The 187,189-nt window shown below is 61.6% G+C and carries 190 protein-coding genes and 3 pseudogenes; 81 read left to right on the top strand and 112 right to left on the bottom strand.

The annotated features are described in order from the left end of the window. Both MIC97_RS22025 and MIC97_RS22020 read left to right on the top strand, forming a co-directional pair. On the top strand, nt 1-967 hold a 967-nt coding region (locus MIC97_RS22025), incomplete at its 5' end, for an FAD/NAD(P)-binding oxidoreductase (protein ID WP_239802055.1). A 12-nt stretch (nt 968-979) separates the two neighbouring features. Continuing rightward, on the top strand, nt 980-1,357 hold the full coding sequence (locus tag MIC97_RS22020) for a DUF5368 family protein (protein ID WP_239801929.1): 378 nt from the start codon (nt 980-982) through the stop codon (nt 1,355-1,357). Between the two features lie 101 nt (nt 1,358-1,458). Here the strand turns inward: MIC97_RS22020 and MIC97_RS22015 are convergent, their stop codons facing one another. The 3 genes from MIC97_RS22015 to MIC97_RS22005 all read right to left on the bottom strand — a co-directional run bounded on the left by MIC97_RS22015 (nt 1,459) and on the right by MIC97_RS22005 (nt 4,386). After that, nucleotides 1,459-2,904: a GGDEF domain-containing protein gene (locus MIC97_RS22015; RefSeq protein WP_239801928.1), complete on the bottom strand. Its 1,446-nt coding sequence runs from the start codon at nt 2,902-2,904 to the stop codon at nt 1,459-1,461. Nucleotides 2,905-3,047: 143 nt separating this feature from the next. Then, nucleotides 3,048-4,025, bottom strand: a complete 978-nt coding sequence (locus tag MIC97_RS22010; RefSeq protein WP_239801927.1) for a universal stress protein — start codon at nt 4,023-4,025, stop codon at nt 3,048-3,050. Beyond that, nucleotides 3,991-4,386, bottom strand: coding sequence for a hypothetical protein (locus tag MIC97_RS22005; RefSeq protein ID WP_239801926.1), 396 nt, complete (start codon nt 4,384-4,386; stop codon nt 3,991-3,993). The genes MIC97_RS22010 and MIC97_RS22005 overlap by 35 nt, the downstream gene beginning before the upstream one ends. Here MIC97_RS22005 and MIC97_RS22000 point away from each other — a divergent pair. After that, entirely contained in the window at nt 4,386-4,940 is a 555-nt protein-coding gene (locus tag MIC97_RS22000; protein ID WP_239801925.1) for a CPBP family glutamic-type intramembrane protease, read from the top strand. The genes MIC97_RS22005 and MIC97_RS22000 overlap by 1 nt on opposite strands. Before the next feature lie 41 nt (nt 4,941-4,981). On the opposite strand, the gene MIC97_RS21995 is transcribed toward MIC97_RS22000, so the two are convergent. Together MIC97_RS21995 and MIC97_RS21990 are read right to left on the bottom strand one after the other, a co-directional pair. Beyond that, nucleotides 4,982-6,019 carry a nucleotidyl transferase AbiEii/AbiGii toxin family protein gene (locus MIC97_RS21995; RefSeq protein WP_239801924.1) on the bottom strand — a complete coding sequence of 346 codons (1,038 nt, stop codon included), beginning with the start codon at nt 6,017-6,019 and terminating at the stop codon, nt 4,982-4,984. After that, nucleotides 6,012-6,605 carry a DUF6088 family protein gene (locus MIC97_RS21990; RefSeq protein WP_239801923.1) on the bottom strand — a complete coding sequence of 198 codons (594 nt, stop codon included), beginning with the start codon at nt 6,603-6,605 and terminating at the stop codon, nt 6,012-6,014. The genes MIC97_RS21995 and MIC97_RS21990 overlap by 8 nt, the downstream gene beginning before the upstream one ends. Nucleotides 6,606-6,905: 300 nt before the next feature. Between MIC97_RS21990 and MIC97_RS21985 the strand changes: the two genes are divergently transcribed. Genes MIC97_RS21985 through MIC97_RS21975 form a run of 3 tightly spaced genes read left to right on the top strand, consistent with a single transcriptional unit; the run spans nt 6,906 to nt 9,288 of the window. After that, on the top strand, nt 6,906-7,760 hold the full coding sequence (locus tag MIC97_RS21985; RefSeq protein ID WP_345773571.1) for a type IV toxin-antitoxin system AbiEi family antitoxin domain-containing protein: 855 nt from the start codon (nt 6,906-6,908) through the stop codon (nt 7,758-7,760). After that, nucleotides 7,750-8,676, top strand: a complete 927-nt coding sequence (locus MIC97_RS21980) for a nucleotidyl transferase AbiEii/AbiGii toxin family protein (protein ID WP_239801921.1) — start codon at nt 7,750-7,752, stop codon at nt 8,674-8,676. The genes MIC97_RS21985 and MIC97_RS21980 overlap by 11 nt, the downstream gene beginning before the upstream one ends. A 36-nt stretch (nt 8,677-8,712) precedes the next feature. Beyond that, nucleotides 8,713-9,288, top strand: coding sequence for a poly-gamma-glutamate hydrolase family protein (locus MIC97_RS21975; RefSeq protein ID WP_239801920.1), 576 nt, complete (start codon nt 8,713-8,715; stop codon nt 9,286-9,288). 73 nt (nt 9,289-9,361) lie between these two features. On the opposite strand, the gene brxL (MIC97_RS21970) is transcribed toward MIC97_RS21975, so the two are convergent. Beyond that, complete coding sequence (gene brxL, locus MIC97_RS21970; RefSeq protein WP_239801919.1) at nt 9,362-11,443, bottom strand: BREX system Lon protease-like protein BrxL; 2,082 nt, start codon at nt 11,441-11,443, stop codon at nt 9,362-9,364. Between the two features lie 194 nt (nt 11,444-11,637). Here brxL (MIC97_RS21970) and MIC97_RS21965 point away from each other — a divergent pair, with 194 nt between their 5' ends. The 9 genes from MIC97_RS21965 (at nt 11,638) to MIC97_RS21930 (ending at nt 19,437) form a co-directional block, all read left to right on the top strand. Continuing rightward, nucleotides 11,638-12,252: a hypothetical protein gene (locus tag MIC97_RS21965; RefSeq protein ID WP_239801918.1), complete on the top strand. Its 615-nt coding sequence runs from the start codon at nt 11,638-11,640 to the stop codon at nt 12,250-12,252. Between the two features lie 8 nt (nt 12,253-12,260). Further along, entirely contained in the window at nt 12,261-13,256 is a 996-nt protein-coding gene (locus MIC97_RS21960) for an extracellular solute-binding protein (protein ID WP_239801917.1), read from the top strand. Between the two features lie 177 nt (nt 13,257-13,433). Next, nucleotides 13,434-14,261, top strand: a complete 828-nt coding sequence (locus tag MIC97_RS21955) for a sugar phosphate isomerase/epimerase family protein (protein ID WP_239801916.1) — start codon at nt 13,434-13,436, stop codon at nt 14,259-14,261. Nucleotides 14,262-14,302: 41 nt separating this feature from the next. Then, entirely contained in the window at nt 14,303-14,908 is a 606-nt protein-coding gene (locus MIC97_RS25175; protein ID WP_275592553.1) for an extracellular solute-binding protein, read from the top strand. Nucleotides 14,909-14,913: 5 nt separating this feature from the next. After that, nucleotides 14,914-15,606 carry an extracellular solute-binding protein gene (locus tag MIC97_RS25170; RefSeq protein WP_275592552.1) on the top strand — a complete coding sequence of 231 codons (693 nt, stop codon included), beginning with the start codon at nt 14,914-14,916 and terminating at the stop codon, nt 15,604-15,606. Nucleotides 15,607-15,680: 74 nt separating this feature from the next. Continuing rightward, nucleotides 15,681-16,541, top strand: coding sequence for a sugar ABC transporter permease (locus MIC97_RS21945; protein ID WP_239801915.1), 861 nt, complete (start codon nt 15,681-15,683; stop codon nt 16,539-16,541). Next, complete coding sequence (locus MIC97_RS21940; RefSeq protein ID WP_239802054.1) at nt 16,538-17,356, top strand: carbohydrate ABC transporter permease; 819 nt, start codon at nt 16,538-16,540, stop codon at nt 17,354-17,356. Before MIC97_RS21945 ends, MIC97_RS21940 begins: the two co-directional genes overlap by 4 nt. A 21-nt stretch (nt 17,357-17,377) precedes the next feature. Next, nucleotides 17,378-18,403, top strand: coding sequence for an alcohol dehydrogenase catalytic domain-containing protein (locus MIC97_RS21935; RefSeq protein ID WP_239802053.1), 1,026 nt, complete (start codon nt 17,378-17,380; stop codon nt 18,401-18,403). Nucleotides 18,404-18,423: 20 nt separating this feature from the next. After that, the gene (locus tag MIC97_RS21930) at nt 18,424-19,437 is read left to right on the top strand and encodes an ATP-binding cassette domain-containing protein (RefSeq protein ID WP_239802052.1); all 1,014 of its coding nucleotides are present in this window, start codon (nt 18,424-18,426) and stop codon (nt 19,435-19,437) included. 389 nt (nt 19,438-19,826) lie between these two features. Here the strand turns inward: MIC97_RS21930 and MIC97_RS21925 are convergent, their stop codons facing one another. From MIC97_RS21925 to MIC97_RS21900, 6 genes are all read right to left on the bottom strand, one after another. Further along, nucleotides 19,827-20,921, bottom strand: coding sequence for an ABC transporter ATP-binding protein (locus MIC97_RS21925; protein ID WP_239802051.1), 1,095 nt, complete (start codon nt 20,919-20,921; stop codon nt 19,827-19,829). Nucleotides 20,922-20,934: 13 nt separating this feature from the next. Then, complete coding sequence (locus tag MIC97_RS21920; protein WP_239802050.1) at nt 20,935-22,002, bottom strand: ABC transporter ATP-binding protein; 1,068 nt, start codon at nt 22,000-22,002, stop codon at nt 20,935-20,937. 7 nt (nt 22,003-22,009) lie between these two features. Then, complete coding sequence (locus tag MIC97_RS21915; RefSeq protein ID WP_239802049.1) at nt 22,010-22,852, bottom strand: carbohydrate ABC transporter permease; 843 nt, start codon at nt 22,850-22,852, stop codon at nt 22,010-22,012. Between the two features lie 3 nt (nt 22,853-22,855). Next, nucleotides 22,856-23,731, bottom strand: coding sequence for a sugar ABC transporter permease (locus tag MIC97_RS21910; RefSeq protein ID WP_239802048.1), 876 nt, complete (start codon nt 23,729-23,731; stop codon nt 22,856-22,858). Nucleotides 23,732-23,806: 75 nt separating this feature from the next. Continuing rightward, nucleotides 23,807-25,339: an extracellular solute-binding protein gene (locus MIC97_RS21905; RefSeq protein WP_239802047.1), complete on the bottom strand. Its 1,533-nt coding sequence runs from the start codon at nt 25,337-25,339 to the stop codon at nt 23,807-23,809. A gap of 67 nt (nt 25,340-25,406) precedes the next feature. Continuing rightward, nucleotides 25,407-26,450, bottom strand: a complete 1,044-nt coding sequence (locus MIC97_RS21900) for an NAD(P)-dependent alcohol dehydrogenase (RefSeq protein ID WP_239802046.1) — start codon at nt 26,448-26,450, stop codon at nt 25,407-25,409. Between the two features lie 294 nt (nt 26,451-26,744). Between MIC97_RS21900 and MIC97_RS21895 the strand changes: the two genes are divergently transcribed. Beyond that, the gene (locus tag MIC97_RS21895) at nt 26,745-28,616 is read left to right on the top strand and encodes a sigma-54-dependent Fis family transcriptional regulator (RefSeq protein ID WP_239802045.1); all 1,872 of its coding nucleotides are present in this window, start codon (nt 26,745-26,747) and stop codon (nt 28,614-28,616) included. A gap of 472 nt (nt 28,617-29,088) precedes the next feature. Here the strand turns inward: MIC97_RS21895 and MIC97_RS21890 are convergent, their stop codons facing one another. Continuing rightward, entirely contained in the window at nt 29,089-30,291 is a 1,203-nt protein-coding gene (locus MIC97_RS21890; protein WP_239802044.1) for an IS91 family transposase, read from the bottom strand. 4 nt (nt 30,292-30,295) lie between these two features. Continuing rightward, on the bottom strand, nt 30,296-31,201 hold the full coding sequence (locus MIC97_RS21885) for a site-specific integrase (RefSeq protein ID WP_239802043.1): 906 nt from the start codon (nt 31,199-31,201) through the stop codon (nt 30,296-30,298). A gap of 261 nt (nt 31,202-31,462) precedes the next feature. Between MIC97_RS21885 and MIC97_RS21880 the strand changes: the two genes are divergently transcribed. The 3 genes from MIC97_RS21880 to MIC97_RS21870 all read left to right on the top strand — a co-directional run bounded on the left by MIC97_RS21880 (nt 31,463) and on the right by MIC97_RS21870 (nt 35,462). After that, nucleotides 31,463-33,223, top strand: coding sequence for an SIR2 family protein (locus MIC97_RS21880; protein WP_239802042.1), 1,761 nt, complete (start codon nt 31,463-31,465; stop codon nt 33,221-33,223). 93 nt (nt 33,224-33,316) lie between these two features. Then, nucleotides 33,317-35,182: a hypothetical protein gene (locus MIC97_RS21875; protein ID WP_239802041.1), complete on the top strand. Its 1,866-nt coding sequence runs from the start codon at nt 33,317-33,319 to the stop codon at nt 35,180-35,182. 16 nt (nt 35,183-35,198) lie between these two features. Then, entirely contained in the window at nt 35,199-35,462 is a 264-nt protein-coding gene (locus MIC97_RS21870) for a hypothetical protein (protein WP_239802040.1), read from the top strand. Nucleotides 35,463-35,610: 148 nt separating this feature from the next. Here MIC97_RS21870 and MIC97_RS21865 read toward each other — a convergent pair whose 3' ends face one another. Next, nucleotides 35,611-36,243, bottom strand: a complete 633-nt coding sequence (locus MIC97_RS21865; RefSeq protein ID WP_239802039.1) for a tyrosine-type recombinase/integrase — start codon at nt 36,241-36,243, stop codon at nt 35,611-35,613. 57 nt (nt 36,244-36,300) lie between these two features. Between MIC97_RS21865 and MIC97_RS21860 the strand changes: the two genes are divergently transcribed. Next, entirely contained in the window at nt 36,301-36,567 is a 267-nt protein-coding gene (locus tag MIC97_RS21860; RefSeq protein ID WP_239802038.1) for a hypothetical protein, read from the top strand. A gap of 164 nt (nt 36,568-36,731) precedes the next feature. Here the strand turns inward: MIC97_RS21860 and MIC97_RS21855 are convergent, their stop codons facing one another. After that, nucleotides 36,732-37,604, bottom strand: a complete 873-nt coding sequence (locus MIC97_RS21855) for a LysR family transcriptional regulator (protein WP_239802037.1) — start codon at nt 37,602-37,604, stop codon at nt 36,732-36,734. 160 nt (nt 37,605-37,764) lie between these two features. On the opposite strand from MIC97_RS21855, the gene MIC97_RS21850 reads away from it, so the two are divergent. Continuing rightward, complete coding sequence (locus MIC97_RS21850) at nt 37,765-38,484, top strand: hypothetical protein (protein WP_108462684.1); 720 nt, start codon at nt 37,765-37,767, stop codon at nt 38,482-38,484. A 292-nt stretch (nt 38,485-38,776) separates the two neighbouring features. Then, nucleotides 38,777-38,962 carry a fasciclin domain-containing protein gene (locus MIC97_RS21845; protein ID WP_239802036.1) on the top strand — a complete coding sequence of 62 codons (186 nt, stop codon included), beginning with the start codon at nt 38,777-38,779 and terminating at the stop codon, nt 38,960-38,962. A gap of 86 nt (nt 38,963-39,048) precedes the next feature. On the opposite strand, the gene MIC97_RS21840 is transcribed toward MIC97_RS21845, so the two are convergent. Both MIC97_RS21840 and adh read right to left on the bottom strand, forming a co-directional pair. Then, nucleotides 39,049-39,423, bottom strand: coding sequence for a DUF779 domain-containing protein (locus MIC97_RS21840; protein ID WP_239802035.1), 375 nt, complete (start codon nt 39,421-39,423; stop codon nt 39,049-39,051). Nucleotides 39,424-39,549: 126 nt separating this feature from the next. Beyond that, the gene (gene adh, locus MIC97_RS21835; RefSeq protein WP_239802034.1) at nt 39,550-41,070 is read right to left on the bottom strand and encodes an aldehyde dehydrogenase; all 1,521 of its coding nucleotides are present in this window, start codon (nt 41,068-41,070) and stop codon (nt 39,550-39,552) included. Nucleotides 41,071-41,269: 199 nt separating this feature from the next. On the opposite strand from adh, the gene MIC97_RS21830 reads away from it, so the two are divergent. Next, on the top strand, nt 41,270-43,168 hold the full coding sequence (locus MIC97_RS21830; RefSeq protein WP_239802033.1) for a sigma-54-dependent Fis family transcriptional regulator: 1,899 nt from the start codon (nt 41,270-41,272) through the stop codon (nt 43,166-43,168). 64 nt (nt 43,169-43,232) lie between these two features. On the opposite strand, the gene MIC97_RS21825 is transcribed toward MIC97_RS21830, so the two are convergent. The 4 genes from MIC97_RS21825 to MIC97_RS21810 form a co-directional block, all read right to left on the bottom strand. Continuing rightward, a complete protein-coding gene (locus MIC97_RS21825) occupies nt 43,233-43,553 on the bottom strand; it encodes a Rap1a/Tai family immunity protein (RefSeq protein WP_239802032.1) in 321 nt (106 codons plus the stop codon). A gap of 123 nt (nt 43,554-43,676) precedes the next feature. Next, on the bottom strand, nt 43,677-44,558 hold the full coding sequence (locus MIC97_RS21820) for a rhodanese-like domain-containing protein (RefSeq protein ID WP_239802031.1): 882 nt from the start codon (nt 44,556-44,558) through the stop codon (nt 43,677-43,679). Nucleotides 44,559-44,575: 17 nt separating this feature from the next. Next, complete coding sequence (locus MIC97_RS21815) at nt 44,576-45,766, bottom strand: hypothetical protein (RefSeq protein WP_239802030.1); 1,191 nt, start codon at nt 45,764-45,766, stop codon at nt 44,576-44,578. A 5-nt stretch (nt 45,767-45,771) separates the two neighbouring features. Further along, a complete protein-coding gene (locus tag MIC97_RS21810; protein ID WP_239802029.1) occupies nt 45,772-46,134 on the bottom strand; it encodes an integron in 363 nt (120 codons plus the stop codon). A gap of 171 nt (nt 46,135-46,305) precedes the next feature. Here MIC97_RS21810 and MIC97_RS21805 point away from each other — a divergent pair, with 171 nt between their 5' ends. The 3 genes and pseudogenes from MIC97_RS21805 to MIC97_RS21795 form a co-directional block, all read left to right on the top strand. Then, entirely contained in the window at nt 46,306-47,640 is a 1,335-nt protein-coding gene (locus MIC97_RS21805) for a hypothetical protein (RefSeq protein WP_239802028.1), read from the top strand. A gap of 148 nt (nt 47,641-47,788) precedes the next feature. Further along, nucleotides 47,789-48,337, top strand: coding sequence for a MarR family transcriptional regulator (locus MIC97_RS21800; protein ID WP_239802027.1), 549 nt, complete (start codon nt 47,789-47,791; stop codon nt 48,335-48,337). A 534-nt stretch (nt 48,338-48,871) separates the two neighbouring features. Continuing rightward, nucleotides 48,872-49,297 (top strand): annotated as a pseudogene (locus MIC97_RS21795) (IS3 family transposase); the annotation flags it as partial. Between the two features lie 187 nt (nt 49,298-49,484). Here MIC97_RS21795 and MIC97_RS21790 read toward each other — a convergent pair. The 14 genes from MIC97_RS21790 to MIC97_RS21725 form a co-directional block, all read right to left on the bottom strand. Beyond that, nucleotides 49,485-50,510, bottom strand: a complete 1,026-nt coding sequence (locus MIC97_RS21790; RefSeq protein ID WP_239802026.1) for an ABC transporter substrate-binding protein — start codon at nt 50,508-50,510, stop codon at nt 49,485-49,487. 45 nt (nt 50,511-50,555) lie between these two features. Next, nucleotides 50,556-51,281 (bottom strand): ABC transporter permease, encoded by a 726-nt coding sequence (locus MIC97_RS21785; protein ID WP_239802025.1) that lies wholly within the window; start codon nt 51,279-51,281, stop codon nt 50,556-50,558. A 41-nt stretch (nt 51,282-51,322) separates the two neighbouring features. Beyond that, on the bottom strand, nt 51,323-52,117 hold the full coding sequence (locus tag MIC97_RS21780) for an ABC transporter ATP-binding protein (RefSeq protein WP_239802024.1): 795 nt from the start codon (nt 52,115-52,117) through the stop codon (nt 51,323-51,325). Nucleotides 52,118-52,218: 101 nt separating this feature from the next. Continuing rightward, nucleotides 52,219-53,040: an alpha/beta hydrolase gene (locus MIC97_RS21775; protein WP_239802023.1), complete on the bottom strand. Its 822-nt coding sequence runs from the start codon at nt 53,038-53,040 to the stop codon at nt 52,219-52,221. After that, nucleotides 53,033-53,512 carry a flavin reductase family protein gene (locus tag MIC97_RS21770; protein WP_239802022.1) on the bottom strand — a complete coding sequence of 160 codons (480 nt, stop codon included), beginning with the start codon at nt 53,510-53,512 and terminating at the stop codon, nt 53,033-53,035. The genes MIC97_RS21775 and MIC97_RS21770 overlap by 8 nt, the downstream gene beginning before the upstream one ends. Next, on the bottom strand, nt 53,505-54,128 hold the full coding sequence (locus tag MIC97_RS21765; protein WP_239802021.1) for an FAD synthetase family protein: 624 nt from the start codon (nt 54,126-54,128) through the stop codon (nt 53,505-53,507). The genes MIC97_RS21770 and MIC97_RS21765 overlap by 8 nt, the downstream gene beginning before the upstream one ends. A 59-nt stretch (nt 54,129-54,187) precedes the next feature. Next, nucleotides 54,188-55,741, bottom strand: coding sequence for a 4-hydroxyphenylacetate 3-hydroxylase N-terminal domain-containing protein (locus MIC97_RS21760; protein ID WP_239802020.1), 1,554 nt, complete (start codon nt 55,739-55,741; stop codon nt 54,188-54,190). A gap of 21 nt (nt 55,742-55,762) precedes the next feature. Then, complete coding sequence (locus tag MIC97_RS21755) at nt 55,763-56,746, bottom strand: catechol 2,3-dioxygenase (protein WP_239802019.1); 984 nt, start codon at nt 56,744-56,746, stop codon at nt 55,763-55,765. A 64-nt stretch (nt 56,747-56,810) separates the two neighbouring features. Continuing rightward, nucleotides 56,811-57,029 (bottom strand): 2-hydroxymuconate tautomerase, encoded by a 219-nt coding sequence (locus tag MIC97_RS21750; protein ID WP_239802018.1) that lies wholly within the window; start codon nt 57,027-57,029, stop codon nt 56,811-56,813. 13 nt (nt 57,030-57,042) lie between these two features. Further along, the gene (locus tag MIC97_RS21745) at nt 57,043-57,807 is read right to left on the bottom strand and encodes a fumarylacetoacetate hydrolase family protein (protein WP_239802017.1); all 765 of its coding nucleotides are present in this window, start codon (nt 57,805-57,807) and stop codon (nt 57,043-57,045) included. Then, on the bottom strand, nt 57,804-58,838 hold the full coding sequence (gene dmpG, locus MIC97_RS21740) for a 4-hydroxy-2-oxovalerate aldolase (RefSeq protein WP_239802016.1): 1,035 nt from the start codon (nt 58,836-58,838) through the stop codon (nt 57,804-57,806). Before dmpG ends, MIC97_RS21745 begins: the two co-directional genes overlap by 4 nt. Before the next feature lies 1 nt (nt 58,839). Further along, entirely contained in the window at nt 58,840-59,781 is a 942-nt protein-coding gene (locus MIC97_RS21735) for an acetaldehyde dehydrogenase (acetylating) (protein ID WP_239802015.1), read from the bottom strand. Then, nucleotides 59,778-60,572 carry a fumarylacetoacetate hydrolase family protein gene (locus tag MIC97_RS21730; RefSeq protein ID WP_239802014.1) on the bottom strand — a complete coding sequence of 265 codons (795 nt, stop codon included), beginning with the start codon at nt 60,570-60,572 and terminating at the stop codon, nt 59,778-59,780. Before MIC97_RS21730 ends, MIC97_RS21735 begins: the two co-directional genes overlap by 4 nt. 9 nt (nt 60,573-60,581) lie before the next feature. Next, nucleotides 60,582-62,060, bottom strand: coding sequence for a 2-hydroxymuconic semialdehyde dehydrogenase (locus MIC97_RS21725; RefSeq protein ID WP_239802013.1), 1,479 nt, complete (start codon nt 62,058-62,060; stop codon nt 60,582-60,584). A 191-nt stretch (nt 62,061-62,251) separates the two neighbouring features. On the opposite strand from MIC97_RS21725, the gene MIC97_RS21720 reads away from it, so the two are divergent. The 3 genes and pseudogenes from MIC97_RS21720 to MIC97_RS21710 all read left to right on the top strand — a co-directional run. Then, the gene (locus MIC97_RS21720; protein ID WP_239802012.1) at nt 62,252-63,004 is read left to right on the top strand and encodes a GntR family transcriptional regulator; all 753 of its coding nucleotides are present in this window, start codon (nt 62,252-62,254) and stop codon (nt 63,002-63,004) included. 142 nt (nt 63,005-63,146) lie between these two features. After that, nucleotides 63,147-63,383: pseudogene (locus tag MIC97_RS21715) on the top strand (hypothetical protein); the annotation flags it as partial. A 48-nt stretch (nt 63,384-63,431) separates the two neighbouring features. Then, a pseudogene (locus tag MIC97_RS21710) lies at nt 63,432-63,833 on the top strand (transposase); the annotation flags it as partial. A gap of 388 nt (nt 63,834-64,221) precedes the next feature. Here MIC97_RS21710 and MIC97_RS21705 read toward each other — a convergent pair. The 6 genes from MIC97_RS21705 to MIC97_RS21680 form a co-directional block, all read right to left on the bottom strand. Then, nucleotides 64,222-64,500 carry a hypothetical protein gene (locus MIC97_RS21705; RefSeq protein WP_239802011.1) on the bottom strand — a complete coding sequence of 93 codons (279 nt, stop codon included), beginning with the start codon at nt 64,498-64,500 and terminating at the stop codon, nt 64,222-64,224. Between the two features lie 177 nt (nt 64,501-64,677). After that, complete coding sequence (locus tag MIC97_RS21700; protein WP_239802010.1) at nt 64,678-65,406, bottom strand: hypothetical protein; 729 nt, start codon at nt 65,404-65,406, stop codon at nt 64,678-64,680. Between the two features lies 1 nt (nt 65,407). After that, on the bottom strand, nt 65,408-66,109 hold the full coding sequence (locus tag MIC97_RS21695; RefSeq protein WP_239802009.1) for a hypothetical protein: 702 nt from the start codon (nt 66,107-66,109) through the stop codon (nt 65,408-65,410). Continuing rightward, nucleotides 66,106-66,672 carry a hypothetical protein gene (locus MIC97_RS21690; protein WP_239802061.1) on the bottom strand — a complete coding sequence of 189 codons (567 nt, stop codon included), beginning with the start codon at nt 66,670-66,672 and terminating at the stop codon, nt 66,106-66,108. Before MIC97_RS21690 ends, MIC97_RS21695 begins: the two co-directional genes overlap by 4 nt. A 258-nt stretch (nt 66,673-66,930) precedes the next feature. After that, complete coding sequence (locus tag MIC97_RS21685) at nt 66,931-67,620, bottom strand: SMC-Scp complex subunit ScpB (protein WP_239802008.1); 690 nt, start codon at nt 67,618-67,620, stop codon at nt 66,931-66,933. 2 nt (nt 67,621-67,622) lie between these two features. Further along, nucleotides 67,623-68,567: a DUF1403 family protein gene (locus MIC97_RS21680; RefSeq protein ID WP_239802007.1), complete on the bottom strand. Its 945-nt coding sequence runs from the start codon at nt 68,565-68,567 to the stop codon at nt 67,623-67,625. A gap of 123 nt (nt 68,568-68,690) precedes the next feature. Between MIC97_RS21680 and MIC97_RS21675 the strand changes: the two genes are divergently transcribed. After that, the gene (locus MIC97_RS21675) at nt 68,691-69,875 is read left to right on the top strand and encodes a site-specific integrase (RefSeq protein ID WP_239802006.1); all 1,185 of its coding nucleotides are present in this window, start codon (nt 68,691-68,693) and stop codon (nt 69,873-69,875) included. 149 nt (nt 69,876-70,024) lie between these two features. Here the strand turns inward: MIC97_RS21675 and MIC97_RS21670 are convergent, their stop codons facing one another. From MIC97_RS21670 to MIC97_RS21660, 3 genes are all read right to left on the bottom strand, one after another. Further along, complete coding sequence (locus MIC97_RS21670) at nt 70,025-73,120, bottom strand: metallophosphoesterase (RefSeq protein ID WP_239802005.1); 3,096 nt, start codon at nt 73,118-73,120, stop codon at nt 70,025-70,027. Nucleotides 73,121-73,219: 99 nt separating this feature from the next. Continuing rightward, on the bottom strand, nt 73,220-73,654 hold the full coding sequence (locus MIC97_RS21665; RefSeq protein WP_239802004.1) for a type II toxin-antitoxin system VapC family toxin: 435 nt from the start codon (nt 73,652-73,654) through the stop codon (nt 73,220-73,222). After that, on the bottom strand, nt 73,654-73,896 hold the full coding sequence (locus MIC97_RS21660; RefSeq protein WP_239802003.1) for a type II toxin-antitoxin system Phd/YefM family antitoxin: 243 nt from the start codon (nt 73,894-73,896) through the stop codon (nt 73,654-73,656). Before MIC97_RS21660 ends, MIC97_RS21665 begins: the two co-directional genes overlap by 1 nt. 154 nt (nt 73,897-74,050) lie before the next feature. Here MIC97_RS21660 and MIC97_RS21655 point away from each other — a divergent pair, with 154 nt between their 5' ends. Beyond that, complete coding sequence (locus MIC97_RS21655; protein WP_239802002.1) at nt 74,051-74,986, top strand: recombinase family protein; 936 nt, start codon at nt 74,051-74,053, stop codon at nt 74,984-74,986. A gap of 47 nt (nt 74,987-75,033) precedes the next feature. On the opposite strand, the gene repC is transcribed toward MIC97_RS21655, so the two are convergent. From repC to repA, 3 genes are all read right to left on the bottom strand, one after another. After that, nucleotides 75,034-76,344, bottom strand: coding sequence for a plasmid replication protein RepC (repC, locus tag MIC97_RS21650; RefSeq protein WP_239802001.1), 1,311 nt, complete (start codon nt 76,342-76,344; stop codon nt 75,034-75,036). Between the two features lie 176 nt (nt 76,345-76,520). Next, nucleotides 76,521-77,519: a plasmid partitioning protein RepB gene (gene repB / locus MIC97_RS21645; RefSeq protein WP_275592559.1), complete on the bottom strand. Its 999-nt coding sequence runs from the start codon at nt 77,517-77,519 to the stop codon at nt 76,521-76,523. 75 nt (nt 77,520-77,594) lie between these two features. Further along, nucleotides 77,595-78,779: a plasmid partitioning protein RepA gene (repA, locus tag MIC97_RS21640; protein ID WP_239801999.1), complete on the bottom strand. Its 1,185-nt coding sequence runs from the start codon at nt 78,777-78,779 to the stop codon at nt 77,595-77,597. A gap of 469 nt (nt 78,780-79,248) precedes the next feature. Between repA and trbB the strand changes: the two genes are divergently transcribed. The 11 genes from trbB to trbI are packed head-to-tail and all read left to right on the top strand — an operon-like array spanning nt 79,249 to nt 88,730. Further along, nucleotides 79,249-80,217 carry a P-type conjugative transfer ATPase TrbB gene (trbB, locus tag MIC97_RS21635; RefSeq protein ID WP_239801998.1) on the top strand — a complete coding sequence of 323 codons (969 nt, stop codon included), beginning with the start codon at nt 79,249-79,251 and terminating at the stop codon, nt 80,215-80,217. After that, the gene (locus MIC97_RS21630; RefSeq protein ID WP_239801997.1) at nt 80,207-80,572 is read left to right on the top strand and encodes a TrbC/VirB2 family protein; all 366 of its coding nucleotides are present in this window, start codon (nt 80,207-80,209) and stop codon (nt 80,570-80,572) included. Before trbB ends, MIC97_RS21630 begins: the two co-directional genes overlap by 11 nt. Further along, nucleotides 80,565-80,864, top strand: a complete 300-nt coding sequence (locus tag MIC97_RS21625; protein WP_239801996.1) for a conjugal transfer protein TrbD — start codon at nt 80,565-80,567, stop codon at nt 80,862-80,864. Before MIC97_RS21630 ends, MIC97_RS21625 begins: the two co-directional genes overlap by 8 nt. A 7-nt stretch (nt 80,865-80,871) precedes the next feature. Next, complete coding sequence (locus MIC97_RS21620) at nt 80,872-83,322, top strand: conjugal transfer protein TrbE (protein WP_239801995.1); 2,451 nt, start codon at nt 80,872-80,874, stop codon at nt 83,320-83,322. Nucleotides 83,323-83,344: 22 nt separating this feature from the next. Then, nucleotides 83,345-84,094 (top strand): P-type conjugative transfer protein TrbJ, encoded by a 750-nt coding sequence (gene trbJ / locus MIC97_RS21615; RefSeq protein ID WP_239801994.1) that lies wholly within the window; start codon nt 83,345-83,347, stop codon nt 84,092-84,094. Next, the gene (locus MIC97_RS21610) at nt 84,091-84,300 is read left to right on the top strand and encodes a hypothetical protein (RefSeq protein ID WP_239801993.1); all 210 of its coding nucleotides are present in this window, start codon (nt 84,091-84,093) and stop codon (nt 84,298-84,300) included. The genes trbJ and MIC97_RS21610 overlap by 4 nt, the downstream gene beginning before the upstream one ends. Next, the gene (gene trbL, locus MIC97_RS21605; protein WP_239801992.1) at nt 84,281-85,447 is read left to right on the top strand and encodes a P-type conjugative transfer protein TrbL; all 1,167 of its coding nucleotides are present in this window, start codon (nt 84,281-84,283) and stop codon (nt 85,445-85,447) included. Before MIC97_RS21610 ends, trbL begins: the two co-directional genes overlap by 20 nt. Before the next feature lie 10 nt (nt 85,448-85,457). Next, nucleotides 85,458-86,120 (top strand): conjugal transfer protein TrbF, encoded by a 663-nt coding sequence (locus tag MIC97_RS21600; RefSeq protein ID WP_239801991.1) that lies wholly within the window; start codon nt 85,458-85,460, stop codon nt 86,118-86,120. Nucleotides 86,121-86,139: 19 nt separating this feature from the next. Next, a complete protein-coding gene (trbG, locus tag MIC97_RS21595) occupies nt 86,140-86,964 on the top strand; it encodes a P-type conjugative transfer protein TrbG (protein ID WP_239801990.1) in 825 nt (274 codons plus the stop codon). A 3-nt stretch (nt 86,965-86,967) separates the two neighbouring features. Further along, nucleotides 86,968-87,429: a conjugal transfer protein TrbH gene (gene trbH / locus MIC97_RS21590; protein ID WP_239801989.1), complete on the top strand. Its 462-nt coding sequence runs from the start codon at nt 86,968-86,970 to the stop codon at nt 87,427-87,429. Beyond that, on the top strand, nt 87,426-88,730 hold the full coding sequence (gene trbI, locus MIC97_RS21585) for an IncP-type conjugal transfer protein TrbI (protein ID WP_239801988.1): 1,305 nt from the start codon (nt 87,426-87,428) through the stop codon (nt 88,728-88,730). Before trbH ends, trbI begins: the two co-directional genes overlap by 4 nt. Here the strand turns inward: trbI and MIC97_RS21580 are convergent. From MIC97_RS21580 to MIC97_RS21570, 3 genes are all read right to left on the bottom strand, one after another. Next, complete coding sequence (locus MIC97_RS21580) at nt 88,721-89,797, bottom strand: AraC family transcriptional regulator (RefSeq protein ID WP_239801987.1); 1,077 nt, start codon at nt 89,795-89,797, stop codon at nt 88,721-88,723. The genes trbI and MIC97_RS21580 overlap by 10 nt on opposite strands. A gap of 139 nt (nt 89,798-89,936) precedes the next feature. Next, on the bottom strand, nt 89,937-90,167 hold the full coding sequence (locus tag MIC97_RS21575) for a helix-turn-helix transcriptional regulator (protein ID WP_239801986.1): 231 nt from the start codon (nt 90,165-90,167) through the stop codon (nt 89,937-89,939). Between the two features lie 155 nt (nt 90,168-90,322). Further along, the gene (locus MIC97_RS21570) at nt 90,323-91,378 is read right to left on the bottom strand and encodes an AraC family transcriptional regulator (RefSeq protein ID WP_275592557.1); all 1,056 of its coding nucleotides are present in this window, start codon (nt 91,376-91,378) and stop codon (nt 90,323-90,325) included. A 384-nt stretch (nt 91,379-91,762) separates the two neighbouring features. Here MIC97_RS21570 and MIC97_RS21565 point away from each other — a divergent pair, with 384 nt between their 5' ends. Next, nucleotides 91,763-93,982: a methyl-accepting chemotaxis protein gene (locus tag MIC97_RS21565; protein ID WP_239801984.1), complete on the top strand. Its 2,220-nt coding sequence runs from the start codon at nt 91,763-91,765 to the stop codon at nt 93,980-93,982. A gap of 144 nt (nt 93,983-94,126) precedes the next feature. Then, a complete protein-coding gene (locus MIC97_RS21560) occupies nt 94,127-94,657 on the top strand; it encodes a hypothetical protein (RefSeq protein WP_239801983.1) in 531 nt (176 codons plus the stop codon). On the opposite strand, the gene MIC97_RS21555 is transcribed toward MIC97_RS21560, so the two are convergent. Genes MIC97_RS21555 through traA form a run of 3 tightly spaced genes read right to left on the bottom strand, consistent with a single transcriptional unit; the run spans nt 94,647 to nt 99,911 of the window. After that, nucleotides 94,647-95,795 carry a conjugal transfer protein TraB gene (locus tag MIC97_RS21555; protein WP_239801982.1) on the bottom strand — a complete coding sequence of 383 codons (1,149 nt, stop codon included), beginning with the start codon at nt 95,793-95,795 and terminating at the stop codon, nt 94,647-94,649. The two genes, MIC97_RS21560 and MIC97_RS21555, sit on opposite strands and share 11 nt — an antisense overlap. Nucleotides 95,796-95,802: 7 nt before the next feature. Continuing rightward, nucleotides 95,803-96,336 carry a conjugative transfer signal peptidase TraF gene (gene traF / locus MIC97_RS21550; protein ID WP_345773573.1) on the bottom strand — a complete coding sequence of 178 codons (534 nt, stop codon included), beginning with the start codon at nt 96,334-96,336 and terminating at the stop codon, nt 95,803-95,805. Continuing rightward, entirely contained in the window at nt 96,333-99,911 is a 3,579-nt protein-coding gene (gene traA / locus MIC97_RS21545) for a Ti-type conjugative transfer relaxase TraA (RefSeq protein ID WP_239801981.1), read from the bottom strand. The genes traF and traA overlap by 4 nt, the downstream gene beginning before the upstream one ends. Before the next feature lie 255 nt (nt 99,912-100,166). Between traA and MIC97_RS21540 the strand changes: the two genes are divergently transcribed. The 3 genes from MIC97_RS21540 to traG are packed head-to-tail and all read left to right on the top strand — an operon-like array spanning nt 100,167 to nt 102,562. Further along, the gene (locus MIC97_RS21540) at nt 100,167-100,430 is read left to right on the top strand and encodes a TraC family protein (protein WP_239801980.1); all 264 of its coding nucleotides are present in this window, start codon (nt 100,167-100,169) and stop codon (nt 100,428-100,430) included. A 4-nt stretch (nt 100,431-100,434) separates the two neighbouring features. Further along, entirely contained in the window at nt 100,435-100,650 is a 216-nt protein-coding gene (gene traD / locus MIC97_RS21535; protein ID WP_239801979.1) for a conjugal transfer protein TraD, read from the top strand. Next, entirely contained in the window at nt 100,637-102,562 is a 1,926-nt protein-coding gene (traG, locus tag MIC97_RS21530; RefSeq protein ID WP_239801978.1) for a Ti-type conjugative transfer system protein TraG, read from the top strand. Before traD ends, traG begins: the two co-directional genes overlap by 14 nt. A 154-nt stretch (nt 102,563-102,716) precedes the next feature. Here traG and MIC97_RS21525 read toward each other — a convergent pair whose 3' ends face one another. Next, the gene (locus MIC97_RS21525; RefSeq protein WP_239801977.1) at nt 102,717-103,166 is read right to left on the bottom strand and encodes a DUF3846 domain-containing protein; all 450 of its coding nucleotides are present in this window, start codon (nt 103,164-103,166) and stop codon (nt 102,717-102,719) included. Between the two features lie 605 nt (nt 103,167-103,771). Between MIC97_RS21525 and MIC97_RS21520 the strand changes: the two genes are divergently transcribed. Beyond that, nucleotides 103,772-104,236 carry a thermonuclease family protein gene (locus tag MIC97_RS21520; RefSeq protein WP_239802059.1) on the top strand — a complete coding sequence of 155 codons (465 nt, stop codon included), beginning with the start codon at nt 103,772-103,774 and terminating at the stop codon, nt 104,234-104,236. An 84-nt stretch (nt 104,237-104,320) separates the two neighbouring features. Continuing rightward, nucleotides 104,321-104,584 (top strand): WGR domain-containing protein, encoded by a 264-nt coding sequence (locus tag MIC97_RS21515; protein WP_239801976.1) that lies wholly within the window; start codon nt 104,321-104,323, stop codon nt 104,582-104,584. Nucleotides 104,585-104,728: 144 nt separating this feature from the next. On the opposite strand, the gene MIC97_RS21510 is transcribed toward MIC97_RS21515, so the two are convergent. The 7 genes from MIC97_RS21510 to MIC97_RS21480 form a co-directional block, all read right to left on the bottom strand. Beyond that, on the bottom strand, nt 104,729-104,893 hold the full coding sequence (locus tag MIC97_RS21510) for a hypothetical protein (RefSeq protein ID WP_239801975.1): 165 nt from the start codon (nt 104,891-104,893) through the stop codon (nt 104,729-104,731). Between the two features lie 364 nt (nt 104,894-105,257). Further along, nucleotides 105,258-105,569: a DUF736 domain-containing protein gene (locus MIC97_RS21505; protein WP_239801972.1), complete on the bottom strand. Its 312-nt coding sequence runs from the start codon at nt 105,567-105,569 to the stop codon at nt 105,258-105,260. A gap of 680 nt (nt 105,570-106,249) precedes the next feature. Next, on the bottom strand, nt 106,250-106,663 hold the full coding sequence (locus MIC97_RS21500) for a hypothetical protein (RefSeq protein WP_239801974.1): 414 nt from the start codon (nt 106,661-106,663) through the stop codon (nt 106,250-106,252). Continuing rightward, nucleotides 106,660-106,929: a type II toxin-antitoxin system prevent-host-death family antitoxin gene (locus tag MIC97_RS21495; protein ID WP_239801973.1), complete on the bottom strand. Its 270-nt coding sequence runs from the start codon at nt 106,927-106,929 to the stop codon at nt 106,660-106,662. The genes MIC97_RS21500 and MIC97_RS21495 overlap by 4 nt, the downstream gene beginning before the upstream one ends. Nucleotides 106,930-107,048: 119 nt before the next feature. Next, nucleotides 107,049-107,360: a DUF736 domain-containing protein gene (locus MIC97_RS21490; RefSeq protein WP_239801972.1), complete on the bottom strand. Its 312-nt coding sequence runs from the start codon at nt 107,358-107,360 to the stop codon at nt 107,049-107,051. Nucleotides 107,361-107,884: 524 nt separating this feature from the next. Further along, nucleotides 107,885-108,868, bottom strand: coding sequence for a hypothetical protein (locus MIC97_RS21485; protein WP_239801971.1), 984 nt, complete (start codon nt 108,866-108,868; stop codon nt 107,885-107,887). Next, the gene (locus MIC97_RS21480) at nt 108,868-109,797 is read right to left on the bottom strand and encodes a zincin-like metallopeptidase domain-containing protein (protein WP_239801970.1); all 930 of its coding nucleotides are present in this window, start codon (nt 109,795-109,797) and stop codon (nt 108,868-108,870) included. Before MIC97_RS21480 ends, MIC97_RS21485 begins: the two co-directional genes overlap by 1 nt. Nucleotides 109,798-110,289: 492 nt before the next feature. Here MIC97_RS21480 and MIC97_RS21475 point away from each other — a divergent pair, with 492 nt between their 5' ends. The 4 genes from MIC97_RS21475 to MIC97_RS21460 are packed head-to-tail and all read left to right on the top strand — an operon-like array spanning nt 110,290 to nt 116,049. After that, nucleotides 110,290-111,729, top strand: a complete 1,440-nt coding sequence (locus tag MIC97_RS21475) for a tyrosine-type recombinase/integrase (protein WP_012092607.1) — start codon at nt 110,290-110,292, stop codon at nt 111,727-111,729. Then, entirely contained in the window at nt 111,729-113,537 is a 1,809-nt protein-coding gene (locus MIC97_RS21470; protein WP_012092606.1) for a hypothetical protein, read from the top strand. Before MIC97_RS21475 ends, MIC97_RS21470 begins: the two co-directional genes overlap by 1 nt. After that, nucleotides 113,534-115,678 (top strand): hypothetical protein, encoded by a 2,145-nt coding sequence (locus tag MIC97_RS21465; protein WP_015647726.1) that lies wholly within the window; start codon nt 113,534-113,536, stop codon nt 115,676-115,678. The genes MIC97_RS21470 and MIC97_RS21465 overlap by 4 nt, the downstream gene beginning before the upstream one ends. Then, a complete protein-coding gene (locus tag MIC97_RS21460) occupies nt 115,675-116,049 on the top strand; it encodes a hypothetical protein (RefSeq protein WP_012092604.1) in 375 nt (124 codons plus the stop codon). The genes MIC97_RS21465 and MIC97_RS21460 overlap by 4 nt, the downstream gene beginning before the upstream one ends. 12 nt (nt 116,050-116,061) lie before the next feature. Here the strand turns inward: MIC97_RS21460 and merBA are convergent, their stop codons facing one another. From merBA to MIC97_RS21440, 4 genes are read right to left on the bottom strand one after another with little or no spacing between them, the layout of a single operon-like run. Continuing rightward, nucleotides 116,062-118,299 (bottom strand): bifunctional organomercurial lyase/mercury(II) reductase MerBA, encoded by a 2,238-nt coding sequence (gene merBA / locus MIC97_RS21455; protein WP_239801969.1) that lies wholly within the window; start codon nt 118,297-118,299, stop codon nt 116,062-116,064. Then, on the bottom strand, nt 118,296-118,544 hold the full coding sequence (locus tag MIC97_RS21450) for a hypothetical protein (protein WP_012092602.1): 249 nt from the start codon (nt 118,542-118,544) through the stop codon (nt 118,296-118,298). The genes merBA and MIC97_RS21450 overlap by 4 nt, the downstream gene beginning before the upstream one ends. Then, nucleotides 118,545-118,838, bottom strand: a complete 294-nt coding sequence (locus MIC97_RS21445) for a cation transporter (protein ID WP_012092601.1) — start codon at nt 118,836-118,838, stop codon at nt 118,545-118,547. Between the two features lie 20 nt (nt 118,839-118,858). After that, nucleotides 118,859-119,284, bottom strand: coding sequence for a mercuric transporter MerT family protein (locus MIC97_RS21440; RefSeq protein WP_012092600.1), 426 nt, complete (start codon nt 119,282-119,284; stop codon nt 118,859-118,861). 85 nt (nt 119,285-119,369) lie between these two features. On the opposite strand from MIC97_RS21440, the gene MIC97_RS21435 reads away from it, so the two are divergent. Then, on the top strand, nt 119,370-119,810 hold the full coding sequence (locus tag MIC97_RS21435; protein ID WP_012092599.1) for a helix-turn-helix domain-containing protein: 441 nt from the start codon (nt 119,370-119,372) through the stop codon (nt 119,808-119,810). Here MIC97_RS21435 and MIC97_RS21430 read toward each other — a convergent pair. The 13 genes from MIC97_RS21430 to MIC97_RS21365 all read right to left on the bottom strand — a co-directional run bounded on the left by MIC97_RS21430 (nt 119,793) and on the right by MIC97_RS21365 (nt 129,272). Then, nucleotides 119,793-119,933 carry a hypothetical protein gene (locus tag MIC97_RS21430; RefSeq protein WP_239802062.1) on the bottom strand — a complete coding sequence of 47 codons (141 nt, stop codon included), beginning with the start codon at nt 119,931-119,933 and terminating at the stop codon, nt 119,793-119,795. The two genes, MIC97_RS21435 and MIC97_RS21430, sit on opposite strands and share 18 nt — an antisense overlap. A gap of 327 nt (nt 119,934-120,260) precedes the next feature. After that, nucleotides 120,261-120,959, bottom strand: a complete 699-nt coding sequence (locus tag MIC97_RS21425) for an MOSC domain-containing protein (RefSeq protein ID WP_239801968.1) — start codon at nt 120,957-120,959, stop codon at nt 120,261-120,263. Continuing rightward, the gene (locus MIC97_RS21420; protein WP_239801967.1) at nt 120,956-121,438 is read right to left on the bottom strand and encodes a TlpA family protein disulfide reductase; all 483 of its coding nucleotides are present in this window, start codon (nt 121,436-121,438) and stop codon (nt 120,956-120,958) included. The genes MIC97_RS21425 and MIC97_RS21420 overlap by 4 nt, the downstream gene beginning before the upstream one ends. 246 nt (nt 121,439-121,684) lie before the next feature. Next, nucleotides 121,685-122,398, bottom strand: a complete 714-nt coding sequence (locus MIC97_RS21415) for a hypothetical protein (protein WP_239801966.1) — start codon at nt 122,396-122,398, stop codon at nt 121,685-121,687. Nucleotides 122,399-122,414: 16 nt separating this feature from the next. Then, nucleotides 122,415-123,011: a MarR family transcriptional regulator gene (locus MIC97_RS21410; RefSeq protein WP_239801965.1), complete on the bottom strand. Its 597-nt coding sequence runs from the start codon at nt 123,009-123,011 to the stop codon at nt 122,415-122,417. Between the two features lie 151 nt (nt 123,012-123,162). After that, nucleotides 123,163-123,747, bottom strand: a complete 585-nt coding sequence (locus MIC97_RS21405) for a hypothetical protein (protein WP_239801964.1) — start codon at nt 123,745-123,747, stop codon at nt 123,163-123,165. 1,148 nt (nt 123,748-124,895) lie between these two features. Then, nucleotides 124,896-125,060, bottom strand: a complete 165-nt coding sequence (locus MIC97_RS21395; protein ID WP_239801963.1) for a hypothetical protein — start codon at nt 125,058-125,060, stop codon at nt 124,896-124,898. A 43-nt stretch (nt 125,061-125,103) separates the two neighbouring features. Next, entirely contained in the window at nt 125,104-125,277 is a 174-nt protein-coding gene (locus tag MIC97_RS21390; RefSeq protein WP_239801962.1) for a hypothetical protein, read from the bottom strand. A gap of 77 nt (nt 125,278-125,354) precedes the next feature. Beyond that, a complete protein-coding gene (locus MIC97_RS21385; RefSeq protein WP_239801961.1) occupies nt 125,355-125,753 on the bottom strand; it encodes a hypothetical protein in 399 nt (132 codons plus the stop codon). 40 nt (nt 125,754-125,793) lie between these two features. Then, entirely contained in the window at nt 125,794-126,123 is a 330-nt protein-coding gene (locus tag MIC97_RS21380; protein ID WP_239801960.1) for a hypothetical protein, read from the bottom strand. After that, the gene (locus tag MIC97_RS21375) at nt 126,123-127,010 is read right to left on the bottom strand and encodes a hypothetical protein (protein WP_239801959.1); all 888 of its coding nucleotides are present in this window, start codon (nt 127,008-127,010) and stop codon (nt 126,123-126,125) included. The genes MIC97_RS21380 and MIC97_RS21375 overlap by 1 nt, the downstream gene beginning before the upstream one ends. Continuing rightward, nucleotides 127,007-127,480, bottom strand: coding sequence for a hypothetical protein (locus MIC97_RS21370; protein WP_239802058.1), 474 nt, complete (start codon nt 127,478-127,480; stop codon nt 127,007-127,009). The genes MIC97_RS21375 and MIC97_RS21370 overlap by 4 nt, the downstream gene beginning before the upstream one ends. Before the next feature lie 88 nt (nt 127,481-127,568). Next, nucleotides 127,569-129,272 carry a ParB/RepB/Spo0J family partition protein gene (locus tag MIC97_RS21365; protein WP_239801958.1) on the bottom strand — a complete coding sequence of 568 codons (1,704 nt, stop codon included), beginning with the start codon at nt 129,270-129,272 and terminating at the stop codon, nt 127,569-127,571. A gap of 330 nt (nt 129,273-129,602) precedes the next feature. On the opposite strand from MIC97_RS21365, the gene MIC97_RS21360 reads away from it, so the two are divergent. Continuing rightward, nucleotides 129,603-129,953 (top strand): antitoxin Xre/MbcA/ParS toxin-binding domain-containing protein, encoded by a 351-nt coding sequence (locus MIC97_RS21360; RefSeq protein WP_239801957.1) that lies wholly within the window; start codon nt 129,603-129,605, stop codon nt 129,951-129,953. Between the two features lie 7 nt (nt 129,954-129,960). Continuing rightward, the gene (locus MIC97_RS21355; protein ID WP_239801956.1) at nt 129,961-130,458 is read left to right on the top strand and encodes an RES family NAD+ phosphorylase; all 498 of its coding nucleotides are present in this window, start codon (nt 129,961-129,963) and stop codon (nt 130,456-130,458) included. Between the two features lie 124 nt (nt 130,459-130,582). Here MIC97_RS21355 and MIC97_RS21350 read toward each other — a convergent pair whose 3' ends face one another. The 10 genes from MIC97_RS21350 to MIC97_RS21305 form a co-directional block, all read right to left on the bottom strand. Continuing rightward, a complete protein-coding gene (locus tag MIC97_RS21350; RefSeq protein WP_239801955.1) occupies nt 130,583-131,308 on the bottom strand; it encodes a LuxR C-terminal-related transcriptional regulator in 726 nt (241 codons plus the stop codon). Nucleotides 131,309-131,345: 37 nt separating this feature from the next. After that, on the bottom strand, nt 131,346-131,573 hold the full coding sequence (locus MIC97_RS21345) for a hypothetical protein (protein ID WP_239801954.1): 228 nt from the start codon (nt 131,571-131,573) through the stop codon (nt 131,346-131,348). A 389-nt stretch (nt 131,574-131,962) separates the two neighbouring features. Beyond that, nucleotides 131,963-137,059 carry an N-6 DNA methylase gene (locus MIC97_RS21340; RefSeq protein ID WP_239801953.1) on the bottom strand — a complete coding sequence of 1,699 codons (5,097 nt, stop codon included), beginning with the start codon at nt 137,057-137,059 and terminating at the stop codon, nt 131,963-131,965. Between the two features lie 84 nt (nt 137,060-137,143). Then, complete coding sequence (locus MIC97_RS21335; protein WP_239801952.1) at nt 137,144-137,542, bottom strand: DUF3085 domain-containing protein; 399 nt, start codon at nt 137,540-137,542, stop codon at nt 137,144-137,146. 15 nt (nt 137,543-137,557) lie between these two features. Next, entirely contained in the window at nt 137,558-138,163 is a 606-nt protein-coding gene (locus tag MIC97_RS21330) for a DUF1419 domain-containing protein (protein WP_239801951.1), read from the bottom strand. Between the two features lie 240 nt (nt 138,164-138,403). Then, entirely contained in the window at nt 138,404-138,697 is a 294-nt protein-coding gene (locus tag MIC97_RS21325; protein ID WP_239801950.1) for a hypothetical protein, read from the bottom strand. Beyond that, nucleotides 138,684-139,391 (bottom strand): hypothetical protein, encoded by a 708-nt coding sequence (locus tag MIC97_RS21320; RefSeq protein WP_239801949.1) that lies wholly within the window; start codon nt 139,389-139,391, stop codon nt 138,684-138,686. Before MIC97_RS21320 ends, MIC97_RS21325 begins: the two co-directional genes overlap by 14 nt. Nucleotides 139,392-139,443: 52 nt before the next feature. Further along, on the bottom strand, nt 139,444-141,222 hold the full coding sequence (locus MIC97_RS21315) for a PcfJ domain-containing protein (RefSeq protein ID WP_239801948.1): 1,779 nt from the start codon (nt 141,220-141,222) through the stop codon (nt 139,444-139,446). Beyond that, nucleotides 141,219-141,671, bottom strand: coding sequence for a hypothetical protein (locus MIC97_RS21310; RefSeq protein ID WP_239801947.1), 453 nt, complete (start codon nt 141,669-141,671; stop codon nt 141,219-141,221). Before MIC97_RS21310 ends, MIC97_RS21315 begins: the two co-directional genes overlap by 4 nt. A 129-nt stretch (nt 141,672-141,800) precedes the next feature. Then, entirely contained in the window at nt 141,801-142,727 is a 927-nt protein-coding gene (locus MIC97_RS21305) for a DUF3991 and toprim domain-containing protein (RefSeq protein ID WP_239801946.1), read from the bottom strand. A 463-nt stretch (nt 142,728-143,190) separates the two neighbouring features. Here MIC97_RS21305 and MIC97_RS21300 point away from each other — a divergent pair, with 463 nt between their 5' ends. Continuing rightward, nucleotides 143,191-143,442: a plasmid stabilization protein gene (locus MIC97_RS21300; RefSeq protein WP_035032958.1), complete on the top strand. Its 252-nt coding sequence runs from the start codon at nt 143,191-143,193 to the stop codon at nt 143,440-143,442. A 448-nt stretch (nt 143,443-143,890) separates the two neighbouring features. On the opposite strand, the gene MIC97_RS21295 is transcribed toward MIC97_RS21300, so the two are convergent. Continuing rightward, complete coding sequence (locus tag MIC97_RS21295) at nt 143,891-144,031, bottom strand: hypothetical protein (RefSeq protein WP_239801945.1); 141 nt, start codon at nt 144,029-144,031, stop codon at nt 143,891-143,893. A 194-nt stretch (nt 144,032-144,225) separates the two neighbouring features. Continuing rightward, complete coding sequence (locus MIC97_RS21290; protein ID WP_239801944.1) at nt 144,226-144,621, bottom strand: cupin domain-containing protein; 396 nt, start codon at nt 144,619-144,621, stop codon at nt 144,226-144,228. A gap of 400 nt (nt 144,622-145,021) precedes the next feature. On the opposite strand from MIC97_RS21290, the gene MIC97_RS21285 reads away from it, so the two are divergent. The 4 genes from MIC97_RS21285 (at nt 145,022) to MIC97_RS21270 (ending at nt 148,344) form a co-directional block, all read left to right on the top strand. Further along, nucleotides 145,022-145,243 carry a heavy-metal-associated domain-containing protein gene (locus MIC97_RS21285; RefSeq protein WP_035032918.1) on the top strand — a complete coding sequence of 74 codons (222 nt, stop codon included), beginning with the start codon at nt 145,022-145,024 and terminating at the stop codon, nt 145,241-145,243. 86 nt (nt 145,244-145,329) lie between these two features. Further along, on the top strand, nt 145,330-147,279 hold the full coding sequence (locus MIC97_RS21280; protein WP_239801943.1) for a cation-translocating P-type ATPase: 1,950 nt from the start codon (nt 145,330-145,332) through the stop codon (nt 147,277-147,279). Between the two features lie 92 nt (nt 147,280-147,371). After that, nucleotides 147,372-148,016, top strand: a complete 645-nt coding sequence (locus MIC97_RS21275; RefSeq protein ID WP_130520661.1) for a DUF924 family protein — start codon at nt 147,372-147,374, stop codon at nt 148,014-148,016. Between the two features lie 97 nt (nt 148,017-148,113). After that, complete coding sequence (locus MIC97_RS21270) at nt 148,114-148,344, top strand: hexameric tyrosine-coordinated heme protein (RefSeq protein ID WP_024845346.1); 231 nt, start codon at nt 148,114-148,116, stop codon at nt 148,342-148,344. A 47-nt stretch (nt 148,345-148,391) separates the two neighbouring features. Here the strand turns inward: MIC97_RS21270 and MIC97_RS21265 are convergent, their stop codons facing one another. Next, a complete protein-coding gene (locus MIC97_RS21265) occupies nt 148,392-150,743 on the bottom strand; it encodes a heavy metal translocating P-type ATPase (RefSeq protein ID WP_239801942.1) in 2,352 nt (783 codons plus the stop codon). Between the two features lie 35 nt (nt 150,744-150,778). Continuing rightward, on the bottom strand, nt 150,779-152,167 hold the full coding sequence (locus MIC97_RS21260; RefSeq protein WP_239801941.1) for a mercuric reductase: 1,389 nt from the start codon (nt 152,165-152,167) through the stop codon (nt 150,779-150,781). A gap of 293 nt (nt 152,168-152,460) precedes the next feature. Here MIC97_RS21260 and MIC97_RS21255 point away from each other — a divergent pair, with 293 nt between their 5' ends. After that, nucleotides 152,461-153,240 carry an acetoin reductase gene (locus MIC97_RS21255; RefSeq protein WP_130520665.1) on the top strand — a complete coding sequence of 260 codons (780 nt, stop codon included), beginning with the start codon at nt 152,461-152,463 and terminating at the stop codon, nt 153,238-153,240. Nucleotides 153,241-153,496: 256 nt separating this feature from the next. Here MIC97_RS21255 and MIC97_RS21250 read toward each other — a convergent pair whose 3' ends face one another. From MIC97_RS21250 to MIC97_RS21240, 3 genes are all read right to left on the bottom strand, one after another. Next, entirely contained in the window at nt 153,497-155,458 is a 1,962-nt protein-coding gene (locus MIC97_RS21250; protein WP_239801940.1) for a cation-translocating P-type ATPase, read from the bottom strand. A gap of 120 nt (nt 155,459-155,578) precedes the next feature. Next, the gene (gene chrA / locus MIC97_RS21245) at nt 155,579-156,814 is read right to left on the bottom strand and encodes a chromate efflux transporter (protein ID WP_239801939.1); all 1,236 of its coding nucleotides are present in this window, start codon (nt 156,812-156,814) and stop codon (nt 155,579-155,581) included. Nucleotides 156,815-157,000: 186 nt separating this feature from the next. Then, nucleotides 157,001-157,924, bottom strand: a complete 924-nt coding sequence (locus MIC97_RS21240; RefSeq protein ID WP_239801938.1) for a LysR family transcriptional regulator — start codon at nt 157,922-157,924, stop codon at nt 157,001-157,003. 150 nt (nt 157,925-158,074) lie between these two features. On the opposite strand from MIC97_RS21240, the gene MIC97_RS21235 reads away from it, so the two are divergent. From MIC97_RS21235 to MIC97_RS21215, 5 genes are read left to right on the top strand one after another with little or no spacing between them, the layout of a single operon-like run. Further along, on the top strand, nt 158,075-158,671 hold the full coding sequence (locus tag MIC97_RS21235) for a TetR/AcrR family transcriptional regulator (protein WP_239801937.1): 597 nt from the start codon (nt 158,075-158,077) through the stop codon (nt 158,669-158,671). 3 nt (nt 158,672-158,674) lie between these two features. Continuing rightward, the gene (locus tag MIC97_RS21230; protein WP_024845338.1) at nt 158,675-159,823 is read left to right on the top strand and encodes an efflux RND transporter periplasmic adaptor subunit; all 1,149 of its coding nucleotides are present in this window, start codon (nt 158,675-158,677) and stop codon (nt 159,821-159,823) included. Then, on the top strand, nt 159,820-160,953 hold the full coding sequence (locus tag MIC97_RS21225) for an ABC transporter permease (RefSeq protein ID WP_239801936.1): 1,134 nt from the start codon (nt 159,820-159,822) through the stop codon (nt 160,951-160,953). The genes MIC97_RS21230 and MIC97_RS21225 overlap by 4 nt, the downstream gene beginning before the upstream one ends. 1 nt (nt 160,954) lies before the next feature. Continuing rightward, nucleotides 160,955-161,647: an ABC transporter ATP-binding protein gene (locus MIC97_RS21220; protein ID WP_239801935.1), complete on the top strand. Its 693-nt coding sequence runs from the start codon at nt 160,955-160,957 to the stop codon at nt 161,645-161,647. Nucleotides 161,648-161,661: 14 nt separating this feature from the next. Beyond that, on the top strand, nt 161,662-162,189 hold the full coding sequence (locus tag MIC97_RS21215; RefSeq protein WP_239801934.1) for a hypothetical protein: 528 nt from the start codon (nt 161,662-161,664) through the stop codon (nt 162,187-162,189). 15 nt (nt 162,190-162,204) lie between these two features. On the opposite strand, the gene MIC97_RS21210 is transcribed toward MIC97_RS21215, so the two are convergent. The 10 genes from MIC97_RS21210 to MIC97_RS21165 all read right to left on the bottom strand — a co-directional run bounded on the left by MIC97_RS21210 (nt 162,205) and on the right by MIC97_RS21165 (nt 168,902). Continuing rightward, nucleotides 162,205-162,561, bottom strand: coding sequence for a response regulator (locus tag MIC97_RS21210; RefSeq protein ID WP_133675272.1), 357 nt, complete (start codon nt 162,559-162,561; stop codon nt 162,205-162,207). Between the two features lie 8 nt (nt 162,562-162,569). Next, nucleotides 162,570-164,354, bottom strand: a complete 1,785-nt coding sequence (gene sulP / locus MIC97_RS21205) for a sulfate permease (RefSeq protein WP_208110828.1) — start codon at nt 164,352-164,354, stop codon at nt 162,570-162,572. 85 nt (nt 164,355-164,439) lie between these two features. Next, the gene (locus MIC97_RS21200; protein WP_133675276.1) at nt 164,440-164,766 is read right to left on the bottom strand and encodes a TIGR01244 family sulfur transferase; all 327 of its coding nucleotides are present in this window, start codon (nt 164,764-164,766) and stop codon (nt 164,440-164,442) included. Nucleotides 164,767-164,804: 38 nt separating this feature from the next. Next, nucleotides 164,805-165,248 (bottom strand): YeeE/YedE family protein, encoded by a 444-nt coding sequence (locus MIC97_RS21195; protein ID WP_133675097.1) that lies wholly within the window; start codon nt 165,246-165,248, stop codon nt 164,805-164,807. Next, nucleotides 165,248-165,676 (bottom strand): YeeE/YedE family protein, encoded by a 429-nt coding sequence (locus MIC97_RS21190; protein ID WP_133675099.1) that lies wholly within the window; start codon nt 165,674-165,676, stop codon nt 165,248-165,250. The genes MIC97_RS21195 and MIC97_RS21190 overlap by 1 nt, the downstream gene beginning before the upstream one ends. Then, a complete protein-coding gene (locus tag MIC97_RS21185) occupies nt 165,673-165,894 on the bottom strand; it encodes a DUF2892 domain-containing protein (RefSeq protein WP_133675100.1) in 222 nt (73 codons plus the stop codon). Before MIC97_RS21185 ends, MIC97_RS21190 begins: the two co-directional genes overlap by 4 nt. 113 nt (nt 165,895-166,007) lie before the next feature. Beyond that, a complete protein-coding gene (locus MIC97_RS21180; protein ID WP_133675278.1) occupies nt 166,008-166,316 on the bottom strand; it encodes a metalloregulator ArsR/SmtB family transcription factor in 309 nt (102 codons plus the stop codon). Between the two features lie 5 nt (nt 166,317-166,321). Continuing rightward, a complete protein-coding gene (locus MIC97_RS21175; RefSeq protein WP_239801933.1) occupies nt 166,322-167,206 on the bottom strand; it encodes an MBL fold metallo-hydrolase in 885 nt (294 codons plus the stop codon). A gap of 114 nt (nt 167,207-167,320) precedes the next feature. Then, nucleotides 167,321-168,526, bottom strand: a complete 1,206-nt coding sequence (locus MIC97_RS21170) for an MFS transporter (RefSeq protein ID WP_239802056.1) — start codon at nt 168,524-168,526, stop codon at nt 167,321-167,323. Nucleotides 168,527-168,581: 55 nt separating this feature from the next. Continuing rightward, a complete protein-coding gene (locus tag MIC97_RS21165) occupies nt 168,582-168,902 on the bottom strand; it encodes a metalloregulator ArsR/SmtB family transcription factor (protein WP_239801932.1) in 321 nt (106 codons plus the stop codon). Nucleotides 168,903-168,992: 90 nt separating this feature from the next. On the opposite strand from MIC97_RS21165, the gene trxC reads away from it, so the two are divergent. From trxC to MIC97_RS21150, 3 genes are read left to right on the top strand one after another with little or no spacing between them, the layout of a single operon-like run. Next, entirely contained in the window at nt 168,993-169,457 is a 465-nt protein-coding gene (trxC, locus tag MIC97_RS21160) for a thioredoxin TrxC (RefSeq protein ID WP_239801931.1), read from the top strand. 17 nt (nt 169,458-169,474) lie between these two features. Further along, nucleotides 169,475-170,767, top strand: a complete 1,293-nt coding sequence (locus tag MIC97_RS21155; protein WP_239801930.1) for an FAD/NAD(P)-binding oxidoreductase — start codon at nt 169,475-169,477, stop codon at nt 170,765-170,767. A 12-nt stretch (nt 170,768-170,779) separates the two neighbouring features. Further along, entirely contained in the window at nt 170,780-171,157 is a 378-nt protein-coding gene (locus MIC97_RS21150; RefSeq protein WP_239801929.1) for a DUF5368 family protein, read from the top strand. Between the two features lie 101 nt (nt 171,158-171,258). Here MIC97_RS21150 and MIC97_RS21145 read toward each other — a convergent pair whose 3' ends face one another. The 3 genes from MIC97_RS21145 to MIC97_RS21135 all read right to left on the bottom strand — a co-directional run bounded on the left by MIC97_RS21145 (nt 171,259) and on the right by MIC97_RS21135 (nt 174,186). Continuing rightward, complete coding sequence (locus MIC97_RS21145; RefSeq protein WP_239801928.1) at nt 171,259-172,704, bottom strand: GGDEF domain-containing protein; 1,446 nt, start codon at nt 172,702-172,704, stop codon at nt 171,259-171,261. Between the two features lie 143 nt (nt 172,705-172,847). Then, entirely contained in the window at nt 172,848-173,825 is a 978-nt protein-coding gene (locus MIC97_RS21140) for a universal stress protein (protein ID WP_239801927.1), read from the bottom strand. Further along, nucleotides 173,791-174,186, bottom strand: a complete 396-nt coding sequence (locus MIC97_RS21135; RefSeq protein ID WP_239801926.1) for a hypothetical protein — start codon at nt 174,184-174,186, stop codon at nt 173,791-173,793. Before MIC97_RS21135 ends, MIC97_RS21140 begins: the two co-directional genes overlap by 35 nt. On the opposite strand from MIC97_RS21135, the gene MIC97_RS21130 reads away from it, so the two are divergent. Further along, complete coding sequence (locus tag MIC97_RS21130; RefSeq protein WP_239801925.1) at nt 174,186-174,740, top strand: CPBP family glutamic-type intramembrane protease; 555 nt, start codon at nt 174,186-174,188, stop codon at nt 174,738-174,740. The two genes, MIC97_RS21135 and MIC97_RS21130, sit on opposite strands and share 1 nt — an antisense overlap. 41 nt (nt 174,741-174,781) lie before the next feature. Here MIC97_RS21130 and MIC97_RS21125 read toward each other — a convergent pair whose 3' ends face one another. Both MIC97_RS21125 and MIC97_RS21120 read right to left on the bottom strand, forming a co-directional pair. Beyond that, complete coding sequence (locus tag MIC97_RS21125; RefSeq protein WP_239801924.1) at nt 174,782-175,819, bottom strand: nucleotidyl transferase AbiEii/AbiGii toxin family protein; 1,038 nt, start codon at nt 175,817-175,819, stop codon at nt 174,782-174,784. Continuing rightward, entirely contained in the window at nt 175,812-176,405 is a 594-nt protein-coding gene (locus MIC97_RS21120; protein WP_239801923.1) for a DUF6088 family protein, read from the bottom strand. Before MIC97_RS21120 ends, MIC97_RS21125 begins: the two co-directional genes overlap by 8 nt. Before the next feature lie 300 nt (nt 176,406-176,705). Here MIC97_RS21120 and MIC97_RS21115 point away from each other — a divergent pair, with 300 nt between their 5' ends. The 3 genes from MIC97_RS21115 to MIC97_RS21105 are packed head-to-tail and all read left to right on the top strand — an operon-like array spanning nt 176,706 to nt 179,088. Then, nucleotides 176,706-177,560 carry a type IV toxin-antitoxin system AbiEi family antitoxin domain-containing protein gene (locus tag MIC97_RS21115; protein WP_345773571.1) on the top strand — a complete coding sequence of 285 codons (855 nt, stop codon included), beginning with the start codon at nt 176,706-176,708 and terminating at the stop codon, nt 177,558-177,560. Beyond that, the gene (locus tag MIC97_RS21110; protein WP_239801921.1) at nt 177,550-178,476 is read left to right on the top strand and encodes a nucleotidyl transferase AbiEii/AbiGii toxin family protein; all 927 of its coding nucleotides are present in this window, start codon (nt 177,550-177,552) and stop codon (nt 178,474-178,476) included. The genes MIC97_RS21115 and MIC97_RS21110 overlap by 11 nt, the downstream gene beginning before the upstream one ends. Nucleotides 178,477-178,512: 36 nt before the next feature. After that, nucleotides 178,513-179,088, top strand: a complete 576-nt coding sequence (locus tag MIC97_RS21105; protein ID WP_239801920.1) for a poly-gamma-glutamate hydrolase family protein — start codon at nt 178,513-178,515, stop codon at nt 179,086-179,088. A gap of 73 nt (nt 179,089-179,161) precedes the next feature. Here MIC97_RS21105 and brxL (MIC97_RS21100) read toward each other — a convergent pair whose 3' ends face one another. Then, nucleotides 179,162-181,243, bottom strand: coding sequence for a BREX system Lon protease-like protein BrxL (brxL, locus tag MIC97_RS21100; protein WP_239801919.1), 2,082 nt, complete (start codon nt 181,241-181,243; stop codon nt 179,162-179,164). Between the two features lie 194 nt (nt 181,244-181,437). On the opposite strand from brxL (MIC97_RS21100), the gene MIC97_RS21095 reads away from it, so the two are divergent. From MIC97_RS21095 to MIC97_RS21070, 7 genes are all read left to right on the top strand, one after another. Beyond that, nucleotides 181,438-182,052, top strand: coding sequence for a hypothetical protein (locus tag MIC97_RS21095; protein ID WP_239801918.1), 615 nt, complete (start codon nt 181,438-181,440; stop codon nt 182,050-182,052). 8 nt (nt 182,053-182,060) lie between these two features. Next, nucleotides 182,061-183,056 carry an extracellular solute-binding protein gene (locus tag MIC97_RS21090; RefSeq protein WP_239801917.1) on the top strand — a complete coding sequence of 332 codons (996 nt, stop codon included), beginning with the start codon at nt 182,061-182,063 and terminating at the stop codon, nt 183,054-183,056. Between the two features lie 177 nt (nt 183,057-183,233). Further along, nucleotides 183,234-184,061, top strand: coding sequence for a sugar phosphate isomerase/epimerase family protein (locus tag MIC97_RS21085; RefSeq protein ID WP_239801916.1), 828 nt, complete (start codon nt 183,234-183,236; stop codon nt 184,059-184,061). 41 nt (nt 184,062-184,102) lie between these two features. After that, on the top strand, nt 184,103-184,708 hold the full coding sequence (locus tag MIC97_RS25165; RefSeq protein ID WP_275592553.1) for an extracellular solute-binding protein: 606 nt from the start codon (nt 184,103-184,105) through the stop codon (nt 184,706-184,708). Nucleotides 184,709-184,713: 5 nt separating this feature from the next. Next, complete coding sequence (locus MIC97_RS25160) at nt 184,714-185,406, top strand: extracellular solute-binding protein (RefSeq protein WP_275592552.1); 693 nt, start codon at nt 184,714-184,716, stop codon at nt 185,404-185,406. Nucleotides 185,407-185,480: 74 nt separating this feature from the next. After that, a complete protein-coding gene (locus MIC97_RS21075; RefSeq protein WP_239801915.1) occupies nt 185,481-186,341 on the top strand; it encodes a sugar ABC transporter permease in 861 nt (286 codons plus the stop codon). Then, on the top strand, nt 186,338-187,006 hold the full coding sequence (locus MIC97_RS21070) for a carbohydrate ABC transporter permease (protein WP_239801914.1): 669 nt from the start codon (nt 186,338-186,340) through the stop codon (nt 187,004-187,006). Before MIC97_RS21075 ends, MIC97_RS21070 begins: the two co-directional genes overlap by 4 nt. Nucleotides 187,007-187,189 lie beyond the last annotated feature (183 nt).

Here is a 187,189-nt window from a genome sequence, read left to right as displayed (position 1 = left end):
CGATCCTGAAGCCAATGCCGTGGTGACCACCACCGGCCAGCGGATCGACTACGATTTCCTGATGGTCGCGACCGGGCTCAAGCTCAACTACGAAGCCATCGAAGGCATGGATGTTTCGCTGATCGGCGAAAACGGCATTGCCTCGATCTATGCCGGGCCGGAGCAGGCCAGAGCCTCGGCAGCGGCGATTGACCGCTTCATCGACACTGGCGGCGTCGGCCTTTTCGGGCGCCCTGCCGGCGAGATGAAATGCGCCGGCGCTCCGCTGAAAATTACCTTTATCACCGATGACAAGGCCCGCAGCAAAACCCGCCGGGGCGCGGTCGAACTGATCTACAACGCACATAACCCCGCCGTCTTTTCCGTTGCGGCGGTCAATGACAAGGTTACGGACATGTTCGCCGGCCGTGATATCGCCGTCAACTACAGCCATGTGCTGAAGGCGATCGATCCGGGCGCGAAGCAGGCGACCTACGCCACCGATAGCGGTGACATCACGCTCGATTACGATTTCATCCATGTCGTGCCGCCCATGCGAGCGCCCGATGCGGTTCTGGCAAGTCCCCTACCCTGGCAGGACGGCGCACTCGCCGCCGATGGCTGGATCGAAGCCGACAGGGCGACGTTGCGTCATCCGCGGTATCCGAACGTCTTCGCGGTCGGCGACATTGCCGGTGTGCCGCGCGGCAAGACGGCGGCTAGCGTCAAGTGGCAGGTGCCCGTGGTCGTCGACAATCTCGTCGCCGAAACGGCAGGGCGTGCCCCGCAGGCGGTCTACAATGGCTACACCTCCTGCCCGATGGTGACCGGGATCGGCAAGGCGATGCTGATCGAGTTCGACTATGACGGCAATCTCATCCCCTCCTTCCCGTTCATCGATCCGCTGAAGGAATTGTGGGTGTCCTGGCTGATCGAGGAAAAGGGCCTGCTTGGGGCCTATCGTGCCATGCTGCGCGGGCGTGCATAGGGAGAACAGACCATGAGCGATTTCGATTTGACGACGATCTATTTCATCCTGGCCGAAAGCATGGGTATGTGGTTGTGGGCTCTGGCCGGGCTGGCTGTGGTTCTCGGTATTGGCATCATCGCAGGTATCATGAGGCTCCGGACCGCCGGCAGGCCCGCCAAGCGCCCGGCGACTGCCGCATTGATTGCCGGAGGCGTAGCCACGGCAATTTTTATCTTTCTCGTTCCCGTCTGGACGTCGACGAGCGCGGGTGCGTTAGCGGCTCCCGTCGATTATCTTTTCGCAGTTCTCTTTGCGCTGGTTCCGGGCAGCATGGTTGGTGCTCTGGTTTTTTTCCTGGCGGCCAATAGATGCGCCGCCAAGCATCGTTCGATCCTGAAGTCCGCGTGATTCCTCCGATAGATGCCGCACCAGAGGAGGAGGAGACAGCGCGACGCGCTGTCTCGGCGCCTGCAAGCCAACCCGGCGGGACGGACCGAAAAACCGGAGGCTTAGCCGACGCGAACCCGGCGCTGAGCACGATCTTCGGGTGCGGTTCGATGTGTGCCCCGGCCCGCATATTTTGCGTCATAAAGCGCCGCATCCGCTCGTTTGGACAAATCCGAAAATGTCTCAAAACTATCGGCAGCAGCAATCCCGCAGCTCACCGAAATCATCAGCGTTGTGCCATCTTCGAGACGAAGCGGTGTACGCCGCAAGCTATTTCTGAGACGCGTGCAAATGCGTTCTGCGTCGACGATACTTGCGTGAGGCAAGAGCAGCATGAATTCATCGCCGCCAAAGCGGCTCAGTGCATCCATGCTGCGCAAATGTGAGCTCGCGACCGACGCCAGATGCCGCAAAGCCTCATCCCCTGCATGATGGCCAAACGTATCATTGATGCGCTTGAAGTGATCCACGTCGATCGTGATAAGGCAAACCTGTTGGTTCTCCGGTCTGGAAAGCGCCTCCTCGGCGATGTCGATGAACGCTGAACGGTTCATCAGCCCGGTGAGGGCATCGGTTGTCGCGATCTGCTTTAACTCCTGCTCGCGGCGGCCGAGCGCGGCAACCGCCCGTCCGCGCGCCGTGAGATCGGCCGCCACAGGTAGGCTGCTGAAGAGGAGGACGAACAGGAATATCTGAAGGATCAGAATCTGTTCATTATAATCACTCGCTCGATAGATGAGTCCTGTCTTCAGAAAGGTCGACGAGAGGCCGACGGCCGCAATCAGCATGACCGCCGCCTTTGTACCCAATTGTCCAATCCGCAGTGTCACAAGCATTGTCGGCACAAGCAGGATGAAAATCGGGGCGCTCCTAACGACAAAAAAGAGTATCCAGGCGACCGCAAGCGTTAGTCCCAGCAATGTTGCGGTCTCAAATCGCTGAAGCGGCGATTTTTCCTGAATGCACTTGATATAATCTCCTTTGAACAGGGCTAGGAAAAATGGCGCGAAGACCAGAAGTCCGAGCGCATCGCTCAGGGTCCACGCCATCCAGGACGCCAGAAATGGCTCTCCCAACAGGGACCAAGCGCTAACCGCTCCCAAAAACCCGCTGATCGTCGAGGCGAAGAATCCGATCAGGGTAAATCTGATGAAAATATTGAGCGAACTGAGGACGCTCGCAGGGCCGATGGAAGCACGAAGCAGCCAAACCGCAATCACGATCTCGGCCATGTTCGCGAGCCCAAAAAACATCGGGGCTGCAATGTCACCACGCGTCAGCAGATTTGCAATCGTATTCGCAACCAGAGCGGATGCTATTACCGGAACCCATTTGGGGCGCTCCTGCGAGGCAAGAAGTCCCACCAGAACAGCATTTGCAGCCCAGACCGCCGCGATCTCCCGTCCATCGGTTGTGACATGGATCATCACAACGGCGCTCGCAAAATATAGCGCTGCGCCTACGACCCAGTCGAACCGCGAATATAACTCTTTCAGATTGTGAAACACAGTAACGCTCTTTGTCATCCCGCCCGGATAACGCGTTCTGGTTAATGGCTCACCATCAAAGTTGATACAGGTCGACCCAACTTCACAAAGAGCCAAGTACCTGCGACTTTAGTTAAAATTTCGCATCCGTCGTGGGACGCGGATCAGGTCGAAATGGGCCGTTCCTTCGTCAGAAGTACGTCGCAGGATGCGCCGCCCAGAACACGGCGCGCAACGCTGCCCAGGACCATTTTAGATACCGCGTTTTTTCCTTGAATGCCGAGTGCGACGAGGTCCGTTTTTCCGGACCTCGCCAGCCGAACCAGCGCTGTGGCGGGATCGCCGCAAACGACCCGGATTTTCCCCGCCACAGCGAGATCGGCACGCACGGAGCGCAATTCCTTGTAGGCAGCCTGTGCTTTGGCTTGGCGATATTGGTCGATCTCGGCTTGAGAGGTTCCCACTTTCAGCATGGCTTGCTCGAAAGTGAGCGGAATTTCGAGAGCGTGTATCATTTCAAGTGTCGCCGATGGCGCTATTTGCGCGGCGCTCTGGGCCGCCGCAAACGACATCGGCGAGAAATCAATCGCTGCAATCACACGACGATAAGGCGCGTCGGTCGCGCGCTTGACGATCACGATCGGACATAAGCCGGCGCGCACGACCCGATCGGCGGTAGAGCCGAACAGTTTTTCGCGCAGGTTTTGAGGCTTTCCCGGCCCGATGACCAGCAGATCAGCAGCATGGTCGCGTATCAGGCGCTCGATAACCTGGTCGGCCTTGCCGCATTCCACCTCGATTTCTGTCTGAACCTCCGCGCTGTCGCCCATCTGCTTCAGTGAAGCGATAGCCTCGGCCGACAGCACCTTGGCGATTGCTTCCTCATTGGCCGGGGATGGAAGATCGGGGTCGGATTCCGGAAGGCTCTCGATCGCGTGAGCCAGCACGAGTTTGGCCCCGTGGTCTACTGCAAGCCGGATCGCGCGGCGCGCCACCTGCTGCTCACCATTTTCGAGGGCGATCGCTGCAATGATTGTCTTGATCGTCACGCGGGCTCTCCTGACATGTCGGGGAGGAGCCAGGCGGCGTGGGCTCCTCCCGCTGTTGCTAGACTGGATAGCGTAGAACTGCTGCCAGCTCACCCTTTCCTGGAATATCCTCGCGCCGTACGCCCAGGACGCGGGCGCCGCTTGCCAGCGCCCGCGCCGCGATCTCATCGACGACGCCATAGGCCTTCGCGTCATCCTTCTCGACGAAGGTGACCGCGCCGTTCTCGTCATCGACGAAGCCGGGAACGGTGGTGTCAATGTCGATCAGCAAGGTATCGATGCCGCCGAAGGTCGCCGCCCGCGCCGCGTCCGCCATGTCGGTCGTCGCGCGATTGTCTCCCGCACGCTTCTCAAACAGCGCATGGATGTCGGCGATCTCGGATGCATAGGCCTTATCGAGGATCGGCCGCGCCGTGGCAGGATGCGGAAATATGGTTTCCGGTTTACGGAACATTGATCGACCTGGGGTGTCTCGGACTCCTCTTGTGGTTCGTCCGGCGGGAAGGCATTTCGCTCATCGATCTGATCGGCTTTGATCGGCACCGGATCGCGCGAGACTTGATTCTCGGTCTTGCGCTGATCCCCGCGTGCCTCATCTTCATCTTTGGCGGCGTCGCCCTCAGCAGTTGGCTGATCTATGGCACCATGAGCGGCCCACAGTTCAGCGAGCCGCTCCCGCTGGCCGCCACTCTCTATGCCCTGCTGGTATGGCCGCTGATCTGGGGCTTCACCGAACAAATGACCTATAACGGATACCTGCTGCCGCGGCTGAAGGTACTCTCGGGGAAAACGACAGTCGCTATCGTCACGGTAGCATTCTTCTGGTCGGTTCAGCACGCCTTCATGCCGCTGACATTGGATGCGGAATTCATGCTGCATCGCTCAGTGTCGTCGATCCCGAACTCGCTGTTCATGATCTTCGTCTATCTACGCCTTCGGCGACTGCTGCCGCTCGCGGTCGCCCATTGGCTGATGGATGGCGCGTCGGTTCTTCTACCGCTCCTGTAGCAGGGCATGACCGCCGGGATGCGCACGGCCGACTATCGGGCCTATAAGTTGATGGCGTCCTGGAATGCTGCGATCCTGGATAGTATATCATCGAATGATGGCGGCGTATCATCGAACATCATCGGCGCCATTGCGCGATAGTCAGCTCTGAGATCCTTGACGCGGGGATCTCCTGGAACAAGTTGCAATGTGCCTGGCTGGGCCTTGCCGTAATTCGCCCAGCTTGAGCGAAAGAAAGTGGCCTTGTGCTTTGCCACCGTGGCAAGAAGTTCAAGATCTGCAGCGGCGGCAATGCCTTCGTCGGAAGCAAGCAGCATGGCAAGATCATAGTAGTGGCGTGAGAAATATTGCGGCGTCGGCGAGTCGGCCGGGCGATGGGCCTCCGCGTGCAAAGCCGTTGCCTTTTCCCAGAAGGTACGGCGCGCCGACAGCACTGTGACGGTCGCATCCAAATCTTCGAAGAAGTCCGGGAAGTCCTCTGCCGCGTACGGACGAATGACCTTGCTCTCGGCAGGCCATGGGTCCCCACGCGCGCCGAGCTCGAGCTTCACGCGGGGCGTGATATAGGCCATCCCCTGATAGTCGACCGACGGAAGCGAGACCGGGTAATGGAAGTTAAGTGTCTGTGGGTCCGCGACATCGATCGCTAGTGACCAGCCTCCTGCTGAAGGCTCCCCGAGTTGCTCAGCGATTGCAGCTCGGAGAGCAGGAAAGAGATTCTCGGCGATGTGCTTTTCGACCTCCGCGAGGAGGGCATCAATGAGCTGACCCGCCTTCTTGTGGCTGATGCCTTCCTTCTCAGGATCACGGTCGCCGGTATAGCCGAGATCGGTGCGATCGAAGGACAGGTCGATGTCTTCCGAGAACCTCCGGATGATGCCGAAGGCCTTGGAGAGCGACGTACCACCCTTAAAGACCAGGCTGGCGGCGGCATCCTCGTGAAGATTGAACAAGCGTTTCAGCGTCCAACATACCCAGAAATCCTTCTCGATGATCGAGTTGGCGACACCGCGGCCGGCACCGGTTTCGCCAAAGAGCGCGGCACGATCGTCGGCAGGGAGGATCGCGACCTTATCCATCGGCCAACTCCGAAGCAGCGTTGCCGATCGAGACGAGAGTGGGACGCATCCATGCGGGAGCCTGGCTCGCACTGGAGGCGAGAACCTTCTTGTCCTTTGCCGACAGCCGATTGGCGGCAACCCGGGCCACGTCGCCGGCACGGACCGGCCCCACATGACGAAGGGCCTGAACGACGGTTCCTGCGGGACTGCCTGGCGCGATCAAATGCTTGGGCGAGGCGTGACGCAGATCGACGACGCGCTTGCCCAGCACGATCCGACGAGAGGGTCCGTTCGTGAGATAAAGGCTTTTTGCGGGAACCTGTGTCGAAAGACCAAGCGCATTCGCGGCATGCGCCCCCGCGATTTGCGCCTGCGAACCAGTCTCGCGGGCCAGGGCGCGTGCGACGTCGTCGGGAGCCGGGGACAGTAGGCCAAGCTTCGGGTGGGCCTTCGGATAGTCGTAGAGGCCACGGGCCAGACGGCGCAGCTTTCCGTTCCTGGTGAGGCGGGAAAGAGCCTGGTCAACCGCAGCGCGGCTCGCCAGATCGAGGAAATCACTTGGCGTGAAGACGCCGCCGCGCCCGGCGGCACGGGCGCGCTGCATGATCCGATCGGGAACCGAAATTGTTGCAAGCTTTTTCATGTGTCAGAAAATAGGGTAACTTTTTCTGACATGCAAGTGGGGGTCTGAGTTCCTGCTGGCTAGACACCCGCTACTGCGACTAAAGGATGCCCACGTGACGTATGTATCGCCCACCCGTCCCAGATACTGGCTGGGTAACTGATAGCGCTCGGCAAGGCTACCCGGCCCTGACTTTGAGTTTGACGCATTTAGTCAAGCATCAATGGACAAATCTCGCACTCCGCAAAGCTCGATTCGCATTGACTTTAATTAAATGCCATAATGTCAAATATGAGCGGACAGACAGAGACAAAGTTAAAGACGCTTCTGCGGCAAGTCCCCCCTGGTTTCCTGGTGGATTCGGGGTGGACGAACCGCCATGCGATCTCTCGGCAGTCCGTTTCAGGCTATGTCAAACAGGGCTGGCTTGAGCCCGTCATGACGGGCGTCTACCGCCGACCATTTTCCTCGGACGCCAATCCAGAAGCTGTCGGCAGCTGGAAAATCCCCCTGCTCTCTGCGGCCTGGCTCATGCAGCATAAATTCCATGTCGGTGGGGCCACCGCGCTCTCCTTACGGGGGCATACCCATTACCTGTCGCTCGGCGGCGCATTCCCTCTCTATCTTTACGGATCAGATATCCCAAAGTGGCTGTCGAAGCTGAGAACGGACGCCGATGTGAAGACCAGAAGCAATGTACTGTTCGGCGACGGATCAACCGGCGTTGAAAACGCCGACTTTGACCTTTCCGACGACGCGGATCCCGAACTGGCACAAAGCCCATGGCGATGGCCAATGCCGATGTCCTCACCCGAGCGCGCGATCCTCGAAATGCTCGACGAGGTCCCCAAAGAGGAAAGCTTCCATAAGATCGACGTAGCCTTCGAGAGCCTCGCCAATCTGCGCCCGAGATTGCTGACGACGCTGCTCACCCTATGCCAAAGCGTCAAAACCAAGCGGCTCTTCTTCGTGTTTGCCGACAAGCACAATCATGCCTGGCGCCAGCACATAGACATGTCGTCCATCGATTTCGGCAAGGGCGACCGGGCGCTGACGCCGGGCGGGCGGCTTCACCCCATCTACCGCATCACAGTCCCTGCCGACTTGATGCCGAAGGACATCCCGAATGGCCCGTGAACAATACATGCGCCAGGTCGACCTCCTGGTGCGAACCCTTCCTTTCGTTGCCCGTCACGAGGCCTTCGCCCTGAATGGCGGAACCGCGATAAACCTCTTCTACCGCGACATGCCGCGGCTCTCGGTCGATATCGATCTGACATATCTGCCGATAGAGGACCGTGAGACGACGCTGAAAAACATCGACACGACATTGGAGCACATCCGCGAGGACTTAATACGCAATATGCGCGGTGTGAACGTCCAGAGGATAGCCGGTGGTGGGAACAATGATACCCGCCTGCTCGTCCGACAGGGAAACACCGAAATCAAGGTCGAAACATCCCCGGTCGCGAGGGGCACTGTTCATCCGCCGGAACGGCGCCGGGTGAATGAAAGCGTCGAGGAGACGTTCGGCTTCGCGGAAATGCAGGTTGTCTCCTTCGAAGACCTGTTTGGCGGCAAGTTGCATGCGGCGGTTGACCGGCAGCATCCACGTGACCTGTTTGACGTCAAGCTGCTCTATGAGAACGAGGGGCTGACCGACGCGCTGTTTCGGACCTTCCTGATTTATGTCGTGAGTTCTGGGCGGCCCCCGCACGAACTGGTCAGGCCTTCGCTCGCGGAACTCGACGAGGCCTTCGTAAATGAGTTCGAAGGGATGACGGTCGAGCCCGTCAGCCTCGATGATCTGAAAGCAGCGAGTAGCCGGATGACAGCGGATATTCTGGCAAAACTCGACGACAGGGCGATGAGCTTCCTGCTTTCGCTCCACGACGGCGAACCTGATTTCGGAGCCATCGGGCTACCACAGGCAGCGGAACTGCCGGCAGTGCGCTGGAAGCTTCTAAATCTACAGAAGTTGAAAGACCAAAACCCCGCGAAACACGCCGAGCAACGGCGTGAGATCGAGAACATCGTCGCGGACATGCGCTAGGATTTCTCGGGGATCTGCGTAACTAAAACGGATCATATGGCTGATAGATACAAGTGCTTCGCAGAACTTGCTGCCAATGAGAGGCTCGGGATCGACTATCGCATATGTGTGGAAGATCGTGGCGCTCCACTGGTGGTCTTTGCGCCACATGGCGGATGGATCGAACCGAACACCTCGGAAATCGCCGAGGCTGTCGCCGGACTCGACTTTTCTTTCTATGCCTTCGAGGGTCTAGAAAATCGGCCGCATACCGATCTCCATATAACCTCCCACCGCTTCGACGAACCAACGGCCATTGATATTGTCGGACGATGTCACTACGCGGTCGCGATCCACGGGCGAAAGGACAATGGGGACGAGTCGGTTTGGCTGGGCGGGCGTGATGCCGAACTACACGATGCAATCGGCAGTTCGCTGCGCGAAGCTGGTTTTGATGCTGATTTCAATCAGAGGCTTCCGGGAACAGAGCTGACGAACATCTGCAATCGAACCCTTTCTCGAAAGGGAGTCCAACTCGAACTTCCGCGATCACTGCGGCGGAAACTAGCTAGAGACACAAGTTTGCGCGAGACCTTCTGCGAGGCAGTTCGAAGCGGATTGCCGTCGACGTAAACCTCTATTGCGCTCTGGCCTTAAATAGCGCGCATTGAGCGGAGCCATCCCGCGGCGCAACCAACACGTTGCGCTATTGCGCCTCGACATAAGTTACATAAAAGCCCTTGACCATCCGATGCTCTTGCATTCGCTCCCCCAGTGAAAAACCGTTCATCTTCCGGGGGGTCGGCTGGAAGATATCCAATCCCCGATCCAGCACCATCTTCCATCCGGTGTCTGTGGTGATGTCGCGTGCATGGAGCGTTCCGGTCCCGTCGAACGCCCATGTAAAATCAACACCTGTGCCTGTGCAGGCCTCTGCGATCCCGTCCAGGCATTCCCGCTGCTCCTGAATGTTCCCATCATCAGGGGCGGTGACGAGATGCACTGCGACCTGATCCTCGGGCTGTTTACGCCGAATCAGCATCTCGATCAGTTCCATCACGTTGCGCGCCTGATGATACTTCCGGATATAGGGGTCGGTGACGATGATCCTGGTCGCACCATCCGTCCACGGACCAAAGATCTTGTCGAAACTGATGCCCTTGCGGTTTTCCGTGAAAACGACATGTCCAGGCTTCGGAGCAAACGCAGGGACAACGGCAACAGCAGGTGCTTCAGACGTGGCCGGCGCTGAAGACTGATGCGTGGGATCCGACATGGTCGCAGATTGCCCCCCACTGTCATCTCCATCGCCAGTCGATCGGCGATGGTAGAACTGGGGAAACTCCTCTTCCTCCAGCGTGGTGACAGGGCGCTTTGCGCCATCCGAGGCGACGTAATGGAAGTCCGCGTCCTCGAAGGTGCTGTCGATCCGCAGGAGCTGGTCCTTCACCCGCTTACGGCATTCAATCGCAAACCGCAGCAGCTCTTCAACTTCGGCTTCTGTCTCGCCTCCATTCGGGAAGATCAGCTTCAGCAGACCTGACATGGTTTTGTTGATCGCGGCGCGATCCCGGATGTGGGTCTGAACGGGCACGGTGAAGAACCGATCCGGCCGATGCGAGAAGTCCTCGGCGCGCAGATGGCGTAGGATTTCGGCCAGATAGTCGACGATGAACCCATAGCCAGATGTGAACATCTCGCCCCGGATGATATCGACCTCCCAGCCGGGCAGATATGCGTGCAGCCGATCGATAAAGGCGCTGTCGTGGAACTGTGGTGGCAGAGCCTCGAACAGGTCGGTATTCTTCAGCATCCATGGAACATTATGGTCGGTGTTGCCGACGAAGGCGAAGCTGGCCTCGGCACCCATTGGATTTACACCGCGCGAAAACTGCTTGTTCGCCATGTAGTTCTTCATGATGTCGACAAGCGCCTTGTTGGCCGTCTTCTCACGGCCGGCAAATTCGTCAAAGGCCACGACGTCCCAATAGCCGACCAGTCCAATCCGCCCATTGGAGTTGTTTACGAAGAGCTTGGGAACCGTAACTTCACCGCCGGAGATCAGCTGACCATGGGGTGAGAACTCGGAATAGATATGCGATTTGCCCGTACCCTTGGGACCAAGCTCGATGAGGTTGTAGTTGCGCTCGACGAAGGGGACCAGGCGCAGCAACTGCAAAAGCTTTGACCTGCGCCCGAACAGGGACGGATCAAAGCCGATGCTCTGCATCAGCAGATCGATCCATTCCTCGGTGGTGAATTTGTCCCGCGTTTCGCGATAGCCATCATAGTCGACACGGGCGATCTGGATCGGCTTCAGCGTGTCGATGATCCAGGGGGAAATCCGGCTGTCTTCCGAAAATTCGTACTGCACATCGGCGATGCACCAGATACCCGTTACCAGCAGTTTCGGGTGCGCCTTGACCGTGGCGCTGTCGATCGCGACGCGCTTGATCCCTAGGTTTTCGAAGATCGCCTCATAGGCATCGGTCTTTTCGTTCAGCGCCACGCTGACCTGATCGATGACCTTGTAGCGGCCGCGCTCCTTGATCGTCGACTGAACCAGCCCCGCTTCGGAACGATGGACGTAGTGCTTGCGCAGGATGTCCTTGACCGTCTCAATGCCTGTCGCAATCGAGGCTTCGTCGTCGGTCGCGCAATATTGGCCGAGCAGGTATTCGAGCACATAGGTGGGAACAATGGCGTTCCCCTTCACGGCCTTCACCAAGTCCTTGCGAACCACGAAACCGGCAAAATGCTCGTTGATCTTGTCATCAAGGGTCGACATCGGCACCTCAGAAATCGAAATCTGTGCTGATCCCGCGTTTCAGCAGCAGCGGCTGCGATGCGTGATCTTCGAAATGGCTGGTCTTGCCGATGCGCGTACGCAGCTTCAGGAAGACTGTCTGATTGTTATAGGCGTCTGCCGCCTTGGACAGCAGGAAGCTCCGCGATAGCTCACGCTCGCAAATAGCGCACAGAATGATCGCCGTTCAACCAGTCAATCGCTGCCAGGAATGTGCGAACGAGCAGGGCATGGGCACCGTCATTCGTCGCTACCAATTGGAGGGATGGCGCCTCCACTGCCCGCTTTGCGATCAGATGCTAGCTGATAACAACGACCAGACACCCATTCCTCCGTCGAACCGTCAGCATCTCATCCAACATGGAGAGCGGCTGTTCCAGGCCGAGGCAAACGGCGAGAATGTCGGTTGGGCATCACCCGGCGAACTCGCACGACTGCTGCTTATGAGACGCGTTCCCAGGCCTCTAAATGTCGACCCGGATGATCTACCGCGCCTGCGGGTTCTTGGTGCTATCTTTCCTGACTTCGACGATACGGTTGCCAACAACAATATCCCCCTGCCCTCGGCAGGCAAACCGATCCTTCCCATTGGCTTGCGGCATTTCCTGCTTGCGGCGGTAGGGAGTGTGACGCAGATCGGGTTTGAGATGCTGGAGACCCTTCAGTCTCAGACCATGGGGGCAAACCGAGTACGATTTGGCACCTTCGTTGGCGAGATGATCAGCCGCCGACAAGAGTCTCTTTTATGCAGCAATTATGAGACGAATGTAGTCAGATTGTCTCATAATTAAATGCAGCAATGCTCCTGAACGGGCGCATTCTCGCAATTAAGTACAATCCGACAGCCAGCACCCGTCGTCGCGACCGTCAGTACGGCATTCCGCTGCTGAGCACAGCGGAGCTGCTCGCCTATCGGACGGACCTGCTCAAGGATGCCGGCCTGGCCCCGCCGCGCACCACGGCTGAGACGCTGGCCGTCGCCCGGGCTTTGCACACGCCCGAACAGGGTCGTTTCGGCATCGCCTGGAATGGTGGCCGGGGCACCGCACTGGGCCACACCTTCATGGTCGTCATGGCCGCGCACGGGCAGCCAATCGTCAACCTCGCCCGTACCGCGGACGGCTTTCTGCCCGAGGATATGGCGGAGGAGCATCTGCGCCCGATGTTCGACAGCGAAGCGGCCCATGCCGCGGCCGACTATCTTATTGAACTGCTGTCTGTGTCGCCGCCCGACATCCTCACAATGACCTGGTACGATCGGGCCCGTGCCTATGCCAATGGGCATGCGGCGCTTGCCTATGCCCATACCCTGCTCGTCAATCTTTTCGAGCGCGATCCCGCCTCTCCGGCCTATGGCAAGACCGGGTATCTGCCTCAGCCCACGGGACCGCGCGGCAGGCCGATATCCCCGCTGGGCGGCTATGCCCTGGCCATTCCCGGAAACATTGCCGAAGAAAGAGTCGCCCCGGCCTGGGCGGCACTAACGGCTCTGACATCGGCTGGGGCCGCCAAACTGTTCATGACCAATGGCAGCCTTGCCAGCCCACGCTTCAGCGTCAACCGGGATCCCGAAGTGCAGGCCCTTTCGCCGGTGATCGGCATCGTCGATGCCATAGCGCGTCAGGGTGTGCTTCGGGCGTGGCCACGCCCGCCGGTTCCTGGCATCTCTGCTCTGATCGGCATTGCGGGGGAGGAAATCCACGACATGCTCAGCGGCCACAAGACCCGCGTTGTCGCTCTGGCAACAGCGCAGAGCCGCGCCGAAACCGTCATGCGTGCACTTGGTCCATACTAGCGGCGGTTCAGCGGGAATTTATCCATTCTGGACATCTTTGCGGGTGTTGCTGGCCGGCGCTGTACCCTAAGCCAGTGGGAACAGCACAAGCACTTTCGGCGCGCAGAACAACGACGCCGCCCCTTGGAATCGGCTGGTTCCAAGTCGGCACCGCTTTGCCTGAAAGAGGAGGAAACGTTGAAACTGGCATTCAATACCTGGGTCTATTCGAGCTTTCCGGTATGGGTGCCGGCCTATCCGCTCGAAGAGGTCATCAAGCGCATCGCCCGCATCGGCTATGACGGCATCGAGATCGGCGCGGCCAGTCCGCATGCCTATCCGGAATATCTGACCAAGGAGCGCCGCCGCGAAATACGGCAGGTGCTGGACGACAATGGCCTCAAGCTCGCCAGCATGCTGCCCGCCCCGGGCGGCGGACCTGGCTTCAACGTCGCTTCTGCCAATCCATTGGAGCGGGCTGGCGCTATCGACCAGTATAAGCAGGTGGCCGAACTCTGCGCCGAATGGGGCGGCAAGACATTGCTCTACGTCGCCGGCTGGCAGGTTTACGGCACCAGCCGCGACCAGGCCTGGGCCTCGAGCCGCGAGGCGCTGATGGAAATCGCCGACTTCGCGCGTCCCTTGGGCATCACCGTGGCGGTCGAGCCGACCTCATCCGACAGCAACCTAGTCGATGATTGCGACGACCTCATCACCATGCTGGCCGAGGTGAACCGTCCCAACGTCAAGGCGATGTTCGACACCTTCCATACGCTCTACCGCAACGAAGTGCCCACCGACTATGTCCACCGCCTGGGCAGCGACCTGACCCACATTCACCTCGCCGACGTCAACCGCGAGCCGCCTGGCAGCGGTGTGGTCGACTACCGCAGCCTGCTCGACGCCCTCAAGACCGAGGGGTTCGACGGCTACCTGACGATGGAGATCGGCTTCAATCGCCGCAACGTGGAGCCGGACGACTTGGCCCGACGCGCCCACGACTACATCAGCTCACTGCTGGCCTGAACGGCCCGCCTCTCCATTTCCGTTCATAGAAGGAGGAAACTATGACGCTTTCGACCCAACGGCACCTGCCGTTGCTGCTTGCTGCCGGTATCGCCGCCAGCATTTCCATCCAGCCCGCTGCCGCCCAGACCGTGGTCACGCAGTGGGACCAGTTCGCCATGGCCGGCATCACCGCGGCCGGCCCCGCAATGGATGAGCTGATCACCACCTGCGCCCCCGATCTCAATGGCGCCACCGTTTTGCGCACCATCGCGCCTTCGATCGGCATCCGCGACAGCTACCGCCTGGCCGTTTCCGCCAACAAGACGCCTGACCTGGCCTATACCTGGCCGGCCGCGTCCGTGCTGGCCGGCTATGCCCGGGTCGGCGCACTGGCTCCGCTCGATGACTACTACGCGCAATATGGCTGGGAAGGGATCAACGGCTTTTATCGCGGCCGCAACGGTTTCCAAGGGGCCATCTATGGGGTGCCGATGGAACAGGACTTGATGGGGGTTTACTACAATCCGGCCCTGTTCGAGGAAAACGGCATCGCCGTGCCCACCACCTATGCCGAGTTCCAGGCGGCGGTGGAAGCCTTCAAGGCCAAGGGCATCACCCCATCGCCTTCGGAAACCGCGACCGCTGGCCGGCTACCAATACGCTGAGCCTGTTGCTGGGCCTCAGCGCCGGCAAGGATGTCGAGGAATCCGTGCTGTTCGGCGATACGCCCTGGAGCAACGACCAGTTCAAGCTGGCCGCCGAAACCTTCCAGTCCTGGGCGGAGAATGACTACTTCCCCAATGGCTTCAACGGCATCGGTTATGACGAAGCCAATGCGCTGTTCCTTTCCGGCCGGGCCGCCATGACCATAACGGGCACCTGGGTATTGCAGGACATGGCGCGCGGCGCGTCCTTCGACCTCGGCGTCTTCATGCTGCCCCCGATCGCCGAGGGCGTGGCCCCCGGCACCATGTGGGGCGAAGGCTCGCAGTGGCAGGTCTCCGCCAATGCCAGCCAGGATGTGAAGGACGCAGCCGCCGCCTATATCAACTGCCTGATCTCGCCAGCCAGCCGCGAAGTCTGGGTGGAGAAGGGGTACCTGGTTCCCATCGGGACGACGCCCGAGGAGCTCGAGCAGTGGGACGCCCTGCCCATTGTCAAATCCTTCTACACCCAGGGCCTGGCGACGCCCGATACCAACTTCTACGACCTGCATACAACTCTGCCCGAAAGCGTCACCCAGGTGCTCTATGCCGAACTGCAGCGGCTGGTCGGCGGCGACGCCACCGCCGACGAATTCCTCGGCGCCATGGACACCGCGTGGCAGACGGCCATCGAAAACGGCGAGCGCTGGGTGCCCTGACCCCACTCCGCTGTCCTGGGCGGGCTCCCCAACGGGCCCGCCCTTCTTTTTCAGGCCCAAGACGCGAGTGAGCTATGCTGACCACCCGATCTGCTTATCTGTTTCTCCTGCCCTCGCTCGCGCTCTACCTGGCCTTTGTCGGCCTGCCGATCCTGCAGGTCTTCGGCTTCAGCTTCCTCGCCTGGGACAACGGCATTGCCGGCGACTTCATCGGCCTGGCCAACTACCAGCGCCTGCTGGGTGACGGCGTATTCTGGGTCGCGCTCTGGCACAATGCCATCTGGGTGGTCATGACGCTGGCCTTTCCTTTGCTGGCCGGGCTGGTCATTGCCGCCATCCTCGCCGAGCGTAACCCCAATGTGGTGCGCTGGCTGGGGGCCATCTACTTCATCCCCCGCACCATTCCCCTGGTCGTCGCCGGGATCATCTGGGGCTGGATCTACAACCCCATCTTCGGCCTGCTCAATTTCGGGCTGGAGGCGGTCGGGCTCGGCGGCCTGGGCGGCGCGTGGCTGGCGCAGGAAGATACAGCGCTGCTGTCGCTCAATGTGGTCGGCGCTTGGACCTTTTTTGGCTTCTGCGTCATCATCTATCTCGCCGCGATCCAGTCCATTGATCCGGCGCTCTATGAAGCCGCCTCGATTGATGGCGCGAGCTGGTGGCGCAAGTTCCGCGATCTCACCGTTCCGCTGCTGCGCGGGTCCACCCTCTTTCTCGGACTCTATGCCGCCATCGAGGCCATGCGCTTCTTCGACCTGGTCTGGGTTACCACTCAGGGCGGGCCGGGCTACGCGACCGAGGTGCTGACCACCCATATTTACAAGACCTTCTTTCTGGTCGGCGACTTCGGCTACGCCGCCACCCTCTCGGTCGTCCTGCTCATCATCGTTCTGGCCATCAGTGCCGGCGCCTTCACCCTGCTGAGGAAGCCATGACCAAGAGCCCCCGCCTGTTGCAGAACCTGATCCTCCTGATCTTCGCGCTGTACGCACTGGTGCCGGTCTATCTGGTGTTTCTGGCTGCCATCCGCAGCGAGGCTGACCTGTTTTCCGGGCCGCTGACACTCAGCTGGCCGATCAATTTCGGCAATTTCGGCCGCATCTGGAGCGAGGCGGGCTTTGCCACCTACTTCATGAACAGCGTCATCACGGCGGTGAGCGTCACCGTCCTGGTATTGCTGACGGCTCCGCTGGCCGGCTTCGCCCTTGCCAAGTTGCGCTTTCCCGGCAAGGAAATCCTGTTCGCCCTGTTCCTCGCCGGTCTCGTGGTCCCCGCACCCTCGGTGATCGTGGCGCTCTATGGCAACCTGCAGGCTATCGGCCTCATCGACAACCGCATCGGCGTGATCCTGCCGCAGGCCGCGCTGCTGATGCCCTTCTCGGTCTTCATGATGCGCACGGTGATGCAGGACGTGCCGGATGAGTTGATCGAAGCGGCGGTGATGGACGGGGCAGGGCTCCTGAAGCTGTTCCTCAGTATCGTCGTCCCGGTGGTCAAGCCCGGCCTCATGTCGCTGGGTCTCATCACCTTCCTCTTTGCCTGGCAGGAATACCTGCTGCCGCTGGTGGTGTTCCAGACCGAAAGCCTCAAGCCGCTGACGGTCGGAGCGGCCAGCCTGCAGGGCCGCTACGGGGTTGACTATGGCGGCATCGCCGCCGCGGGCCTGATCGCCTTCGCGCCGCTCGTCCTGCTGTTCCTCGCCATGCAGCGATCCTTTGTGCGCGGCCTCACCGCCGGCGCAGTCAAATAACAGGAGAAGTCCGTGTCCCCGATGCAAGCCGTCTTCCTTCCCGGCAACAAGCAGGTGGAAATCCGTTCGATCCCCGTGCCGGAGGTCGGTCCCGACGATGTGCTGGTGGAGATGCACGCCTCCTGCATCTGCCGCAGCGACCTCAGCCTCTATTACGGCAATGCCGTCGTCGGCGGCGGGGCCGCCACAGGCGGCTTCGTCTGCGGCCATGAGCCTGCGGGGACCGTGGTCGCCACCGGAGAGGCGGTGACCGAATTTGCCGTCGGCGATCGCGTCGCGGTCTATCTGGCGGTCGGTTGTGGCGTCTGCGCGCATTGCCGGCGGGGCGACATGCACCTCTGCGCCAAGTGGAAATGCCTTGGCTTCACCATGGATGGCGGCAATGCCGAATTCCTCAAGGTGCCGGCGCGCAACCTGCTCAAGGTCCCCGAGCACATGTCGGCTGTCGCCGCCGCTATCTCCACCGATGCCTTCGGAACCCTGTTCTCCGCCTGCCGCAAAGTGGGTGTCAATGGCCTGTCCCGCATCGGCATCTGGGGCCTGGGGCCGATGGGGTCGAGCGGCGTGCTCGCGGCCAAGGCTTTGGGCGGCCAGGTAGTGGCGCTCGACCCGATCGCTGAGAGACGAGACTTTGCCGAAAAGCTCGGCGCCGACCTGGTGCTCGATCCGACCGATCCCCAGGCAGCCCAGGCTATCCGGGAGTTTTCCGGCGGCGAGGGGCTGACGGGCGCCATCGATTGTTCGGGCAATACGGCGGCGCACAATATGGCGCTCGATGCGCTGGCGCCACTCGGCCGCATGGCCTTTGTCGGTGAAAATGCTCAGACAACCATCCGGCCCAGCGACCAGCTCATTCGCAAGCAACTGACGGTGTTTGGCTCCTGGTATTTCGGCATCAACGAGTATCAAGACATCCTGTCGACCATCGCGACGCACAAGATCGATTTGGAGCGGCTCGCCACCCACACTTTCCGGCTCGACGAAGCCGAAACCGCTTTCCGACTCTTTGATCAACGCGAAACCGAAAAGGCCGTGTTTGTCCGATAGACCGACCCGGAGTTGCTTTCATGGCCAGACTGACGATCAGCAATCTCGACAAGCGTTTCGGCGCCTTCGACATCCTTAAGGACGTGAACCTGGAAATCCCCTCTGGGGAATTCGTGGTCTTCGTCGGCCCATCAGGTTGCGGCAAGTCCACCCTGCTCCGCTGCATTTCCGGGCTTGAGGCAGTCAGTGGCGGCAGACTGAGCATCGATGGAGTGGATGTGACCAAGGTGCCGCCGTCACAGCGCGGCATCGCCATGGTGTTCCAATCCTATGCGCTCTATCCGCATATGAGCGTCTTCGACAACATGGCCTATGCCCTCAAAATCCAGAAGCTCGGCAAAGTCGAAATCGAAGCCAAGGTGCGCGACGCCGCCCGCAAGCTGCAACTTGATCAGTTGCTCGATCGGCTGCCTCGCCAGCTCTCGGGTGGGCAGCGGCAGCGCGTAGCCATCGGGCGCGCCATCGTGCGGGATCCCAAGGTGTTCCTGTTCGACGAACCGCTCAGCAATCTGGACGCAGCCCTTCGCGTGCAGACCCGGCTGGAAATTGCAGCGCTGAAACAATCGCTGCCGGACACGACGATGATCTACGTGACGCACGATCAGGTCGAAGCGATGACCCTGGCGGATCGGATCGTGGTACTTAATGCAGGCCGCGTGGAGCAGGTCGGCAAGCCGCTGGATTTGTACGAACGGCCCGCTTCCCTGTTCGTTGCGGGCTTCATCGGATCACCGAAGATGAACCTGCTGGCCGGCGAGCATGCGGCAAGGTACGGCGCTGCAACGATCGGCGTGCGTCCGGAGCACGTGACCATCAGCGCTAGTGGAGAAGGCTGGGCTGGCAGGGTGCTTCGCACCGAACATCTCGGTTCCGAATCCTACGTCTATGTTGACATTGGCCCAGGCGAGCCGATGATCGTGCGCACGCCCGGCACCGCCGCTTTGGCGCATGGCGACGCGGTCGTGCTGCGGGCCAGCAATACGGACCTTCTCCCCTTTGACGCCGAAGGTAGGAGAATGGATCAGGCGCTTTGAGCTCGGGACTGTAGTTAGATCTATCTGTGTCTGGAGAATTGGAGGGCAGTGGACGGAAATAGCCACTTACTGAAGAGCGCGCTTAGCCCGGACTTGCCTCGGGCGCTGTCAGAACCGCACCACAGTCGCCGGAAAGGTCGACGGGCCCGCAAAGGCCGGACGTCTGCTTGCCGCTTGACCAAGTCCAAAACCAGACTGTCTGCAACCCACCCCCTTGCTGACGATCATCTGCATTGTCGAACGTCAGGGTAGGGGCCGTAAGCGGCCAAGCAGCTTTAATCGTCTGCAAAGCGCATAGCCGACGTTTAAACCGCTGACGTGACAACGACGTCCAAGGCTCCTTCGTACTGAAGTTCATGCGATGGCGCTCATGCATGGAGAGTGGAGCATCAGGTCCTATTGCTCAACTTGAGCATTACTCTTTTGCCATCTGAGAATATTCGCATCCATTCCGGCGCCAGGTGCAGGGCCATCTCTTGCCCCACAACACCATTGAATGACTTCGCTTTCACTCTAAGGATAGGCCCATCATCAAGCCGTGCCGTGACAATCTGATAAGTTCCCAAATCCTGAATTTCGCTCAAGTTCGCGCGGAGCGACATCGGGCTATTGATCGGAACGATATCGACGAATTCCGGGCGTATCCCAAGAACGAGATTATCGGCATCGCCGCCGTCAACGTTGCCCGAGGCCACCGTCTGCCCTGCCACGTTCAGCTTCCCGTTCCTGACCGACACAGGAAGGAAATTCATCGACGGCGAGCCGATGAAATACCCGACATGGGAATGGGTCGGATTTTCGAACAATTCCTGCGGCGTCCCCACCTGGGCAATGCGGCCATTGTCCATCACGATGACCTGCTCGGCCAAGGTCATGGCCTCGTTCTGGTCATGGGTGACATAGACCAGCGTATGGCCATGACGGGCGCTGATGTCCTTGAGCTTGCGGCGGAGATGGAATTTGAGCTGCGGGTCGATCACCGTCAGCGGCTCGTCCATCAGAATGACGGCAACGTCATCCCGAACGAGGCCCCGCCCCAATGAAATCAGCTGCTTGGCGTCCGGCGTCAGTTTCCGGGCGGGCCGCTGCAGAATGGTATCGAGATTGAGCAATTCGGCGATTTCATTGACCCGCCGATCCACCTCCCGATTGCCCATATTTCGACAGCGCAAGGGGAAGGCGAGGTTTTCGTAGACGGTCTTGGACGGATAGACGACCGGGAACTGAAACACCTGGGCGATGTTGCGCTGTGCCACCGACGTGCCCGTCATGTCGTGGCCATCGATGAGCACACGGCCTTCGCTTGGCGTCAGCAGACCGGACACGATGTTGAGCATGGTTGACTTGCCGCAGCCGGACGGCCCCAACAGAGCATAGGTCCCCCCATCCTCCCACACCAGGTCAAGCGGATGGAGCGCATAGTTGGGCGTGCCATTGCGGCGATTATAGGCATGTCCAAGACGTTCGAGCGTGATGCGGGCCATGGGACAGTTCCTTTCAATCGCCAGCGGGAGCGGCGGCGAGATTGCGGGTCTTGGTGTCGAAAGCGAAGAACCGCTCGGTGGGAAGATTGATCCTGACCTGCTCGCCGATGGCATGAGGATCGACGCCGTCCCGTTCCAGCACCAGACTGCCGAAGGGCAGATCGAGGTGAAGGACCGTGGTGGAGCCGTTGATCTCGGCCAACGCCACCTGGGCGGGGACCTCATCGCCCAAAGTGACTTCGCTGGCGCGGATGCCGACGATGTAGTCGCCGGACGGAAGCGCCGCAAAATGGGCCGGCAGCGCCAGAGCGGTATCGGGGCCGAACTGCACCTGACCATTGCCGATGCGGGCGTCGAACAGATTCATCGGCGGATCATTGAAAATGGTCGCCGCCATGGTGTTGGCGGGACGACTATAGACTTCGCGATAGTCCCCGGCCTGCACCACGCGGCCTTCGTGCAGCACCACGACCTGGCCCTGCATGATCATGGCTTCCAGGGGCTCCGTGGTCGCGTAGACGACCAAACGGTTGTCACTGGTATGGAAAATGCGTCTGAACTCATCCCGCAACTGCTCGCGCAGCTTGTAGTCGAGATTGACCAGCGGTTCGTCCAGCAGCAGGACCTCGGTGTCCTTCACCAACGATCGCGCCAGCGCCACGCGCTGCTGCTGGCCACCGGACAGTTCGGCGGGGCGGCGATCGAGAAATGCCGCCAGCCCGAGCAACTCGGTCACATAGGTCAGTTTCTCTTCTATGGCCGCCTTTGGCATGCCGCGGCGCTTGAGCGGGAAGGTAATGTTGTCCCGCACTGTCAGATGAGGGTAGTTGACGAATTGCTGATAGACCATGCCGACCCGCCGGCGCCACGCCGGAATCTTGAGCAGATTTTCTCCCCCGCTGGTCAAGCTGCCGGAACTGGGCGCAATCAGGCCGGCCAGCACCTTCAGCAAGGTGGTTTTGCCGGCCTGGGTTCGCCCGATAACGGTCACGACGCCGGAGCTTGGCAGTGTCAGGGACAGGCCATCGAGATGGATCTCGCCGCCTTGTTTCACCGTTAGATTGTCGAGCACATAAGTCATGGCAACTCTACTTGCGTCCGCCAATGCTGCCCTTGTCGAGATAGCGCTCGACGAAGAAGGCAATGACGATGAGGGGGGCAACCGAGATCAGTGCCGAGGCCGACAAGCTCCACCAGGGCGTGACCGAGGAGTTGAGGGAGACAATCGCCACCGGCAGCAACTGGGTCTGGGTGAAGGTGAGGGTGAAGGCGAAGAAGAAGTCGTTCCACCCAAAGATGATGCAAAAGATGCCGGCAACGACGAGCCCCGGAACCGAGTTTGGCAGGATGACCCGCCAGAAGGTCTCGAACGGCGTGCAGCCGTCGATCATCGCCGTTTCGTCCAGCTCACGCGGGATGGTGTTGAAGAAATCCACCATCACCCAAACGGCGATGGGCAGCAGCAGCGCCACATAGACGATGACCAGGCCAGCAATCGTGTCGAGCAGCCCGAGCCAGCCCAGCATCAGAAAGAACGGAATGGCGAGCACCACCGGCGGCATGATGCGCTGGGACACGAAGAAGAAGGTCAGGTCGCCATTGCCGATGGGGCCGGTCTTGTAGGAAAACCGGGACAGCCCATAGGCCGCGAGGGTGCCGAGTACGAGGCTGACGATGCTGGCCGACAGGGTCACCACCATCGAGGAGGCGAAGGGACCGGCAATGTCGATGCTGCCACCGCCGCCGCCGAACAGACCCTGCCAGGCAGCCGTCGACGGTTCGTAATCGACAAACGGAATATAGGTCGGGCCGCCTGTGACGCCGTTGGCCGTCTTGAACGAGGTGGTCAGCGCCCAGAGGAATGGCGCAATCACAAAGGCGCTCCACAGCACGATGACGGTGACCTTGAAAATCGGGTAGACGCGCGCCATGGCTCAGACCTCCGCTTTGATCAGGGTTTTTGCCAAGAGCTTGGCGATGATGGTCAGCAGGACGATCATGATCACCAGGTAGGTGATCGAGAGGGCGGCCGCGTAGCCGATCTGGAAGTCACGCAACCCCCGGATGAAGATATAGTAGCTGGAGGTTTCGGTGGACGTGCCCGGGCCACCCGAGGTGATGACATAGACCGTCTCCATGATCTTGGAAGCTTCGATCAGCCTGATGATGATGGCCCCCACCGAGATCGGCGCCATGGCCGGGAAGGTGACGTTCCAGAAGGTGCGGACCGGGCCGGCGCCGTCGATGGCGGCGGCCAGGAGCGGCTCGCGGGGCAGCGAGAGCAGACCCGCCAGCAGCAGCAGGAACATGAACGGCGTCCACTGCCAGACATCGATCAGGATGACCACGAAGGTCGCCCATTGGGCGTTGGTCAACCACTGCACGGGTGCGAAGCCGAACAGCGTGACCAGATCATTGGCTGGCCCCAGGCTTTCGTGGAAGATGGTGCGCCAGATCACCGCCATGACCACGGGCGTCGTCATCATCGGAATGAGGAACAGCACACGCACGAGGCGGCGGAACCGGATCTGGTGCCAGACCAGCAGCGCCAGGCCGAAGCCCAGGACATATTCGATGGCCACGGCAGAAACCGCCATCATGCCCAGGCGGGACAGCGACTGCCAGAAGCGCCCATCAACGAAGAGGCGTCCATAATTGGTGCCACCAATCCAGTCGAGCCCCGGGCGAATAGCGTCCCATCCCGAAAAGCTGACGCGAATGGTGAAGAGCAGCGGGAACAGGATGATGGCCAGCAGCATCAACAGGCCCGGCAACAGGAAGAAAAGCTTGTAACGGGTCAGTCCATACATCGGCCTGTTCCTCTCGGGCGTCGAGCGCCAGTGAGTGAAATCCTGGTGGGCCGAGCCCACCAGGAGGAGAGATCGCTAGAGGTTGTCCTCAAGGGCCACGACACCCGCATAGGCATCGCGGACCGTGTCAACGCCGATCCGGTCGACGATGGAGGTCCATTCCGCGGCGACGGAATCGAGGGCTTCCTGTGGCGTTTGCTGCTCGGCCAGCGCGGCCGCAACACCGGTGGCAAGCGCGGTCATGAACTGATTGACCCCCGGCACCAGCAGATCGAACACGCGGTTTTCGCTGTCATCCATGCCCGACAGCGTCTCGACATAGCTTTTGGCCAACTCGGCATCCCAACCCAGGCGATCGGTCCACAGAGCGGTGTCGAAATGCGCGTTCCGGTACGGGTTCACGCCGTAGCGGCCCACCTGCAGGTCAGCCAGCGTATTGGCCTCATTGGAGAAGAAGCACAGAAAGTCGAAGGCCATGTCCTGGCTCTGCGAGCGGTTGGAGACCGCCGAGGTCCAGCCCCAAGTCACATAGGCCGCACGATTGGGCTCCTCGAAGCTGTCCCAGGCGCCGCTATCGCGGTTCCAGACCTGCTTCGCGCCCGGTAGTGGCGCCGCGGCGACCTTGTTGCGGATCGGGCTGTCTTCCTGCTGCGCCTGCACGAAGGCGTCGTCCCATGAATAGCTCATCAGTGCCTGGCCGCCGCCAAACGAGAAGATCTCGTCGCCCAGCCCCCAATTGGCGCCACCGGGCGCCCAGTCCTTCGAGGCTTCCACGAACAGTTCGAGCCCCTTCACGAAGCCCGGATTATTGATCTGCGGCGTCATGGTTTCGAGATCGAAGAAGAAGCCCCCCTTCACATTGGGATTGCGGGCATAGGGCGCTGCCCGGCTGATAAAGGCGGAGAACATCAGATCGTCGCGCTTGGTGACTTCGGCAGAACCGTAATTCAGGTTGCCGTCACCGTCCCAGTCCCACCCGGAAAACACATGGGCGATCTCGTTATAGTCCTCCCAGGTCGTCGGAATCGCCAAACCCTTGCCCGTCGCCTCCTTGAAGCGGGCAATGGCGTCGGCATTGGCGAAAATATCCGAGCGGAACTTGAGATAATGACGGTCGCCATCCATCGGATACTGGACGATGGCATCGCCCCAGGTGGCTACGTCGATATAGTTCCGGGTCACGTCCTTGAACCCGGCCGTCTCCTGATACGCTTGCGGAACCTCGGCCAGATACTGATTGAGGTCGCCGATCCACAGTGAGGGGTAGAACAGCACGTCATAGGCGTTCTGCCCCGTCTGGAAGGGGATCAGGATGCGCTGGAACAAATCCCCAAATGGCACATGCACAACGCTGACCTTAGCCCCGGTTAGCGCTTCAAACTGGCGCGCGTGAACATCGGTCGGCTCACCGATCACCGGCACCGCATGGGTGATTATATTGAGCTGGCGCCCTGAATAATCCTTGGCGTCGATGCTTTCATAGGAGCAGACGCCCGGCACGTCCTCATCGATACCATAGGCGGCGGCGTAGTCGGTTTGTGCCAACGCAGTCGACGACGCGACCATGGCAATGGCGCTGACAATGCAGGCCGTTCTCGCGAGCTTCATTCTTCCTTCTCCCTAGAGTGCAGCTTTGCTGCGTTGCGTTTGGATGCGTGACGGATCGGCGCGGCGCTTATGGGATAAGCACGCCGCGGCCATGAACCTTGCCGTGATGGAGGTCGAGCAGCGCCTGATTGGCGTCCTTGAGGCGGTATTCTGCGGTCGACAGCAGCACCTTACCTTGGTCAGCCAGCGCCATCAGCTCGACCAGTTCGGGATAGGTCCCGACCAGATTACCGATGATGCGCTTCTCGGACGTGATCATGTCGATGGTCGGAATTTCCAGCTTCCCGCCATAGCCGACGATGTAATAAGCGCCGTCATTGCGCGTCATCGCCAGCCCTTCGGCGATGGCGCTGCCCTCTCCGACAAAATCGACGACGGCTTCGGCGCCGTGCCCGCCGGTAATCGCCAGTACCTGCTCGACCTGATCGCCAGTGGCTTTCACGGTGAAATCAGCGCCGCATTTGCCGGCCAGTTCCAGGGCAGCATCGGAGCGGTCGACCGCAATGATACGTGCCGCGCACATCGCCCGCAGCACCTGCACGCCGATATGGCCCAGCCCGCCAACGCCGATGACAACGACATATTGGCCGGGCAGCAGATGGGCCGCTGCCTTCTTGCAGGCGCGATAGGCGGTCAGGCCGGCATCGGTGTAGGGGGCGACGTCTTTCGGCGCCAGCGTTTTGGGCAACTTGATCAGCGACCGCTGCCCGGTCTTGAGAAACTCGGCATAGCCGCCATTCACATTCACCCCCGGGAATTCGCTCTCCTCAGCATGCATGTCATTGCCGCGCCTGCAGGCCAGGCAATGGCCGCTGGTGACCAGCGGGTGGCAGATGACCGGATCGCCGATTTTGAACCCGGTGACGGCCGGCCCGATTTCCTCAATCCAGCCGGCGTTCTCGTGCCCCATGATATAGGGCAGTTGCACGTCGGAATTGTTTCTCCACAGCCCTTCGATGATGTGGAGATCGGTGCGGCATACGCCGGCTCCGCCGATGCGAACGATCACATCGTTCGGACCTTCGATGCGCGGATCGGGCACATCCTCATAGACAACAAACTGGCTCTTCTCGAGCTTCTCATCGAATTCATGAAGCACTGCCGCCTTCATGAGGGACCTCCTGGTGTTCAACAGACCTGCGTAGCTGCACCAAGCATCGCAAGCGCCGTGCCAGTTGCACGCCGGAGACAAATCTTCATTCAGTGCCAAGGATTTACTGCCCCACTCGCACCGGATCGGGCACTAGCCGGATTGCTCAAATTTCGCGTTACCGCGGTTCGACTGTTCAAAAAATGAACACTCGAACAGAGCTATTTCCGTATGTTTTACAAGATCTTGAGCGTGGTGTAGGCTCGATTTTATCACACTGGCTCAGACCGGCGGATACAGCCTGGAGGAGAAGGGATGCTCTCACGCTCGGAGCGCCTCAAGCGCGCACGGATCACCTTGCTGCATGGAGGCACGATCAACCCGCACCTGATCGCGCCCCATATTTCAGATAGCTGGAACCGCTGCCTTGAGCTCGGGCTTGACCCGATGGGAACCGCCCACAATGCCCAACTCACGGCGCGTGAACTGCGAGAACAGAGGGATGAGGATGCGTTGCTGCATCGCTTTGCTGCGTCCCAGATGCAGGCGCTGTATCAGCAGATCGCCGGCAGCAACTTCATGATTGCCTTCGGCAACGCCCAGGGAACCGTCCTCGAAACCGTCTCGGATGGCGAGTTTCGCAACAGCAAGGCCGGCAAGGCAATCCTGCCCGGCTCGGTCTGGCTGGAAGAGTTGCGCGGCACCAACGCCATGGGCACTGCAGCCGCCATCCGGCAGCCCTTGATCGTGCATGGCGAGGAGCATTTTTTCCACACCCATTCCGACGTGAGCTGCTTTGCCGCTCCGGTGTTCCACTCAGACGGCGAACTGGCCGGTGTACTCGACGCGTCCTCAGATTGTCGGGCCCGGAACGCGCATACGCTGGTGCTGATGCAGATGGCGGCGACGCATATCGAGAACAGCCTGTTCCTGCGCCAGCAGGAGGAGCATCTGGTCCTGCTGTTCCACTCCCGCTTCGAGCTGCTGAATTCGGTCAGCGGCGGGCTCATGTCGTTCGATTCCGATGGTCACCTGCAGGCGATAAACCAGCGCGGCCGGAGCCTGCTCTCCGGACTGAACATTCGTCCCGGCACGGCCTTCGAGGCGATCTTCGACACCAGCTTCGCCAGCGCCGTCAGCCATTTGGCCGATAGCCCGACGCCAAGCCTGCGCGACCTGTTCGGCAGCCAATATGCCGTGCAATCCCCCGGGCGTTTGATAACGGAAGGCCGCACTCGCCAGTCGAGGGCCAGCACCGTGCTGGAGCCAGTCGCCGTGGCGGTGACCGGGTTTGTCGCCGACGACCCGGCGCTGCAGGCCGAGTTGGTCAAGGTGCAGCGGGCGGTGCGCCGCAAGCCGCCATTCCTCATTCTAGGCGAGAGTGGCACCGGCAAGGAGATCATCGCGCGGCATATCCACGCCACCAGCGGGCGCGTCGGGGCCTTCGTGCCGGTGAACTGCGGCGCGCTGCCCGAACAATTGTTCGAAGCCGAACTGTTCGGCTATGCCCAAGGCGCCTTTACCGGCGCGCGCAAGGAAGGCGCGACCGGCCTGGCCCGTGCCGCTGACCGCGGCACCCTGTTTCTCGACGAAATAGGCGACCTGCCGATACCGAGCCAGGTCGCATTGCTGCGTTTTCTCGATCAGTTCGAAGTCAGGCCGGTCGGCGGCACCGCGACGCAAAAAGTCGATGTCCAGGTCGTCGCCGCCACCAATGTCGATCTTGCCGCCGCCATAGCCGACAAGCGTTTCCGCTCCGACCTCTACTACCGGCTTGGCGTAGTCCAACTCAATCTGCCGCCATTGCGGGAGCGCCGCGACTTCGCCAAGGTGACACGGTTCATACTGCACGAACTTGACCCGACCCTGGCGATAACCGAGAGCGCCGTGGACCGTCTGGCGCATCATGAATGGCCCGGCAATATGCGGGAGCTGCGGTCAGCATTGTTCCAGCTCAGCTTGCTGGTGGCCGAGAACCCGATCGATGCGGATCATGTAGTCCAAGCCTTGGGCCATGAAAGTGCCCACGGACCCGAACGTGCCTCGGTTGGACTACGCGGTCTTATTACCCGTCAGATCAACGACCTGATGCGGAGCAACGGCAACAATGTCAGTGACACCGCCAAAGTTCTCGGGGTTTCTCGGAATACCGTTTATAAGTATATGCGCCATCGACGTCTCAATTAAAATCGTCCTGCCGCACGTCGAAATGGTCATGGGCGATCTACAGTTCAGCCTGTGCAGATTCGTACATGGTTCACTGCGGGACTTACACAAATGGCAGGCGTGCGGCCAAGACCCGCTGGGGCGCACATGTCGCTTGGCGATGACCGCTATTGGGAACCGGCATTGGGGCAATAAATGTCCGAAATGGTGAAGGGTTTGGGATGCCTCTTGGCGTCGCAAAGCCACCCATGCAGGAGCCCGCGGTCCGCACGCTTTGCGCTATGGGTTTTGCTGTTTTGGTGCGGTCGGGTGGGTGCGAAGAGCAGAGGCGTATGGCGTTGCGAGCCCACCAATTAGACGTCGACCGGGCTGCGTTCGAGCATTTGCAGTGACGGTGATGACGCTATCGGCGTGCATGACGGCGGTCGCTGCGACGCTGGGCGCGAACCATCCCATCGGCCGGTGACGTGCCGCGGCCGTTTGAACAAGTTGGTCATGCCGGGTCATGGACGGTCTCCCGGTTCGAAGGCTTGGCCGCAGGTGGTGCGCGGGGCCGGCACCAGGACGCGAAGGTCTGGATGATCACCATTGTGCCACCACAGCATGGGCATGGTGGACGTTGATCGAGAGGTCCTTCGTCCGCCGGTTCTTCCGGTGATACCGGCGCGACCGCCAGCAACTCACGGGCCTGGGCGAGGCGGCCCTTGCGCGATGAGCCGGAGAGCAGACCGTAGTGCCGGATGCGGTGGAAGCCATGGGGCAGGACATGGATCAGGAAGCGCCGGATGAACTCGTCCGCAGCAAGGGTCATGCCCTGCTGCCGTTCGGCGCCAGTGCGGCGATAATTCTTGTAACGGAAGGTGACGCCGGCCCCGTCGAACTGGACGAGGCGGCTGTTCGAGATGGCGACGCGATGGGTATAGCGCGAGAGATAGGCGAGCACCGCCTCTGGCCCGGCGAAGGGCGCCTTGGCGTAAACCACCCAACGCTTTTTCCGGGCTGGCGCGAGGTGACGCAGGAAGGCACGGCGCTCGCTGAGCCCCGCCATCTTGCCGAAGAAGGCGAGCCGGCCAGCATCGTGGAGTTCGAGCAGCCGGGTCAGGAACAGACGGCGGAACAATGCGCCGAGCACCCGCACCGGCAGCAGGAAGGCCGGCCGCGATGAGATCCATCGACCATCCGGCCCAATGCCGCCACCCGGCACGATCATATGGATATGGGGATGGTGGGTCATGGCCGAACCCCAGGTGTGGAGCACGGCAGTGATGCCGATGCGGGCGCCCAGGTGTTTTGGATCGGCCGCGATCGTCAGCATGGTCTGCGATGCCGCCTTGAACAGCAGGTCGTAGACCAGCGCCTTGTTGTGGAAGGCAATGTCGGCGATCTCGGCCGGCAGCGTGAAGACGACGTGGAAGTAGCCGACCGGCAGCAGGTTGGCCTCTTGCGCCTGCAGCCAGGTGCGCGCGGCAGCGCCCTGGCACCGGGGACAATGCCGGTTACGACAGGAGTTGTAGGCGATGCGCTGATGCCCGCAGTCCGTGCAGGCCTCAACGTGGCCGCCGAGAGCCGCGGTGCGACAGGTCTCGATTGCCGACATGACCTTGAGTTGGTCCAGGCTCAGATGCCTGGCATGGGCGATCCGATAGGCAGGCCCGGCCACTCGGAAAATATCGGCGACCTCGATAGCGGGGCGCATGAGCTCAACAGGGCGGCGGCTTGTCTGCCATCAGTGCCATCAGCCGGTCGAGTGGTCCGGCGACCGCGTGGATCGTGCGGGTCGAGACCTTGGTGTAGAGCGCAGTGGTCTCGAGCTTGCTGTGCCCGAGCAGAACCTGGATGACGCGGATATCGACGTCCTGCTCGAGCAGATGGGTGGCAAAGCTGTGCCGCAAGGTGTGCGGGCTGACCCGCTTGCGGATGCCCGCGACCTCCGCCGCCTCCTGCACCGCACGATGCAGTTGCCGCGACGAGATCGGATCGATGCAGGAGCGGCCCGGGAATAGCCAGCCATGGGGCAGCATCACACCCCGCCGCTTCCCCTCGCGCCACCACAGGCGCAGCAGCTCCAGCAGCTGAGGCGAAAGCATGGCATTGCGGTCCTTGCGCCCTTTGCCCTGTTCGACCCGGATCAGCATGCGGGTGCTGTCGATATCATCGACCTTGAGGTGAGCGACCTCGGACACGCGCAACCCCGCGCCATAGGCGACACCGAGCGCAGCCTTGTACTTGATGGTTGGCACCGCCGCGAGCAGCCGCCCCGCCTCCTCGATGCTGAGCACATCGGGCAGCTTGCGTTGATAGCGGGTGATCACAAGCACACGGGCCAGGTCCCGCCGCTTCAACGTCACCTCGAACAGGAAACGCAGGGCCGACACCGCGCCGTTGATGGTGGAGGGGCTGACGCCGTGCTCATGCTGGTGGAGCTGGAAACTGCGGACATCATCGGTGGTGGCAGTATCGGGTGCGCGGCCAAGAAACCCAGCAAAGCGACAAACGTGCCGGATATAGTCCTGCTGGGTATGCGAGCCTAGCCCGCGCATCAGCATATCCTGCTGCATGCGTTGACGGAGCGGCGTGGTCGGAGCAGTGATCAGAGAGTTGGACATCGGGAGTTCCTCTGGTTGAAGGAACTCCATGGTCAGATCAGCTGCGTCTCGACCCCAAGCCTATAATGAAACTGCAAACGCGCCGCAGGCACCCTCCCGCGAAGCGGGTTCGTGCATGGGGCGCTTGTTTGCCACGCTCTCCTCGACGCTAAGCATTTGGCCGCCTCCCATAACCGGCGGCCTTGCTTCATCCCGATCGGCGCGTTCTGATATCAGTCTCCCATCCGCGATTGGGCATTGCGACCATCAGGAGAAAACTTCGTGAAATTCATCGAGAACGGCCCGGATATTCCTGATGACCTTCTGGTGGCTCGGGACGAAGGAAGAGTGCTGTTCTTCTGCGGTGCGGGGGTGTCCCTCGCTTTTGCCGGTCTGTCGGATTTTCTGAAGTTGGCTGGGGACGTGATCGATGACCTGGGCTCAATGACGGGAAGCCCGGCTCGGCGCCTCCACGCCGCCGCCAACACAAAGCTCCCCTCCGGGGAGAAGCCATTCGTCCCGGTCGATCGCATGTTCACCTTGCTCGATCTGGAGTTCGACCCGCAGGATGTGCGCGACTCGGTGGCGCGGGTACTGAAGCCGCAGAGCAATGTGGAGCTGCATGGCCACAAGGCGCTCATCGACCTCTCCCGTGGATCAGATGGCCGCCCCAGACTGGTCACCACGAACTTCGACCGACTGTTCGAAGCGTGCAATCCTGCGCTGACGAGCTGGGGGCCTGACAATCTGCCGGTCCCTGAGCGACCGGCTGACTTCGAGGGTATCATCCACATCCACGGACGAGTGGACGAAGACTATGACGCGATGTCCGAACCTGTCGTCCTTTCCAGCAGCGAGTTCGGCAGGGCCTATCTTTCGGATGGATGGGCCACGCATTACATCCGCCGCCTAATGGACCGGTTCAAGATCGTCTTCGTCGGGTATTCCGCGGACGACCCTCCGGTCCAGTACCTCCTCGAGGCCCTTCGCGAGGAGCAATCGCCCGTCGAGAACATTTATGCCTTCCAGCACGGCGACGAGCAGCACGCGAACGAGCAGTGGCTGCAGAAAGGCGTCGTGCCGGTGGCGTTCGGCGACGACTACTCCAATCTCTGGGATACCCTCATGGCGTGGTCAGAGCGGGCCGCCGATCCGGATGCCTGGTTCCAGCGCACGGTCGTGGAAGCCAGCGCCGGCCCATCAATAAGTTCGCCTATCTTCAGGGGGCGCATCGCGCACCTGGCCTCGACCCTGGTCGGGATGAACAAGGTGATCGCCAGCGATCCTCCCATGCCTTCCACTTGGCTGTACGTGCTCGACCCGCAAGTTCGCTACCTCGACCCGGCGCCGGTCAAACGACGAGACCCGACCAGCGATGAGTTCGACCCGTTCCAACATCTCGGCCTTGATCGCGACGAGGCGCCTCCACCCGTGGATCCGGACGATCATTTCGAGCGGCGGAAGGTTCCGTCTGGCGCGTGGACCGCGTTCGAACCGACCCCGCGCGACGTGAAATCGGCAACCGTCAAGGATGTCGGAAGCATCTTCGGCGAATCGTCGCCGCTTCCGCGCACATGGAGGCTGATGCTGTTCATCGTGCGGCGGATGGACGAGGCGCCTACTCTCTGGTGGGCGGCCGGCCTGCGATCGGCGCATCCGCAGTTGATCCAGCAACTGGAGCATGAGCTTCGGTATCGTCTAAGGGATAGCGGCAGCGTGCTGCTTCCATACTGGCGGTACCTTATCACTCAATGGCGCAGGCCCCCGGTGGAGGCGACACAAGCGGCGATCGAGATAGCTCACAGAGCTGCAGGTGGCTGGACTGCTTCATTGGTCCGCGAGGCGATCGAACTCGCCAGGCCCAGGGTCAAGGTCGAAAGAATGTTCCGCGTTGCCCCGCCAATGACGGTCGATGCCGACCCGACCGAGTTCATGAACTTGGACGTCGAGTACGCGGATCTCCATCAGGACTTCAAGTTCGACGATGCCCACCTGCCATTGGCGGTGTCGTTGTGGCGTAGCCTTCTGGTCGAAGCCGAGTAGCTGGAGACCGACATCGGTGCATGGCTCAGCATCGACACCACGCGTCCTGATGATGGCGAGCGTTTGGGCGGCGGATACGGTCTGACGGGTCCCGTGGTCAAGTTCACCCATCTGGTCGAAGCCTTGGAGGCCGCGAATCCCGCTGCTGCTGCCCAGGAGGTCCAAGCCTGGAATGGGCAGGATGGCCTCGTCTTCGAACGTCTTCGGATATGGGCAGCCGGTCGCCCGTTGCTCACGACGATCGATCAAGCCCAAGCTTTGTTCGCGGGCATGGACGACGAGACCTTCTGGTCCTACCGACATGAACGGGACCTCCTGTTCGCGATCCGGGATCGCTGGGCCGAACTGCCCGATACCGGGCGGCGGGCGATCGAAGCGAGGATACTCAGATCGCCGATCCCCTACCTGGCCGACCATGCGCCGACAGAGGCGGAGGAGCGAGCCGCGGTTCACAGGTTGAACGCGATCCATTGGTTCACCCGACAGGGCATCGCATTCGGCTTCGACGTCGCGAAGGAGCGGGCCCGGTTGCTCGAAGCAGCTCCATCGTGGCAGGAGCGATGGGCCGATCACACGGCTCAACCACAAGTAGGGAAGGTCCGGTCGATAACGACCGACACCGATCCAGCAAGCATTCTCGACGTCCCTGTCAATAAGCTGCTGCCCATCGAGGTGCCGGAGGAAGGCTTCCGGGACTTCAAGGAGCAGGACCCGTTCGCAGGCTACGCCCTGGAAAGGCCGGCGCATTCGGTCCTAGCGCTCCACAGTGCGATGCGGCGCGGCGTCGAGACGGCCTGGCACTATTGGTCGACGTTCTTGAGGACGACCGCCAAGCAGAAGACCTCGGCGCGGCTCGATACGGTGGTGGTGAGATTGGTCGGCAGTCTTCCATCGGACGAGATCGCAAAGCTTTGGTATCCGCTCGTGGAATGGTTGACCGAGCGCGGCCCGAGGTTCGAGAACGGCGAGGGCGGCGAGTTCGACGCGATATGGGATCTCGTTGTTGCCGCCGCCGCCCTGCATCCTTCCGGTTACAAGCAGAAGCCTGGTCGCGACTGGTCCTTCGAGTCCCTGAATTCCGTGATCGGAAGGCTGGTGCTCGCGCTGCTCGAACTGCCGCTCCCTGACGGCAGCCACGCTGTACCTGCGGCGTGGCTCGAACGGTTGGACAAGGTCTTGGCTTTGCCCGGCGACCACGCCCGACATGCCCTTCACCTGGTCGCTCAGCGAACTCCATGGTTCCAGTTCCATGAGCCCGCGTGGACCGAAGACCGCGTCTTGGCCAAAGCAATCGTAGATGGTCCAGATGCCGAAGCATTCTGGTCCGGCTTTGCCAGGATGGTCAGGGTGCCTCCTCCGGATCTCGTTGCCCAGCTCAAGGCTCCGATGCTCGCCCGAGTGGGGCGTGGTGGCAGGGAAGAGAGCAACCTGATCGGCTACCTCTTGAGCGCGTGGGCATCCGAGGGACCCCGGCAGATCGTGTTCGACGCCGAACTGCGCGATGCACTGGTGCTCGGTGGGGACGACGTGCGTCGAACGATGCTTCGTTTCGTGAGCGATTGGGCCGAGGACAACGATCGATGGCGGGCGCTCGTTATGCCCTTCATCACCAAGGTGTGGCCCAAGCAGCGGACCTTGAGGAAGCCTCAGATGTCGTCGGCGCTCATTCGCTTCGCGTCGTCCGTCCCTCAACAATTCGCGGGAGTCATGCAAGCCGTGATGCCGGGCCTGGTGCCTCTGTCGATCGGGCACAACCTGCACCTCGACTGCGAGGTCGCCGATCTCGACGTTGTTGGAATCGCCGCGTTGGTGACGGCGCTGCAAAGGCTGTTGCCCTCGGAGCGCGGGGACTGGCCATATGAGGGCAAGAGGTTGGTGGACGCGATTGTCACCACCGGCGCCGCCCAAGGCCCCGAGTTGGACGAGTTGTCCCGACGCGCGGCCGAGCGCGACTTTTGATCAATTCCGGTTCCCGATGACGTCCTGGTTCGTGCCGGCCACCCCTTCGATAGACGAGAATGCACCCGATGAATTGCTGTGGATAGAGATCGCGACCGGTGGCCATTTCGAGCCTGGCACATACCCGCTCGACGCTGCCCGCCAGGTCACCATGGCGACGGCCGGCGAGCCCGGCGGCATGGGGCCCATGGATGGCGTGTTGCTTAAGTACGACGAGCGTAAGCTGATGTTCAACTTTGAGGAGAAGCAGTGGATGCCGGCAAAGCCTTGCCCCTTTTGAAGAGACTAAAATTGGCTCAGACCCCAACGCGATGTCTTCAGGCCGGCGGCCGACGACTGCTTCAGGAAAGAGCGACAGTGCTCCGAACGGCAGGAATGGGCCGCTTCGCCGACGACGCGCTGAGGAGTGTCAGCGAAGGCGCCGAGCGTCAGATTTCAGTAGCTTCGGATAGCGAGAGAGCGTCGTCGACGTCCACGCCGAGGTACCGAACGGTGTTCTCGATTTTGCTATGGCCCAGCAGGATTTGGATTGCTCGCAAGTTGCCGGTGGCCTTGTAGATGAGCGAGGCTTTGGTTCGGCGCATTGAGTGAGTGCCGTACTCCTCGGGCGTCAGGCCGATGGCTGTTACCCACTCATCGACAAGCCTCGCATACTGACGCGTGCTGAGATGGCCGTTTGCTGCGATACGGCTCGGAAAGACGAAGTCGTCAACCGTGCCGCCTCGACGCTCTAGCCAGGCGAGCAGGCTAGCCCTGGTATCAGCGGTGATCTCGAACTGGACCGGCCGTCCGGTCTTTTGTTGGACCACCATTGATCGAGTGCGGATCGTGGGCCCGGCGACTAGTGTGCCGATCTTGATCTTTACCAGATCGCACCCGCGAAGCTTGCTATCGATGGCGAGGTCAAACAATGCCCGGTCCCTCATTCGACCTTCTCGGTCGAGGAAGAAGCGGATCGACCATATCTGTCGGACTTTCAGCGCACGCTTGGCGCCAACCTGCCTGCCGGCATTCCAGGCCGGCCTTCCCGCAGCGGCGGGATCATACTGTGAGATACCCATTACATTTCTCCTGTGGCCTAAGCGGCCGTTGGAGGAACGATTGTGGCAGTGTCTAAGATGGCAAGTGCCGACCCCATTGTCGCCGTTCGGAGCGCCGCGTTCGGCGCCCGAAACCTGCCGTTCATTCACTTCCACCCGACGGCAAAGTCGGGGCCGTCTGCTGAAGAGGTCATCAGGGAAATCAAGCGGCTCTTCAAGATTGAAAAGAACCCACCCACTGTTACCCGCGCCGAAGGTCGCCTCACGCGGCGCGGTGGCTTCTTGAAGAGTACGGCCTCGTCACCGACGACTATCACCGCACACAATGGGTGTGGTTCGCTGTGACCTTCACCGCAATCTGGCGCAATTTCTCCAGCGCTAAGTGGCGGATTGCGGGCGAGATCTCGAAGAAAAGTAGAACGGACGTTCGAGCGTGATGCCGCGAAAGTCTGGTCTGAGCCCAAAGTGACGAATGCTGCACGATGGGCGAATGTCGATTACCGACCTCACTACGCCAGCGTGCGCGTCATCTCACGGATCAGATCATTTGTCTCTGGTCTCGTCGTTTGGTGCCGATATCGAAGGGCCAAAACAGTTCTTGACATTTCAAGGCCATCGATGGGTTTCGACACCAGGCCCATGTCCGAAGGAATAGCGGTGGCTGGCAGGATCACCGCACCTGACCCTTGCCGAGCAAGTTCAACTAACCAATCCACGCGATTTGACCGATAGGCCGCGTAGAGTTCGTGACCATGATCCGCGCATGTCCCATGCAAAACATCCCGCATTTCGCAATTTAGGCGGTCAAGCATGTCAGTTTTAGCAAGAGCCGAAAGAGAGATCGCATTTAGTTCAGCCAACGGATGCGACTTTGACACCACGACCTTGTAGTCCTCTTCATAGAGATGGTCTATACGATAGAGGTCTTCACTGACCTTCTCTGCGGTGACTACAACGTCAAATTCACCATCTCGTAACCCGGCAAGAAGCTCGGAGGTTGACGCAACGATCAATTCGATTTCGGCTTGCGGCAATCGCGTACGAGTACGCTCCATAGCTGCCGAAATCCTGTTGTGGCCAATCGTTTCGCCGACACCGACAGAGATTGGAACCCGCTCCAAGCGCATATGACGGACCGCCTCTGCCTTAGCCTGTCGCGTCTCATCGTGAACCTTCTGCAACCTTGGCTGCATGAGTTTACCGAGGGACGTAGGCCTGCATCCCGCACGGTCCCTGACAAACAGGTCACCTCCAAGCTCGTCTTCAAGTTTCTTGATCGCAGTCGTCAAGGAAGGTTGGGAGACATTGGAGGCACTGGCTGCGTGGGTGAAGTTTCGGTGCTCGCAGACGGCGAGAAAATACCTGATCTGGTTCATTTCCATCGCCACATTCTCCGTCACATCTCATTTCAGGCCATCAAAACAAGTTCGATAGTCCACGTCTATCAAAGAATAGAATTTCGGAATTGGAGCCCGGCGCACCCAGCATGGGACAAGAGTGCATCGAAACCAAACACGATGCACTTTAAATCAGGAGACGACCATGAAAGCGCAAATCCTTCAGACATTCGCCGCACTGGCTCTGTTCACAACTTCTGCAACTGCACAGGACAACGCAATGGAAAATCATACTGCCAGCTACATCGCCATGCCCGCCGCCGAAGGCCAGACCGGAGCCTTCGCGGAGTTTCTGGCAGGTGCCGCACCTATCGTGCGGGAAACAGAGACGGGAACTGTACTTTGGTTTGCTCTGCAAGCCGACGATATGCTCGCAATCTTTGACATCTTCGCAGATGAAGAAGCACGCGACGCTCACTTCTCAGGAGCGGTTGCTGCGGCTTTGAAGCAAAACGCCGACGCGCTGGTCGACGGAGGATGGGACGACGGTGTTGTCGCCAATATCAACAACTCCGATGTCCTGTCGGTAAAGGCGCCGGTTGATCTCTACACGGCAACGACCGCAACTTACATCAAGCTCGAAGCTGCTCCAGGTAAAGGCCCCGAATTGGCAGCCTTGCTGACCGCCGCCGGCCCCATCGTCGCAGAAACTGAACCCAAGACATTGTTCTGGGCGGCGCTGCAGATTGACGGGAACAACTTCGCCATCTTCGACATCTTTGCCGACAACTCTGGCCGCGAAGCGCACTTTGCCGGACAAGTCGCCGGACTCCTGAATGAAAAGGCTTCAGAATTGATCTCAGGTGGATGGGACGACGGTGTGGTGGCAAACGTCCACAATTTCGAAATCCTCGCTACCAAGTAATCTCGAGGTGACTTGAGAAAGAAGTGCCCGGTGCAATCCATCGGGCGCTTTGCTGTTTGAATTTAGATTCACGCCAAAGCGGCCGTGCCGGAACTGGCAAGCGAAGCTCGCACTCGCCTCCGGCTTGGAAAGGGCGGCTATCGGCGGGAACATGTCCGCGCCTTCGCCCAACACGCCGAGATCGGGACGACGCGATCTACATCGAGGGCAGCAAAAAACACCCTATTGAGGACGCCGGTAGCCACCAAAGGAGGAAAGTCGGCGGGAATCGGCGTTCCCGGTTTTTACCAAAGTGGCGGACGACATCGCCGATGGCACAACCCAGGTCGAGACCCTTAACCCCGACGCCCGGTTGACCGTGACCAAGGACGCCTCGGGGGTCAAAGTCAGCTCGTCCAACACCGCCAATGTCGTCATGGCGGACGTGGCCGCCGACAATGGGGTCATTCACGTCATCGATGCCGTTCTGCTGCCTTGACGGCTCTGTAGCGTCAGGTTTTGGAGCGGGACATTACAGTCCCGCTCTTTTCGTGCTGGCGCTCAGCCCGGATAGCGGCGCCGGATTCACGCCTCCAGCTGCGTCCGGCGGGCGTGTTCCTCGTCGGTGAATACCCGCGAGCGGGTGAGAAAGCGCCGTTCGGTGCCGTTGTCGAGGCTGAACATGCCGCCGCGGCCGGGGATTGCATCGATGATCAGCTGGGTATGCTGCCAATATTCGAACTGGCTGGGCGACATGTAGAAGGGCGCGCCGCCGATATTGCCCATCAGCACGTCGCGGTCGCCAACGATGAAGTCGCCCTGCGGATAGCACATGGGCGAGGAGCCGTCGCAACAGCCGCCCGACTGATGGAACATCACCTTGCCGTGCCGGCTTTCGATCTGCGCGATCAACTCCAGCGCCGCCGGCGTAGCCACGACGCGCGCAACATAATCGGTCATTTTTCTCCTCCACGGCGTTGCCCCGGTGAGCCACCAAGCATGGGAGATTGGGGATTGGAGCCGGAGCCCACCGGAGCGACCTGAACCGGCGGGGCAGCCTGGCCGCCCCGCCGAAAACGACACTGCTCAGAAAAACCCGAGCTTCTTGGGGGAGTAGGACACCAGCATGTTCTTGGTCTGCTGGTAGTGATCGAGCATCATGCGGTGGTTTTCACGCCCGATGCCGGACTGCTTGTAGCCGCCAAAGGCCGCATGGGCCGGATAGGCGTGGTAGCAATTGGTCCAGACACGGCCGGCCTTGATGCCGCGGCCGAAGCGATAGGCACGATTGGCATCGCGCGTCCACACGCCGGCGCCCAGGCCGTAGAGCGTGTCATTGGCGATTTCGAGCGCCTCCGCATCGTCCTTGAAGGTGGTGACCGAAACCACCGGCCCGAAGATTTCCTCCTGGAAGATGCGCATCTTGTTGGTGCCGGCGAACACGGTCGGCTTGACGTAATAGCCGCCGGCCAGCTCGCCTTCGAGGTTGCTGCGCTCGCCGCCGGTCAGCACCTTGGCGCCTTCCTGCTTGCCGATATCGAGATAGGAGAGGATCTTTTCCAGCTGTTCGGAAGACGCCTGCGCCCCGATCATGGTGCTCATTTCGAAGGGCGAACCCTGCTTGATGGCCTCGACGCGCTTGATCGCCCGCTCCATGAAGCGGTCATAGACGCTTTCCTGGATCAGGGCGCGGCTGGGACAGGTGCACACTTCACCCTGGTTGAGGGCAAACATGGCAAAGCCTTCCAGCGCCTTGTCGAAGAAGTCGTCATCCTCTGCCAGCACGTCCTTGAAGAAGATGTTGGGCGACTTGCCGCCCAGCTCGAGCGTCACCGGAATGAGGTTCTGGCTGGCATATTGCATGATCAGCCGGCCGGTCGTGGTTTCCCCGGTGAAGGCGATCTTGGCGATGCGGTTGGACGAGGCCAGCGGCTTGCCCGCCTCGAGCCCGAAGCCATTGACGATGTTGAGCACGCCCGGGGGCAGGATGTCCTGGATCAGCTCGGCCAGGAACAGGATCGAGGCCGGCGTCTGCTCGGCCGGCTTGAGCACCACGGCATTGCCGGCCGCCAGCGCCGGAGCCAGCTTCCATACGGCCATGAGGATGGGGAAGTTCCACGGAATGATCTGCCCGACCACGCCCAGCGGCTCGTGGAAATGATAGGCGACCGTGTCATTGTCGATTTCGGAAATGCCGCCTTCCTGCGCGCGGATGGCACCGGCGAAATAGCGGAAATGATCGATGGCCAGCGGCAGATCGGCCGCGGTCGTCTCGCGGATCGGCTTGCCGTTGTCCCATGTCTCGGCCAGCGCCAGCTCGTCCAGATGCTCTTCCATCCGGTCGGCAATGCGATTGAGCATGACCGCGCGCTGCGCCACCGAGGTCCTGCCCCAGGCCGGCGCCGCCTTGTGCGCCGCGTCCAGCGCCCGCTCGATATCGGCCGCCTTGGAGCGGGCGACCTTGCAGATCACCTGCCCGGTGACCGGCGAGGTATTGTCGAAGGTCTCGCCATCGAGGGCGTCGACCCATTCTCCCCCGATATAATTGCCGTATTTCGCCTTGTACGGAGACTTGGTCCGCTGGCCGACAAATTCAGGCTTGTTCATGGCATCCTCCCATTTTTGGATGCCAATGCCATTGCAACCCTCATGCCAGAACTGGCCAAGTCATTGGCAGTAAGAGACAATAATCAGTGAAGCCGCCACCGCTGGACGTCGCCTCGGTTTGAGTGCAACACTTTGCCACAACCCATAAGGATGGCGGCGCAACATCTGTTGCACAATGCCACAACTGGGGAGGGGATGGATGATGAGCGCTGTATCCGACGCGGCCCTTGCGACGGCCCGCCAACGCTATTTTTCCGGCCACGAATTGCCCGAGGGCCTGGTCCCGGCGCCGATCCTGCGGTCCTGGCAACGCTGTGTCGAACAGGGCCTGGATGTGGCCGACACGCTCCATGCCGAGCCGATGACGCCCGGCGAGCTGCGCGAATTGCAACAGCGCAATGAAGGCCTGCGGCTGCTGTCGCGCCCCGAACTGGTGACGTTGCGCGCCCAGGCGCGGCTGACCGACAGCGTGGTCATTCTCACCGATGCCGATGGCCTCGTGCTCGATACGGCGGGCAGCGCCGAGTTCGCCGGCCAGGCGGCCCGAGTAGCCCTGCGCCCCGGCGTCGCCTGGACCGAGACCTCCACGGGCACCAATGCCATCGGCACGGCCATGGCCGAGCGCCGGGCCATAGAGGTGCGTGGGGGCGAGCATTTTTTCGAGCCGCACAGTATCCTCAACTGCGCCGCCTGCCCCATCGTCGATCCCTTCGGCAAACTGGCCGGCGTGCTCGACATTTCCGGCCATGCCTCGCTCCAGCCCACCCATGCGCTGGGGCTGGTGCGGCTGGCGGTGGAGCAGATCGAACACCGTTTCTTCGCCCGCGACTTCGACGGCATGACCGTAGTGCGCTTCCATCGCAGCGCCGACCTGCTGGGCACCGCGCGCGAGGGCATCCTGGTCTTCGACGGGCCAACGCTGGTGGCGGGCAATCGCCGCGCGCTGCATCTGGTCGGGCTCGACCGCAAGGCGCTGCGCAAGGCCACACAGGAAGAGATTTTCGAGCATGCGGCGCTTGCCGTCGAGCAGGGTGAATTGCGCGCCCGCAATGGCGAACGGTTCTTTGCCGCCGTCTCGGCACCCCTGCCGGCGCCGCCGCGGGCCATCGGCACCCTGCCCCGCCAGCCCCGGCCCGCGCCGAAAGGGCCTTTCCTCACCGCCCAGACCCGCGCCGACCTGGCCCGGGCCATTCGTCTGGTCAACGCCGAGATCCCGCTGCTGATCGCCGGCGAGACCGGCGCCGGCAAGGAGGTCTTCGCCCGCCATCTGGCCGGGCTGACCCAGCGCGCCGGCAAGCCTTTCATCGCCATCAACTGCGCCGCTCTGCCCGAAAGCCTGATCGAGGCAGAACTGTTCGGCTATGAGGCCGGCGCCTTTACCGGCGCCAACAAGGCCGGCACCCGTGGCCTCGTGCAGCAGGCCGAGGGCGGCATCCTGTTTCTCGACGAAATCGGCGACATGCCGCTGCCGCTGCAATCGCGGCTGCTGCGAGTGCTGCAGGACAAGGAAGTGGCCCCCTTGGGCGGCGGCGCGCGGCAAAAGGCCGATTTCGTGCCGATCTGCGCCACCAATCGCGACCTGAAAGCCATGATCGAAGCCGGCACCTTCCGCGCCGACCTCTATTTCCGCATCGCCCAGTTTACTGTCACCCTGCCCAATCTGGACGCCCTGGCGGACCGAACCATCGTGGTCAGAACCCTCTGGGCCCAGCATGCCAGCCAGCACGCCGCCCTGCCCGACGCGGTCGTGGCGCAACTCGCCGCCTGTTCCTGGCCGGGCAACTTCCGTGAGCTGGTCGGCACCTTGCGCACACTGGCCGCGCTGCACGATCCGGGTGAAACCATCACCCTGGTGCCACTGCCCACCCCGCCCGGCCCCATGGCACCGCCAGCCAATGGCGCGCCGACCGATCTGGGCGCGCTGACCGATCTGGGCGCGCTGACCGAAGCCGCCATGCGCCGCGCCGTCGACCAACACAACGGCAATCTGTCGGCCGCAGCGCGCGCCCTGGGCATCGACCGCTCGACGCTCTATCGCCGCCTGCTCTGGAAGCAGGCCCGACCGGACAGCCGGGGTTCGGGCGGCGCTCCAATTTAGCCGGACGTCCTGCCTTGGGTGAACTTCCGGTTTTACCCCATCGAGCGGCCCCACCGAGCCGCAATCAGCACCGAAAATGCTTATCCAGGGTCATGACCACGGCCTGGGCGCCCGGCATGAAGTGCAGATCGGTCTTGCCGTGCAGGTCCCTTCTGATCGCCTCCACGATAGCCTCGGGCTCCACGTCTTCAATGCAGAACCGGGTGCCGGGCCGGTCGACCATGTCGGCCACGGCAAGCCCATAGCCGTAGCAGACGCCAAGCCACATCAGGTCCTGTGCGCCGCAGATGCGGAACAGGCCCGCAGCACTCATTCCTCTTTCCGGCGCATAGGAACCGACAGGGATAAGGCCGATAGCGAGCGCAAGCAGGGCTGATGTCAGCACGATATCTTTTCTCTCAAAACCACCAGTCCCGCAGGCCGGGATCGTCCGGGCGAACGCCACGCGCGCGGATCGGCGCCGAGGCGCAGCAGCCTGCCCGATTTGCCGTTCCAGTCCATGGTGTTTTCAATTGCCCATTGGCTGCATCGTGCCGCCGCCCCCGCCGCCCACATTCGGCATCATGCCGCCGCCGGGGGGCATGATGGGCAGGCCGGCATAGGACCAGGCTTCCAGCCCCCCGCGATACCACAGCACGTTGCGATAGCCCAGATTGGCCGCGCGCAGGGCGGCATTGTAGGACATCCAGCATTGGGTGGAGGCGCAATAGAACACCAGCATGGCGTCCTGTCGGCCGCCGGTCACCTGCTGCAGGAACTGGCCGAACCCCTGCTGGGTCTGGTCCTGGAAGCTGCCGGGCTGGGCGGCGTTGACCGCCGGGATCGCCCCCGGCAGGGCCTGATCGCCCCCCAGCACGTCGAACAGCAGATAGGGCTGGCTGTTGCCCATCACCAGCTGGAACAGTTCGGCGGTGGTGGTGACACGGGCGCCGGGGATGGAGCTGGGCGTGGGGCCATGCATGGCCCCGTCGTGCAACTGCTGGGTGGGCTGGACGCCATAGTCCTGCAATTCGAGCTGCGCCATCTGCTGAAGCTGCTGGATCAGCATGGCGTTGGGATCGGGCTGCTGGGTTCCTACAAAGCCCGGATTGGGTGTGTTGATACCAAAGCCGGGATTGGCATTGGGGGGCGTTCCGCCCCCCGTGCCCAGCCCGCCCGGATTGAATTGGGGCGGGATGGTGGCGCCGCCGAAGCCGCCCTGGTTGTTGGGGACGGGCATCATGCCGCCCCCGCCAAAGGCCGGATTGGGCATGCTGCCGGGGGCCTGCCCGCCGCCGCCGAAGCCGCCCTGATTGGCCGGCATCTGGCCAAAGCCGTTCTGGGCCAGCGCCGGCAGGCTCGCCGCCAGGGACAGGGCCAGGGAAAGAGAAAGGCAAAGGGCCGTCTTCATCGCAAAAATCCTCCTCGTCAGGGCGCGGCCTGCAATTGCCGGCCATCCATGTTGAATGTTCTGTTGGGGTCAAAGCCGGCATCGTTGGTCAAGAAATAGCTGCCATCGGCCAATTGCCAGGCGTTGCGGTAATTGTAGTCGAGCTGCACCGGCTGGCCGGACGTGTCGAGATAGGTCTCCACCCCCCGCACCGCTTCCATGGTCTCGCGATGCGTCCGATCCTGGATGGCCATGCGCTCATTGTAGCCATTGATGATCATCGCGCCGATTTCCGCGTTGGTCTGGCGGCGGATGTCGGCGCGCTCGGCAATGCCGCGGGCATTCTGCCCGTCGATGACGGCCCGGTGCTTGAGGATGAAATCGGACCATTCGCCGGTGGGCAGGAAGGATTTGCGGATCGCTTCGCCGGCGACGAGGTCGAGATGGCCGGCCGGCGCCCAGACGACGAAGCTCCATTCGCTGGCCCCGCTCAGAATGGTCTGGGCCGGCGGGAGAGCCGGCATGGGCAGGCCGGGAAACAACGAGGGGTCGATCATCAGCCCCGACGCCGCCGGATCGAGCACGGACCGGCTGAACCAGCCGCTGCCCAGGATGGCGCCGCGCATCTCCTGCCCGCCCGAACCGGTAAAGGCGAACATGGCCTCGCCCGCGTCGAGCCAGCTTTGCATGGAAATGCCCGGCGCGCTGACGCCGAGCCCGGCCAGTTCGAGCGGCACCGCCTGCCCGCCCGCCACATCGGGGCGACGACGGAAATCGATCATGCGCGCGCCCGGCCAGATCGCCTGCGCCTCATGGCCCAGCAGCTCCTCCAGCGAGCCGAGCGGGGTCTGCCGGCACGGGCTGAACTCACCGCGCCCCCAGCCCAGGCCGGGGAAAAAGCCCATGCCGAACAAGCCATCGGGCGACTGCGCCGTCCAGTTGATATTGTAGCCGTAGCTGTTGCAGGGATCGCCCCAGCTCAGCCCGCCCTCGCTTCGCCAGCCCGCCGGAATGAAACCGCGCAGCGCCGCCATGTCCGCATGCATCAGCACCACCGGCGACACACGCAGCCCCTCTCCCTGCCCCATAACCGGCGGAGCCAGCAGCGCCCCCAGCAGGGCACTCGCGAGCACCAGACACGCTCGACCCACGGTAAGCGCCTTCCAGCAGGGCGCCGTCCGCTTCGGCTTGATATCGGCCGCGGCGCGAGCGGCAGGAAAATGCCTCATGACGCTCATCCCGCCGTTACCTCGATGAAGTTCCGATGCACCCAGCCGGACTTGCATGGTCCCGTATAAAGCCTTGCAGGGACGATCGGGCTGCTCACGCCGCATTCGCGGCCGCCGCCATAGACGATGCCCATCCATGCGCCCGCGCTGGTGCACACAAAGATCGCATCCCCATTATGCAGCTGGTCGATTTTGGCGTGACCGATGCCCGGCCCCGCGCGAACCGCGAGAAAACCATCGCCCGCCGCCTTGAGCCCGACCACCACGCCATTCGAGGCACAGCCATCCAGGTCATCGCCGCCCAGCGTCAGATACTGCGCCCGGGCCGGCGCGACGAACAGCACAGCCAGCACGACGAGAACAGCCATCGCACCGATGCATCCGCCCCCGCCCCGTTTACCGCCATCATCTGCCATAGCGATCCTTCCGGCCCTCCAGCGCTTTCCCTGCCCATGGGGCTTCTGTTAATCTATCGGCGGGCTATGTCCGGACAAATTGGACATATGCGGACATGGCGGGGCAAAAGCGGGCATTGGCGCATGGCGGATCCTGATGGCGCGGAAGACAAGGCAAATCGCCCCCTGACGGGCTGGAAAGCCATAGCCGGCTATTTCGGCAAGGATGAGCGCACCGTACGCCGCTGGGCGGCGACGCGCGATCTGCCGGTCCATCGGGTGAAGGGCGAGAGGAGCAGTTCGGTCTTTGCCTATGCGGCCGACCTCAACCGCTGGCTGGTCAGCCACGGCCATGGGGTGGAGACCCCACCCGTCGGGCCTGCTCCCCGCAGGCCGTTCCCAAACCGCTGGCTTGCCGCCCTGGGCGCGATCTGCGTCGTGCTGGGCCTTGCCGGAGCCCTTGGCTGGCGCCTGCTGCAGCCGGAGGCGCGGGTGCAGCCGGGCGCTGCGGTCTCGAGCGCGGAAAGCCTCTATCTCGACGGTCTCTATCATCTGGAAACGCGCACCGCCGACGGCATTGCCCGCTCGTTGGGCCTGTTCACGCAGACCATTGCCGCCGATCCCGGTTTCGCCCCCGCCTATGTCGGCCTGGCCGACGCCTGGAATCTGGTCAGCCAATACACACCGGCTCGCGCCGAAGAGAGCTACCCCAAGGCGCGCGCCGCCGCCGAGCGCGCCATAGCCCTCGATCCGCAGAACGGCCCCGCTTACGCTGCGCTGGGCTTCAACACCTTCTATCATGGCCGCGACCCACAGGCGGCGATGGCACTGATGGAAAAGTCCATCGCGCTCAGCCCGGCCAATGCGCGAGCCCACCACTGGTACGCGCTGATCGCCATGCAGAACCGCGACTTCGACGTGGCGCTCGACCAGATCGCCATCGCCCAGAGGCTCGATCCGCACGCTCCTTCCATCCTCGCCAACAAGGCGCTGATCCTGTTCCACGCCGGCCAGGTCCAGGCGGCGCTGGACATATTGCACCCGCTCGGCCAGAGCGTGCCGGCACTGCTCTCCCCCCCGGCCTATCTCGCCACCATCTATCTGGCCACCGGGCAGGATAGCGACTTCCTGCGCGCGTACCGGCTGGCGGCCGAGATTTCGGACAACCGGCCAGCCCTGGCGATCGCGACGGCGGCCGAAACCGGCTTTCGCGCGGGAGGCCGCCAGGAAATGCTCAGGCGCATGTTCGCGGAGCAGCAACGCCGCCATGCCCAGAATGGCGAGCCGGCCTTCAAGCTGGCGCTGACAGCCGCCATGATGGGCGATGATGCCGCCGCACTCGACTTCCTCGAGCAGTCCCTCAGACGTGGCGAACCGGACATTGTGGGCATCAGGCTCGAGCCGGCCCTGGCCGGACTGCGCGATGACGCCCGTTACCAGGCTCTGGTTGCCATGGCCGGTTTTTCGCCCGGGGACTGAACCGGCTTTGGCGGGTTTGACGGGGGCCCTGTTCTGCCCGCGTCCGCGCCTTGACGCCACTCTGGATGCGCCTGGCGGGCTGGCTTGCCCTTGGTCGGTCTGAAGGCTAGTTTAGCGGCTCGCTGGAACATCATCGGAGTTCGCTATTTTGACGTATGAATTGGGGACTGGCGCGCAACCGGCACAAAACCAAGCCGTTGGCAAGCCGGTCGAGCTTGGCGTGCTTTCGAACCTGGTGACCACCTATCTGCACCTGGTGCTGACTGCCGCCGAGACCACGCTTGACCGGCGGATGCGCGATCACGTTCTGGGGCCCGGCAAGGGAAAGCTCTCCAGCCTGTCGGTGATCGCGAACAACCCCGGTATCAGCCAGGTCGAACTCGCCAGGCTGTTTGGCAGGAACCGTTCCACGCAGTTCAGAATTATCCGGGACCTCGAGAAGCGGGGCGTCGTCCGAAGCGAGGTGGACCCCACGGAGCGCCGGCGGCACAATATCCACTTGACGCCCCTGGGCGAGCAACTGTCTTCCGAACTCGATGTCATCATCGGCTTGCTCGATGAACAGGTATTTTCGGTCCTGTCGGAGAGCGAGTACAAATCCTTCCTGGAAAGCCTGAAAAAGCTGTGCAGCTTCAACGTCGACGGCTTCGATCAGCTCTGGACCACATCAAACCGGTATTCGCCGCACACCGCCTAGGACGTGCCTGCCGAAAGCGGGCTCCGGCTTGGGGGTAAAGACATTCATAAAAACAAAGGGATAAAGCGCCAGGAGCGAATCTGAAAGATCGCGGCGCGCGACGGTATGCCCGGCAATGCGCCTGGGTTTCCGTACCCTCTATAGATCGATCTTGAGGCGCGGCGTGAACGAGCCGGAGCAGCAGATCGTCATCTCGAGCAATTACGCGTAGCAGGCACCCTGCTAGCAGGTTCGCATGTCCATGACGTCAGATGCTGGAGCAGATGGGCCGGAACGCGCCGCTGCAGCCACGAGCAATGAGAACTCACGCGGGAAAATCGCGACTGATCGGCTATGCCCGCGGCCGGATACGAGACGATCGTCCAGGAGCATGACCCCGGCGAACAGTGCATGTCGACGGGAATGGCACGACTTCCTTCACCCCTGCGGGCGGCAAGTCCTCTGCATCGGCACGTCCGGCCTGGGCCATGCCGAAAGGCACGCAGCTGGGATGCAGTTCGCCGTCGTGGCCACGCTGGGTCAGCGTCTGCAGGTATAGTGGGTTGGCGGTTCAGCCGAAGCGCCCACGCCAGCCTCGTGCTGGGCGCTCTTGAGCAGATTGTCCACGACCGCCGCGCCATCCATGGCGACGGTCTGGTTCATCATTCGGACCGCGGGTCGCAATATATCGGTATCCGCGACATCGAGCGCCTGGCCGAAGCCGGGATCGAACCGTCAGTGGGCAGTGTCGGGGACAGTTACGACAACGCCTGGGCCGATACCATCAACGGCCTCCACAAGGCCGAGGCGATCCACGGGCGCGGGCCTTGGCAAAACATCGAAGCCGTCGAGTTCGCCACCCTCGAATGGGTCGACTGGTGCAATCGCCGACGCCTCCTCGAACCCACCGGAAACATTCCACCAGCGGAAGCTGAGGCAAACTTCTACGCTGCACTGGAACAACCAGGCATGGCCGCATAACTTAATCCAAAAGCCTCCGACTGGCCCGGCGCGGTTCAAAACAGCCTGGATCGGTGACGCTCTCTCCAGAGGCGACTAGCAGGGATCCTATCACTAGGACCCCCGCCACGAACCGCCCAATCCCAGTGGGCCATGGTCTATTGCAGCTTCGCGACCCTCGATTGGCTAGCTGACAATGTTGCCCGGTTCAATGTCCATCATATGCAGCGTCGACGACCGCCTGCACACGCTCGCCGGAGATCAGCGGCAATACATCCAGATCGGCTGGCACGACCCCATTTGCCGAGACGATTTCCACGACAGTCTGCCAGGAGGCTCGATTAAGTGCCCCGGGACGCTGGCCTGCCTCAGGCGTGATGAGGTTAAGGGCTTCCTTATACAGCGCACGGGCCGTGACTTCGTTCTCGCAGGCGACTTCGATGGCGGCGCAGACCTGATCGAAGGCCGCATCGCTGTTCTCTATGGCGAAATACTGCCCCTGCACCCAGCCGGTGGCCAGCGCCTTGGCCGTCTTCAGCCCCTCGTCGGTAGCAAGCACCTGCTCGGTGGTCACCATGCAAGCGCCGGGCACGTTGGAATATTTGCTCGGAGTGATGTCGACCCATTCGATGCCCGAAGCGGCCAGCACGGCGACGTCGGGGAAGCTGGAACTATAGGCCTGCACGGTATCGTTCTGCAGGGCGATCAGCGACTGCGGCCCAGCCGCCCCGATCGGCACCAGCGTAATGGACTGGTTGACCACCAGACCAGCCTCGGCAATCGCGGCCGAGACCAGCTGGCTTTCGCCGCCACCCGGTTCGGTATAGCCCAGCGCACGCCCTTCCAGGCCCGCCATCCCCGTAATGCCGGTATCGGCCCGGGCGACGATGCGATAGACGTTCTTGACCTGATTGCAGAACAGCACGCGGACGTCGTTGCGCTTGTTATAGGCCACGATCGCATCTGCCGCGCCCATCAGCGCGAAATTGGCATTTCCCGCCACGATCTGCTGCGAGAGATAGCCCGACCCATCCGCCACCATGGTGGAGACGTTAATACCTTGCTCGGCAAACAGGCCTGTCTCCCGGGCGACGATCAGCGGCGTGAACGCCAACCCCTCCGGGATCGGTAGCAGCACTTCCACCGGCGTCAGCTCTTGCGCCCCCGCCCCGGCGCTTTGCAGCGCCAGAACGCCGAGCGCCACAGGCGCCAGTATTTTCCTCAGTTTGTTCATGTCTTCCTCCTTGTTGATGCGATGGTTGGAAACGAGGGCGCGCGATCAGTCACGCACCCAGGTGATCAGGTGTTTTTCGATGAGTTCGATCAGGCCGTAGAGCACCAGCCCGATCACCGCCAGGAAGATGACCACAGCGAAGCCCTTGGCGACCTCGAGCTGGAAATTCAGCTCCTTGATCAGCACGCCCAGCCCTTCGGAAGCACCGACGAATTCGCCGACGATCGCCCCGAGCAGCGCCAGGGTCAGCGCCGTCTTGACCCCGGCAAACGCCACCGCCGACGCCCCTGGCAGGGTCAGGCGGAAAAAGGTCTGCATCTTGCTCGCGCCCATCGAGCGGAACAGCGTCTTGGCGTTGTCGTCGACGCCGGCAATGCCGGCGACGGTGTTGATGACGACGGGGAAGAAGCAGATCACTGCTGCCATCACCACCTTTGAGGTGATGCCGAAACCGAACCAGGTCAGGAAAATGGGCGCCAAAGCCACGCGCGGCGTATTCTGGAAGGCGACGACGAGCGGATAAAAGGCGGTGCGGAAGGTACGGAACGTTCCCGTCAACGCGCCGATTATCAGCCCCAGCGACACGCCGATGGCAAAACCCAGCACGGTTTCCTGCAGCGTGATCCAGGTGGCGGCCCAGAAATAGCCGCGGGTCACCAATTCAGCGAAGGCTACCGCGATATCCAGCGGCGAGGGCACCATGATGGGATTGGTCACGCCCAAGCTGCTCAGGGCCTGCCAGATGCCGATGGCGATCGCGGTCACCGCCACAGGCAGGCCGACCCGGTACCAAGTCGAATAGCTCATTTCGCTTATACCTCAAAACCGATGGACAGGGCATCGCGCACCGCATTGCTGATTTTCTGGAACCGGTCGCTGCCAACCATGTCCCGGTGTCGCGGGCGCGGAAGATCGACGGCGATATCGCCGACGATGCGCCCCGGATTGGCCCCCAGGGCGATGATACGGTCGGACATCAAAACGGCCTCGCCGATGCTGTGGGTGACGAGGATCGTCGTCGTGCCCAGCCGGTCCGCCATCTGCGCCACCTCGATATTGAGATATTCGCGCTTGAACTCATCGAGCGCCGAGAACGGCTCGTCCATCAGCATGACACCCGGATCGAGCGCCAGGGCGCGGGCAAGCGCCACGCGCTGCTGCATGCCCCCGGAAAGCTCCCACGAATTGAGCGTCGCGGCATGCGACAAGCCAACCAGCTCGAGCAGGTCCGCCACGCGCTTGGGCGTGTCGGGCCCGCGGCGGCGGGCGATCACGAAGGGCAGCTCGACATTCTTGCTCACATTGAGCCAGGGCATCAGCACTGACTGTTGTAGCATGAAGCCGATATCCTCGCGTCCTTCGCGCGGCGGCTGGCCACCGATGGTGACGGTGCCCTCGTCATAGCCGACCAGCCCCGCGATGATCTTCAGCAAGGTGGATTTCCCGCATCCCGACGGCCCGACAAAAGAGACGAACTCTCCGGCTTCGATCTGAAGGTCGACGTCGCGCAACACCGGCAGCGAGCCCTTGGCGGTCGTGTAGGTTTTTGACACCCCCCGCAATTGGATAGTTTCGCCCTTCACATCAGGGCTATTGGCATAGGTCATTCTGTCACCCGGCTCTCACTGCCGGGTCCTCCGCGTTATGGGCCTTATCGGGGTATCTCTGGGGGCATCGGCTTTGGCGCCACCTCAGTTATCGGGCCACCTCAGCTCATGAAGTCGCCGACTATGGCATTGAAGCGTGCGGCCTTCTCGATCTGTGTCCAGTGACCGCAATTGGAGAACAGGTGCAGCTCGGCATTGGGCAGCAGTTCAAAGAGGCGCCTGGACACATCGACCGGGATCACCCGGTCGTCGCGGCCATGGATGACCAGCGTCGGCGCCCGCACCCCGGCAACGTCTTCCTCGCGCGAGGCCAGTGCCCGCAAGGCCGCCTGCCGCGGCTCGGGAAACATCGCCGAAAAGGCTTCCATCACGCCGGCCCGGGTGGTGGCGCGATGGCGGATTTCCGCCAGGTCGTCATTGATCAGCGACTGGTCCCAGGCGAAGATTTTCATCATCTCGCGCATGTTTTCCAGCGTCGCCACATGGCCCCACACCTGGTCGAGTTCGCGGGTAATCGGGAAATCGAGGCCCACCGCCCCCATCAGCACCAGCCGGTCGACCCGTTCGGGAAAGCGCACCGCATAGGCCAGCGCAATGGCACCGCCGAAAGAATTGCCGACGATCGAGATCTTGTCCTCGCCCAACGCGTCGACGAAACCGGCGAAGTGCTCGACCCATCGCTCGGCGGTGAACCTCATGTCGGAGGGCGCATCGGTATAGCCGAAGCCCAGCATGTCCGGCGCGATGCAGCGCAGCCCGTGCGCGGCGACCGGCTCGAGATTGAGCCGCCAGTTCGCCCAGGCCGAAACGCCTGGCCCCGAACCATGAATGAACACCACTGGCCGCCCCTGGCCAACATCGTGATAATTCGTTCCGATGCCGCCAACACTGATCTGGCGGCCGATTTCCCGATTGTCAGGCATGGTCCATTAACCTCTGGAATTGGCCGGACCAGAACAGCAGCGGCGCAACGTCCTCGTCGTGATGAATATCCCTCACATGCCCGATAAACAGCGTGTGATCCCCGGCCGGAACCTCGCTGACCACGTCGGCCAGCAAATGCACCGCCGCGCCCGGCACCACCGGCAGGTCACCGCGCGCCTTGAGGATCTCGGTCAGATCGGGATCGTAGCGGCCGGCAAAATGCAGCGCCGTGCGCTCCATGCCCGCCGCCAGGATGCTGACCGCATAGCGCCCCGAGGCGCGCAGCCGTTCCAGCATCTTGGCCCGGTTGTCGAGCGACACCATGATCAGCGGCGGATCGAGCGACACCGACATGAAGGCATTGGCCGTCAAGCCATGGTCGCCCCCGGCATCGGTCGTGGTGACCACGGTCACGCCGGTGGCAAAGCGCCCGCAGGCTTTTCGCAAGGCTAGCCCGTCAATTTCAGGCATGGAACTCCTCCCAGAGTGGCGACTGGTCCAGCAACATCCACCCCGCGACCAGCGCGGTGGCGTCGGGACAGCCGTGAATAAGATCGGCAAGGTCGCGCCGCCCCTCGCGGCGCAGCCTGCGGATACGCGACGAGGAGACGACCTCGCTGTCCGGGCAGCGCACCGGATCGAACACCTTCACGTCGAAATGCCGCGCCAGGAGTTCCACATCCCCGGTCTGTTGCGCGCCGAAGCGGAAATCGGCGCCGACCAGGATACGCGCCGGGCCGATCCGGCGCAGGCCTTCGATGAAATCCTCGGCACTGCGCTGCCGGTAGGTCTCGGTGAACGAGGCCACCACGATATGGTCCGGCCCGATGGTCGCCATCCGCACCAGCTTCTCGTCCAGCGTCGACAGCTGTTGGACGCCGGTGAAAAACACCCGGGGTGGCGGATCGAAGGTCCAGACCACCGAGGGCAGGCCAAGCGCCCGCGCCTCGGCCACCATCCGTCGTACCAGCGCCTGGTGGCCCAGATGCATGCCGTCGAAGGCGCCGATCGTCACCACGCTCGCCCCCAGCTCCAGCCGCCCTTCGGGCAGCACCTGGGTGCGGACGCCGCAGAAATCACTAAACATAGCCGGACCTCCCGATCAGGGTGGTCCCGGCAGGCGGAGCCCGCCCGCCGGGTGTTTCCTCAGCGGCTCTGGAAGCCGGCAACCAGTCGGTTGACGTCGGTGGGGTTCACCATGTCCGGCGCGGTCCAGCCCGTCAGGTCGTATTCGGACATGTACTGATCGACAAAGGCCCGCATGCGATCGAGGTCGCCCGTCGCCTGCGCGCCGAGCATGGTTTCGATGCGGATGCCCTCATAGCTGCCGGCATAGTTCATTTCGTAGAGCTGGTGGCGCCCCCCGAACTCCGAACCCAATGCATCCCACAACAGCTTGAGCAGCTTCACCCGATCCACCGCCACGATGCCGTTCGAACCGCGCACGAAGCGGTCGAGCAGCGGCCGCAGTTCCTCGTTCTGGAAATCCAGCGCCGAGGACGGCAGGTAGATCAGCCCGGACGCGACATGGCGCTCGATCAGCTCCTTGATGCGGCTATAGGCCATGGGCGCGAACACGCGATAGGCCGAACCCGCATTCATGTCGGGCTGGTAATAGCCGTCGGTGCCGGGCCACAGCGCCGCGCTTTTGACCATGGCGTCCGAAAGGCTCCAGAATAGGTTGCGCCAGGCGATCACCTCGCCCACCGCCGTCTGCGGCCCGCGGAAGGCGCCCGATCCGGTCGCTTCCAAGGCTTTGGAGAACAGGCCCGCGATGAAGTCGAGCTTGACCGCCAATCGGGTGACGCCGTGCAGCGTGAAGCGCGGCGCAAACCCCGATGCGGGCACGAACCCGTTCACGGCCTCGATGTCGCCATAGACGAAGACGTTCTCCCAGGGAACCAGCACCTTGTCGAAGACCAGGATGGCGTCGTTCTCATCGAGACGGCTCGACAGCGGATAGTCGAAGGGCGAGCCCATGACCGCCGCATTCAGTTCATAGGAGGCACGGCTGATCAGCTTGATCCCTTCCGAGCCGATCGGCGCGGTGAAGATCAGGGCGTATTTCTTCTCCTTGATCGGCACCCCGTAATGGGCGACGAAATTGGCGTGGGTCAGGGCCGAGCCGGTGGCGACCACCTTCGCGCCGGACACGATCAGCCCGGCATCGGTTTCCTTCTCCACATGCATGAACACGCCGCCCGCATCCTCGACCGACAGGTGCCGGTCGATCGGCGGATTGACGATGGCGTGGTTCCAGTAGTCCAGCCGCTCCTGGGTGCGCCGATACCAAGAGAGCGCATTATCCTTGTATTCGCGGTAGAACTCCGCATTGGCGCCCAGCGTGCCCAGGAACGAGGCCTTGTAGTCGGGCGCGCGACCCATCCAGCCATAGGCGACGCGCTGCGTCTCGGCGATCGCGTCACGGCCGTCGATCATGTCTTGGATCGATTTGGCGCCCTTGAAGAACGGATGCGTCCAGCCGCCCGAGCCGGTGTCGGTGGGGCGCCCCAGCCGTTCCTTGTTGGCGTTGAGATGGTCGTACCAGCGCGCCACCATGCGCGCCGAGTTGCGGAAGGCGGGGTGGGCACTGACGTCCTTGACCCGCTCGCCATGGATGTAGACGGCTCGCGCGTCACGCAGGCTATCCAGGTATTCGGCCCCGGTATAGGGGGTTACGGTGGAAACGACCTTATCCATTGTCTTGCTCCTTGCAGCCGGCTATTCGGCTGCCGCCGCAGCGGCGGTGGGAAGATCGGGCGTGCCGTAAAGGAAGAATTCCTGGGGCACGGGCGAGCCGTAGAAGATGATGCCCCGATCGAGGTTTTCCTCGGTCCAGGTGCGCGTCTTCCATGCCGGATCGTGGATCAGATAACCGCTGTCGCCGAACAGTTCGACGCGGTTGCCGCCCGGCTCATAGACATACATGAACAGCGCCTGGCTGATGCCGTGCTTGCCCGGACCGGCTTCGACCTTGATGCCACGCTCGGCGAAAACGTCGCCGATATCGCTCAGATGCTGCGGCGCACCATACCAGAAGGCGACATGGTGGAAGCGGCCCTTGGAACCGGAGCGGTCCAGCATGCAGGCGATTTCATGCACCTGCGGGCTGACCGACATCCAGGCGCCTGCCTCGACTTCGCCGCCCAGGATGATGTTCTCGCGCGTCCGGAAGCCCAGCGCGTCTTCATAGAAGCCGCGTGTCGCCGACACGTCCGAGGCCATGATGTTGACGTGATCCAGGCGGCGCACCGGCACGCCGTGCAGCGGGCGACGCTGTGGGCGGTTGATGAGGCAGGACAAGTCCTCTTCCGCGCACTGGAAGTACTCCACGTCCCAGAAGATGCGGTTCATGTGCCCGTCGGGCGTCTGGAACACATAAGCGCGGCCATGGCCGAAATCACCCTCGATCCATCCCTTGCCCAGGCCCGTGGCCTCGATGGCCTTGGCCCGCCGCTCCAGCGCCTGCGGCGAGAACGAACGCCAGCCCATATGACCGAGACCCGGCTTATCGCGATATGTGATGGTCAAGGACCGGGCATAGAAGTCCTCATAGGCGCGCATATGCACCGAATTGCCTTCGCGCGCCGTGACCGACATGCCCAGCAGGTCACGAAAAAATCCGACCGTGGCGTCCACGTCCGGCGAATACATCTCCACATGGGCCAGTTGGGCCACGTCGTGGATGGGTTCCTTGTAGGTCATTTCCACTCCTCCTTTGAAATTGACTGAACAGGCGGTTCTGAATCGGCCGTTTTCCTCCCGGCGCTCAGCCCGCTTTCGGCGTATCGGCCTCCTTGGCCCGCCTCTCGGCGATCGACAGGCCTCCGATTGCCCAGTGTTCGGCGGGCAATTCGCGGATCGCGATGCGGATCGTCTCCCGTGGCGCGGCAATGGCGCGCTCGACGGCTCCGGTGACTTCCGAGAGCAGCGCCCGCTTCTGTTCCGGGCTGCGTCCCTCGATGATGGTGATTTCGACTAGCGGCATGGGTCTTCTCCTCTCACACGACCGAAAAACCGACCCGGCCGAGCGACTGCATCTCGGCCTCGACCTGCATGCCGGCCTCAAGCGGCACCGCCGCCGTGGCCGCGCCCGCCAGCACGATATCGCCGGCTTCCAGCACATGGCCCGCGCGCGCGGTCATCTCCGCCGCGGCGACGAGCGCCCGCAGCGGATGCCCCAGGATCGCCGCCGACGAACCGATCTCGCGCGGCCGGCCATCGATGCTGAGCACGATGCCCAGATTGGCGACATCCAGGTCGGGCCGGGCATAGGGGCCCAGGAAGAAGGCGGCGGACGAAGAATTGTCGGCCACCACATCGCCCAGCGAGAAGCGGAAGTTCTCGTAGCGCGAGTCGATGATCTCGATGGCGGGCGCCACCGCCTCGATGGCGAGCGCCGCTTCGACCAGACTCACCGTGCCGGTCAGCCGGCGCTTGAGGATGAAGGCGATTTCAGGCTCGGCACGCGGGTGGATGAAATCGGCACGAACCAGACTCCCGCCCTCCTCCCGCCGCATGGCGTCGGTCAGCCGGCCCCAGGTCACTTCATCGACGCCCACCTGCGCCATCTTGGCGCGACTGGTGAGGCCCATCTTGACGCCGATCACCCGCTCGCCGCGACGGCGGCGCAATTCGATCCCCATCGCCTGCACGGCATAGCCGGTGGCGGCATCGAACTGCTCGGCTTCGGGCATCTGATGGGTGGCCGTGGCCGTCCGGATCGCCTGGTCCAGCCGTTCGGCGGTCGCCGCAAGTGCGGTCATGACGTCGCCTCCTGCGCGGCGATCAGATCGAGCGCCACATCGACGATCATGTCTTCCTGGCCGCCGATCATCTTGCGGCGGCCCAGCTCGACCAGGATGCTCGAAGCGGGAATGCCATAATCCTTGGCCGCCTTTTCGGCATGGCGCAGGAAGCTGGAGTAGACGCCGGCATAGCCCAGCATCAGGCTTTCGCGGTCGACCCGCACCGGCCGATCCATCAGCGGCCGCACCAGATCGTCGGCAGCTGCGGACAGCTTGGCGAAATCGCAGCCCGTCTTCATGCCCAGCCGGTCGAACACCGCGACCAGCGCCTCGATGGGCGCATTGCCGGCCCCCGCGCCGAGCCCGGCGAGCGAGCCATCGACCCGCACCGCCCCGGCCCGCACCCCGGCCACCGCATTGGCAACGCCATGATGCAGGTTTTCATGGGTATGGATGCCCACTTCGGTCTGCGGTGCGAGCCCCGTCCGCAGCGCCGCGACGCGGGCGGTGACATCCTCGGGCAGCATGGCGCCGGAGCTGTCCACCACATAGACGCATTCCGCGCCATAGCTTTCCATCAGCCTGGCCTGTTCCAGCAGCGCCTCGGGCGAGGTCATATGCGCCATCATCAGGAAGCAGGCCGTGTCATAGCCCAGGTCGCGCGCCACCTTGATATGCTGGCGCGACACGTCGGCCTCGGTGCAATGGGTGGCGATGCGCACCGAGCGGGCGCCGGCGGCGTACGCCGCCTTGAGGTCGTCGGCGAGCCCGATGCCGGGCACCAGCAGCACGGTGATGCGTGCATTCTTGACCGCGCTCGCGGCCGCTTCGATCCATTCCAGATCGGAATGGCTGCCGAAACCATAGTTGAAGGACGAGCCGGACAGCCCGTCGCCATGCGTGACCTCCAGCGCGTCGACGCCCGCCTTGTCGAGCGCGCCGGCCACCTGGGCCACCGCATCGAGATCGGCCTGATGGCGCAGGGCATGCATGCCGTCGCGCAGCGTCACGTCCTGGATATAGAGGCGGGATTTATCGGTGATCGCCATGTCAGGCCACCTTTCCAGTCTGCGCCCGGACCCAGCTTTCCGCCGTGGCCTTGGCCGCCGAGGTCATGATGTCGAGATTGCCGGCATAGGTCGGGAAGTAGTCGCCATTGCCTTCCACCTCGATGAAGATCGAGGTCTTGAGGCCCGACACCTTGCCGACACCCGGCACGTTGAGCGGGGCATTGTCGCCGATCCGCTCGAACTGCACCTGTTGCTTGAGCCGGTAGCCGGGCACATAGCTCTGCACCTGCTCGACCATGCGCTCGATGCTCTCGCGGATCGCCTCTTCGCTGCCCCCCTCGCTGAGGGCGAACACCGTGTCGCGCATCAGCATCGGCGGCTCGGCCGGATTGAGCACGATGATCGCCTTGCCACGCTCGGCGCCGCCCACCTTTTCGATGGCTCGGCTGGTGGTCTGGGTGAATTCGTCGATATTGGCGCGCGTCCCCGGTCCCGCCGATCGCGAGGACACCGACGCCACGATCTCGGCATAAAGCAGCCGGTCGACCGCGCGCCGCACCGCATGCACCATGGGAATGGTCGCCTGCCCGCCGCAAGTCACCATGTTGAGCGCCGTCGCCGTCCGGTTTTCTTCCAGATTGACCGGCGGCACCACGAAGGGACCGATGGCGGCTGGGGTGAGATCGATGACCTGCTTGCCATCGGCGATCAGCACCGGATGGTGCACCTTGTGCGCATAGGCCGAGGTCGCATCCATGACGATGGAAATATCCCCGTAACCCGGCAGGGCGCGCAGCCCGTCCAGCCCCTCATGCGTCGTCGCCACGCCCAGCGTGCGCGCGCGGGACAACCCGTCGCTTTCAGGGTCGATGCCGACCATCGCCGCCATTTCGAGCTCGTTGGAGCCCTTGAGTATCTTCATCATCAGGTCGGTGCCGATATTGCCCGAACCGATGATCGCCACCTTGTGCGCCATGGTCATTCCTCCCCTCTGGCAAAGCGGGCGCTGACTTCGCCCAGCCCGTTGATGGCCACGCGGAAGGCGTCGCCCGGACGGACCGCCACCATCGGGCCCAGCGCGCCCGACAGGATCACGTCCCCGGCGCCGAGCGGGCGGCCGACCTGCGCCATGCGGCGCGCCAGCCAGAGCGAGGCGATCAGTGGATTGCCCATACAGGCGGCCCCGGCGCCGAAGCTGACCGGCTCGCCGGCCCGCTCCATCACCATGCCGCATAGCCGCGGCTCGAAATCGGCCAGCCGGACGGGGCGCGAACCGAGGACATAGACCCCCGAGGACGCATTGTCGGCGATGGTGTCGAGAATGCCGATCTTCCAGTCGCGGATGCGGCTGTCGACGATTTCCATGGCGGGCAGCGCATGGTCGATGGCGCGGATCAGCTCGCTGGCCGTGATGTCCTCGCCCGGCAGATCGCGCCCCAGGACGAACGCCACTTCGGCTTCGACCTTGGGCTGGATCAACAGGCCCGCCGGAATGGTCTGCCCATCGGCATATTCCATATCGGCGAACAGCATGCCGTAATCGGGCTGGTCGACGCCCAGTTGCGCCTGCACCGCTTCGGAGGTGAGGCCGATCTTGCGGCCGACGAGACGCCGCCCCTCGCCGAGCGCGGCCTTGGTCACTTCTTCCTGCACGGCATAGGCGGCGTCGATGCCGGCCCCCGCGCCCAGCTCGGGCCTGATCGGGGCGATCGGCGCGCGATGGCGCGCGGCATTGGCAAGGGCGCTGGCGGCCTGGCGGATTGCGTCTTCCATCCCCGCCCCCTAGAGCTTCACGCAGATATTGGCGCGCTCGGTATAGAATTCGAGCGAATGCTCGCCGCCCTCGCGGCCGATGCCGGACTTCTTGGACCCGCCGAAGGCGGTGCGCAGGTCGCGCAGGAACCACGAATTGACCCAGACCAGCCCGACCTCGATCTGCGGCGCCACCCGATGCGCCCGCGACAGGTTCTCGGTCCAGATGGCGCTGCACAGGCCGTAGTCGCTGTCATTGGCCAGCGCGATCACTTCCTCTTCGCTGTCGAAGGGGCGGATATGGCAGCAGGGGCCAAAGATCTCCTCGCGGATGATCGGGCTGGTGTCGGGAAGGCCGGTCCAGATCGTCGGCTGGATGAAAAAGCCCCCATCCCGCTCGTCGCCGAATTGCGGCACGCCGCCGCCGGTGACGACCGTCGCGCCTTCTTCCTCAGCCAGGCGATAATAGGATAGGACCTTGTCGCGATGCTCCTCCGAGACCAGCGGCCCCATGCTCACGCCGGGTGTGTCGGGACCGCCCAGGACCAGGCCCTCGGCGCCCTTTTTCAGCCGGGACACGAACTCGCCATAGACCGAGCGCTCGACATAGACCCGCTCGGTGCCCAGGCACACCTGGCCACAATTGGAAAACGCCGACTGCATGGTACCCGCAACCGCCTTGTCCAGGTCGGCATCGGCAAAGACGATGGCGGCGTTCTTGCCGCCCAGCTCGAAGGAAATATCGCGCAGACCGACAGCGGCCTGCTTCATGATGGCTTCGCCGGTGCGCGTCTCGCCGGTGAAGGTGATGCCATCCACCAGCGGATGCTGGGTCAGGAACTCGCCGGCCGAATTGGGGCCAAAGCCGTGAATGACGTTATAGACGCCCTTGGGAATACCGACCGCATTCATCACCTCACCCAGAAGCGTGGCGGTGTGCGGCGTGATTTCGGATGGCTTGACAACCACCGTATTGCCGCAGGCCATGGCCGGTCCGACTTTCCAGGTCATCAGCAGCAGCGGCAGGTTCCACGGGCTGATGACCGCGATCACCCCCTTGGGGCGATGGACGCCATAATTGATGGCGCGACCGCCATCGGGCGTGGCGGTCTCGAAAAACTCCGCACCCAGATTCTTGATCATGTCGGCGAAGGTAGCGAAATTGGCGCCGCCGCGCGGAATATCCACCATCCGGGCAAGGCTTCTCGGCTTGCCGGTATCGGCAATTTCCGCCTCGAGAAAATCGTCGAACCGGTCATTGATGGCGCGCGACAGGTCCTGCAACAGCCCGGCGCGCTCGACCACGGTCATCTTGCCCCAGGGGCCGGACAGCGCCGCCTTGGCCGCCCGCACGGCGCGATCGACATCCTCGCGGCCGGCCTCGTGCACCTTGGCAATGACGCTGCCGCTGACGGGCGAGATCTTCTCGAACATCCGTCCCGAGGTAGCCGGGACATAGGCGCCGTCGATGAACAACCCATGTTCGGGCAGAATTGGTTGCTGCAGCATCTTGTCTCTCCTCCCAGGTACGGTTCGGTCTCGTGCCTGCGCCGCTCTGTCCAAATTGATGGCGGATCAAAATCGTTTCGTCAACATCAAAAACGTTTTTGTAAATCTCACTACCAATTTGCCTTCGGAAATCGTTGATTTATCGCAGTCGTCGGCATAGGTTTGGCGAGTGTCTCACTGTCTTGGTCACCATGGTCATCGATACCCGTCCCACCACCAAACCAACGGCAATTGAAGCCGTGCGCACCGAGCTGAAGCGGCAGATCCTGAGTTTCGAACTGCCGCCGGGGGCGCATCTGCTGGTCGACAATCTCCGCCGCGAGTTTGACGTTTCCACCGCCACGATGCGCGAGGCGCTGTCGCGGCTCCTGATCGACAACCTGGTGACGACGGAGCGCCAACGCGGCTTTCGCGTGCGAGAGTTGAGCTATGACGACTTCCGAAATATCAGCGAGGCCCGCAAGATCATCGAAGTTGGCGCGCTACGCTCATCGCTCGCGCATCGCGACGACAATTGGGAAGGCAATCTCTTCGCGGCCTATCGCAAGCTGAAGCTCATCGAGGACAGAATGCTCACTGAGGAGAATCTTGAGCTCGCCACAGAGTGGCATCAGCGCAACAAGGTTTTCCACGATTGCCTCGTGCAGAATTGCCGCAACAGCTGGTTGATCGATTTCCGGCAGCTTCTGCACGAGCACAGCAATCGCTATCTGCGTCTCGCGCTCAAGAATAATCGCAAGCATCGCGATGTCCGCAAGGAGCACGCGGCTATTTTCGAATCCGCCATCGAGGGAGACGTGGAGCGCTGCGTAAACCTGATCGAGGCCCATATCGACACTTCTGTCAACGACGTCGCGGAATACCTTCCCCGATCAGCCGAGGAGTTGGTGCGCACGCTCGATGGAGAGTCCAAGAAACCCGCGGGGACGGTATCATCCGGCTGAAAATACGACCAGGCTCCTGAACCAGCGGCGATTTTTACGTCGCTGTCATAGCGACAGACCGAGGACGCAGACACATCCGCTGACGGGGTCACCCCGCCCTGCGCCAGTCACGGAAATCCAGAACCTCCGACGATCCACCGCTGGCAACAAAGCCCTCAAACGCGTTTTCTTCCATTCCGCCTTCGACGCTCTCGTAGACCCGGAAAGCCGCGCCTTCTACGACCGAAAGAGAACCGAGGGAAAACGTCATAACCAGGCAGTCATCGCCCTCGCGCGACGGCGCCTAAACGTCGTCTGGGCAATCCTCGAAACAAGGACGCGTTCAACCCAAGATCGTGTCCCAGGATGTGGTGTAGCTGGATTTCATAGCCATCGGTGATTTCCGGTAGGGTCGGGTTGCTTAGAGCCAACCTGAAGGACACCACCGATGACCGACGACATGATGAACCTGCGCTCACTCGTTGAGAAGAGCGCCGATGCCGATTTGCTGCGCGAGATGATCGGCTTTGCAGCCGAGAAGCTGATGGCGCTGGAGGTGAGCGCGAAGACGGGCGCTGGATACGGCGAGAAGAATGGCTTCCGACTGGCCCAACGTAACGGTTATCGCGACCGGGATTGGGAGACACGGGCGGGCACCGTCGAGCTTCGCATTCCCAAGCTTCGCACAGGCAGCTATTTCCCGAGCTTTCTCGAACCACGCCGCATGGCAGAGAAGGCCCTGACGGCGGTTATCCAAGAGGCTTACATCCAAGGCGTTTCGACCCGATCCGTCGATGATCTCGTCAAGGCCATGGGCATAAGCGGCATCTCCAAAAGCCAGGTCTCCCGGAGCTCTTCTACAGTTTCCTAGCCGCCAACATCCTCATGCTCGTCTACGCGCTGTTTGCCGATTCCGTCGCCGGTTTGCCCTCCGGCCCAAATGTGCTCGTCCCCCTGGCTTCGATCACGCTCATGGCCGTCGGGTATGCCTGTACGCACGTCGCAATGGCAATGGCGCCGGCATGTTCCCGTCGTGACGACGGGTAAGGGGCTACCTCAACACCGAGGATCGCCATCGAAAACCAGCCATGGGGTCGTAAGCCCCGATAGCCTGACTATCCCAATCGCGCGAACATGACGATCAACGGTGTCTCATCCCATGTTGAGGGGGCCTCTTGCATTGGAAAGTTCCGCAATCGAACTCCGCGCCTTTCTGATCCGATGTCGCTCCCCCGGGATTATCGCGGCGGCTCTTTCAGCCATTCGATATATCCCGCGACCCGATCAACGGCGGCGACAAGCTCGGCCTGAGTGATATTGCGCAGTCGTTCCCACGGAATGACCTCAATCGATGAGCCGACACCAATGCGTAATCCGTCGGGCCAGAAGCCGAGTCTGACCTCCGTCGTCCGCAGCCTCTTACGATGTTCGAAAATCCGATCCGTGGCTGCGCGCAGCATGTCTATTTCGATGACGTCGGACGCGGCCGATGGACGAAGCGGCTGCTCTTCGCTCATGTTTCCCTCGCTGCACTCTCGATCAACGGGCCAACGCCGATCATCGAGTGGTCCGTCCTCGATCAATGACCTGGCATTCGGAGCGGCTTTTCGATCTCTGCCATCACCCCTCAAGAGCCAGTTGGGCTGATCCGGCAGTTCCCTCGCCGGATTGCAATTGCGACACATGATCGTCTGCTAGCCTGACGCTTTCCTTAAATATAGGTTGGATGCAGGCCGGAGAACAGCGGAGTCGACCCCCTCCGGTTTGATCCAAGAAATAGAGAGAACGCTTCGATCATCGTGCTCATGGTCGGACGTCAGATCATCGCCTTCAACGAAGGCAATTTGGTCACCTTCGTCCAGCTCTGCCCAGAAACCGTCTGTCCCAATGAGCAGTGGGCGATCATCCAACTCGATAATGGTCAGTTCGGGAGCAATAAAGCGCTTCGAACGGTAACTTCGCGTGAGGACATGACGCGCAAGTTCCTTGCCCAGAATTTCGATCGGGACAGGGGTGAGTGCGTTTTCGAGTGTATGCGGCTGCAGGATCCACGTTGTCCGTCCATCATCTCGACTGCCGACAAGGCAATCGCCTGCATGCAACACGAGGACCGGTTGCGCCGGATCTACGTACAGAAGGGCGTAACTTGCTGAGTCGTACGGGAAGTTCTCCGCGAGTGCTATGTGCATTGCACGCAGCTGCTCTGTCATGGTTTCTGCGGTCACCGCCGCGGCCTCCGCAACGAACCAGTCCACCATTCGTCGCGAGATTTCATGGGCAAATTGGCCACTTGTCGGTCCCGACGTCGATCCATCCAGAACGATTATCAGGATAGAATTGCCCCGAATGCCCACACCGGCATGATCGCGGTTATCGGCTGTTCTCGTGCCTTGCTGAGAATGCCAGGTAATCTGGTAGCCCATGTCAGTCAGCGCCGAGATGGCTTATGGCCATCAGGCGATCGTAGACGATGTCAACGCGACCGGCGGGCCCTCGAATGTTCCCTTCGAGAAAATGTTCGAAGCTAGGATCTGCGAGCAAACCGGTCATTTGTCCGGCGATATAGATCCGGACCTCGGTCTCGGTTGCCGTGATTTCCTCAACGAGTTCGTCCCGCCCATCGACGAGCAGGAGAATATCCTCAGCGTCACGGCTTCCGATGAGGTCCCCTTCTCCTCGTCCTCGGTATGCCTCAAACTTGGTTGCGATGAACAAGGCAGGCGTGAGGTGCCGGATTACGAGCGTCTCCTCGAGCAACGCCGGGATCGATGTTTCAATCCCCTTGGCGTACCAGCGGTTGGTGAAGCCGAGGATCGTCTCGTCGTCCGGCATAAAGTCGACTTTGAGCTCGCCGAGTTTCATGCGGCAGATGACATCGTCGTCCGGCGCTTCGGAGAAGCCGCGGTCGCGTAACCGCTCCATCAGTTCCGTCCACTCCGCGAAGCCAGCAATATCTACGACCAGATCGACATCGTCGGTCGCCCTGACGCCTTCAAGCGTGACGGGGTCGGTTATGTAAAGGGCCGTTGTGCAGCCGCCGACAAAGACCACTTGTTCACGGAGCTCGTCACCAAGCGCTTTGGCGACGGTCTTCAGCATTTCCTTCAGTTGGCCCTGGATCGTCATCCCAACCTCTTTGTCAACAAGTCAGCGGCCAGACTGGCCTCCCGCTGATTGCCAAGGCGAATAGCATCGATAAGAGCGAGATAGGCGTAAAGACGTTCATCCTTCGCGGCTGCGTCCGGTACGGATTTAAAGAGCGGCTCGACCGATTGACCCATTTCCTTGCCATGAGCGTAGGGCCACACGCTGATGAGGCTGCCGGCGCTGTGCAGGAATTCTTTAAGAACAGGCGCCGCAAAGGCAGTGGGCAAGCCGCGCTGCATGGCACCTGCCTTTGCGGGGAAAACGAACTTCAAGCCGTGGACGATGAATTGGCGCAGATGACGCCGGCTTGGCTTCGGTCGACCGGTCCTCCGGTCCTTGACTGCTATGCCCGATGCGATACTGCGCTTGATCGACGCGCCGATCTCGGTCTTGCTAATCCCGAGCGCGGCTTCGAGACCGCGCACGGAATATGGATCTTCTCCTGCCGCGAGTTCTGGAGATGGCGGCAACTGGCCCGAATTATGCTGGTCATCCTCCAAACTCACCAGCTTGAGCAAGACGACTATATCCTGGCTTTTCATCATCACGCCCCACCCTTGTCCTTTGTCCTTTGTCCTCGGACTGCGGACAGTTAACCATGTAACGAGCTGCGCCGTCAACGTCCCAGATCGGTGAGGTACTTCAAGTCCAGCTTGGCCACGCATGACCTGCCAATGGAACTCCCAATATCCATGCATCGGACGTAATTGCCATCTTCTTCTACCGAGAGAATGAATCTCGAACGTATCCGCACGCGCGAAGGCACATTAATGGGTTCCGAGCCCAACCCATGCCACTCGTCAGAATCCTTCCTCCTTCGGAACCTCCGGCGACAGATCGTTGTCCACATGCGGTTCCGAACCAGCTACCGGGATGTCGCCGGCGAGCAGCTTTTCCTTGCTGAGCAGTCCGGCGTCCTCGAGCGCCTCCATGTCCGGCAGGTCGCGCAGGCTGTCCATGCCAAAATGCGACAAAAACTCTTTCGTTGTCACATAGGTGTAGGGGGCACCGGGCTGCGGGCTTCTCGGACCGGAGGCGATGAAGCCGACGCTGCGCAGGCGGCCGATCAGATCGCGCGAGATCTCGCGCCCGAAGAAGGTCGAGAGCTCCGCCCGTGTGATCGGCTGGTAGTAGGCGATGGTGGTGAGCACCAGGGATTCGGATTCCGACAGCGCGACGGCTTTGTCACTGACGCCGATGGCCGCCCGGATCGCGTCGCCAAACGCCAGCCGCGTGCGGTGGTGCCAGCCGCCGGCGACCGACACCAGCTCGTAGGGACGGCCGCGCAGTTCTTCCCTTATGTCGTCGATGACGAGATCGAGGTTGCAGGATTTTCCCACCACGCGGACCAGCACTTCACGGGTTACTGGCTCGCGCGAGGCAAAGATCACCGCCTCAACCCGGCCCATCCATTCGCGCCAGCGCAGATCGAGCGGCAGATGCTCGAGATCGGCGTCAAAAATCTCCGGCTGTTTTGGAGCCCGCGCCATGGTCAGAGCCCATAGAGCCGGAAAGTGGAGCGGCCGGTGAGCTCGCGCACGGCGCCGAGCGTCTCGAGGCGCTCAAACAGCCGCCGGGCAGCACGCTCGCTGATGGCATCGGTAGCCGAGCGCGCCGTCTGCGCATCCTCCATCAGCAGCACGAGCAAGACGGTGTCGGCATGTTTGGTGCGCAGTTTGGGCGCCACTTCCAGCAGCCGCGTGGCCTTGCGGCAGAGATCGGCGTGAAGATCAGACGCGCGGGCCGCGGCCCGCGCATAAGCGGCGGCGCAGATGATCGACCAGCGCCCGTTGCCCTCGAGGTGATCGGGCGCACCGCGCAAATCCTTGCGCCTGATCTGACTGGCCAGCAGCGGCACCGGGCGCGGCCATTTGAGGCGCGCCGCGATCATCGCATCGGCGAGCCAAAGCGCCAGCAGTTCGGCGTTCGGCCGGAACTTCATCGTCACCGCGACGATCTCGGCCGCGGCGGCGATCGGATCGCCCTCCCCCTTGGCCAGCCGTTCGGCGACCGCATAGACGTTGCTCAGCGGATCATCGATCGACAGCTGCAGAACCGCCGACGCCGACAGCCACCAGTCGTCGGCAAGCTGGGAGCGCCGCTCGACCAGCCGGCGCCACGCAATCAGCACTTTGCCGCCCGGGCCGGGATCGTCACCCGGTCGCGTCAGCTTGACCGCGTCGCGCAGCGCCGCCTCGTCCTCCGTGCGACCGAGAAAGCCCATCAGGGCGGCGGTGTTGGTCAGCGCCAAGCGATCGCGCCACAGGCTGCCGATCGGATGCTCGTCGATGGCCATGGCATGCAGGCTGGCGAGCGCCGCGCCGGCCCAGAATCCGGCGTCGGTCGGACCCTCCGGCAGAGCGCGCAGACGCAGCGCCGCCGGCATGGGTGGATAGGAAGGTGGGGCAGGAATCGCTTTTCGGGGTGATTTGGCCATGCAAAAGGCTAACATGGCACGGCGGTTTGATCTATATTATTTGCAACTAACCGCCGCGCTTGTCGGTCTTGTTTTATGTCCAATAATCTTGCATTATCATTCGTTTTGGTCTTTATAGAGAAAATGACCTCTCAGAGCGACGAAACCGACGAAAACCACCCACTATACGGTTCAGCGCGACCACAGAGCCCGCCGGTACCCGTCGGATTTTCACCAGCAATCAACCACGGTGTCGAAAGGGCCGAAAATCGGCCATCGATACATGACAGCGAGAGCGAAGGCAAAGCCCCCGCCCCTGCCCCACGGGTAACGCTCGGTCTGCCGGCGCATCTCGAGAACCTCGCCGATCGCGCCCGCGAATATGTGGAGGCGGCCAGCGCCCCGAATACAAGGCGGGCCTACGACAGCGACTGGAAGCAGTTTTCCAGCTGGTGCCGGCGCCAGGGCCTGGCCTATGAAGCACCCGATCCCCAGGTGGTCGGGCTCTATATCACCGCCTGCGCCTCCGGCACCGCAACGGCCAAGCGCAAGCCGGCGGCGGTGTCGACCATCGAGCGCCGCCTGTCGGCCATTGCCTGGCACTATCAGCAAAGCGGCGATAAACTAGACCGCACCGACCGGCACATCGCCACCGTGCTCGACGGCATCCGCAACACACACGGACGACCACCAGTGCAGAAGGAGGCCGTGCTGCCGGAAGATATCCTGGCCATGTTGGAAACGCTGGACCGGGGGACGCTGCGTGGCTTGCGCGACCGGGCCATGCTATTGCTTGGCTTCGCCGGGGGCCTAAGGCGGTCCGAAATTGTCGGGCTCGATGCCGGCCGGGAGCAGACACAGGATGGCAGCGGTTGGATAGAAATCCTGGAGAAGGGCATGGTGATCACGCTGCGCAGCAAGACCGGCTGGCGCGAGGTCGAAATTGGCCGTGGTTCTTCGGAAAGGAGCTGCCCCGTAGCAGCGCTTGAAACCTGGCTCAAGCTGGCGCGCATCGCCCACGGTCCGCTTTTTCGCCGGGTCACCGGAAAGGGCAAATCTATTGGACCTGAACGTCTGCGCGATCAGGAGGTCGCGCGCCTGGTCAAACGCACAGCCCTTGCAGCCGGCGTCCGGGGCGATTTGTCGGAGATGGAGCGCGAGCAGAAATTCGCCGGGCATTCGCTGCGCGCCGGCCTTGCGAGTTCGGCCGAGGTCGACGAGCGCTTTGTCCAGAAGCAGTTGGGACACGCGACAGCCGAGATGACGCGGCGCTACCAGCGCCGAAGGGACCGTTTCCGAGTCAATCTCACTAAGGCAGCGGGGCTATAGGCGCCCTGCCCTACTCGAAGCATACTTCGCGGAGACCACTTCGTCCCTTCTCCTCGTCGTTGGGTCAATTTGGTGAATTTGAGGTACACTCTCAATTGCCACATACTCCTCGCTACACCTACAAAAGCCGTAGAGGAAACGATTAATATCTAAGAGGCGCTACTCACCGCATTACTCCGTAAATCTTGAACGAGCCTTGCTTTCCGCAGCTTTGAGAAGTCAACACGCGCTGCAATGCGTGGATCCTTCGCAATTTCCTCAACGACACGCTCTAGATGAATTCTTCGATCTTCATTTCGCCCCGCCCCAAGGTATTTCTTGCGTAATGTGCGTAGGGCACAGACAACGAGATTAATGTCCGTTTCCTCCTTAAGAGACGCTAGGAACATTTCTCTATTCCGCTCGCTCGGCATCTCGAGGAGGATATCTCGAGCGAAGAGCCGACTCATCGGATCAAGGTTTGGGATCAAATTTCTGATTGCTATGGCGAGTTGGGGATTCCGGAGCGTTTCAGCGATAAGACCCGACACTGTGTTTGGCGCGTTGAATTTGAAATCGCGGTACGATCTCTCCGGGTCGCTCGCCGCTCCATAGTTGATAAATCGGACCCCACCTGCGATGACGATCGGGTGTCGCCCAATGAATGCCCGGCATGCGCACATGAACCCAACCCAAAGCTCGGCCGCTGTGAAAAGCTTGCTGAGATGGCGCAATTTTTCCGGAGCCTCTAGGTGAAGGGCGTTCTTGAGCAGTAGCCCGTACAGCCGCATGCCGACCAGTAATCGAGCTTCAGCCTCCCGAACTGCTTGTCGTTCTGCGACTCCACGTCGCCGATCGATCTTTCCAAGCTCTGCATTATCGTAATTGTCAGAGCTTTCAGCGGTGGCATTCGCGCTCCCCAAGCGGGTGGCTGCCTCGTCAAGAGATTCCCCAGTTGCATCTGCTTCCGTCTCGGCACATGCCGCTCGCCATTCGTCGGTCAGATCGATACCCGCGCGGGAATAGTTTTCGAGCAACGTGACCTCAATTTCGCCCAGCTCGCTAAAAACCTCATTGAGCACGTCTCCGACGTTTGTACCTTCCAACTCGCCGTAGACAGTGATCTCGCGGTAGTGACGGAACAGTCCCTGCCCTTGCACGAGCGATGCAGCGAAATCTGCGTCGCGTTTCATTTGTTGCGCCACGAAGAATGAGAATAGATGGTCACCACGGAAGGTGATCTCTCCGCCCTCCATCGTCAAAAGCCCCTTCTCCAAGAATTCATCGAGCAGTCCTCTGGGCAATTCTATTAGGAACCTGATCTGGTAGTCGGCAGCTATCTCATTCCAACGAGCATCGTCCATTCCAACCCGGTTCTCCTCGAGGAGCTGTCGCGCCACGAAACCTAGGAAGTTAATTTTGTCACTTGAAGAAAAGGTGCCTTCACGAACATCCTCCAAATCAAATCGTCCTAGAAGGCATTCAACATAGCGCTCGATAAGACGCGCCTTATTCAACGGCTTAAATTCGGGGTCCTGAGTAATGGTATCAATAACCACCGCAACTGTGCTCGCGAAGATCGGCTCGTCCATCTGGCGAAAGCTCTCAACCACGTGACTAACGACGCTCTCTCGAACTGCATCCGCCTTGTCGGGAACGCGCATCGCGATCATCGAGCGAATGTCATCAACTTCGAGCTGGGCAAACTCGTAGATTTCATCCTCGTCTGGAGAGAGCCGGGGCTCGCCTGCTCCTGTGGGTGAGACTCCACGGCGCTCCGTACTAAGGAAATAAACCAGCCGTATCTTGGGTAGATAACGTCCCACCGTCTCGCGGAACAAATTAAACTGCTCGACATCGCCCAAACAGAGCCCGTCGATCACTAGTACAATTGCACCCTCCGCGACCAACTGCTCGGTCTCAGAATGAGAGTACCGTAATAGCGTCGTCTGATTTATTCCTCGAAGTATCGTTGCCCTGTTAATCTTGTCTCGGCCGGCATCGAAGTAAGCTGCCACCTGGCCATGCTCGGAGAATGTTTCCGAGAGATGCTTAAACGCAAGGTACGCGGAGGTCGTTGAGCCCGCATCGAGCGGGGCAACGAAGAACTGATCGCGCACGGAATTGCTGATGATTTGTGTCACTGCTTGGGGGGGACCATAGGTCAAACCCTCATTGTAGGCCGTAATGCGATGCGCTTTAGGGACCACAAAGGAACCGGTTACTTTCGACTTTGACCGGATGTGCGATCGATACCAATCGAGATAGTCGAAAGCGTCAGCATCGGCATATCGCTGAAGGAGTGCCGACCGGGATGGCGAAGCCTGAAAGAAGGCGGCATCTTCCGGCCGTGGATGCAAGCGTCCGTTAGGCGTAAAGTCCTCGCCCAGCACAAACGTCCGGCGGGGCTGAGAGTAGGATCTATATTCTACTTCAAAACGCTTGTGAGCTACGTCGCCCCGAATGATCGCATACCCATTCGTACCCTTGGACCACCCTGCTCGTAAGGGCGGCGCTTGGAAGAACAGACAACTTGCAGAGCCCTTTATCTGTCCAACGACATCGTTCGCATGGACGTGTCCGTAGAGGACGAGGTCCGTGTGCTCGATCAGTAAGTCATTGACTGCGCTTCGTGTAGTCTCTTCCAACCAATCGAGTGGGTGGTGGAGCAGGGCGATCCGCAAGGTATCCGGCGGCAGGCTCTTCGCAAACGTTTCTAGAACGGACGGCTCAACGCGCAGTGCACCACGATCGGAGCCTCCAGCGGATCGCTCGCAACAAAGCCATGCAGAGTTAAGCCCCAGAACTGACACAGATCCTCGTGTGGCCGTGTAACCCCAGTAATTCCTCTGATCATAGGGCTCCAAAAGATCCTCAAGGTTTCGGTAGTTCACCAACGGATCGAACTCGGCCTCGGGATGATCCCTACGGATACCAATGTGGTCACCGAACAAATAACCACTTCCACGATCGGCAAGGATGCGGTCAGCGAACGGCTGGTTAGCGATGACGCGTTGTACATCGTGGTTGCCAGGAACAACGAACAATTCGTGACCAAGCTCAATCAGCGGTCCGATTAACTCGTCGAACAGGTGATCAAAGGCGTTGTCATCGCCCGCATGAACCAGGTCGCCCGTAAAAACCGTATGAATGGGGCCGTCCGCCCGCAAACGCTTTAGGTCCTTGCGCAGACAATCTAGACGAAATTTGTTCACAGCATCGTTCTTAAAATGAAGGTCGCTTAGATGAACAATCGTTGCCTGCATGTAATCCTCTAAATTTCAAACTGGCGAGTGCGATCTTTGATATTTAAATGATTCTTTGCCAGTTGGCGAAGATATGCAATGCCAGAACTAGCCTATACATTAGAGTTTGGGTAAAGTGTCGAAGGGATCAATGGCCTGCACCCCGAGCGGTTCAAAGTGCCTCAGGTTTCGAGTCAACACTATCAAATCATGTACCCGCGCTGTGGCAGCGATAGCAATATCTTCGAAACCCGGTTGGTGCGCACGCGCAGCGTCCAAGATCTGTCCGGCTACGGATGCGCACCGCAGATCGATCGGCAGCATTTTTCCCGCGTAGAGGTATTCGATGCTGTCCCACCATTCGGTTAGTCGCCGCGCTTTCGTCGTTGCGCCTTCCCGTTCGGCCTTGGCGATGCCGGATCGGACCTCGGCCGCCGTAATGACCGACAGAAACAGCCTTGGACTATTTTCGTCCAACCATTCGGCAAGGTAGTCAAGCGTTTGCCGTTTCGACGGCGCCATCGCAGAGATGACGTTAGTATCGACCAGATACATCAGAGATCGACAGCGCGGCTGGGCTTGTTGCTCCGCGACGGAATATCGCCCTCATCACCCGGAAACAACGCAAGCAAACGTCCAAAACTCGGCACGTGCAAAAGCTTTTCATATTCATCGAATGAAAGGACGACCACTTCCTTCCTACCGTGCCGGGTGATGATGGCAGGATGACCGCGAACCGCCTGATCAACAACAGCGGACAGGGTGGCCTTGGCATCCTTGAGCTGAATCTCCTTCATTTCTCCACCTCATGATATGACTATAGTGGTCATATAACAAGTTTGACGCGCCCTCACAAGGGAGGAAATGGCAAGAGACGCCCACTTCCGATCGGTTATCCTTATCCTCTGTGTTTGTAAAAACCCGTTGGACACGAGTTCTCAGGCGCAGAAGATGGCCGTTAGCACCAAAAATCAGTCTTCCCGTCGACCACAGGGCCGGCAAGTTGGCTATGCCCGCGTTTCCACCGACGAGCAGGCAACCCAAGCGCAGGAAATGGAGCTGCGCGCGGCCGACTGCGACCTCATCGTAGAGGAGCACGGATCCGGCGCTTCTCGCTCTCGCCCTACCCTCGCAAAGCTACTCCGAGAAATTGGCCCCGGCGACACTCTCGTCGTCGTGCGCCTCGATCGTTTGGCCCGCTCTGTCAGCCACCTCCTCGAGGTGATTGAGGATCTCACTGCGAAGGGGGCTCATTTTCGGTCTTTGCGCGATCCCATTGATACGACAACGCCGCAGGGCATGTTTTCGCTTCAGGTCCTCGGCGCCGTGGCGCAACTGGAGCGCGCGCTCATCTCCGAACGCACAAAAGCGGGCATTCGAGCGGCCAAGGCCAAGGGGAAGCTTCCGGGCAACCCCGGGCTGCGCGATCGGCGACCAGAGGCCTTGGCGAAGATGAGCGCAACGCAGAAAGCCGCTTATGGTCACCGCATCCAGGCGTCCGCAAACCAGTGGCTGCCGATCGTTCGCCGCATGCGACCAGACCACACCTGGGATGACATCGCACGCGTGTTGAGGCAGCGCGGCCTCGACTGGACACCAGAGCGGCTCAGACGCGCGGTCAGGTGGCTCGTTAACGAGCATCTTGCTGACCCGGACCTGCTCAAGAAGTCTCCTCCCCGCCTCCCCGAAGACCGCTTGATGACGCTTATCGCCGGAATTCACGGTTCGAACCCGGGGCTTACGCTGCGTGAAATCGCATTGCAACTCGAGCGCCTTCATGAACGGACCCCGCGTGGCGGCTCCCGGTGGTCGCCATCCTCGGTCAAGAATCTGCTCGACCGTGCACGACGCCTGGGCTTGGCTCCATCCTCTACCGACACGCCGTAGCTCGGGTCCTGCTGCGGCGGAAAATTCTCGGCGGGAGGGATGGGTCTTCACCGTTTCGGCCTCTCGAGCGACTTAAGCAATGCATCGGAGACGGCATACTGTCTGGACTGATCTTCGGATCGCGGCTTTGCGCTCGTCGTATTCGCAATTTTCGACGCATTCAGCTCTGCATTGAGCAATGCCATGATCATCGGCCAGGTTGAGAACTTACCCGCTTGGGCCTTCTCGGTCAGGCTACGCAAATATCCGCCAGCGTTGTTGATCTTCTCCGACCGCTGGTTCATGGCTGCTAGCGTTATCGCCGCGTGCCGCTCGCCCATTGCCTGCTTCGCCTCAAGCCACGCACTGGGGCTGATGCCCAGCATGGGCCGAAGGACCTCCGCCGTGGCCAGGAAGTCTCGCCAGTGCCTGATTTCGCCGCCGGCTGCCCATTCCTGGAGATTTGGACATGCGTCCAGCACGATGCCTAAAGGCAAATCACGCTTCGGCAAGCTCTTCACGTTGTCATTTTCACCGGCGGTGCCGCTCGCTTCATCCTTTTCTCTATAGCCGTATTCAGATTCAGGTAGGGATTCGGTGTTTGAATTCTGTATGTGGCGACCAGAATGGGACTCATTGCCGTCCGGATTCTGTGTTTTTATGAATGATTCCAATATGTCCCGGACTTCGTCGTGCAGATCCTGCAGCTCGTCGCAGATTTCCTCCACGAGCATCCTCGGGGCAGTCCTGGGCAAACGTGCAATGATGTCCTGATAGTGCTGCTGAACCCTCCCCCAGTTGCCGGGAACGCTTTCGTCGATACCCGTATCGATCATCTTAAGCGTGTCCCGCCGCAGCAACGTCAAACGTTCCTTCGCTACCTTGAGAGCTCTCTTCTCGGCTTGGACAGCCTCGGCCAAGTACTCGAACTCCTCGGCCCGGGCGACGATCGGTGCGAGATCGAAGCCATAGGCCTGTTCGATGTGCCCTCCCCTCCCCTTACGAGCGTAACGTTTGCCGTTCGGGCTATCGCGCCGAATGATCAAGCCACATTCAACGAGGACAGCAAGGTGACGACGCAGGGTCGTTGCCGGCATACCATTGGCACGGGCAGAAAGTTGCTCATTCGAAGGCCATACAACCAAGCTCCCCTCGGCGGAGAGCTGGGTCTCCCGATGGAATGAAAGGAGTGCGTTGAGGATCGCGAGCGAGCGATCGGTGGCACCGAGCTGATCCCGAGCTTCTCTGATATTCTTAAACGTTTCCCATTTGTTAACCACCGCCGTTTCGGGCATGGCCTTGGCCGTCATCTGGCTCGCAATCTGGCCAAGCGACATCGGCCGCCGCCCAAAGGGCGTCGTTGTCATATGCGTCTGCATTTCTCTTTCACCTACCGTTAGGCAAAAGAAACCCGGCCGCCAAAGTTGGCAGTAAAATGCCTCGATGAGGCTTGACGTCGATTCCGGGAAATGCGATTCTCAGGACTGCTACATCACGAGAAGGGCTTCCGGAAATCGCTTCGGGGGCCTTTTTCTTTTGCGTTGAATCCTACTGGCTATTTCTCCGCTTCATCGCCCTGCTTAAGAAACTGCTCGTAAAGCGTATCGAGGTTCGCCGCGAGAAAGCGACCGAATGATCCCGCATCTTTACTTTTGAACTTGAGTTCGACGGATCGGCTGGTTTCAATCACCTCAGCGGCGATCGCCTTGTCTTGCGCCTGCCACTTTGTTGTCGTTGGCTTTCGAGCCCCTGCCCGATTTGGTCGTTTCGAATTCTTCATCGCATTCAGCGCTAACTCGAACCGCGCGTCAGATGGGGCTTGAGTGAATACCGGGTCTGTAAGTAGCTCCTCAACCAGGGCGCGATTTGCTGGCTGGTCAATCAGCTGTGCAAACTCCTGCCAGCGATCTCTGCCAACTGCTTTGGCACGCCCGATACCGTTCACAATGCTCGACGGCACCCTGGAGGCGACCGAAAGCATTCTGGTGACCATTGGCGCATCGGCGGACAGAGCTGCTTGGATCGTTCCACGATCGAACTGACGATCCTGAAGCTGCTTTGCGAATACTGATCGTTCAATAAACGACAGATCCTCGCGCGCAGAGTTTTCCTGCCCCTGCGCGATAACGTGCTCGATATCGCTCAAGGACTCGATAATGGCCTTAACCGGACGCGATAGAATCCGAGCGACCCTTACCCGTCGATGCCCAAAGACAATTTGATATCGACCTGGCGAATCCGGACTCGCTCGCAGTCGGACCGGAGTCTTTTGTCCTTGTGACTCGATTGCTTGGAGCAGGTCTTTGTCGTTGCCGTCCTCATCATCGGGCAGCCGGTCGGAAACAAAGGAGTCGTCAATCAGGGCTGGATCAATCTCAACGATCACCTCTCCCTCGAGCAGCTGCTCGGCCTGCGCGGCCTTTTCTGCCAATTCCCCAAGGGAATTGAGCATGGTCCGCGAAGCCCCGCGCGTAGCGTAACTCGTCGATGGGGCGCGCTCATTCACCGGCGCATCCTGTCGCGTTATATTCCTAAATATGTCGCGCCGAGACATCTCAGGCCACCCAAGTGCGGCTTAACCGCCTGATATTATAGATAAAAGAAGCAATCTGTACGGCTGACAATTCCATCATCCCCGACGACCCCACGTTTGATTGAGCATCGTGATGATCTCCGAATTTACCGCGTCCAGCGACTGACGGGCTCTGTCATAGGTAGCGGTATTGAAGGTCGATCGCTCAACTTCATATACGGTTTGTTTGGTAAGTCCTGCGTCCGCGATAGCTGTCGATTTTACCATCGCGTTCTTCAGCAAATGCTGCGCGAACATCGATTGCATGAAGCCGACCATCTGCTGTTGCGGCACATCGGCCGGCTCGTAACGCGTAATGAGGTATCGAAACCAATCCAGCGATATCCTCACGCCGGCCTGCTCAATTCCTTGAAGAATTCCACCTAGCATGAGCAGAAATTGGCTCATCGACATCACATCAAGCATTTGTGGGTGGACGGTGATCAAGACCGCAGTCGCTGTCGTCAACGCGGTGAGTGTGAGATATCCGAGCTGGGGAGGACAGTCGATCACTACGACATCGTAGTCTTCTTCGACGTCGGCAAGAGCCGCGCCAACTCTCGTGTAGAATGTCCGACCCTCCTTTCCGTCACCGCGCTGCATCGCCAGAGGGGTCTCGTACTCAAACTCTTGCAGATCGAGCGTTGCCGGTACGATGTCGAGGTTGGGAAAGTTGGTGTGTTCGATCACTTCACGGATTGGCTTGCGCTGATCGTCATAACGAATTGCCTCGTAGATCGACAGCTTATTGTCGATCTCGGGCTGAATGCCGAAGAGTGTTGTCAACGAAGCTTGTGGGTCGAGGTCCATAGCCAGAACCCGGTAGCCCTTCAAAGCAAGAAACTGTGCTAGATGCGCCGAGCTGGTCGTCTTCCCCGACCCGCCTTTGAAGTTCACCACCGCGATGACCTGCAACTTCTCGCCTGGTTGGCGGCGGGGCGAGCGTCCGAGCAATTCCCGTAATTCGTTCATCTGCTCAGCCGTATAGAAACGGCGGCCCGTGCTACTTACGGTAGGCTCAACGCCCTTGCCCTGGAGATGAAGTTTCTTAAGATAGCTCTGCGAGACACCAAGCAGGTCAGCGACCTCCGACATCGGAAAAAGCCTCAGCGTCTTCTCGCCGTCGGGGATAAAGGTCTCCTGTCGAAGAAGGTCGAGTTTGCCGGAGATCTGCATGCCCTGATCGTGGATGATCTCAGCAAAGCTGATGGCCTGATCAGGTAGTGTGGCTTTCGCATTCATTCCGGCTAGCTCGCAGTAACGATATTTTTCGCTTCGGACGAAATTATCGTTACCATGGCCGATTCCTGCGAAACCGCAAGGGAAAAAGGGTTAACGAGCTCTTAATGCCGACCCTCGAACACTCGTTGCCTAGACATCGGTCGAATGAAATACCCCGGCCTTTACAGATAGTTATCCCTATTTAGCGACCTCCATGCTGCTCCTACGGCCCCCGGCATAAATGCCGGGGGCAAGACTGTCCAGACTGGCCGCAGCACCTGGATTCCAAGATCGGCTTAAGAATCGCATCCGACTCGGTTGGTTCGGGCCCGGCCTTTATGCCGGGCTGACGATCGATAGGGATTGGTGGTTTTCTCGGCCAAGCACTATTGACCGGACCGTCTCCTATGCCTTGTTTTCGCGCTTGCCCTCCAAGACTCCCTGTATCCGCGGTCAGTTCATCGCCATCTAGCCCCGCGGTGCCAAGGCAGTGAACCGGTCACAGTCTCGGATCCGGCTCGTCCGAAAACTGCAGGATGCTCTCGGCGAGACGATCTGCTCGGCGCTTGAAGATCCGTCCGTCGTCGAGATCATGCTGAACCCAGACGGACGCTTGTTTGTCGAGCGCGTGGGGCAGGGGATCGACAGTATGGGCAACCTGCAACCGGGTGCTGCCGAGATCATCATTGGCAGCGTCGCGCACGCGCTGCTGACGGAAGCAGATGAGGACCAACCGATCATTTCCGGCGAGCTGCCGATCGGCGGCCATCGCTTCGAAGGCCTGTTACCGCCCGTAGTGGCTGGCCCAAGCTTCACCATCCGCAAGCGAGCTTCCCGCCTGATCTCACTTGAGGACTACGTCCGCAGCGCAATCATGACGGTCGACCAAGTCGACGTTATACGCAAATCGATCGATGCCCGTCTAAACATCGTCGTGTCTGGAGGCACCGGGTCTGGGAAGACCACATTGGTAAACGCGGTGATTGCCGAGATGGTGCATCGCGCACCAGAGCATCGTCTCGTGATCCTTGAAGACACGGCTGAAATCCAGTGTGCGGCCGAGAACGCGGTCAGTCTTCACACAACGGATTCAGTGGATATGGCCCGGCTTCTTAAATCCACGATGCGCCTGCGTCCCGACAGGATCATCGTTGGAGAGGTTCGTGACGGGGCCGCATTGACCTTGCTTAAGGCCTGGAACACTGGCCATCCCGGCGGCATCACCACGATTCACGCCAACAGCGCCATTTCCGCGCTGCGACGGCTCGAGCAACTCACTGCCGAGGCGAGCCAGCAGCCGATGCGTGAAGTCATCGGGGAAGCTGTCGACCTCGTCATTTCGATCGAGCGAACCCCAAGGGGCAGGCGCGTTCGTGAGGTGATCCATGTCGAGAGCTTTTCGGGCGGCCAGTACCAAATTGAGACCTGTTCGGAAGAAAGGACCGTCCATGAGGTTTAACAGACCACAAGCCGTCGCGCTGGCGTTCATTGTGCTAGGATTCACGGCCGCGCCGGCGGTTGCTTCAAGCGGCGGCGGCTTGCCGTGGGAAGGCCCTCTCCAGCAAATACAGCAATCGATCACCGGACCGGTGGCTGGCTTCATCGCACTTGCTGCGGTCGCAGTGGCCGGCGGCATGTTGATCTTCGGTGGTGAACTGAACGATTTCGCGCGGCGGCTGATGTACGTTGTTCTCGTCGCAGGCATCCTTCTCGGCGCCACCCAGATTGTCAGCCTGTTCGGTGCGTCGGGTGCCTCAATCGGCGCTGCCGGACCGGCAATTGCGGTTGGGGCAGGGGAGGGGACCGTTGGCTGAGTCTGGAACCTCTCTCACCCGATCACGCATCCATCGGGCGCTTTCGCGCCCGAGCCAACTGATGGGAGCGGACCGCGAACTGGTCCTGCTGACCGGGCTAGCAACGGTTATCCTCATTTTTGTGGTGCTGACCTGGTTCTCCGCTCTGCTCGGGATTGGAATCTGGATCGGTGTCGTCGGAGCACTGCGGATGATGGCCAAGGCTGATCCGATGATGCGACAGGTTTATCTGCGCCACGTTCGTTATCGCCAGGCTTATCCCCCAACGTCCTCGCCATGGCGCAGGTACTGACGCGTCCATGGTTGCACTTCGTCAGTTCCGCAACACACACCCATCCTTTTCCGACCTCGTCCCTTACGCGGGCCTCGTCGACAATGGCGTGATCCTGCTCAAGGACGGGAGCCTGATGGCTGGCTGGTATTTCGCCGGTCCGGATTCGGAAAGCTCGACCAACCAAGAGCGTAACGAGGTATCGCGCCAGATCAACACAATCCTGTCACGGCTCGGTTCCGGCTGGATGATCCAGGTCGAGGCCGTGCGTGTGCCGGCAGTCTCCTATCCGCCTCGCGAACAGAGCTACTTTCCCGACGCTGTTACAGCAGCCATCGATGACGAGCGGCGCGCACATTTCGAAGGTGAGCGTGGTCACTATGAAAGCCAGCACGCACTGATCCTCACCTACCGCCCACCCGAGCGGCGCAGATCAGCCATGACGCGCTATGTTTATTCCGATGTTGAAAGCCGCTCAGAGACCTACGCGGACACCGTGCTCGACAGTTTCCGGACATCGATCCGCGAGGTTGAGCAGTATCTGTCGAACGTGCTGTCCATCCGCCGCATGGTCACGCGGACGGCCATCGATCCCGAGACCGGGCGTGAAGCGCATTATGACGAGCTCTTCCAATTTATCCGCTTTTGCATCGTTGGAGAGAATCATCCAGTCCGCCTGCCCGGGATCCCGATGTATCTCGACTGGCTGGCGACCGCCGAGTTCCATCACGGGCTGTCGCCGATGGTTGATGGTCACTATCTGTCTGTAGTCGGCATAGATGGCTTTCCGGCCGAGAGTTGGCCAGGCATTCTGAATCACCTCGATCTGATGCCGCTGACGTATCGCTGGTCGAGTCGCTTTGTGTTCCTCGATGAGCAGGAAGCGCGGCAAAAGCTCGAGCGCACCCGCAAGAAGTGGCAGCAGAAGGTGCGGCCCTTCTTTGACCAGTTGTTCCAGACTCAGAGTCGGTCCGTCGATCAAGACGCCATGCTGATGGTCGCCGAAACAGAAGACGCGATCGCGGAAGCCGCCTCACAGCTTGTCGCCTACGGTTATTACACGCCGGCCATCGTCATGTTCGATCATGACGATGGCCGCCTGCGCGAACAAGCGGAAGCGGTACGCCGGCTCATCCAGGCTGAAGGCTTTGGCGCGCGCATTGAGACGCTCAACGCGACCGAGGCCTATCTCGGTTCACTGCCGGGGAACTGGTACGCCAATATTCGCGAACCGTTGATCAACACGCGCAACCTCGCCGACCTCATTCCAGTGAATTCAGTATGGTCAGGCAGCGCAACCGCGCCTTGTCCCTTCTATCCGCCCGCCTCGCCACCGCTGATGCAGGTCGCCAGCGGCTCCACCCCGTTCCGGTTGAACCTTCATGTCGATGATGTCGGCCACACGCTGGTGTTCGGTCCGACCGGATCCGGCAAGTCGACGCTGCTGGCTTTGATTGCAGCCCAGTTCCGCCGCTACCGCGATGCGCAAATCTTTGCCTTCGACAAGGGAAAGTCGCTTCTGCCGCTAACATTGGCAGCAGGTGGCGATCATTACGAGATCGGGGCAGGGGAGGGGGATGCCATCCTGGCTTTCTGTCCGCTGGCCGAACTCGACAGTGAAGGCGACCGCGCCTGGGCCGCCGAATGGGTCGAAACGCTAATCGCGATGCAAGGAGTGAAAATCACGCCCGACCATCGTAATGCGATTTCGCGCCAGATCAGGCTGATGGCTTCTGCGCCCGGCCGCTCGCTATCGGATTTCGTCAGCGGCGTGCAGCTGCGCGAGATCAAAGATGCGCTCCACCATTACACAGTCGACGGACCGATGGGCCAGCTGCTCGACGCCGAGCATGACGGTCTGACGCTCGGCACCTTTCAGTGCTTCGAGGTCGAGGAACTGATGAACATGGGCGAGCGCAATCTCGTGCCCGTGCTGCTCTATCTCTTCCGTCGGATCGAGAAGCGTCTGACCGGCGCCCCCAGTCTGATCGTGCTTGATGAAGCTTGGTTGATGCTCGGCCACCCGACATTCAGGGACAAGATCCGCGAATGGCTGAAAGTGTTGCGCAAGGCCAATTGCGCGGTGCTGCTCGCCACTCAGTCGATCTCGGATGCCGAACGCTCCGGCATCATCGATGTGTTGAAGGAGAGCTGTCCGACCAAAATTTGCCTGCCGAACGGTGCGGCACGCGAACCGGGCACACGCGAATTTTACGAACGCATCGGTTTCAACGAGCGCCAGATCGAGATCGTCGCAACCGCTATCCCCAAACGCGAATATTACGTCGCCTCGCCGGAGGGGCGGCGCTTGTTCGACATGGCGCTGGGACCGATCGCGCTGTCCTTCGTCGGTGCGGCCGGCAAGGACGATCTCAAACGCATCCAGCAGCTTACCCATGACCACGGCGCAAACTGGCCAAAGGCCTGGCTTACCGAAAGGGGGATCGGCGATGCCGAAACAATTCTCGCACACTGCTAGGGTCGCGATTTCAGTGCTCACTATGGCCAGCATGATCCCATCTGCTCCCGCACATGCCGGCGTGGTGACGGGGCAGGCGACGGAATGGACGCAACTGCTCAATAATTCTGAACTGGTGGGTCTGGTTGGTCAGTCCGCCGAGCAGATCCAGAACCAGGTGCAGCAGATCACCCAGCTGGCTGAGCAGATCCAGAACCAGATTCGCATCTACGAAAACATGCTGCAAAACACGCTGCAGCTTCCGAACCATGTCTGGGGCCAGGTCGAAAGCGATCTCGCGCGCCTTCAGGGGCTCGTAAACCAGGGGCAGGGGATCGCATTCTCAATGGGCAATATCGACGACGTGCTCAAACAACGCTTCCAAAGCTTTGCCGAATTCCAGACCGGCCTTGCCAATGGTGAGAGCTTTTCTTCCAGCTACCAGGACTGGTCCGACACCAATCGGGATACGATCGCAGCGACTTTGCGCGCCGCCGGCTTCACTGCGGAGCAATTCGGCAGCGAGGAAGCGACCATGTCGCAACTTCGCTCCATGTCGCAAAGTGCGGTCGGCCAAATGCAAGCTCTTCAGGTCGGACATCAGATCGCGGCGCAGCAGGTCGCACAGTCCCAAAAGCTACGCGGGCTCGTGTCCCAGCAAATGACAATGATGGCTACCTGGTATCAATCCGAACAGGCGGCAAGGGACCTAGCCCAGACGCGGCGCGAGGAATTCTTCAGATCAACCGCGCCGTCAAGTTCCGGCGGCCAGATGATGGAGCCACGCTGGTGAGCAGGTTTGTCTTCATTGTTGCAGCCATCGTCGTCGTGATCGGCATCGGCGTGACGGTCTGGATTGCTCCGAATCCCACCGACGCGCCCAGCCCAGCGGCTCCTGCCGCTGTGGCTCCCCAGCAATTCGACACGACCAGCGGCCAGGAAATGCGGCCTCGCTGGGGCACCCAAGAGGAGCAGGGCAATGACGCCGCGGGCGAGTAGGGCAGCGCTCGTCGCCCTGCTTGGCGTGTCACTCCTCGTCGAACCGGCCGTCGCGCAGGACGGTTCGCTCTTGACCAATCTGGAAAACGAGGTGGCCAGCGCCGCCCAGGGATGGGAAACGACCATCCTGCAGGCGGCCCGTTCGCTGTTCTGGATTCTTGCCGGCATCGAGATCGGCATTGCCGCCGTCTGGCTGGCGTTGGCAGCCGCCTCGATCGACACATGGTTTGCCGAACTGGTGCGGCGCATCATGTTCATCGGCCTGTTCGTGTTCATACTCGAACAGGGGCCGGCTTTTGCCAAGGCCATGGTCGACAGCCTATTCCAGATCGGCGCTGGCGGCGGCTCCGCCTCACCGGCCAACGTCTTCAATGCCGGACTTCAGGTGGCGAGCGCGATGTCGAGCAAAGCCCAGTTCGGACTGTTCGAGGACAATGCGCTCGCGATTGCTGCGGTCTTTGCCATGATTGTGGTTGTCATCTGCTTCAGCCTCGTCGCGGCAATTTTCATCTCGGTAATGGTGGAAATGTATGTCGGCCTACTGGCCGGCATGATCATGCTCGGACTTGGCGGATCGAGCTTCACCAAGGATTTTGCCATCCGCTACCTCGTCTACGCCTTCAGCGTCGGCATGAAGCTGATGGCGCTTGTCATGATCGCCCGCATCGGCTCACAAGTGTTGGTCAATCTGGCGAGCGGCCCGGCTGGTTCGGACGAATATCTGTCGACGCTCGCGATCGCCGGCATTTCCGTCGTGGTCTTCATCATCTCGATCTATGTGCCCAATATCATCCAGGGCGTGGTGCAGGGCGTTTCGGTGACCGGGGGCATGGAGACGATCCGGCATGGCGGGCAGGCGGCAAGCTTTGCTGTCGGCGGCGCGGCCCTTGCTGCGGGCGGCGCAAGGGCAGGGGCGGCGGCCTTTTCTGACGCCCGTGCCGCCGGCGCATCCTTTGGAGCGGCCGCGCTCAAAGGTATGACGTCGGGCGCCGGTGCTGCCGGCGGTGCGTTAGCAGGCGCTGCACGTGACAAGGCCATCGGCGTGCCCGGCACATGGGGCGCGTCGACGCTTGGCCTTGCAAATTCAAAGCTCGACCAGGCCCAGGGCCGGCCGACGCGCAAACCCTCCAGCGACGACAAAGCGTGAGTGAGAACACATGGCTGCACGCAACCCACCTGAAAACCCTTATCTCGCCGCGCGCCAGGAATGGAATGAGCGCTATGGCTCCTATGTTGTCGCGGCGCGCGCCTGGCGCATTGTTGGCATCACCGGATTGCTGATGGCGGTGATCGGCTTTTCCTACGCGCTTTATCAGAGCACGCAGGTTAAGCTCGTTCCATACATCGTCGAGGTCGACCGCCTGGGGACGGCGGCCAGCGCCGGTTTCCCGCAGCAGATCGAATATGCCGATGCCCGGGTCGTGCGCGCCACGCTCGGAAGTTTTGTAAGTAACTTCCGCTCGGTGACACCCGACGCCGTTGTCCAGAAGCAATATATCGACCGCACCTATGCGCTGCTGCGCACCTCCGACCCGGCCACCGAGAAGATCAATGCCTGGTTCCGTGGCAATTCGCCCTTTGATCGCGCTTTGACAATGACCGTCGCCGTGGAGGTCACCAACATCGTCCCCCTGTCGAACCAGACCTATCAGATCGACTGGACCGAATTTCAGCGCGACCGGCAGGGCAAGGAACTTGGTACGCGTCGTTACCGCGGCATCGCCACTGTGACCCTCACCCCGCCGCAGGATGAGGCGGTCATCCGTCTCAATCCGATCGGGCTCTATTTGAGAGATTTCGAGTGGACAGCACAATTGTGAGTGCCAGCAGGAGAGTATCATGAGTTTTTGGAGGACAAGGGGAGCTGTCCTGTGCGCGGCCCTTTTCTTGTCGGGAGCACCGACATTTGCTCAGGCACAAGCGCTGAGCGCCAACGAGGCGCGCGCAACAGGTCTCTCCGGACAGTGGCAATCAGGGCAGGGGGTGGTGACCCGCGGCAATGACGGCAAGGTCATCTTCCTCTATGGCGAGGTTCAGCCCTCTGTCGTTTGTTCACCGCTGCAGGTTTGCGATATCGAGTTGCAAGCTGGCGAGATCGTTCGCGACGTCCTGCTCGGCGATACCGTGCGCTGGAAAGTTGAGCCGGCGACTTCCGGCGCGCCCGGCGGCCAGGCCGTGCATCTTATCGTCAAACCGTCAGAGCCCGGGCTGGTAACCTCCATGGTTGTGACCACCTCGCGGCGGACCTACCACATCCAGCTCAAATCACATCAGAACCAGTATATGGCTCGGGTCGGCTTTGAGTACCCTGAGGATGTCAATGCTCGGTTTGCCGAGATTAGTGCACGAATGGAAGCCAGCATCATTCCAGGCGCCGGCGTGCCCGCGGACCAGCTGAACTTTGCTTTCCGGATGAGTGGATCTGCCCCCTGGCGTCCGACCCGAATCTATGGCGACGGCGAAAAAACCTATATCCAGTTTCCATCCTCGCTTTCCGGTCAGGACGCGCCGGTTCTGTTCGTCGTCTCCGGCGGTGAGAACCGCATCGTCAACTACCGCATGAATGGCACGATGATGGTGGTCGACTATTACATCGATCACGCCATCCTCGTCGCCGGTGTCGGCCGGCAGCAGCAAAAAATCACCATCCGGCGGGGAGGATAGAGGATGTTGTCAGTGCTCCGTCGCCTCATCGCTACTTCGATTATAGCCGGTCTCCTGTCGGCTTGTCAGACGCTAGGACCCGTCGGTCTCATCCAAAGCACGGTAACGGCGCAGCTGTCGCCGGAAGCCGCCGACAGCATCGCCGGCGACATGGTTGGCAGGCTTGCCGAACAGGCCGGTCCCGGCACCACGACGATCCGGTTCACGCCCGATGGCTCGGTATTCGGCCACGCCCTTCAGGCATCCCTGCACAGCTGGGGCTATGCCGTCGTCACCGACCAGAAAACCGACGACGCCAATATCCTCGCTCTTGCCTATACCGTTGATGAGTTCGAGGGTGCAGTTCTGGTCAGGCTGTCAACGCTGCACTTCGATCTGACCCGCATGTACAAGCCGGGTGCCGAAGGTGCTGTCCCGGTCAGCCCGTTATCGATCCGGCAACATGGCTCGGCAGGCACGGCATGACGCAATCGCTCAAGCTTGGCGGAGCGGATGCCGCATCCGCCCCGAAGATCCGTCGGCTGAACCGGCTGCCGATTATCGGTGCCATCGCTCTGGTGGTGATTTTTCTCGCCGTCATCTTCTATGGGCTGACGTCGAGAGGCCTGCGGTTTCGCGACACTGGTGACGCAGGTGGGGCGGGATCGCAATCGGCATCGACTTATGCTGACCAGCTAACCCGAGGTGTTCCCGACGGCATCATCGGCGAGCCGGCCCAGCCGCAATTCCAGCCGCTTCCACCTGCAACAGCGGAGACCGCAGCCAATCCCTTCCCGGCAGCTGAGAACCCGCCTCCGGTCTCCCCCCAACCCGCCACACCACAACTCGAGCCCGAAGAGGTCTGGCGGGCGCGGCTTGAGCGGGAACAGCACGAGCAGTATCTGCGCGAACAGCACCGGCAGCGCATGGCGCGGCTCCAGGCAAATGATGCTGCCTATGACTCTCCGATTGCTGTCAGCCTAAATGATCTCAATCGCGAACCGACATCGGAAGCGGCCGGAGGGGCTCCTATGGCAGGCCAGCCCGCGCGGCCCGCAAGCGCCCTCGATCTCTACGCCGCCGCCATGCAAGGCGGACTGACCGGGTCCAGCGGCGACCCGAACGGGCAGGCCGGAAAGGAACGGTTTTTCAATCAGGATATCGCGGAGCTCGGCTATCTGCCGAACCCGGTCGTGCCACAGATGTCGCCCTACGAGCTCAAGCGCGGATCGGTGATTCCTGCGACACTGGTAACCGGCATCAACTCCGACCTCCCCGGTCGCATCACCGCCCAAGTCAGCCAGAACGTGTATGATAGCGCCACGGGTCGCCATATGCTGATCCCGCAGGGCGCGAAACTGTTCGGACGCTACGATTCCAACGTCTCCTTCGGGCAGAGCCGCGTGCTGGTCATCTGGACCGATATTATCTTCCCGAACGGCTCGACGCTTCAGATCGGCGGTATGGCAGGAACCGATGCCTCAGGCTATGGCGGGTTCGCCGACAGGGTCGACAATCATTATCTTCGCACCTTCGGGTCCGCCATTCTTGTAGCATTGATCGGCGCCGGGACGGAAATGATGATCCCTCAGGACCGGAATGCGTTTGGAACCTCCAATAGCGCTGAGGATGCCGCCAGGCGCTCATTTGCCGAAAGCTTTGGCCAGATGTCGCAGCAGACCCTGTCCCGCAATCTAAACGTCCAACCGACGCTGGAAATTCGCCCCGGCTACCGCTTCAATATCCTCGTTGATCAAGATATCGTATTTCCAAGCGGCTACCGGTAATTTTCGTTCGGCTCATTCGCCTGAAGTTGTCCGATCCGCGCCCGATATTCAGTAGCTGTCATGTTCGTCCAGCGCTTCATGGCGAGTGTCAGGGCGCTGGTCGTGCTGTATTCGAGCAAACCGGCTATTGCGGAAATTGGAACCCCTGTTTGCGTGAGCAGCCTCTGGGCCATGGCCCGGCGTGTTTCGTCTAGCAGGTCCGCAAAAGACGTTTCCTCGGCGGCAAGAAGCCTGTGAAGCTTGCGAGGTGTAACGCCCATCGATTCCGCAATGAACTCCTTGCTGCACATGCCTGAACCCAACACAGACCGGATCGCGGTTTCGGTCGTGGTGCGTACCGACTGGTCGTAGAGCGGCATATGGCGAATTCGGTATCTGATGAAACTGTCGATGATCGACTTCAAGGATTTTAACCGGCCGCTCGTTGGGCTCGCGAGGTATTTTCGCTCAAACCAAATTTCGTTCTGCTCTGCACCGAATTCGAGCGAACATCGAAAGTGACTTGCATGGACCGACGTATCATCCGGGGCCTCGTGCCGAAAACAGACTCGCGCGGGCGCAAGCTCCTGATTGCCAGTCACGATTCGTCCCATGTGCAGGCAGCTTGCGAGCGACAGTTCCATTTGCTGTCGAGGCGGCATAATCAATGGGCCTTGCCAGAAACGAAGGCAAACGAGTTCGGTGTCCACATCGTCAACGACCTGGAGCAAATATGCGTTGGTGTGAAAGCGCCAATAGCGAATAGTTTGCTCAATCCAGGCGCCGAGGGTGTCGACAAGCTGGGCAAGGAATACGATGGGGCCGACATTTGGAAAATGTGGCGGCATGCTCAATGCCAGCTCAATTCCGAGCGAGGGCTTTCCGTGCTCTGCCGCGATTAGTTCCATCAAGACGCCGTGTCGCGGCCACGAAATCAGCATATCAGGATCTGTTAGAGCAGCCGGATCAATTCCTACGCGTTGTAGCGTCTCCGAGGCGTCCCATTCGACGGGCCGCATGATCTCATGAAGGCCGTAAAGAATTGCCGCGCGGATATAGGGTTCGCCGTTCCAGGACTGGGCGGTCATCTCGAATTTCCGCCATTCGAATCTATCGGGGAATCGGGACCCGTTAGTGCTAAATTGCCGCTACGGCAAGCAATCTTTCGACGATAAGACTTAACCGAGTCACATCCATGCCCCCATCTTTTCCGTGGGGCATCCGCTGCTACGCATCGTTCCGAAGAAGGACGAAGGGTTCCACACCTAATCCGTCGGCAATCCGCTCGATGTTGTCGAGGGAAACATTGCGCTCGCCGCGCTCGACGCCAGCAAAATAGGTTCGATCCATATTGATCTCGAGGGCAAAATCCTGCTGGCTCAGCCCCCGCTCTTTCCGGTGCCGTCGGATATTTGAACCAATGATCGCGCGTAGCCTGCCAGGGTGATTTTTCTTCACGCGGCAAGAACAGAGCAAAGTTGGTTTTAAGGCGACGGGTTTTAAGGATCATTTTGGAGGTAGCAAAGTCAATATGGTGGAACAGCCACCACCTAATGTCCAAAGAGAGGGTACGAACGTAGCCTACATCGAAATCACACGCTTCGAAACTATTTTCAGTTCCCGGAGCCGATGGCTCGATGGCGTTTCCTATAATCGCGGGGGGAATCACCCGTCCATCGCTTGAAGGCGTGGGTGAACGGCGGAGCGCTAGCGTATCCAAGAAGACCCGCGATATTCGCTATCGGGGCGTCGGTCCCGCTTAGGAGCTGAGCGGCGACACGTTCCCGAACCTGGTCAAGCATAGCTGCAAAGTTTGTATTCTCTTTCGCCAGGCGTCTCTGAAGGGCTTTGGGACTCATCGCGAGCAGTTCGGCAACATGAACCAAAGAACAGTATTGTGTACCGATCAGGCTGGGGATCGCCACGCCGACCGCCGCGAGAATCGAAGATTCGGCCGCGAATGACCGCCCGGTTCGAGAATGGAAGTACCTCTCAAACAGTCCGGTCAGAATCGGACTCTCATGCTCAATCGGCAGATCGTGCATTTCTCGCGCGTAAACCAGTTCGTAGTGGGGGCACCCAAATTCGAGAGGGCAGCGGAATAGCTGCTCATGTGCGGTGACATCTTCCGGCTCGAAGTGGCGGAAGCGAACTCGGCGAAACGCTTCGTCACCGAAAATTGCCAGACTTCGCACCATGCCGCAGACATTTGCGAGGGTGTGTTCCATCTGGTGGCGCGAAGGCGGAACAATTTCATCACTGGCAAAACGAAGTATGATGTCCGCGCCATCGTCAGACGACAGCAGTTCCACCTCGAATCCGTTCGTATGGTAGCGGCAGTAGTCCCGCGAAACCGTGCACCACTCTCCCAGGGTCGCACTGAATTTCGCCAGCAATCCCATAGGACCATAGTTCGAGAACGGCGCCGGCACCGCCTCTGCCCAGTCTAGGCCGAGCGAAGATCGTTCCAGCTCCAGCGAGCTCCGCTCGAGCAGATCCCCAAACGATCGCCATGAAATCAACATTTCGGGGTCGGCTAGCGCGGCAACATCGATACCGGCTCGAGCCATCATGGCAGCATAGTCTCCCCCGACTTTCCTGACCAATTCTGGGTAGCCTCCCAACACTGCAGCTCGAATATATCGGTCACGTGTCAGACTGGGTTTCATGCGCGCTCCCTAAAACGTCCTCAAATATGAATTTTCTTTGTACGCTAGTATTGGCTAGGCGGCATACTAGTCGTTAAAAGCTTACATCCGTCCATCGTCCTTTCTAAATTCATAATCTGATAACAACTTCTAAGTCAAAGAGACATGGAAACTCTCTATTTTTCGGTTGGGGGTCGATGGCTGAGATATCTGTGTTCCCTACTATGAACGCCCCGCAGAACCTGGCGGGGGCCGATCGGCCCCGCAACAGCACCGCACGGATAATTCTTATACATCAGTCACTTATACCGGCCGCCACATGACACAATTAATGGGCTTCGGGCCAACATCTAGCACGACTTCAGCGAGTATCCCCGTCAGGACTAGGGTGGACTAGACAAACAAATGAATAAACTTCGATTTGGCATTACTACTCGTCTTGGCCTCGGCTTTGGCTTTATGCTTTCTTTGATGTTGGGCCTTACATGGATTTCCGTAACTCAGGTCAACGCCCTTAATGCGAACCTCACCCAGATCAATGAGATAAATGCTGTAAAGCAGCGCTATGCAATCAACTTCCGAGGTAGTGTTCACGATCGCGCTATCGCCATTCGCGACGTTGTACTTCTCGATGGGCCGGAAGTGCGATCGGCTATAACGTTGATCGAGCAGCTCGCCGACGACTACGCAGAAAATGAAATAGCGATGACCCGGATGATTGACGGGCCTGCTGGCGCTAGCGAGCGGGAACGCCATATCCTCGCAAACATCGCGCTGGTGCAGTCGCAAGCCAACCCGCTTGTGGCCAGAATAATTGAATACAAGGGATCCGGCTCACAGGCTGCGCTGACCCGTGCACTCGCGGAGGTACGCCCTCTTTTTGACGGCTGGCTGGCGGCGATCAACGAGTTCATCGATCACCATGAAGAGGCTAATCAGCGGATCGGCAGGGAGGTTCATCAGGCTGCCAGCAGCTTCCAGGCGCTGGCGCTGTGGTCATTGGGTATTGCCGCACTGCTTGCGATCGCCGCTGCAGCCGTAGTCAGCCGGTCGGTTACTCGCCCGCTTGGCAAACTCTCCGCTGCAATGAGGGGGATGGCGGACGGCAGCTATGAAATGGCCGTTCCACATCTCGGCAGGTCAGATGAAATCGGAGAGATGGCAGCGTCGGTCGAGGTCTTCCGACAGAATGGTCTTAAGGTTGAGGCGTTATCGGCCGTCGAGGCAGAGCGCATGGTCGCCGCGCTTGACGCCAAAGGGCAAATCGAAGCTGTTTCAAGATCGCAGGCTGTCATCGAATTCGAAGTTGATGGAACGATCCGCACGGCAAATCAGATCTTCCTGGACGTTACCGGATATAGCCTCCAAGAGATTCAAGGTCGCCATCACGGCATTTTCGTTTCCGAGGAGGCTCGCTTCAGTCCAGAATACTCGGATTTTTGGTCCTCGCTGGGTCGTGGAGAATCCAAGGTTGCCGAATTCCAGCGTTTCGGCAAAGGCGGCAAGGAGATCTGGATCGAGGCCTCGTACAACCCGATTTTCGACGCTCAAGGGCATGTCTACAAGATCGTCAAATTCGCGATCGATGTCACAGGGCGCAAAGCCGCCGTGAATCTCATCCGCGACGGACTTGCCAGGCTGGCAGAGGGTGACCTTACGGCCACAATCGACACCGCATTCGTTCCGGAGCTCGATGACGTCCGCCAGGCCTTCAATAGCAGTTTGCTGCGATTTGCGCAGATCGTGGCCAATCTTCGGTCAACATCGGCAAACCTGAAGACGGCGACTACGGAGATTCTTGCTGGCGCCAATGATCTGTCTGCCCGCACGGCGCGTCAGGCTGCGACCATTGAGGAAACGTCCGCCGCCATCCAACAGCTCTCAACCTCTATTGTCGAGCACGCACGCCAAGCCGAGGAAGCCAGCACTATCGCGCAGGACTCATCGGGAGCCGCCGAAGAGGGGCGGCAGATGATGGCGGAAACGAAGAATGCCATGGATCGTATCACGTCGAGCACAGCGCGCGTGGCGGAAATAATCGAGGTCATCGACCAGATTGCCTTTCAAACCAACCTCCTTGCCCTCAACGCATCGGTCGAAGCTGCACGCGCCGGGGAAGCAGGAAGAAGTTTCGCTGTCGTTGCAGGTGAGGTGCGGACACTGTCGCAATCGGTCGCACGATCATCCGAAGAAGTTAAAGCTCTCGTGAGCCAGAGCACGCATGAGGTGGAAGTCGGGACCAAGCTGGTCGCTGCCACTTCGGAGACGTTGAACCAGCTGCTTGGAAGCGCGAAGGATTCCGCGACACGCCTCGAAATCATCGCTCGTCAAAACCGCGAGCAGGCGTCTGCAATTCACGAGGTCAGCCTCGCAGTCCAGCAGATGGACGAGATCACGCAACAGAATGCCGCGCTCGTCGAACAGACCAATGCCACAATAGGACAAACCGAGGAGCAGGCCGGCCAACTGGACGGCATTGTTCGTGTTTTCCGCGTCGCGGGGGAAGACTCCCATTATGATGAGCCACCGGTCCGCGGACTTCAACGTAAAGTTCAGGCCGCCACGGTGCATCAGTTTCGCGCCCACGGTAATGCTGCCCTCAAGGAGTCTTGGGACGAGTTCTAACCCGGCATAGGCGTCGCCACGACCACAACCCGGGAGCCAGATCCAGCAACCCTCTCGCTGCACAGTTGCACTGCGCAGCGAGTTCCACGTGCGAACCAAATACCGCCAGGACAACTGGGGAACGTTCAAGTTGAGGAACCGAGTGTGCGTAAGAATCAGATCAAGCACAATTCACTGGAGAACCTTTCGGAGCTCACGATACACACCGGGCGTTTTGCGCGAGGCGTAATAGAGTATTTCTCCATAGACGCCCGCAATCCTGAACTATTGAAGGCACAGTGCGCTGCGCTTTCGCGGCTCATCCCTCTGCTCTATTTCATTCTGGTGGTGAATAGCTGGATGCTGGCAGCGAGCTTCTACCATAGCGCGCCAATCTGGCTCACCATCTATGTATCGCTCGGCTTGACGGCAATATGCGCGTTTCGGCTCGTGGTCTGGTGGCGAACCCGTGGCGAGACGCTCACTGCGGAGAGAGCTTTACGAGAGCTTCGCCGGACTCCACGACTTACTGCTGTGCTGGGCATCGGTTTTACGACCTGGGCGGCCGCACTTTTCCCTTTTGGTGATGCGTACGCACAAGGTCATGTCGTCTTCTATATGACGATATCCGTCATCAGCACGATGTTCTGCTTGATCCATGTACGGTCGGCGGCTCTTATCCTTTTCAGGTGTTGAACGCTAGAATCAGCGGGATATCGAAGAGGCGAGCCCAAGCGACGGCTGCGGCCTCCTGGATGGCGACGATGTTTGTTCCGGTCGTCCACCATCCATTTCCGGTGGCCACGATAATTTCGGGCGCATAGATGGCCGATTGCAAGGCCGGCCAGATCAGGAGCTGCTCGTAGCAGATGAGCGGCGCGATCCGCTTGCCGGCGAATTCCACGGACGGATTGGCGAAGAAATGCGCCTGCGCGCCGCCACCTTGGCCCGAGAGTGCAAGCCAGGGCTGCCACATAGATACCGGCACAGGCATCCGCTCCTTATAGAGCACAGAGGCTTCCCCCCTCGATAAGTCGAGCATGACATTGTCGTAGCCCTCGGCATTCACGATGATCGCGCCGGCGTTGACGGTAACGTCAACATCATGAAACGCACTCCGCCAAAGCCTGTCGGCTGTATCGGTCCAGATGCCGGCGGCGCCCTCAGGTAGAACGACGACTGTTGCGCCGTCGGCTGCCGCTGCCCTCACCATAGCAATTGTTTCGAGGTGCTGATCGTAGCCGGCATATGCATCCTGCCCGCCGCCAAATTTCGTGTCGAGACCGATCCAGCCTTCCGGCACAGTGGGCGCCGTCCACGTTGCGGCGGACCAGATCCAGAGACCTCCAAGTATCAGGATCGTGATCGGCCAAAACCTCGTCGTCATGACGGAGAGGCCGATCGCAGCGGCAGCAAGACCCCACCAGCCCCAGGCTGGGAATACGACCCCCGCCGCCGTGATCGGATGCGCCCAGCCGACAATCCCGAAGGGCGGAACGCTCATCAGCATGGCCACCAGGAGATAGCGACTTGCCCGGACCATGCTCGACCGAGCGGTCCAGAGAACGGAATGGACCAGAGTGAAGCCGACCGCTGCGCCGATCCAAAGGGCCAAGCCTGCCCCAAATCCGCTGCCGTAGAAATTGGCCACACCCTGTGGCAATCCCCGCGAAGCGGCGAGGAAATACCCCGCAGACACCAGGACAGCGCCGATCCGAGAGGGCGCAAAGGCCCAAAACGCGGGGAACAGCATGGCGATCGGAAGCAAGAGCGGCTCCCCGCTCCAGCCCACGATACCGCTAGCGACAGCAACCGCCGCCAGGGCGACGGACAAAACAGTGTCACGGACCAAAGGTGAAGACGGGATGGGCCCGGCCGAGCAGACCGGACAAGGGGATCGGCCCGAAATATCTCGAGTCATAGGAACCTGCGAAGCTGGAGTGAAGAAAGGCATGGTGGGGGGGCACGACGCCGCCGACAAAGGCCGAGAGCTTCCTGCCCTCGGCATCGACAGGACGAAGCACCGATTCCGGCAGCACGCGCTCGTCGATGGTTACCAACTCGCCGATAACGATGGTTTGACCTGGCAGCGCCACCACGGTCTTGAGAAGCGGGCTCATCCATCCAGGGCAAAGACCAGCACTGAGATAGCCGCGGTCGCGCGCCATCTCGAACTCCGGTGTAGGCGGAGGGCAAACAAAAACCAGATCGTCGGCAGCCACCTGCCGTTCGAGCGGCATGATGCGCCAGAGGCCGAGCGGATAGCTGGGTGTTAGATTTATTCGCAACCCGAGCAGTTGAGCTGCTGCGAACAGCAAGACCAGCACCATTGCGCCCAAGCCGATGATGGCCACCGCCCGCCGCCGGTGGCTCACTTGAGCACCTGGGATTGGCGTTGGGATTGCCGCAGAGCTTCCGTTTCCTTTAGCGCCTGGGTCGTGCGCTCATGGGCTGCGAGCTGCTGGCCGGCGCGCAGAAGCAGCCAGGCCGATGCAAGCTTGTCCCGTTCGGCAGGCGCCATACCGAATGCCTGTTTTTCGAACGCCGGGCCACTTGCCTCCCGCGCCGCGTTCGAGAGCAGCGTCCGCTCGCCAAACCGCTCCGACACAGCCTTGTTGAACGTGTCAATTTCAGCTTTGGCCATTCGGTCAGCCAGGGCGAAGCCGAGCGCCGCCGGCAGGTCGTTGCGATCAATGGCGTCACGCACGCGCTCGAGGACCTGCCGTGCGTGGTCGGAGAGCGCGGGAATATTGACCGAGACTTTCGCCCGGCGAGCGCGTTCCTCGGCCTGATGCTTGCGCTCAGCTTCCGCCCGTTGCCGAAGGTAGCTTTCGAGGTTCCGGGCCAACGCCGGCGCATTGACTTTGGCGGTTTCACGCGCCTCTCGGTCCGCCCGGCTGGCGAGAATGCCGGTCTTGCCGTTGAGCGGGCCGAAGCTCTCCGGGTCGCTACTGATCTTTGCGATTGTGGATTTGGCGGTCACCGGATCCTTGAGCATGACATCGACATCGATAGCCCGGAAAGCGGCTTCGGGCTGAGCGTAAACCATGTGAAAACGTGTCGAGACGTCCTCCCATAGCGTCTTGAGCGCAGGGTCAGCGGCGAGCTTGTCCTCGGCCGCGTGCTCGACAGATTTCGGGAACACGGTGATGCCGGCAACCATGGGCAGGCGCTCCTTGATATCGGTGGAATGGGTTTGCTGCCGAGAGCCCGAGACGAGACCCAGCCGCCCGGCGATTGTCATGAGGCGAGTTCCCAGATCGGCAATCCGTTGCTTTTGCCGAACCGTCCATTCGAGCCGGTCGCGCACCAGGGTGCGCGCGACATTCATCAAATCGAGCCCGCGATTTTCGGCGAAGCGCAGTGCGGCGCGATAGGCCGATGCACCTTCGTAATCGAGCGTGGTTTCCTTCGATCCGTCGCGCGACAGACGCTCGGCCAGCCGCGACATGGCGAGCTCTCGAATGTCGACCACCTTCCAGGAATGGCGCTCGACCGTCTGGCCGTCGGGCAGCGTCACAGGATGCGAACCCTTGTGCTCTAGGCCAATCCGGTCGCCGATTTCGGGGGCGGCCTCGTTCATCGCACGCTTCAGATCGACGCCCCAGATCGTGTTCTGCTGGCCCTCCGACGTCTCCAGCGTCACGAAATAGCTGTCGCGGTTCTCTTTGCTGTTCTCGTAGGGAGCTGTGCCGTGATCGACGAGAACGCCGCCGCGCTTGGTGAACTCGTTGATGCCGACATAAAGTTGGGCAGCATCACGGTGGCGGGTGAGCGCGACATAGGTCAGATGCCGGTCGAGGGTGCGGGAGGCGAGGACCTTGACGCTGTCGATGGTAGCGCCCTGAGACTTGTGGACCGTGGTGGCATAGCCGTGATCGACATTGGCGTAGAAGCGCTGTTCCACCGTGACTTGGCGGCGTTCATCACCCTCGCCGATCTCGGCGACGATACGCTCGGGAGCGGCCTCGACCACTTTGGCCAGCATGCCATTCTTGACGCCGAGCGATCCCTCGTTCTTGAGAAACACGATCTGGTCGCCGGCGGCGAAGTTGCGGGGGCCGTCCTCGGTTCGGAACTCATAGCCGACTTCGATGGCCCGGCGTTCAACCAATTTCCCGCGGGCGCGCTCGTTCAGCTCGCGCACATCGACCCGTCGATGCGCGAGGATCAATGCTGTTCGCGTCGGATCGAAATCGATGTTCCAGTCCTCGATCAGAGCGGCGATCGCCTCGTCCCTCGACCATTCGGTCCGCACCATGCCGGCCTGGTCATAGGCCGCGAGTGCAGCGCCGATCCGACCGCCGGCCAGATCGGTCGACGCCGCCCGCATCCAAGTCTCGCGCTGGCGATAGATCTGCCCGAGCTCTGCATAACCGATGCGATCGGCAATGGCGCGAAACGCGGCGCCCGCCTCAATCGGCTGGAGCTGGTCGGGATCGCCGACAAGCACGAGCTTGGCGCCAGCTTTCGTCGCCGCCTCGACAAAGAGGGCCATCTGCCGTGACGACACCATGCCGGCCTCGTCCAGGACGAAAACGGTCTTTTCGTCAATACCGTCTCGTCCCTGTTGCCAGCGCAGTTCCCATGACGACAGTGTTCGGGAGGCAATCCCGGCTTCGCTCGAAAGCCCCTCGGCCGCCTTGCCCGCCAGTGCGCCGCCGACGACACGATAACCGGCCGCTTCCCATGCCTCGCGAGCAGCCTTCATCATCGTGGTCTTGCCGGCGCCGGCGCGGCCGACGATCGCGGCGATCCGCTTGCCTCCCGCGACATGCTCGATGGCCGATCGCTGCTCGGCCGAGAGGCGGGCGTTGCGCGCGAAGGTCTTTTCCAGCACTCGGCGATGAACGCTATGCGAGGACTGCCGCGACAGCCAGATTGCCCGTGACGCCATCCCGGCTTCGAGCTGGATCAACTCCCGCGTGGTGAGCTTGGCCGGTTCACGCTTCCCCGTTGCAAGCGAGACGCGCTCGCGCTCGAGCCGCAGGATTTCGGGGCTTTGCAGAACGCGCGCCAGGAGGTTCTGGAACCGGTTCGCATCGTCGATATAGCGGTGCAGCAACTTGGCCACATCACGCTCGTCGAAGACGCTCTTTTCGCGGGTGATGATATCCAGCACCAGCTCGGGATTGGTCTCGATACGACGGGCGTTCTCGGCCCGACGCTCCTTTTGGATTTGAAGGCGTTCAAGGTCCGGCAACGCGCCGCTCGCCTGGCCTTTGCGATCCATCGCCTTGGCGCCGACGCCCAGGTGAATGGTCGGAACAAGCGCGATGCCCTGTTTTTCGTATGACCGGCCATCGACGCGCAGGTCGATCCCATTAAGCGCCAGATGATGATTGAGCCGCTCGAACCAGGCGTCGCGAACCGCCTTGAACTCCTCGATGCCGCCGGCCCATAGCGCATACTGGATCTTACCGGTTTTCGTCCTGAGCGGCTGGCCGTCTGACCCCATCATCGCGATCTTCTTGGCGCCGAACCCGTCTTCGGTGAGCGGGCGCAACGTCATCATCAGATGGACATGGGGATTGCCCGGATTGTCGTGATAGACCCAGTCGGCCACCATGCCGCGCGCCAGCACCTGGCTGTCCACAAAATCGCGCATCAGGGCGATGTTCTGCTCGGCGGTCAGCTCGAGCGGCAACGCAATGGTGAGGTCTTTGGCAAGCTGGGCATCCGCCCGTTTTTCGAAGGCTTCGACCTTGTTCCAGAATGCCTCGGCCGCCCCTGCGACCGACCGGTCCGCGATCATGGTTCGCAGCCAGTCGGGTGCGTCGGCCGGGATCACGAACTCCTCGTGCAGCAATCCGGCCTTGCGGGAATAGTCGACCGTTCGGGCCTCGCGCTCGAAATCCATCCGCGCGCAGTGGCGATAGGCCGCCGACAGCACTGCGCTGCTGCCGTTCCCGCGACTGACGATGCTGGCTGAGAAATGCGCGATGGCCACGGCAGCGCCACCCCTTCTTCCGGTTGATCCAACGCACCGAAGGCAGCTCACGGGCCGGCTAGAGGACGGACAAGCAAACGCGTCGCGCCAGCGACGTATAATTGCGCCCTTGGAGGCAATCCTTCGGATCGCCGGGATCATTTCAAGAAGTGTCGGCTCCGCCGACCCGGCATTTATGCCGGGTCGCGCAAAGCGCGATCCCGGCCGATTCTTGCCGCTGCCGAAGGCCAGTCGAGCAAGAAAGGAGCCACCGGAATGAGAAAACCGTCATCGAAAATCAGGGAAGAAATCGCGCGTCTTCAGGAGCAGCTCAAGGCCGCTGAAACCCGGGAGGCTGAACGCATCGGCCGGCTCGCACTCAGAGTAGGGCTTGGCGATATCGAGATCGAAGAGAGCGATCTTGTTGCCGCGCTCGAGGAAATCGCGAGAAAGTTTCGGAAGGGGGGAGGGCGCACCAACAAACCGACGCCCGCGCCGGTCGCGGCTGGCGCGCCTGCGGGGCAGGCTGGAGAGGCATAAGCGGATGAAAAAAATAGAGACAGACGAAGCCCGTAAGAAAGACACGCGGGAGAAGATCGCGCTGGGCGGCCTGGTCGCAAAAGCAGGCCTGCGCTATGAGAAGCGCTCGCTTCTGCTCGGTTTGCTCATCGACGCGAAGTTGAGGATCAAGGGCGACGACACGGAGCGGGCACGGCTTACCGAAATCGGCGAAAAGGCGTTCGGTCGTGAACCCGACTAGGATCGCACTGCTTATTGCGCCAGGCGTGATCATGGTCACGGCCCTGATGCTGCTCACCGGCATCGAGCAGTGGATGGCAAGTCTTGGAAAAACGTCGGATCAGCAGCTTGCCTTCGGGCGGGTTGGGATCGCATTGCCCTATGTGGCAGCCGCGGGCATTGGCATCGTGTTTCTGTTCGCCGCCAGGGATGCGGCCGCCATCCGCTATGCGGGTGGCGGCGTGCTGATCGGTACGTTGGTCATCATCGTCGTCGCAGCGATCCGGGAATTCACCCGGCTCGCCACGTTTGCTGGCAGCCTGCCGACAGAAACCACAATCCTTGCCTATGTCGATCCGGCAACAGCGATCGGCGCAATGCTATCCCTCGTTGCAAGCATGTTTTCTTTGCGCGTTGCGCTGCGCGGCAATGCGGCCTTTGCTGCATCATCGCCTCGTCGTGTTCGTGGCAAAAGAGCCATCCACGGCGAGGCTAGGTGGATGTCGCTGAATGATGCAAAGCGCGTCTTCCCCGCAGTCGGAGGTATCGTCCTCGGGGAGGCCTACCGCGTCGACAAGGATGTCGTCGCCGATCGCGGATTCCGTTCCGACGATCCTGAGACATGGGGCGCGGGCGGTCGATCGCCACTTCTCTGCTTTGATGCGTCCTTCGGCTCGACTCACGGCTTGGTCTTTGCCGGATCGGGCGGGTTCAAGACGACCTCGGTGACGGTGCCGACCGCGCTCAAATGGGGTGGCGGCCTCGTTGCTCTCGACCCGTCCAACGAGGTTGCCCCCATGGTAATCGAGCATCGGCGCAAGGCCGGCCGGGACGTCTTCGTCCTCGACCCCAAGTATCCGACAACGGGATTCAATGTACTGGACTGGATCGGCCGGTACGGGGCTACCCGAGAAGAGGATGTCGTGGCCGTCGCCAGTTGGGTGGTGACCGATACCGGACGGTCGACCTCGATCCGCGACGACTTCTTCCGCGCATCGGCGCTGCAGCTCATCACGGCGCTGATCGCCGATGTTTGTTTGTCCGGGCATACGGAAAAAGAAAACCAGCATCTGCGGCAGATGCGGGCGAACCTCTCGGAGCCGGAGCCGAAATTGCGCGAGCGGCTGCAGAAGATCTACGACAATTCCGAATCCGAGTTCGTCAAGGAGAATGTCGCCCCCTTTATCGCCATGACCCCGGAAACATTCTCCGGCGTCTATGCCAATGCGGTCAAGGAGACCCATTGGCTGAGTTATCCGAACTATGCCGCGCTCGTCTCCGGATCGACTTTCTCGACCGATGCCATCGGCGAGGACAAGACCGACATTTTTGTCAATCTCGATCTCAAAGCACTGGAGACGCATCCGGGCTTGGCGCGCACGATCATCGGCGCGTTGCTGAACGCGGTCTACAACCGGAATGGACAAATGAAGGGGCGGACCCTGTTCCTTCTCGATGAGGTGGCGCGGCTCGGCTATCTACGAATTCTCGAAACCGCGCGTGACGCGGGGCGCAAATATGGCATCAGCCTGGTATTGCTGTTTCAATCCATCGGCCAGATGCGCGAAGCCTATGGCGGGCGCGACGCGACAAGCAAATGGTTCGAGAGCGCATCCTGGGTATCGTTCGCCGCGATCAACGATCCCGAAACCGCCGACTACATCTCACGCCGCTGCGGCAACACCACCGTCGAGGTCGATCAGCTGAGCCGGTCTTCGGCTATGTCCGGATCGTCCCGAACGCGGTCAAAGCAATTGGCGTCGCGAGCGCTGATCCTTCCCGAGGAGGTCCTACGCATGCGCGGTGATGAGCAGATCGTCTTCACGGCCGGAAATGCGCCACTGCGGTGCGGACGCGCGATCTGGTTTCGGCGAAACGATATGAAGTCGGTCGTCGGCGCAAACAGATTCCACCGGAAGGGGGAACAGGCATGAGGCTCGGTGCGCCAGCACCGTCCCTTGACGTCCAGGCAGAGCCGGGTTGCGCCATATGCTGACCAGGGAAAAATTCGGATGCCCGGAACCGCAATTCCGCATCCGAAAGAATGAAATGCGACAGACGGCCGAAGCCGCCTGCCGCTATCGTGCATCAATGTGCACGCTCTTCAGTGAGGACAGTTGGGACCACCCCGATCAGCTTGACGGAAAGCCCGCTTACGCGGCTTCCAAAGACGTGCGGACCGCGCAGCATCTCGAACTCCGGAGACAGAACCGGATACCGGATCATCAGCATCGCCGCGATATCCTCGATCGGATGAGTTGGCGATACGGAATCACCAGCCGCATCGGTGCCGATGATCAGCAGGTTTCCCGCGAGCGGGCTACCGTAGTCTTTCAGCTCGGTGAAACAGGGCAGCTCGTCAGTGAGACCATTGTCGTCAACGACGATGCAATGGTTCCGGTCGATGCGCACCATGTCGATAAGTTCACAACCGATATGGCGACGGATTTCGGCAAGAATGTTGCCAGGATCGATCGTGACGATCCGGATTGTCCGACGCTCAACTTCCACGAGATAGGCAGTGAGGAAATTTGTCATGCTGGTCTCCTTTCATTGCGATGACAGAGACCGCCCCCGGCAAGTCGGGCATCGGGTCAAGGACCGCTTCTGCGGCCGCGAAGCGGCGAGTGGGGGAGCCGGTTTTGTGGCCGGACGCTTCAGCGGCTGGCAGCAAAATCGGGGGAACCGCTCGTCCTTGGGGCGATGGGCGCGGCCCGTATCATTGGCCGGCAGAGTGAGTGCAACCACGGCCTCGCCAGGGGCCGTGTCCGTTTCCGGCGACCAGCCGGCTCACCCCCCTTCGTGCATCCTCGACTGCCGCCCTACGGCGTCACCGGCGCCACGCCCCGCTGCGAGAGGATCGTCACCCGCATGGGCTGAAACCGCGTCAGCGGGTTCGGTGAGCGCAGCGAATAGAGCCGTGCCCCGAAGGGGACTCGCCCAGCCCATTTCTTCCGGAAGCAGATCGTAACCCATCGCCCCTATAATTGCGCAGCAGCAACGAAGAGGCGCCGAACCGTTTGAACAGAAACATCCGTATCGAGATTGGCTGGAAGAAACCAAGTCCGCGCTATGGCAGGAAGAGATCAGCCGGCCCTGCCAGCAATTATCGGAGCAGCCGCGCGCAAGGCCGGGGTTTCAATCTGAAATGGGCCTGGGCGATGATCGGCCTCATTGCCGCAGGGATATATGGCGCACACCTCCATCAGGAACGTGGCCAACCCGCTCCTACTGCCGCTTTCTCCCAGACCGACCTGCTGCGCGCGACGTTTTCCTTCTGTGGCGAGGGTCGCCGTGTGACATGCATCGTCGATGGCGACACATTCTGGCTCTCGGGACAAAGGATCCGGATCACCGATATCGACACACCGGAGATCAACCCGCCGCGCTGCGAGGAAGAACGCATCAGAGGTGAGGCCGCCAAGCGCCGACTGCGCGAACTGCTGAATTCCGGGCCGTTCTCGCTCGTCGCGGGGACGCGGGATGAAGATCAGTATGGACGCAAGCTGCGCACCGTGGTGCGCGATGGGCGCTCGATTGGTGACACGCTGGTGGACGAGGGTCTTGCGCGTCGGTGGGATGGCACGCGGCGGAGCTGGTGCGGGTGATCCATCACGGCAATGAATCGGTCGATCCGGTTCGATTCAGGAAAGTTGTTTGACGCCGATTCCGCCGGAGGCGAGACTCCAACTATGGGAAAAGAGGACGCGTGCCCGGTTCATCTCCGACGCATCGACCCGACGCAGAACATGCATCGGTTCTACACGCTCGCGATCCAGCCTACCCTGTTCGGCGGCGCGTCGGTCATCCGCAACTGGGGCCGCATCGGAACCAACGGCCAGTCGATGATGGAGACCTTTGACAGTGAGGACGAGGCCGCCGCCGCCTCGCTGCGTCTCGAACGCGCCAAGCGTCGGCGCGGCTATACCGCATCCGGTACGACCGGGAGCAGCTGACTTCCATCGCGACAAAGGGCGGAGTGCCCATTCCGCGCAGCAGCGGCAAAAACAAGACATTGCTGACGCAGCCGATCTATCTGTGGCCCTCCGTTCGTCGGGCTTGCACAACAGGGCGCTGGCGGCCTCGTGCGTAAAGCCGCCCTAGAAGGGCGGCGCGCTGCCGAGGACACCTTCCTCCTCCGCCCAGATCACCTCGCGCTCGGCAAGCGCCATCGCGAGCTCATCCTCGATCCAGCGGCGCTCGTCCCGGTAAACGGCGTTCCGCAGCTCGGCGCGCAATTCCTCGATATGCTGATCGATCGACATTGGTCATCTCCGTCATTGTTTGTGAAAGACGGCGACCACGGGCATGTCGGAGCGGAGGGGTCAGGGATCGCGGCACGCGACCGGCGGAGCCGGCGGGTGGGGGAGCCGGATTTCTGACCCGGCCCGGAGGCCGGGGCTGAAATTTGGGGGAGCCGCTCGTCCTTGAGGCCTTCGGGCCGTCATGGCATCCTCGGACGTACCGAGCAGACTGTTCCACCACGGTTCGGCCTTAACGCCAGAAACCGCCTCGCCACGAGCTCGATGCCCGTGGCAAGGCTGGAGTTTGACCTGTGGCACCTGCCCGGGATCTCCACCTTGAAGGGGAATGGCCCCGCCTGGTGGCGGGGCCGATTGGGCGGGAACCTTAGTCCCGGTTCGGCCGGGACCAGATGAGCTGGAGGCCATCCTGTCCGTCCACCTCGATCAGGGTGGCGTAGATGGGAGCCGGGAAGCTCGGATCGTCCAGCTTGACCGAGAGGTAGTCGCGCTCGCTCTCTTTGGCGGTTTTCTGCCAGGCGGCGCCCAGTTCCACTGCGCCCGAGTAGAGGCGGAAGTGCGGGCCCTTGTCGGAGGGGTTCTCGACCCGTTCGATGCGCGCCTTGACGTTGAGGTTAAGGGTCTTGATCGTGCCGGTGAAGCCGTTGGCGGTGCTGGTGAAGGTGCCGATGGTAGCCATGGTGATGTTCCTTTTCGCTTTGTTCGGGCCGCGCCCTTCGCGGCCTCGATGGCAGTCGAAAGACCGGAGACGATCGGACCGCACCTCGAAGAGGCCGCAATGCAATGGAGGGCGGGTGGAAGCGGCTTTCTTGGACCGCGAGGAATGGCGTGCAGCGCCAGGGGAAGAAAGCCGCGGACGGCCGTTGCGGGAGAACGATCGAGGCGAAGCCGGTTTCAGGTCAGACATGCCAAATCGAGCCGCAGAAAGGGCTGGCTCTGGGGGCGAAAGGAATGCAAATGATTCATTCGTCGGCACCCGGCCCCGGAAGTATCGCGGTCCTCACCGCAAGGGACCTGACAGATGTCAGCACTGCCGTATGGCTCGACGAACATCCGCAGATAGGCCCGCGCCGGATACGCCATCTGCTGGCTGCCGGCGGTTGGGACGATCGGATGTGGTGGAGCCAGCAAGTTGTTCGACCTGCGAGGCAGGCAGATACGAACTGCTGTGCGTGGCGAGCTCGCAACCAGATGAATGTCGACGAAAGAGCCTTTCTCGGCCGACTCCCCGAGCACGCGGACTGGAAGGAGGACTACTAGGACGGTCTGGTACGCAGGTCGTTCGTGCCATCGGGTCAGGAGCGCTTCGCCACAAGCAATGCACGCCAGGAACCGCCAGAGGGAAGGCGGAAATCCATCTCACCGGTTGCGGCTGATACCGCGCAGCGATTGGCGTCGTGCGATGAACTCGCGCACGAGCGGCAGGAAAAACGCCTTGCTGAAGCGCCCCATCGGCGGTTCAGGCTCCAGGTAATATGACTGGCCGATGATGTCGGTGTTGTACTCGTCGAGGATCAACCAGAGACGAAGATCCGCATCGAGGCCGGCTCGTCGCTTTTCGGTTGCCGGGATCTCTGCCGCAAAGCGTGCCGGTTCCGGCTGTTTCGTGGTGATCGGAAACAGAAGCAGGAGATCGCCACTTGGGCGGTTTAGCCTGATCCCAACTGCAACGGGCCTGCTCTTGCGACCTTCGGTTTCGCCGTGGCCCGCTTCGCGAACCCACAGATAGGGGTAGCGGACAACGCTTGCGGTCTGGATTTCATCAAAACTCAAGACCGGCCGCTTTCATTGTCGTCTGCATAGGCCTCGATGGCTTCGGCCATTTCATCCAGAAGCGCATCCGGCATGGTTTCGAGCGTGCCCACCATTCTGGTATCGGCCTGGCGGCGCATGCGCTCGTAGTCTTCGATATTGAGGATCACCAGGCGCGGCTTATTGCGCTGGGTGATCGTCACCGGGCGGCGCAGCGCCTCGGCAATGATGTCGCCTGACTTTCGGGAAAAGTCGCTGGTCGTGAATGTGCTGTTTGATCCGGACATCGGCAACTCCAGCTTGCTGTGATAGTTGGTATATACAGCATTGCTGTATTTGATGCAATGGCTACTCCCCTCAGCAGAAATGGCCCCGCCCGATGGCGGGGCCGATTGGGCCGGGAGCCTCAGTCTCGGTTCGGCCGGGACCAGATGAGCTGGAGGCCATCCTGTCCGTCCACCTCGATCAGGGTGGCGTAGATGGGAGCCGGGAAGCTTGGATCGTCCAGCTTGACCGAGAGGTAGTCGCGCTCGCTCTCTTTGGCGGTTTTCTGCCAGGCGGCGCCCAGTTCCACTGCGCCCGAGTAGAGGCGGAAGTGCGGGCCCTTGTCGGAGGGGTTCTCGACCCGTTCGATGCGCGCCTTGACGTTGAGGTTAAGGGTCTTGATCGTGCCGGTGAAGCCGTTGGCGGTGCTGGTGAAGGTGCCGATGGTAGCCATGGTGATGTTCCTTTTCGCTTTGTTCGGGCCGCGCCCTTCGCGGCCTCGATGGCAGTCGAAAGACCGGAGACGATCGGACCGCACCTCGAAGAGGCCGCAATGCAATGGAGGGCGGGTGGAAGCGGCTTTCTTGGACCGCGAGGAATGGCGTGCAGCGCCAGGGGAAGAAAGTCGCAGCAGGCCGTTGCGGGAGAACGATCGAGGCGAAGCCGGTTTCAGGTCAGACATGCCAAATCGAGCCGCAGAAAGGGCCGGTCACGCGTTTGAAGAAAAGGACACGCGGTCATGGTGTCCGCACACCTACCCCGCACCCCGATGAAATCCGCCTCGAAACCAGCAGCTCGACCGCCTCATCGCAGCCAGCTCTTTCGATATTGACGACCAACGACATCCTTGCCCGTTCGCCCGACCGCAACTTGAGGTGGCGGCTGTGCGCAGTCACCTCAGTGGCGGAACCGCACTAGTGAGAGGTTGCTTCTGCCTGATCGGTTCTTCGCTTGGCCTGAGCCAGTCTGCGTAACTGTTCAACGTTCTCCGATCGAGAAGGGAAAGTGGGCGAGCCGACCAGCGCCCGCGGTAAGGCCAAGGCGTTCAGGCTGATCTGCGAGGCCCCGTGATCGACGTCGGCGTTCCTCGGGGTCATCGCACCAGCCCCATATTACCTTGCGCCGACCGGGCCGGCCGGAACGTGGGTCCGTACCGCTGCGCGATTGTCCGATCCGGATCCAGCCGTCAAAACGATAAAGATCGCCTTTATGCAGCGCGGCATCCTGATAGCTCACGGCCCATCGGCACCCACGTTCGGCGCAAAGACCGGGAAAGACAAACATGCGCCAAAGGCGCAGGGCAACCCGGCAGAGCCCAGGCTCGACAGCGCAGATCCGCGACAGTTCTATCGCATCATGGCGAGATAGTCCGGCCACACGTTCGCGGATCAGCGTGTCAGTGGCGACGACGGCAAGCAGTTCGCCGTCACGCGAGATTCCGTGTGACCATCCACGCGTCAGGCCGGCGAGCTCGCGGACCTTGCGGCGGATCGGAACGATCTTGAACTCGGTCGTGCATTGCCGCCGGATCATGCCGATCGACACGGTCTCTTTCGTGGTACGGCGCGTGCCGATGGCGATGACCTCGCCGTCGGCGTCCTCATCGAAGACCGGCATCTCGGTGCCCGCCGGCGTCACCGTTCTGGTGAACGCCGGAACGGAGGCCCAACGGTTACCTTGGCCGGCCCCAAGAAGCTGGTCACGAATATTGCCTGCCGAGACGATATGGATGGGAAACGGCAATACACTGGGCGACATCAGCCAGTCCAGGTGATCGTAGACGGCCTTTGGCTCCCAGCCGGTGTCGGCGAAAATCGCGCAATCGGGCATGGGCCCGATTTCTCCATGTGCGGCCATCCGCGCCATGGTCGTGGATTGAACGCCCGCGCCAAGCGAGAGCGCACGCAAACGGATGGGGGAAGGGCCGATGCCTTCCCCAGCGACATGCTGTGGGTTGAACATTACGCGGCCTCACGCTCTTCGGAAGCGGCAGGCTGCAACGCGTGGAGGAAATTGACGGCCCGCTGGGCATGGGCAGCAGCCTGGAAGATAGCACGCTTGTCATCTCCCAGTACCGAGAGCCAACTGCCGACATAGGCAGCATGGTCTGGTCGCGGTTCGAGCTCGGGCACAATGCCGAGATCAGCACACAGCAGCGCCGACCCGATTTCAGCGACGAGTTCCTCGCGCGCCCGTTCGGTCTTGTCCTTTGCATAGCGGGTGAGATCGCGCCCAACACGATCGGCCTTGGCCGTCCAGTGGATATGCTCGTGGCTTAGAACTGCGACATATGAAGCCGCATCCCGAAACGTCTCGAAGGGCGGCATCTGGATGTGGTCGCTGGAAGGGGCGTAAAACGCTCGCGAGCCACCATGTCTGACCTTCGCCCCGGCATGGGCGAAGAAGCGATCGGCTCTCTCGATCCGTTCGACCGGGTCGATGACCGGGGCAGGTCTATGGTAATAGTGTTCGGGCAGGCCTTCGATCTGTTCGACATTGAAGACGCCATAAGCCCGCAGGAACGGAATATCGCGCTCGACTTCATCGCCCCGGGCATCGGTTTCAGTCTTGGTGAACCGGCTGGCATAAATGACGGTGCTGCTCGTTTGACCCTTGCGGACGTGCGCGCCAAGTTCCCTTGCCTGCTTGAAGGTCATCCAGATCGGCGCGGCGTAGCCGCGCGCCATGGCCTCCGACCACAGCAGCAACACGTTCATGCCGGAATAGGGTTCGCCATTGTGGCGCAGCGGCCGCGTGATGCGCCCGGCGGCATTGCCGGCGCGCCAGGGTTGCACCCATGGGCGAACACCCTCTTCGAGCTGCGCAATGATCCGCTCCGTGATCCGCGCATAGATATCGACGCGGGTGGCGTTCTTTTCTTTCCTGCTCATTTTCATGAACCTCCTTGTCTGGAGGCCGCGGCGATCGCGGCCCCGTCACGAGGTCCAGAAAGGGCGGAGCACCACGGCAGGCCGCGCACCCGCAGGGCCGGAGCGAAGCGGCGGACGGCGCAGCCGTTGCACGGACTGTCCGGCTCCGCCAGGACCGCAACCGGACGGGGCCGCAGTCGGGCGACAGGAAGAAGAAAGGCGGCGCATTGCGCCGCCTTGTTACGATGAAGGGGAAGGCTCGGTTCAATGAACCGAGCGGCTACCCGTGTGAGGATCGTACTCGTAGAGGGCTTCGACTTCTGCGTCCTCGATCTCATCGGCGGGAAGGACGCCGTTATCCTGACTCTGTGTTCTGTCTTACCGCTGTGACGTTCGCAGCACACGATCAACGTTGACGACATTCCCCTTCGCTTGAGGTGAGGCGATGCGATTTTCCCGCCGGGACGGGCTCGAGCCCGTCCCGGCGGGAAAATCGCGGCCGAGGAGAACAGGATGCCCCAGCTCTTCTTCACGGATCTTTCGACGCTGCGGCAGTCTGTTACGGTTGATGGCGTCGTCCACAGGCTGTCGGTGGATGAAGTCGCAGCCGCCGAGAAGCTGAACCTCGTGGACGGCATGCCGTTCATTCTTGGCGATGACGACAGCTACGATCACGACCTGAACCGGTTCTTTCGAGCTTGCCCCACGTTGGGGGTTCGTTCGCCCAACAGCTTGCGCGCCTATGGTTGGGATATCCTGATCTGGATGCGCTTTCTTGCCGAGCGCCGAGACAACAGAGCCCTCTGGGCGGCTGATCGGCACGATGTCGCAGCCTTCCATGCGGCGCGACGTCTGGCGCTTCCTCCGGCGCGCATCTCGGCCGCGAGCTGGAACCGGTCGGTAGCAGCGCTCGACAAGCTTTACCGATGGGCTCTTGAAGAGGGAATGATCGCCAAATCGCCTTTCACCTATCGGCAATCATGGCGACGGACGAACGGCGGCGGGGCCATAGCGGTCGCTGCCAATGTTGCCACCGAGCGCGGCGCACGGACACGCGATATCCGGTTCCTTTCCCTGGATCGGTATCTCCTGTTTCGCGAGATCGGCTTGCGTGGTCGTCTTCCAGACGGGAGCGAGGATCCCACCTGGCAGGGCCGCAACAGCGAGCGCAATGCGTTGTTCGCCGAATTGCTCGTCACGACGGGCCTGCGGCTCCAGGAAGCGGCAAGTCTGCTCTGGATCGAGTTCCCGAGGACGGAGCCGGTCGGTGCATTGAGGAGCCGATCTTTCCGACTGGCGCCGGCCATTGCCAAGGGTAGCAAGGGGCGCGAGATCCGCTTGCCCGAGCGCGTGCTGAAGCGTCTGCATGAATACGCGGCGTTGGAACGGACCAATGTCCTCATGCGCCTTTCGCAACCGCGCAATAGGTCAATCGAACATCCGATCCGTGTCGTCAGCCACGATCGGGGAAGGCTCCTTCTGGAAAAGGACACAGTTCGAGCCAGTGTCGACGTGCTGGCGCCGCGCGAACGCAGCCGCTTGGTATGGGCGGAAACATCCGAACCATTGTGTCTTTGGCTGGCGGAAGGGGCGCGGCCCATGCCCCCGGCCGCTTGGGAGGTGGTCTTCCGGAGGGCAAGCGTACGGTGCAGGCGGTTCGGGATCGACCTCGACGTCACTCCGCACATGATGCGCCACACCTTTGCGGTTCATATGCTGTCGCTGCTCGTGCGTGAACAGATCGGATGGGTACTCGACGAACGCCGATCCCATATCGGCGCGGCGTACCGCCGCTTGATTGGCGATCCTCTTCTGAAGTTGCAGCGTTTGCTGGGCCATAGCCGCATCGAAAGCACTCACATCTACCTGGATTGCATGGAAGAAAGCCAGGAAATGATCGACGCTGCGGTCGAGGCCTGGGAACTGCGCGTTAATGCTGGTGGACCCCTGTGATGAAACGCGGTCGTCGTGCCACCTTCCCAGTTGGAATCGAATTGTTCGACACTCAAGAGGAAAATCCGCAAAATCCGCTCGTCTTCGTCCTTCGGACGGAAGATGCCGGGAGGATCGACGTCAATCTGTCTTCCTGGCCGCTGACGGCGCTGACCCATGAGGTTGCGCCATTCCTGCAGGAGTATCTCCACCGGATGGGGCCGGCACCACTCTGGAAAACCGCAGGCACCTTTATCCGCCGTCTGCGGCGGTTCTGGCTGTTCCTGGAAGGGGCGTCGGTAAAACCTCGTCGTCTCGACGACTTAACTCCGGCGGTAATCAATGCCTATGAGGACTGGCTGGAGCAGAACGGCGGCGAGCGACCCAATCAGCGCAATGTGCTCGGTGCTCTGATCGGGGTGCTGCGCGTCGCCGCCGAGCTCAATCCTGAAAGGCTTCCGCCCGAAACACTGTTGCGCCTGAAATACATCGGTCACGGCGAGCACGGCGTCTCAAAGCCGCGCGATGCCTACAGTGGGAGGATTGCCTCGACGTTGCTGCAGGCAGCGATGCGCCAGATCATCGAGGCTCGCGACCGGATAGCGACGGGCGAGGCTCTGCCTCCCCCACTTCTGGATGTAGGCCGTGATCCAGAATTGCGCCGTCGCTATGACCTAGTGGTCGAACAGATTGTGACGGCGGGAGTAGTCGCCGGGGAAGGCGCGCTGTTCGACAATCTGCGCTACCACGCTCATAGATGCGGGCTCGAGCCGCCTCCGGTCGAGGAACTGCATGCCGGCTTCCATCTGACCCGGTACGATGTCGTCGGCTTCCTCGTCTGGCTGTCCTTGACGACCGGCATGGAGATCGAAGCGCTGCGTGGGCTTGAGGCTGACTGCTTGCGCAATCCCAACCGGGGTTATGTCGAGATCGAGTATCGAAAGCGGCGCGCGCATCATGCCCAGTGGAAGCGCTTGCGTGTCCGCGATGGCGGACGGGAGACGCCCGGAGCCGTCCTGCGGCTGGCGATCAAGCTGACGGAAAAGGCTCGGCAGCACACTGGATCGAGCAAGCTCTGGATCACCTGGAAGCCGGGGCGCCTGTCGTCGCCGAAAAAGCTGGGGACCTGCGTGGCCGCGTTTGTCGAGAAGTACGGAATCGTCGATGACGCCGGAAAATCGCTGGCGCTCAATCTCTCCAGGCTGCGCAAGACCCAGAAGGCTGACTGGTATAAGCGGACCGGAGGGCAGTTGGAGAACTTTGCCGTCGGCCACACGGTAGCGGTGGCGGCCAACCATTATGCCGACATCCCCGCCCTTCGGCATCTGCATGAGCAGACGATAGTCGAGGCACTGACCGACGCGATGGCGCCGGCTCTGCGACCTTGGATCGTTGTGCCCGCGGATGAAGCCCGGCTGCGAACCTCAGCCGACGCGACCGGGCTGCCGGTGCCGTCGGAAAAGATCGGCCCGCTCCTGGACGGAGAGCAGGATCTTTGGCTGGCGGCGTGCAGCAACTTCCGCGTCAGCCCTTTCGGTCGGGAAGGCGAAGCCTGTCCGACGCCGTTCTGGGGGTGCCTGGAATGCTCCAACGCGGTCATTACCGCACGGAAACTACCGGCGCTGATCGCGTTCCAGGCGTTCATGGACGAGCTGCGGGAGGCGTTGCCTTCTGGCGACTGGAACGAGAAATTCGATCGGCCATACCGCAGGATCACGGAGCAAATTCTGCCGATGTTCCCGTCCTCCGTCGTCGGAGGCGCACGGGTTGAGGCGGCAGAATCCTCGGCGCGGTTGCTCTATCTTCCGCCGGAGGCTTACGGCTCATGACCACTACCTCTCCTTTGAACGATGAGCGTGCCGTCTCACGCCTCAGGGTCGATGACGACATCGTTTTGGCTTCGATGCCTCTCAGGGATGGTACCGACCGAGCGGCGCTCTCGCGGTTCGGCGATGATGTCTGGGATATGGCGCCGGCGATGTTCAACATGGCCAGAAAGGCCTTTCGAACGGTCGACTTCGGCGTGATCCCCTGCGCGGCAGAGCGGTTGCTTGCGAAGGAATACATCTATGCCTGGATGAATGAACGGCGCGCCGACGGTGAGCCGCGGTTGCGGCCAGTCTCCGGCCATACTGCGCTTGCGACGCTGCGCCGGTTCCTGGACTTCGTGCGCTCGCGGATCGGCAAGCTCGATCTGGCAAACGTCGATCAGGATTTGATCGATGCATACGCGACCCATCACCGGGCGCGGCCGATCACGCCGGGGCGCGTGGGTGTGTGCCTCAGGCCCATCGTCCAGCTTCATCGCCTGGCGCCCTATCTGACGTGCGGTGGCATCACCTTCACCCCGTGGCGCGGCCGACCGGTCTATCGGGCAACCGGCCAGGGAACGCGCTGTTCGGAAAACCGGACCGCGCGCATCCCGGAGCCGGTCATCGGCGCAATGCTGCGATGGGCCTTGAAATATGTCGAGCACCTCTGCGACGACATCTTCACTGCCCGGGCTGAAGCCGATGCACTGAACAGCCGGTTCGCAGCACGCTCGCGCGCCCGCCACACGCGGCCCGCGGTAATGCTGGCCTCCTGGATCGACAAGCGTCGCGAGGAAGGAAGAGGCATTCCTGTCTGGGAAAGACCTCTTTCGATCGGGGGGCTGACCGGCAGATTGTCGCGGGGCGGCAGGTTTGATGGCGAGGTCATCAATCTGAAGCTCCTGACGATGCAATGCGGGCTGCATCTCACCACCGTCCACAAAGATCCGGCCCTGTTGTCGATGGTTCATGATGCTGTCGACGAGCTTGGGTTCGAGGTGGGCGGGATGGACACGCCGATCTCCCCGGATCCCGACACGGGGCGACCGTGGCGGGAGCGCTTCGATGCCATCAGCCTGGCGCGGGAAGAACGGCACCTGCAGACGGCCGCCTATATCGTGTGTTGCTATCTGACGGGCATGCGCGACGGTGAGGTGCAGTCGCTGCGATCCGGCTGCCTGAAACGGAATCTCGACCGGGACGGGCGAACAGAAAGGCTGGCGATCGAGGGCGTGACCTGGAAGGATCGCGGCGCTCGCGGCGAACAGGTCGAATGGATCACCATCGAGGCCGCCGTCCAGGCGATCCGGGTTGCCGAGCGTCTTTCGGAACGATTCCGCCGGAATGCGGGGACAGAGCGGCTATGGCTTGCCCTTGACGACCGCGAGACGAACAATGCCGAGACGCCGATACTCATCGCCAAGAAGATCAACCAATTCCGAGAACATCTCGATGAGCGATATGGCGCGGACGATAGTCCTGTGATCCCCCGAGTGGGAGAAGACGTCTGGCGCTTCAACACCCGTCAGTTCAGGCGAACGCTGGCCTGGTACATCGCGAACCGGCCCTTCGGGGTTGTCGCCGGCAAAATCCAGTACAAGCACGCCTCCGTGGCCATGTTCAACGGCTATGCCGGCTCGTCCGCATCCGGCTTCAGGCAGGAGGTCGAACAGGAACTGGCGCTCGGACAACTCGACGACATCATCGACTACTTCGAAAACCATCGACGCGGTCACGGTCCAGGCGGACCCGCCGGTAAGCGCGTCGGCGTGGAACTGGAGCGGGTCGGCCGCGAACTCGGCCCGCTTCCGGGGCAACTGGCCGATCGCAAGCGCCTGAAGGCGATGCTGGCGCATCTGGCGCGCACGCTGCATGTCGGATATCTGAACGACTGCTTCTTCGACCCATTGACGGCGCTCTGCCTGCGGGAGTCTGAGAAACCTTCAGCCTCGGTGCCGGTCCTGTCGCGATGCGCGCCCGACCGATGTCCCAACGCCTGCCTCGTCGAGCGACATCTCCCGCCATGGGAAGCCTCCATTGCACAGGCGGAGGATCTTCTCGCCGACAAGCGTCTCTCCCCGCTGCAACGCGAAGCGCTGCGCCTGGACAACGACAGAAAACGCAGGCTCATCGCGCCGTTGAAGGAACGCACATCATGAAGCCGGTCAGTGCAGCCACGGAACAGGCGCTTCGTGAGGCGATGGCGCGCCTCCTTTATGGGTGCCCCCGCGTGGCTGATGGCAGGCTGACGGTTGTGAATCTGGCCATCGAGGCAGGTGTCAGTCGCGCGACCGCGAACCGCGCTTCCGAGGTGCTGGAAGCCTTCCGCCATGCAGTTGCCGAGTCGAGAGCCCGGCGCAACGCGACGGATCGGCCGGCGGGGACGGCCCGGGCCGAACAGGAGCGGCGCGCCGTCGAAACCGTGCTCGCCCAGCATCGTCAAGTCCGCGCGCTGTGCCAGCTTATGGAACGGCGGCGCGATAACCGCACCGCCGACGTCATACCGATCATCGGCAGGAAACGCCCTTGACGCCGATTGTGCTCACCCGGCGCAGCAGGAGAGTTTGGCGATGTCCTTGCCGAACGAAAGTGCTGCGAGCTTCAGCCCCTCGACCGTGGTGAGGTAAGGAAAGATCGTGTCCGCGAGGTCATCGACGGTGAGACCCTGGCGGATCGCGAGAGCCGCGGTCTGAATGCTGTCGGCACCTTCCGGCGCGAGGATGTGGGCGCCGAGCAAACGACCGCCAGCAGCATCGGCCACGAGCTTGATAAGCCCACGAGTGTCGCGGGCGGCGAGTGCGCGCGGCACCTGATCGAGACCGATCGTCGAAACGCGGATCTCATGCCCGGCCGCACGCGCCGCCGCCTCGGTGAGACCTACGCTTGCGACCTGCGGATCGGTGAAGACGATAGCGGGCATGGCGCTGTTATCGTAGCGCAGGCTGTCGCCATTGAGGGCGTTCTTGGCGGCGAGCTTGGCGCCATAGGCGGCCATGTAGACGAACTGGTCGCGGCCGGTGACGTCGCCGGCGGCATAGACGCCAGCCTTGGTCGTGCGCATGCGGTCGTCGACCACGATGCCGCCCTTCGCCGAGACGGTGATCCCGTGCTCGGCCAGCCCAAGGCCTTCGATGTTGGGCGTGCGGCCCGTGGTGATCAGCACCTGATCGGCGTCGATCTGGACATCGTGACCGTCACGCGTGACGGTCAGTGACGCTCGGCCCTCGGTTTTGCGGATCGCGCGGTAAGCGATGCCGGAGATAACGGTGATGCCTTCATCCTCGAAATACCCCGTGAGCGCCGCGCCGATCTCGGGCTCGGCCTCGGGGAGCAGTCGGGACCGGCAGACGAGGGTCACCTTGACGCCGGCACGGGCGAACATCTGGGCGAGCTCCGCGCCGATATAACCGCCGCCGATCACCAGCAGCGATCGCGGCAGTTCCTCGAGGTCGAGCGCCGTCGTACTGGTGAGATACGGTACGGTCTCGAGGCCAGGAATAGCAGGAACTGCCGGCCGCGCGCCGGTTGCGATAATGATCTTGCCAGCGGCAATACGCGCGCCGTCAACTTCGACACCGCCGTCGAGGAGGCGAGCCGGCCCGTCGCGATAGGCGATACCATTGTACGCGGGGAGCAGGTCCGCGTATTTGGCCTGGCGCAGCCCAGACACGAGCGTGTCCTTCTGACGAACGGTTCCGCGCCAGTCTGTCAGTTCGGCTTCAGCAGTAATGCCGGCAAAACGTGCCGCCACGCGAGCGTTATGAAGCGTCTCGGCCGCGCGGATCAGGGTCTTCGACGGCACGCAGCCGACATTGACGCAGGTGCCGCCGATGGTGCCACTGCCGATGAGCGCCACCTGTGCGCCCTGATCGGCGGCCGTGATCGAGGCCGAGAAGCCGGCCGAGCCGGCGCCGATGACGACGAGATCGTAAGCGCCTCCATTGCGACCGTTTGTGCGCAAGGGTCGGTTGGCGACCACCAGGCTCTTCGACGCCACATCGAGACCAGCGAGGCTCGGCCCGAACAGAGCACGGCCGGCTTCCAGTCCTTCCTCGATCGACAGCCGGGAACCTGGCTCGTCGGTGGAACGTTCGTCGCGCCAGGCGGAAAGATGCTCGTCCGAGCAGAAAAAAGCGGTCGTCGCGCAGAGCGAGCTCGCGGCGCAGCCGCCTTCATAACGGACGCTCTGCCACATGACGGCCGACTGTGGCTCGACGTCGGCGAGTGCCCGCCCTCGGTCCTGCGTGGTGATCCGGATCAGTGCGCCGCAATGGCCGCAGGGCGAGGCGATCGCGGTGTCGCGATCGGTCATGGCACCGATGCCCAGCGCGTCGACCGCGCACATTGCATTCAGCGTGCGTCCGTCCAGAGTGACCCGATGGCCGGTGTTATGATCGCTGAACGGATAGGCGCCGACGATCAGCTCGCCATCGAGAACGACGAGGTCGCGCCGGCGGAGCTCGTCGAGCAGTGGCCGGATGACCATCTCACTGAGTTTTGTACGCTCCGCAAGCGCGCTTATGGTCGGGGCACCCCCGTGGTCGGCGTAGAGTCGGAGCAACGCAACACGCACCCTGTCGGTGGCGGGATCGTAACCGCTCCAGCGATTGAGCACGTGGTCGGACCCGACCATCGCCTGCAGAGCGTTCTTGACCACAGGTGACGTGACCGCCGACCAATCCGGAAACGTTACGCCCGGTCGAACGGCAAAGCTCGCCAGTGTCGCGGGCTGAGAAACGGCCGGGTTGTCCCGGGAGGAGGTTGCACAGCAATCGTTCATGGCTTCACGCCTTCCTTGCGAATCTTCGTCTCATAGGCCGTGGCTCTTGCCCGGCGATGATGGGGCCCCCACGCGCCGAAGCCGAAGCCCGCGACGATCAGGGGAAGCACCACTGCACCCACACCTGTCAGCCACGTGCCAAGACCCGCCAGAGACAGGCCGACGGCGAGGAGCGGCGCCGCGCAGCAGATCGCGGCGAGGACGGCGCCAACGGCACCTGCGCGGATTACGGCGCGATCAGTCATCTAGCTGCCTTGCTGCGTCGGGTGGGCCGGATAACCAGCATTCATGCTGGCGGCTGCGATGGCATCGGTGCTCGTCTTAGCGTCGTCGAAGGTCACGGTCGCGGACTTCGCCTCGAAGGAGACGGTCACCTTCGCGACACCGGGGATTGCCGCCATCGTGGTCTTCACGATGTAGGGGCACGAGGCGCAGGTCATGTTGTCGACGGCAAACGTCACAGTGCGTTCGGCGGCGAAGGCGGCAGGCGCAGTCATCACCGACGCGATCAAAGTGAAAGCGCTCAAACTCTTCCTCATGGGGTAGTCTCCTCTTGGTGTCAGGCGGAAAGCAGCAGCGGCGCGACGTAGTCGAAGGCGAAAGCAGCGGCGACGAGTACGGTCGCGAACCAGAGCGCGATCTGAACGAGGCGGCTGGGGACGGCGCGCGTGCAGGCAGCCCCATCGGCACAGGCCTGTCGCGGCTTCCAGTAGACAAGGTAGAAGCCGTAGCCGAGCATGCCCGCCGTTGCGGCGACAAACAGTGGCTTGTAGGGCGCAAGCGCCGTCAGATTGCCGATCCAGGCGCCGCCGATGCCGAGGCTGAACAGGACGAGCGGAATGATGCAACAGGACGAGGCGGCGATGGCGCCGAGTATGCCGCCGACGGCGACCAGGCGCTGTCGCCCGGCCTCGCTTCGCTCTGGCGTCGTCAGGTTTGCCGCAGTCGGTGCAACGTCTGCTGGTCCGTGTCGGGATGCATTCATGTTCGACCTCGCTCTTCTTGTCGAAAACCTATCCAGGCGCTAATGTGCGGTCTGTAGCAACTACAGGGTCAAGGGGTATTTTTGGATGCGCGATCACGCTGGCGTGAAAGGCCTCAAGCGCGCCGAACTCGCACAGCGCACAGGGTGCAATCTGGAGACGGTCCGCTATTACGAGAAGGTCGGCCTCCTGCCGGAGCCGCCGCGCACGGCGAGCGGCTATCGCAGCTACGACAGCACCCACGAGCGACGGCTTCGCTTCGTCTTGCGGGCGCGCGAGCTCGGCTTCTCCCTCGATGAAGTCCGTGAACTGCTGCGCCTCGTCGACGAGCGCGACCAGCCCTGCGCCGAGGCAAGCGCCGTTGCCGCCGCGCATCTCGACGACGTGCGTGAAAAGATCGCCGACCTGAAACGCATGGAGCGAGTGCTGAAGGACGTGGTGGCCCAATGCACAGAAGGCAATCGGCGGGAATGTCCGCTGATCGAGACGCTGTTCCGGGAGCCGGCGAGCTCAGCGAAATGCCAGTGAGACAGCTTGACTGTTCAGATAAACGCCGTACTCATTGTCGGATCGGAAGAGGATCACGGTGGTCATAAGGGTGCGGGCGAGGTTCCAGGCGTGCTTTTGGGCGAGTTCGAGGTTGTGCGACATTTGAGGGCTCCATCTTGGGAGCGGGCCAATTCCCGCTCGATGGCTCCTCGAAAGGCCCGGCCCCGGGCGCGATCACCGCGTCAGGCGAAGCCAGAGCGGCCGCACGCTTTGCGTAGCGGACCCCTTGCGGGTTGATCGTGGCAGATCCGGGGGCGGGTCAGGACGCCATCACAAGAGAGCGGGATTTGCCGGCTTCCGGTGGCCGCCTATGTGCCGACCGCCCAGCCCAAAGGCAGGAGAATGACGATGCTGGGATCAAAGACCACGGCATAGGGGCAGGATCAGCTATGGGAGCGACCTCAACCTGGATCAATATCGCGGTCAGGGTCAGCCGGCGCGTGCGTCGCCGGCCAGCCTCGGTGTCCAGTCTTCAACCCTTCCGGTTTCCAGTCGCCGCCGCGCATGGCGTCTCCAGCCCTCGGCCAGCTGTGGCAGCTCGGCAAGCGCCTCGAGTTCGGAGCGATTGAGCGTGTCGACATAAAACACCCGCCATATGCGGCTGATGGTCCAGGCCGGTGCGGAACGGTGAATGCGTTCGAGCCGACTATCGGGCGCGATTTGACCCGGCTCCAGCACCCGATAATACCAACCGGTGCGACCGCTGGCCTGGACGCGCCGCGCCATATCCGGTTGAGCGAAGCGTTCATTGAGTTTCCAGCAGGGCTGTCGGCCCTGGCTCACCTCGATGACGGCGCTGCCGATGGCGAAGACGTCGCCGACGGCCACGTCATCTTCCAATAATCCAGCTGTGGCGAGGTTTTCGCCAAAGGCGCCGGCCGCGCCGAGAACATCGCGCTGGCCAATATCCGCAACCCAGGCGGGATAGTGATCGAGCGCGTAGTGATGAAGGGCTTTTTCGGCGCCACCGTGATGCCGAGTGTCGCCCTGCGCGTCACCGGCAAGGCCCAGCAGGCCGAGCATCAAAGGCCGGTCGATTGGCGACTTGGCGATCCCGCTCGGAATGCCCCGCGGTCCAAGGGGACGGACATCTCCGACGAGCAGAGCCTGCAATGGAATGCCCGTCATGATGGAGTCCCTGTGCTCGCCAGTGCCATGGCGATCCGGGCGCCCACGACGAGATCCTCCTCGACGCCGAACGTCTCGTGGAGGATCGCTCCATCGTGCCCGATCAGTACAGAGGACGGGGTGCCGCGAAACCCATAGCGTCGCATGGTGACCGGAATGGGAGATTGTTCATCCGACATATCGACGCCGACCGGGGAGACGATGCGATATTCATGCAGGAACGCTCGCAACGTCACCGGCGACATGGCATCATGATGCTCGAATACCGTGTGAAGCCCGATGATTTGCAGGTCGGAGCCTGAAAAGACACGTTCGATGCGTTGCACCTGCGGGATGGATTGCGCAACGCAGCCTGGACACAGAAGCTGGAAGGCGTGCAGCAACACCACGCGACCGCGCAGACCCGCAAGGGTCAGTGGTTCTGCCGTGTTCAACCAGGCGCTGACAGCGAGTTCGGGGGCGGGCGACGGAGTGAGCATCAGCGTTGGTCCTTTTCGGAAGCCGGGGGCCAGGTCAGCATGTACGTCGGGGCCGGTTATCACGCCCCGTACCACATCCTGAGAACGTCACCGACTGGTCCAAGAGCAGCCTTGTTGCGTCGGTCGGCTCGATGAGGATATTTTTGCCCATGTTTCTTCTCTTCATGCCTGGAGGGGTGAAACTGCCGGTTCGTCGATGGCAGTCGACGAACCGGCCCTTCTTTCGATGGCCGCAGACAATTCCGATCAATGGGCGGGTGCAACCTTGCCCGGAAGACTGAGATCCCCCGAGGCGACCTTGAACACGTTGTCGACGCACAAGAGCGGCGCGTGCAGGTTTGCGTTGACCTTGAGGCCGGCGGTGACACCGTCAAACGAGGCATCGGCGATGCCACCGATCAGTGCAACGGGAATGCTCACTTCCACCGTGTCCCCCGTGAAGGTTGTGGGATAATCCGGGCTGTCGATCAGCAGCGGCACGTTGGGCCAGGTCGGTGGCACCTTTGGCGTCGTGCCCTCGGGAATATCGTGAACCTTGAGGCCGCCGGGGCAGGCGGCGTCCTCTCCCAGCACCACCCAGTGGGGGTGCCAGACATGGCGGTTTTCTCCGCCATAGGCGGCGTCGTCGAAATCGGGATGGAAGGTGACGGCGAGCGCCACGATTCCCTGACTGGCGTCGAACCCGATATCGCCGCTGTCGAGACTGGTCGGCCAGACATAGGCATAGACGCTCGAGCCTTCGAACTTTCCGGTGGCGTCGGGCTTGTCGACCCCCGCTTCACCACGCACCCTTGTGGTGAAAATGGCGGTATCGCCATGGGTGACGATACTGGTTTCAATGATGTCGAACGAGGCCAGCACGGCGTCGGATGGCCGGCTCGTCACGGTGTTCTCATGGGCGTGGGCCGGCACGGCCGACATTGCGCCGAGCAGCGCCGCCGGCAGAAGTATTCGGTGCATGTGTTCGTCTCCTTCTTCATTCGCCTGGAGGGTGGTGATCCTTCTGAAATGCGCCCCAAGTGGCAGCCCGGGCGGAAGGATCGGCGGTTTCGTGGTCGCGGCAGTCGATCCGCAGATCCTGCTGGCCGAAGGCCGCGTCGACGAAATTGCAATGATGCGGCTGCGCCGCATCGGCATGCGCATAGGGCCGGAAATACCGGCAACTCACACACATGCGCTGAATGGGAATGGTGCCCTGTTCCTGAAGCTGGCGGATAACGGACACGAGCTGCACGAGAAGTTGCTCCTGATCATCATCATTAAGGGCGGAGGTAGCCCGATCCACAGCGCCGGCAGTCTCATGGCCGGCCCGGACCACAGCCCTGCCCGCACTGGTGATGACGATGCGGACGGCGCGGCCATCGGCGGGATCGGCGCGCTTTTCGATCAGCGCCTTACGCTCGAGCGCGAGGATAGAATCGGTAGCAGTCGGTTGGGATACCCCCAGATGCAAGGACAGGTCCTTGACTGTCCATCCGCGATGACGGCCGTCCAATAGACGCAGGATCGCCAACTGCGTCGGAGTGACACCGGCCGTGCGCGCACGTACCCAATCGTCCGCCCTCAATGCCATGGCGATCCGCTCAAGGCCTTCAGCAATGCGCGCATGTACCGGCGGTGCAACGAAAGGAGGTTCCATAATTTATTTACATAGGATTCCTATATATCGTCAATGCACTTTTTAACGAGGCGACGGGCGGAGCCGAGGCCCCGCCCGAAGCGGCTCAGCCAAATGCTGACATCTGGAGCTCGGCCGCCTTGCGATCGACGGCCTGGCCAGGGTTCTCGACGGCCCGCTCGAAGGGCTTCCACTTCTCGCCGATGACATGTTCGTAGGCAGCAACTGCACCTTCTGCCGCCATGCGCAGGGCATGGGCCTGGAGCGCCATATCGGCGGCGAATTCCCGCTTGCGCTGCGCGGCGCTGTCGAACCCCACGGGTCCACCGATGTCTTCGTCGCGGTCGTCGCATGCGGCCTTTGCTGTGGCGTCGCGCGCTTCGGTCACCGCCCGGCTGTAAAACTGGCCCGCACCATAGGCGGAACCGACGAATGATCCGACAATGCGCTGCATGTGGATCTGCATGGCCCGTTCGCCAAGGCCTTCGTCGAGCGCCGAAGCCGTTTCGATGATGAGTTTTTCGTGGAGGTCGCGGATACCGTCGCTGTCGAGAACCGGGAGGCCAAAGCTTTCCGAGATGAGGGAAGCCTGAGCCGCATCGGGGCAGGCGAGCCGGATCATTTCGAGGGTGGTTCCTTTACGGAGAGGAACAATGCGGGCGCTCGGGCGGGAATTGGCTTTCTTGGTCATGGTATGTCCTTTCCTTCTGTTCCCGAAGCTCGAACCGGCTCCGTGCCGGCCCTCCCTCGGGCGCGGAACAAAAGAACCGGCGGAATGACGGGCGCTTCAAGGTCCGGTCGGGCCGAAGTCGAGCATGGCAGGTTTGCGGCCAAGCAGGGCTCTCGAGCCTGGCGCGGGACGCGGGCCTGCCATGTCGAGACCGGCTCGATCCGGCCGCAACGCGGCGCGGCACGCGGCCTTGAAGTGAACGGCCGCCGGTTCAGGACCGCAGCCAGACCGAGGGAGGTCCGGCACGGCCTCGATATCGACACGGAAAAGGAGCGACAGGCGGTGGTGACCAATTGCCTGATCCTGCGCACTTGTTTTGATTCATCGACGTCAGAGCCATCGACATCCAAACGGCCGCCCACCTGACGGGCATCTCAGCCGCATCGAAGGTCATCGACTTCTCTCTCACCATCGATGAAGACGCCGCGCCGATGCCGGTTTCAATCCAATAATGCGGCACCGCCGTGCAGGACACCGGCAGACAGTCAGCCCCACGGTTTCACAGCGCTGATACTGCGCACCGATTCGGGTACGAGGAGTTGGCTCAGCCGTCAGGCCGGCTGGCTTGACCGCGATAAGATTTCCGGACGCCACTGTGCGATAATCGCTTCGATCTCGGCACGATGTTCGGTCGGATACGTCGCGTTGCTTTGGCGTGCAAGCCAGGAAAAGACCGTTGCCATATCGGTGGCGATCCTGGTGTCGACAGCGAAGAGATCGGTAATGTCAGACCCGCCCAGGCTTTCGGCGTTCCATCACGCCAGGAGGAAATTGGCGACCCGGCGCGCTTGGTGGGTGTCGCTCTGAGCCAGCGTCAGGAGTCTCCGCAAAGCTGCCCAGGTCAGCTCGTCCATGTCCATTCCTCCGACGGTTTCGATCAAACTATCTCAACATCGGTCCGATTGCACGGTTTACTCGCTTTGGACCTTCGCACATCTCAAGAACGCCAGCAGCCAATGCAGCGCGTTCGCGATCGACGTGGAGATCCGCCGCGCGGTGCCCCGACGGACGCCGGCACCAGCGTCCGGCTGGCGCCTGGCAGGTGGGACAGGGCACACGCGTCACCGGATGATCCGGCCATGTTCGGTTGCACCGATTGCAGCTGAACCTCATGTTCTGACTGCAGCGGTCTGCTCTCGGCGGTAGACTTCCAATAGAGCATCGAGCGCTTCGGCTGGCGTGTCGAAGCCCATGACGCCGCAATCGTCGTAAAAGAAATGGCCGGGACGAAGCGTTACGATGATGCCATTGCCGATGTCTCGCTCGTCGTCCAATGCTCGAAAAGCGGATGAGCAGGGCGGAGACGTGCCGTACGTTTCACGATCTTGCCTCCCCCTCACCATCGGGAACGGCTCCTTCGGTAGAGGAAAGAGCCTCCTCGTAATGAGCGAGCGCAAGCACGATGCGTTCGCAGTCGACATCGAACTGTGCGATGCGGGTCCGCGAGCCTCCAACCAAGGTCCCGATATGCCGCTCTTTGCCAGGAGCCATGTAGAAGAGGTTCCGTCGCGTGCTGTCCACCGTCGAGGTTGCGACGTAGTGGCCTGCGGAAAGATCGCCCGGTTTGCTCATCGCACTTCAGCCCGCCTGTCGGAGAGAACGGCATCGGCACGCGTGATCGCGGCCAGCGCTCGCGGCAGCCAGCCTTCGCACTCATCACCAGAAAGACCCAGCGACTGTGCCCTTTCCTTGAGAAGCGCAAGCAACTCGCCGAACATACCGGCCTTGCGCTGCACGGTCTCATCGAAGCAATCGGGGACGCGGATCGTCGGACCGGAATACGCCGCCGGGCTCATCCAAACGCCTGTGATATAGGTTTCGCCGACGGTCTCATAGTCGCAATTGTCGCTGTCCCAGTCCTCATCCTGGAGGGCGAGGCGACAAGCTGCTTCGCGGCTCGGAGCCTCAAAAGTGCGCTGGCGATAACAGGGAAGACGATAGGTGGTTTCGATCGTATAGAGCGGCATCCTGCCCTCCTTTGATAGTGACGGGACGGCATCCTGGAAATCAGGCCGCCAGTTCCCGGACAGGATCCAGCCGCGCGATCAGCATCGCGATGGCGCGGTCCTGGCGCGCGAGCTTGCGCGACAGGGCATCAATTTCGGGCTGGCGTTCGGCAGTGAGTGCGGCCAGGTTTGATCGATATCGCTCGAGGAACCCGGAGGGTTCGGGCGCTCTTCCATGCCGATAACCGGAATGCTTGCGACCGAGGGTGGGGATCAGCGAAGCCATGCGCCGCCAGATCTGGCGCTCGACTATATCGAGCTGGTGTTGAGTCTGCCGGCGAGCTTCTTCCATGCACAACAGCCGCCGCTGCAGTTCCAGAGGGAAAGCCATCAGGGTGCCCTCCTTTGCCAGCCGATGAAACTGGACGGGCCGTCATAAACCGCGTGCCGAGCGGGATCGATCACGAAACCGAACCGGCCCATCTTGTAGTCTGCCTCCGGCACGAGAAAACGGCGTTCCTCAGCCGCCTCCCCGCGCCGCCCGCCCATTGTGGCGACGACCTCCACGAAACCTTTCTTTTGCTCCGAGCTGATGGCGGAGATCACGATCCAGTCGGCGGCATGCTGAACCTCAAAGGCACGTTGATCTTTGGTGCGGGAGTCACCAGGAGCCAGGGTATTGCCAGTCAGCTCCTCCCACGCATCAGGCCAGGAGTCCTTAATTGTGCGCTCGGCGTGACGGCGCTCATATGCGGTGAAGAGATGCGGAAATGTGAACGAGACGATCGCCCACTCGGCATCTTCTTCGTACCAGCCGCCAGCGGAGCGCAGCATGGGATGCACCTCGCGGTTCCGCTCTGCCGAAAGCTTGAAACCACCATGCCCCGCCGTCGAGTGAGCGGTTACGCCCTCGGCGTAGAGTGTCGCTCCCTGCGAAAGCCCCCATGGCGTGTTGGCGGACGAAAAGATGTCCTTCCGGCCGAGGGCGCGTTTTTCCCGCTGGTGCTCGGCGTTTTCCTGGACCTTCAGATGGAATGCCGCTTCATCAGCCAGTTCGCCGGAATGGCCATAAAAATCCGAGCGCATCCATTCCCGGATCGGACGGCCAATGCGCCAGCCGCTGGCAAGGAAGTATTTGCCTTCGCGGCCCGGGACCATGGCGAAGGCGGTCTCACCGACCAGCGCCACCAAAAGCCCGTCGGCGCTGCGGCCAAACAAAACCCCTGGCGAACCGGGGGTAGCATCAGGTTTGGCGCTCGAGGAAGAGTGAACGCTCATGCCACCCTCCCCTCGACAACATCGGCGGCGACCGCGTCCGCTGTAACGTCGTCCAGCACGGCATTGGGATAGCCATGGCGCGAAAGCCATTCCTCGGCCGCCGCGCGGTGCGGTGCGAGATGCACGAGTTCGGCATTGTCACCGGCCCGGTCGAAGACGCGAACAGAGCCGGGTACGGGCCGTTCCACCACGGTAAATTGCAGCGTGGTGTCTACCGAGAAGCTGCGATGAACGCGGATTGCGATGACCCCGCCAGACCCGAAATCTGCCTCATGCAACGTAAAGCCCGCCGGCGGCGAGTAGGTCGGACGGCTCCGCGGGGGTTCTTTCCGGATCAACCGGCCTTTGCTGTTGTTGTTCCTCCAGGCGGCGAGTTTCCTGGTGAACCGTTCGGGGGGACGCGGGGTTCCGTCGCTCCAGGCAACGATGGATCCGATGGGAGCGTCTTCAAAGATCGAGTGTGCGGACATGATGTCCTCCGGATATTGAAGGGAAAACGAAGCCGCCGCCGGTGGTAAACCGGCGGCAGCGGTACGAAGGAAAAAGAAACAGGTGCGGCTATTCGGCGGCTTCGCGGAAACCTTCTTCGTAGTCATCAGCATTGTGGCCATGAACCGGCTCGCCGCTGGTATCGTCTTCGAGCGCAGCGTGCTCGGACGCGCCCTCGTCCTCGGGCTCTTCCGCGACTTCGTTCTTCCTGAGCCAGGCCGAGAGCTTTTCCGGATCGGGTGCAAACAGCGCTGCCTGATGAACGAAGCGTTCCGCCTGGAAATGCTCGACGAGAGCTGCCCGCGTGTCCTTCACCCGCTGGCGCGGCAGGATCGACGTGCCCTTGCACGAGGCTTCCAGAGCCGGACGCGAGAGGCACGACAGGAATTCGTCCGTGCCCATATTCGGCAAGAAGTTGTCGGCGCCGATGATATTTCCGGCGACCCGGGCGACGACGCCGCTGTCCGATCGGTTTTCGCGACACGACAGGACGTCAACCAGCAGGGAGCGCACGGCGATCCGCAGCGTCTCCATGTCGAATTCGAGCTTGCCATCCTGATCGAAGAGGCGCGCGGCATGTTCACCAAGACCAACGGCACCGTAAAAGGAGACGTCACGCTTTCCAGACGCGACGGAAACGTTCTGGCCGGCAAAAGCCAGAACCAGCAGCGCCATCAGCGTGTCGTCCTCGATCGGGGCGCGAGACAGCGCCTCGTGCAAGGCGTCAGTGCGCAGGTCGCCAATCATCTCCATGCCCTTCCGGGTGACGTCGGGTCGGGTGTTGACGATCGGTGCACCATCATCGGAGCCGGGATGCGCATCCTTCCCGCCCCTGGGCTTTTTGGCTTCGGGCATGCGGTAAGCCACCGACTGCACCTTGCCGTCGCGGTCGAGATACATCGCGGTGTGGTCAGATTTGCTCGCTTTGCCGTAGACACGCTCGGCTTTGGGGGGCAGCTTCGGCTCGCCCCATTGGCCGGCCTCCACAATGGACCCTCGTTTGGGCAGATTAGCCGTCATCCACTCCTGCTGAGCTCCGAGAAACGCCTCGACGTCGGTCGTATAGCGGCTGTCCTCATCTGCCGGCGCGAAAAGGTCTTCCACCCAGGCGATGCCATAGGCCTGCGCCAGGTCATCGTCGAAGCTCGCATCGCGGGCATACATGCGCGTTTTCTGAAGGCCCTGCGCAACGCTCCACCACGATACCTGCGGGTCGGCCTTCGAAGGCTTGTGTTTTTTCCAGACCTCTTTCTGCTCATCGAGGGCCGCCGATGCGATGGTTCGCAATTGCCCCTCATTGGGCATGTCGCCTTTGGCCATGTGATCGAGCATGGCAGGCAGCACATTGGCGAGCAGGCGCAGCTTTCTGATCTGGCGGATCGGCAGAGCGAGCGCGACGGCAATCGCCTCTTCGGTCCAGCCAAGAGCGACGAGCCGTTCGATAGCGCGCCACTGGTCGACAGGATTGAGGTTCTCGCGAGCGATATTCTCGACCATCGAGCGCAGGGCGCCGCCGTCCTCGGCGGGCTCGCCGACCAGAACCGCGATCTCTTCCAGACCCGCGACGATCGCCTGCCTGATACGGCGATGGCCAGAGTGGATGACATAACCATTGCCGCCATCAGTCTGTGGCGCCACGACCGGCGGCTGCACAATGCCAACGGCCCGGATCGTCGCCAGCAACAGCGCGTCCGATTGCGGACTCGATTTGGTGCGGCGGGCCCTGTCGGGATTCTCCACGAGCGAACGCGGATCAATCAGCTTGATTTCCATGGGGATGCTCCTCTTGACGAACCGGCACCGCGCCGGTCCTTTTTCGTCTTCTTCTCGAAGACATCCCCCGGCCCGCGGAGCGGGCAGGCCGGGGCAATTGCGGGCGAGCATCCCTGCCCGGCTGGCCGAGCGGGGCTTAAAGCCCTGCGCAGGACGACGGGCCGGGATCGCGATGGCGGCGATTGAGCACCAGCGTCAGCGGCCTACCCGCTCTGCGAGCGGGCTTGCTTCTTCCGTTTCCTCCCAGCCTCTCTCTATTCCATCTTGAATGCCGATCATTCTGACGCTATATTGCGTCATATTGGATGTGCGGAATTGGAGGTAAGCGCCATGGGACTTGCCCAATATGCTGACGATGGTCTTTTTTCGCCACGCAAGATCGCTGCCGCTTTGCGGACGACGAGCGAGGAAATTGCGCGGACGGCCGGACTTGGCAAGGATGCGATCCAGCGCAAGGATCGTATCAGCTCGGACAAGACACAGCGTCGGCTGCGCGAGATGACCGAGATCGTCAATAAGGTCGAGCCCCGGTTTGGCTCGGCACTGATGGCTTACGCATGGTATCGATCCGAACCTCTGCCGGGTTTTTCGGGCATGACCGCCATGCAGCTGGTCCGTGACGGCCGTGCCGACGAGGTGCTCGATTATATTGACGCGGTCGACGCCGGCGTGCACGCATAGGCCACGGGTGCGATACGAGGGACAACTCTACCGGGCGCTCAACCCGATCTTCGCCAGCGAGCCGATGTCGGGCCGCGGCGCGCAGCTCTATGGCGGACGCTTCAATCGCAAGGGAACGCCAGCGCTCTATATGTCCTTGTCCGTCATGACGGCACTGCGCGAAGCCAATCAGGCCGGCAGCCTGCAACCCACAACGCTGGTTTGCTATGACGCGAGCATAAAAAACGTGTTCGACTGCCGTGACGAGGCGGCGATGCGGGCTGAAGGAATGACGATGCCGGCGCTGAGCGATTCAACCTGGCGCGATCAGATGAAGACAAGTGGCGAGGCAGTCACGCAGGCTTTTGCCCGACGGCTTGCAGCAGCCGGCTATCATGGTCTGTTGGTTCGCAGCTTTGCTGCGGGTGCAACGGCTGACGATCTCAACCTCGTCCTATGGCAATGGAGCAGCTCCGCGCCCTGCCGCCTGACCCTGATCGATGACGAAAACAGGCTTTCGCGATAACACCCAAAAAGGCTGGCGTTAAAAGTCGCACACCACACGAGCGGACAATTGCGACAGCAAAGCGAGCGGCAAGAGCCGCAAGCGCACTGACAGGACGTCCGATCACGGGCCGAGCTTCGCCGCCTCACTGACTGGAATAGATGGCTGCCGCTTGCGCCTTGCTGGCGACTTCCAGCTTTCTCAGAATTTCCGAGACGTGATAATCGACAGTTCGCTTGGCTGAACCGACAATGATGGCTATGTCGGCGTTGGATTTTCCTTGCGCGATCCACCCCAGTATCTCCATCTGCCGCGACGACAACCGGTTCAGATACGAGGCTCCGATGACGTCCGCCCCCGGAATACCCAGGACCGCTGCGCGGGTGACCGCGACCTGGCCGATTATCTGGATGGCATAGGCGTCGCTCCGGCTCCTGGAAGCATCCGCGAATGACAGGGCCGTCATCGCGCTCAGGCTTCCCGGACGCTCATCCAACGCCGCGGTCGCCCCGCTGATAATTCCGGTGCTGGCGATATACTCGCCATAGGTCGAATGAACGGAAGACGCCCATTGCGCAGGGGTCCAGACCATTGGCCGCCCGGCCCGCCCAACCGCCATCTCAAGCAAGGGGTCTTTCTCCACCCACCCCTCATCGGCGTACCGCGCCAGATCCGCGCCGCTCCAATTGGTGAGGGTGGGCTCCGACATAAACTCGCGCCGGTCCTTCTTGCGGAACGAAAGATTGTAGCTCTGGAAACCGAAACGTTCGATGCTTCGTTGGACAACCCGCCGCAGCTCGACCTCAGTTTCCGCCGCGCAGATTGACATTACTGGATCGGCGATCCGCTCCACTGGCTCTCTATAAATCATCAAGTTTATTCAATTTTTCCCTAACCGCTATTTTACACTATCGCGGGTCGAAAAACGGCTCTCCCACCGAGGCCTTGAAGGGCGCCTGGCGCTGGCGTTCATCGATCTCGACGATTTCAAGCGCGTGAATGATACACATGGCCATAGCGTCGGCGACGAGCTTTTGCGGAACGTAGCCGAGCGGCTCCGTGCCGGCACTCGGGACTCGGATATCTGTGGCCGCATCGGTGGCGATGAGTTCGTCATTTGTATCGACGATCCCCATCGGCCGATCGACGCGGCAGCGATTTTTTCCCGCATTTCCGAACTGGTCGGCCGGCCCTTCGAGATAGAGAACCAGTCGATCTCATGCTCCGCATCCATCGGTGTTGCGCTCTATCCCCAACAGGGCACAACCTTCGAAGCGCTTCTTCGTGCGGCGGACACAGCCATGTATCGCGCCAAGAAAAGAGGGAAAGGCGGCCTGTCGATCGGCGAATAATGGCCGGCAAGGCTGAAGCCGCTGGGCTTTTCAGATAGAAGCAAATGGGCTTTTCGCGACTTCCTCCTTTCCTGGGGGAGCTGATCGAGCCAAGTGGCTCGACAAGCCAGTTGCTTCGGCCGCTCAATCATCGTCTTAAGCTTGTCGAGGGGTTGCCGGGAGACGCGGCCTGGTTAGGCCGCGATTGCGGGGGCCTCGTCAGGGCTTTCGAGGTCCTTCGCCAGAGCTTCCTCGACCTCAGCAAGTTGTCGGCGCTTTTCCTCCAGTTCGTCGGCAAAGGCGAACGCGCCGCCTTCGCCCCGCGACTGATAGGATGTCAGTCGGCGGCGCGCATCGGCCAGTCGCTGACGATAGCGTTCCTGTTCGTCCTCGAAGCCGGACAAGGCCCGCTCGATCCGGGAGATCGCGCCGAGCGGCGTGACGGTGATCGCAAGCTCGATCTCGTGTTCCACGCCGGTCCGGAGCAGCATTGTGGAATAGCGATAACCGTCCTTGCCGAAGCGTTCGCCGGAATATTCAAGCTCGAAGCCGCCGATCGAGGCGATGATGCACTCGCCTTCTTGCTGAAGTTGCACGAGGGTGAGGATTTCCTTCATGAGCGCCCTCCCCGCTTTCTTGCGTTCATCGTGGCGCTTGCCTCCCACAATCATGGAGAATGGATCTCCGCCGGTTAGAACCAGACGCTCGATGTCCTGACCGATCTCAGAAATCCGCCGCGCGGCATATTCAATGTCGCGCTCGGCGTCGCGAAGCTGCCTGCGAACAGCATGCTGATCATCGATATGGGCGGCCCGCAGACGCTCCAGCCGAGCGATATCGGCTTCAAGCCCCGCCTTTTGCATCAGGCGCTGATCGCCCGATGCAATGGCCTTGGCCATGGCGAACTGATTGGCCTGGCCTTCGCCCATGTCCTCGAGCCGCCGGATCGAGGTGTCCCCGGAGAGTGCTGCCGCAATGAACCGGGCCTTGCGCTCGTTGTTTTGCCACATGGTGGCGTCGAGCGAGCCTTCGGTGGCATAGGCGAAGATATCGACCACTTCATGCTGATTGCCTTGCCGTACAATCCGACCCTCGCGCTGCTCGATCTGTGAAGGCAACCAGGGCACGTCGAGATGATGCAGCGCCTTCAGGCGAAGCTGGGCATTGACGCCGGTGCCCATCGTTTCGGAACTGCCGATCAGGAAGCGGATCTTGCCGGCGCGAACGTCGCCGAACAGCCGCTGCTTGGCGTCCGACTTCTTGTAGTCCTGCATGAAGGCGATTTCGGACGGCGGTACGCCGAGCCGGATCAGTTCTTCGCGAATCCAGCGATAGGCCGAGAAGCCGCGCGTCTTCTCGACATTGATCGTGCCGAGATCGGAAAAGATCATTTGCGCTGCGCCTGTCAGCTCAAATGGCTTGCCGTCCGGGCGAGCATAGGTGTTGTCAGCCGTTTCCCGCCAAATCCGGTAGGCGTTCGAGATGAGATTGTTGAGCTTGTTGGCCGGTTCGTTATTATTGTCGGCCTCGACCAGGCGCAGGTCGATCGCTGCATGGCGGCCATCGGTGATGACGGAGAGCAGGATATCGTCACCGGGCTCGGCCGGCCCTTTGCGTTCCTCGATGGCCTTGATGCGCGCATCCAGTACCATTTGGTAGTGCTTGAAAGCCTGTGTCGGCTTCGAGGTGATGATCTGGCGCTTGCCGGTCGCGATCGCCGGCACCTTCACATATTCTGCCAGATCCACCGGCATTACGACATCCGCGAAGGACCGGAACATCGCGATCAGTTCGGGAACGTTGACGAAGCTGGCGAAACGGGAAACCGGCTTGTATTTGCCCGAGGGCTGGAGCTCCAGTTCGGTAGTCGTATCACCGAAAGTCGAGGCCCAGGCGTCGAACTCGTGCAGACCGCGCTCCATCAGGGCGGCATGATCCATGAGCCGCTGCACCGTGAACATCTCGCCGAGCGTATTGGTGATTGGCGTCCCGGAAGCCAGGACAAGCGCCCGGCCCGGGTTCTTCGTCTCGATGAAGCGCGATTTAACGTAGAGATCCCAGGCGCGCTGCGAGCCGTTCGGATCGACCCCCTTGAGTGTTGACATATTGGTGGCGAAGCTGAGCTTGCGGAACTCCTGGGCCTCGTCAACAATGACCTGATCGACGCCGATCTCGGCGATGGTCAACAGATCATCCTTTCGGGTCGAGAGTCCCTCCAGCCGTTCCTGCAACCCCTCCTTCAGCCGCTCGAGGCGCTTGCGCGAAACACGATCCTCATCCTCGACCTTCAGCTGGAGGCTTTCGTAGAGTTCCAGCTCGTCATGGATCATCTGCTGCTCGAAGGCGGAGGGAACGCCGATGAAGCGGAAGGCTGAATGGGTGATGATGATGGCGTCCCACGTCGCAGTCGCCGCGCGCGACAGAAACCGGGCGCGCTTGTCTTTGGTGAAATTCGTCTCATCGGCGACAAGGATGCGGGCATTGGGATAAAGCGCGAGGAATTCGCGCGCGACCTGCCCCAGGCAGTGACCGGGGACGGTGAGCATCGCCTTGGAGATCAGGCCGAGACGGCGCTGTTCCATGATGGCGGCTGCCATGGTCATCGTCTTGCCGGCGCCAACAGCATGGGCAAGATAGGTCGCGCCATCCGAGATGATGCGCCAGATGCCGCGTTTCTGATGACCATAAAGAACAAAGGCGCCGGAGGCGCCTGGAAGCTGGAGATGGGACCCGTCGAATTTTCGAGGGGTGATGTTGTTGAAGCGGTCATTATAGACCCGCGCCAGTCTGTCGGTCCGATCGGGATCGGACCAGATCCAGTTCTGGAAAGCGGTCTTGATCTTGTAGAGCTTCTCCTTGGCCGCCTCGGTGTCCACGACGTTAAGAACGCGCTTCTCGCTGTCGCCATCCTTGATCGTGTCGAAGATCTGCGGCACGCGGCTATTCAGCGCGTCCGCCAGCAATTCGCCGGCATGGCGACGATCCGTTCCCCATTCGGAGGTGCCGGCCGCCAGATAGCCGAGTTGCCGCGCATCGACCGTCCACGACGCCAGTTCCGGCATGTGATGGATCTTGATATCGGCGTTCATCGTCTCTTTGACAAAGGCGACGACATCGGCCGCCGGTATCCATGGCGCTCCGAGACGCGCGGTGATGTCGGAAGGACGAAGGTCGGCAGGCTGGACACCTTGCAGCGCCGAGACGTTGCGCTGATAGGCGGGATCGAGCGCCGCCGCGGCCTCTGCTGCCTTCAGCTTGTCGCGGACACGGCCGGACAGATAGGCATCGGCCATCTGCCATGAGCCATCGGCCGGATTCCGGAAAATGGCGCTGCCCAGCTCTGCGACGACATCTTTCGGGTCACGATGCAGAAGTTCGGCGATGTGATCGATATCGACTCGACCGCGTTCGTTGAGGACGACCGCGAGCGCGTCGGTGGCGCTGTTGATAATCGGTGCGGCCGGAGGAGAAATTACGCGCTCCGTGAAGATCGGGCCGGGACGCGATGTGTCGGTATCGAGATCATAATCCTCGATCGACGCCACCAGCCAGCAATCGGGATCATCGAGGAACGGCTGCAGGTTGGGACGTCGATGATTCTCGCGGGTCTCACCATCCGGGGCTTCCGTGATCGAAACCGTCGTGTGATTGATCGGCCCGAAGTCGCGGACAAAACTCGACCAGGCGATACGCAGCCTGACCTGGAGATCTTTCCACGGCCGATCCAGTTCCTGCGCCTTGAGGACTTCACGCACAGCATCGCGAATTGGGATCAGCTTGCGGATGATGTGGACATGCTTTTCGGGGATGCCGTCGCCGCTGCGCCCCTTCCGGACCTTCACCGCGACGGGCTCGCCATCGAGAATCTGCATCAGCCCGCGGGCCTGGTCAAAGAAGAAGCTGCCTTCACGGACATGGCGTTTCAACGGCAAATTGACAGGTGTGCCCTCGACTTCATCCTCAAGCTCCAGATCGATTTCGGTGGGCTCGCCGTCGTATAGAGCTTCCGGAAGAAGATTGATGGCGGCGGCGAGCGTAGAAACGAGATCCCGGTCCTTGCGAGGCAGACATGTATAGGTCTCGCCGAACGGGCCGGAAGTAAGGGCATGCGTACCGAGCACGAAGGCCGGATGGCGCGCGAACCAGCGATTGATGCGGATAGCGCCTTCGTCTTCTATCGCTGGGCGGATTTCGTCTATGTCGAGCCAGGCCTGATCGCCCTCCGGCTCGCCCGCCTTGCGTTTGCGGAAGAACAGGATGTCGACGACCACATCGGTGCCGGCGTCTGAACGAAAACTTCCTTCAGGCAGACGGATCGCGGCGATGAGGTCGGCCGATTTTGCGATATGCTCGCGCGCCAAGCAATCGGCCTTGTCCATCGTGCCGGAACTTGTGACGAAGGCGGCCAGCGCCCCCGGCTTCAAGAGATCGATCGACCGCGCGATGAAATAATCATGCAGCACCAGCTTCATCGAGCGATATGCCCGGTCGGATCGGACGGTGCGATCCGAGAATGGCGGATTGCCGACGACGAGATCGAAACTTGCCGGAAGGTCGGTCCGGGCGAAGTCTCCGGTGACGATCCGCGCCCGTGGCTGCAACAGCCGGGCGATACGCGCCGTGACCGGATCGAGCTCGATTCCGGTGACCTGCGATACCGCACGCAGGCGTTCCGGCATGAGCGCCGGAAACAACCCTGTACCGATCCCTGGCTCGAGGACCCGGCCGCCGCGCCAGCCGAGGCGCTGAAGCCCTGCCCATATCGCCCGAACGATAAACTCCGGGGTAAAATGAGCATATTGGGTGCAGCGGGCAAGGGATGCATAGTCCGCCTCCGCAACCGCATCCTCCAGCGCCATACCGATCTCGTTCCAGCCCGTTCGGAATTCGACCTCGCCTGGGCGACGGAATACGCCGTTGGCAAGGTCGGAAGCGCCAAAGCCGGTGAAGCGGATCAATTTGTCCTGCTCGTTGCTCGTGGCGTGACGCTCCTCGGCCTCGATCTCGGCTGCGAGCCGGATGGCGGCGATGTTGTCCCGCGCCCTTTGCTTCCAGCCGCGGGCGAGACCACGGCTTCCGGAAAGATAGAAATTAGCACCTGGCGACAATGGTGCGGTCGGCGGCGGAGAGGATGGTGTCTGCATTGCAGGCGAGGGCCCGGCCGGCGGAGGGTCGTCATCGAAGTCGTTTGCCGCAAAGTCATCGCCAAAGGCCGCGGTGCCGAGACCAAAGCTCGATGAAAGCGTCGAATTACCTAGAGGCGAGAGCGAGAACGGATCGTCGTGGGACATGGGTGTTTCTCCTTATGTGGAAATGCGCAGAAGGTTCTGGCAGAGCGAATCTGCCAGAGGCTCGACAACGGCGTTTGAGAGGGTTCAACGGACGATCAGCGTGAGCGCGACTTCGGTCTCGCTAAGCTGGATGTTGAGGTGGGTCGCCCGCATATTGCGGTCAAAGAGCGGGATCAGCCGCTCGGCTTCGATAAACTCGATGCCGTCGTCACCGCCAAAATGGCGACGCTTGTAGTCCCACCAGTCGATATCGCCCTTGGGATGGCATTGCTCGGAATAGATGACGAGCGCCTGCTGCCCGTCAACCAGCTTACCGTTGGACATGAGGTAGACGCCTTCGTCCCCGACGAGCCACAATCCGGGCTTTTCGCCCTTACCGGGGCGAGAGCCGTAAAAGGGATTGCGGAAACCGTCATTGGCAGCGGCATCGGCAATTCCTCGCGCGATAACCTTGCGGACCGCAAGAATCGGGAAGGTGAACATGACAGCCTCCCCCGGTCACGCCGCGCGCCGCTCGGGCAAATGCCGCAGGTGAACCGGCAGCTTGGCCTGGATCTCGTCTTCAGTGAGTTCTTCCAGAAGCTTGAGGACGGTGCCGCCTCGACGGCCGTAGACCAGCACCGTGCGCTTGCCACGAAATTGGGGATGCCAACGGTCACCCGCAAAGCCACGATATTCATCATGTGTGGCGCTCCAGATGTGCTCAAGGCGCTCCTCATGCGTCATCGCCTTCACCGGCCAGCTCTCCCGCTCGACGATCGCGTCGCGCATTGCCACCGGTGAGCGCAGGTCAGTCAGGTCGCAATAGCCGTGGAAATAGCGGACCTTTCCGTCGATCCGCAGCGTGTAGAAGATGCTGGTGATCGTTTCGGTGAGGAATTCACGCATCGCAAACATTTCCCCGCGCATCCAGAGCGGCGGCAGGATGTCGAGCATGTAATCGTGCTCGACCTTGGCGATCTCGAACCATTCACCACGGAAGAGGGCGCTATCATCACTCTCCCAGCGATTGGGTCGCTGGCCATGGCGATCGAACATGCGGAACATCTGCCGGCGATTGGCGACGCCCTGATAGATCTTGCGGATTGGAGAAGCTGGGGTCATGGATGGGCTCCTTCTGGCCTCGTCGGGTGGGACACGCGGCTCATCCCTTGCGGACCACCATCATCTCCAACCCTTCTGACCCCTCCCCCGCAGCCGCCTCTCCGCCCGGGCGGGTCAAGGGCCGGCTTTGGCCGGGCGAAGCTCTACCCTTGACGCGGACGGCGGGCATGCGGCAGCCGGGCTTTCTTCCTCCTTTTCTTCTTTCCCTCTTCTTTCCCCCTTCCGCAGAGCGGGCAGGCGCTACCAGTCGTGGTGGGGCAGTGCGTCGATCTGGTCGCCGTCGCAGTCCAGCAGGACATAATCGCAGCGCTTCTTTCGAGCCCAGATCATGACGGCGTACAGATCATCCGGAATCCGGTCCTTGCCGGTTCCGCAATTCTCGTCATGGGCATAGACGAACCAGCCATAATCGCCGTATCGGCCACCAAGGCACGGCCATTGGTCGACCGGGACACCATCGAGAAGCTTTGCCGTCGCCTCGGTGACATGGCCGGTGGAGATGACGATGAACCGGCGAACATCAAGCGACGACATGGGTCTTCTCCATGACGTCTAGGGTGATCGGGGCATCGAGCCCGAGCTTGCGCGGCGAGGTCGCCTGCAGCATCCAGCGCTCGCCCTTGATCCGGCGCAGGAACTCCGTCGCCGGCGGAACGCGTCCAAGGACTTCCTGAACATGGCGTTCGGCGACTATACGCGTCGGGGTCACCCACCCGGCGCCATGGTGGATGAGGGGTCCGAACCTCACCTCCGCCTCGAAAACACCGAAAGCGTGATGGCGAAACATCAGATGCGCCGTGTCTTCACTCCAGGGCGCTGTCGCCAGGAACCAGCGATGAAGCGGCAGGAAATCTTCAGCCTCACCACCAAAACGCATGACGCTCGCCTGGGCCAGATCTTCCACGTCCGGCAGCGAGGCAGGCAGCCAGTCAGGCGCGTCGAAGCCGACGAGCCAGTCACACGCGGAAATAATGCGTGGACAGTCTTCTTCCAGGTGCTGGACACCAAGCGTCATGGTGTCGACGTCGACGGCATCGGAATTGCGGATATCGGCCCCGAAATGTGCTGTCGCCTCGGCGACGCCTTCGAGGTGATGGCGTAGCGCACGATGGGTAAACCTGCACAAAAGCGACTTGCTGGCGTCGAACCAGCTGTGCAGTTCGAAATAGTCCTGCCAGACGCCGCCGTGGATGCGGGCTGACGAACGCGCGTGATCGTAGGGATGCATGATCTGCTCTCCTTCATGGTGATGTTTGGAACGGGAACTGGTTGTGGTGCGATCAGCGCGAGGAGGCGTCGAGCTGAGCGAGCGTCGCGTCAAAGGCCGCCGGTAATCCCGACGCCGCGCACCAAGCGTCGAAATCCGCCGGTGTCCCGCGTGGGAGAAGCGGCAGATAGAACGGAAAGGCTTTCCGGGCGTGATCGAGCGACAGCGCCTCGCTGTTCCAGGTCCCGTCCCAGACGTCACGCATCTTCTTGCGATAGTGGGCGAGGCGGGCGGCATTGACCGGATGGTCGCCATTGCGCACATCCCGCAGAAAAGCACGCAGCGGATCAGGAAGATGGGCCGGCGGCGTCGAATTGCGGTAGGCCTTGAACTGGCCGACCGCGAGCGCCAATACGCCGAGGTCTGGGCCGAGCGTCAGTTCCAGCGTCGCTATCCGCTTGCCGTTTTCCCGCAATGACAGGATTTGCGTATCTCCGCGACGGCAGATTGCGTAATAGCCACCGACGCAGTGGTCGAGCAAACGACCCTCTTCGACCAGATCCGCCGCCGACGACAGGACAACGAGTTCATGGCTGCCGCAGGCAGAGCGCCAGGGCGCGCACAATTCCGGCCAGCCCGGCCGCTCGGCAGTGTGTTCATGGCGCAGGGCCGAGAGCGTCGCGACGCGGCGATGCCACAGGCCGACAGCTTCCTGGAATGCTTTCGGCTTGCGCGGTCCGATGATCGCATGCCGCAGCGCAGCGATCATTCGCTGGCGCACCAGCCCGCCACCTTTTCTGACGTCGATCTCGATGCTCCTGGCGAAGGAGACCACCTGGCGTGATGGCGCGAAACCTCCGAGGCGGATGCGCTCGGCGACCATCGGCCGAAGCAAGTCTTCGCGCATGGCGTTGATGGCGTCGGTTATGCCATCCTTGTAGAACCCGAAATAATCGGGCCTCACGACATGCTGGCGGGGTTCTTTCACCCAGGGCGAGCCTGCCCATGCATCGGCTTCTTCAGGCCTTCCTCCGCCCGGCCATTCATGAAGCGGCGTTTCATGGGTCTTGAGTTCCTCGATGGCGACATGGAAATCGGTCGGGTTCTCGATCGAGTGGCGAAGGTGGCGTCCGTTGCGCAAGGAGCGCAATTCGGCGGCGTTCAAACCATGGCGTTCCATGAGAACGGCGGCAAGAGGAAGCCCGGCGTCGATAATGCCGGTGACGTCCTCCTCGCGCAGAGCGCAGGACAACGCGCCGTAAACGGACATCGCCTGCCGACGGCGCGTGAGCACTACGGCACGCTCCTCCCGGCCGCTCGTTTCGGGAGCCAGCAGCCAGGCGGCGACCGCGTTGAGACCATGACGCAGGAAAACGCCATCGGGCAGATCGCGCGCCAGTATGGTGCCCATGTGGGTCTGTGCGAGCGTACGGGCGCGTTCCGAAAGGGCCTTGATCGCCGTTGCAATGATCCCGGCGGCCGCCGTCAGATCCTGCCAGTTGGCGTTGCTCGACAGGAGCGCAACGCCCATATCCGAAAACCCGTGATCTTCAGCCCAGTCACCGAAGGCGGGACTGCTTTCGGGCCGTGCGGAAGATGCATGACTCGTTGCATTGTCCGCGATCATTTGGACCAGCTCGGCGGCGAGCGGATCTTTTTTTACTGATGGTGTTGTGCGGACATCGGCATCCAGACGCCCCTCGATGGCGCGGACCGTCATCCTGACCTCTGCCAGCGCCACGATAATGGAAAAGGCCGAAAATTGGGTCGGGCGTTCCCTGATCCAGGGACAGGCAGCGACGAGCTGGCTGATGGCGATGGTCTTCAGCTGGGACCAGGATCGGCTGCTCATGGCGCAACCTCCCCGACCAGAACCTCAACCGCGAGGGCGAGTGGACCATCGTCCTCACCGTCGATCGGATCATCATCGACAAACTCGTCTTCGTCGTCATCGCCATAATCACCGTCTTCGCGATAGGATATATCGCACTCGATGGTCAGCCCTTCCTCGTCCTCGAAAGGACGGATATAGACGGTGCCGTATCCGCCCTCATTATTGACCCAGTCGCCCTCGGGCGCATCGGCGACGATGTTTTCAAGCAGTTCCGGCAAGTGCCGGATTTCGCCGCGGTCGCTGATAAAGATGGGTATATCCGGCAGATCATGCGCCAGCGGGTCACCACTGTAGGTGACGCGTTCAAGTGTCGTTTCACCAGAATCGCCACCACCACTGAGCGAATATTCGATCTCGGTGATCTGAAGGGCGCGCAGGATCGCACCCAGCCTCTCCGCCATTTCCATTGTCTTGTCCTTCCCTCAGGCGTTGAACACACCTTCGGGCGGGCCGCCTCTCCGTTCGGCCGGGTCAAGGGCCGGCGCATGCCGGGCGCAGCTTCACCCTTGATCGCGGCCGGCGGGCATGCGGCAGACCTATCCTTCCTCATTCTCCTCGGCTTCTCGCTCCTTGGTGCGCGCGCGCAGAGCATCGTTCCAATCATCAAGCGGAGGCAGGAGGCGTGACCAGGCAGCGCCTGCTTCTTCAGCGATCTCATAGAGGCGCTCGGCAAACACGTTGCCCTGCTTGTTCGCGTCAGTCGCCGCGACGAGTTCCGCGCCGGGACGCGCGGCGAGCAGGCGTAGTGCTTCTGCCGTTGCCGGCGACCAGCCACCTCCGGCGCTGAGATAGACCGAACCGGCCCGCATCTCCTCGATGGCCGCCAGACTCAGGGCGTCGATTGCCGCCTCCGTCACGCACAGCCGCAGCGCGTCCGGCCGTCCGAGGCGAAACAGCACCTTGGCGCCACCGGCGGCGAAGCCACGCCAATCCGGGCCACGCTCCTCCCAGCCCGTGATAGCACCGTCACTGTCTGTATGGGCAGCCCACATGCTGCCATGCGGCCCCTCGCGGAGACGATTGGCGGCGATCGCAATGCGGATAATCCGTTCGCTCAGGCCGCGCTGGTCCCTCAGATAGATCCAGGTTGCCGATTCCTTCCACGGCTTGCGCCTTGTGCGCCATCGTTCGGAAACGGAAACGTCAGGTTTGCGGTCGCGCGACTGCCGCTCCCAGACAGGCTCCGAAAGCTCAAATCCGACAAGGCTTGCCACTTCGTGCATGGCCTCGACGAAGCGCACGCCCTGCAGATGCTCGACGAGGTTAAAGACGTCGCCCTTGCCTTCGCCGAGGGGGTCGAACCAGCCCTTGCCGTCATGGATGACGATGATGATCTCGCCGTCCCGGCGATATTTCATCGCCTTCCGCGTGCTCTCCTTGAGGTCGAGCGCAAACCCTGCCTCTTCCAGCACCGCGCTGCAGGGCACCTGCGCCCTCAGCTCTTCCAAGTCAGCTTTGTCCATTCTTTCCGCCTGCACGTCTCGTGCTCCTTTTAGCCGATTCCCGACCCAAAACCCTTGTGTTGCGGACACCGGAGGCCGCGAAGAGCAAGGCGGGCAAGGGCACGGTGGTCAACCCGACATTTCTGCCAGTGAGCACCGACGGGACCGCCGGAGCGTCAGTGTCCCTTGCGCGCTGCAGCGCGCAAGCGGCAAGGTTTCATCAAAACAACCCTTCATGCCTCTCTTCTTGGTGGCATGCCCACCCGGCACTTCCCGGTCCGAAGGAACCCCAACGAGCGTCCAAGATCGTCGGATTCCTTGAACTGGCTCTTCCCCTCACGGCGCACGTAGCGCTTGTGGGTGCCGGTATCGATCAGCTCTCGTTTGATCATAATGCGAGTCCTTGTTGGCGATAAAAGACGACGCCCCAGAAGCCCGGCGGTTCGCCTTGAAGGCGATGCAATCATTGATGTACGAGGTGCCCATGGTCAGCAGGACGATCAGAAATCTCGATGAGCAGCTGAAGAATCGTCTGCGCATGCGCGCGGCGTCGCGAGGCCGTTTGATGGAAGACGAAGCGCGGGATATTCTCCGCGCAGCACTTGCAACCGAACTCCGTCCGAAAAAGGGAAACCTGGCAACTCGGATTCGCAGCCGGATGGCCAAGATTGGGGGCATCGAGCTGGAGATTCCGGCGCGCGAGCCAATTCGTGACTCCGCCGATCTGGGCCAATGATTGTCCTCGACACTAACGTCATTTCCGAGCTTCTTCTGCCCTAGCCTAGTAGTGCCGCCGAATCCTGGGTGGCCGACCAGCCGACCGCGTCACTTTTCACGAGAGGCGGAGATCCTCTATGGGGTGCGTCTGTGGCCGAGGGAAAGCGCAGACGCGATCTTCTGGCTGTGATTGAACCGATTTCTTGGAGGATTTAGCGACAAACGCTGGCATGGTCCGAACGGGATCAGGCGTCAGGCGCTCGCCCGAGACCTCTACACCAGCCAGCGCTGCGGATGTCTGCTGGTCGACGGAAACCGGCTGTCAAACTACGCCGCAGCGCGTTCCGAACTGGCAAAATCGATGGGATTGGGACGAAAGCCAAAGCCCGTTGAAGAGCCGCCAGCGGCTCCCGCCAAACGGAAGTGACTCGGCCTAAAATTCTCATAGGGCCTCCGTCGACCGTTCCTCAGGTTGCACCGGAACACCGTGCCGCCCATTTGCGCGATTCAATGCATGGGCCGTCCTGCACCCGCGCCGCTCCGTCGTGAACGGCGATCAGCGGCAACGGCAGTTCGAAGAACAGACCGCCGGTGACCAGCACTGCCATGACGCCGATGGCGAATGCCAGATTTTAGCGGATGATCGCCGCCGTGCGGCGGGAAAGCCGGGCGCATCGGGAGTCTTCACCTCATCTCCTGGCAAAGAATTGTCATCTTGCCCTCTCGCGGTTCGGTGCGGGAGGGCAAGCAGGAACACCATTCATGGGTGTTGTCGTCGCAAACCACTGATCGCCCAACGGCGCTATTCGCTGGTCTTGCCGTCGAAGTGTTCATGAGCGGCGTCGGCTTCAGCCTTGGTTGGATGAACGACACCGTCGACATGTTCGGGCGGGCTGTAGATCGTATAAAGCTTCAGCGGCTCATTGCCGGTGTTCTTGACGTTATGCCGCGCCCCGGCGGGTACGATCATGGCCATATCGGCTCCGATCCTACTCACGTTGCCATCGATCAGGATTTCACCTTCGCCGTCCTCGACACGAAAGAACTGATCGCCGTCGTCGTGAACCTCTTCGCCGATCTCCTCGCCAGGCTGAAGCGTCATCAGCACTAGCTGCATATTTGTTGCCGTATAAAGAACACGGCGAAAATCCGTGTTTCCCTCGGTCAGTTCCTCGATGTCATCAACAAATCCACGCATGATATGCTCCTTCTTCCAATTCATTTCACAAGTTTGGCTCGTTTCGTTGATCTCACTCAAATCCGCCCAATGAGACCTTCGCATATGGTCTTGTCGCCGATACGACTTCGGCGACAGTATCCTCAAGCTGTCCTTCCAGCAGCGGCGCGTCCACATCAAAGCATCCGCCAGGAAATCGAGACTCGTCGACCTGTGCATTCACGCACGGAGATCCCTTTGGTTTAGGCGACGATTCCACCACAGCTCCCAATTTGGTCGCCCAACGAACCAGAACCAAGGCAGCGGCCTGTGCATTCCTGCAAGCCTGGCTTGCCGGTTTCGCCAATCGCAATGCGTGGCCAAACCCTTAGATCAATGAGGCAGGGGACACCCCTCCTCCACTATCGAAAGGAACCCGATTATGACCCAGAAAACCATCCTTCGCAGCGATGAACTTTCCTGCCCATCCTGCGTGCCGAAGATCGAAAAGGCGCTCAACGCCCTTCCGGGCGTCGCGAAGGCCGAGGTGCGCTTCAACACCGGCAAGATCGAGGTTGAGCACGACCCCGCGCAAGCCAGCGTTGAAGCGCTGGTCGAGGCGGTGCGCGGCACCGGCTACGAGGCGCAACCTGCCGCCTTCTGATCGGCACTCCGCCTTTTTCGCCGCGCCGCGAGCCGGCGCGGCAGGCACGCTTTTCCGGCATGGATGAAGATGAAAGGAGCGATGAGATGAGCAATCTTGTCAGCAGGATCAGAAGCGCCTTCGTGCATCCGGCACGGCGGCGCTTGTGGTTGACGGTCGGCAGCGGCGGGTTGATCGCGGCCGGCCTTCTGGCGCGCTACGGCTTCGGCATGGTCGAGGCATGGATGGCGCTGATGGTCGCGGCAGCTTTTGTCGCCGGCTCCGACATCGCCATCCGCGCCTGGCGCTCGTTGCGTGTAAAGCATTTCAGCATCGAACTGCTCGTCACCGTCGCGGCGGTCGGCGCGTTGTTTATCGGCGAGGTCTGGGAGTCGGCGGCCGTCACTTTCCTCTTCATTTTCGGTGGCTGGCTGGAGGCGCGCACCATGGGGCAGACCCGTGGCGCGCTGAAGGCATTGCTCGATGCCGCGCCCGCCACCGCGACCGTGCTGCGCGACGGCGATCCCGTCGAGGTGCCGGCGCATATGGTCCAGCTTGGCGAGACCGTGCTGGTCAGGGCCGGTCAACGCATCCCGGTGGATGGTGAGGTGACCGAAGGCACCGCCGCCGTCAGTGAGGCGGCGATTACCGGTGAGCCGATGCCGGCCGAGAAAGCGCCTGGTAGCCACGTTCATGCAGGAACGATCGCCGAGAACGGGTTGCTGCGCATCCGCGCCACCAATGTCGGCGCCGACACCACCCTTGCCCGCATCATTCAGCGCGTCGAGGAAGCGCAGGAGGAAAAGGCCCCGAGCCAGCGTATGATCGAGCGCTTTGCGCAATGGTATACGCCGTCGATCATCGGGCTCGCGGTCGCCGCCTTCGCGGTGACGCAGGACATCCGCCTGGCGCTGACGCTGCTGGTCGTCGGTTGCCCCGGCGCGCTGGTCATCTCGACGCCGGTCTCCATCGTCGCCGGCATCGGCCGGGCGGCGCGCAGCGGCATCCTGATCAAGGGCGGTCAGCATCTGGAAAGTGCAGGCCGCATCGATACGCTGGCGCTCGACAAGACCGGCACGCTGACGGAAGGCAAGCCGCAGCTCGCCTCTATCGTCGCGCTCGGCGGCATTGCCGAGGCCGAGTTGCTGCATTTGGCTGCGACCGCCGAGACCGGATCGACCCATCCGCTCGGCCGTCCCATCGTCGAGGCTGGCCGCAAGCAGGGGCCGCTTTCCACGCCCGAGGCGCTGGAGGAACATGCCGGCATGGGCCTGAGCGCCCGCATCGACGGCCGCGTCATCGCCGCCGGCAACCGACGCCTCATGGATACGCTCGGCATTACGCTGGGCCAGGAGGGCGAAGCCGCCCTGGACCGTCTGCTGTCCAATGGCCAGACGCCGATCCTGGTGGCGCGTGACGGGCAGTTGATCGGGATGCTGGGCATGTCCGACATGGCCCGTGAAGGCGCGGCGGAAGCCATCGCCCGTCTGCGTGACATCGGCATAGGCCGTGTGGTCATGCTGACCGGCGACCAGCATGGCGCGGCCGAAGCCATCGCCCGCGAGGTCGGCATCGACGAGGTCCATGCCGGGCTGATGCCCGAGGACAAGCTGGAACTGATCCGGAAGATGAAGGCGGATGGCGCGCATGTCGCCATGGTCGGCGACGGCATCAACGATGCACCGGCGCTTGCCGCAGCCGACACCTCGATCGCCATGGGCGCGGCCGGCAGCGACGTCGCCATCGAGACCGCCGACATCGCGCTCCTGAAGGACGATCTCGGCAAGATCCCCGAGGCGATGGCGATCTCGCGCGCAACGCTGGGCAATATGCGCCAGAACCTCGTCATCGCACTGGTGACGGTGGCCGGACTGCTGGCGGGCGTGTTCTCCGGCAATGTCCATATGGCCGGCGGCATGCTGGTCCACCAGCTTTCGGTGCTGATCGTCATCGCCAACGGCATGCGCCTGCTGCGCGTGCCGAAGGCCACCGCACCCGGCGGACGGGCGTCAAAAACAGCCACCGCCCGGCCCGCAACTGTGGCCGCGCGAGGCTGAAGCCTCCTCGCAGACCCCGCAGCGATGCGGGGTCTGTTGTTTTTGCGGCGCCAACCCTGTCTCATTGCTCGCAACCGCCAGAAAGGATCGACATGAATACCAGGACCGCCCCGTGGAACGACGTTCTCGACTTCTGGTTTCCCGAAGGCCGCTCCTCACAGATAAAGGCTGAAACTCATCGCGATCACTGGTCGTGGCGGTTGCACGGCGGAGCGGATGACACGATCGTCGCGCGCTTCGCCGACCTCACGAGGAGCGCAGCCTCAGGCGATCTCGACGACTGGGCCGACGAACCCGAAGGCAGGCTGGCGCTCATCATCGTGCTCGACCAGTTCTCACGCTCGCTGTGGCGCGGCACGCCGCGGGCTTTCGCGCAGGACCCTGCCGCACTGTCGCTGGCGATGGAGGGGTTCTCCAACGGCCACTATGCATCGCTCGGCACGCCCTGGTACAGGGTCGTCTACAGTCAGCCCCTTGGCCATTGCGAAGGCCCGGATCACCTTGAGCGCATCGATCTGCTCATCGGGCTTCGCGAAGAGATAGCGGCGGAAGCGTCCGCTTCCCTTCAACCGATATACCAGTCGCTGGTGAACCAGGCCGGTGATGTGCGCAAGGTCATCGCCGCTTTCGGCCGTCACCCGCACCGCAATCAGGTCCTCGGCCGAGAATCGACGCAGGCGGAAGACGCTTACATCGCTGGAGGGGATTTCCCGCACGAGAGGGCGTTTCAGGCGTGACGCCTGGAGGCGAAACGCATCGAGGGTTGATGCTTTCGTCGGCTGCTCGGGTAGATTACGGTTGTTGCGTATTCGTATTCTCTGGAAGGAAAACATCATGGCTGACACTTGGCTTCCCTCACTCAAGACAGCAACCCCGCAGGAGGGGTTCGACCTTGCCACCAAAATGGCGCGGGTCGGCGTCAAGGTGACCCAGCCGTCCGCAGAAATTCGCGACAAGCTGCGCGCGGCCTACGATCAGGACACCGCGCAGCTGATCGCCTCCTCACAGGTGATCGCCATCCATTTCCAGACGGTGGCGGCCGCCAACAATTATTGGCGCGACTGACGCCCGGTCAATCATAGGCGAGGGCGTCAGTCGCACCGGCGTTTCAGTCAAAGTTTCAGCCCTCGCAATCGCAGCGCATTGGCGATGACGCTGACCGACGACAACGACATGGCGGCCGCCGCGATGATCGGTGAAAGGAGGAGGCCGAAAGAAGGGTAAAGCACGCCCGCGGCAATCGGGATGCCGGCGGCATTGTAGATGAAGGCGAAGAACAGATTCTGGCGGATATTCGCCATCGTCGCCTGCGACAGACGCCGCGCCTTCACGATCCCCATCAGATCACCCTTGAGCAGGGTGACACCGGCGCTTTCGATGGCGACATCGGTGCCCGAGCCCATGGCGATCCCGACATCGGCAGCCGCCAGCGCCGGCGCATCATTGACGCCGTCGCCCGCCATGGCGACCACACGGCCTTCCGCCTTGAGACGGCTCACCACGGCGCTCTTTGCATCCGGCAGCACGTCGGCCTCGACCTCATCGATGCCCAGTTGACGTGCGACAGCTTCGGCTGTGGTTTTATTGTCCCCGGTCAGCATGACGATGCGGATACCCTCGCCATGTAAGGCTTTCAACGCTTTCTGCGTCGTTGCCTTGACCGGATCGGCAATGGCGAAAATGCCGCCGGCCCTGCCCTCAATGCCGATATAGATCGCCGTCGCGCCATCGTGGCGCAAGGCGTCCGCCCGTTCGGCAAGGGCCGACGCATCGACACCATGCTCCTTGAGGAACGCCGCATTGCCGAGCACGATCGCCTTGCCCTCGACGGTGCCGAGCGCGCCCTTGCCGAGAGGAGAGTCGAAGTCCACCACGGGCGGGACCTCGATGCCCTTCTTCTCTGCCGCCTCCACGATCGCCAGAGCAAGCGGATGTTCCGACGCCTTCTCGACGCCAGCGGCAAGCCGCAGGATTTCCGTTTCATCGAAGCCGTTTGCCGCAACGACCGCCGTCACCGACGGCTTGCCCTCGGTGAGCGTGCCGGTCTTGTCGACGACGAGCGTGTCGACCTTCTCCATATGTTCGAGCGCCTCGGCGTTCTTGATCAGGACGCCGGCGCTCGCACCCTTGCCGACGCCGACCATGATCGACATCGGCGTCGCCAGCCCCAATGCGCAGGGACAGGCGATGATCAGCACCGAAACGGCCACGACCAGCCCATAGGCAAAGCGCGGCTCCGGCCCCCTGATGCCCCAGACGATGAAGGCGAGAATTGCAATGACAATGACCAGCGGCACGAACCAGCCCGAGACCTGGTCGGCCATGCGCTGGATCGGCGCCCGCGAGCGCTGCGCATCGGCCACCATCTGCACGATGCGCGACAGCATGGTGTCGCGGCCGACCTTTTCGGCGCGGATCACCAGCGCCCCGGTCTGGTTCAGCGTGCCGCCGATGACTTGATCCCCCACGGTGCGGGTGACAGGCATGGATTCGCCGGTGACCATCGCTTCATCGAGCGACGAGCGCCCGTCCTCGACCACGCCATCGACCGGCACGGTCTCACCGGGCCGCACGCGCAGCCTGTCGCCGAGGACGACATGCTCCACCGGCACGTCTTCTTCCGCGCCATCGTCACTGACGCGCCGCGCCGTTTTCGGCGCCAGATCGAGAAGCGCCCTGATCGCCCCTGATGTCTGTTCGCGGGCGCGCAGTTCCAGCACCTGGCCAAGCAGCACCAGAACGGTGATGACCGCCGCCGCTTCGAAGTAGACCGCGACCGTGCCATCTTCCGCGCGAAAGGCGGCGGGGAAAATGCCCGGCGCAAGGACGGCGACGATGCTGTAGGCGAAGGCGACGCCGGTGCCCATGGCGATCAGGGTGAACATGTTGAGGCTGCGATTGACCAGCGACGCCCAGGCGCGCTCGAAGAACGGCCATCCGCACCACAGAACCACCGGCGTCGCCAGAACGAGCTGAATCCAGATCGATATCCGCATCGGCACCAGATGATGCAGCGCGGGCACAAGGTGGCTGCCCATTTCGAGCACGAAGACCGGAGCGGCGAGGACCAGCCCGATCCAGAAGCGCCGTGTCATGTCGGCGAGTTCCGGGCTGGGGCCGCTGTCGGCGGTCACCACTAGCGGCTCCAGCGCCATGCCGCAGATCGGGCAGCTTCCCGGCCCGTCCTGCCGGATCTCGGGATGCATCGGGCAGGTCCAGATCGCGCCCTCGGGCGCGTCCGGAGCGGGCGCCGCGTCTCCTGCAAGATATCGGGCCGGGTCCGCCTCGAATTTCGCCTTGCAGGAAGCCGAGCAGAAATAATGAGTGTGGCCCTCGTGGGTCAGGTGATGGTCCGCCGTTTGCGGATCGACCTCCATGCCACAGACGGGGTCCTTCACAAGATGCCCATCTTTCGAATGGGCATGATTGTGGGAATGATGCTGGTGCTCGCAATGTCCGTTCATTCTCTAATCCGCCGCCTCGTTTGAACCTTCGAAACTCACCTTGCCTCGACCTTGCCAAACAGCGCGTTCAGCCCCTCGGCCATTGTCGGATGCGCAAGAACCGCATCGCGCAGGACACTGTAGGACAGACCGCCAAGCATGGCCGCCTGCGCCACGGCCATCACTTCTCCGGCCTCCGAACCGATCATCGCAAAGCCCGCGATCCGGTCCTGTTTATCGACCAGCGCCTTCATGAAGCCGGCCGTCTGCGAGGTCGTCCGCGTCCGCAGCACCGCCTTCATTGGCAGTTTCGCGACGCGCAAATCCATTCCATTGGCCCGCGCTTGCGCTTCGCTCATGCCGATGCGGGCAAGGGGCGGGTCGATGAACATGCAATAGGGCATCAGCCGCCCGGTGGTCGTTCTGTCTCCACCGTCAAGATTGTCCCGGATAATTCGGAAATCATCGAGCGATGCGTGGGTGAATTGCGGACTTCCCGCGCATTCTCCGATGGCCCAGACGTCCCTTGCAGTTGTCTCCAGTCGATCGTTCACCTTGATGTAACCGCGATCCGTCAGCGCAATGCCTGCCTCTTCGAGACCGATCCCTCGCGTGTTGGGCGTGCGGCCGGCAGCGACCAGAATGTCCGTGCCCTCGATCGTTCTTAAACCGCCCGGCGTCCGAATGGTGGCGCGCACGCTTTCGCACGACCGGCCCTCCACCTTCTCGACTTCGGCCGACAAAAGCACCTCCATGCCTTCCGCCTCCAGAATCCGCCGAACTTCTTCGGACACATCTTCATCCTCGCGCTTCAGCAGCCGTGGCCCACGGTCCACAATGGTGACGCGGCTGCCGAAACGCCGATAGGCCTGCGCGAGTTCAAGGCCGACATAGCCGGCGCCGAGCACGATCAGATGTGCCGGCAACCGGTCCAGTTCGAGCGCCTCGATATGGGTGAGCGGCCTGGCTTCGGCCAGACCGGGGACGGGTGGAATGGTTGCATGTGTTCCAAGATTGAGAAACAGCTTGTCCGTGGCGAGCAGTCGCGTCCCGCCGTCGTTCAAGGCAACTTCGATCGTTTCTGGTCCGATGAGGCGGGCGTTGCCCATGATGAGTTCCGCGCCCGTCGCCTCGTAGCGTTCGAGATGAAACGCAACCAGACCCTCGACCATGGCGCGCTTGCGCGCCACGACCGTCTTCATGTCGACCGAGACAGGGCCGGATGCAACGCCGTACTCCGCGGCGTGGGCAACGGCATGAGCAATACCCGCGCTCCATATCTCGTTCTTGCTGGGCAGGCAGTTGATGTTGGGGCACGAGCCGCCGATCCAGCGCCGCTCGATGACAGCTACCTTCTGGCCGGCTTGCGCCATATGCCAGGCGAGGTATTTCCCGCCCTCGCCACTGCCGATCACGACAGCGTCGTAGCGTTCCGCTTCCATCATCAACTATGCATCCTTCTGCAACAGCGAACCTATCCGCGCGATGAAAATATGGCGCTCGGCCATATATGCGGGATCATGTCATACTCTTGCGGTGTCGAACAATTACTGTTGCTTTTGAGGGAGGCCCCTTGAGGTGGCCTTACTGCCAGTTTCGACGCCGTCGCATCATTTCCGGGCCACGGCCTTTAAATGGACCGGAATCATCGAGTGTAGTCGGTTCTGCTCCGGCTGTATTGCCCGAAAGGGAACATCCTGGCTGCACAGGATTGGCCAACTTTCTGTAGGAGAAAATCATGTCGTTGAATGGCAAAGTCATTTTGGTAACCGGCGCTGGCCAGGGGATCGGACGCGGCATTGCGCTGCGGCTTGCAAAGGAAGGCGCCGACCTCGCGCTGGCCGATGTCAAGGCTGACAAGCTCGACTCCGTTCGCAAGGAAGTCGAAGCGCTCGGACGCAAGGCCACCACCGTCATCGCCGATGTCAGCAAGCGCGACGACGTCTACGCCGCTATCGACCATGCGGAAAAGCAACTCGGCGGATTCGACGTCATCGTCAACAATGCCGGCATCGCCCAGGTCAAGCCGATCGCCGACGTCACGCCCGAGGACATGGACCTGATCTTCCGGATCAATGTCGACGGCGTGCTCTGGGGTATCCAGGCGGCTGCGAAGAAATTCAAGGATCGCGGACAGAAAGGCAAGATCATCAATGCCTGCTCGATTGCCGGACATGACGGCTTCGCCATGCTTGGCGTCTATTCGGCGACCAAGTTCGCCGTGCGTGCGCTGACGCAAGCCGCCGCCAAGGAATATGCCAGCGCGGGCATCACGGTGAACGCCTACTGCCCCGGCATCGTCGGCACCGACATGTGGGTGGAGATCGACGAGCGCTTTTCCGAGATCACCGGAACGCCGAAGGGCGAAACTTACAAGAAGTATGTCGAAGGCATCGCTTTGGGTCGCGCGCAGACGCCGGAGGACGTGGCAGCGTTGGTCGCCTTCCTCGCGGGCGCCGATTCCGACTACATAACGGGACAGTCGATCCTGACCGATGGCGGTATCGTCTACCGATAAGGCCGCCTGCCAAATCGCGAAAGTTCAGAAGCGTCCGCACCGGGAAACGGGCTTGTGAAAATTTCTCCCTCCAGCGGAATGGTTCCGTCTGGAAGAGCCGCCTTTGTCGAGAGAATTGTCCTCTTGTTGCTTGGCATGGCCATCGCCGCCTTCGGCCGCCATTCGTACCACAGGTTCTTGACCGGCATTCGACGCCTACTGAAGAGCGGCCGGTTCCTCATCTACGCGGGTTTCGGGCGGGATTGCCGTCATCCGGTCAAACCCCTGACTGGTATGAAGGCTCTACAGGGCCGGCGTCGGGTTGGCGTCGCAGTGAGGTCGCACTGCGCCCCCGGATCGGGTCGGCGAGCAGCCTGAGGCCGTTCAGCACCACCAGCACCGTGCCGCCTTCGTGTCCGACGACCGCGAGCGGCAGCGGCAGGGCGAAGAACAGGCTCGAGGCGACCAGAAGCAGCATCATGCCGATGGCGAAAATCAGATTCTGACGAATGATCCGTCGGGTACGGCGCGCCAACCGATGCGCGGCGGCAAGGCGGGCCATGTCCTCCGACAACAGCGCGACGTCGGCTGCCTGCAAGGCGACGTCGCTGCCCGCTGCGCCCATGGCGATGCCGACATCGGCCCGCGCCAGCGCGGCGGCGTCGTTCACCCCGTCGCCGACAAAGGCCACCTTTCCATTCTTCGCCAGTTCGCCCACCAGCCGGACCTTGTCTTCAGGCAGAAGATCGGCATGGACATCCTTTGCCTCCAGTCCGAGTTCCGCGGCGATCCGCAAGCCGACAGGGCGCCGGTCGCCGGTCATCATGGCGATAGTGCCCACCCCAGCCGTCCTGAGCGCAGCCAGTCCGGCGGCCGAGGTCTCGCGCGGGCGGTCGGCGACGGTGAGCGCACCATAGACCCGATCTCCCCGCCCCAGCCACACCACGGTCTGGCTGCCGTCCGTCAGCTGCGCAAATTCGGGTGCGTCGAGCGATGCGCCCATGCGCGCGGCCATGCGCGGATTGCCGGCCCAGAGCGAGCCCACGGCATCCTCCCCCGTAATCCCCTCACTGGGCACGGTTTCCACATCGCGCACCTCGGCGGCGATTATGCCTTTTTCGTCGATGTGGCGGCGGATCGCATCGGCAATTGGATGTTCGGAATGCGCCTCGAGACCGGCGATCAATGACAGGAACCGCTCTTCGGCCTGTGCTCCCGATTCCGACGCCATCACCTGCGTCACCTCGGCCTTGCCTGTGGTCAGCGTACCGGTCTTGTCGAAGGCGAAGATATCGACATCTGCCAGCGTCTCCAGCGCCGCGCCACCCTTGAACAGCACGCCGCCGCGCGCGGCCGCCGCCAATGCCGAGAGGATCGCGGCCGGGACCGATATCACTACCGCGCAGGGGCTGGCCGCGACCAGCAGCGTCGCGGCGCGATAAAGCGCATCCTGCATTGTCCAGCCGAGTGCGAGGAATATAACGAGAGCCAGTATCGCGCCGGCCAGCACCGCGATGGTATAGCGCTGGCCGAACCAGGCGCTGAACCGTTCGGAAGGAGCGCGCGCGGCCTGAGCCTCGGTCACCAGTTCGATCATTCGCGCCACGGTGCTTTCCGCGACCGGGCGGGTGACGCGCACCACCAGCACGGCGTTGAGGTTCACCGTGGCCTCAAACACCTTAGCACCGCGACTTTTGCCGACCGGCATCGATTCGCCGGTGATCGTCGCCTCATCGAGCGAGCCTTCCCCTTCCGCCACCTCGCCATCGGCCGGCACACGCGCACCGGGGCGCAGCACCACCAGGTCGCCGGCCACGAGATCGCCCACCGAAACTTCCGTGATGGTGCCGTCAGGAGCGCGCCTGAGCGCGGTGTCGGGACGCAGCGCCATCAGCGCCTCGACGGCATGGCGTGCCCGGCCCATCGCCCGCTGCTCCAACGTGGTCGAGAGGCTGAACAGCGTCAGCAGCACCGCCCCTTCGAGCGCAGCACCCACCGCGGCGGCGGCAAGGGCGGCCACGATCATCAGAAGATCGATGTCGAGAATCCGCTCGCGCCAGAGCGACATCAGGGCCCGGACCCCGGTCGGCACACCACCGGCCAGATAGACCAGCACGAGACCGACCGGTCCCCAAAGACCGGGGATCAAGAAGGCATCGACAGTCGCAAGCGCCATCCCGGCAAGCGTGATGCCGGTCAATGCTGTCTTGAAGCGGTCGGAAGAAAGGTCGATTTGCAATTTGTGTTCCTGGCTGTGCCGCGACGGCGGCAGTGGCTGGGGGAGACCGGCGATGATGCGCCGGATGGGCTGGCGTTACATTCCCGGTCGATCAGGCTCCTGGTCGCTATTCTTTTTCCATTACGACATCGAGCTTACCTCCAGGATCGCGCCGCCGGCAGCCGCAATCAACACCACGAGCGATGGCGGGAATTTCCAGCTCATCAGGGCCACGAAGCAGGTCAGCGCCAGCGCAAAGTCACGGGGCGAACCGACCGAGCTGGTCCAGAGCGGATCGTAGAGCGCGGCGCCCAGAATGCCGACCACCGCGGCATTGGCCCCTGCCATCGGCGCCCGCACGCCGGAGCGTGCGCGCAGCGTGTTCCAGAACGGCAGCGCGCCGACAAGCAGCAGGAAGCCCGGCAGGAAGATCGCAAAAAGGGCAAGCGTCGCGCCGGCGATCCCGTTCGGGCCGGGTTCGAGCAGCATGCCGAGATAGCCGGCGAAGGTGAAGAGCGGCCCCGGCACCGCCTGGGCCGCGCCATAGCCGGACAGGAACGCATCGGGCGTGACCCAGCCCGGGCGAACCACTTCGGCTTCCAGCAAAGGCAAGACCACATGGCCGCCGCCAAATACCAGCGCACCAGCGCGATAGAAGGCGTCGATCACCGCCAGGCCCTGCGCGGGAAATAGCATCACAGCTAGCGGCAGGCCGAAGATCAGGATGAAGAACAGGGCCAGCGCGATTATTCCCGCCTGCCGCGAAACCGGGAAATGCAGCGCTTCACCCGGCGCTCCCGCCGTGTCCCGGCAAAGCCAGAGCCCGGCGAGCCCACCGAGCAGGATTGCACCCAGCTGACCCGTGGCTCCCCCGATCAGCACCGCCATCAATACGGCGGCGAGCGCGATCGTCTGGCGTGAGCGGTCGGGACAAAGCGTGCGCGCCATCCCGCAGACCGCCTGCGCCACGATGGCCACCGCGACCAGTTTCAACCCGTGCAGCACCCCGATGCCGAGCGGGCCTGAAAACGCCCCCGCTCCGAGCGCGAACAGCATCAACAGCAGGGCGGAAGGCAAGGTAAAACCAAGCCAAGCGGCCAGCGCACCCGCCGGCCCGGCACGCTGCAGACCCAGAGCGAAGCCGACCTGGCTGGATGCTGGCCCAGGAAGGAACTGGCACAGCGCGACCAGATCGGCGTAGCCACGATCGTCGATCCAGCCGCGCCGGGCAACGAATTCCTCACGGAAATAGCCCAGATGCGCGATCGGTCCCCCGAAGGAGGTCAGGCCCAGTTTCAGGAAGGCGGCCAGAACCTCGCCGGGCGTTCCTTGTCGTCGGCTTTGGGCCGCGGCATTCAGCGTGTCATTGGCGGGCATGATCTCTCCGTGATGCTCGCGATTTCCGGGGCACGCCAGACGCCCTGAGAGGCCGCATGCGATCATTGTCCCTGTCGTGGGGCAATGGAACAGACAGGTGACTGCCAAAGCACGCCCCTCGTCGTTGCCTCAGCATCGCAAGTAGTGTCCACAGGACCGCACCCCGCAAGAGAGATAACGGATGAATCATGGCGTGGTTGTCCGGGGAGGACCAGCCTGCGGACGACGGCCCTCCAGCAGGTCGGCGTCGGTGGCGAGCGCATCAGCCATGAAGTCCACAAAGGCACGGATACGGGCGGTGTTGCGCAGATCCTCATGGGTCAGCAGCCACAGATCGAGCCGGAAATCTTCCGGAAACATGGCGATCCGGACAAGGTCGGGGGTGCGGTCGGCCACGGCGCAGGGCAGCGGCGCAAGGCCGATTCCGGCCCTTGCCGCGGCAATCGCAGCCGAGATCGAATTGGTGCGATAGATCGGCCGCATTTTCGGCAGCCAATCCGCCAACTGATGGCCGATCGCCCCATGTGACCGGCCGAAGCCGATCCAGTCGCTGCCGGCAAGATCCTCATCAATCCCTTGAGCCGCGCGTTCTGCCGAGGCATAGGCTCCGAAGGCCAGCCGCCCAACCCGGCGGCCGACCAATGTTTCCTGCGGCGTGTTGCCGATGCGCAGTGCGACATCGGCCTCGCGTCGGGTCAGGTCCAGGGGAGTGTCCGAAACGATCACTTCCAATTCGATCCCTGGCTGCGCTGCATGAAAGGCCGCCAAATGCGACGGCAATAACCCGATCGCCAGCATATCGATGGCTGTGATGCGGATAAGCCCGCTCAGGCGCTGGTCCTGTCCGGTCACCTGTCGCGACAGGGCGATAACTTCCTCGTCGATCCGGATGGCGGTCTCCTGCATGGCCTCTCCGGCGCCCGTCAGCGCATAGCCGTCCGGCAACCGCTCGAAGAGCCGGACGCCCAGACGTTCCTCGAAGGCGCCGAGACGGCGAAACACGGTCGAATGCGTTACGCCAAGGCTGCGTGCGGCTCCAGACAGCGTGCCCGCCCGGGAAACGGCGAGAAAGAAGCGCAGATCGTCCCAGTTCTGGTTCTGTGCATCCATGAAGGATCACCCTTTGCAAATCTGCTCCCACTGCCGGCAGCTTGTCGACATCTTGCCGGAAACACCGCGCGTTCGTTGTGCTCGTCAGAAAAGCTTGACCACGATCATTGCTTCACTTAAGTATGTGACTACTCACTTACTAGGTGTTTTATGCGAAAATCCGCAGAATTGCGCAAGGCCGAAATCGTCGCCGCCGTCCTCGACCTCGCCGACCGGATCGGGCCGGACCGGGTGACGACGGGCGCTGCCGCATCGGCTGTCGGAGTAAGCCAGGCGGCCCTGTTCCGGCATTTCCCGACCAAGGCCGCGATGTGGCTTGCCGTGGCGGATCATGTCGCCGGGGAACTGGCTATGGAATGGGAACGGGCCCTGGCTGGGACTGATGGCCCCATCGATCGGATCAAGGCGCTGGTGGGCGCACAACTGGGGCAGATTGTTTCCACACCGGCGCTACCGATGCTGCTGTTCTCGCGCGAGCTGAATGTCGGCAATGAGGATTTGCGTGCGGCCTTTCACGGCCTGCTGATGAAGTTTCAGGGTTTGATCGTGGCCGAACTGGCTCGCGGTCAGGACGCTGGCTTCTTGCGCCGCGAAGTCGCCCCGGAGGATGCCGCCGTTCTGTTGACGTCGCTGGTGCAGGGGATGGCGATCCGCTGGTCGCTCGGGGCGCGCAACTTCTCCCTGATCGGGGAAGGAAAGCGACTCCTCGACGTGCAATTGCGGCTACTGGCCGCGAAGGAGGATTAGGCCATGCGGCGTCGGTGGATGTTCGGTGCGGTGGCAGCGGTTCTGGTGCTGGGCGCGGGTGTGCTGTTCCTCACCGAGCGGCCGCTCTCGGTCAGCGTGGTGCAGCCCGAGCAGGATGTGGCCCTGCGCATCTACGGCCTCGGCTCGGTCGAGGCACGGATTCTCAGCCGGGTTGGATTCGAGGTTGGGGCTGCCCTGACCGGGCTGGCCACCGACGTCGGGGACCGGGTCGTCAGGGGGCAGGAACTGGCGACCCTCGATCCAGCCGAGCAGGAGGCGCGCACCGCCCGCGCCCGCGCCGCGGTCGAGGCCAATGTCGCCGCCCTCGCCCGCGCCGAGGCCACGGTGGCGCGTGCCCGCACCGTATTGGCGCAGCGCCAAGCGGCAAACCAACGTCAGCAGGGATTAGCGCAGCGCGATGTGACCTCGATCCAGCGCGCCGAGGAAGCGCAGCGCGACGAAGATGTGGCCCGTGCCGATCTTGCGGTCGCCGAGGCGGATGTGGCGGTGATCCGTGCTCAGAGCGTGGATGCGGCGGCCGCCCTGCAACAGGAGAAGGTCCTTCTCGCCCGTCATCGGCTGACCGCACCCTATGACGCGGTGATTATCACGCGCCATGCCGAAGCGGGAACGGTGGTGCGGGCCGGCGACCCGATCTTCACCCTGATCGCTCCCGAAACGGTCTGGATCCAGGCCTATGTCGATGAGGAGCGCGCCGGCCAGCTTGCGCTTGGCCAGCCTGGCACGATCCGGCTGCGCTCGCAGCCGCAGGCTGAGTTCCAAGGCATTATCGCCCGCATCGGGCTTGAAAGCGACCGGGTCAACGAGGAACGCCGGATCTGGCTGACCTGCACGGACTGCCCCGAGCCTATGTATCTCGGCGAACAGGCCGAAGTACGCATCACCACCGGCAACCGTGACAGTGCGCTGATGGTACCGGAGGTGGCGATCACCGGTTTCGACGGACATCGCGGCCAGGTCTGGCTGGTGCGGGACGGACGGCTGGAGCAGGCCGAACTGACTTTTGGCGCGCGCGATGATCGTGGCCGGGTCGAAGTCACGGGCAGTCTGCCGGATAGCACCGCCATCGTCGCCCGGATGCCGCAAGGCGCAACCGAGGGGCGGCGGGTGCGGATCATCGCCACGCCATGAACCTTGCCCTCAAGGATATAAGGCACGGGCTGTTCCGCTTCGTCCTCACCTGTTTCGGGCTGGGGCTCCTGATGACGGTCGTGCTGTCGATGATCGGCATCTATAACGGTCTTGTCGCCGATGCCCTGGCTGTGGTGAAAGCCCCGGCGGCGGATGTCTGGGTGGTCGAGAGCGGCACCAAGGGGCCGTTCGCCGAAGCCTCGAACATCCCGCTGACCACGCGCGATGCGGTGGCGCGGATGCCTGGCGTCGCCCAAGCCGGGGCGATCAACTTCCAGAACATCGAGGCTTCCCATGCCGGCGCATCGCTGCGGCTCTACGTCATCGGTTATGAGCCGGGCCATCCCGGCGGCCCGCAGCGCATCGCCGAGGGGCGCGGCATCGGTACAAGCCATTTCGAACTGGTGGCAGATCGCAAGGCCGGACTTCTGACTGGCGAGACGATCCGTCTCGGGCGCAACCGTTTCACCGTGGTCGGGCTGGTCGAAGGGGCAATGAACGCAGGCGGTGATCCGGCGGTCTATATCACGCTGGCGGACGCGATGGCGCTACAGACCGAGCTTGACCCCGCAGCCCAGCGCGTTCAGGCGGCACGGGGCGCCGTTTCGGTCAAGTCCGCCTCGGTCGCGGCCGTGATCGCGCGGGTAGCGCCGGGCGCGGATGTCGAACTGCTGACTGCAACAGTACGGCAATGGAAACATCTGGCGGCGCTGACGCAAGCCGAGCAGGAGGACATTCTGGTCTCCTCGGTGGTCGATCTGGCGCGGCGGCAAATCGGCCTGTTTCTCGGCATCCTGCTCAGTGTTTCAGCGGTAGTGATCGCGCTCATCATCTACACGATGACGATGGAGAAGCTGAAGCAGATCGCCACGCTGAAGCTGATCGGCGCGCCCGACCGCACCATCATCGGGCTGATCGTGCAGCAGGCGCTGATCCTCGGCGCTTCAGGCTGGGGGATCGGGCTCGTGCTGATCCTGACGGTGAAGGACTATTTCCCGCGCCGGGTGGTGCTGGAACCGTTCAATGTGATGGTGCTGGCCGGGATCATCTTCGCCGTCTGCATCGCCGCCTCAGGCCTTGGCGTGCGGGCGGCAATGAAGGTCGATCCGGCCACGGCCCTGGGGAGCTGACATGACGGACGGCGAAATCCTGATCGACGTGAAGGGTGTGGCCAAGCATTTTGGCGAGGGCGAAACCCGTGTCGATGCGCTGCGCGACGTCGACCTTCAGGTCCGCGCCGGAGAGGTGATCGCGCTTCTTGGCCCCTCCGGCTCGGGCAAAACCACGCTGCTCAACGTCATCGGCTGCATCCTCGCGCCATCGGCGGGCAAGGTAACGCTGGACGGCGAGACGGTGTTCGACGGGCAATGGCTGCGGCACGACCTGAGGAGGCTCAGGCTCGACAAGATCGGTTTCATCTTCCAGACACATAACCTTTTGCCTTTCCTGACCGCCGAGGAGAACGTCGCCGTGGTCCTTCATCTCGCCGGCTGGTCGGTTGAGAAGGGTCAGGCGCGAGTACGCGAACTGCTCGATTATCTTGAAGTCAGCCGTCGCGCCGCGGCCAAGCCGGCGCTCCTGTCAGGTGGCGAGGCGCAGCGGGTGGCCATTGCGCGGGCGCTGGCCAACCGCCCCCGCATCATTCTGGCCGACGAACCGACCGCCGCGCTCGACAGCAAGCGGGCCGGACTGGTGATGGATCTGTTGCGCAAGCTTGCCGTCGAGCAGGAAGCCTGCATCGTCACCGTCACCCATGACGAGAAGATTTTTGACCGTTTCGACCGCCTGATCCACCTGCGCGACGGCAGGCTGGCCGACGCCTGATACCGGAGGACACCATGACCGCAAGACCCCTCTCTCATTCCATCGCTTCCGGTGTGGCGGTCGTGTTTGGCCTGGCCACCGTCATTTCGGGCGGCCGCGCGCTCTTCGGCGGCGCTGATATGGGAGCGGTGGTTCCATTCGTGCTGTGGTTCAACTTCGTGGCCGGCTTCGCCTATCTGCTGGCAGGGATCGGACTATGTGGGACAGAAGATACGTTTCCCGAGGACATTTACGATATCAAGGTCGCGCAGGCCGAACTAAAGCGCCTCACCCAGAAAGTCTGGCAGTCTTGCGAAGCCAAGGGTTCGCGTGGACGCACGGTCACTGTGAAAGTCAAGTACAATGACTTCCAGCAGGTTACACGTTCAAGGACCATCGGAGAGGCATTGACAGGCGGCAACGATCTTATCGATCTGGCCGCCACACTTCTCGATGGGGTGTTTCCGTTCAGCAAAGGCATCCGGTTGCTAGGTGTAACAGTTTCCGGTTTCCAACCGATACCGCCCGAGCGGGAGGAGCTTCAGCTCAGATTGATTGATTGAAACGCACCAAGACTGTCAGGGTCTAAGGTGGGGGCGGAGACAATCACGGCGCAAAGGCTTCGCTAGAAACGGTATCCCGTCGGGCAGGTCATCTGAATCCACGAGCGTCCTTCCACTCACGACAACGATAGCAATATCAGGCCATCGCGCCCGAATGAGCTTCGCCAGTCGGATGCCGTCCATACCACCGGGCATCTCGACATCAGTAACCACGCATCTGATATCTGACCGTCTCTCAAGATGCGCAACGGCGTCATCGGCGTTAATCGCCTCGATCGTCGTGCATCCGCAGGAGACGATGAGATCCGCCGTATCCATCCTTATCAAAGGATGGTCGTCCACAACCAATACGACATGCTCGCTCGAATGCATCAACTCGCTCACGATCGGGGGGCGCCTGCAGAAGTTTGCGTTCCTTCCGACGTTGGCTTCGCCGCCTCACTGTCGTCAGTATGGTTTCGATCGAGCATCGAAACGGCCTCATGCTGGCTGAGGAACACCCTGCCGTTGAGGTGCTTGAGGAACTCGGTGCCTTTGAGCCGGTCCATCACCGGGCCCTTCACCTCGGAAAGGTGAAACCCAATGCCTGCGTCGGCGAGACGACGGTTGATTTCCTCCAGGCTTTCCAGCGCCGATGCGTCGATGGCATTGACGGCCGAGCACATCAGGATGACGTGCTCGAGGTCCGGCCGCTCGGAAACTTGGGCGGCAACCGTGTCTTCGAGAAACCGCGAATTGGCGAAATAAAGACTCTCATCGACGCGGAGCGACAGGATTTTCGGGCTGGTGATGACGGCGTGCCGCTCGACGTTGCGGTAGTGCTCGGTGCCGGGCACCTGCCCGACGATGGCCGTATGCGGCTTGCTGGTGCGGTAGAGGTGCAGGAGCAGCGACAACAGGACCCCGGCGACGATGCCTAGTTCAACGCCCCAACCCAGCGTCACCAGGATGGTGGCGGCCATGGCGGCGAAATCGGACTTAGAATAGGCAAAGACCCGGCGCACGGTTCCGAAGTCGACTAGTGACAGCACCGCGACGATGATGGTGGCGGCGAGCGTCGCCTGCGGTAAGCTGGCAAGCAAAGGCGTCAGGAACAATGCGGCGAGCGCGATGCCGACCGCAGTGAACACTCCGGCCGCAGGTGTCTGCGCCCCGGCATCGAAATTGACGACGGAGCGGGCGAAGCCTCCGGTGACCGGATAGCCGGACGAGAGACCGGCGGCAATGTTGGCCGCGCCGAGACCGATGAGTTCCTGATCGGGATCGATACGCTGCCGCCGCTTAGCGGCGAGCGTCTGCCCGACCGACACGGATTCGACAAAGCCCACCACGGAAATCAGGAAGGCTGGCACAAGCAGCGCCGAGATCAGGTCAAGCGAAAGGGCAGGAGCGCCGAATGCGGGCAGACCCTGCGGGATTTCGCCGACGAGCGCGACCCCGCGTGACCCGAGATCGAGGCCAGCGGCCAGGACAACTGTCACGGCGACGGCAAGGATGGGTGCGGCCTTGGCCATCATGTCGGCAAGGCGTGCGGGCACGCGGATCGAGATCAGCAGCGGTTTGAGATATTTGCGGGCGAAATAGAGGAAAGCCAGAACGCCGATGCCGATGGCAAGCGTCGTCGGATCGACGGCGCCAAGCTGGTTCGCGAGGGAAAAGAGAATTTCAGGAAGAGTGTCACCCCCGCCCGAAACGCCAAAGATATGGCGCAGTTGCCCGGCGGCGATCAGCAGCCCGGATGCGGTGATGAAGCCCGAGATCACCGGATGCGACAGGAAATTGGCGAGGAAGCCGAGCCGGAAGATCCCCATAACCACGAGCATGCCGCCAGACAGCAGCGCAAGGAGGATGGCGGCGGTGAGGTAGTCGAGCGTGCCCTCAGCGGCGATTTGCCCAACCGCGGATGCCGTCATCAACGAGACCACGGCCACCGGTCCGACCGCCAGCGTGCGGCTGGTGCCGAAGATCGCATAGGCGACCAGCGGAAGGATCGACGCGTAAAGACCGACTTCAGGCGGCAGGCCGGCGAGCATCGCATATGCCAGCGATTGCGGGATCAGCATGATGGTGACGATCACCGCCGCGAGCAGGTCGCTGGTCAGAACCGTCCCATCGTAGGTCTTGGTCCATTGGAGGAACGGGAAATAGCGGGAGGCTTTGATCATGAACGATTGCGCCGGCAAGAGGAGATGGGGGCGGGCGCTGTCACGTAGAGGGGGGGTGTGACAGCGCCCGGTCGGACAGTGGGGGTTACTGTCCGATGGACGAATAAAGCGCAGCCGACCGGGCGCCGGAGCGACAATAGCCCAAAACCGGCCCGTCGATAGTCTCCATCGCTTCTTCGAAACGGTCGACCTGTGCAGCTGACGGCGCGCCTGTGACGGGGATGTGAACCGCTTTCATGCCGTGCTTTTCGGCTTCGCGGGCAATTGCCGCGAAGGCCGGCTGGCCCGGCTCCTCATTGTCGGGCCGCGCGCACACGATAGCGGCAAAGCCGTCCTGCGCCAGCTGCGCGACGTCGTCAGGACGGACCTGGCCCGTTGTGGCAAATCGGTCGTCGATCTTCCTGATGTTCATTTTTCCAGATTTCCAAAAGAGATTGAAGGGCCACATAGTCAACTTGCTTTCGCCATCACGTGCGTGGCCAGCGTGTGCCGGGCGAGCCGGGCGGCGGCGATGCCGCCAACCATCGAACCGACGAACAGCCAGGCATCGCCATGGCCCAGCCCCAATGCCGGAATGGCCCCACCCGGGCAAAAGCCGGTAATGCCCCAGCCGATGCCGAACACGGCGGAACCGGCCACCAGCGGAAAATCGAGATCCCGGCGCGTCGGCAGATGGAACAGGCGGTCGAACACAGGAGCGTCCCGTTTGAGGACCAAGGCATAGCCGATCGCCGTGACGATCAGCGCGCCGCCCATGACGAAGGCGAGCGAGGGATCCCAGGTTCCGGCAAAATCGAAGAAGTTCAGCACCTTGGCCGGATTGGCCATGCCCGAAAGCGCGATGCCTGACCCGAAGACCAGTCCGATAATGAGAGCGGAAAGAACACGGGCCATTACAAGCCTCCAATGAGATGGCGGACGACAAAGACGGTGATGGCGGTCGAGACCATGAAGGTCAGCGTTGCGACGATGGAACGCGGCGAGACGCGCGCCATGCCGCACACGCCATGACCGGACGTGCAGCCCGAGCCGAAATAGACGCCGGCGCCAACGATCAGCCCGCCGACAACCAGCCAGGGCGCGGGTGTGGGGCTTTCAAAAGGAATGGTGTAGCCGGACATGGCGACGATCAGAGCCGGCGCGCCGACGGCGCCAGCAAGAAAGGCCGCCCGCCAGCCCCAGTCATGAGAAAATGGCGGCACGAGACCGGAAAGGATTCCGGTCATGCCGGCGATGCGGCCGTGAAACGCCATCAGCAGCACGGCGGCAAGGCCGATCAGGCTGCCACCGAACAGCGACAGCCATGGAGTGAACTCTGTCATTTATCCTTGGTCCTTGATGTCGAAAGATTGAAAATCGCATAGGCCGGGCAGAAGCGGACGAGGCCTGTCACCGCGAGCACGAGCCCGACGATGACGAAGACCCAGGTCCAGACCGGGTTGGCGAACAGCGCCCAGCCGGTGACGAAAGGGGCGACCAGCAGGAGGACGCCGATGATGAGGCGGGCGATGCGGTCCGGGGTTCCGACATTGAATTTCATGGCTATTCTCTTTCTCTGGTAAGGATTGGAACAGGTAGAATAGTCGAATTTCTGTATCTACGCAATAACGCAGATATAGGACAAATGAAAACCCTGGGCAGCGTCCCGCCCGCCTATTTGCAGAAGAGCTGATGCATGGTGTGAATGAAGCTTTCGATACGCGGATCGGCGAGCCGATAGAAGACCTGCTTGCCTTCCTTCCGCCCGACGATCAGGCCCGCCTCGCGCAGTTCGGCGAGCTGTTGGGAGAGACCTGGCTGACGAATCCCGAGCCCATCCTCGAGTTCTCGCACCGAGCGTTCGCCCTCGACGAGGGCGCAGGCGACCAGCAGGCGATCGGGGTTGGCAAGTTTCTTGAGGAAAGTGGTGGCCTCACCGACCTTCCCCTTCAGCTCCCGGGCTTCATCCGAAATCAGCATCATTTCCATCAATCGTCCCAGGCGGCGCCTTCGAGCAGGTTCATCGGGATCTTGAGATAGCGCCTGCCATTGTCTTCAGGTGCAGGCAGCCGCCCCGCATTGGTGTTAATCTGCAAGGCGTGCAGGATCAGCTTGGGCATAGCAAGCGTCTTGTCCCGCGCGTCACGTGCAGCGACGAAATCCGCTTCGGTCTTGTGAACCGACATATGGATGTTCTTGGCTTTCTGCTCGGCGACGGTCGATTCCCACAAGGGCTCGCGCCCGCCGGGCTGATAATCGTGGCCGGTGAAGATGCGGGTCTCGTCGGGCAAGGCCAGAATATCCTGGATCGATTTCCACAATTGCTGTGCGCTACCGCCGGGGAAATCGGCGCGCGCCGTGCCGCTGTCAGGCATGAACAGCGTGTCGTGAACGAAGGCCGCGTCGCCGATCACATAGGTGATCGAGGCCAGTGTATGGCCGGGCGAGAACATCACCTTGGCATCGATATTGCCGACCTTGAAGGTTTCGCCATCGGCGAAGAGCTTGTCCCACTGCGAGCCATCAGCCGGGAAATCGGGCCAGTTATAAAAGCCCTTCCACAGCTTCTGGACGTCGACGACCTTCTCACCGATGGCCGCTGGCGCGCCGGTCTTGTCCTTGAGATAGGCGGCAGCAGAAAAATGGTCGGCATGGGGATGGGTGTCGAGGATCCATTCAACCTCATAGCCCTTGTCGGCGATGAATTTGAGAATGGCGTCAGCATGGGTGGTCGCGGTCGCCGCCGACTTCTCGTCATAATCCAACACCGGATCGACGATGGCGCACTTCTTTGTCACCGGGTCGGCGACGACATACTGGATCGACCAGGTGCGCGGATCAAAAAAGCCGGTGACTTCTGGCTTGGCTGTCATGGAATGTTCCTCTTGCTCTTTTCTGGCAACCGCTATGCGGCTGACGATCAGGTAATGTTGCTTGCATTAATTTGCAAGCGTTATTTTCTGATTGAAGGTATTGTTTGAGAGCGCTTATTCCGCTGGCGTCACCGGGACAGTACGGGCGCTCTGCCAAAGCAGGGGCACGAGGATGAGGGCGACGGCCGGGAAGATCAGCCAGTTGATCGTCTGCCATCCAGAGGCGTGCAGCAACGCGCCGGCGAAGAAGGAAGCGGCTGCCACCGTGCCGAAGATCAGGAAGTCGTTGGCCCCTTGCGCCTTTCCGCGCTCGGCATCGGTATGGCAGTCGGTGACCATGGCGGTTGCGCCGATGAAGCCGAAATTCCAGCCGACGCCCAAAAGGATGAGCGACACGTAGAAATGGACGAGTTGCAGGCCGGAAAGCGCGAAGATTGCCGACACCGCGATCAGCAGCAGGCCGAACGCCGTCACCCGCTCCTTGCCGAAGCGGGCCATCAGATGCCCGGTGACGAAGCTCGGCGCGAACATCGCCAGCACATGCCACTGGATGCCGAGCGCGGCGTGATCGACCGAGTGGCCATGGCCGACCATGGCGATCGGGGCCGCCGTCATCACGAACACCATCAGCCCATAGGAGACAACGCCGGCCGCGACCGCCAGCATGTAGCGCGGCATCATGAGGATTTGCATCAACGGCCGTCCGGTATCCACGCGGCCTTTCCCTGTTGCCGCTGCCTTTGGCGTGCGCAACAGCAACAGGACGGGAATCGCCATCAGTGCAAGTGCGGCCTGACTGAGAAAGCTGCCGACATAGGGCGTGCCGGGAACCGCATCGCGGGTCCATATGACGAGTTGTGGACCGATGATCGCCGCGATCAACCCACCGATCATCACCCAGGAAATCGCCTTGGCCTTGAGTTCGCCAGTTGCGGCATCGGTCGCCGCAAACCGATAGCTCTGCACATAGGCGGCATAAAAGCCGGCAATGAAGGTGCCGATGCAGAAGATCGCGAATGACGCAGCGAAAATGCCCCAGGCCGCGACCAGCCCGGCCGCCGTGCCGAAACTTGTCCCGAGCAGGTAGCCGTTGCGCCGGCCGATCTGCCGCATGACGAAGGCCGCCGGCAGCGTGCCGAGGGCAAGGCCGAGATTGAACAGGCTGACCGGCAGTGTTACCAAAGCCGGATCGGACGAGAGCTGCTGCCCGACAAGACCCCCGAGCGAAATGATGATCGGCGGGCTTGCTGCGCCCAGCGCCTGCGCGGCGGTGAGCACATAGATATTGCGTCGGGCAAACGTCTGATTGTCCGGGGTCATGTCCATTCTCGCTTTGCCCTGGCGAAGAGCATCGCGAGGGGTGGGGCCGTTAGGGTTAGGTGTCGGGTGCGCAGTAGTGAGCGTAGAGCACGCTCACGACCTCGCGGGCGATGTCGGATTCGATGCGATACCAGATGGTCTGCCCGTCGCGGCGGTTAGCGATGATGCCTTCACGACGCAGCAAGGCCAGATGCTGCGAAACGGTGGAATCGCGAATTCCCACAAACTCCGCGAGCTGTCCGACGGACTTCTCTCCGTCGATCAGGCGGCAAAGGATCAGGAGGCGGTGCTGGTTGGACAACGCTTTCATCAGCTCGCTCGCCTGATCGACGGCGGCGCGCATTTCATCCGGGTTGATGGCGACTTTACTATTCATTCTTGCGTATCTACGTTATTGCGTATATCTAGTCAACAGAAATCCGCCTCCATCAAGCCGGAGGCGGGCCGTCAACGGAGTATCGATCATATGTCTGGTAACCGCCAGATCGTCTGTCCCGGATGTGGCGCGGTCAATCGCGTGCCTGCGGACAAGCCCGCGGGGGCGGGCAAGTGCGGAAAATGCGGCAATGCGCTGTTCAGCGGCAAACCGCTCGACGCCGATGCCGAGATGTTCGCGCGGCAGACCGGTCGCTCCGACATTCCGGTTCTGGTCGATGTCTGGGCGCCCTGGTGTGGCCCCTGCCGCATGATGGCGCCAGCCTTCGAGGCCGCTTCCGCCATTCTCGAACCGGACATGCGGCTGCTCAAGCTCAATTCCGAAGCGCATCAGGGCGTCGCGGGCCGCCTCGACATACGGGGCATCCCGACCATGCTGCTTTACGCGGATGGCCGCGAGATCGGGCGCGTATCCGGAGCCATGAACACCCAGCAAATCGTCGGATGGGCCAAAGACCAGCTCTCACGGGCTCCCGCCGCGCACAAAGCATCTTAACTCCGAGGGAGAGAGAAATGGAAAGACGGCAATTTCTGGTGGGAGCCGCAGCTCTTGCCTCAGTCGGTTTGGGTACGCAAGCCGCGCAGGCTCAAACGTCCGATTCCCGAGCCCGCATCGTCATCGCTGGCGCCGGCGCGGCTGGTCTGGCGCTTGCATCTCGGCTCCGTCGCGCCATGCCCAACGCGACCATCACCATCATCGACGCCAAGAAAGAACATCATTTCCAGCCCGGCTTCACGCTGGTCGGCGCGGGCGTCTGGTCCCCCGCCCAGGTGACGGAGCGAAATGTGGACTACATGCCGCGCGGCGTCGAATGGGTCGAAGCCGCTGTCGCTGAGTTCGATCCTGAAGCCAATGCCGTGGTGACCACCACCGGCCAGCGGATCGACTACGATTTCCTGATGGTCGCGACCGGGCTCAAGCTCAACTACGAAGCCATCGAAGGCATGGATGTTTCGCTGATCGGCGAAAACGGCATTGCCTCGATCTATGCCGGGCCGGAGCAGGCCAGAGCCTCGGCAGCGGCGATTGACCGCTTCATCGACACTGGCGGCGTCGGCCTTTTCGGGCGCCCTGCCGGCGAGATGAAATGCGCCGGCGCTCCGCTGAAAATTACCTTTATCACCGATGACAAGGCCCGCAGCAAAACCCGCCGGGGCGCGGTCGAACTGATCTACAACGCACATAACCCCGCCGTCTTTTCCGTTGCGGCGGTCAATGACAAGGTTACGGACATGTTCGCCGGCCGTGATATCGCCGTCAACTACAGCCATGTGCTGAAGGCGATCGATCCGGGCGCGAAGCAGGCGACCTACGCCACCGATAGCGGTGACATCACGCTCGATTACGATTTCATCCATGTCGTGCCGCCCATGCGAGCGCCCGATGCGGTTCTGGCAAGTCCCCTACCCTGGCAGGACGGCGCACTCGCCGCCGATGGCTGGATCGAAGCCGACAGGGCGACGTTGCGTCATCCGCGGTATCCGAACGTCTTCGCGGTCGGCGACATTGCCGGTGTGCCGCGCGGCAAGACGGCGGCTAGCGTCAAGTGGCAGGTGCCCGTGGTCGTCGACAATCTCGTCGCCGAAACGGCAGGGCGTGCCCCGCAGGCGGTCTACAATGGCTACACCTCCTGCCCGATGGTGACCGGGATCGGCAAGGCGATGCTGATCGAGTTCGACTATGACGGCAATCTCATCCCCTCCTTCCCGTTCATCGATCCGCTGAAGGAATTGTGGGTGTCCTGGCTGATCGAGGAAAAGGGCCTGCTTGGGGCCTATCGTGCCATGCTGCGCGGGCGTGCATAGGGAGAACAGACCATGAGCGATTTCGATTTGACGACGATCTATTTCATCCTGGCCGAAAGCATGGGTATGTGGTTGTGGGCTCTGGCCGGGCTGGCTGTGGTTCTCGGTATTGGCATCATCGCAGGTATCATGAGGCTCCGGACCGCCGGCAGGCCCGCCAAGCGCCCGGCGACTGCCGCATTGATTGCCGGAGGCGTAGCCACGGCAATTTTTATCTTTCTCGTTCCCGTCTGGACGTCGACGAGCGCGGGTGCGTTAGCGGCTCCCGTCGATTATCTTTTCGCAGTTCTCTTTGCGCTGGTTCCGGGCAGCATGGTTGGTGCTCTGGTTTTTTTCCTGGCGGCCAATAGATGCGCCGCCAAGCATCGTTCGATCCTGAAGTCCGCGTGATTCCTCCGATAGATGCCGCACCAGAGGAGGAGGAGACAGCGCGACGCGCTGTCTCGGCGCCTGCAAGCCAACCCGGCGGGACGGACCGAAAAACCGGAGGCTTAGCCGACGCGAACCCGGCGCTGAGCACGATCTTCGGGTGCGGTTCGATGTGTGCCCCGGCCCGCATATTTTGCGTCATAAAGCGCCGCATCCGCTCGTTTGGACAAATCCGAAAATGTCTCAAAACTATCGGCAGCAGCAATCCCGCAGCTCACCGAAATCATCAGCGTTGTGCCATCTTCGAGACGAAGCGGTGTACGCCGCAAGCTATTTCTGAGACGCGTGCAAATGCGTTCTGCGTCGACGATACTTGCGTGAGGCAAGAGCAGCATGAATTCATCGCCGCCAAAGCGGCTCAGTGCATCCATGCTGCGCAAATGTGAGCTCGCGACCGACGCCAGATGCCGCAAAGCCTCATCCCCTGCATGATGGCCAAACGTATCATTGATGCGCTTGAAGTGATCCACGTCGATCGTGATAAGGCAAACCTGTTGGTTCTCCGGTCTGGAAAGCGCCTCCTCGGCGATGTCGATGAACGCTGAACGGTTCATCAGCCCGGTGAGGGCATCGGTTGTCGCGATCTGCTTTAACTCCTGCTCGCGGCGGCCGAGCGCGGCAACCGCCCGTCCGCGCGCCGTGAGATCGGCCGCCACAGGTAGGCTGCTGAAGAGGAGGACGAACAGGAATATCTGAAGGATCAGAATCTGTTCATTATAATCACTCGCTCGATAGATGAGTCCTGTCTTCAGAAAGGTCGACGAGAGGCCGACGGCCGCAATCAGCATGACCGCCGCCTTTGTACCCAATTGTCCAATCCGCAGTGTCACAAGCATTGTCGGCACAAGCAGGATGAAAATCGGGGCGCTCCTAACGACAAAAAAGAGTATCCAGGCGACCGCAAGCGTTAGTCCCAGCAATGTTGCGGTCTCAAATCGCTGAAGCGGCGATTTTTCCTGAATGCACTTGATATAATCTCCTTTGAACAGGGCTAGGAAAAATGGCGCGAAGACCAGAAGTCCGAGCGCATCGCTCAGGGTCCACGCCATCCAGGACGCCAGAAATGGCTCTCCCAACAGGGACCAAGCGCTAACCGCTCCCAAAAACCCGCTGATCGTCGAGGCGAAGAATCCGATCAGGGTAAATCTGATGAAAATATTGAGCGAACTGAGGACGCTCGCAGGGCCGATGGAAGCACGAAGCAGCCAAACCGCAATCACGATCTCGGCCATGTTCGCGAGCCCAAAAAACATCGGGGCTGCAATGTCACCACGCGTCAGCAGATTTGCAATCGTATTCGCAACCAGAGCGGATGCTATTACCGGAACCCATTTGGGGCGCTCCTGCGAGGCAAGAAGTCCCACCAGAACAGCATTTGCAGCCCAGACCGCCGCGATCTCCCGTCCATCGGTTGTGACATGGATCATCACAACGGCGCTCGCAAAATATAGCGCTGCGCCTACGACCCAGTCGAACCGCGAATATAACTCTTTCAGATTGTGAAACACAGTAACGCTCTTTGTCATCCCGCCCGGATAACGCGTTCTGGTTAATGGCTCACCATCAAAGTTGATACAGGTCGACCCAACTTCACAAAGAGCCAAGTACCTGCGACTTTAGTTAAAATTTCGCATCCGTCGTGGGACGCGGATCAGGTCGAAATGGGCCGTTCCTTCGTCAGAAGTACGTCGCAGGATGCGCCGCCCAGAACACGGCGCGCAACGCTGCCCAGGACCATTTTAGATACCGCGTTTTTTCCTTGAATGCCGAGTGCGACGAGGTCCGTTTTTCCGGACCTCGCCAGCCGAACCAGCGCTGTGGCGGGATCGCCGCAAACGACCCGGATTTTCCCCGCCACAGCGAGATCGGCACGCACGGAGCGCAATTCCTTGTAGGCAGCCTGTGCTTTGGCTTGGCGATATTGGTCGATCTCGGCTTGAGAGGTTCCCACTTTCAGCATGGCTTGCTCGAAAGTGAGCGGAATTTCGAGAGCGTGTATCATTTCAAGTGTCGCCGATGGCGCTATTTGCGCGGCGCTCTGGGCCGCCGCAAACGACATCGGCGAGAAATCAATCGCTGCAATCACACGACGATAAGGCGCGTCGGTCGCGCGCTTGACGATCACGATCGGACATAAGCCGGCGCGCACGACCCGATCGGCGGTAGAGCCGAACAGTTTTTCGCGCAGGTTTTGAGGCTTTCCCGGCCCGATGACCAGCAGATCAGCAGCATGGTCGCGTATCAGGCGCTCGATAACCTGGTCGGCCTTGCCGCATTCCACCTCGATTTCTGTCTGAACCTCCGCGCTGTCGCCCATCTGCTTCAGTGAAGCGATAGCCTCGGCCGACAGCACCTTGGCGATTGCTTCCTCATTGGCCGGGGATGGAAGATCGGGGTCGGATTCCGGAAGGCTCTCGATCGCGTGAGCCAGCACGAGTTTGGCCCCGTGGTCTACTGCAAGCCGGATCGCGCGGCGCGCCACCTGCTGCTCACCATTTTCGAGGGCGATCGCTGCAATGATTGTCTTGATCGTCACGCGGGCTCTCCTGACATGTCGGGGAGGAGCCAGGCGGCGTGGGCTCCTCCCGCTGTTGCTAGACTGGATAGCGTAGAACTGCTGCCAGCTCACCCTTTCCTGGAATATCCTCGCGCCGTACGCCCAGGACGCGGGCGCCGCTTGCCAGCGCCCGCGCCGCGATCTCATCGACGACGCCATAGGCCTTCGCGTCATCCTTCTCGACGAAGGTGACCGCGCCGTTCTCGTCATCGACGAAGCCGGGAACGGTGGTGTCAATGTCGATCAGCAAGGTATCGATGCCGCCGAAGGTCGCCGCCCGCGCCGCGTCCGCCATGTCGGTCGTCGCGCGATTGTCTCCCGCACGCTTCTCAAACAGCGCATGGATGTCGGCGATCTCGGATGCATAGGCCTTATCGAGGATCGGCCGCGCCGTGGCAGGATGCGGAAATATGGTTTCCGGTTTACGGAACATTGATCGACCTGGGGTGTCTCGGACTCCTCTTGTGGTTCGTCCGGCGGGAAGGCATTTCGCTCATCGATCTGATCGGCTTTGATCGGCACCGGATCGCGCGAGACTTGATTCTCGGTCTTGCGCTGATCCCCGCGTGCCTCATCTTCATCTTTGGCGGCGTCGCCCTCAGCAGTTGGCTGATCTATGGCACCATGAGCGGCCCACAGTTCAGCGAGCCGCTCCCGCTGGCCGCCACTCTCTATGCCCTGCTGGTATGGCCGCTGATCTGGGGCTTCACCGAACAAATGACCTATAACGGATACCTGCTGCCGCGGCTGAAGGTACTCTCGGGGAAAACGACAGTCGCTATCGTCACGGTAGCATTCTTCTGGTCGGTTCAGCACGCCTTCATGCCGCTGACATTGGATGCGGAATTCATGCTGCATCGCTCAGTGTCGTCGATCCCGAACTCGCTGTTCATGATCTTCGTCTATCTACGCCTTCGGCGACTGCTGCCGCTCGCGGTCGCCCATTGGCTGATGGATGGCGCGTCGGTTCTTCTACCGCTCCTGTAGCAGGGCATGACCGCCGGGATGCGCACGGCCGACTATCGGGCCTATAAGTTGATGGCGTCCTGGAATGCTGCGATCCTGGATAGTATATCATCGAATGATGGCGGCGTATCATCGAACATCATCGGCGCCATTGCGCGATAGTCAGCTCTGAGATCCTTGACGCGGGGATCTCCTGGAACAAGTTGCAATGTGCCTGGCTGGGCCTTGCCGTAATTCGCCCAGCTTGAGCGAAAGAAAGTGGCCTTGTGCTTTGCCACCGTGGCAAGAAGTTCAAGATCTGCAGCGGCGGCAATGCCTTCGTCGGAAGCAAGCAGCATGGCAAGATCATAGTAGTGGCGTGAGAAATATTGCGGCGTCGGCGAGTCGGCCGGGCGATGGGCCTCCGCGTGCAAAGCCGTTGCCTTTTCCCAGAAGGTACGGCGCGCCGACAGCACTGTGACGGTCGCATCCAAATCTTCGAAGAAGTCCGGGAAGTCCTCTGCCGCGTACGGACGAATGACCTTGCTCTCGGCAGGCCATGGGTCCCCACGCGCGCCGAGCTCGAGCTTCACGCGGGGCGTGATATAGGCCATCCCCTGATAGTCGACCGACGGAAGCGAGACCGGGTAATGGAAGTTAAGTGTCTGTGGGTCCGCGACATCGATCGCTAGTGACCAGCCTCCTGCTGAAGGCTCCCCGAGTTGCTCAGCGATTGCAGCTCGGAGAGCAGGAAAGAGATTCTCGGCGATGTGCTTTTCGACCTCCGCGAGGAGGGCATCAATGAGCTGACCCGCCTTCTTGTGGCTGATGCCTTCCTTCTCAGGATCACGGTCGCCGGTATAGCCGAGATCGGTGCGATCGAAGGACAGGTCGATGTCTTCCGAGAACCTCCGGATGATGCCGAAGGCCTTGGAGAGCGACGTACCACCCTTAAAGACCAGGCTGGCGGCGGCATCCTCGTGAAGATTGAACAAGCGTTTCAGCGTCCAACATACCCAGAAATCCTTCTCGATGATCGAGTTGGCGACACCGCGGCCGGCACCGGTTTCGCCAAAGAGCGCGGCACGATCGTCGGCAGGGAGGATCGCGACCTTATCCATCGGCCAACTCCGAAGCAGCGTTGCCGATCGAGACGAGAGTGGGACGCATCCATGCGGGAGCCTGGCTCGCACTGGAGGCGAGAACCTTCTTGTCCTTTGCCGACAGCCGATTGGCGGCAACCCGGGCCACGTCGCCGGCACGGACCGGCCCCACATGACGAAGGGCCTGAACGACGGTTCCTGCGGGACTGCCTGGCGCGATCAAATGCTTGGGCGAGGCGTGACGCAGATCGACGACGCGCTTGCCCAGCACGATCCGACGAGAGGGTCCGTTCGTGAGATAAAGGCTTTTTGCGGGAACCTGTGTCGAAAGACCAAGCGCATTCGCGGCATGCGCCCCCGCGATTTGCGCCTGCGAACCAGTCTCGCGGGCCAGGGCGCGTGCGACGTCGTCGGGAGCCGGGGACAGTAGGCCAAGCTTCGGGTGGGCCTTCGGATAGTCGTAGAGGCCACGGGCCAGACGGCGCAGCTTTCCGTTCCTGGTGAGGCGGGAAAGAGCCTGGTCAACCGCAGCGCGGCTCGCCAGATCGAGGAAATCACTTGGCGTGAAGACGCCGCCGCGCCCGGCGGCACGGGCGCGCTGCATGATCCGATCGGGAACCGAAATTGTTGCAAGCTTTTTCATGTGTCAGAAAATAGGGTAACTTTTTCTGACATGCAAGTGGGGGTCTGAGTTCCTGCTGGCTAGACACCCGCTACTGCGACTAAAGGATGCCCACGTGACGTATGTATCGCCCACCCGTCCCAGATACTGGCTGGGTAACTGATAGCGCTCGGCAAGGCTACCCGGCCCTGACTTTGAGTTTGACGCATTTAGTCAAGCATCAATGGACAAATCTCGCACTCCGCAAAGCTCGATTCGCATTGACTTTAATTAAATGCCATAATGTCAAATATGAGCGGACAGACAGAGACAAAGTTAAAGACGCTTCTGCGGCAAGTCCCCCCTGGTTTCCTGGTGGATTCGGGGTGGACGAACCGCCATGCGATCTCTCGGCAGTCCGTTTCAGGCTATGTCAAACAGGGCTGGCTTGAGCCCGTCATGACGGGCGTCTACCGCCGACCATTTTCCTCGGACGCCAATCCAGAAGCTGTCGGCAGCTGGAAAATCCCCCTGCTCTCTGCGGCCTGGCTCATGCAGCATAAATTCCATGTCGGTGGGGCCACCGCGCTCTCCTTACGGGGGCATACCCATTACCTGTCGCTCGGCGGCGCATTCCCTCTCTATCTTTACGGATCAGATATCCCAAAGTGGCTGTCGAAGCTGAGAACGGACGCCGATGTGAAGACCAGAAGCAATGTACTGTTCGGCGACGGATCAACCGGCGTTGAAAACGCCGACTTTGACCTTTCCGACGACGCGGATCCCGAACTGGCACAAAGCCCATGGCGATGGCCAATGCCGATGTCCTCACCCGAGCGCGCGATCCTCGAAATGCTCGACGAGGTCCCCAAAGAGGAAAGCTTCCATAAGATCGACGTAGCCTTCGAGAGCCTCGCCAATCTGCGCCCGAGATTGCTGACGACGCTGCTCACCCTATGCCAAAGCGTCAAAACCAAGCGGCTCTTCTTCGTGTTTGCCGACAAGCACAATCATGCCTGGCGCCAGCACATAGACATGTCGTCCATCGATTTCGGCAAGGGCGACCGGGCGCTGACGCCGGGCGGGCGGCTTCACCCCATCTACCGCATCACAGTCCCTGCCGACTTGATGCCGAAGGACATCCCGAATGGCCCGTGAACAATACATGCGCCAGGTCGACCTCCTGGTGCGAACCCTTCCTTTCGTTGCCCGTCACGAGGCCTTCGCCCTGAATGGCGGAACCGCGATAAACCTCTTCTACCGCGACATGCCGCGGCTCTCGGTCGATATCGATCTGACATATCTGCCGATAGAGGACCGTGAGACGACGCTGAAAAACATCGACACGACATTGGAGCACATCCGCGAGGACTTAATACGCAATATGCGCGGTGTGAACGTCCAGAGGATAGCCGGTGGTGGGAACAATGATACCCGCCTGCTCGTCCGACAGGGAAACACCGAAATCAAGGTCGAAACATCCCCGGTCGCGAGGGGCACTGTTCATCCGCCGGAACGGCGCCGGGTGAATGAAAGCGTCGAGGAGACGTTCGGCTTCGCGGAAATGCAGGTTGTCTCCTTCGAAGACCTGTTTGGCGGCAAGTTGCATGCGGCGGTTGACCGGCAGCATCCACGTGACCTGTTTGACGTCAAGCTGCTCTATGAGAACGAGGGGCTGACCGACGCGCTGTTTCGGACCTTCCTGATTTATGTCGTGAGTTCTGGGCGGCCCCCGCACGAACTGGTCAGGCCTTCGCTCGCGGAACTCGACGAGGCCTTCGTAAATGAGTTCGAAGGGATGACGGTCGAGCCCGTCAGCCTCGATGATCTGAAAGCAGCGAGTAGCCGGATGACAGCGGATATTCTGGCAAAACTCGACGACAGGGCGATGAGCTTCCTGCTTTCGCTCCACGACGGCGAACCTGATTTCGGAGCCATCGGGCTACCACAGGCAGCGGAACTGCCGGCAGTGCGCTGGAAGCTTCTAAATCTACAGAAGTTGAAAGACCAAAACCCCGCGAAACACGCCGAGCAACGGCGTGAGATCGAGAACATCGTCGCGGACATGCGCTAGGATTTCTCGGGGATCTGCGTAACTAAAACGGATCATATGGCTGATAGATACAAGTGCTTCGCAGAACTTGCTGCCAATGAGAGGCTCGGGATCGACTATCGCATATGTGTGGAAGATCGTGGCGCTCCACTGGTGGTCTTTGCGCCACATGGCGGATGGATCGAACCGAACACCTCGGAAATCGCCGAGGCTGTCGCCGGACTCGACTTTTCTTTCTATGCCTTCGAGGGTCTAGAAAATCGGCCGCATACCGATCTCCATATAACCTCCCACCGCTTCGACGAACCAACGGCCATTGATATTGTCGGACGATGTCACTACGCGGTCGCGATCCACGGGCGAAAGGACAATGGGGACGAGTCGGTTTGGCTGGGCGGGCGTGATGCCGAACTACACGATGCAATCGGCAGTTCGCTGCGCGAAGCTGGTTTTGATGCTGATTTCAATCAGAGGCTTCCGGGAACAGAGCTGACGAACATCTGCAATCGAACCCTTTCTCGAAAGGGAGTCCAACTCGAACTTCCGCGATCACTGCGGCGGAAACTAGCTAGAGACACAAGTTTGCGCGAGACCTTCTGCGAGGCAGTTCGAAGCGGATTGCCGTCGACGTAAACCTCTATTGCGCTCTGGCCTTAAATAGCGCGCATTGAGCGGAGCCATCCCGCGGCGCAACCAACACGTTGCGCTATTGCGCCTCGACATAAGTTACATAAAAGCCCTTGACCATCCGATGCTCTTGCATTCGCTCCCCCAGTGAAAAACCGTTCATCTTCCGGGGGGTCGGCTGGAAGATATCCAATCCCCGATCCAGCACCATCTTCCATCCGGTGTCTGTGGTGATGTCGCGTGCATGGAGCGTTCCGGTCCCGTCGAACGCCCATGTAAAATCAACACCTGTGCCTGTGCAGGCCTCTGCGATCCCGTCCAGGCATTCCCGCTGCTCCTGAATGTTCCCATCATCAGGGGCGGTGACGAGATGCACTGCGACCTGATCCTCGGGCTGTTTACGCCGAATCAGCATCTCGATCAGTTCCATCACGTTGCGCGCCTGATGATACTTCCGGATATAGGGGTCGGTGACGATGATCCTGGTCGCACCATCCGTCCACGGACCAAAGATCTTGTCGAAACTGATGCCCTTGCGGTTTTCCGTGAAAACGACATGTCCAGGCTTCGGAGCAAACGCAGGGACAACGGCAACAGCAGGTGCTTCAGACGTGGCCGGCGCTGAAGACTGATGCGTGGGATCCGACATGGTCGCAGATTGCCCCCCACTGTCATCTCCATCGCCAGTCGATCGGCGATGGTAGAACTGGGGAAACTCCTCTTCCTCCAGCGTGGTGACAGGGCGCTTTGCGCCATCCGAGGCGACGTAATGGAAGTCCGCGTCCTCGAAGGTGCTGTCGATCCGCAGGAGCTGGTCCTTCACCCGCTTACGGCATTCAATCGCAAACCGCAGCAGCTCTTCAACTTCGGCTTCTGTCTCGCCTCCATTCGGGAAGATCAGCTTCAGCAGACCTGACATGGTTTTGTTGATCGCGGCGCGATCCCGGATGTGGGTCTGAACGGGCACGGTGAAGAACCGATCCGGCCGATGCGAGAAGTCCTCGGCGCGCAGATGGCGTAGGATTTCGGCCAGATAGTCGACGATGAACCCATAGCCAGATGTGAACATCTCGCCCCGGATGATATCGACCTCCCAGCCGGGCAGATATGCGTGCAGCCGATCGATAAAGGCGCTGTCGTGGAACTGTGGTGGCAGAGCCTCGAACAGGTCGGTATTCTTCAGCATCCATGGAACATTATGGTCGGTGTTGCCGACGAAGGCGAAGCTGGCCTCGGCACCCATTGGATTTACACCGCGCGAAAACTGCTTGTTCGCCATGTAGTTCTTCATGATGTCGACAAGCGCCTTGTTGGCCGTCTTCTCACGGCCGGCAAATTCGTCAAAGGCCACGACGTCCCAATAGCCGACCAGTCCAATCCGCCCATTGGAGTTGTTTACGAAGAGCTTGGGAACCGTAACTTCACCGCCGGAGATCAGCTGACCATGGGGTGAGAACTCGGAATAGATATGCGATTTGCCCGTACCCTTGGGACCAAGCTCGATGAGGTTGTAGTTGCGCTCGACGAAGGGGACCAGGCGCAGCAACTGCAAAAGCTTTGACCTGCGCCCGAACAGGGACGGATCAAAGCCGATGCTCTGCATCAGCAGATCGATCCATTCCTCGGTGGTGAATTTGTCCCGCGTTTCGCGATAGCCATCATAGTCGACACGGGCGATCTGGATCGGCTTCAGCGTGTCGATGATCCAGGGGGAAATCCGGCTGTCTTCCGAAAATTCGTACTGCACATCGGCGATGCACCAGATACCCGTTACCAGCAGTTTCGGGTGCGCCTTGACCGTGGCGCTGTCGATCGCGACGCGCTTGATCCCTAGGTTTTCGAAGATCGCCTCATAGGCATCGGTCTTTTCGTTCAGCGCCACGCTGACCTGATCGATGACCTTGTAGCGGCCGCGCTCCTTGATCGTCGACTGAACCAGCCCCGCTTCGGAACGATGGACGTAGTGCTTGCGCAGGATGTCCTTGACCGTCTCAATGCCTGTCGCAATCGAGGCTTCGTCGTCGGTCGCGCAATATTGGCCGAGCAGGTATTCGAGCACATAGGTGGGAACAATGGCGTTCCCCTTCACGGCCTTCACCAAGTCCTTGCGAACCACGAAACCGGCAAAATGCTCGTTGATCTTGTCATCAAGGGTCGACATCGGCACCTCAGAAATCGAAATCTGTGCTGATCCCGCGTTTCAGCAGCAGCGGCTGCGATGCGTGATCTTCGAAATGGCTGGTCTTGCCGATGCGCGTACGCAGCTTCAGGAAGACTGTCTGATTGTTATAGGCGTCTGCCGCCTTGGACAGCAGGAAGCTCCGCGATAGCTCACGCTCGCAAATAGCGCACAGAATGATCGCCGTTCAACCAGTCAATCGCTGCCAGGAATGTGCGAACGAGCAGGGCATGGGCACCGTCATTCGTCGCTACCAATTGGAGGGATGGCGCCTCCACTGCCCGCTTTGCGATCAGATGCTAGCTGATAACAACGACCAGACACCCATTCCTCCGTCGAACCGTCAGCATCTCATCCAACATGGAGAGCGGCTGTTCCAGGCCGAGGCAAACGGCGAGAATGTCGGTTGGGCATCACCCGGCGAACTCGCACGACTGCTGCTTATGAGACGCGTTCCCAGGCCTCTAAATGTCGACCCGGATGATCTACCGCGCCTGCGGGTTCTTGGTGCTATCTTTCCTGACTTCGACGATACGGTTGCCAACAACAATATCCCCCTGCCCTCGGCAGGCAAACCGATCCTTCCCATTGGCTTGCGGCATTTCCTGCTTGCGGCGGTAGGGAGTGTGACGCAGATCGGGTTTGAGATGCTGGAGACCCTTCAGTCTCAGACCATGGGGGCAAACCGAGTACGATTTGGCACCTTCGTTGGCGAGATGATCAGCCGCCGACAAGAGTCTCTTTTATGCAGCAATTATGAGACGAATGTAGTCAGATTGTCTCATAATTAAATGCAGCAATGCTCCTGAACGGGCGCATTCTCGCAATTAAGTACAATCCGACAGCCAGCACCCGTCGTCGCGACCGTCAGTACGGCATTCCGCTGCTGAGCACAGCGGAGCTGCTCGCCTATCGGACGGACCTGCTCAAGGATGCCGGCCTGGCCCCGCCGCGCACCACGGCTGAGACGCTGGCCGTCGCCCGGGCTTTGCACACGCCCGAACAGGGTCGTTTCGGCATCGCCTGGAATGGTGGCCGGGGCACCGCACTGGGCCACACCTTCATGGTCGTCATGGCCGCGCACGGGCAGCCAATCGTCAACCTCGCCCGTACCGCGGACGGCTTTCTGCCCGAGGATATGGCGGAGGAGCATCTGCGCCCGATGTTCGACAGCGAAGCGGCCCATGCCGCGGCCGACTATCTTATTGAACTGCTGTCTGTGTCGCCGCCCGACATCCTCACAATGACCTGGTACGATCGGGCCCGTGCCTATGCCAATGGGCATGCGGCGCTTGCCTATGCCCATACCCTGCTCGTCAATCTTTTCGAGCGCGATCCCGCCTCTCCGGCCTATGGCAAGACCGGGTATCTGCCTCAGCCCACGGGACCGCGCGGCAGGCCGATATCCCCGCTGGGCGGCTATGCCCTGGCCATTCCCGGAAACATTGCCGAAGAAAGAGTCGCCCCGGCCTGGGCGGCACTAACGGCTCTGACATCGGCTGGGGCCGCCAAACTGTTCATGACCAATGGCAGCCTTGCCAGCCCACGCTTCAGCGTCAACCGGGATCCCGAAGTGCAGGCCCTTTCGCCGGTGATCGGCATCGTCGATGCCATAGCGCGTCAGGGTGTGCTTCGGGCGTGGCCACGCCCGCCGGTTCCTGGCATCTCTGCTCTGATCGGCATTGCGGGGGAGGAAATCCACGACATGCTCAGCGGCCACAAGACCCGCGTTGTCGCTCTGGCAACAGCGCAGAGCCGCGCCGAAACCGTCATGCGTGCACTTGGTCCATACTAGCGGCGGTTCAGCGGGAATTTATCCATTCTGGACATCTTTGCGGGTGTTGCTGGCCGGCGCTGTACCCTAAGCCAGTGGGAACAGCACAAGCACTTTCGGCGCGCAGAACAACGACGCCGCCCCTTGGAATCGGCTGGTTCCAAGTCGGCACCGCTTTGCCTGAAAGAGGAGGAAACGTTGAAACTGGCATTCAATACCTGGGTCTATTCGAGCTTTCCGGTATGGGTGCCGGCCTATCCGCTCGAAGAGGTCATCAAGCGCATCGCCCGCATCGGCTATGACGGCATCGAGATCGGCGCGGCCAGTCCGCATGCCTATCCGGAATATCTGACCAAGGAGCGCCGCCGCGAAATACGGCAGGTGCTGGACGACAATGGCCTCAAGCTCGCCAGCATGCTGCCCGCCCCGGGCGGCGGACCTGGCTTCAACGTCGCTTCTGCCAATCCATTGGAGCGGGCTGGCGCTATCGACCAGTATAAGCAGGTGGCCGAACTCTGCGCCGAATGGGGCGGCAAGACATTGCTCTACGTCGCCGGCTGGCAGGTTTACGGCACCAGCCGCGACCAGGCCTGGGCCTCGAGCCGCGAGGCGCTGATGGAAATCGCCGACTTCGCGCGTCCCTTGGGCATCACCGTGGCGGTCGAGCCGACCTCATCCGACAGCAACCTAGTCGATGATTGCGACGACCTCATCACCATGCTGGCCGAGGTGAACCGTCCCAACGTCAAGGCGATGTTCGACACCTTCCATACGCTCTACCGCAACGAAGTGCCCACCGACTATGTCCACCGCCTGGGCAGCGACCTGACCCACATTCACCTCGCCGACGTCAACCGCGAGCCGCCTGGCAGCGGTGTGGTCGACTACCGCAGCCTGCTCGACGCCCTCAAGACCGAGGGGTTCGACGGCTACCTGACGATGGAGATCGGCTTCAATCGCCGCAACGTGGAGCCGGACGACTTGGCCCGACGCGCCCACGACTACATCAGCTCACTGCTGGCCTGAACGGCCCGCCTCTCCATTTCCGTTCATAGAAGGAGGAAACTATGACGCTTTCGACCCAACGGCACCTGCCGTTGCTGCTTGCTGCCGGTATCGCCGCCAGCATTTCCATCCAGCCCGCTGCCGCCCAGACCGTGGTCACGCAGTGGGACCAGTTCGCCATGGCCGGCATCACCGCGGCCGGCCCCGCAATGGATGAGCTGATCACCACCTGCGCCCCCGATCTCAATGGCGCCACCGTTTTGCGCACCATCGCGCCTTCGATCGGCATCCGCGACAGCTACCGCCTGGCCGTTTCCGCCAACAAGACGCCTGACCTGGCCTATACCTGGCCGGCCGCGTCCGTGCTGGCCGGCTATGCCCGGGTCGGCGCACTGGCTCCGCTCGATGACTACTACGCGCAATATGGCTGGGAAGGGATCAACGGCTTTTATCGCGGCCGCAACGGTTTCCAAGGGGCCATCTATGGGGTGCCGATGGAACAGGACTTGATGGGGGTTTACTACAATCCGGCCCTGTTCGAGGAAAACGGCATCGCCGTGCCCACCACCTATGCCGAGTTCCAGGCGGCGGTGGAAGCCTTCAAGGCCAAGGGCATCACCCCATCGCCTTCGGAAACCGCGACCGCTGGCCGGCTACCAATACGCTGAGCCTGTTGCTGGGCCTCAGCGCCGGCAAGGATGTCGAGGAATCCGTGCTGTTCGGCGATACGCCCTGGAGCAACGACCAGTTCAAGCTGGCCGCCGAAACCTTCCAGTCCTGGGCGGAGAATGACTACTTCCCCAATGGCTTCAACGGCATCGGTTATGACGAAGCCAATGCGCTGTTCCTTTCCGGCCGGGCCGCCATGACCATAACGGGCACCTGGGTATTGCAGGACATGGCGCGCGGCGCGTCCTTCGACCTCGGCGTCTTCATGCTGCCCCCGATCGCCGAGGGCGTGGCCCCCGGCACCATGTGGGGCGAAGGCTCGCAGTGGCAGGTCTCCGCCAATGCCAGCCAGGATGTGAAGGACGCAGCCGCCGCCTATATCAACTGCCTGATCTCGCCAGCCAGCCGCGAAGTCTGGGTGGAGAAGGGGTACCTGGTTCCCATCGGGACGACGCCCGAGGAGCTCGAGCAGTGGGACGCCCTGCCCATTGTCAAATCCTTCTACACCCAGGGCCTGGCGACGCCCGATACCAACTTCTACGACCTGCATACAACTCTGCCCGAAAGCGTCACCCAGGTGCTCTATGCCGAACTGCAGCGGCTGGTCGGCGGCGACGCCACCGCCGACGAATTCCTCGGCGCCATGGACACCGCGTGGCAGACGGCCATCGAAAACGGCGAGCGCTGGGTGCCCTGACCCCACTCCGCTGTCCTGGGCGGGCTCCCCAACGGGCCCGCCCTTCTTTTTCAGGCCCAAGACGCGAGTGAGCTATGCTGACCACCCGATCTGCTTATCTGTTTCTCCTGCCCTCGCTCGCGCTCTACCTGGCCTTTGTCGGCCTGCCGATCCTGCAGGTCTTCGGCTTCAGCTTCCTCGCCTGGGACAACGGCATTGCCGGCGACTTCATCGGCCTGGCCAACTACCAGCGCCTGCTGGGTGACGGCGTATTCTGGGTCGCGCTCTGGCACAATGCCATCTGGGTGGTCATGACGCTGGCCTTTCCTTTGCTGGCCGGGCTGGTCATTGCCGCCATCCTCGCCGAGCGTAACCCCAATGTGGTGCGCTGGCTGGGGGCCATCTACTTCATCCCCCGCACCATTCCCCTGGTCGTCGCCGGGATCATCTGGGGCTGGATCTACAACCCCATCTTCGGCCTGCTCAATTTCGGGCTGGAGGCGGTCGGGCTCGGCGGCCTGGGCGGCGCGTGGCTGGCGCAGGAAGATACAGCGCTGCTGTCGCTCAATGTGGTCGGCGCTTGGACCTTTTTTGGCTTCTGCGTCATCATCTATCTCGCCGCGATCCAGTCCATTGATCCGGCGCTCTATGAAGCCGCCTCGATTGATGGCGCGAGCTGGTGGCGCAAGTTCCGCGATCTCACCGTTCCGCTGCTGCGCGGGTCCACCCTCTTTCTCGGACTCTATGCCGCCATCGAGGCCATGCGCTTCTTCGACCTGGTCTGGGTTACCACTCAGGGCGGGCCGGGCTACGCGACCGAGGTGCTGACCACCCATATTTACAAGACCTTCTTTCTGGTCGGCGACTTCGGCTACGCCGCCACCCTCTCGGTCGTCCTGCTCATCATCGTTCTGGCCATCAGTGCCGGCGCCTTCACCCTGCTGAGGAAGCCATGACCAAGAGCCCCCGCCTGTTGCAGAACCTGATCCTCCTGATCTTCGCGCTGTACGCACTGGTGCCGGTCTATCTGGTGTTTCTGGCTGCCATCCGCAGCGAGGCTGACCTGTTTTCCGGGCCGCTGACACTCAGCTGGCCGATCAATTTCGGCAATTTCGGCCGCATCTGGAGCGAGGCGGGCTTTGCCACCTACTTCATGAACAGCGTCATCACGGCGGTGAGCGTCACCGTCCTGGTATTGCTGACGGCTCCGCTGGCCGGCTTCGCCCTTGCCAAGTTGCGCTTTCCCGGCAAGGAAATCCTGTTCGCCCTGTTCCTCGCCGGTCTCGTGGTCCCCGCACCCTCGGTGATCGTGGCGCTCTATGGCAACCTGCAGGCTATCGGCCTCATCGACAACCGCATCGGCGTGATCCTGCCGCAGGCCGCGCTGCTGATGCCCTTCTCGGTCTTCATGATGCGCACGGTGATGCAGGACGTGCCGGATGAGTTGATCGAAGCGGCGGTGATGGACGGGGCAGGGCTCCTGAAGCTGTTCCTCAGTATCGTCGTCCCGGTGGTCAAGCCCGGCCTCATGTCGCTGGGTCTCATCACCTTCCTCTTTGCCTGGCAGGAATACCTGCTGCCGCTGGTGGTGTTCCAGACCGAAAGCCTCAAGCGCTGCTGACGGTCGGAGCGGCCAGCCTGCAGGGCCGCTACGGGGTTGACTATGGCGGCATCGCCGCCGCGGGCCTGATCGCCTTCGCGCCGCTCGTCCTGCTGTTCCTCGCCATGCAGCGATCCTTTGTGCGCGGCCTCACCGCCGGCGCAGTCAAATAACAGGAGAAGTCCGTGTCCCGATGCAAGCCGT

The organism is Aquamicrobium sp. NLF2-7 (genome assembly GCF_022359935.1).
GTDB classification, from domain to species: Bacteria; Pseudomonadota; Alphaproteobacteria; order Rhizobiales; family Rhizobiaceae; genus Mesorhizobium; species Mesorhizobium lusatiense.
The sequence above is the reverse complement of the archived record's forward strand: the minus strand, read 5'-3'. Positions and strand labels throughout refer to the sequence as shown.

What these genes read in the sequence shown, in the direction of transcription:
- MIC97_RS22020 (WP_239801929.1), top strand. Translation starts at nt 980, where the DNA reads ATGAGCGATTTCGATTTGACGACGATCTATTTCATCCTGGCCGAAAGC.
- MIC97_RS22005 (WP_239801926.1), bottom strand. Translation starts at nt 4,386, where the DNA reads ATGTTCCGTAAACCGGAAACCATATTTCCGCATCCTGCCACGGCGCGG.
- MIC97_RS21995 (WP_239801924.1), bottom strand. Translation starts at nt 6,019, where the DNA reads ATGGATAAGGTCGCGATCCTCCCTGCCGACGATCGTGCCGCGCTCTTT.
- MIC97_RS21990 (WP_239801923.1), bottom strand. Translation starts at nt 6,605, where the DNA reads ATGCAGCGCGCCCGTGCCGCCGGGCGCGGCGGCGTCTTCACGCCAAGT.
- MIC97_RS21985 (WP_345773571.1), top strand. Translation starts at nt 6,906, where the DNA reads ATGTCAAATATGAGCGGACAGACAGAGACAAAGTTAAAGACGCTTCTG.
- MIC97_RS21980 (WP_239801921.1), top strand. Translation starts at nt 7,750, where the DNA reads ATGGCCCGTGAACAATACATGCGCCAGGTCGACCTCCTGGTGCGAACC.
- MIC97_RS21975 (WP_239801920.1), top strand. Translation starts at nt 8,713, where the DNA reads ATGGCTGATAGATACAAGTGCTTCGCAGAACTTGCTGCCAATGAGAGG.
- brxL (WP_239801919.1), bottom strand. Translation starts at nt 11,443, where the DNA reads ATGTCGACCCTTGATGACAAGATCAACGAGCATTTTGCCGGTTTCGTG.
- MIC97_RS21965 (WP_239801918.1), top strand. Translation starts at nt 11,638, where the DNA reads ATGATCGCCGTTCAACCAGTCAATCGCTGCCAGGAATGTGCGAACGAG.
- MIC97_RS21960 (WP_239801917.1), top strand. Translation starts at nt 12,261, where the DNA reads ATGCTCCTGAACGGGCGCATTCTCGCAATTAAGTACAATCCGACAGCC.
- MIC97_RS25175 (WP_275592553.1), top strand. Translation starts at nt 14,303, where the DNA reads ATGACGCTTTCGACCCAACGGCACCTGCCGTTGCTGCTTGCTGCCGGT.
- MIC97_RS21945 (WP_239801915.1), top strand. Translation starts at nt 15,681, where the DNA reads ATGCTGACCACCCGATCTGCTTATCTGTTTCTCCTGCCCTCGCTCGCG.
- MIC97_RS21940 (WP_239802054.1), top strand. Translation starts at nt 16,538, where the DNA reads ATGACCAAGAGCCCCCGCCTGTTGCAGAACCTGATCCTCCTGATCTTC.
- MIC97_RS21935 (WP_239802053.1), top strand. Translation starts at nt 17,378, where the DNA reads ATGCAAGCCGTCTTCCTTCCCGGCAACAAGCAGGTGGAAATCCGTTCG.
- MIC97_RS21930 (WP_239802052.1), top strand. Translation starts at nt 18,424, where the DNA reads ATGGCCAGACTGACGATCAGCAATCTCGACAAGCGTTTCGGCGCCTTC.
- MIC97_RS21925 (WP_239802051.1), bottom strand. Translation starts at nt 20,921, where the DNA reads ATGGCCCGCATCACGCTCGAACGTCTTGGACATGCCTATAATCGCCGC.
- MIC97_RS21920 (WP_239802050.1), bottom strand. Translation starts at nt 22,002, where the DNA reads ATGACTTATGTGCTCGACAATCTAACGGTGAAACAAGGCGGCGAGATC.
- MIC97_RS21915 (WP_239802049.1), bottom strand. Translation starts at nt 22,852, where the DNA reads ATGGCGCGCGTCTACCCGATTTTCAAGGTCACCGTCATCGTGCTGTGG.
- MIC97_RS21910 (WP_239802048.1), bottom strand. Translation starts at nt 23,731, where the DNA reads ATGTATGGACTGACCCGTTACAAGCTTTTCTTCCTGTTGCCGGGCCTG.
- MIC97_RS21905 (WP_239802047.1), bottom strand. Translation starts at nt 25,339, where the DNA reads ATGAAGCTCGCGAGAACGGCCTGCATTGTCAGCGCCATTGCCATGGTC.
- MIC97_RS21900 (WP_239802046.1), bottom strand. Translation starts at nt 26,450, where the DNA reads ATGAAGGCGGCAGTGCTTCATGAATTCGATGAGAAGCTCGAGAAGAGC.
- MIC97_RS21895 (WP_239802045.1), top strand. Translation starts at nt 26,745, where the DNA reads ATGCTCTCACGCTCGGAGCGCCTCAAGCGCGCACGGATCACCTTGCTG.
- MIC97_RS21890 (WP_239802044.1), bottom strand. Translation starts at nt 30,291, where the DNA reads ATGCGCCCCGCTATCGAGGTCGCCGATATTTTCCGAGTGGCCGGGCCT.
- MIC97_RS21885 (WP_239802043.1), bottom strand. Translation starts at nt 31,201, where the DNA reads ATGTCCAACTCTCTGATCACTGCTCCGACCACGCCGCTCCGTCAACGC.
- MIC97_RS21870 (WP_239802040.1), top strand. Translation starts at nt 35,199, where the DNA reads ATGACGTCCTGGTTCGTGCCGGCCACCCCTTCGATAGACGAGAATGCA.
- MIC97_RS21865 (WP_239802039.1), bottom strand. Translation starts at nt 36,243, where the DNA reads ATGGGTATCTCACAGTATGATCCCGCCGCTGCGGGAAGGCCGGCCTGG.
- MIC97_RS21860 (WP_239802038.1), top strand. Translation starts at nt 36,301, where the DNA reads ATGGCAAGTGCCGACCCCATTGTCGCCGTTCGGAGCGCCGCGTTCGGC.
- MIC97_RS21855 (WP_239802037.1), bottom strand. Translation starts at nt 37,604, where the DNA reads ATGGAAATGAACCAGATCAGGTATTTTCTCGCCGTCTGCGAGCACCGA.
- MIC97_RS21850 (WP_108462684.1), top strand. Translation starts at nt 37,765, where the DNA reads ATGAAAGCGCAAATCCTTCAGACATTCGCCGCACTGGCTCTGTTCACA.
- MIC97_RS21840 (WP_239802035.1), bottom strand. Translation starts at nt 39,423, where the DNA reads ATGACCGATTATGTTGCGCGCGTCGTGGCTACGCCGGCGGCGCTGGAG.
- adh (WP_239802034.1), bottom strand. Translation starts at nt 41,070, where the DNA reads ATGAACAAGCCTGAATTTGTCGGCCAGCGGACCAAGTCTCCGTACAAG.
- MIC97_RS21830 (WP_239802033.1), top strand. Translation starts at nt 41,270, where the DNA reads ATGATGAGCGCTGTATCCGACGCGGCCCTTGCGACGGCCCGCCAACGC.
- MIC97_RS21820 (WP_239802031.1), bottom strand. Translation starts at nt 44,558, where the DNA reads ATGAAGACGGCCCTTTGCCTTTCTCTTTCCCTGGCCCTGTCCCTGGCG.
- MIC97_RS21815 (WP_239802030.1), bottom strand. Translation starts at nt 45,766, where the DNA reads ATGAGGCATTTTCCTGCCGCTCGCGCCGCGGCCGATATCAAGCCGAAG.
- MIC97_RS21810 (WP_239802029.1), bottom strand. Translation starts at nt 46,134, where the DNA reads ATGGCTGTTCTCGTCGTGCTGGCTGTGCTGTTCGTCGCGCCGGCCCGG.
- MIC97_RS21805 (WP_239802028.1), top strand. Translation starts at nt 46,306, where the DNA reads ATGGCGGATCCTGATGGCGCGGAAGACAAGGCAAATCGCCCCCTGACG.
- MIC97_RS21790 (WP_239802026.1), bottom strand. Translation starts at nt 50,510, where the DNA reads ATGAACAAACTGAGGAAAATACTGGCGCCTGTGGCGCTCGGCGTTCTG.
- MIC97_RS21780 (WP_239802024.1), bottom strand. Translation starts at nt 52,117, where the DNA reads ATGACCTATGCCAATAGCCCTGATGTGAAGGGCGAAACTATCCAATTG.
- MIC97_RS21775 (WP_239802023.1), bottom strand. Translation starts at nt 53,040, where the DNA reads ATGCCTGACAATCGGGAAATCGGCCGCCAGATCAGTGTTGGCGGCATC.
- MIC97_RS21770 (WP_239802022.1), bottom strand. Translation starts at nt 53,512, where the DNA reads ATGCCTGAAATTGACGGGCTAGCCTTGCGAAAAGCCTGCGGGCGCTTT.
- MIC97_RS21765 (WP_239802021.1), bottom strand. Translation starts at nt 54,128, where the DNA reads ATGTTTAGTGATTTCTGCGGCGTCCGCACCCAGGTGCTGCCCGAAGGG.
- MIC97_RS21760 (WP_239802020.1), bottom strand. Translation starts at nt 55,741, where the DNA reads ATGGATAAGGTCGTTTCCACCGTAACCCCCTATACCGGGGCCGAATAC.
- MIC97_RS21755 (WP_239802019.1), bottom strand. Translation starts at nt 56,746, where the DNA reads ATGACCTACAAGGAACCCATCCACGACGTGGCCCAACTGGCCCATGTG.
- MIC97_RS21750 (WP_239802018.1), bottom strand. Translation starts at nt 57,029, where the DNA reads ATGCCGCTAGTCGAAATCACCATCATCGAGGGACGCAGCCCGGAACAG.
- MIC97_RS21745 (WP_239802017.1), bottom strand. Translation starts at nt 57,807, where the DNA reads ATGACCGCACTTGCGGCGACCGCCGAACGGCTGGACCAGGCGATCCGG.
- dmpG (WP_239802016.1), bottom strand. Translation starts at nt 58,838, where the DNA reads ATGGCGATCACCGATAAATCCCGCCTCTATATCCAGGACGTGACGCTG.
- MIC97_RS21735 (WP_239802015.1), bottom strand. Translation starts at nt 59,781, where the DNA reads ATGACCATGGCGCACAAGGTGGCGATCATCGGTTCGGGCAATATCGGC.
- MIC97_RS21730 (WP_239802014.1), bottom strand. Translation starts at nt 60,572, where the DNA reads ATGGAAGACGCAATCCGCCAGGCCGCCAGCGCCCTTGCCAATGCCGCG.
- MIC97_RS21725 (WP_239802013.1), bottom strand. Translation starts at nt 62,060, where the DNA reads ATGCTGCAGCAACCAATTCTGCCCGAACATGGGTTGTTCATCGACGGC.
- MIC97_RS21720 (WP_239802012.1), top strand. Translation starts at nt 62,252, where the DNA reads ATGGTCATCGATACCCGTCCCACCACCAAACCAACGGCAATTGAAGCC.
- MIC97_RS21705 (WP_239802011.1), bottom strand. Translation starts at nt 64,500, where the DNA reads ATGAGCGAAGAGCAGCCGCTTCGTCCATCGGCCGCGTCCGACGTCATC.
- MIC97_RS21700 (WP_239802010.1), bottom strand. Translation starts at nt 65,406, where the DNA reads ATGGGCTACCAGATTACCTGGCATTCTCAGCAAGGCACGAGAACAGCC.
- MIC97_RS21695 (WP_239802009.1), bottom strand. Translation starts at nt 66,109, where the DNA reads ATGACGATCCAGGGCCAACTGAAGGAAATGCTGAAGACCGTCGCCAAA.
- MIC97_RS21690 (WP_239802061.1), bottom strand. Translation starts at nt 66,672, where the DNA reads ATGAAAAGCCAGGATATAGTCGTCTTGCTCAAGCTGGTGAGTTTGGAG.
- MIC97_RS21685 (WP_239802008.1), bottom strand. Translation starts at nt 67,620, where the DNA reads ATGGCGCGGGCTCCAAAACAGCCGGAGATTTTTGACGCCGATCTCGAG.
- MIC97_RS21680 (WP_239802007.1), bottom strand. Translation starts at nt 68,567, where the DNA reads ATGGCCAAATCACCCCGAAAAGCGATTCCTGCCCCACCTTCCTATCCA.
- MIC97_RS21675 (WP_239802006.1), top strand. Translation starts at nt 68,691, where the DNA reads ATGACCTCTCAGAGCGACGAAACCGACGAAAACCACCCACTATACGGT.
- MIC97_RS21670 (WP_239802005.1), bottom strand. Translation starts at nt 73,120, where the DNA reads ATGCAGGCAACGATTGTTCATCTAAGCGACCTTCATTTTAAGAACGAT.
- MIC97_RS21665 (WP_239802004.1), bottom strand. Translation starts at nt 73,654, where the DNA reads ATGTATCTGGTCGATACTAACGTCATCTCTGCGATGGCGCCGTCGAAA.
- MIC97_RS21660 (WP_239802003.1), bottom strand. Translation starts at nt 73,896, where the DNA reads ATGAAGGAGATTCAGCTCAAGGATGCCAAGGCCACCCTGTCCGCTGTT.
- MIC97_RS21655 (WP_239802002.1), top strand. Translation starts at nt 74,051, where the DNA reads ATGGCCGTTAGCACCAAAAATCAGTCTTCCCGTCGACCACAGGGCCGG.
- repC (WP_239802001.1), bottom strand. Translation starts at nt 76,344, where the DNA reads ATGCAGACGCATATGACAACGACGCCCTTTGGGCGGCGGCCGATGTCG.
- repB (WP_275592559.1), bottom strand. Translation starts at nt 77,519, where the DNA reads ATGTCTCGGCGCGACATATTTAGGAATATAACGCGACAGGATGCGCCG.
- repA (WP_239801999.1), bottom strand. Translation starts at nt 78,779, where the DNA reads ATGAATGCGAAAGCCACACTACCTGATCAGGCCATCAGCTTTGCTGAG.
- MIC97_RS21630 (WP_239801997.1), top strand. Translation starts at nt 80,207, where the DNA reads ATGAGGTTTAACAGACCACAAGCCGTCGCGCTGGCGTTCATTGTGCTA.
- MIC97_RS21620 (WP_239801995.1), top strand. Translation starts at nt 80,872, where the DNA reads ATGGTTGCACTTCGTCAGTTCCGCAACACACACCCATCCTTTTCCGAC.
- trbJ (WP_239801994.1), top strand. Translation starts at nt 83,345, where the DNA reads ATGGCCAGCATGATCCCATCTGCTCCCGCACATGCCGGCGTGGTGACG.
- trbL (WP_239801992.1), top strand. Translation starts at nt 84,281, where the DNA reads ATGACGCCGCGGGCGAGTAGGGCAGCGCTCGTCGCCCTGCTTGGCGTG.
- MIC97_RS21600 (WP_239801991.1), top strand. Translation starts at nt 85,458, where the DNA reads ATGGCTGCACGCAACCCACCTGAAAACCCTTATCTCGCCGCGCGCCAG.
- trbG (WP_239801990.1), top strand. Translation starts at nt 86,140, where the DNA reads ATGAGTTTTTGGAGGACAAGGGGAGCTGTCCTGTGCGCGGCCCTTTTC.
- trbH (WP_239801989.1), top strand. Translation starts at nt 86,968, where the DNA reads ATGTTGTCAGTGCTCCGTCGCCTCATCGCTACTTCGATTATAGCCGGT.
- trbI (WP_239801988.1), top strand. Translation starts at nt 87,426, where the DNA reads ATGACGCAATCGCTCAAGCTTGGCGGAGCGGATGCCGCATCCGCCCCG.
- MIC97_RS21580 (WP_239801987.1), bottom strand. Translation starts at nt 89,797, where the DNA reads ATGACCGCCCAGTCCTGGAACGGCGAACCCTATATCCGCGCGGCAATT.
- MIC97_RS21570 (WP_275592557.1), bottom strand. Translation starts at nt 91,378, where the DNA reads ATGAAACCCAGTCTGACACGTGACCGATATATTCGAGCTGCAGTGTTG.
- MIC97_RS21565 (WP_239801984.1), top strand. Translation starts at nt 91,763, where the DNA reads ATGAATAAACTTCGATTTGGCATTACTACTCGTCTTGGCCTCGGCTTT.
- MIC97_RS21540 (WP_239801980.1), top strand. Translation starts at nt 100,167, where the DNA reads ATGAGAAAACCGTCATCGAAAATCAGGGAAGAAATCGCGCGTCTTCAG.
- traD (WP_239801979.1), top strand. Translation starts at nt 100,435, where the DNA reads ATGAAAAAAATAGAGACAGACGAAGCCCGTAAGAAAGACACGCGGGAG.
- MIC97_RS21525 (WP_239801977.1), bottom strand. Translation starts at nt 103,166, where the DNA reads ATGACAAATTTCCTCACTGCCTATCTCGTGGAAGTTGAGCGTCGGACA.
- MIC97_RS21515 (WP_239801976.1), top strand. Translation starts at nt 104,321, where the DNA reads ATGGGAAAAGAGGACGCGTGCCCGGTTCATCTCCGACGCATCGACCCG.
- MIC97_RS21510 (WP_239801975.1), bottom strand. Translation starts at nt 104,893, where the DNA reads ATGTCGATCGATCAGCATATCGAGGAATTGCGCGCCGAGCTGCGGAAC.
- MIC97_RS21505 (WP_239801972.1), bottom strand. Translation starts at nt 105,569, where the DNA reads ATGGCTACCATCGGCACCTTCACCAGCACCGCCAACGGCTTCACCGGC.
- MIC97_RS21495 (WP_239801973.1), bottom strand. Translation starts at nt 106,929, where the DNA reads ATGTCCGGATCAAACAGCACATTCACGACCAGCGACTTTTCCCGAAAG.
- MIC97_RS21490 (WP_239801972.1), bottom strand. Translation starts at nt 107,360, where the DNA reads ATGGCTACCATCGGCACCTTCACCAGCACCGCCAACGGCTTCACCGGC.
- MIC97_RS21485 (WP_239801971.1), bottom strand. Translation starts at nt 108,868, where the DNA reads ATGTTCAACCCACAGCATGTCGCTGGGGAAGGCATCGGCCCTTCCCCC.
- MIC97_RS21480 (WP_239801970.1), bottom strand. Translation starts at nt 109,797, where the DNA reads ATGAGCAGGAAAGAAAAGAACGCCACCCGCGTCGATATCTATGCGCGG.
- MIC97_RS21475 (WP_012092607.1), top strand. Translation starts at nt 110,290, where the DNA reads ATGCCCCAGCTCTTCTTCACGGATCTTTCGACGCTGCGGCAGTCTGTT.
- MIC97_RS21470 (WP_012092606.1), top strand. Translation starts at nt 111,729, where the DNA reads ATGAAACGCGGTCGTCGTGCCACCTTCCCAGTTGGAATCGAATTGTTC.
- MIC97_RS21465 (WP_015647726.1), top strand. Translation starts at nt 113,534, where the DNA reads ATGACCACTACCTCTCCTTTGAACGATGAGCGTGCCGTCTCACGCCTC.
- MIC97_RS21460 (WP_012092604.1), top strand. Translation starts at nt 115,675, where the DNA reads ATGAAGCCGGTCAGTGCAGCCACGGAACAGGCGCTTCGTGAGGCGATG.
- merBA (WP_239801969.1), bottom strand. Translation starts at nt 118,299, where the DNA reads ATGAACGATTGCTGTGCAACCTCCTCCCGGGACAACCCGGCCGTTTCT.
- MIC97_RS21450 (WP_012092602.1), bottom strand. Translation starts at nt 118,544, where the DNA reads ATGACTGATCGCGCCGTAATCCGCGCAGGTGCCGTTGGCGCCGTCCTC.
- MIC97_RS21445 (WP_012092601.1), bottom strand. Translation starts at nt 118,838, where the DNA reads ATGAGGAAGAGTTTGAGCGCTTTCACTTTGATCGCGTCGGTGATGACT.
- MIC97_RS21440 (WP_012092600.1), bottom strand. Translation starts at nt 119,284, where the DNA reads ATGAATGCATCCCGACACGGACCAGCAGACGTTGCACCGACTGCGGCA.
- MIC97_RS21435 (WP_012092599.1), top strand. Translation starts at nt 119,370, where the DNA reads ATGCGCGATCACGCTGGCGTGAAAGGCCTCAAGCGCGCCGAACTCGCA.
- MIC97_RS21430 (WP_239802062.1), bottom strand. Translation starts at nt 119,933, where the DNA reads ATGTCGCACAACCTCGAACTCGCCCAAAAGCACGCCTGGAACCTCGCC.
- MIC97_RS21425 (WP_239801968.1), bottom strand. Translation starts at nt 120,959, where the DNA reads ATGACGGGCATTCCATTGCAGGCTCTGCTCGTCGGAGATGTCCGTCCC.
- MIC97_RS21420 (WP_239801967.1), bottom strand. Translation starts at nt 121,438, where the DNA reads ATGCTCACTCCGTCGCCCGCCCCCGAACTCGCTGTCAGCGCCTGGTTG.
- MIC97_RS21415 (WP_239801966.1), bottom strand. Translation starts at nt 122,398, where the DNA reads ATGCACCGAATACTTCTGCCGGCGGCGCTGCTCGGCGCAATGTCGGCC.
- MIC97_RS21410 (WP_239801965.1), bottom strand. Translation starts at nt 123,011, where the DNA reads ATGGCATTGAGGGCGGACGATTGGGTACGTGCGCGCACGGCCGGTGTC.
- MIC97_RS21405 (WP_239801964.1), bottom strand. Translation starts at nt 123,747, where the DNA reads ATGACCAAGAAAGCCAATTCCCGCCCGAGCGCCCGCATTGTTCCTCTC.
- MIC97_RS21390 (WP_239801962.1), bottom strand. Translation starts at nt 125,277, where the DNA reads ATGGCTCCTGGCAAAGAGCGGCATATCGGGACCTTGGTTGGAGGCTCG.
- MIC97_RS21385 (WP_239801961.1), bottom strand. Translation starts at nt 125,753, where the DNA reads ATGCCGCTCTATACGATCGAAACCACCTATCGTCTTCCCTGTTATCGC.
- MIC97_RS21380 (WP_239801960.1), bottom strand. Translation starts at nt 126,123, where the DNA reads ATGGCTTTCCCTCTGGAACTGCAGCGGCGGCTGTTGTGCATGGAAGAA.
- MIC97_RS21375 (WP_239801959.1), bottom strand. Translation starts at nt 127,010, where the DNA reads ATGAGCGTTCACTCTTCCTCGAGCGCCAAACCTGATGCTACCCCCGGT.
- MIC97_RS21370 (WP_239802058.1), bottom strand. Translation starts at nt 127,480, where the DNA reads ATGTCCGCACACTCGATCTTTGAAGACGCTCCCATCGGATCCATCGTT.
- MIC97_RS21365 (WP_239801958.1), bottom strand. Translation starts at nt 129,272, where the DNA reads ATGGAAATCAAGCTGATTGATCCGCGTTCGCTCGTGGAGAATCCCGAC.
- MIC97_RS21360 (WP_239801957.1), top strand. Translation starts at nt 129,603, where the DNA reads ATGGGACTTGCCCAATATGCTGACGATGGTCTTTTTTCGCCACGCAAG.
- MIC97_RS21350 (WP_239801955.1), bottom strand. Translation starts at nt 131,308, where the DNA reads ATGATTTATAGAGAGCCAGTGGAGCGGATCGCCGATCCAGTAATGTCA.
- MIC97_RS21345 (WP_239801954.1), bottom strand. Translation starts at nt 131,573, where the DNA reads ATGGGGATCGTCGATACAAATGACGAACTCATCGCCACCGATGCGGCC.
- MIC97_RS21340 (WP_239801953.1), bottom strand. Translation starts at nt 137,059, where the DNA reads ATGTCCCACGACGATCCGTTCTCGCTCTCGCCTCTAGGTAATTCGACG.
- MIC97_RS21335 (WP_239801952.1), bottom strand. Translation starts at nt 137,542, where the DNA reads ATGTTCACCTTCCCGATTCTTGCGGTCCGCAAGGTTATCGCGCGAGGA.
- MIC97_RS21330 (WP_239801951.1), bottom strand. Translation starts at nt 138,163, where the DNA reads ATGACCCCAGCTTCTCCAATCCGCAAGATCTATCAGGGCGTCGCCAAT.
- MIC97_RS21325 (WP_239801950.1), bottom strand. Translation starts at nt 138,697, where the DNA reads ATGTCGTCGCTTGATGTTCGCCGGTTCATCGTCATCTCCACCGGCCAT.
- MIC97_RS21320 (WP_239801949.1), bottom strand. Translation starts at nt 139,391, where the DNA reads ATGCATCCCTACGATCACGCGCGTTCGTCAGCCCGCATCCACGGCGGC.
- MIC97_RS21315 (WP_239801948.1), bottom strand. Translation starts at nt 141,222, where the DNA reads ATGAGCAGCCGATCCTGGTCCCAGCTGAAGACCATCGCCATCAGCCAG.
- MIC97_RS21310 (WP_239801947.1), bottom strand. Translation starts at nt 141,671, where the DNA reads ATGGAAATGGCGGAGAGGCTGGGTGCGATCCTGCGCGCCCTTCAGATC.
- MIC97_RS21305 (WP_239801946.1), bottom strand. Translation starts at nt 142,727, where the DNA reads ATGGACAAAGCTGACTTGGAAGAGCTGAGGGCGCAGGTGCCCTGCAGC.
- MIC97_RS21300 (WP_035032958.1), top strand. Translation starts at nt 143,191, where the DNA reads ATGGTCAGCAGGACGATCAGAAATCTCGATGAGCAGCTGAAGAATCGT.
- MIC97_RS21295 (WP_239801945.1), bottom strand. Translation starts at nt 144,031, where the DNA reads ATGGCAGTGCTGGTCACCGGCGGTCTGTTCTTCGAACTGCCGTTGCCG.
- MIC97_RS21290 (WP_239801944.1), bottom strand. Translation starts at nt 144,621, where the DNA reads ATGCGTGGATTTGTTGATGACATCGAGGAACTGACCGAGGGAAACACG.
- MIC97_RS21285 (WP_035032918.1), top strand. Translation starts at nt 145,022, where the DNA reads ATGACCCAGAAAACCATCCTTCGCAGCGATGAACTTTCCTGCCCATCC.
- MIC97_RS21280 (WP_239801943.1), top strand. Translation starts at nt 145,330, where the DNA reads ATGAGCAATCTTGTCAGCAGGATCAGAAGCGCCTTCGTGCATCCGGCA.
- MIC97_RS21275 (WP_130520661.1), top strand. Translation starts at nt 147,372, where the DNA reads ATGAATACCAGGACCGCCCCGTGGAACGACGTTCTCGACTTCTGGTTT.
- MIC97_RS21270 (WP_024845346.1), top strand. Translation starts at nt 148,114, where the DNA reads ATGGCTGACACTTGGCTTCCCTCACTCAAGACAGCAACCCCGCAGGAG.
- MIC97_RS21265 (WP_239801942.1), bottom strand. Translation starts at nt 150,743, where the DNA reads ATGAACGGACATTGCGAGCACCAGCATCATTCCCACAATCATGCCCAT.
- MIC97_RS21260 (WP_239801941.1), bottom strand. Translation starts at nt 152,167, where the DNA reads ATGATGGAAGCGGAACGCTACGACGCTGTCGTGATCGGCAGTGGCGAG.
- MIC97_RS21255 (WP_130520665.1), top strand. Translation starts at nt 152,461, where the DNA reads ATGTCGTTGAATGGCAAAGTCATTTTGGTAACCGGCGCTGGCCAGGGG.
- chrA (WP_239801939.1), bottom strand. Translation starts at nt 156,814, where the DNA reads ATGCCCGCCAATGACACGCTGAATGCCGCGGCCCAAAGCCGACGACAA.
- MIC97_RS21240 (WP_239801938.1), bottom strand. Translation starts at nt 157,924, where the DNA reads ATGGATGCACAGAACCAGAACTGGGACGATCTGCGCTTCTTTCTCGCC.
- MIC97_RS21235 (WP_239801937.1), top strand. Translation starts at nt 158,075, where the DNA reads ATGCGAAAATCCGCAGAATTGCGCAAGGCCGAAATCGTCGCCGCCGTC.
- MIC97_RS21230 (WP_024845338.1), top strand. Translation starts at nt 158,675, where the DNA reads ATGCGGCGTCGGTGGATGTTCGGTGCGGTGGCAGCGGTTCTGGTGCTG.
- MIC97_RS21225 (WP_239801936.1), top strand. Translation starts at nt 159,820, where the DNA reads ATGAACCTTGCCCTCAAGGATATAAGGCACGGGCTGTTCCGCTTCGTC.
- MIC97_RS21220 (WP_239801935.1), top strand. Translation starts at nt 160,955, where the DNA reads ATGACGGACGGCGAAATCCTGATCGACGTGAAGGGTGTGGCCAAGCAT.
- MIC97_RS21215 (WP_239801934.1), top strand. Translation starts at nt 161,662, where the DNA reads ATGACCGCAAGACCCCTCTCTCATTCCATCGCTTCCGGTGTGGCGGTC.
- MIC97_RS21210 (WP_133675272.1), bottom strand. Translation starts at nt 162,561, where the DNA reads ATGCATTCGAGCGAGCATGTCGTATTGGTTGTGGACGACCATCCTTTG.
- sulP (WP_208110828.1), bottom strand. Translation starts at nt 164,354, where the DNA reads ATGATCAAAGCCTCCCGCTATTTCCCGTTCCTCCAATGGACCAAGACC.
- MIC97_RS21200 (WP_133675276.1), bottom strand. Translation starts at nt 164,766, where the DNA reads ATGAACATCAGGAAGATCGACGACCGATTTGCCACAACGGGCCAGGTC.
- MIC97_RS21195 (WP_133675097.1), bottom strand. Translation starts at nt 165,248, where the DNA reads ATGGCCCGTGTTCTTTCCGCTCTCATTATCGGACTGGTCTTCGGGTCA.
- MIC97_RS21190 (WP_133675099.1), bottom strand. Translation starts at nt 165,676, where the DNA reads ATGACAGAGTTCACTCCATGGCTGTCGCTGTTCGGTGGCAGCCTGATC.
- MIC97_RS21185 (WP_133675100.1), bottom strand. Translation starts at nt 165,894, where the DNA reads ATGAAATTCAATGTCGGAACCCCGGACCGCATCGCCCGCCTCATCATC.
- MIC97_RS21180 (WP_133675278.1), bottom strand. Translation starts at nt 166,316, where the DNA reads ATGATGCTGATTTCGGATGAAGCCCGGGAGCTGAAGGGGAAGGTCGGT.
- MIC97_RS21175 (WP_239801933.1), bottom strand. Translation starts at nt 167,206, where the DNA reads ATGACAGCCAAGCCAGAAGTCACCGGCTTTTTTGATCCGCGCACCTGG.
- MIC97_RS21170 (WP_239802056.1), bottom strand. Translation starts at nt 168,526, where the DNA reads ATGACCCCGGACAATCAGACGTTTGCCCGACGCAATATCTATGTGCTC.
- MIC97_RS21165 (WP_239801932.1), bottom strand. Translation starts at nt 168,902, where the DNA reads ATGAATAGTAAAGTCGCCATCAACCCGGATGAAATGCGCGCCGCCGTC.
- trxC (WP_239801931.1), top strand. Translation starts at nt 168,993, where the DNA reads ATGTCTGGTAACCGCCAGATCGTCTGTCCCGGATGTGGCGCGGTCAAT.
- MIC97_RS21155 (WP_239801930.1), top strand. Translation starts at nt 169,475, where the DNA reads ATGGAAAGACGGCAATTTCTGGTGGGAGCCGCAGCTCTTGCCTCAGTC.
- MIC97_RS21150 (WP_239801929.1), top strand. Translation starts at nt 170,780, where the DNA reads ATGAGCGATTTCGATTTGACGACGATCTATTTCATCCTGGCCGAAAGC.
- MIC97_RS21135 (WP_239801926.1), bottom strand. Translation starts at nt 174,186, where the DNA reads ATGTTCCGTAAACCGGAAACCATATTTCCGCATCCTGCCACGGCGCGG.
- MIC97_RS21125 (WP_239801924.1), bottom strand. Translation starts at nt 175,819, where the DNA reads ATGGATAAGGTCGCGATCCTCCCTGCCGACGATCGTGCCGCGCTCTTT.
- MIC97_RS21120 (WP_239801923.1), bottom strand. Translation starts at nt 176,405, where the DNA reads ATGCAGCGCGCCCGTGCCGCCGGGCGCGGCGGCGTCTTCACGCCAAGT.
- MIC97_RS21115 (WP_345773571.1), top strand. Translation starts at nt 176,706, where the DNA reads ATGTCAAATATGAGCGGACAGACAGAGACAAAGTTAAAGACGCTTCTG.
- MIC97_RS21110 (WP_239801921.1), top strand. Translation starts at nt 177,550, where the DNA reads ATGGCCCGTGAACAATACATGCGCCAGGTCGACCTCCTGGTGCGAACC.
- MIC97_RS21105 (WP_239801920.1), top strand. Translation starts at nt 178,513, where the DNA reads ATGGCTGATAGATACAAGTGCTTCGCAGAACTTGCTGCCAATGAGAGG.
- brxL (WP_239801919.1), bottom strand. Translation starts at nt 181,243, where the DNA reads ATGTCGACCCTTGATGACAAGATCAACGAGCATTTTGCCGGTTTCGTG.
- MIC97_RS21095 (WP_239801918.1), top strand. Translation starts at nt 181,438, where the DNA reads ATGATCGCCGTTCAACCAGTCAATCGCTGCCAGGAATGTGCGAACGAG.
- MIC97_RS21090 (WP_239801917.1), top strand. Translation starts at nt 182,061, where the DNA reads ATGCTCCTGAACGGGCGCATTCTCGCAATTAAGTACAATCCGACAGCC.
- MIC97_RS25165 (WP_275592553.1), top strand. Translation starts at nt 184,103, where the DNA reads ATGACGCTTTCGACCCAACGGCACCTGCCGTTGCTGCTTGCTGCCGGT.
- MIC97_RS21075 (WP_239801915.1), top strand. Translation starts at nt 185,481, where the DNA reads ATGCTGACCACCCGATCTGCTTATCTGTTTCTCCTGCCCTCGCTCGCG.
- MIC97_RS21070 (WP_239801914.1), top strand. Translation starts at nt 186,338, where the DNA reads ATGACCAAGAGCCCCCGCCTGTTGCAGAACCTGATCCTCCTGATCTTC.